The 195236-nt window shown below is 71.9% G+C and carries 186 protein-coding genes, 5 pseudogenes and 1 riboswitch; of the genes and pseudogenes, 122 read left to right on the top strand and 69 right to left on the bottom strand.

Going from position 1 to position 195236, the window contains the following annotated elements:
* Positions 1–133: 133 nt before the first annotated feature.
* The 4 genes from B4E97_RS09875 to B4E97_RS09890 all read left to right on the top strand — a co-directional run bounded on the left by B4E97_RS09875 (position 134) and on the right by B4E97_RS09890 (position 4323).
* Positions 134–1084, top strand: coding sequence for a TIM barrel protein (locus B4E97_RS09875; RefSeq protein ID WP_239266143.1), 951 nt, complete (start codon positions 134–136; stop codon positions 1082–1084).
* A 70-nt stretch (positions 1085–1154) separates the two neighbouring features.
* Positions 1155–2159, top strand: coding sequence for a Gfo/Idh/MocA family protein (locus B4E97_RS09880; RefSeq protein ID WP_286959708.1), 1005 nt, complete (start codon positions 1155–1157; stop codon positions 2157–2159).
* A gap of 44 nt (positions 2160–2203) precedes the next feature.
* The gene (locus tag B4E97_RS09885; RefSeq protein ID WP_286959709.1) at positions 2204–3070 is read left to right on the top strand and encodes a sugar phosphate isomerase/epimerase family protein; all 867 of its coding nucleotides are present in this window, start codon (positions 2204–2206) and stop codon (positions 3068–3070) included.
* Positions 3067–4323, top strand: a complete 1257-nt coding sequence (locus tag B4E97_RS09890; protein ID WP_349681175.1) for a Gfo/Idh/MocA family oxidoreductase — start codon at positions 3067–3069, stop codon at positions 4321–4323. The genes B4E97_RS09885 and B4E97_RS09890 overlap by 4 nt, the downstream gene beginning before the upstream one ends.
* A gap of 112 nt (positions 4324–4435) precedes the next feature.
* Here the strand turns inward: B4E97_RS09890 and B4E97_RS09895 are convergent, their stop codons facing one another.
* Both B4E97_RS09895 and B4E97_RS09900 read right to left on the bottom strand, forming a co-directional pair.
* On the bottom strand, positions 4436–4657 hold the full coding sequence (locus B4E97_RS09895; RefSeq protein ID WP_019286848.1) for a hypothetical protein: 222 nt from the start codon (positions 4655–4657) through the stop codon (positions 4436–4438).
* Between the two features lie 144 nt (positions 4658–4801).
* Positions 4802–5023 (bottom strand): hypothetical protein, encoded by a 222-nt coding sequence (locus B4E97_RS09900; RefSeq protein ID WP_019286847.1) that lies wholly within the window; start codon positions 5021–5023, stop codon positions 4802–4804.
* A 286-nt stretch (positions 5024–5309) separates the two neighbouring features.
* Here B4E97_RS09900 and B4E97_RS09905 point away from each other — a divergent pair, with 286 nt between their 5' ends.
* The 4 genes from B4E97_RS09905 (at position 5310) to B4E97_RS09920 (ending at position 8589) form a co-directional block, all read left to right on the top strand.
* Positions 5310–5498, top strand: coding sequence for a hypothetical protein (locus B4E97_RS09905; RefSeq protein ID WP_019286846.1), 189 nt, complete (start codon positions 5310–5312; stop codon positions 5496–5498).
* A 141-nt stretch (positions 5499–5639) separates the two neighbouring features.
* Positions 5640–6626, top strand: coding sequence for a substrate-binding domain-containing protein (locus B4E97_RS09910; RefSeq protein ID WP_286959710.1), 987 nt, complete (start codon positions 5640–5642; stop codon positions 6624–6626).
* 2 nt (positions 6627–6628) lie between these two features.
* A complete protein-coding gene (locus B4E97_RS09915) occupies positions 6629–7702 on the top strand; it encodes an ABC transporter permease (RefSeq protein ID WP_286959711.1) in 1074 nt (357 codons plus the stop codon).
* On the top strand, positions 7699–8589 hold the full coding sequence (locus B4E97_RS09920; RefSeq protein WP_019286843.1) for an ATP-binding cassette domain-containing protein: 891 nt from the start codon (positions 7699–7701) through the stop codon (positions 8587–8589). Before B4E97_RS09915 ends, B4E97_RS09920 begins: the two co-directional genes overlap by 4 nt.
* 122 nt (positions 8590–8711) lie before the next feature.
* Here B4E97_RS09920 and B4E97_RS09925 read toward each other — a convergent pair whose 3' ends face one another.
* Positions 8712–9530: a TIM barrel protein gene (locus B4E97_RS09925; protein WP_286959712.1), complete on the bottom strand. Its 819-nt coding sequence runs from the start codon at positions 9528–9530 to the stop codon at positions 8712–8714.
* A 145-nt stretch (positions 9531–9675) separates the two neighbouring features.
* Between B4E97_RS09925 and B4E97_RS09930 the strand changes: the two are divergent.
* A pseudogene (locus tag B4E97_RS09930) lies at positions 9676–11108 on the top strand (sugar porter family MFS transporter).
* A gap of 664 nt (positions 11109–11772) precedes the next feature.
* Here B4E97_RS09930 and B4E97_RS09935 read toward each other — a convergent pair.
* Together B4E97_RS09935 and B4E97_RS09940 are read right to left on the bottom strand one after the other, a co-directional pair.
* Positions 11773–12558 (bottom strand): SDR family oxidoreductase, encoded by a 786-nt coding sequence (locus tag B4E97_RS09935; protein ID WP_286959713.1) that lies wholly within the window; start codon positions 12556–12558, stop codon positions 11773–11775.
* Entirely contained in the window at positions 12558–13793 is a 1236-nt protein-coding gene (locus B4E97_RS09940; RefSeq protein WP_286959714.1) for a phytanoyl-CoA dioxygenase family protein, read from the bottom strand. Before B4E97_RS09940 ends, B4E97_RS09935 begins: the two co-directional genes overlap by 1 nt.
* Positions 13794–13907: 114 nt before the next feature.
* Here B4E97_RS09940 and B4E97_RS09945 point away from each other — a divergent pair, with 114 nt between their 5' ends.
* On the top strand, positions 13908–14969 hold the full coding sequence (locus B4E97_RS09945) for a LacI family DNA-binding transcriptional regulator (RefSeq protein WP_286959715.1): 1062 nt from the start codon (positions 13908–13910) through the stop codon (positions 14967–14969).
* Positions 14970–14978: 9 nt separating this feature from the next.
* Here the strand turns inward: B4E97_RS09945 and iolG are convergent, their stop codons facing one another.
* Positions 14979–15992, bottom strand: coding sequence for an inositol 2-dehydrogenase (iolG, locus tag B4E97_RS09950; protein ID WP_286959717.1), 1014 nt, complete (start codon positions 15990–15992; stop codon positions 14979–14981).
* 85 nt (positions 15993–16077) lie between these two features.
* On the opposite strand from iolG, the gene B4E97_RS09955 reads away from it, so the two are divergent.
* Genes B4E97_RS09955 through B4E97_RS09965 form a run of 3 tightly spaced genes read left to right on the top strand, consistent with a single transcriptional unit; the run spans position 16078 to position 18755 of the window.
* Positions 16078–17103: a Gfo/Idh/MocA family protein gene (locus B4E97_RS09955; protein WP_286959718.1), complete on the top strand. Its 1026-nt coding sequence runs from the start codon at positions 16078–16080 to the stop codon at positions 17101–17103.
* A 54-nt stretch (positions 17104–17157) separates the two neighbouring features.
* On the top strand, positions 17158–18546 hold the full coding sequence (locus B4E97_RS09960; protein ID WP_286959719.1) for a mycothione reductase: 1389 nt from the start codon (positions 17158–17160) through the stop codon (positions 18544–18546).
* Complete coding sequence (locus tag B4E97_RS09965; RefSeq protein WP_019286833.1) at positions 18543–18755, top strand: hypothetical protein; 213 nt, start codon at positions 18543–18545, stop codon at positions 18753–18755. The genes B4E97_RS09960 and B4E97_RS09965 overlap by 4 nt, the downstream gene beginning before the upstream one ends.
* A gap of 51 nt (positions 18756–18806) precedes the next feature.
* Here B4E97_RS09965 and B4E97_RS09970 read toward each other — a convergent pair.
* Positions 18807–20155, bottom strand: a pseudogene (locus B4E97_RS09970) (MATE family efflux transporter).
* Positions 20156–20815: 660 nt separating this feature from the next.
* Here B4E97_RS09970 and dnaB point away from each other — a divergent pair.
* The 7 genes from dnaB (at position 20816) to B4E97_RS10005 (ending at position 31636) form a co-directional block, all read left to right on the top strand.
* Positions 20816–23458, top strand: coding sequence for a replicative DNA helicase (gene dnaB / locus B4E97_RS09975; RefSeq protein ID WP_286959721.1), 2643 nt, complete (start codon positions 20816–20818; stop codon positions 23456–23458).
* Positions 23459–24535: 1077 nt separating this feature from the next.
* Positions 24536–25609, top strand: a complete 1074-nt coding sequence (locus B4E97_RS09980; protein WP_286959722.1) for a hypothetical protein — start codon at positions 24536–24538, stop codon at positions 25607–25609.
* Positions 25610–25954: 345 nt separating this feature from the next.
* A complete protein-coding gene (locus B4E97_RS09985; RefSeq protein WP_286959723.1) occupies positions 25955–27007 on the top strand; it encodes an NAD-binding protein in 1053 nt (350 codons plus the stop codon).
* Between the two features lie 838 nt (positions 27008–27845).
* Positions 27846–28970: a HEPN domain-containing protein gene (locus tag B4E97_RS09990; RefSeq protein WP_286959724.1), complete on the top strand. Its 1125-nt coding sequence runs from the start codon at positions 27846–27848 to the stop codon at positions 28968–28970.
* A gap of 305 nt (positions 28971–29275) precedes the next feature.
* Positions 29276–29509: a hypothetical protein gene (locus tag B4E97_RS09995; RefSeq protein ID WP_286959725.1), complete on the top strand. Its 234-nt coding sequence runs from the start codon at positions 29276–29278 to the stop codon at positions 29507–29509.
* Positions 29510–29615: 106 nt separating this feature from the next.
* Positions 29616–30695, top strand: a complete 1080-nt coding sequence (locus tag B4E97_RS10000; RefSeq protein ID WP_286959726.1) for an alpha/beta fold hydrolase — start codon at positions 29616–29618, stop codon at positions 30693–30695.
* A 515-nt stretch (positions 30696–31210) separates the two neighbouring features.
* Positions 31211–31636 carry a PPOX class F420-dependent oxidoreductase gene (locus B4E97_RS10005; protein WP_286959727.1) on the top strand — a complete coding sequence of 142 codons (426 nt, stop codon included), beginning with the start codon at positions 31211–31213 and terminating at the stop codon, positions 31634–31636.
* Between the two features lie 400 nt (positions 31637–32036).
* On the opposite strand, the gene B4E97_RS10010 is transcribed toward B4E97_RS10005, so the two are convergent.
* A complete protein-coding gene (locus tag B4E97_RS10010; RefSeq protein ID WP_286959728.1) occupies positions 32037–33944 on the bottom strand; it encodes an adenylyl cyclase in 1908 nt (635 codons plus the stop codon).
* Positions 33945–34095: 151 nt separating this feature from the next.
* Between B4E97_RS10010 and B4E97_RS10015 the strand changes: the two genes are divergently transcribed.
* Together B4E97_RS10015 and B4E97_RS10020 are read left to right on the top strand one after the other, a co-directional pair.
* Positions 34096–34884 carry a MerR family transcriptional regulator gene (locus B4E97_RS10015; RefSeq protein WP_239266388.1) on the top strand — a complete coding sequence of 263 codons (789 nt, stop codon included), beginning with the start codon at positions 34096–34098 and terminating at the stop codon, positions 34882–34884.
* Between the two features lie 31 nt (positions 34885–34915).
* Positions 34916–35269 (top strand): VOC family protein, encoded by a 354-nt coding sequence (locus B4E97_RS10020; protein WP_029211082.1) that lies wholly within the window; start codon positions 34916–34918, stop codon positions 35267–35269.
* A gap of 141 nt (positions 35270–35410) precedes the next feature.
* Here B4E97_RS10020 and B4E97_RS10025 read toward each other — a convergent pair whose 3' ends face one another.
* Both B4E97_RS10025 and B4E97_RS10030 read right to left on the bottom strand, forming a co-directional pair.
* Positions 35411–35755 (bottom strand): hypothetical protein, encoded by a 345-nt coding sequence (locus B4E97_RS10025; protein ID WP_029211083.1) that lies wholly within the window; start codon positions 35753–35755, stop codon positions 35411–35413.
* Between the two features lie 97 nt (positions 35756–35852).
* Complete coding sequence (locus B4E97_RS10030; RefSeq protein ID WP_286959730.1) at positions 35853–37442, bottom strand: molybdopterin-dependent oxidoreductase; 1590 nt, start codon at positions 37440–37442, stop codon at positions 35853–35855.
* 91 nt (positions 37443–37533) lie between these two features.
* Here B4E97_RS10030 and B4E97_RS10035 point away from each other — a divergent pair, with 91 nt between their 5' ends.
* From B4E97_RS10035 to B4E97_RS10050, 4 genes are all read left to right on the top strand, one after another.
* Positions 37534–38622, top strand: a complete 1089-nt coding sequence (locus tag B4E97_RS10035) for an alpha/beta fold hydrolase (RefSeq protein WP_286959731.1) — start codon at positions 37534–37536, stop codon at positions 38620–38622.
* Positions 38623–38777: 155 nt separating this feature from the next.
* The gene (locus B4E97_RS10040; RefSeq protein WP_019286808.1) at positions 38778–39140 is read left to right on the top strand and encodes a DsrE family protein; all 363 of its coding nucleotides are present in this window, start codon (positions 38778–38780) and stop codon (positions 39138–39140) included.
* 391 nt (positions 39141–39531) lie between these two features.
* Positions 39532–40341: a helix-turn-helix domain-containing protein gene (locus B4E97_RS10045; protein WP_029211088.1), complete on the top strand. Its 810-nt coding sequence runs from the start codon at positions 39532–39534 to the stop codon at positions 40339–40341.
* Between the two features lie 19 nt (positions 40342–40360).
* On the top strand, positions 40361–40777 hold the full coding sequence (locus B4E97_RS10050) for a VOC family protein (protein ID WP_286959733.1): 417 nt from the start codon (positions 40361–40363) through the stop codon (positions 40775–40777).
* Between the two features lie 41 nt (positions 40778–40818).
* Here B4E97_RS10050 and B4E97_RS10055 read toward each other — a convergent pair whose 3' ends face one another.
* A complete protein-coding gene (locus B4E97_RS10055; protein WP_286959735.1) occupies positions 40819–41856 on the bottom strand; it encodes a zinc-binding dehydrogenase in 1038 nt (345 codons plus the stop codon).
* A gap of 208 nt (positions 41857–42064) precedes the next feature.
* Here B4E97_RS10055 and B4E97_RS10060 point away from each other — a divergent pair, with 208 nt between their 5' ends.
* The 4 genes from B4E97_RS10060 to B4E97_RS10075 all read left to right on the top strand — a co-directional run bounded on the left by B4E97_RS10060 (position 42065) and on the right by B4E97_RS10075 (position 44541).
* Positions 42065–42595 (top strand): DUF1697 domain-containing protein, encoded by a 531-nt coding sequence (locus B4E97_RS10060; RefSeq protein ID WP_239266733.1) that lies wholly within the window; start codon positions 42065–42067, stop codon positions 42593–42595.
* Positions 42596–42696: 101 nt separating this feature from the next.
* On the top strand, positions 42697–43665 hold the full coding sequence (locus B4E97_RS10065; RefSeq protein ID WP_286959736.1) for a hypothetical protein: 969 nt from the start codon (positions 42697–42699) through the stop codon (positions 43663–43665).
* A 60-nt stretch (positions 43666–43725) separates the two neighbouring features.
* Positions 43726–44007 carry a mycoredoxin gene (locus B4E97_RS10070; RefSeq protein WP_286958565.1) on the top strand — a complete coding sequence of 94 codons (282 nt, stop codon included), beginning with the start codon at positions 43726–43728 and terminating at the stop codon, positions 44005–44007.
* A 36-nt stretch (positions 44008–44043) separates the two neighbouring features.
* A complete protein-coding gene (locus B4E97_RS10075; protein WP_286959737.1) occupies positions 44044–44541 on the top strand; it encodes a metallophosphoesterase family protein in 498 nt (165 codons plus the stop codon).
* Between the two features lie 82 nt (positions 44542–44623).
* Here B4E97_RS10075 and B4E97_RS10080 read toward each other — a convergent pair whose 3' ends face one another.
* The 8 genes from B4E97_RS10080 to B4E97_RS10115 form a co-directional block, all read right to left on the bottom strand.
* Complete coding sequence (locus B4E97_RS10080) at positions 44624–45478, bottom strand: NAD-dependent epimerase/dehydratase family protein (RefSeq protein ID WP_286959738.1); 855 nt, start codon at positions 45476–45478, stop codon at positions 44624–44626.
* Positions 45471–45863 (bottom strand): DUF2237 family protein, encoded by a 393-nt coding sequence (locus B4E97_RS10085; protein ID WP_286959740.1) that lies wholly within the window; start codon positions 45861–45863, stop codon positions 45471–45473. The genes B4E97_RS10080 and B4E97_RS10085 overlap by 8 nt, the downstream gene beginning before the upstream one ends.
* A 188-nt stretch (positions 45864–46051) precedes the next feature.
* Positions 46052–46858: an NAD-dependent epimerase/dehydratase family protein gene (locus tag B4E97_RS10090; protein WP_286959741.1), complete on the bottom strand. Its 807-nt coding sequence runs from the start codon at positions 46856–46858 to the stop codon at positions 46052–46054.
* Positions 46855–47007 carry a hypothetical protein gene (locus B4E97_RS10095; protein WP_286959742.1) on the bottom strand — a complete coding sequence of 51 codons (153 nt, stop codon included), beginning with the start codon at positions 47005–47007 and terminating at the stop codon, positions 46855–46857. The genes B4E97_RS10090 and B4E97_RS10095 overlap by 4 nt, the downstream gene beginning before the upstream one ends.
* Positions 47008–47066: 59 nt before the next feature.
* Complete coding sequence (locus B4E97_RS10100; RefSeq protein WP_286959743.1) at positions 47067–47927, bottom strand: FkbM family methyltransferase; 861 nt, start codon at positions 47925–47927, stop codon at positions 47067–47069.
* Between the two features lie 63 nt (positions 47928–47990).
* Positions 47991–49271 (bottom strand): RNA polymerase sigma factor, encoded by a 1281-nt coding sequence (locus B4E97_RS10105; RefSeq protein ID WP_286959744.1) that lies wholly within the window; start codon positions 49269–49271, stop codon positions 47991–47993.
* Between the two features lie 6 nt (positions 49272–49277).
* Positions 49278–49625, bottom strand: coding sequence for a YciI family protein (locus B4E97_RS10110; protein ID WP_286959746.1), 348 nt, complete (start codon positions 49623–49625; stop codon positions 49278–49280).
* On the bottom strand, positions 49622–49984 hold the full coding sequence (locus tag B4E97_RS10115; protein WP_037214953.1) for a YciI family protein: 363 nt from the start codon (positions 49982–49984) through the stop codon (positions 49622–49624). Before B4E97_RS10115 ends, B4E97_RS10110 begins: the two co-directional genes overlap by 4 nt.
* Before the next feature lie 170 nt (positions 49985–50154).
* Here B4E97_RS10115 and B4E97_RS10120 point away from each other — a divergent pair, with 170 nt between their 5' ends.
* Entirely contained in the window at positions 50155–51072 is a 918-nt protein-coding gene (locus B4E97_RS10120) for an SDR family oxidoreductase (RefSeq protein ID WP_019286790.1), read from the top strand.
* A 154-nt stretch (positions 51073–51226) separates the two neighbouring features.
* Here the strand turns inward: B4E97_RS10120 and B4E97_RS10125 are convergent, their stop codons facing one another.
* On the bottom strand, positions 51227–51610 hold the full coding sequence (locus tag B4E97_RS10125; protein ID WP_286959747.1) for a hypothetical protein: 384 nt from the start codon (positions 51608–51610) through the stop codon (positions 51227–51229).
* 169 nt (positions 51611–51779) lie between these two features.
* Between B4E97_RS10125 and B4E97_RS10130 the strand changes: the two genes are divergently transcribed.
* Both B4E97_RS10130 and B4E97_RS10135 read left to right on the top strand, forming a co-directional pair.
* Positions 51780–52427 (top strand): GNAT family N-acetyltransferase, encoded by a 648-nt coding sequence (locus B4E97_RS10130; RefSeq protein WP_019286788.1) that lies wholly within the window; start codon positions 51780–51782, stop codon positions 52425–52427.
* On the top strand, positions 52424–53008 hold the full coding sequence (locus B4E97_RS10135) for a DUF664 domain-containing protein (RefSeq protein WP_286959749.1): 585 nt from the start codon (positions 52424–52426) through the stop codon (positions 53006–53008). The genes B4E97_RS10130 and B4E97_RS10135 overlap by 4 nt, the downstream gene beginning before the upstream one ends.
* A gap of 149 nt (positions 53009–53157) precedes the next feature.
* Here B4E97_RS10135 and B4E97_RS10140 read toward each other — a convergent pair whose 3' ends face one another.
* From B4E97_RS10140 to B4E97_RS10155, 4 genes and pseudogenes are all read right to left on the bottom strand, one after another.
* Positions 53158–53763, bottom strand: coding sequence for a response regulator transcription factor (locus B4E97_RS10140; RefSeq protein WP_286958534.1), 606 nt, complete (start codon positions 53761–53763; stop codon positions 53158–53160).
* A complete protein-coding gene (locus tag B4E97_RS10145) occupies positions 53760–54845 on the bottom strand; it encodes a sensor histidine kinase (protein WP_286959750.1) in 1086 nt (361 codons plus the stop codon). Before B4E97_RS10145 ends, B4E97_RS10140 begins: the two co-directional genes overlap by 4 nt.
* Positions 54846–54867: 22 nt before the next feature.
* Positions 54868–55119 (bottom strand): annotated as a pseudogene (locus tag B4E97_RS10150) (DUF6069 family protein); the annotation flags it as partial.
* 15 nt (positions 55120–55134) lie between these two features.
* A complete protein-coding gene (locus tag B4E97_RS10155; protein WP_156911228.1) occupies positions 55135–55308 on the bottom strand; it encodes a hypothetical protein in 174 nt (57 codons plus the stop codon).
* Between the two features lie 333 nt (positions 55309–55641).
* Here B4E97_RS10155 and B4E97_RS10160 point away from each other — a divergent pair, with 333 nt between their 5' ends.
* From B4E97_RS10160 to B4E97_RS10180, 5 genes are all read left to right on the top strand, one after another.
* A complete protein-coding gene (locus tag B4E97_RS10160; protein ID WP_286959751.1) occupies positions 55642–56523 on the top strand; it encodes a peptidylprolyl isomerase in 882 nt (293 codons plus the stop codon).
* Positions 56524–56643: 120 nt separating this feature from the next.
* Complete coding sequence (locus B4E97_RS10165) at positions 56644–58179, top strand: ABC transporter substrate-binding protein (protein WP_286959752.1); 1536 nt, start codon at positions 56644–56646, stop codon at positions 58177–58179.
* Positions 58179–59237 carry an ABC transporter permease gene (locus B4E97_RS10170; RefSeq protein ID WP_286959753.1) on the top strand — a complete coding sequence of 353 codons (1059 nt, stop codon included), beginning with the start codon at positions 58179–58181 and terminating at the stop codon, positions 59235–59237. Before B4E97_RS10165 ends, B4E97_RS10170 begins: the two co-directional genes overlap by 1 nt.
* Positions 59234–60124 carry an ABC transporter permease gene (locus B4E97_RS10175; RefSeq protein WP_286959754.1) on the top strand — a complete coding sequence of 297 codons (891 nt, stop codon included), beginning with the start codon at positions 59234–59236 and terminating at the stop codon, positions 60122–60124. The genes B4E97_RS10170 and B4E97_RS10175 overlap by 4 nt, the downstream gene beginning before the upstream one ends.
* Positions 60124–61968 carry an ABC transporter ATP-binding protein gene (locus B4E97_RS10180; RefSeq protein ID WP_286959756.1) on the top strand — a complete coding sequence of 615 codons (1845 nt, stop codon included), beginning with the start codon at positions 60124–60126 and terminating at the stop codon, positions 61966–61968. Before B4E97_RS10175 ends, B4E97_RS10180 begins: the two co-directional genes overlap by 1 nt.
* A 17-nt stretch (positions 61969–61985) precedes the next feature.
* On the opposite strand, the gene B4E97_RS10185 is transcribed toward B4E97_RS10180, so the two are convergent.
* Both B4E97_RS10185 and B4E97_RS10190 read right to left on the bottom strand, forming a co-directional pair.
* Positions 61986–63833, bottom strand: coding sequence for a choline/carnitine O-acyltransferase (locus B4E97_RS10185; RefSeq protein ID WP_286958495.1), 1848 nt, complete (start codon positions 63831–63833; stop codon positions 61986–61988).
* 224 nt (positions 63834–64057) lie between these two features.
* Positions 64058–64459, bottom strand: a complete 402-nt coding sequence (locus B4E97_RS10190) for a membrane protein (RefSeq protein ID WP_029211111.1) — start codon at positions 64457–64459, stop codon at positions 64058–64060.
* A 195-nt stretch (positions 64460–64654) separates the two neighbouring features.
* Between B4E97_RS10190 and B4E97_RS10195 the strand changes: the two genes are divergently transcribed.
* The 4 genes and pseudogenes from B4E97_RS10195 to B4E97_RS10210 all read left to right on the top strand — a co-directional run bounded on the left by B4E97_RS10195 (position 64655) and on the right by B4E97_RS10210 (position 69473).
* A complete protein-coding gene (locus B4E97_RS10195; RefSeq protein WP_286959757.1) occupies positions 64655–65950 on the top strand; it encodes a GntP family permease in 1296 nt (431 codons plus the stop codon).
* 215 nt (positions 65951–66165) lie between these two features.
* Positions 66166–66926, top strand: a pseudogene (locus tag B4E97_RS10200) (3-hydroxybutyrate dehydrogenase).
* 170 nt (positions 66927–67096) lie between these two features.
* A complete protein-coding gene (locus tag B4E97_RS10205) occupies positions 67097–68500 on the top strand; it encodes a polysaccharide deacetylase (RefSeq protein WP_286959758.1) in 1404 nt (467 codons plus the stop codon).
* 13 nt (positions 68501–68513) lie between these two features.
* Entirely contained in the window at positions 68514–69473 is a 960-nt protein-coding gene (locus B4E97_RS10210; protein ID WP_286959760.1) for an exodeoxyribonuclease III, read from the top strand.
* A 57-nt stretch (positions 69474–69530) separates the two neighbouring features.
* On the opposite strand, the gene B4E97_RS10215 is transcribed toward B4E97_RS10210, so the two are convergent.
* Positions 69531–70736, bottom strand: coding sequence for a type II toxin-antitoxin system HipA family toxin (locus B4E97_RS10215; protein ID WP_286959761.1), 1206 nt, complete (start codon positions 70734–70736; stop codon positions 69531–69533).
* Positions 70733–70933 carry a type II toxin-antitoxin system Y4mF family antitoxin gene (locus tag B4E97_RS10220; RefSeq protein ID WP_286959762.1) on the bottom strand — a complete coding sequence of 67 codons (201 nt, stop codon included), beginning with the start codon at positions 70931–70933 and terminating at the stop codon, positions 70733–70735. The genes B4E97_RS10215 and B4E97_RS10220 overlap by 4 nt, the downstream gene beginning before the upstream one ends.
* A gap of 385 nt (positions 70934–71318) precedes the next feature.
* Here B4E97_RS10220 and B4E97_RS10225 point away from each other — a divergent pair, with 385 nt between their 5' ends.
* From B4E97_RS10225 to B4E97_RS10280, 12 genes are all read left to right on the top strand, one after another.
* Positions 71319–71786, top strand: coding sequence for a DoxX family protein (locus tag B4E97_RS10225; RefSeq protein ID WP_286959763.1), 468 nt, complete (start codon positions 71319–71321; stop codon positions 71784–71786).
* Positions 71783–72799 (top strand): non-homologous end-joining DNA ligase, encoded by a 1017-nt coding sequence (gene ligD, locus B4E97_RS10230; protein WP_286959764.1) that lies wholly within the window; start codon positions 71783–71785, stop codon positions 72797–72799. The genes B4E97_RS10225 and ligD overlap by 4 nt, the downstream gene beginning before the upstream one ends.
* A 64-nt stretch (positions 72800–72863) precedes the next feature.
* The gene (locus tag B4E97_RS10235) at positions 72864–73763 is read left to right on the top strand and encodes a sensor histidine kinase (RefSeq protein ID WP_286959766.1); all 900 of its coding nucleotides are present in this window, start codon (positions 72864–72866) and stop codon (positions 73761–73763) included.
* Positions 73760–74464 (top strand): response regulator, encoded by a 705-nt coding sequence (locus B4E97_RS10240; RefSeq protein ID WP_286959767.1) that lies wholly within the window; start codon positions 73760–73762, stop codon positions 74462–74464. Before B4E97_RS10235 ends, B4E97_RS10240 begins: the two co-directional genes overlap by 4 nt.
* 164 nt (positions 74465–74628) lie before the next feature.
* The gene (gene nrfH, locus B4E97_RS10245; RefSeq protein WP_286959768.1) at positions 74629–75117 is read left to right on the top strand and encodes a cytochrome c nitrite reductase small subunit; all 489 of its coding nucleotides are present in this window, start codon (positions 74629–74631) and stop codon (positions 75115–75117) included.
* A 4-nt stretch (positions 75118–75121) separates the two neighbouring features.
* Positions 75122–76669, top strand: coding sequence for an ammonia-forming cytochrome c nitrite reductase subunit c552 (locus tag B4E97_RS10250; RefSeq protein ID WP_286959770.1), 1548 nt, complete (start codon positions 75122–75124; stop codon positions 76667–76669).
* Between the two features lie 287 nt (positions 76670–76956).
* Positions 76957–77925, top strand: a complete 969-nt coding sequence (locus B4E97_RS10255; protein WP_286959771.1) for a tetratricopeptide repeat protein — start codon at positions 76957–76959, stop codon at positions 77923–77925.
* A gap of 1 nt (position 77926) precedes the next feature.
* On the top strand, positions 77927–78646 hold the full coding sequence (locus B4E97_RS10260; RefSeq protein ID WP_286959772.1) for a cytochrome c biogenesis CcdA family protein: 720 nt from the start codon (positions 77927–77929) through the stop codon (positions 78644–78646).
* A 14-nt stretch (positions 78647–78660) separates the two neighbouring features.
* A complete protein-coding gene (resB, locus tag B4E97_RS10265; RefSeq protein ID WP_029211125.1) occupies positions 78661–80166 on the top strand; it encodes a cytochrome c biogenesis protein ResB in 1506 nt (501 codons plus the stop codon).
* 2 nt (positions 80167–80168) lie between these two features.
* Positions 80169–81095: a c-type cytochrome biogenesis protein CcsB gene (gene ccsB, locus B4E97_RS10270; protein ID WP_286959773.1), complete on the top strand. Its 927-nt coding sequence runs from the start codon at positions 80169–80171 to the stop codon at positions 81093–81095.
* A 5-nt stretch (positions 81096–81100) separates the two neighbouring features.
* The gene (locus B4E97_RS10275) at positions 81101–81790 is read left to right on the top strand and encodes a TlpA family protein disulfide reductase (RefSeq protein WP_286958156.1); all 690 of its coding nucleotides are present in this window, start codon (positions 81101–81103) and stop codon (positions 81788–81790) included.
* A gap of 182 nt (positions 81791–81972) precedes the next feature.
* Positions 81973–83001: a hypothetical protein gene (locus tag B4E97_RS10280; protein ID WP_286959774.1), complete on the top strand. Its 1029-nt coding sequence runs from the start codon at positions 81973–81975 to the stop codon at positions 82999–83001.
* A gap of 159 nt (positions 83002–83160) precedes the next feature.
* Here B4E97_RS10280 and B4E97_RS10285 read toward each other — a convergent pair whose 3' ends face one another.
* The 5 genes from B4E97_RS10285 to B4E97_RS10305 form a co-directional block, all read right to left on the bottom strand.
* Positions 83161–84174, bottom strand: coding sequence for a hemolysin family protein (locus B4E97_RS10285; RefSeq protein ID WP_029211129.1), 1014 nt, complete (start codon positions 84172–84174; stop codon positions 83161–83163).
* Positions 84171–85652: a hemolysin family protein gene (locus B4E97_RS10290; protein WP_286959775.1), complete on the bottom strand. Its 1482-nt coding sequence runs from the start codon at positions 85650–85652 to the stop codon at positions 84171–84173. The genes B4E97_RS10285 and B4E97_RS10290 overlap by 4 nt, the downstream gene beginning before the upstream one ends.
* 438 nt (positions 85653–86090) lie before the next feature.
* The gene (locus B4E97_RS10295) at positions 86091–88079 is read right to left on the bottom strand and encodes a solute carrier family 23 protein (RefSeq protein WP_286959776.1); all 1989 of its coding nucleotides are present in this window, start codon (positions 88077–88079) and stop codon (positions 86091–86093) included.
* Positions 88080–88215: 136 nt separating this feature from the next.
* Positions 88216–89322 carry a glycosyltransferase family 1 protein gene (locus B4E97_RS10300; protein WP_286958163.1) on the bottom strand — a complete coding sequence of 369 codons (1107 nt, stop codon included), beginning with the start codon at positions 89320–89322 and terminating at the stop codon, positions 88216–88218.
* A 201-nt stretch (positions 89323–89523) separates the two neighbouring features.
* Positions 89524–90369, bottom strand: a complete 846-nt coding sequence (locus B4E97_RS10305; protein ID WP_029211133.1) for an aldo/keto reductase — start codon at positions 90367–90369, stop codon at positions 89524–89526.
* Positions 90370–90745: 376 nt separating this feature from the next.
* Here B4E97_RS10305 and B4E97_RS10310 point away from each other — a divergent pair, with 376 nt between their 5' ends.
* The 3 genes from B4E97_RS10310 to B4E97_RS10320 all read left to right on the top strand — a co-directional run bounded on the left by B4E97_RS10310 (position 90746) and on the right by B4E97_RS10320 (position 93446).
* On the top strand, positions 90746–91156 hold the full coding sequence (locus tag B4E97_RS10310) for a VOC family protein (protein WP_029211134.1): 411 nt from the start codon (positions 90746–90748) through the stop codon (positions 91154–91156).
* Positions 91157–91254: 98 nt separating this feature from the next.
* Complete coding sequence (locus B4E97_RS10315) at positions 91255–91641, top strand: DUF6394 family protein (protein ID WP_286959777.1); 387 nt, start codon at positions 91255–91257, stop codon at positions 91639–91641.
* Positions 91642–91706: 65 nt separating this feature from the next.
* Positions 91707–93446 (top strand): NAD-binding protein, encoded by a 1740-nt coding sequence (locus B4E97_RS10320; RefSeq protein ID WP_029211136.1) that lies wholly within the window; start codon positions 91707–91709, stop codon positions 93444–93446.
* Positions 93447–93688: 242 nt separating this feature from the next.
* Here B4E97_RS10320 and B4E97_RS10325 read toward each other — a convergent pair whose 3' ends face one another.
* Complete coding sequence (locus tag B4E97_RS10325) at positions 93689–94369, bottom strand: response regulator (protein ID WP_286959778.1); 681 nt, start codon at positions 94367–94369, stop codon at positions 93689–93691.
* Complete coding sequence (locus B4E97_RS10330; RefSeq protein WP_286959779.1) at positions 94366–95655, bottom strand: sensor histidine kinase; 1290 nt, start codon at positions 95653–95655, stop codon at positions 94366–94368. Before B4E97_RS10330 ends, B4E97_RS10325 begins: the two co-directional genes overlap by 4 nt.
* 119 nt (positions 95656–95774) lie before the next feature.
* On the opposite strand from B4E97_RS10330, the gene B4E97_RS10335 reads away from it, so the two are divergent.
* Both B4E97_RS10335 and B4E97_RS10340 read left to right on the top strand, forming a co-directional pair.
* On the top strand, positions 95775–96488 hold the full coding sequence (locus tag B4E97_RS10335; protein ID WP_286959781.1) for a GAP family protein: 714 nt from the start codon (positions 95775–95777) through the stop codon (positions 96486–96488).
* A gap of 127 nt (positions 96489–96615) precedes the next feature.
* On the top strand, positions 96616–98745 hold the full coding sequence (locus B4E97_RS10340; RefSeq protein WP_286959782.1) for a glycosyltransferase family 39 protein: 2130 nt from the start codon (positions 96616–96618) through the stop codon (positions 98743–98745).
* Between the two features lie 333 nt (positions 98746–99078).
* Here B4E97_RS10340 and B4E97_RS10345 read toward each other — a convergent pair.
* The 3 genes and pseudogenes from B4E97_RS10345 to B4E97_RS10355 form a co-directional block, all read right to left on the bottom strand.
* A pseudogene (locus tag B4E97_RS10345) lies at positions 99079–99414 on the bottom strand (ATPase); the annotation flags it as partial.
* A 30-nt stretch (positions 99415–99444) separates the two neighbouring features.
* The gene (locus tag B4E97_RS10350) at positions 99445–99576 is read right to left on the bottom strand and encodes a hypothetical protein (RefSeq protein WP_286959783.1); all 132 of its coding nucleotides are present in this window, start codon (positions 99574–99576) and stop codon (positions 99445–99447) included.
* Between the two features lie 2 nt (positions 99577–99578).
* Positions 99579–100346 (bottom strand): VOC family protein, encoded by a 768-nt coding sequence (locus tag B4E97_RS10355; RefSeq protein ID WP_239264449.1) that lies wholly within the window; start codon positions 100344–100346, stop codon positions 99579–99581.
* 72 nt (positions 100347–100418) lie between these two features.
* Between B4E97_RS10355 and B4E97_RS10360 the strand changes: the two genes are divergently transcribed.
* From B4E97_RS10360 to B4E97_RS10380, 5 genes are all read left to right on the top strand, one after another.
* Entirely contained in the window at positions 100419–101045 is a 627-nt protein-coding gene (locus B4E97_RS10360) for a TetR/AcrR family transcriptional regulator (protein WP_239264451.1), read from the top strand.
* 68 nt (positions 101046–101113) lie between these two features.
* Positions 101114–101866 (top strand): cobalamin B12-binding domain-containing protein, encoded by a 753-nt coding sequence (locus B4E97_RS10365; RefSeq protein WP_286959784.1) that lies wholly within the window; start codon positions 101114–101116, stop codon positions 101864–101866.
* A gap of 136 nt (positions 101867–102002) precedes the next feature.
* Positions 102003–105527, top strand: coding sequence for a DEAD/DEAH box helicase (locus tag B4E97_RS10370; protein WP_286959785.1), 3525 nt, complete (start codon positions 102003–102005; stop codon positions 105525–105527).
* Positions 105528–105653: 126 nt separating this feature from the next.
* On the top strand, positions 105654–106487 hold the full coding sequence (locus tag B4E97_RS10375; RefSeq protein WP_286959786.1) for a DUF4328 domain-containing protein: 834 nt from the start codon (positions 105654–105656) through the stop codon (positions 106485–106487).
* A complete protein-coding gene (locus tag B4E97_RS10380; RefSeq protein WP_286959787.1) occupies positions 106484–107176 on the top strand; it encodes a DUF4328 domain-containing protein in 693 nt (230 codons plus the stop codon). Before B4E97_RS10375 ends, B4E97_RS10380 begins: the two co-directional genes overlap by 4 nt.
* A 198-nt stretch (positions 107177–107374) precedes the next feature.
* On the opposite strand, the gene B4E97_RS10385 is transcribed toward B4E97_RS10380, so the two are convergent.
* The 5 genes from B4E97_RS10385 to B4E97_RS10405 form a co-directional block, all read right to left on the bottom strand.
* Complete coding sequence (locus B4E97_RS10385) at positions 107375–108664, bottom strand: citrate synthase (RefSeq protein ID WP_029211148.1); 1290 nt, start codon at positions 108662–108664, stop codon at positions 107375–107377.
* A gap of 196 nt (positions 108665–108860) precedes the next feature.
* Complete coding sequence (locus B4E97_RS10390) at positions 108861–109493, bottom strand: helix-turn-helix domain-containing protein (RefSeq protein WP_286959788.1); 633 nt, start codon at positions 109491–109493, stop codon at positions 108861–108863.
* A complete protein-coding gene (locus B4E97_RS10395; protein ID WP_286959789.1) occupies positions 109490–109930 on the bottom strand; it encodes a VOC family protein in 441 nt (146 codons plus the stop codon). Before B4E97_RS10395 ends, B4E97_RS10390 begins: the two co-directional genes overlap by 4 nt.
* Positions 109931–109987: 57 nt before the next feature.
* Positions 109988–111580, bottom strand: coding sequence for an SDR family NAD(P)-dependent oxidoreductase (locus B4E97_RS10400; RefSeq protein WP_414632792.1), 1593 nt, complete (start codon positions 111578–111580; stop codon positions 109988–109990).
* 74 nt (positions 111581–111654) lie between these two features.
* Entirely contained in the window at positions 111655–112503 is an 849-nt protein-coding gene (locus B4E97_RS10405) for an alpha/beta fold hydrolase (RefSeq protein WP_286959791.1), read from the bottom strand.
* A 49-nt stretch (positions 112504–112552) separates the two neighbouring features.
* On the opposite strand from B4E97_RS10405, the gene B4E97_RS10410 reads away from it, so the two are divergent.
* Together B4E97_RS10410 and B4E97_RS10415 are read left to right on the top strand one after the other, a co-directional pair.
* Positions 112553–113023, top strand: coding sequence for a DUF6328 family protein (locus B4E97_RS10410; RefSeq protein ID WP_019286732.1), 471 nt, complete (start codon positions 112553–112555; stop codon positions 113021–113023).
* 103 nt (positions 113024–113126) lie between these two features.
* Positions 113127–113672, top strand: coding sequence for a YceI family protein (locus B4E97_RS10415; RefSeq protein ID WP_029211151.1), 546 nt, complete (start codon positions 113127–113129; stop codon positions 113670–113672).
* Positions 113673–113758: 86 nt separating this feature from the next.
* On the opposite strand, the gene B4E97_RS10420 is transcribed toward B4E97_RS10415, so the two are convergent.
* Both B4E97_RS10420 and B4E97_RS10425 read right to left on the bottom strand, forming a co-directional pair.
* Positions 113759–114247: a glutathione peroxidase gene (locus tag B4E97_RS10420; protein WP_286959797.1), complete on the bottom strand. Its 489-nt coding sequence runs from the start codon at positions 114245–114247 to the stop codon at positions 113759–113761.
* Positions 114248–114346: 99 nt separating this feature from the next.
* Positions 114347–115195, bottom strand: a complete 849-nt coding sequence (locus B4E97_RS10425; protein WP_286959798.1) for an aldo/keto reductase — start codon at positions 115193–115195, stop codon at positions 114347–114349.
* Between the two features lie 59 nt (positions 115196–115254).
* Here B4E97_RS10425 and B4E97_RS10430 point away from each other — a divergent pair, with 59 nt between their 5' ends.
* The 6 genes from B4E97_RS10430 to pflA all read left to right on the top strand — a co-directional run bounded on the left by B4E97_RS10430 (position 115255) and on the right by pflA (position 123588).
* Positions 115255–116064 carry a PIG-L deacetylase family protein gene (locus tag B4E97_RS10430; RefSeq protein WP_239264475.1) on the top strand — a complete coding sequence of 270 codons (810 nt, stop codon included), beginning with the start codon at positions 115255–115257 and terminating at the stop codon, positions 116062–116064.
* Positions 116065–116107: 43 nt separating this feature from the next.
* Complete coding sequence (locus tag B4E97_RS10435; protein WP_286959800.1) at positions 116108–117976, top strand: ABC transporter transmembrane domain-containing protein; 1869 nt, start codon at positions 116108–116110, stop codon at positions 117974–117976.
* A complete protein-coding gene (locus tag B4E97_RS10440; RefSeq protein WP_286959801.1) occupies positions 117973–119997 on the top strand; it encodes an ABC transporter ATP-binding protein in 2025 nt (674 codons plus the stop codon). The genes B4E97_RS10435 and B4E97_RS10440 overlap by 4 nt, the downstream gene beginning before the upstream one ends.
* Positions 119998–120247: 250 nt before the next feature.
* Positions 120248–122362, top strand: a complete 2115-nt coding sequence (locus B4E97_RS10445) for a pyruvate formate lyase family protein (protein ID WP_029211157.1) — start codon at positions 120248–120250, stop codon at positions 122360–122362.
* Positions 122363–122471: 109 nt separating this feature from the next.
* Positions 122472–122723, top strand: a complete 252-nt coding sequence (gene grcA2, locus B4E97_RS10450) for an autonomous glycyl radical cofactor GrcA2 (protein WP_019286722.1) — start codon at positions 122472–122474, stop codon at positions 122721–122723.
* On the top strand, positions 122686–123588 hold the full coding sequence (gene pflA / locus B4E97_RS10455; protein WP_414632793.1) for a pyruvate formate-lyase-activating protein: 903 nt from the start codon (positions 122686–122688) through the stop codon (positions 123586–123588). Before grcA2 ends, pflA begins: the two co-directional genes overlap by 38 nt.
* A 4-nt stretch (positions 123589–123592) precedes the next feature.
* Here the strand turns inward: pflA and B4E97_RS10460 are convergent, their stop codons facing one another.
* Positions 123593–125512, bottom strand: coding sequence for an amino acid transporter (locus B4E97_RS10460; protein ID WP_414632795.1), 1920 nt, complete (start codon positions 125510–125512; stop codon positions 123593–123595).
* A gap of 176 nt (positions 125513–125688) precedes the next feature.
* On the opposite strand from B4E97_RS10460, the gene B4E97_RS10465 reads away from it, so the two are divergent.
* A complete protein-coding gene (locus B4E97_RS10465) occupies positions 125689–126060 on the top strand; it encodes a hypothetical protein (protein WP_019286719.1) in 372 nt (123 codons plus the stop codon).
* 31 nt (positions 126061–126091) lie between these two features.
* On the opposite strand, the gene B4E97_RS10470 is transcribed toward B4E97_RS10465, so the two are convergent.
* On the bottom strand, positions 126092–126631 hold the full coding sequence (locus B4E97_RS10470; protein WP_051274050.1) for an SRPBCC domain-containing protein: 540 nt from the start codon (positions 126629–126631) through the stop codon (positions 126092–126094).
* A 187-nt stretch (positions 126632–126818) separates the two neighbouring features.
* Between B4E97_RS10470 and B4E97_RS10475 the strand changes: the two genes are divergently transcribed.
* From B4E97_RS10475 to B4E97_RS10515, 9 genes are all read left to right on the top strand, one after another.
* Positions 126819–127034 carry a hypothetical protein gene (locus B4E97_RS10475; protein WP_019286717.1) on the top strand — a complete coding sequence of 72 codons (216 nt, stop codon included), beginning with the start codon at positions 126819–126821 and terminating at the stop codon, positions 127032–127034.
* 91 nt (positions 127035–127125) lie between these two features.
* A complete protein-coding gene (locus tag B4E97_RS10480; RefSeq protein ID WP_239264484.1) occupies positions 127126–128397 on the top strand; it encodes an FUSC family protein in 1272 nt (423 codons plus the stop codon).
* 17 nt (positions 128398–128414) lie between these two features.
* Positions 128415–129146 (top strand): class I SAM-dependent methyltransferase, encoded by a 732-nt coding sequence (locus tag B4E97_RS10485; RefSeq protein ID WP_239264486.1) that lies wholly within the window; start codon positions 128415–128417, stop codon positions 129144–129146.
* Positions 129147–129201: 55 nt separating this feature from the next.
* A complete protein-coding gene (locus tag B4E97_RS10490; RefSeq protein ID WP_286959803.1) occupies positions 129202–129810 on the top strand; it encodes a hypothetical protein in 609 nt (202 codons plus the stop codon).
* A gap of 102 nt (positions 129811–129912) precedes the next feature.
* Positions 129913–130350, top strand: a complete 438-nt coding sequence (locus B4E97_RS10495) for a DUF6918 family protein (protein WP_019286713.1) — start codon at positions 129913–129915, stop codon at positions 130348–130350.
* 61 nt (positions 130351–130411) lie between these two features.
* The gene (locus B4E97_RS10500; RefSeq protein WP_286959804.1) at positions 130412–131137 is read left to right on the top strand and encodes a GAF and ANTAR domain-containing protein; all 726 of its coding nucleotides are present in this window, start codon (positions 130412–130414) and stop codon (positions 131135–131137) included.
* 77 nt (positions 131138–131214) lie between these two features.
* A riboswitch (SAM riboswitch) is annotated at positions 131215–131335 on the top strand.
* 81 nt (positions 131336–131416) lie between these two features.
* On the top strand, positions 131417–132589 hold the full coding sequence (gene metB / locus B4E97_RS10505) for a cystathionine gamma-synthase (protein ID WP_286959805.1): 1173 nt from the start codon (positions 131417–131419) through the stop codon (positions 132587–132589).
* Positions 132590–132933: 344 nt separating this feature from the next.
* Entirely contained in the window at positions 132934–133599 is a 666-nt protein-coding gene (locus tag B4E97_RS10510; protein ID WP_286959806.1) for a DUF305 domain-containing protein, read from the top strand.
* A 159-nt stretch (positions 133600–133758) separates the two neighbouring features.
* Entirely contained in the window at positions 133759–134025 is a 267-nt protein-coding gene (locus B4E97_RS10515; protein ID WP_286959807.1) for a DUF2277 domain-containing protein, read from the top strand.
* An 81-nt stretch (positions 134026–134106) separates the two neighbouring features.
* Here the strand turns inward: B4E97_RS10515 and bioB are convergent, their stop codons facing one another.
* The gene (gene bioB / locus B4E97_RS10520; RefSeq protein WP_286959808.1) at positions 134107–135387 is read right to left on the bottom strand and encodes a biotin synthase BioB; all 1281 of its coding nucleotides are present in this window, start codon (positions 135385–135387) and stop codon (positions 134107–134109) included.
* Positions 135388–135547: 160 nt separating this feature from the next.
* Here bioB and B4E97_RS10525 point away from each other — a divergent pair, with 160 nt between their 5' ends.
* Both B4E97_RS10525 and B4E97_RS10530 read left to right on the top strand, forming a co-directional pair.
* Positions 135548–136114, top strand: a complete 567-nt coding sequence (locus B4E97_RS10525) for a TetR/AcrR family transcriptional regulator C-terminal domain-containing protein (RefSeq protein ID WP_019286707.1) — start codon at positions 135548–135550, stop codon at positions 136112–136114.
* Positions 136115–136146: 32 nt separating this feature from the next.
* Positions 136147–136647 carry a hypothetical protein gene (locus B4E97_RS10530; protein WP_029212295.1) on the top strand — a complete coding sequence of 167 codons (501 nt, stop codon included), beginning with the start codon at positions 136147–136149 and terminating at the stop codon, positions 136645–136647.
* Between the two features lie 557 nt (positions 136648–137204).
* Here the strand turns inward: B4E97_RS10530 and B4E97_RS10535 are convergent.
* Both B4E97_RS10535 and B4E97_RS10540 read right to left on the bottom strand, forming a co-directional pair.
* Entirely contained in the window at positions 137205–137519 is a 315-nt protein-coding gene (locus tag B4E97_RS10535; RefSeq protein ID WP_029212297.1) for a DUF86 domain-containing protein, read from the bottom strand.
* A complete protein-coding gene (locus B4E97_RS10540; RefSeq protein ID WP_205621886.1) occupies positions 137516–137980 on the bottom strand; it encodes a nucleotidyltransferase domain-containing protein in 465 nt (154 codons plus the stop codon). The genes B4E97_RS10535 and B4E97_RS10540 overlap by 4 nt, the downstream gene beginning before the upstream one ends.
* 155 nt (positions 137981–138135) lie before the next feature.
* Between B4E97_RS10540 and B4E97_RS10545 the strand changes: the two genes are divergently transcribed.
* Both B4E97_RS10545 and B4E97_RS10550 read left to right on the top strand, forming a co-directional pair.
* Entirely contained in the window at positions 138136–138999 is an 864-nt protein-coding gene (locus B4E97_RS10545) for an aminodeoxychorismate lyase (RefSeq protein WP_286959809.1), read from the top strand.
* Between the two features lie 14 nt (positions 139000–139013).
* The gene (locus B4E97_RS10550) at positions 139014–139322 is read left to right on the top strand and encodes a hypothetical protein (RefSeq protein WP_239264500.1); all 309 of its coding nucleotides are present in this window, start codon (positions 139014–139016) and stop codon (positions 139320–139322) included.
* Between the two features lie 65 nt (positions 139323–139387).
* Here B4E97_RS10550 and B4E97_RS10555 read toward each other — a convergent pair whose 3' ends face one another.
* Positions 139388–140707, bottom strand: coding sequence for an MFS transporter (locus B4E97_RS10555; protein ID WP_239261814.1), 1320 nt, complete (start codon positions 140705–140707; stop codon positions 139388–139390).
* A 28-nt stretch (positions 140708–140735) separates the two neighbouring features.
* On the opposite strand from B4E97_RS10555, the gene B4E97_RS10560 reads away from it, so the two are divergent.
* From B4E97_RS10560 to B4E97_RS10575, 4 genes are all read left to right on the top strand, one after another.
* Positions 140736–141308, top strand: a complete 573-nt coding sequence (locus B4E97_RS10560; protein ID WP_286959810.1) for a sugar O-acetyltransferase — start codon at positions 140736–140738, stop codon at positions 141306–141308.
* Between the two features lie 228 nt (positions 141309–141536).
* A complete protein-coding gene (locus tag B4E97_RS10565; RefSeq protein WP_286959811.1) occupies positions 141537–142817 on the top strand; it encodes an AI-2E family transporter in 1281 nt (426 codons plus the stop codon).
* A 133-nt stretch (positions 142818–142950) separates the two neighbouring features.
* Positions 142951–143187 (top strand): type II toxin-antitoxin system Phd/YefM family antitoxin, encoded by a 237-nt coding sequence (locus tag B4E97_RS10570; RefSeq protein WP_286959812.1) that lies wholly within the window; start codon positions 142951–142953, stop codon positions 143185–143187.
* Positions 143184–143603 carry a type II toxin-antitoxin system VapC family toxin gene (locus tag B4E97_RS10575; RefSeq protein WP_286959813.1) on the top strand — a complete coding sequence of 140 codons (420 nt, stop codon included), beginning with the start codon at positions 143184–143186 and terminating at the stop codon, positions 143601–143603. The genes B4E97_RS10570 and B4E97_RS10575 overlap by 4 nt, the downstream gene beginning before the upstream one ends.
* A gap of 116 nt (positions 143604–143719) precedes the next feature.
* Here the strand turns inward: B4E97_RS10575 and B4E97_RS10580 are convergent, their stop codons facing one another.
* The gene (locus B4E97_RS10580; RefSeq protein WP_286959814.1) at positions 143720–144310 is read right to left on the bottom strand and encodes a TetR/AcrR family transcriptional regulator; all 591 of its coding nucleotides are present in this window, start codon (positions 144308–144310) and stop codon (positions 143720–143722) included.
* Positions 144311–144443: 133 nt separating this feature from the next.
* On the opposite strand from B4E97_RS10580, the gene B4E97_RS10585 reads away from it, so the two are divergent.
* The 8 genes from B4E97_RS10585 to B4E97_RS10620 all read left to right on the top strand — a co-directional run bounded on the left by B4E97_RS10585 (position 144444) and on the right by B4E97_RS10620 (position 151992).
* Positions 144444–145589 carry an acyl-CoA dehydrogenase family protein gene (locus B4E97_RS10585; RefSeq protein WP_029212305.1) on the top strand — a complete coding sequence of 382 codons (1146 nt, stop codon included), beginning with the start codon at positions 144444–144446 and terminating at the stop codon, positions 145587–145589.
* A gap of 182 nt (positions 145590–145771) precedes the next feature.
* The gene (locus B4E97_RS10590) at positions 145772–146536 is read left to right on the top strand and encodes an SDR family oxidoreductase (protein WP_029212306.1); all 765 of its coding nucleotides are present in this window, start codon (positions 145772–145774) and stop codon (positions 146534–146536) included.
* Between the two features lie 5 nt (positions 146537–146541).
* The gene (locus tag B4E97_RS10595) at positions 146542–147339 is read left to right on the top strand and encodes an SDR family oxidoreductase (protein ID WP_286959816.1); all 798 of its coding nucleotides are present in this window, start codon (positions 146542–146544) and stop codon (positions 147337–147339) included.
* On the top strand, positions 147336–148319 hold the full coding sequence (locus B4E97_RS10600) for an NADPH:quinone oxidoreductase family protein (RefSeq protein ID WP_286959817.1): 984 nt from the start codon (positions 147336–147338) through the stop codon (positions 148317–148319). Before B4E97_RS10595 ends, B4E97_RS10600 begins: the two co-directional genes overlap by 4 nt.
* 85 nt (positions 148320–148404) lie before the next feature.
* Positions 148405–149181, top strand: a complete 777-nt coding sequence (fabG, locus tag B4E97_RS10605) for a 3-oxoacyl-ACP reductase FabG (RefSeq protein WP_286959819.1) — start codon at positions 148405–148407, stop codon at positions 149179–149181.
* Between the two features lie 50 nt (positions 149182–149231).
* Positions 149232–149687, top strand: a complete 456-nt coding sequence (locus B4E97_RS10610; RefSeq protein WP_286959820.1) for a MaoC family dehydratase — start codon at positions 149232–149234, stop codon at positions 149685–149687.
* Positions 149687–150757 (top strand): phosphotransferase family protein, encoded by a 1071-nt coding sequence (locus B4E97_RS10615; RefSeq protein WP_286959821.1) that lies wholly within the window; start codon positions 149687–149689, stop codon positions 150755–150757. The genes B4E97_RS10610 and B4E97_RS10615 overlap by 1 nt, the downstream gene beginning before the upstream one ends.
* Positions 150757–151992, top strand: coding sequence for an acyl-CoA dehydrogenase family protein (locus tag B4E97_RS10620; protein ID WP_286959822.1), 1236 nt, complete (start codon positions 150757–150759; stop codon positions 151990–151992). The genes B4E97_RS10615 and B4E97_RS10620 overlap by 1 nt, the downstream gene beginning before the upstream one ends.
* Here B4E97_RS10620 and B4E97_RS10625 read toward each other — a convergent pair.
* Positions 151965–153623 (bottom strand): tetratricopeptide repeat-containing diguanylate cyclase, encoded by a 1659-nt coding sequence (locus B4E97_RS10625; RefSeq protein ID WP_286959823.1) that lies wholly within the window; start codon positions 153621–153623, stop codon positions 151965–151967. The two genes, B4E97_RS10620 and B4E97_RS10625, sit on opposite strands and share 28 nt — an antisense overlap.
* A gap of 101 nt (positions 153624–153724) precedes the next feature.
* Here B4E97_RS10625 and B4E97_RS10630 point away from each other — a divergent pair, with 101 nt between their 5' ends.
* The 3 genes from B4E97_RS10630 to B4E97_RS10640 all read left to right on the top strand — a co-directional run bounded on the left by B4E97_RS10630 (position 153725) and on the right by B4E97_RS10640 (position 157308).
* Positions 153725–154543, top strand: coding sequence for an alpha/beta fold hydrolase (locus tag B4E97_RS10630; protein ID WP_286959825.1), 819 nt, complete (start codon positions 153725–153727; stop codon positions 154541–154543).
* Positions 154540–156072, top strand: a complete 1533-nt coding sequence (locus B4E97_RS10635; protein ID WP_019286684.1) for a Mur ligase family protein — start codon at positions 154540–154542, stop codon at positions 156070–156072. The genes B4E97_RS10630 and B4E97_RS10635 overlap by 4 nt, the downstream gene beginning before the upstream one ends.
* A 108-nt stretch (positions 156073–156180) precedes the next feature.
* Entirely contained in the window at positions 156181–157308 is a 1128-nt protein-coding gene (locus B4E97_RS10640; protein ID WP_286959826.1) for a D-alanine--D-alanine ligase family protein, read from the top strand.
* A 66-nt stretch (positions 157309–157374) separates the two neighbouring features.
* On the opposite strand, the gene B4E97_RS10645 is transcribed toward B4E97_RS10640, so the two are convergent.
* Entirely contained in the window at positions 157375–158043 is a 669-nt protein-coding gene (locus B4E97_RS10645) for a hypothetical protein (RefSeq protein ID WP_239261853.1), read from the bottom strand.
* A 173-nt stretch (positions 158044–158216) separates the two neighbouring features.
* Between B4E97_RS10645 and B4E97_RS10650 the strand changes: the two genes are divergently transcribed.
* Together B4E97_RS10650 and B4E97_RS10655 are read left to right on the top strand one after the other, a co-directional pair.
* A complete protein-coding gene (locus tag B4E97_RS10650; protein ID WP_286959827.1) occupies positions 158217–159656 on the top strand; it encodes an APC family permease in 1440 nt (479 codons plus the stop codon).
* Positions 159653–160393: a M15 family metallopeptidase gene (locus B4E97_RS10655; protein WP_239261855.1), complete on the top strand. Its 741-nt coding sequence runs from the start codon at positions 159653–159655 to the stop codon at positions 160391–160393. The genes B4E97_RS10650 and B4E97_RS10655 overlap by 4 nt, the downstream gene beginning before the upstream one ends.
* A gap of 193 nt (positions 160394–160586) precedes the next feature.
* Here the strand turns inward: B4E97_RS10655 and B4E97_RS10660 are convergent, their stop codons facing one another.
* Positions 160587–162020: a sodium:proton antiporter gene (locus tag B4E97_RS10660; protein WP_286959829.1), complete on the bottom strand. Its 1434-nt coding sequence runs from the start codon at positions 162018–162020 to the stop codon at positions 160587–160589.
* Positions 162021–162180: 160 nt separating this feature from the next.
* Here B4E97_RS10660 and B4E97_RS10665 point away from each other — a divergent pair, with 160 nt between their 5' ends.
* The gene (locus tag B4E97_RS10665; protein ID WP_286959830.1) at positions 162181–162909 is read left to right on the top strand and encodes a sirohydrochlorin chelatase; all 729 of its coding nucleotides are present in this window, start codon (positions 162181–162183) and stop codon (positions 162907–162909) included.
* Between the two features lie 190 nt (positions 162910–163099).
* Here the strand turns inward: B4E97_RS10665 and B4E97_RS10670 are convergent, their stop codons facing one another.
* The 3 genes from B4E97_RS10670 to B4E97_RS10680 all read right to left on the bottom strand — a co-directional run bounded on the left by B4E97_RS10670 (position 163100) and on the right by B4E97_RS10680 (position 165657).
* On the bottom strand, positions 163100–163666 hold the full coding sequence (locus B4E97_RS10670) for a type II toxin-antitoxin system RelE family toxin (protein WP_239261861.1): 567 nt from the start codon (positions 163664–163666) through the stop codon (positions 163100–163102).
* Entirely contained in the window at positions 163663–163971 is a 309-nt protein-coding gene (locus tag B4E97_RS10675; protein WP_029212323.1) for a type II toxin-antitoxin system Phd/YefM family antitoxin, read from the bottom strand. The genes B4E97_RS10670 and B4E97_RS10675 overlap by 4 nt, the downstream gene beginning before the upstream one ends.
* Positions 163972–164151: 180 nt before the next feature.
* Complete coding sequence (locus B4E97_RS10680; protein ID WP_286959832.1) at positions 164152–165657, bottom strand: long-chain-fatty-acid--CoA ligase; 1506 nt, start codon at positions 165655–165657, stop codon at positions 164152–164154.
* Positions 165658–165842: 185 nt separating this feature from the next.
* Between B4E97_RS10680 and B4E97_RS10685 the strand changes: the two genes are divergently transcribed.
* The 7 genes from B4E97_RS10685 to B4E97_RS10715 all read left to right on the top strand — a co-directional run bounded on the left by B4E97_RS10685 (position 165843) and on the right by B4E97_RS10715 (position 171837).
* A complete protein-coding gene (locus tag B4E97_RS10685) occupies positions 165843–167102 on the top strand; it encodes a saccharopine dehydrogenase family protein (protein ID WP_286959833.1) in 1260 nt (419 codons plus the stop codon).
* Between the two features lie 68 nt (positions 167103–167170).
* A complete protein-coding gene (locus tag B4E97_RS10690) occupies positions 167171–167575 on the top strand; it encodes a TOBE domain-containing protein (RefSeq protein ID WP_019286673.1) in 405 nt (134 codons plus the stop codon).
* A gap of 8 nt (positions 167576–167583) precedes the next feature.
* Positions 167584–168468, top strand: a complete 885-nt coding sequence (gene modA / locus B4E97_RS10695; protein WP_286959834.1) for a molybdate ABC transporter substrate-binding protein — start codon at positions 167584–167586, stop codon at positions 168466–168468.
* Positions 168465–169274, top strand: a complete 810-nt coding sequence (locus B4E97_RS10700; protein WP_414632794.1) for an ABC transporter permease — start codon at positions 168465–168467, stop codon at positions 169272–169274. The genes modA and B4E97_RS10700 overlap by 4 nt, the downstream gene beginning before the upstream one ends.
* Positions 169271–170338, top strand: coding sequence for a sulfate/molybdate ABC transporter ATP-binding protein (locus tag B4E97_RS10705; RefSeq protein ID WP_286959835.1), 1068 nt, complete (start codon positions 169271–169273; stop codon positions 170336–170338). The genes B4E97_RS10700 and B4E97_RS10705 overlap by 4 nt, the downstream gene beginning before the upstream one ends.
* 94 nt (positions 170339–170432) lie before the next feature.
* Positions 170433–170639: a PspC domain-containing protein gene (locus B4E97_RS10710; RefSeq protein ID WP_239261874.1), complete on the top strand. Its 207-nt coding sequence runs from the start codon at positions 170433–170435 to the stop codon at positions 170637–170639.
* A 175-nt stretch (positions 170640–170814) separates the two neighbouring features.
* Positions 170815–171837, top strand: coding sequence for a nitronate monooxygenase (locus B4E97_RS10715; RefSeq protein WP_286959836.1), 1023 nt, complete (start codon positions 170815–170817; stop codon positions 171835–171837).
* Positions 171838–172248: 411 nt separating this feature from the next.
* Here the strand turns inward: B4E97_RS10715 and B4E97_RS10720 are convergent, their stop codons facing one another.
* Entirely contained in the window at positions 172249–172830 is a 582-nt protein-coding gene (locus B4E97_RS10720) for a TIGR00730 family Rossman fold protein (RefSeq protein ID WP_019286666.1), read from the bottom strand.
* A gap of 118 nt (positions 172831–172948) precedes the next feature.
* On the opposite strand from B4E97_RS10720, the gene B4E97_RS10725 reads away from it, so the two are divergent.
* Together B4E97_RS10725 and B4E97_RS10730 are read left to right on the top strand one after the other, a co-directional pair.
* Entirely contained in the window at positions 172949–174409 is a 1461-nt protein-coding gene (locus B4E97_RS10725) for a cation:dicarboxylate symporter family transporter (protein ID WP_286959837.1), read from the top strand.
* Positions 174410–174512: 103 nt separating this feature from the next.
* Complete coding sequence (locus B4E97_RS10730) at positions 174513–175571, top strand: Glu/Leu/Phe/Val dehydrogenase dimerization domain-containing protein (protein ID WP_051274152.1); 1059 nt, start codon at positions 174513–174515, stop codon at positions 175569–175571.
* 87 nt (positions 175572–175658) lie between these two features.
* On the opposite strand, the gene B4E97_RS10735 is transcribed toward B4E97_RS10730, so the two are convergent.
* Positions 175659–176072 carry a cupin domain-containing protein gene (locus B4E97_RS10735; RefSeq protein ID WP_286959839.1) on the bottom strand — a complete coding sequence of 138 codons (414 nt, stop codon included), beginning with the start codon at positions 176070–176072 and terminating at the stop codon, positions 175659–175661.
* 78 nt (positions 176073–176150) lie between these two features.
* Here B4E97_RS10735 and B4E97_RS10740 point away from each other — a divergent pair, with 78 nt between their 5' ends.
* The gene (locus tag B4E97_RS10740) at positions 176151–176756 is read left to right on the top strand and encodes a class I SAM-dependent methyltransferase (protein WP_019286661.1); all 606 of its coding nucleotides are present in this window, start codon (positions 176151–176153) and stop codon (positions 176754–176756) included.
* Here the strand turns inward: B4E97_RS10740 and B4E97_RS10745 are convergent.
* Positions 176717–177928, bottom strand: coding sequence for a DUF3592 domain-containing protein (locus B4E97_RS10745; RefSeq protein WP_286959840.1), 1212 nt, complete (start codon positions 177926–177928; stop codon positions 176717–176719). The genes B4E97_RS10740 and B4E97_RS10745 overlap by 40 nt on opposite strands.
* A 237-nt stretch (positions 177929–178165) precedes the next feature.
* Between B4E97_RS10745 and B4E97_RS10750 the strand changes: the two genes are divergently transcribed.
* On the top strand, positions 178166–179185 hold the full coding sequence (locus B4E97_RS10750; RefSeq protein WP_286959841.1) for an ANTAR domain-containing protein: 1020 nt from the start codon (positions 178166–178168) through the stop codon (positions 179183–179185).
* A 68-nt stretch (positions 179186–179253) separates the two neighbouring features.
* A complete protein-coding gene (locus tag B4E97_RS10755; RefSeq protein WP_286959842.1) occupies positions 179254–180051 on the top strand; it encodes a D-hexose-6-phosphate mutarotase in 798 nt (265 codons plus the stop codon).
* Between the two features lie 21 nt (positions 180052–180072).
* Here B4E97_RS10755 and B4E97_RS10760 read toward each other — a convergent pair whose 3' ends face one another.
* Positions 180073–181482, bottom strand: a complete 1410-nt coding sequence (locus tag B4E97_RS10760) for a PLP-dependent aminotransferase family protein (RefSeq protein ID WP_286959843.1) — start codon at positions 181480–181482, stop codon at positions 180073–180075.
* Positions 181483–181544: 62 nt separating this feature from the next.
* On the opposite strand from B4E97_RS10760, the gene B4E97_RS10765 reads away from it, so the two are divergent.
* Complete coding sequence (locus B4E97_RS10765) at positions 181545–182240, top strand: YczE/YyaS/YitT family protein (RefSeq protein ID WP_239261891.1); 696 nt, start codon at positions 181545–181547, stop codon at positions 182238–182240.
* 65 nt (positions 182241–182305) lie between these two features.
* On the opposite strand, the gene B4E97_RS10770 is transcribed toward B4E97_RS10765, so the two are convergent.
* The 4 genes from B4E97_RS10770 to B4E97_RS10785 all read right to left on the bottom strand — a co-directional run bounded on the left by B4E97_RS10770 (position 182306) and on the right by B4E97_RS10785 (position 185594).
* Positions 182306–183178, bottom strand: a complete 873-nt coding sequence (locus B4E97_RS10770; RefSeq protein WP_286959844.1) for an amino acid ABC transporter permease — start codon at positions 183176–183178, stop codon at positions 182306–182308.
* Positions 183175–183855: an amino acid ABC transporter permease gene (locus B4E97_RS10775; protein WP_019286656.1), complete on the bottom strand. Its 681-nt coding sequence runs from the start codon at positions 183853–183855 to the stop codon at positions 183175–183177. The genes B4E97_RS10770 and B4E97_RS10775 overlap by 4 nt, the downstream gene beginning before the upstream one ends.
* A 131-nt stretch (positions 183856–183986) precedes the next feature.
* Positions 183987–184841 (bottom strand): glutamate ABC transporter substrate-binding protein, encoded by an 855-nt coding sequence (locus B4E97_RS10780; RefSeq protein WP_239261895.1) that lies wholly within the window; start codon positions 184839–184841, stop codon positions 183987–183989.
* A 33-nt stretch (positions 184842–184874) separates the two neighbouring features.
* The gene (locus B4E97_RS10785; protein ID WP_414632796.1) at positions 184875–185594 is read right to left on the bottom strand and encodes an amino acid ABC transporter ATP-binding protein; all 720 of its coding nucleotides are present in this window, start codon (positions 185592–185594) and stop codon (positions 184875–184877) included.
* 204 nt (positions 185595–185798) lie between these two features.
* Here B4E97_RS10785 and B4E97_RS10790 point away from each other — a divergent pair, with 204 nt between their 5' ends.
* From B4E97_RS10790 to B4E97_RS10800, 3 genes are all read left to right on the top strand, one after another.
* The gene (locus B4E97_RS10790; RefSeq protein WP_019286653.1) at positions 185799–186317 is read left to right on the top strand and encodes a SigE family RNA polymerase sigma factor; all 519 of its coding nucleotides are present in this window, start codon (positions 185799–185801) and stop codon (positions 186315–186317) included.
* Positions 186307–187257 carry a hypothetical protein gene (locus B4E97_RS10795; RefSeq protein WP_286959845.1) on the top strand — a complete coding sequence of 317 codons (951 nt, stop codon included), beginning with the start codon at positions 186307–186309 and terminating at the stop codon, positions 187255–187257. Before B4E97_RS10790 ends, B4E97_RS10795 begins: the two co-directional genes overlap by 11 nt.
* Before the next feature lie 127 nt (positions 187258–187384).
* Positions 187385–188191: an alpha/beta fold hydrolase gene (locus B4E97_RS10800; RefSeq protein ID WP_286959846.1), complete on the top strand. Its 807-nt coding sequence runs from the start codon at positions 187385–187387 to the stop codon at positions 188189–188191.
* On the opposite strand, the gene B4E97_RS10805 is transcribed toward B4E97_RS10800, so the two are convergent.
* The 3 genes from B4E97_RS10805 to B4E97_RS10815 all read right to left on the bottom strand — a co-directional run bounded on the left by B4E97_RS10805 (position 188182) and on the right by B4E97_RS10815 (position 193261).
* A complete protein-coding gene (locus tag B4E97_RS10805; RefSeq protein WP_286959848.1) occupies positions 188182–189417 on the bottom strand; it encodes a GNAT family N-acetyltransferase in 1236 nt (411 codons plus the stop codon). The genes B4E97_RS10800 and B4E97_RS10805 overlap by 10 nt on opposite strands.
* Positions 189414–189596, bottom strand: coding sequence for a hypothetical protein (locus tag B4E97_RS10810; RefSeq protein WP_029212151.1), 183 nt, complete (start codon positions 189594–189596; stop codon positions 189414–189416). Before B4E97_RS10810 ends, B4E97_RS10805 begins: the two co-directional genes overlap by 4 nt.
* An 86-nt stretch (positions 189597–189682) precedes the next feature.
* Positions 189683–193261 (bottom strand): proline dehydrogenase family protein, encoded by a 3579-nt coding sequence (locus tag B4E97_RS10815; RefSeq protein ID WP_286959850.1) that lies wholly within the window; start codon positions 193259–193261, stop codon positions 189683–189685.
* Positions 193262–193377: 116 nt separating this feature from the next.
* Here B4E97_RS10815 and B4E97_RS10820 point away from each other — a divergent pair, with 116 nt between their 5' ends.
* Together B4E97_RS10820 and B4E97_RS10825 are read left to right on the top strand one after the other, a co-directional pair.
* A complete protein-coding gene (locus tag B4E97_RS10820) occupies positions 193378–194220 on the top strand; it encodes a PhzF family phenazine biosynthesis protein (protein WP_286959852.1) in 843 nt (280 codons plus the stop codon).
* Between the two features lie 77 nt (positions 194221–194297).
* Positions 194298–195200, top strand: a complete 903-nt coding sequence (locus B4E97_RS10825; RefSeq protein WP_286959853.1) for an oxidoreductase — start codon at positions 194298–194300, stop codon at positions 195198–195200.
* Positions 195201–195236 lie beyond the last annotated feature (36 nt).

Below are 195236 nucleotides of genomic sequence, written 5' to 3' on the forward strand. Positions count from 1 at the left end.
GTGACTACCTGAGGTAGGGGTTTGATCTATTGACAGGACATAGGCGCCTGGCTAGCGTGAGGCGCACGGGTGCGAGACGGCGCCCGCGTCAACGACGACACGACACCGGGCCGCATCCCGGGGAGGACAGCTCATGGCCGAGAACCCGTCCCGCACCGACAAGTCGCGCAACACCAGCGACCCTCGCTACTCCAGGCTCACGATCGGCGTCTGCCCCGACCAGTGGGGCGTGTGGTTCCCGGAGGACCCCAAGCAGATCCCGTGGGAGAAGGCCCTCGACGAGATGGCGGAGGCCGGCTTCTCGGTGATGGAGACGGGGCCGTTCGGCTACTTCCCGACCGACCCGAAGCGTCTCGCCGACGAGATGGCCAAGCGCGGCTTCCGCGTCGTCGCCGGCACGGGCTGGGGGATCCTGCACAAGGCCGAGGCCTGGGCCGACACCGAGCGGACCTTCCGCGCGATCGGGGAGACGCACGCCGCCGTCGGCGCGGAGTATGTCGTCCACCTGCCCCCCATGTTTCGCGACGAGAAGACCGGCGACTTCACCGACGAGCGCACCCTCACGGGCGAGGCGTGGGACCTCTACGTCACCAACGCCGACCGCCTCGGCCGGATGATGAAGGAGGACTACGGCCTGCAGATGGTGCTGCACCCGCACGGCGACTCCCACATCGAGACGCCGCAGGACATCGACCGCATCTTCCAGGCCACCGACCCGAGCTATGTCGGGTTCTGCCTCGACACCGGCCACATCGTCTACGGCCAGGGCGACTGCGTCGACCTCATCAACCGCTACCCCGAGCGCATCTCCTACGTCCACATCAAGGCGATGGACCCCGAGATCGTCAAGCAGGCGCACGACGATGACTGGCCGTTCGTGGCCGCCGTCAACAAGGGCGTCTCGGTGGCCCCGCCGGAGGGCGAGCCGCACATGCCGACCCTGATCGACGCCCTCGCCGGCCTCGACAAGGACCTCTACGTCATCTGCGAGCAGGACATGTACGGCTGCGACCCGTCCTACCCCCTGCCCAACGCCATCGCGACGCGCGAGTACCTCGCGTCCTGCGGCCTCGGCCTCAGGTAGCGCGCACCAGAGCTGCAAACCAGACCCGCGAGCCAGACAGCGAATCACCAGCAGAGAGAGACGACTTCACATGACTGTGCGCATCGGCATGATCGGCCCCGGCGGCATGGGGCAGGCCCACATCGACCGCATCCGCAGCGTGATCGCGGGCGGCGAGGTCGTGGCGATCTCCGACATCGCGGAGGACAACGTCAAGACCGTGGCCAGCACGTATGGCGTCAAGGGGTACACCGACAGCGCCGAGCTCATCGCGGACCCCGACGTCGACGCGGTGATGATCTGCTCGTTCGGCCCGGCCCACGAGGCCGACGTCATCGCCTGCATCGAGGCGGGCAAGCGGGTCTTCTGCGAGAAGCCGATGACGCCCGACGCCCAGGGCGCCCTCAACATCATGGACGCCGAGCAGCGGGCCGGGCGCAAGCTCGTCACCGTCGGGTTCATGCGCCGCTTCGACGAGTCCTACCGCCAGATGAAGGCGATCCTCGACTCCGGCGAGGTGGGGGAGACGCTCATCGTCCACAACCGGCACCGCAACCCCACGGTGCCGGAGCGCTACACGTGGGACATGGCGATCAACGACACCGGCATCCACGAGATCGACACGATGCGGTGGCTCACCGGCGAGGAGATCGTCCGGGTGCGCGTGGACACGCCCAAGAGGACGACGAAGCGGTTCGAGCACCTGCAGGACCCGCTGATCCTCATCATGCACACCGAGTCGGGGATCTGGATCGACGACGAGATCTTCGTCAACAACCAGCACTCCTACGACATCCAGTGCGAGGCCGTCGCCGAGACGGGCACCATCCGCCTCTCGGACCAGCACCTGATCGAGCGCACCGGGACGGTCGGCCGCTCCAACGCGCTGACGATGGACCACAACGAGCGCTTCGGCGGCGCGTTCGTCCGCGAGGTGCAGGAGTGGATCACCGCGGTCGCCCGGGACGAGCACACGGGGTCCAGCGCGTGGGACGGCTACGCGGCGGCGTGCGTGTGCGACGCCGGCGTGCGGGCCCTCACCGAGGATGGTGAGGTCGCCGTCGAGATGATCGACAAGCCCGCCCTCTACGCCTGACCGCCACGCGATCGTCATACGGTCACGACCCCTGGGAGACAACGATGGTCAAGATCCTGCTGGACCCGTCCATGTATCACCCGCACCTCACGGTCGCGGAGGAGTGCCGCAAGGCCGCCGACCTCGGCTACGAGTTCCTCGAGCTGTCGCCGCGGGCGGACTTCCACGAGTGGCACCACTATCCCAAGGTCGACGACGCGGAGATCGCCAAGGTCAAGCGGGCCATGGCCGAGACGGGCGTCCAGATCTGGACGTTCAACCCGGTCTACAACTGGTCGGCGCCGGACGAGCAGGACCGCCAGCACGCGGTGCGCTGCTTCCGGCGGCTCCTCGAGATCGCCGACGACCTCGAGGTGCCGATGATCGCGACCGAGCTGTCCGGCGACCCGAACGACCCGCTGCGCAGCGAGGCCCAGTTCTACAAGAGCATCGAGGAGCTCGTCCCCGACTTCGAGCGGCACGGGATCGAGTGCGCGATCGAGGCGCACCCCTACGACTTCGTCGAGACCAACGAGCGCGCCGTGCAGATCGTCCGCGGGGTCAACAAGCCGTGGTTCAACTACGAGTTCTGCTGCCCCCACATGTTCCACCTGTCCCAGGGGGCGGGGGACGCGCGGGCGATGATGGCGTATGCCGGGGAGCGGCTGCGGCACGTGCACGTCGCCGACGTCTACAACCACCTCGCGAACGTCGGCAACCGCTACATCGTCAACCCGCCCGGCGTGGACGCCCGCATCCACCAGCACAACGAGATCGGCAACGGCGAGGTGCCGTGGGACGAGGTCTTCGGCTACCTGCGCGAGTCCCGTTATGACGGACCGGTGTCGGTCTGCGTCTTCGGCTGGGAGGAGCAGATGGACGAGGTGCACGTGCGGATGCGCGAGCGGATCGAGAAGGAGCTGGACGCGTGACCGAGGCACCCATCGAGGCCCGCCCGGACACGCCGGCGGTCGACAACTCCGGCTCCGCGCCGTCGCCGATCCGCGAGCTGGGCATCGGCGTCATCAGCTTCGGGTGGATGGGGCGGCTGCACACGCGGGCCTACGCCTCGCTGCCCGAGCGCTACCCGGAGCTGCGGGTGCGCCCGCGGCTCGTGGCCGTGGCCGACCCCGTGGAGGGGGCGCGGTCGGCCGCGGTCGAGCAGTTCGGCTTCGCCGGGTCGTATGCCGACTACCGCGACCTGCTGGCCGATCCCGCCGTCGAGGCGGTGTCGATCTGCGCGCCCAACTTCCTGCACCGCGAGATCGCCCTCGCGGCCGTGGCGGCGGGCAAGCCCTTCTGGATCGAGAAGCCCATGGGCGTCTCGGCCGAGGAGTCCCGTGAGATCGCCTGCGCCGCAGCCGAGGCCGGGCTCGTGACCGGCGTGGGGTTCAACTACCGCCAGGCGCCGGGGGTGCAGTTCGCGCGGCAGCTGATCCGCGACGGGCGGCTCGGGCGGGTCACCAACGTGCGCGTCTGGCTGATCGCGGACTACGCGAGCGACCCGGACGGGCCGCTGACCTGGCGCTACGACCGCGGCCGGGCCGGCGCGGGCGTGGTCGGTGACCTCATGTCGCACGGCATCGACCTCGCGCAGTTCCTCGTGGGGCGCGTCGCCGAGGTCGCCGCCATGACCGACACCTTCATCACCGACCGCCCCATCCCGCTGGAGCAGGGCATCGGCCACGCCAGGGTCCGCGTCTCGGACGAGCGCGGCCCCGTCGGCAACGAGGACTACGTCGGGATGCTCGCCCGCTTCGACTCCGGGGTGGTCGGCACCCTCGAGGCGTCGCGCGTGGCCCGGGGCCCGCGCGCCGAGTACGTCGTGGAGGTCTACGGCACAGGCGGATCCGTGCGCTGGAACTTCGAGGACATGTCCAAGGTGCAGGTCCTGCTCGGCGACGGCGGGGACGTGCACGGCTACACCACCGTCATGGCCGGGCCGCAGCACGGCGCCTACGCCCGCTTCCAGCCCGGCCCCGGCCAGAACCTCTCCTTCGACGACCTCAAGGTCGTGGAGGGGCGGGACTTCGTCGAGTCGGTGCTGTCCGGCGAGCAGGTCGCCCCGTCCGCGGCGGACGCGTGGTCCGCGGCCGAGGTCGACGAGGCGGTCGTGCGAGCTGCGGCGAGCCGCGCGTGGGAGTCGGTGCCGCCGGTGAGCGGGCGGACGACATGCGACGCCTGAGTCCGTCGGCGGAGGCTCCGTGTGTGCGACTCCCCGGCCGACCACGGTCCGCGCCAGGACGACGTGAGCCCCCTCTCCCGGGTCGGGAGAGGGGGCTCACGGGAGCGGCCGGTCAGGCGTGGCTGAGCTCGCGGGCGTTCCAGGTCAGGAAGAGCGCGACGGTGCCGGCGAGCGGCAGCAGGGCGCTGAGCAGGATCGGGGCGGACGCGAGCACGCCCCCGACGACCGTCAGGACGACGGCGAGGGTGGCCAGCAGGGCGGCCTGCACGGCCAGGGCGTTGTGGGTGGTCTGCGTCTGCGCGGTGCGGACGTCGGCGACGTGGGTGTTGGTCATGAGTCCTTCTCTCTGCCGGAGGACGAGGAGGCCCGAGGGCCTCGGTCCTGCACGGCCGTCGTGTCGTGCCAGCGGGTGCCGGCACATCAGGTCTGGGGCGCCGTTCGCCTGGTCAGCGGGCGTATGGCGGGGGCGGGGTCGCCGTCAGATGCGAAAGACGCCCTGGTAGCTCGCGACGCCCGCGAGCACCACGGTGCCCACGACGGGCACGATGGCGGCGACGATCAGCTGGGGGGAGGCGAGCAGCGTCCCGGCGACCACGAGGGCGATGGTGATCAGGGCCAGCGTGACGGCCAGGCTCAGGGTGGACGGGGTCGCGGCCCTGGCCTCGTCGTCGATCTGCGCGGGGGCGGTCAGGTCGGTCATGTGGCGGGGCAACTCATCCTGCTCTCCGGCGCGCACGAGCGGATCCCGATGGGCTCGCCCTGCACGGCCATCGTGGGTGCCAGCTCATGTGCTGACAAATATAAGTCTACGCAAGACCCCCCACGCTTGGCAAACGTATGACGAATCCCGTCGTCCGTGCTGGATGACGCGTCTCGATATCGTCAAGACCTGTAAATGTCCGGACAAAGTCTTGACGTGGCCCGGGTCACTCGGTGAAGGTGGTGCCAGCCCGGGTGAGCCCTCGCCCACGTCTCGAAGGAGAGACATGCGCATCGCAGTCATCGGCGTCAGCCGCATCGGTCGCATCCATGCCGCGAACCTGCGCGACCTCCCCGAGGTCGAGGAGGTCGTCCTCGCCGACGCCGTCCCCGGGGTCGAGCGCCCCGTGGCCTGCGACCTCTCCCGGCGCCGAGGGGTGCCCGTCCGTCTCGAGGAGATCCCCGACGCGAGGTGACGACTCGCCAACAGTTCGGTCCGACCTGCCACCCCGACGACCCTTCGGCAGGACAAACGCATAGTTTGTCACCAACCGCATCACCACCCGCACCACCCGCCCGGAGCGCGACGACGCTGCTCCGTCACGAGAGGCACCACGATGAACCGCACCGTCAAGACCACCCTGACCCTGGCGCTCGCCACCTCGACGGCCCTCAGCATGGCGGCCTGCAGCTCCTCCGGCGGCAAGCAGACCACCGAGTCCGCGGCCGGTGGCGCGGCCAAGGCCAAGACCATGACCGTCGCGATGGTCACCCACGCCGCCGCCGGCGACACCTTCTGGGACCTCGTGCGCAAGGGTGCCGAGGACGCCGCGGCCAACGACGGCGTGACCCTGACCTACACCTCCGACCCGGACGGCGCCAACCAGGCCAACCTCGTCAAGCAGGCCGTGGACAAGAAGGTCGACGGCATCGCCGTCACCCTCGCCAAGCCCGAGGCCATGGCCGGCAACGTCAAGGCCGCCACCGACGCCAAGATCCCGGTCGTCGCCCTCAACGCCGGCAGCGACGCGTGGAAGGCCATGGGCGTCACCAGCTTCTTCGGCCAGGACGAGAAGGTCGCGGGCCAGGCGGCGGGCGAGCGGCTCACCAAGGAGGGGGCCAAGAAGGTGCTCTGCGTGATCCAGGAGCAGGGCCACGTCGGCCTCGAGTCCCGCTGCGACGGCGTCAAGGCCGGCTTCCCCCAGACCGAGAAGCTCTACGTCAACGGCACCGACATGGGCGACGTCCAGTCCAAGGTCACCGCCAAGCTCCAGCAGGACAAGGGCGTCTCGCACGTCATGATGCTCGGCGCACCGTTCGCCATGACGGCGATCAAGTCGATCGAGGAGTCCGGCAGCCAGTCCAAGCTCGTGGCCTTCGACATGAACAAGGACATCGTCGCCCAGATCAAGGCCAACAAGGTCGTCTGGGCCGTGGACCAGCAGCCCTACCTGCAGGGCTACCTCGCCGTCGACTCCCTGTGGCTCCACAAGACCAACGGCAACGAGATCGGCGGCGGCCAGGCCGTCCTGACGGGCCCGTCCTTCGTGGACAGCAGCAACGTCGCCGCCGTCGAGAAGTTCGCCGCCAACGGGAAGCGCTGACCATGTCGACCTCCACCACCACCCCGTCCACGGCACCCGAGCCGGCGACCCAGGCCCCGGCCGGCGACGACCGCGTCGGGCGCCGGTCCCCGGTCAACCTGCTGCTCCGCCGCCCCGAGATCGGCTCCCTCATCGGCGCCCTCGCCGTGTTCGCGCTGTTCGTGGCCATCGCACCGGCCTTCCGCAACATCAGCAACGTCGGCACCATCCTCTACGGCTCCGCCACGATCGGGATCATGGCCGTGGGCGTCGCCGTCCTCATGATCGGCGGCGAGTTCGACCTGTCCACGGGCGTCGCCGCCACGACGTCCGGGCTCACCGCGGCGCTGGCCTCGTGGAACTTCGGCCTCAACGTGTGGGTCGGCGTGATCCTCGCGCTCGTCGTCTCCCTGGCGATCGGCGCCTTCAACGGCTGGCTGCTGATGCGGACGGGCCTGCCGAGCTTCCTGGTCACCCTCGGCACCTTCTTCGTGCTGCAGGGGGCCAACCTCGGCATCACCCGACTGGTCACCGGCAACGTCGCCTCGACGTCGATCACCGACATGCAGGGGTGGGACTCCGCCAAGGCCGTGTTCGCCACGACCTTCACCATCGGCACGGTCAGCATCAAGATGCTCGTGCTGTTCTGGATCCTGCTGACCGCGATCGCGGCATACGTGCTGCTCCGCACCCGCGTCGGCAACTGGATCTTCGCCGTCGGCGGCGACGCCGCCGCGGCCCGAGCCGTCGGTGTCCCCGTCACCGCGGTCAAGATCGGGATGTTCATGTTCGTCGGGTTCTGCGCCTGGATGCTCGGCATGCACCTGCTGTTCGAGTACTCCGTGGTGCAGTCCGGCGAGGGCGTCGGCAAGGAGTTCATCTTCATCATCGCCGCGGTCGTCGGCGGCTGCCTGCTCACCGGCGGCTACGGCTCCGTGGTCGGGGCCGCGATCGGCGCGCTGGTGTTCGGCATGACCCAGCTGGGCATCAACTACGCCAACTGGAACCCGGACTGGTTCCGGACCTTCCTCGGGGTGCTGCTGCTCGTCGCCACCCTGGTCAACATGTACGTCAAGAGAAGGGCGGACGCGGCATGAGCGCGACCAAGACCGCACCGACGCACGAAGGCGGCCCCACCACGGCCATCCTGGAGATGCGCGACTGCGGCAAGAGCTATGGCAACATCCAGGCGCTGCGCGGCGTCTCGATGTCCGTCCGTCAGGGCGAGGTCACCTGCGTCCTCGGCGACAACGGTGCCGGCAAGTCCACGCTGATCAAGATCATGGCGGGGCTGCACGACTACAACGCCGGCGAGATGTTCGTCAACGGCGAGGAGCGCCACTTCTCCTCGCCGCGCGAGTCGCTGGGCAGCGGCATCGCCACGGTCTACCAGGACTTGGCGCTCGCGCCGCTGATGTCCGTGTGGCGCAACTTCTTCCTCGGCAACGAGCTCAAGAAGGGCCTCTTCGGGATGGACATCCCCACCATGAAGCGGGTCTGCGGCGAGGAGCTCACCAAGATGGGGATCGTCATCCCCGACCTGGACCGCCCCATCGGCAGCCTCTCGGGAGGCCAGAAGCAGTGCATCGCGATCGCCCGCGCCATCTACTTCGGCGCCAAGGTGATCATCCTCGACGAGCCCACCGCGGCGCTCGGCGTCAAGCAGTCCGGCGTGGTGCTGAAATACATCATGAAGGCGCGTGACGCCGGCCTCGGCGTCGTCTTCATCACCCACAACCCGCACCACGCCTACCTCGTCGGCAACCACTTCGTGATCCTCAAGCTGGGCCGCGTGGTCCTCGACGCCCACCGCGACGAGGTCACCCTGGACGAGCTGACGGAGGAGATGGCGGGCGGCAAGGAGCTCGCCGACCTCTCGCACGAGCTGCGCGCGGCGGACCCCGGCAAGGTCGTCGACCCGAGCACCGTGAAGCACGGTGGGATCGACGCGCCCACGGTCGACATCCCCAAGGTCCGCGACTAGGGCCGCGCGGGAGGTTCGCTCTCGTCGAGAGGCGACAGATGGGGGTCATCCGAGCTGGTTGACCCCCATCTGTCGCCTCTCGACGCGTGCTCGCGGCTCGCCCTGGCGGCGGGGCGGCTGGGTCAGAGGGTGAAGGCCTCGCGGAAGCGCTCGAGCGCCACCTCGCTGTCGCCGGACGCCCACCCCTCGAGGGCGACCACACCGGCATACCCCATCTCGGCCAGGGCCCGCGCCACACCCGGATAGCTGATCTCACCCGTCCCCGGCTCGCACCGCCCGGGCACGTCGGCCACCTGGATCTCGCCGATCAGATCGCCTGCGCGGCGGCACAGCTCGATCAGGTTCCCCTCGCCGATCTGCGCGTGATAGAGGTCGAGGTTCATGCGCAGGGCCGGCGATCCGACCGACTCCAGCAAGGTGATCACGTCCGCCGCCCGGGCGAACGGCACGCCGGGGTGGTCGACGTCGAGGTTGAGGTTCTCCAGCTGGAAGGTCACGCCCTCGCTCTCGCCCAGGGCGGCCACGCGACGCAGCGTCCGCTCGGCGGCGAGCCAGTCGCGAGGCGTCACGACCGTCTGCGGGCGGTTCGGCATACCACCCTCTCCGAGACCCGTGCCGTGCAGGTTGAGGTGCGGGTCGCCGAGGCGATGGGCCACGGCCACCGACTCCCGGGCGGTGCGCAGCAGCTCGTCCGCGCCCGCGGGGTCGATGAGCTCGCCGCGCGTGTAGCCCGTCATCGAGGTGAACCGGGCACCCGTCGCCGCGAGCGCGTCGATGTCCTTTGTCGTCCAGTCCCACAGCTCGACCGCGAAGCCCAGCTCGTGCAGCCGGTGCACGCGCTCCAGGTGGGGCAGGTCGAGCAGCTGCATCTCGGAGCACACCGCGAGGTCGAACCCCGGGTGCTGCGAGGCGCCCGCGAGCGGTGCTGAGGTGGTGGTCATGGTGACTCCTTCGTCCTGCAACGGTGTGAGGTCAAATGTAAGGACAATCTATTGACATTGTCCACGCCTGCGCCTTCACTTGTGATAGCGATACGAGCAAGGACGCTACGAATCCGCGTGCTGCGGAAGGCAGAAGGAGACGAGGATGTCCCACGGCAGTCCCACCAGCAGTCCCAGCGGGGTGACGCTACCGCCCCTCCGACCGGGCCCGCACCAGCGGCGCCTGGACCTGATCGCCGTCGTCGCGACGTTCGGCGGTCTGCTGTTCGGCTACGACACGGGCGTGATCAACGGCGCCCTCGAGCCCATGAAGACGGACCTCGGCCTGACCACCGTCACCGAGGGTCTGGTGACGGCGACGCTGCTCATCGGCGCCGCGGTCGGAGCGCTCGTCTCGGGCGTGCTCAACGACAACCTGGGCCGCAAGAAGACCCTGACCCTGATCGCCGTCGTGTTCTTCGTCGGCACCCTGGGCTGCGTCTTCACGCCGGGGCTCTCGATCATGCTCGTCTCTCGCTTCGTCCTCGGCCTCGCGGTCGGCGCGGCCTCGGCCACGGTCCCCGTCTATCTCTCAGAGCGCTCGCCCCCACCGAGCGCCGCGGCACCCTCAGCGGACGCAACGAGCTGGCGATCGTGCTCGGCCAGATGCTGGCCTTCATCATCAACGCGATCATCGCGAACGTCTGGGGCCAGCACGAGGGCGTGTGGCGCTACATGCTCGCGGTGTGCGCCATCCCGGCCGTGTTCCTGTTCTTCGGGATGCTCCGTATGCCGGAATCGCCGCGGTGGCTCATCTCCAAGGGACGCTACGACGAGGCGCTCGAGGTGCTCATGCAGGTCCGCAACGAGGACCGCGCACGCGCCGAGCTCGGCGAGGTGGAGCAGCTGGCCGAGGAGGAGGCCGAGTCCCACAACGGCGGCTGGTCCGACATGGCCGTCCCGTGGATCCGCCACCTCGTGATCATCGGCTGCGGCCTCGCCGCCGCCCAGCAGGTCACCGGCATCAACTCGATCATGTACTACGGCACCCAGCTGCTGAGGGAGGCCGGCTTCTCCGACGGGGCGGCGATCATCGCCAACGTCGCCAACGGCGTCCTGGCCGTCGTCGGCACGGCCCTGTGCCTCTTCGTCGTCATCGACAAGGTGGATCGCCGCAAGCTCATCATCTTCGGCTTCTGCGCCACGACGACGGTCCACGGCCTCATCACCATCGCCGCCACCGTCATGCCGGCCGGCACCGCACGCGCCTGGGTGATCCTGGCGCTCTCCGTGACCTTCGTGTTCTTCATGCAGTGCTGCCTCAACGCGCCGGTCTGGGTCGCGCTGTCCGAGATGTTCCCGCTGCGCATCCGCGGCTTCGGCATGGGGATCTCGATCCTGTGCATGTGGCTGGTCAACGCCGCGCTGACCTTCTCGTTCCCCGTGATCGTGGGCGCGGCCGGTCTGCAGGGGATGTTCGGCCTGTTCTTCGTGATCGGCCTGGCGGCGATCTTCTTCCTGTGGAAGATGCTGCCCAACACCAGCGGTCGTTCCCTCGAGGAGCTCGAGGAGAGCTTCGCCCGGGGCGAGTTCGTCTGAGCCGTATGACGAGAGGCGGGGTGTCGGTGATCCGGCGCCCCGCCTCTCGCGTGCCCACCGCGAGCGCGCCGGCCTCCCGCGTGGCTGGTGTCATCGATCTGCGTGCAGGAGGTGACCCGTCGGGTCGCGGCGAGCTCTCAAACGGCGGGCTAACCGGACGGGTGCGCCCCGAGGGGTCAGTTGCTGTCGAGTGTGGGCGGGTTAGCGGGCTGGGTGCGCCCCGACGGGTCACTTGTTGTCGGGTGTGTCGGCCCGTGCCCGGTGCCCGGTCTCTCGCGTGGCTGCCGCGAGCGCCGGGTGCAGGAAGTGACCCATCGGGTCGCGCGGAGCTCTCAAACGGCGGGCTAACCGGACGGGTCCGCCCCGAGGGGTCAGTTGTTGTCGAGTGTGGCGGGGCGAAGTGGCGGTCTGCGCCCCGAGGGGTCAGTTGTTGTCGGGTGCGGCGGCCCGGCCCCCGAGCCGGGTCTCTCGCGTGCTCGCCGTGAGGCGAGTCGGGTGCAGGAAGTGACCCGTCGGGTCGCGGGGGGCTCCCGAACGTCGGGTCAACGGCCGGGTGCGCCCCGAGGGGTCAGTTGTTGTCGGGTGTGGGCGGGTTAGCGGGCTTGGTGCGCCCCGACGGGTCACTTGTTGTCGGGTGCGGCGGGGACGGGGTGGCTGGGGGAGGTCAGTCGTGGGCGCCGGGCACGGTCTGGTCCCAGTCGATGACGGAGCCGGTCACGACGCCGCTGCGGTCGGACAGCAGGTAGACGACCATGTCGGCGATCTCGTCGACCTGCCCCAGCTTGCCCATGGGGAGGGCGGCGGAGGCCTCCTCGAGCCAGCCGTCCTGGGCGCCGTGGAAGCGTCGCTGCACCTCGTCCTCGCCCGGCGTCTCGGTCCAGCCGATGTTGAGGCCGTTGATGCGGATGCGGTCGAAGCGGTGGGCGTACGCCGCGTTGCGGGTCAGTCCCGCCAGCCCGGCCTTGGAGGCGACGTAGGGCGCGAGGTAGGGCTGGCCGCCGTGGGAGGACATGGTCAGCACGTTGACGATCGTGCCGGGGGCGCCCCGGCGGCGCATGTCCTCGACGGCCGCCTGCATCGTGAAGAACGGCGCCACGAGGTTGACCGACAGGTGCTGCTGCAGCAGCTCGGGGGTGGTGTCGAGCAGCGACCCGCGCGAGGTGAGGCCGGCGGCGTTGACCAGCCCGTCGACCCGGCCGAAGCGCTCGACCGTCGCGGTGACCGAGGCGCGTGCCTGGTCCACGTCGGCCAGGTCGGTCTGCACGAACTCGACGCGGTGCGAGCCGTGCTCGCGTGCCAGCTCGTCGGCCGCCGCCGACCCGACGTCCGCGCGGCGCCCGGTGACGACGACGCAGGCGCCCTCGCGCAGGGCGGCCCGCGCCACGGCGGCGCCCACGCCCTGGGTGCCGCCACTGACGAGGACCACCCGGTCCTGGAGGAGCTCGCGCATCAGGCCGCGCCCCCGGTCGTGGGGCCCGCGGCCGTGGCGGCTTCGGTCGCCGCGCTCGCGAGCGGACCGGTCGACGCCGCGTCGGACGCCGAATCGAGCTCGGTCACCGGGAGCCGAGCGGCCAGCGCCGAGCGCACCCGGTCGGCCTGGCTGGGTGGCGCCATCCCGTCGACGGGCTGCTCGACGTCCAGGTCGGCGGGGAAGGCGTAGCCCTCCGCCGATGCGGCGATCGCGTCGTGGAGGCGGGCGGTCGGCATACCGGCGTCCTGGCGGGAGAGCAGGACCGGATAGACGGCCTCGACCACGCGGCGCCGGTCGACGCGCTCCATGGCCCGGCCGAACGCCGAGGAGATCTGCAGGAGGTTGGCCATGCGGCGGATGTCGGTCGAGTGGTTGGTGCCGGCGGCGTGGAACAGCGCGGGGTTGAAGAACACGGCGTCGCCCTTGGCGAGCGGCAGCTGCACGTGGTGCTCGCGGAAGTAGTCCTGGAACTCCGGCAGCCAGTAGGCGACGTAGCCGGGCTCGTAGCGGTGCGAGTGGGGGAGGTAGAGGGTGGGGCCGCTCTCGACGGGCATGTCGACGTGCGCCACGGCGCCCTGCAGGGTCAGCATCGGCGACATCAGGTGGACGTGCCGCGGGTAGCGCTCGCTGACCTCCGGCCCGAGGAACCCCAGGTGGTAGTCGCGGTGCACGGTCTGGCCCGCCCCGCCCGGGTTGACCACGTTGACCTGCGAGGTGACCTGGTAGCCAGGACCCAGCCAGGCCGTCGCCGCCAGGGCCACGAGGTCGTTGGCGTAGTAGTCGACGAACGCCTCGGGGTCCGTGACCGCGAGCTTCTCGAGGGCGTTCCAGACGCGGTCGTTGGCGCCGGGCTTGGCGAAGTGGTCGCCCGCCACGCGGCCGGAGGCGCGCTGCTCCTCGATGATCGTGCGGAAGCCGTCGCTGACCCGGTCGACCACGTCGTGCTCGAAGGCGCCCTGCAGCACCACGATCCCGGGCCCCTCGGACAGGCCGCGGGCCAGCTCGGTCTGCACCTCGCGGGCGGCCTCGGGCCCGTGGCCGAGTGCCTCGCGCAGCCGGTCGGTGCGATAGAGCAGCACCTCCTGCTCGACGGCCTGGGCGTGCGGGTATGCCGTGACGTCGGTGCGGGCCTCGAGCACTGCGCGCAGGTCCTCGAGGCGGCAGTCCTGCGCCGTGTAGGTCGGGCTAGAAGCCGGGCGGGTCGTGGTCGGCATGGCGTCTCCTCGTCGTCGTGGTCCGTCCCTTCCATGGTGGCTCGCGGACCGGCCGTCGGCTGGGGTCAAAGACCTCAGATAGACCTCAGTCCCGGTCGGGCCTACCGTCGGGGGATGAGGCCGCCGCACCCCCTCAAGGACATCGCCGCCCAGGCCGGCCTGTCCGAGGCCACCGTCGATCGCGCGCTGCACGGGCGCAGCAACGTGAGCGCCGCGGCCGTGCGGGCCGTCGAGCAGGCCGTGCTCGAGCTCGACCGGCAGCAGTCGCAGCTGCGGCTCGGCGCGCGCACCGTGCTGGTGGACGTCGTGATGCAGGCGCCGGCGCGGTTCACCAGCGCCGTGCGGACGGCGCTCGAGGCCGAGCTGGCGTGGGTGCGGCCCGCGGCCGTGCGGGCGAGGTTCCACCTGCGCGAGCGGGCCGACGTCCAGGAGCTCGTGGAGACGATCGACCGGGTCGGGTCGGGTGGCCGCACCTCGCAGGGGCTGCTCCTCAAGGCGCCGGACGACCCGGCCATCGCGGCGGCGGTGGACCGGGCGGCCGGGCGCGGCATACCGGTGGTCACCCTGGTCACCGACGTCCCGAGCAGCAGGCGGGTGGCGTATGTCGGACTGGACAACCAGCAGGCGGGGGCGACGGCAGCCTTCCTGGTGTCGCGCTGGCTGACCCCGCGAGGCGTGGGTGGCGGCCAGGGGCGGCGGGTGCTGGTGACGATGAGCCGCTCGACCTTCCTGGGGGAGCACGAGCGGGTGCGGGCGTTCGAGGACGAGCTGGCGGTGCTGCGGCCGGAGGAGCCCGTGCTCGTCGTGTCGGACGCGGACGGGCTCGATGCCGCGACCGGCGATCTGGTCGGGGCGGCGCTCGACGAGGAGCCGGGCGTGTGCGCGGTCTACTCCGTCGGTGGTGGCAACCGCGCCACCCTCGCCGAGCTGCGGCGACGTGGGCGACGGGTGGAGGCCTACGTCGCGCACGACCTCGACGAGGACAACGTCGCGCTGCTCCGCTCGGGGGCCATCGACGCGGTGATCCACCACGATCTGCAGAGCGACTGCCGTCGGGCCGTCCGTCAGGTGCTGAGGCACCACGGGCTGGTGTCGGGTGCCCCGCTGACCGTGCCGGCGTCGTTGGAGATCATCACGCGCTACAACCTGCCCACGCGCTGGATCGACCCGGCCTGACCGGACGGGTCAGGCGTCGAGGTCGACCTCGACGACGCGCCCCTCGGCGGCGGACCGGGCGGCCGCGTCGGCCAGCACCAGGGCGGCCCAGCCGTCGTGGAAGCCCACCGGCACCGGCGCGTCCTCGCGGATGGCGGCGACGAACGCCGCGAGCTCGCGCTGGTAGGCCGCGGCATACCGCTCGAGGAAGAAGTTCTGGTAGGGCTCGCGCACCTCGACCGCGTCGGCGCTCCACCGGCGCACGACCGTGTCGGTGACGTTGCCGGCCTCGAGCAACCCCTCCGAGCCGAAGGCCTCGAGCCGCTGGTCGTAGCCGTAGGCCGCGTGCCGCGAGTTGGTGATCGTCACCTGCTGGCCCTCGCGCCCGGTCAGGACCACCACCACGGAGTCGTAGTCGCCGAGACCCGCGATGTCCTCGCTGAACTGTGCCGTCCCCGAGGCGAACACGCTCACGACGTCCGGCACGAAGTGCCGCGCCATGTCGAAGTCGTGGATCGTCATGTCGCGGAAGATCCCGCCTGACACGGCGAGGTACTCCGTCGGCGCGGGCGCGGGGTCGCGGCTGATGATGGACAGCTGCTCCAGGCGGCCGATCTCGCCGGCGGCGACCCGCGCGTGCAGCGCCGAGAAGTGCGGGTCGAAGCGACGGTTGAAGCCCAGCATGATCGGCGTGGTCGCGGCCGATGCCTTGGCCCGCAGGGCCTCGACCCGGGCGATGTCCAGGTCGATGGGCTTCTCGCAGAGGGCGGGCTTGCCGGCGTCGATCGCGGCGTCGATGAGGTCGACGTGCGTGGCTGTGGGGGAGGCGATGATGACGGCGTCGACGTCGTCGGACGCCAGCACCTCCTCGGGGGTGGCGGCGACGCGGGCCCCGTGCAGATCGCCCAGCGACTCGGCGGCGGCGGGCACGGCGTCGACGACGGTCGTGAGCTCGGCCCCGGGGGCCGCGGTGACGCTGAGGGCGTGGACCCGGCCGATGCGGCCGCAGCCGATCAGACCGATGCGGACGGGCTGCAGGGACATGCTCGATCTCCTTCGTTCGGCAATTGTTAGTACTATCTGACATGTCCTGGCCACTGTCCAGCCACAGTCCCGAGGAGCGACACCGATGTCCTTCCCCCACAGCCTGCCCGAGCCCCGCCTGCCCGATCCCACCGGGGGCCCCGCCCTGCGCTGGGGCATCCTCGGCACGGGGTGGATCGCCGAGCGGTTCGCCGCGTCCGTCCTCCGGCATACGAACCACCAGGTGGTGGCGGTCGGCTCCCGGTCCGAGGAGGGCGCTCGGCGCTTCACCGGGCGGCTCGGGGGCGAGCCGCTGGGGTCGTATGCCGAGCTGGTCGCCCACCCGCGCGTGGACGTCGTCTATGTCGCGAGCCCCCACCCGCAGCACGTCGAGCACGCCCTGCTCGCCATCGCGGCGGGCAAGCACGTGCTCGTCGAGAAGCCCATCGCGATCGACGCCGCGGGGGCCCGGCGCATCGCCGAGGCCGCCCGCGACGCCGGCGTCCTCGCGATGGAGGCGATGTGGTCGCTGTGCCTGCCGAAGTTCCGCGTGATTCGCCGGCTGCTCGACGACGGCGTCCTGGGCGACCTGACGCTCGTGTCCGCCGACATCGGCGAGTACTTCCCCGACCGCCACCGCATCCACGACCCGGCGCTCGCGGGCGGCGCGATGATGGACCTCGGCACCTATCCGCTGACGCTGGCGACGTGGGTGCTCGGGGCGCCCACCGAGGTCGCCGCGCAGGGCGTTCGCGGCCCGACCGGCACGATGGCGCAGACGACGATGACGCTGCGGCACGGCGACGCGCAGTCGGCGCTGCACGCTAGCGCCCTGGTCGAGACCCCCACCGTCGCCGCGATCAGCGGCACCGACGCGTGGGTGTCGCTGGACGGGCCGTGGTACCAGCCGGGGTCGTTCACCCTGCACGGACGCGACGGGGGACAGCTGCGCCACCTCGAGGCGGCGACCGCTCATGACGGGCTGTACTGGGAGGCGCTGGAGGTCGCGCACTGCCTCGGCGAGGGGCGGGTGGAGAGCGGCATACGGCCCCTCGACGCGACCATCGCGACCCTCGAGGCGATGGACCAGGTGAGGTTCGTGACGGGCGACCGCCTGGTCGGGGAGTCCTGAGGACCGGTCCTGGAGGCAGCCTGGGGGTCAGGCTGCACGTCTAGGCTCGGGAGCATGGCTGACCGTCACTTCGACCTGATCATCATCGGCACGGGCTCGGGCAACTCGCTCATCACCCCCGAGCTGGCCGACCAGGACATCGCGATCCTCGAGCGGGGCACCTTCGGCGGCACCTGCCTCAACGTCGGCTGCATCCCCACCAAGATGTACGCCTACCCGGCCGACGTCATCACCTCCGCGCAGCACCTCGACCGCCTGGGCGCGTCCTTCCCGTGCGACCCGCAGGTGCGGTGGCGCGAGATCCGCGACCGGATCTTTGCCGGGCGGATCGACCAGATCGCCGCGGGCGGCGAGCAGTACCGCCGCCAGGACCCGCACATCACGGTGTTCGACGGGAGCGCGCGGTTCGTCGGGCCCAAGGAGATCGACACCGGCACCGGCGCCACCATCACGGCCGACCAGATCGTCGTCGCCGCCGGCTCGCGCGTGTCGATGCTCGACGTCGACGGCCTGCGCGAGGCGGCCCCCTCGCTCGGCGTGCACACGAGCGACAGCGTGATGCGGATGGAGGAGCTGCCGAGGCGCCTGACGGTCGTGGGCGGCGGCTTCGTCGCGGCCGAGTTCGCCCACATCTTCGACTCCTTCGGCGTGGAGGTGACCTGGCTGCAGCGCAGCGGCACCCTGCTCCGCAAGGAGGACGACCTCATCTCCGGGCGGTTCACCGAGCTCGCGGGAGAACGCTACGACCTGCGGCTCGGCACCCAGATCAGCGCCGCCGAGCGCCGCGACGGGGCCTGGCACCTGACGACGACCGGGCCCCCGGGGTCGGGCGAGGTGGTGGCCGACGCCGTGCTGGTCGCCACCGGGCGCGTGCCCAACGCCGACCAGCTCGGTCTCGCGGAGGTCGGCTACCGGATGGACGGGCCCCGCCTGTGGGTCGACGAGCAGCAGCGCACCAGCGTCGAGGGGGTCTGGGCGCTCGGCGACATCAGCAGCCACTGGCAGCTCAAGCACGTCGCCAACCACGAGGCGCGGGTCGTCGCGCACAACCTCGCCCACCCCGACGACCTGCGGTCCAGCGACCACCGCTACGTCCCTGCCGCCGTGTTCACCCACCCGCAGATCGCGTCGGTCGGCCTGACGGAGCGCGAGCTGCAGGCGGCCGGGCGCGACTACGTCGTCAAGGTCCAGGACTACGGCGGCACGGCATACGGCTGGGCCATGGAGGACCAGGTGGGCGTCGTCAAGCTGCTCGCCGACCCCGAGACCCGGCTGCTGCTGGGCGCCCACCTCATGGGCTACCAGGCCAGCAACCTGATCCAGCCGCTGATCCAGGCGATGTCGCTGGGGACGACCGTGCCCGAGATGGCGCGCGGGCAGTACTGGATCCACCCCGCGATCATGGAGGTCGTCGAGAACGCCCTGCTGGGTCTCGAGCTGTGATCCTCGGCTTCGTCGCCTCGGTGGTCGGCATGCTCCTGCATGCCGTCGCCTCCGTCTCGCAGGGCTATGTCGCATCCCGGGCCGCCGGGGCGGGCGTGGTCCGGCACCCCGCCTATGTGCTCGGGCTCGGCTGCGACGGTCTCGCGTGGGTGGCCTCGCTGGTGGCCCTGCGGTCGTTGCCGCGCTTCGTCGTGCAGTGCTGGCGCTGAGCCCGACCCAGGAGGCCGTGGGCGCCTGATCCGGGTGGGGTCGGGCTGGGGTCAGCGGGTGGCGCCGGTGACGAGCCAGGCGTCGGAGCGGGCGCGCAGGCCGAGCGCGATGCCGCGCAGGGTCATGAAGATGCTGAACCCGAACCAGAGCCACGCCACGGCCGCGGGGTCGTCGAGCGGGCCGGCGACGTGCCGGACGACCAGCACGACGGGGACATAGGCCACGAGGAGCGCGAGCTGCGCCCACGCCAGCCAGCGGGTGTCGCCGGCGCCGATCAGCACCCCGTCGAGGACGAAGACCCACCCCGAGATCGGCTGCGACAGCGCCACCACGACCAGGCCGGCGGCGAGGGCGGCCTGGGTCTCGGGGTCGCTCGTGAACAGGTGCGGCAGCACGGTGTGCAGCGCGAGGACCAGGGCGCCGAGGACCGCGCCGCCGATGAGGCCCCAGCGGATCATGAGGGTGGTGGCGGCGCGGGTGCCTGCGGTGTCCCCGGCGCCGAGGGCCTTGCCGGTCAGGGCCTGCGCGGCGATCGCCAGCGCGTCCAGGGCAAAGGTGAGGAAGCTCCACACCGTCGCGCTCACCTGGTAGGCGCCGAGCGGCACGTCACCCAGACCCGCCGCGACCCACGTGGTCAGCAGCAGGACCGTGCGCAGCGCCAGCGTGCGGACGAGCAGCGGTATGCCGCCCCGCGCGGCCACCAGCACCCGCCCCGGATGCGGGCGCAGGGAGGCGGCGAGCCGCCGGGCTGCCCGCACCACGACGAGGAGCAGGGCGATCGCCATACCCCACTGGCTGATCACCGTGCCGATGGCCGAGCCGACGATCCCGAGGTGCAGGCCGTAGACGAGCAGGACGTTGAGGGCGACGTTGCACGTGAAACCGGCGACGGCCACGACGAGGGGGGTGGTGGTGTCCTGGACGCCGCGGAGGATGCCGGTGGCGGCGAGGACGACCAGCATCGCGGGGATCCCGGCGGCGCTCGCGCGCAGGTAGTGCTCGGCGTGGACGAGGGCGTCCGGGCTCGCGCCGAAGGCGGCCACGAGGGGGCGGGCGAAGGTCGCGACGAGCACGCTGGTGACGAGGCCGAGGCGGCGGCGAGCCAGACGCCGTCGAGGCCGTTGGCGACGGCACCGCGCTCGTCACCGGCACCGACGTGACGCGCCACGATGCTCGTCGTGCCGTAGGCGAGGAAGACGAAGACGTTGGCGGCCGTCAGGAGGGCGGCGCTCGCGACGCCGAGGCCGGCGAGCTGCGGGGTGCCGAGGTGGCCGACGATGGCGCTGTCGGCGAGGAGGAAGAGCGGCTCGGCGACCAGGGCGAGGAAGGCCGGGACGGCGAGGCGGAGGATCTCGCGCGCGGGGGACGTCGGCTTCTGGGTCTCCCGGTCGCTCGCCACCCGGCGAGGATAGTCGCCGCGACGCCGGGCTCCCAGCGCGTGTCACCGCGCGATGCCAAGCGCTGGTGAACGACCGGTGACCTGCGGGTTTCGGGCGTGTCGTTGTCCACAGATGTGACTCCTGTGGCGAGCTGGTGTGGAAACCCGCAGGTCAGGACCCCGAACGATGCCTGTGAGTGACATGGCGGTGACAGGGAGCGAGATCTGGTGCTCAAGGGCGGGGGTCGGCGTGTCGCGGATGAGACGGTTTGTCCACACCGCGTCCAGCGCGCCCCAGATGGCGTAACTCGGCCGAGAAATCTTCCGTGCACAGGTGGCGCTCGGCATACGTGCTGGTCACAGGGCCGGTGAAGCGTTAGGTCACGGGAAAGTCACACGCCCTCCACAGGCTTGTCCCCAGGCTTGCCCACACGTCACGGCGTGTTGTCCCCAGGTTGTCCACAACCCCCGTTTGCCCGGGCCTCCTCCCGGCCCATACCGTGGCGCAGCAGCCCGTCCGGGTGACGTGATTCGCCCAGGCCCACCAAAGTTATCCACAGGTTTGTCCACACGCGCGCGAGACCCCTCCGGAGGTCGGTGGCGGGGCGGGTATGTCAGTGGTCGGTAGTGGACTGAGACCGTGCAGGGACGGGCCGAGCAGGGCTAGACGAGGGAGCAGACGTGTCGATCGCGGAGCTGGACGACCGTCGGGACTACGGCGCCGAGCGGGGTGGACCCGGCGGCGGTGGGAGTGGCGGCGACGACCGCGTGCCGCCCCAGGACGTGCACGCGGAGCAGTCCGTCCTCGGCTCGATGATGCTGTCCAAGGACGCGATCGCCGACTGCGTCGAGACGCTGCGCGGGCTCGACTTCTATCGCCCCGCGCACGAGACGATCTACGAGGCGATCATCGACCTCTACGGTCGCGGCGAGCCGGCCGACGCCATCACCGTCGCCGACGAGCTCACCAAGCGCGGCGAGATCCAGCGCATCGGCGGCCAGGCCTACCTGCACCAGCTGATCGACGCCGTGCCGACGGCGGCCAACGCGGGCTACTACGCCGAGATCGTGCAGGAGCGCGCCGTCCTGCGGCGCCTCGTCGACGCGGGCACGCGCATCGTGCAGATGGGCTATGGCCAGGGCGGCGACGTCGAGGACATCGTCAACGCCGCGCAGGCCGAGGTCTACCAGGTCGCCGACAAGCGCGGCGGCGAGGACTACATCGCTGTCGGCGAGGTGCTCGAGGCCACGATCGACGAGATCGAGCACGCCTCGGGCAAGAACGGCGAGATGGTCGGCGTGCCCACCGGCTTCACCGAGCTCGACCAGCTCACCAACGGCCTGCACCCCGGCCAGATGATCGTGATCGCCGCTCGACCGGCCGTCGGCAAGGCGCTTGCGCTCGACACCCCCCTCGTGACGCCGACCGGCTGGACCACGATGGGTGAGGTCCAGGTCGGTGACGAGGTCATTGGGGCCGACGGTCGTCCGACCCGCGTGGTCGCTGCGACCGAGGTCATGAGCGACCGACCCTGCTACGAGGTGTCCTTCTCGGACGGCTCGACCATCGTGGCCGACGCCCAGCACCAGTGGCTGACGGATACGCGCGCCAGCCGCAAGTCTCTTCAGGCCGCTCGTGACGGCAGGAACGGTCAGCGCAATCAGCGGACGTTCGCCGCGATCCGGACCACGGAGGAGATTGCTGCGACGGTGCGCACGGGCACAGCCGACGCACGCCTCAACCACAGCGTGCCGCTGGCGGCTGCGCTCGCCCTCGCGGAGCGGGAGCTCCTGGTCCAGCCGTACACGCTGGGGGCCTGGCTGGGAGACGGGACGTCTGCTGCTGCGCAGATCACGACGGCGGACCCCGAGATCGTGATGAGGCTCGAGGCCGATGGACTGGTCGTGACCAAGACGTCGTCCCCGATGCGCTATCTCATGCAGCTCGCCACCGAGGTGGTCGCTGAGCAGAGGAGCTGCGCCGTGTGTGGGACGCCGTTCACCAACCCCGTTGCCTACGTCAGGACGTGTGGCAAGTCGTGCGGGGGGCGCCTCAAGGCGTTTCAGAAGCCGATCGCCACGCCAGTCTGCCCCGACTGCGGCGGCCCCACCACGACGGGCCGCCAGTGCATGGCATGCCGGAAGCATCATGGAACCCTCCAGGCCCGCCTCCGGACGATCGGCGTCCTCGGCGACAAGCACATCCCCGTTGAGTACCAGCGGGCCAGCGAGTCCCAGCGGCGCGCCCTGCTGGCTGGCCTCCTTGACACCGACGGGACCGTGTCTGCAGGCGGGTGCGTGCAATTCACCACCACCAGCCTGCGCCTCGCCGAGGACGTACATGAACTCATCTCCGGCTTGGGCTACCGAAGTGGCATGTGCCGCAAGAAGGTGCGCGGCCGCTCGGCGGCGAGCTCGACGGCCTTCACGATCACCTTCTCCTCGGACGAGGACGTGTTCGTGCTGGAGCGCAAGAGGCTGCTGCACAAGGAGCTTCGTCGCCGCCAGTTCCAGCGGAGAAACTCCCGCTTCATCACGAAGGTGAAGCCCATCGCCTCGGTGCCCGTGCGCTGCATCCAGGTGAGCAACGACGACCACCTGTATCTCGCCGGCAGGTCAATGATCCCGACCCACAACTCCACGCTCGCGCTGGACATCGCGCGGTCGGCGGCGATCCACAACCAGCAGGCCACGGTCCTGTTCAGCCTCGAGATGAGCAAGACCGAGATCACCATGCGTCTGCTCTCGGCCGAGGCCTCGATCCAGCTGCAGAAGCTGCGCAAGGGCGAGCTGCAGGACGACGACTGGACCAAGATCGCCCGCACGACCGGGCGGCTCAGCGAGGCGCCGTTCTTCATCGACGACTCGCCCAACATGTCGCTCATGGAGATCCGCGCCAAGTGCCGCCGCCTCAAGCAGCGCAACAACCTCAAGCTCGTGGTCATCGACTACCTGCAGCTGATGAGCTCCGGCAAGCGCGTCGAGTCCCGCCAGCAGGAGGTCTCGGAGTTCTCCCGCGCCCTCAAGCTCCTGGCCAAGGAGATCGAGGTGCCGGTCATCGCCCTGTCGCAGCTGAACCGTGGGCCCGAGCAGCGCACCGACAAGAAGCCGATGGTCTCCGACCTGCGCGAATCGGGCTCGATCGAGCAGGATGCCGACATGGTCGTGCTGCTGCACCGAGAGTCGATGTACGAGAAGGAATCGCCTCGCGAGGGCGAGGCCGACGTGATCGTGGCCAAGCACCGAAACGGTCCCACTGGCACGATCGTGGTCGCCTTCCAGGGCCACTACTCCCGCTTCACCAACATGGCCACCAACTTTTAGACGGATGGTTGTCGAGAAGCGCTCTAAATTTGAGTCGAGATGCACTCAATCTTGTAAGAACTGCTGCCGATTCTAAGAATTAGCCGACGTTATGCGTCTTCGGTGGGTCGCGCCCTCGACGTTATGGAGGTTGGCGGTGGCCACCGAGGATCGGGACGACGTGGCGACCCGGCTGGCGGCTATGTGGGAGCCTGCGACGCTCAGGGCCACTCCGGCCGTCGAGGCGTCCTTGACATGGCTGAAGGATCGGGCGCGATCACATCCCAAAGGTGGAATTGGGTCGACAGGATCTACCAGCACCGGCACGATCTGACCCACCAGCTTTGCACGTACCTCGTCGACTCGAGTTCGAACCGGAGCTTGATCTGTTCGACCAGGCGCTTACGAATCTCGGCTTAGTCACGCGATTCTGGATCCAGGTGGAGATCGACTCCGGGACTTGGTCTTGCCTGTGTTTCCTGGGTCGGGTCGCCTTGCGCCGGCCGGGGCTGGGCGCCTCGCCCAGCCGGACAAGTGCCGCCCCCGCTTGTCGGCGCTTCTTCGACATGGGCGCCCTTGGGGACCGCCTTGCCGAGTGGGGAAGCGGGAGCCCCCTTGAGCTCCGCGCGTACTGCCTTGACCAGCAGTTGGTCCTCACGGCAGGTCTTGCAGTAGACGGCCCGCGGCCTGCCTGCCGGCTTGGAGCAGTTCTAACGGTTCTACAGTTTCCCGGTCCTCGATCTGGGCCGATGTCCCGTACGTCCTTGTCCGGGGCCGTGGGGCGTTCCGACGCTTGACGCCGGTGAGTCGCTTGTTCCGCACCGTCGACCCACCGCTGTGCAGCGTCACTCGGCTCCGCGGGCGCAAGACGGCCACGTCAGGCCATCGACTCACGGCGGAACTCGTCGTAGGTGCCGGGAGGTAGCGGACGAGCGACACTTGGGGCACCGTCCGGCTGTTCGCGTCCCTGTCTCTGGCCCGGCTCCACCCGGACGTGACGTCCTGGGCTGCGGCCGCCGAGGCGCTGAACATGCCCGGCCCGATGGGAGTGCGCTGCGCCCGCGCCTGCTCGGCCACCATGCTCGTCACCGAGGAGGAGTGGAAGATCCGGATACGGCGGTCCGGGAAGAGACCGAACGGCGCGACTACCGGGCGCCTGAAGCCAAGATCCACCACCGGTTCGGCACGACCCGCTGGTTCGAGGAATGGGCCCGTCGAAACCGTCCAGGCGCCCGCTTCGGCGACCAGGACCTCGGGCTCACCTGGCAATGGGTCCACGTCGCCCACGCCCACCTCGACCTCTCACCCGCCTGTCGAGGGACGACGCCGACCACCAAGGGCCGCGCCCGCTACCGCCACTTCGAGAAGTCCCCTGACATGGGCCAATGGTCGAGTTGGGCCATGCTCTCCATGCGCGAACGTGACCCACCTCCGATCACGCACGGTGTTGAAGCGCTTTCCGGGACGGCTGTCGCACCATCGCCCTATAGTTGGGCCGTGGAGCCAACACCCCCCGGCACGACCATCTCGGACGAATCGGCCCTGCCGTTCGCTGAAGGCCCGCTGGTGTCGGCCCAGGACCGGAGTGGGCCGGACGTGAAGAGCCTTGGCTCTTACGAGGTCATCTTGGCGGAGTCCTATTTGGAGTTCCCGGAGCCCAATCAGATCAAGATGGTCAACCGTAGACGTTCCGTGCTACGCGTGCTGCAGCCGTTGAGGTTTCTCGAGCGATCGTATGCATGGAGCGGGCATGGGATCCACCAACCGCCAACGATCTCGGCGACTGTGGAAGGATCTGACCTCCGACCTCGCATGCACGGTCGAACCTTCCGCGATGGGAACGGCCGCGGATATCTAGTTGACCTCGGAGCAATCGTTGAACCATATTCTGAAATAGACCTCTTGACCGAGTCCGTCTACATCGACGAGGCGGGGGTATTTGAGCGATTCTTCTCCTTTACGGCCTCTGCTTCCATCCAGGCCTTGACCGTGACGGTTGCCTTCATGCGGCCGCCTGCCAACTGCGCCTACAGCTTCCTTCCGTTGAATGACTCGGTTTGGACTGCAGCAGCGCCGGTCCTACCTGATACGCGCAATGAATGGACACAATACAGTGTCGGGGGAGGGGAAAAGCCTGCGCGGGCGGGAGTTCACAAACTCACCTGGGCGTAGTAGGTCCCAGATGATCACAGAAGACAGGAGAGAAGATGGCATGCGGAGACTGAGCGATAAATAGTCATGTGTGGCCCTCGGCGCTTGACCGAGGGCCACACGCATGGAAGGGAAACTCCTGTGAGAGTCGAAACAAACCCCGATCACGTAAAGGCTCGCGCGTTCTTTCGTAGAGTGATTTCCCTCGCCAGCGCTGAGTCCGAGGCGAGAATAGCGGCTGTCGTCCATCTTGTGGATAGCGCTATCCCGTTCATCCCAGCCCTAGATGAGCGTTACCCCGTGCAAGCGATACTAGGGAAGCCCAGTTCTATCCAGCGATCAGCGCGCGACTATCTTCGAGCGGCCGTGCCGGATCGCGAGTTCGTTCTCGACAAGGAGGCGTTTCGAAAGGAGCCCGAGCAAATCATCCGCGAAGCCTTTCCTCCAGTCTTAGAAGCGGCAGAGCCAGTTTCTGTCGTTCTGCTTGACATTGGAGGATACTTCGTATCAGCAGAAGATGGCCCAGCGCGTGGACTGCTTCGAATAGCGAGTGAACTCGAGGGTCGGGGCTATCAATTGCGAGGAGTAGTCGAGGACACCGAGAACGGCCACAAGAGATATGAGAGTGCCGCCGCGCACCTGCCGAGTGGCTGCGGCTTCTCCATCTACTCCGTTGCAAGGAGCCCGCTGAAGCGCCCAGAGAATCACCTCGTCGGGGTCGCGGTGACTTTCTCAATCGAGGCTCTCCTGCGAAAATCCAACATCGTTTTGCAGTCACGGCGGGCCGGAGTAATCGGGTTCGGACCAATCGGGCGGAGTGTGGCGCATTCGCTAAGAAATCGTGGAATCCCGGTCTCAGTGTGCGAGATTGACCCAATCCAACTTGCCTCCGCGGCAGCTCAAGGATTCCGCGTCTTCGACTACCGCCACCATTTTGAAGATTTTGCTCGTGACTTGAATCTCGTGGTCAGCGCCACAGGGGCGGGCGCCGATCGCGACGCAGGAAAGCGACCGTTGGACGGCGACCACGTGCGGCTTCTCCAGCGGGGGGCTTTCGTTGCATCAGTCACCTCTTGCGATGACGAGATAGATGTTCGTTCCATTGCGGATGCGGGTTACAGGTCGCAGAAAAGCTACAATCCTGATGTCCATAGATGGATAGATTTCGCTGCCCCCGATCACGATCGTCACTTCTTCTACCTCATGTTGGAAGGCAATGCAGTCAACTTCAAGCACGAGGGCGTCATTGGTCCAGCTATTCAACTGCTCCAAGGCGAGATTGCGGCTTGCGTCAGCAAGCTACTGGATGGCGTACCACGGGACGCTGATAGAGTCCATGTGCTGTCCGACGTCGAGCGGCGTGAGGTAGCGGATATCTGGCTCGACCAGTATTTGGCCGACTCAACGCTGGTTGAGTGAGTCCTCCCACGGGGAGGGCTAGATACGGTGGGCTTTCATGCGGGGCGCGCAGCCGAAGATTGCGTATGCACGTTGCACACCACTTGGCTGGTGGCCATGGACCAGTTGGCGGGCTCCACGGTTGCGTGAGCAACGTGCGCGCCGCCGGCGCCGAGGCGGTAAGGGATGCCGACGGGCCTCTCTGCCGAGCCAGGATGGTGGTGTGACGCATTGGGTGGAGTTCGGGGCCGCCGCACCGTCCCCGCCTGCACGCCCCTGACATGCCAGGAGTCTCGTGGGTTTCTGTTGGCAGAGCCGAGGCGAGCGGGATGAGCCCGGGCGAAACGGACACTCAAGCTGATCGAGTTTGATCGCAATGCTTCATTGTGAGGATTTGACGAGATCCTTGCGATATCTGCAATTTTCTCTCTATCAATCGACAGCAGGACAATTTGAGGCGGTTGTGGAGAACCACGACGCGCACAACACCATGGCGGACTAATTCTTCAATGACGGGACCGGGGCGCATGGGGTCGTCGTGGCGCTGGCTGACGTGTTCTACGAGACCGCCCATGACCAGCAGGCAAGAAGGTGACTGGCGCTCAGGCATGTGCTGCGCCGCAGACAAGGCGCTGAATCGCTTGCAGGGCCACGGTGAGTCGTTGTTTCCAGTTAGAGATCTAATGGATCGGGGCAAGTGATGGCTGAAGACCGGTCGACGCGCATTGGGTTCCTCGCGGACGGCGATCCCGATACGGAGATGATGAGTGCGCTCTACGAATACGACACCACAGGGGTTCGCCTGCACGTGCCGTTCCTGAGTAACGAGGACCCTCGCTCCCGTTGGTAGTCTCATGGCGTGGTGCACGGAGATGATCCAGATCGCACGAAGTACCCATACCAACCACCATCGGAGCTTGACTACGCCGACGACCGCGGGACCGTCGCCTTGCTTGGCTGCGTGAGTGGCCGAGCGAATACCGCAGTGTGCCGAGGCGTCGGGCGCGGCACGGTGCGTGCCCGTTATGCCGTGGAAGGAGCGCGGAGCGCGGCTCACTACAAAGTGCTCAATGGCTTTCGATCCGAGATTGACGGACTCGGCCACTGGCTCGGCCTCTCCGCTCACGAAACGATCGTCAAAGTTCCAAGGGACGGTGCAGGGCTCGAGATCACCACCACGTTGAAGAGTGTCGACGCACTTCCTCTCGCTAGGCGCATGAACCTCAGGGGAGTCGTGAGCGGCACCGGGCCAGGTGCGTGGTCGCCGGATGTTGCGTATACCAGCCGCGTCTTCATCGAGACGTTCACAAAGTCGCCCGCCGCGTGGAGGTCGCATGTCGACCTTCATTCCTGCATCCGAAACTTGGTGAGGGTCGCGGCGTGGAAGCCCATCAATTTCCAGGCCCATCTCGCTGCGAACGTGTTGGAGGACGTCGAACGCGATGGGGAGGCCCGCCATCAGTGGCGAGAGGTTCGGACCGCAACGACTGGGATCGCCGAGGGTGTTTGGATTCCTAAGGATGATCGCTTTCTGTTTCGATTCTCAGACATCGGAGCCCGTGGTGTTTCTTGCTGGCTCCAGTTGGCTACGAGGTACAGCCGAGGCATCGTCCCGTTCGTGCGTCTCTTGGACTTGGAAGGTGCGACTGTCGACGCATTGATCTCACAACTGGGTATCGCTCTTGAGGCTGTGGGCTACGAGGCGTTGACCGAATCGGGGAAGTCGACGTATTCAGCCAACAAGACCAACGTCAGCATGCGCATTGACCACTTGCTCTCAGAGGTGGCGGGGGACCTCTCGTTCTCACCCGTTGCCTTCGGCCAAGACTTCGCTGACTCGTACAACTCCGTCAAGCATGCGAATCGACCGACCGTGGCGCCTGACGTGAAGGTCGAACACTTGCAGCAAGGAGTTGAACTGCTCCGAGTATGGATCGCACGGCGAATCGGGGTTAGATCGGCGACTTTGGCGGAGTCTCGTTGACCAGCGACCGGATACCGGAGGTGGTGGCGCGTCTACGCCCGGCGCGAGGATGCCGAAAATGTGCGGGCTGCCAACGCTTCCTGGTGAGTAGCGGACTCTAGTTTGAGCAGCATGGCTGTGAGCAACCCGGACGCTGAGCGTCCTGCCTTTCATGCAGTCGCAGAGCTTGTGTTAAGAGATTGGGGGGCGGTTCGGGTACTCGGCATGCGCGGATTCGCCTGCGGGAGCATCCTCCCGTCGTCACCTGGCCCGGCGGGGCGTTCGCGTCCGGGCGGCTGCCGGCGGGCCATTCGCTGGCCGACGAGGTGGCGGACGCCGCCGAGGCCGCCGGGGCGGTGCGACCCGTGGCGGGCGGCGCGCCCTACGGCTCGGACCTGCGCCTCTACGCCGCGGCCGGGGTGCCGACGCTCCAGTACGGCCCTGGCGACGTCCGGCTCGCGCACTCGCGGCGGGAGTCGGTCGACCTCGGCGAGCTCGTCATGGTCAGGCGTCCGCTCTGCGTCCTCGCCGTCCGCCGGCTCACCACCCCCGCCCCCTGACCGCCTGGACCGCGCTGAGACCGTCCGGATGCCGGGCGGGGTTCCGCCGGGGGCGCGCACCGCCTAGCATCAGCCGGTCAGCAGCGTCGCGACGAGAGGACCCGCCATGCCCCTGGATAACCCGTTCTACACGCCCGAGATCCAGGGGCCGTACGAGCTGCGGTCGATCGGCCGCTTCGAGCTCGAGGAGGGCGCCCTCATCCCCGATCTCCAGCTGGCCGTCGCGACCTTCGGCGAGCTCAACGAGGCGAGGGACAACGCGATCCTCGTGCCGACGTGGTTCTCCGGGACGCACGCGACGTGGTGGCAGGTGTACATCGGCGAGGGTCGCGCGCTCGACCCGACGAAGTGGTTCATCGCCGTCGTCAACCAGATCGGCAACGGCCTCTCGACCTCGCCCCACACGACCGATGACCCGTCCATCGCCATGTCGCGCTTCCCGCAGGTCCGCATCGGCGACGACGTCCGTGCACAGGAGCAGCTGATGCGCGAGCACTACGGTGTCGAGCGGTTCGCGCTCGTCGTCGGCGGCTCGATGGGCGCCCAGCAGACGTGGGAGTGGGCCGTCCGCTACCCCGACAAGGTGCTCCGGGCCGCGCCGATCGCCGGGACGGCGCAGAACACGCCGCACGACACGCTCTTCGCGAAGACGCTCATGGACGCCATCACCTCCGACCCCGGCTGGGCCGGCGGCGAGTACGCCTCGCACGAGGATGTGCGCGACGGCCTGACCCGGCACGCGGACATCTGGGCGACGATGGGGCTGACGACGGACTTCTGGAAGACGGAGTTCTGGAGGGGCGTCCAGCCGATCGCCGAGGGCCTGGAGTTCTCGACCTACGAGGAGTTCCAGCAGAACTTCGTGCGGGCCCTCTTCACGATGATGGACCCGAACGCGCTGCTGACGATGGCCTGGAAGTGGCAGCGCGGCGACGTAGCCCGCAACGCCGGCGGCGACCTCGCGGCCGCCCTCGCGCGCGTCACTGCCAAGGTCTTCGTCATGCCGATCGAGCAGGACATGTTCTTCCCGCCGCGCGACTGCGAGCCCGAGGCCGCGATGACGCCGGGCGCCGAGGTGCGGATGCTGCACAGCATCGCCGGCCACTACGGGCTCTTCGGCTTCGAGCAGTCCTACCTCGACGAGCTGGACGCGCACCTGCGCGAGCTCCTCGACACCCCCGTCTGACCCCGCCTCATCGCGACCGTGGGTGAGATCGCCGAGGACCACCGGCGATCTCACCCACGGTCGAGGGAGGGGCAGGGGTCGTCCCTCCCGCCGAGGACCCGGGGGGAGGGGCGTATGGGGGATGAGACCCGGGGATGACCTCGCGGACGGCGCGACACTGGCTGGCCCCCGGGCAGGACCTGCCTCGACTGCGGCGATCGCCCGTCGCACCGTGTCGGGGTCCTCACCGAGGGCCTCGGCGAGCCAGAGCAGCCCGGGGGCGCACTGGAACCGGTTGCAGGCCAGGCGCGGGTCCGTCGAACCCTGCTTGCGCCCGTAGGCGCCGACGCTCGCACCCAGACCGGCGTCGAGCCAGGGCCCCGAGCCGTGCACGAGGTGGTAGGCGGCATGTGGGACGGCGAAGACCAGCACGGAGCCGAGCCCCAGCGCGGCCAGGTCGCGGCTGCGGCGCCATACCGCCGCTGACAGGATCGGGACCGGGGGCGGGAGGCGGCAGACCGCCATACGCTGCAGGCATGAGCGATGTGTCCCTCCACCGCATCCTGGAGCTCCCGGACCGCACCGGGGTCCTGACCACGATCAAGCGCGACGGCCGGCCGCAGATGTCGGTCGTGAGGCATCACTACGACCCGGCCACGCGCACGCTGTCCGTCTCGGTCACCGACGACCGCGCCAAGACCCGCAACCTGCGGCGGGACCCGCGAGCCAGCTACCTCGTCGCCGGCGACAGCCAGTGGGAGTATGTCGTCGCCGAGGGCACCGCCCGGGTGGGCGAGGTGGCGAGCGATCCACACGACGCCGCGGCGGACGAGCTGGTCGAGCTCTACCGCCAGCTGAGCGGCGAGCACCCGGACTGGGAGGAGTACCGCGCGGCGATGATCGAGCAGCGACGCCTCGTGCTGCGCATCGTGGTGGACCGCGTCTATGGCATGGCGCCGTGACGCGCGGGCGCCTCGCGGGACGTGGTGTCGGGGCCCGCGCTCAGGCGTCGCTCACTCCGTGCACTGCGGTGCTGCAGTGGTCGTGGGCATGGGTGCCGCGGGCCGCTTCGTCGTGATCGCACTGATGTGAGGACGCAGGGCCTGCGCGATCGCCAGCTCGTCAGGATCCCCGTCGTGGCTCTGCTCGTGAGCCAGAGCCACCCGAAGGATAGCCCCGGTCAGCAGGGCATCACCCGGGTCGAGCCCGCTGAGGCGGATTCGCGTCTTGAACGGGGCATCGATGGCCACGACCGCCTGACCCAGCGCCCCGGGGGTTGACCCTCCCACCGGGGGAGAGGCCAGGCTGTCGCCATGACCCTCGTCCCCATCGGCACCCGCGCACGGGCGCCGCACGGAGGGGTCAGCGCGACGTGCCGGGGTGGCTGACGACCGTCGAGGGCCCGGGGTTCGTGGCGTCGACCGGGGCGCCGACGCCGTTGACGACGGAGTCGATGCCGCCGTCGCCGTCGAGCCACCTCGTGAGCAGGTGGTTGAGGCGCACGCCCGGCCTGGTCGGTGAGACGAAGGCCGTGCTCAGGTGGATGCCCTGGTGCTGGTTGAAGAAGCTGTAGCTGCCCATGCCCCAGCCCTCGAAGGACCGCACGTCGGACGTGACCTGGAACGCGGGGTAACCCTTGAAGGTGGGGGTCATCATCCAGGCCGACTGGGACGGCACGTCATACGGCTTCTCGTTCTGGAAGAAGTAGACCCGACCGCGCTCGCCGTTCCAGACCACCTCCGTGCGCAGGAAGTGCTCGACGAACAGGCCGTATGCCGTGACGTCGTCCCCGTTGACGACGACGCCGTGGTCAGCGGGGTTGGTGGTCCAGCCGACACCCTCGCCGTGGTCGGCGCGCCAGGCCCAGATGTTGTCGAGGATGACGTTGGAGGCGTCGACGGTCATCGCCGTCGTCGTGGACCCGGCCGCCGCGCCACCCACGCGCAGGAACACGTCCGACACGAGGGTCGGTGTGTCCCCGGACCCGCCGGACCGGCGCGTGGAGCCCGCGTTGCCGTGCGCGTCACCGACCTGGAGGACCGTCTTCGAGCGCTTCGCGCCCGCGTCGAGCATGACTCCGCTGATCGTCACCCCCGGCACGGAGGCGGTCGCGAGCACCGGCTGCCCGGTCCGCTGCGACAGGGCGGGCAGGCCCAGGCCCAGCACGACCGTGCCCGGGCGACTCACCCTGATGGTCTGCTGCAGGGAGTAGGTGCCCGGGGTGAGCAGCAGGTGCTTCCCCTCGCGCAGTGCCTTGTTGATGGCGGGCACCGTCGAGGACGGGGCGGCGATGACGAACTGGTCCAGCGGGATCACTCGTCCCGAGGTCGCGGACGGGCCGGCGCTGTCCGTGCGGACGCCCGGCACGAGGACGCCGCGGGTGCCGTCCGGCTGGGTCACCAGCCGCGGGGTCTCTCGCACGACGGGGGTGCGGTCGATCGTCGTGTAGGGGCCGGGGGCGGTGCTCGGGAAGGTGGACGCGGGCGCGCCGGGCGACCCGACGAACATCTGGTTCCACACGCCGTTGCTCCACCCCGGCAGCGCGGTGTTGCGGACGAAGAACTGCTGCTGAGAGCCGTTGACGACGGGCGGGCCGGTCAGGGTCGAGTTCGCGATGAAGCCGCCGCTGGCGTACTGCGGGCCGGCGGTGCAGTAGTCCATGAGCGTGGTGCGGCCGTTGATGACGACGTCGCGCATCGGCGCGGCCTGCGAGACCGCCCAGAACTGGGTGTCCTTGCGGCAGCCCTCGCCGCCGGCGACGTTGATCGTGAGGTTGGACAGGGAGCGCCAGAAGTTGTTGAGCGCGATGCAGCCGTTGGCGTCGCACTGGTTGTAGACGTTGATCGAGCCGTGGACGACGACGTCCGCCGGCGTCCGCCCCAGCCCGGCGACCTGCGTCCCGTAGCCGACCTGGACGACGAGCGGGTTCGCGGCGGAGCCGTAGGTGCCGGGCTCGAAGACGATGGCGTACCGCTCGGGCCCGAAGTGGTTGGGGACCTGTCGCTGCGCCACCGTGTCGAACACGCTCCGGATCTGCTCGACGCTCATCGTCGGCTTCATCACCAGCACGTTCGGACCCAGCTGGGGGTCGGCGTAGGGGGCGAGGTCGACGGCCGCAGCTGCGGCCGCCGAAGGCATGCGGGACGGCAGGACCGAGGCGCCGGTCGACGCCCCGGCGGGGGTCAAGGCCCCGGCCGAGAGCGTGAGGACCAGGGCGGCCGTGCCGATGACTCGTCGTGCGCCGCTGTGGGCGAGGGGGTTTCGCATCATGACTCCTTCGTGATGAGGCTGGGGGTGGAGCAGGCGTGCGCCAGGTGATTCATGATGCGCTCACCCATGGGGCAGGTGCCGCAGCTGGCGCCGAACCGACGCGAGCGGAGGGGGTTGACCCTCCCACGACGGGAGACGTCACGATGTGGCCATGACCCTCGTCCCCATCGGCACCTTCGCGCGGATGACCCACCTGAGCATCAAGCGGCTGCGGCACTACCACGACAACGACGTGCTGGTCGCGGCCCGGGTCGACCCGCGCACGGGCTACCGCTACTACGACGTCCGGCAGGCCGAGGACGCGCGGCTCGTCGCCACCCTCCGCAGCCTGGACATGGCCCTGCCGCGCATCGCCCAGCTCGTCCGCGCCGCCGAGGCCGACCGCACGACGCTGCTGGCCGGCCACCTCGACGACCTGCAGAGCACGCTCGCCGCCACCGGCGAGGCGGTCGCCCAGGTTCGTGCGATGCTCGAGCCGGGCGTCGAGATCGACGTCGAGCTCCGTCACCTCCCGCCGCTCCTGGCGCTCACCCGGGCCGCTCGCGTGGAGCGCAGCGACATCGACGCCTGGTGCGCGGACGCCTTCGGCGCGCTCTATGCCCAGCTCGGCGCGCGCCTGCCCGCCGGACCCGGCGCCGCGACCTACGCCGACGCGTTCTTCGCCGACGACGTGGGCGAGGTCGTGGCGTTCGTGCCCGTGAGCGAGGGCGACGATGCCGTCACCATCGCGGGAGGCGCCTACGCGGTCGCCATACATGAGGGGCCGTTCACCCAGGTGAGCCGGACCTATGCCGCCCTGGGCCGCCACGTCTCCGCCGCCGGCATCGGGCTGGCCGGCCCCATCCGCGAGACCTACCTGGTCGGCCCGCCGACCGTTCGCGACCCCAGCCGCTATCGCACCGAGATCGCCTGGCCGATCTCTCACCCACCCGCATCCTGACCGTCGATCCGCCACTCACCCAGGAGAACTCATGTCCCTCACCCTCGGCGCCGTCACGTTCGACTGCCTCGACGTCACCCGCACCGCCACCTTCTGGTCCCAGGTCCTCGAGCGACCCGTCGACGCGGGCGCCAGCGAGTTCTTCGCCGCGATCGGGATGTATGGCGACGGGCCGGGCTGGTTGTTCCTGCGGGCAGAGCCCCGGGCTGCGGGCAAGGCCCCCGTGCACGTCGACCTGGTGGACCCGGACTACCCGGCCGAGGTGGAGCGCGTCGTCGCGCTGGGCGCCGAGCGCGTCGCCGACTTCGACGAGTACGGCGTCCGGTGGACGACGCTGCTCGACCCCGAGGGCAACTGCTTCGACATCGGCCGCCGCCACGCCTGACCTGCCACCGCTCTGCGGATCCGTGCCCGCCGCGGTCGCCCGCCCCGGGACGACGGAGGGGGACGACAGAGCGGGGCGACGGAGGGGCACGACAGAGCGGGACGGCGCCGAGGGCACCGTCCCGCTCTGTCAGGCGAAGTGTCAGCGGCGAGTGGCGTCGCCGTCGTCCAGGACACCGGTGTCACGGTCCCCGCGGGGCCCGGCGTCGCTGTCGCTCAGCCGGTCAGCGTCGCCGTCCCGGAACTCGTCCCGGTTGCGCTCGTCGCCTCGCAGGTCGTCACCGTGGTCGAGGTCGTCGGTGTCGCGGCCGTACTCCATCGGATCGATGACGCGCACGTCGGCGTCGGAGTCGGCGTCGACGAGGTCCGCCCGGGACAGCTCGCCGACCTCGGGGCCGAGGAGGAGCCGGGCCGAGCCGGCCCAGGCGACGCGAGACCGGATCGTGTCCGACTCCCGAATGGCCAGACCTGAGCCGACCTGCAGCACGACCCCGACGCACTCGATGTTCGTCGAGCTCAGGAGCCCCGACCCGCCGCTGCCGGCTGAGCTTGGACGGGCCCGCCGAGGCTGACCGACCGGCAGGTCAGGAGACGGTGACCGAGATCGTGTGGTGGCCGCTCGCGCCGTTCGGCGCGGGTGGGGCCGGCTCGGCGGTCTCGGGCTGCCCGGTCGCGTCGACGGCTCGGATGGCGATCGTGTGCCGCCCCGACGTGGCCGGCCACTCGTAGACCCACTGGCGCCAGGCGTCGGACGTGGCGTCCGCGCCGAGCCGGGCGTCGACCCAGGGGCCGCCGTCGACCTGCACCTGCACGCCCGTGATCCCGCGGTGCTGCGCCCACGCGACGCCCGCCACGGCGACGGTGCCGGCGGCCACGGTCGCCCCGTCGCGGGGGACGTCGATGCGGGACTGGGTCTTGACCGGACCGAGCGCCGACCAGCCGCGCGGCGTCCAGTAGCCCTGGTCCGCCGCGAAGGTCGTCACCTTGAGCTCGGTCACCCACTTCGTGGCGCTGACGTAGCCGTAGAGCCCGGGCACGACCAGGCGCACGGGGAAGCCGTGCTCGGGCAGCAGGGGCTGGCCGTTCTGCGCGACGACGAGCAGGGCGTCCCGGTCGTCGGTCAGGGCCTCCAGCGGGGTGCCGGCGGTGAAACCGTCGACGCTGGTGGACAGCACCATGTCAGCGCCGTCGCGAACCCCGGCCTCGCGCAACAGCTCTCGCACGGGCCACCCCGTCCAGACGGCGTTGCCGTTGAGGGTGCCACCCACCTCGTTGGAGACGCACATCAGCGTGACCATCGACTCCTGCATGGGCTTGGCCAGCAGGGTCGGCCAGTCGAGGGTGATCTCGCGGTCGACCAGGCCGGTCACGCGCAGGGACCAGGTGGCGGGGTCGACCTGCGGGACGACCAGCGCCGTGTCGATGCGGTAGAAGTCGGCGTTGGGCACGACGAACGGCGTGACGCCGGCGATGCCCAGGTCGGCGCCCGCCGGCACGACCACCGGCGCGGCGACCCTCGGCACGACGAACGCCGCCCGGGCCGCCGCCCCGGCTCGCGCGCTGCCCGCCACGAGGCGACCGACGGCCACCGCCGCGGCCCCTCCGACGACGGCGGCGATGCCCGAGCCCAGCAGGACCCGACGCGACACCGGCCGCGGCTCGGTCATGGAGACGGCCGCCACGGTTGCCGAGGCGGGAGCCGCCCAGCGCGAGAGCGCCCACATCCCCGCCAGGCCACCGAGCAGCAACGGGACCAGGTCGGTGACGGCGGCCTGGGGGCGGGACAGCACCGCGGCCATGGCGACGCCGACCAGCAGCGCGAGGGCGGCCAGGGCGCCCCGCGCCGTGCGGAGCGCCAAGAGCCCGATGCCGCAGGCGAGCACCACGAGGGTGACGGCGATCCCGGCATACAGCACGGCCTTGTCGTGGGTGCCGAAGGTCGCGACGGCAAAGTCCTTGAGCCACGGGGGAGTCCGGTCGACGAAGGCACCCCCGACCGCGTCGATCGGGGAGGGCGTGCCGCTGGACCAGGTGGCCCGCTGCGCGAAGCCGGCCAGCAGCTCGGCGACGCCGACGGTCACCGCTCCCGCTGCCAGGCCGACGATCGCTCCCCGAGCGGCCGGGGAGACCCGGTCGCCTGGCCTGTCCGATGTCGCGCCGCCGTCGAGGTTCACGCCACTGACGCTATGCCTGGACCCTGGGAGGTGTGGTCCTGCGCCTGCGACGAGCCTGGGCGCCGCGCGAGGCGGGGGCTAGCCTTGGTCCATGAGGAACGGCGTTCCTCGCGACAGCCCTCAGCGAGTGCGGTTCTGCCGATCGTCCGACGGGACGACGATCGCCTACGCCGTCCACGGGGCCGGGCCCCCGCTGGTTCTCGACAGCTGCTGGCTGAGCCACCTCGAGTTCGACTGGCAGTCGCCGGTATGGCGTCACTACCTCGTCGAGCTGGGGCGCACGCGCACGGTGGTGCGGTTCGACGAGCGCGGGCACGGGTTGTCCGACCGCGAGGTCACCGACTTCGGGCTCGAGCGGCGCATCGAGGACCTCGTCGCGGTGGTGGAGGACGCGGGGCTGGAGCGGTTCGCGCTGATGGCGATGGCGCAGGGCGGCCCGGTGGCGCTGCACTACGCGGCGCGGCATCCCGAGCGAGTGACGCACCTGGTGTGCGCCAGCACCTACGCCGGCGCCCTGCGCCACGTCACCGACGACGACCGCGAGCTGGAGGCGGCCTTCGAGGCGATGATCCGCGCGGGCTGGGACCGCCGGGACCCCGTCTTTCGCCGGGTCTTCACGTCGATGATGATCCCGGACGCGACCGAGGAGCAGATGCGCTGGCTCGACGACCTGCACCGCCGCGCGGTGAGCGCGCGCACGGCCTACGAGTCCCGCCGGCAGCGGGGTCAGGCCGATGCGACCGACCTGCTGGCGACCCTCGACGTCCCGACCCTGGTGGTGCACTCGCGGCACGAGCGGATGAACGACGTCGAGCACTCGCGGATCCTCGCCCGCGGGATCCCGGGCGCCCGACTGGTGCTGCTCGACAGCCGCAACCACATCCTGCTCGAGGACGAGCCGGCCTGGCCGGTGTTCCTCCGCGAGGTGTCGGCCTTTCTCGCGGAGGGCGCGGACGGTGGTGTCGCGCCGGCGGTCTCGGCGCGCGAGCTGCTCACCCCGCGCGAGGGCGAGGTGCTGGCGCTCGCGGCGCAGGGGCTCGACAACGCCGGCATCGGCGCCATCCTGTCGCTCAGCGTCCGCACCGTCGAGCGGCACCTCCAGAACGCCTATGCCCGCCTCGGCGTCGGCGGCCCCACGGCACGCGCGGCCGCCGCGGCGCAATGGGTCCGCGAGGGCTGAGCGAGCACGAGCGGGCGGGGGCGGGCGGGGGCGACTACGCGCGGGCTGGGCGCGCGGCCTCGCGTTGGGTGGCGGCACCGATGCGATCCCGTGGCGTGCCGGCCTAGCGTCGGCTTGTCGGGCCCAGCAGCGGCCCCCAGCACGAGGAGCGCACCATGAGCAAGGCAGCCATCAGCCTGACCACCGGCCTGGAGGACCCGGAGCGCGTCACCGTCGCGTTCCTCGTCGCCGTCGGCGCCGCGGAGTCGGGCCGAGAGACCACGATGTTCCTCACCAAGGAGGCCGTGCGCCTCGCCGTCGACGGGGTCGCCCGGGGGGTCGCCTGCGACGGGTGCCCGCCCCTGCCGACCCTGCTCTCGCGGTATGCCGCCGCGGGCGGCACCATGATCGTCTGCGGGATCTGCGTGGACGCCAAGGGGCTCGACCCGTCGACCTTCCTCGACAACGCCCGCAAGGGTGGGTCCGTCCAGCTGTGGGAGTGGATCGGCGACGAGGGGGCCACGACCTTCAGCTACTGAGACTCGGGGCGACAGGCGCCGTCGCGCGGGACATCACCCGCGATCCGCCCGATGACCGGGGGGTGAGCGGCCCCTCCGCGGGACTCGCTGATCACGCTCGCCGACGCGCGCTTCTCCGTGAGCGAGATCTCCCACCTCGACTCCGGTCGGCCCTCATCGCCGCCCTCGCGGCCCGCCACCCGGCCGTCGAGCAGCTGACCGCGGACCTGGAGGCTGGCCTCGCCCGGCTCCACGACCCCGCCATGGAGAGACCGGCCGCCTGGACCCTCGCCAACATGGCCTTCGCCCGCGGCCGCGTCGTGCGGGCGGTTCGTCATACCGGGTCCGCCCTCGCACCCGCATGCCGCAGCCACCCTCGACGGGCCGTCCTGCACGTGCCAGCCTGGACGCCATGCAGCACGACCGGCGGGTGCACCCCGCTCTGGCGGGCCTGGTCCACCGGATGTCGGGCTATGACCTGCGCCTCGACCCGCGCGCGGTGCACCACGGCGTGCCCGGCCCGAGCGCGACCGTCATCATCAGCTTCGACGAGCCGCTCGACGTGACCTGGTGCGACCAGCCCGACGCGCGTTCGCGGCAGTGGCTGCTCGCCTCCGGGCTCCACACCCGCCCGGCGCTGATCCGCACCCACGGCGTGCAGCACGGCATCCAGCTGGACCTCACGCCGGCCGGCTGCCGTGCGCTGCTGGGGGTGCCAGCCGCCGCGATCGCCCGCGGTCTCGTCGCCCACGCCGACCTGCCCACGGGCATCCCCCACGACCTGCACGAGCGGCTGGCGGGGCTGAATCGGTGGGGCTGGGACGCGCGGTTCGCCCTGCTCGAGGAGCATCTGCTGCAGGTTGCCTCCCGCGAACGGTCCGTCGTGCCAGACGATCTCGCGCACGCGTGGCGGCTGCTCGACCGCCGGGGCGGGCGGGTGACGGTATCCGGCCTCGCGTCCGAGGTGGGCTGGTCGCGGCGCCACCTGGTCACCCGCTTCACCGGCGAGTTCGGGCTGCCGCCGCAGGAGGTCCGGCAGCTCCACAGGTTCGGTGCGGCGATGCGCCTCGCGCGCGCCGGGCAGCCGTGGGTCGAGGTCGCCGCCCGCGCGGGGTATGCCGACCAGGCCCACCTCAGCCGCGAGTTCCGTGCACTCGCCGGGCAGACGCCCACGCAGTGGCGGTCCGAGGTGTTCCCCATCGTTCAAGACGATCCGGCGTGAGCCGCAGGAGGCTGGAGCCATGACCACACCAACCCTGTTCCACAGCGTCCACTTCGACGACGCCGACGCGGGCCTGACCTTCCTGCGGGCGCTGGGCTTCGACGAGCGCGCGGTCCACCGCGACCCCGACGACCCGAGCACGGTCGTGCACGCCGAGCTCGCCTGGGGCGCCGCCGGCGCCGCCGGTGGCGTCATGTGCGGCTCCGCGGGGCGGGCCGTCCCGTCCGGCAGCGGCTACCAGCGGCGCGTCGGCGTCGCCACCTGCTATCTCGTCGTCCCCACCGACGAGCAGGTCGACGAGGTCCACGAGCGCGCGCTCGCGGCGGGCGGCACCTCGATCATGGCGCCGTCGGACCAGGACTACGGCGGCCGGTCGGCCTCGGTCGCCGACCCCGAGGGCAACCAGTACTCCATCGGGTCCTACGCGGGGGCGTGAGGGCGGGCCGGGGCCGTGCAGCCGTGCCAGGCCCGGGCGCGTCAGCGGCGGGGATCGATGATCGTGATGCCGGCGGGCGCGGCCGTGTCCATCGCGGGCAGCAGCCGCGCCGCGTCCGCCAGGCCGACGGCCCGCTCGACCAGGTCCTGCGGTCGCAGCGCACCGCCCTCGATCAGCGCCAGCATCCCGGGGTAGTCCGCGGCCGCCATGCCGTGGCTGCCGAGCAGGTCGAGCTCCCAGGCGATCACGCGGTCCATGGGGAGGCGCGGATGGCCGTCCACGGGCGGCAGCAGACCGACCTGCACGTGTCGCCCGCGTCGGCGCAGGCTGAGCACGGCGCTCGCGGCGGTCTGCTCGCTGCCCACCGCGTCGACGCTGACGTGCGCCCCGCCGGTCAGGGCCTGCACCTCGGCGGGGACGTCCACCCCGGTCTCGCTGAGGACCGTGCTGGTCGCGCCCATCGCGGCGGCGCGCTCGAGCGCCCCGACCGACCGGTCCACCGCGACGACCCGCGCCCCGAGCGCGCTCGCGACCATGACCGCGCTGAGCCCGACGCCCCCGGCCCCCACGACGCACACCCACTCGCCGGGCTGCACGTCGGCACGAGCGGTGAGGGCGCGGTAGGCCGTCGCGAACCGGCAGCCCAGGCTGGCCGCCGCCTCGGTCGTGACGCCGTCGGGGATGGCGACGAGATTGGTGTCGGCGGCGTGCAGCACCACCCGCTCGGCAAAGGATCCCCAGTGCGTGAAACCGGGCTGCTCCTGCGCGGGGCACACCTGCGCCTGACCGGTGAGGCACCAGTCGCAGCGTCCGCACCCGCACACGAAGGGCACCGTCACGCGATCGCCGACCCGCCAGCGCGAGACGCCCGTGCCGACGACGCTGACCACGCCGGCCAGCTCGTGCCCTGGCACGTGGGGCAGCGCGACGTCGTCGTGCCCGGCCCAGGCGTGCCAGTCGCTGCGGCACAGTCCCGTGGCGTGCACGTCGACGACCACCCCGCCCGCGGGCGGCGCGGGGTCGGCCACCTCCCGCACCTGCAGCGGCCCGGCCAGCTCGTCCATCACGACAGCACGCACGCTCGCTCCTCTCGACTGCCCGCGAGTCTAGGTGCCCGCCCGTCGAGCCCGCCCTCCCGCCTCCCTCCCGCCCTCCTTCGTCGAGAGGCGACAAATGGGGGTGATGAGCCGGCCACAACCCCCATTTGTCGCCTCTCAACGGGTGGGTGGGAGCCTCTCGACGGGGTGGGCGGGGGCGTCTCGGCGGGTGGTGGGGGAGGATGGCGTCATGAGCACCTGGATCGGCTTCCTGCGGGCGATCAACCTCGCCGGCAAGCGGACGTTCTCGCCCCAGCAGATCGTCGCGTGCCTGGAGGCGGCGGGGTTCACCGACGTCGCCACCCACATCAACACCGGCAACGTGCGCCTCACCACGACGATGCGCTCGCGCGACAAGGTCGTCGCCGCGATGGAGCGGGCATTCCTGGACGACAGGGGATTCGAGGTGCCGGTGGCGCTGCTGACGCCGGCGGAGGTCCGCGCGGTGGCCGACGAGCTGGACGAGGTCGGCGAGGGGCACGAGGGCAGGCACTACGTGTCCTTCCTGCCGCAGGAGCCGTCCGCGGAGGTGGTCACTGCGCTGCACGCCCTCGAGGCTCCCGGCGAGCGGGTCGTGCCCCGTGGGCGGGCCGTGCACCTGCTGCTCGGCCCCGACTACCACCGGTCGCGACTCACCAACACGGCCGTCGAGCGCGTCGCAGGGATGGCCACCAACCGCAACCGCACCGTGGTCGAGGCCATCGCGGCCAAGTGGTGCTGAGATGGGTCGCCCGGATGGATGTGCAACCTCCTGGCCCGTGAGCCGCGTCTCCCCAGCAGAGCCAGGGCGCACCGCCCGGTCCATGAAACAGGGGGAACGTCATGGGAACTCGCATCGCAGCACTCGCCTCGTCCGCCGTCGCCGTGCTGGCGCTGACCGCCTGCGGCTCCGGGGGGAGCGACGCGGCGGGCAGCTCGGCGGCCCGGTCGAGCGCCGCGTCGGCGTCCAGCGGGAGCACGGCCGGTATGCCGTCCGCGCCCACCGCCACCAACGGGACGGGCAGCGCGGGTGCCGGCACGACCGGCACCACAGCCCCGACCCCGAGGGCCCCGGCCGCGACATACGGCAGCTCGACCGGCACCACGACCCGCGCGGCGCGCCCGTCCACGGGCACGCAGGGGGGAGGCCAGGTGACCGGCGCGACCGGCGGGCTCAAGGTCTATCTCGAGGCGCACCTCGCCGACGTCAACGCGGGCGACGGCTGCGACGTGAACATCCGCGTCGACAAGCGTGTCGGCGGCTACGCGCGCGGCAGCTACTTCGCGCCGGAGTGCGATGCCGGCAAGGGCATCTGGGCCTACAGCGAGGCGGCCGACTGGCACGTCGTGCACCGCGGGCAGGAGCCGCCACAGTGCACCGAGCTGGCCCGCCTGGCGCCTCAGATGCCGACCAGCATCGCCGGGCAGTGCCTCCTCGACGGCAAGGCCGTCACCTGGCGACCCGGCCTGGTCGCCGAGCCCGACCCACAGGTCACGGGCGCGACGGGCGAGCTGCGGACCTACCTCGTCGGGCGGCTGCGGACGATGAACGCCGGCGACGGCTGCGACCTCGGGGCCCGCGTCGACGAGCGGGTCGGCGGCTACGCGCGCGGCAGCTACTTCGCGCCGGAGTGCGAGGGCGCGGCCGCCCTGTGGGCCCAGGGCGCCAACGGCTGGTCCGAGGTGTGGAGCGGCCAGGACACGCCGACCTGCGCGACCCTGCGGTCCAGGGCGCCGGGCATGCCCACCTCGATCGTCGACACGTGCGTGGGTGACGCAGGCAAGGCAGAGCCCTGGCGTCCGACGCGCTGATCGGCTCGAGCCGGGGCGGGGCTGCGGAATCGCGCGGCCCGCCCCGGTGTTGGGGAGGGCATGAACGTGAGCGAGATCCTCCCCCCCGGCGTCGCCCTGCCGCAGGCCAGCACCATCACGATGTTCTCCACCACCTGGTGCGGCTACTGCCGCCGCCTCAAGGGCGACCTCGACCGCGCCGGGATCGGCTACACCGAGGTCAACATCGAGGACTCGTCCGCCAGCGCCGAGCTGGTCGAGACCATCAACCACGGCAACCAGACGGTGCCGACCGTGGTCTTTCCCGACGGCAGCTCGGCCACCAATCCCTCGCTGGCCGAGGTCCGTTCGCGGCTCGGCTGAGTCTCCCGTGCCGTCGCCATCGCCGTGGTCAGCCGTATGACGCGGCTGCTGGTGGTCGCGGACACGCACGCTCCCCGGCGCTGGAAGTCCGTGCCGCCCAGGCTCGTTCCCCTGCTGGAGGGGGCGGACCTCGTCCTGCACGCGGGTGACGTGTGCGTGCCGGCGGTGCTCGACGAGCTGTCGGCGTTCGCGCCCGTCCGGGTCGTCCTCGGCAACAACGACGGCCCGGAGGTCGCCGCGTGGGGAGGCGGCGTCCCGGAGACGATGTCGCTCGAGGTCGACGGCGTCCGCCTCGCGATGATCCACGACGCCGGTCCCCGGCAGGGGCGAGGGCGGCGGATGCGGCGGCGGTTCCCGGAGGCCGACGTGGTCGTCTACGGCCACTCCCACATCCCCATGGACCTCGTGGAGGACGGGACGCATCTGTTCAACCCCGGGTCGCCGACCGACAAGAGGCGGCAGCCGCAGCACACGGCCGGGATCCTCGAGATCGCCGCAGGCGAGCTCGTCCGCCACGAGATCGTGGCCCTCTGAGGCTGAGGCGTCCTTGCGCCTGGCGCGCGTCATCGGGTGAGTCCGCTGCTCGTCGACGAGCAGCAGACTCACCCGATCCGGGTCAGACGGTGAGGCCGAGCCCGGTCAGCAGGGCGCGGTAGCCCTCGCGATAGGTCGGGTGCTGCAGCGTGAAGCCGGTCGCCCGTAGACGCGCGTTGGACAGGCAGCGACCCTCGGCCACGGATCGACCAGGGGTGCTGACCGACCACGAGATCCCCAGCAGCGCAGCGACATACGCGCTCAGCTCGCCGCTGGTGCAGGGCTCGTCGTCGGTGACGACGTAGAGCGGGTCCGGCGCCTCGGGGCGGGTCAGGAGGTGGACGACGGCGGCCGCCGCGTCGTGCCGGTGCAGCCGATTGGTCCACCGGTGCGGGTGCGGGTCCTCGCCGCGGCGCACCTGCGCGACGATGCGGGGCTCGCGGTCGCCGTACAGGCCGCTGAGCCGGGCCACCGTGCCGTGCGGCACCGCCTCCCGGAACGCCGACTCGGCCTCCAGCAGCACGCGCGAGGTCGGGCGTGACGGCTCCGGCGGGGTCGTCTCGTCCACGAGACCGGCGGCGTCGCCATACACCCCGGTCGAGGACACGAGGACGGCCCGGCGAGGTGACCGGCCCGCCCGGGTGGCCGCCTCGAGAGCGCGCGACATCCCTTCGACATAGGTGCGCCGGTAGCCCGCCTCGTCCCGCTCGTCCGCGGTCAGGCAGACGACGAGCAGGTCGGCGGACAGGTCCGGCAGGGGAGCCCGGGGATCGGTGATGTCGGCGGAGAGGCCGGTCAGCGGAGGCGGCACCAGGTCGGCGTGGCGACGCACCGCGCGCACATCGACGCCGGCCGACGCGAGGCGCAGCCCGATCCGGGACCCGAGGTCGCCGCACCCGACGAGCGTGGCGGTCGCCCGCGCGCCCCCGTCACCCATCGAGCGAGCTGGTGTCGTCCGGCACGTCGACGGCGTAGCCGCGCAGCACCTCCAGCGGCACGATCCCCAGCACCGCCTGGTTGGTCGCGGCGAGCCGCACCGGCGCCGCCGCGCCCGCCTCGTGCGCCATCAGCCAGTTGCGCGCCGTCACGCACCAGGTGTCGCCCGGCCGCAGCCCCGAGAAGCCGTGCTGCGGGCGTGGCGTCGACAGGTCGTTGCCGATCGACCGCTGGTGCGCCAGGAACTCGACGGTGACGACCGCGCAGATCGAGTGGTGCCCCAGGTCCTCCGGACCGATCGTGCAGGTCGCGTCGCGATAGAACCCGGTCACGGGGTCCTGCCCGCACTCGTCGAGCGGACCGCCGAGGACGTTGAGCTGGGTCATGGGGCCAGTATGCCGGGGCCCGACGGTCGGTGGGGCCTGGGCCCGACGCCGGGTCACCGTCAGGAGGGGTGCCCGGGCGCGGGGTCCTCTGCCACCAGACCCAACGTCCACCATCCTTGGACCAAACCCTCACGATCCTCGGGGGTGCCCAGGAGGTATGGCGCGCCCCGGGGGCACGGCGGGGCGCGTCAGGAGTTGAGCGGCCAGTCGTCGCGCACCGGGGCGCCGCCCTCGACCACGTCCTCCGGCTCGTCGGTGCGCTCGGTCCACGAGTCCTGCGGCCGGTAGCCGAGCTCGAGCATCGTGTTGGTGAGGTCCCAGCGGCGGTTGGGGTTGTCGGAGATCGCATAGTAGAGCCCGAAGGTCACCTCGGCCTCGATCGCGCAGCGAAAGACCCGCTCGGTGTCGTCCTCGCTGAGCCACATGGCGTGCAGCAGGTCCTCGTCGGCGTCGAACGGGTCGTCGGACATCCACCCGATGCGGAGCGCGATGACGTCCAGTCCGTGCTCGTCGTGGTAGTAGCGGCCCAGCGTCTCGCCGAACACCTTGGACACGCCGTACAGCGAGTCGGCGCGCGGCAGCTGGTGGGGATAGACGGGCCACTGCTCGAGCCGGTCGTACATCCCCATCGCGTGGTTGGACGACGCGTAGACCACGCGGCGCACCCCGGCCTCGCGAGCCGCCTCGAGCACGTTGCGGTAGCCCACGATGTTGGCGGCGAGCACGTCGTCCCAGTCGGACTCGGGGGAGGCGGAGCCCGCGAGGTGCAGGACGGTGTCGACGCCCTCCATGAGCGGCAGCACCTCGGCGTAGTCCTCGAGGTCGGCCCGCTGGAGCACTCGCTCCTGCTCGTCGTTCTTGGGGGTGCGGCCGTGCTGCACGATCTCGTAGTCGTCGCGCAGGCGGTCAGCCAGCAGCAGCCCGATGCCTCCGGTCGCGCCGGTGATGAGGATCCGTCGCCTGGTCTGGGTGGTGCCGGTGTCGGTGTCGGTCATGGCTCCATCATCGCCCGCAGGTCGGCGCGCATGGCGGGAAAGGCAGCCACGCAGAAGCCTGCTCGTTCGTAGAGCTGCCGCCCGTCAGCGGTCGCCATCAGCTCCGCGCGGGCCACCCCGGTCTCGCGGGCTGCGTCGACGTCGGTCATGGGCCGACTCTCGCCACGGGCGCTGGACAGGAGGTGAACACGTGCTGCACAACCCCTGGTCACGGCGCTCGGTAGCGCGACTCGGTCGACGGGTCCAGCGCGCGCCGTCGCACCAGCTCCCGTATGGCGTGCAGCGCCACCCCACGCTGGTCGTAGACCTGGTGCGCGACCAGCGCGAGGTGACGCAGCTGCTCGTCGTCGAGCAGGTCGAGCCGCGTGAGGTCGCGGACGTAGAGGGCGTCGGCCTCGACGAGCTGCCGAGCCTGGCGCTCGTCGGCGTCGGCCCACTGGACGGGAGCGATCGGCCAGGTCTTGGTCGAGACGAATCCCTGCGGCACGAACCCCTGCTCGCGCAGCTCGAGGTCGATCTCGGCGAAGGTCGGTTGGGCCCGGTAGAGCCGGTGGAAGCCCACCTCGACCTGGATGGTCGTGGCCCGCGCCAGCGTCTCGCGGCCGCCGCGAAAGATCATGAGCTCGGCGCCCTGCACGTCGATCTTGAGGTGGTCGAGCAGCTCGATCTCGCGGACGTCGTCGAGGCGGGTCGTGGGGAGCGGCAGACGGTCGACCACCGTTGCCAGCCGGGGGAAGTCGACGAGCAGCTCGAGCTGCGCGGGGTCGGGCTCGTAGAGGCTGGAGAACCCGGACGAGGCGCACAGGTGCAGGGTGTGGGTGGCGCCGTCCCCGATGGCATAGGGGAGGTAGCGCTCGAGATCGCCTGCGGCCGACCGCAGTCGCTCGATCGCCTCGGGCTGCGGCTCGAATCCCGTGACCCGGCAGGCTCCCTCGCGCAGCATGGCGAGATAGGGCGGCTCGTCCTCGAGCGGGTTGGCCCCGATGTCGACGACCTCCGTGAGCCGCGTCGGCCCGAGCAGGTCTGCCAGACGGTCGGACTCGCGTCGTGGGGAGATCGTCCCGGACATGCTGCTCCTCGTGTCGCGCCGGCGGTCCGTCGACCCTAGAGGGGGCGGTCGTCGCGGTGGGGGTTAGCCCGGTGGCTGGTCGAGGGCAGCGCGCCGGTCGTGCAGGTGGCTGAGCTCGGCCTCGTTGCGGCACAAGGAGATCGCCGCGTCGTATGCCGTCCTGGCCGCCGCCACTCGCCCGGCCCGGGTCAGGAGCTCGGCGCGCACGGCGTCGAACCGGTGGCTCGCGCCGACCCCGCCGACCCCGCTGATCGCCGCGATAGCGGCCAGGCCGGCCCCTGGCCCGCGGGCCTGCGCCACCGCCACGGCGCGGGCGAGCTCGACGCTCGGGCCGGGCGCCACCGCCACGAGCAGGTCGTAGTGCGCGACGATCCGGTCCCAGCGGGTGCCGTCGGGCCGCGGCGCCAGCGCGTGCTCCGCCGCGATGCGCGCCTGCAGGAGGTAGGCGGCGGCCTGGACCGGCAGCCCGCCACGCAGGGGTGCGGACTCGAGCAGGGCCACCGCCTCGGCGATCTCGTCGCGGTGCCAGCGGCTCCGGTCCTGGTCCGCGAGCAGCACTAGCCGCCCGGCGTCGTCCGTGCGGGCGTCCCGGCGCGAGTGCTGCAGCAGCACCAGGGCGAGCAAGGCCGTGAGGGTGGGGTCCCCGGGCGTCAGCGCCCGCACCGCACGGACCAGGCGGACCGCCTCGCCGGCCAGCTCGGCGCGCACCGGGTCAGGCCCGCTGCCCGGGGCATACCCGGCGGTGAACGCGAGGTAGACCGTCTGCGCGACCGTCGACAGCCGGCCCGGCAGCTCGGCGGCACCCGGCACGGCGAAGGGGATGCCGGCCGCCACGACCTTCTTCTTGGCCCGCGTCAGCCGGGCCGCCATCGTGGCCTCGGGCACCAGGAACAGCCGGGCGATGTCGGGCGTGCTGACCCCCACCACCAGACGCAGGGCGAGGGCGCTCGCGGCCTCCGGCGCCAGCGCGGGGTGGGTGCACATGAGGACGAGCCTCAGGAGGTCGTCCTCCACCAGACCCCCGGGGTCGGCCATGGCGCCTCCGCTCCCTGCGGTGCGCTGGATGTCGCTGACCAGCAACGGCATACGGCGGTGCTGCATGGCCTCGGCGCGCAGCCGGTCGAGCACCCGCCGCGCGGCCGCGGTGTGGAGCCAGGCCACCGGGCTGTCCGGGACTCCGTCCACGGGCCACCGTCGCGCGGCGGCCTCGACGGCGTCGGCCAGGGCGTCCTCGACCAGGTCGAGCCGGCGGAAGCGCGCGAGGAGCAGGGACGTCAGGCGTCCCCACTCCTCGCGCACGACGGACCCGAGCAGCGCGAGCGACGCGTCAGGTTCGCCGGTCACGGCGCCTCAGCCGAGCTCGATCGTCGGACGGATCTCGACGGTGTAGGTCGCCGGCAGCAGCCGCGCCACCGCCACCGCTGCGTCCAGGTCTGGCAGCTCGACGTCGTAGTAGCCGGCGATCATCTCGGCCGTCTCCGCGTACGGACCGTCCGTCACCACGACCTCGCCGCCCTCGTGGCGCACCGTCGTTGCGGTGTCTGCCCCCGCGAGGGGCGCCGAGCCGAGGCGGCGGCCGCGCGCGTCGACGGCGGCCTCGAAGGCGGCGTGCGCGTCGACATACTCCTGCTGCTCCTCCGCCGTCGCCGACTCCCAGGTGCGCGGGTCGTAGGCGAGAAGCACGAGATAGCGCGTCACGACGGGCGATCCGCGGGATCGACGTTGGGGCGGACCTCGACGCCGTCGCCCGTCTCGGCGATGATCTGGCAGCACTCGAGCAGGCCGTCCAGGTCGTCCGTCTCGATCTGGTAGTAGCCCCCGACCTGCTCGGCCGTCTCGGCGTAGGGCCCCTCGGTCACGGGCCCGCCGCCCGCAGGGATCGACCTCGACTGCGACGAACGGGTCAGCTCCGCACCACCCACGACGCGGTGGCCGCCCGCGGCGAGGGCCTCGCCGAACCTCTCGTACTGCGCGTAGCCGTCCTTGCGCTCCGCCAGGCTCATCGAGGTCCACCAACGGTCGGCGTCTCCCACGATCAGCACGGTGTAGTCAGCCATGGTCATCTCCCATCCGGGTTGCGGGCCGCGGGTGCGACCTCACCACTGTGACGCGCGGGCCCCCACGAGATCGACAGCTGAGGGGAGGGAAATGACGGCGAGGCGCTCGTGTGAGACCCCCTCCCTGCCGGGTAGGTGCACGAACAAGCCCACCATCGAAGGAGAGTCACATGTCCGACGACACCAACACCACCACCGTGGACCAGCTGACGCTGCAGGACCCCGTGAAGCGGTACCCCTCGATCACGCCGCCCGCCGAGGCGCTGCCCGGCACCGGTCTGGACGCCGAGATGACGCCCAAGGCGGACCTGGGCGAGAAGTCCTACCGCGGCACCGGTCGGCTCGAGGGTCGCAAGGCGCTCATCACCGGTGGCGACTCCGGCATCGGCGCGGCCACCGCGATCGCCTACGCCCGCGAGGGCGCCGACGTCGTCATCACCTACCTCCCCGAGGAGGAGAAGGACGCCAAGAAGGTCGCCGCGATCATCGAGGCCGAGGGCCGCACCGTCGGCACCGTCCCGGGTGACCTGCGCGACAAGGCCTTTGCCAAGACCCTGGTCGACGAGGCCGTCAAGACCCTCGGTGGTCTGGACATCCTGGTCAACAACGGCGGCAAGCAGGTCGCCACGGAGTCCTTCGACGACATCGACGACGAGCAGCTCGAGGCGACCTACGACATCAACATCCTCGCGATGTTCCGCCTCGTGCGCGCCGCCCTGCCGCACCTCGAGCCGGGCGCGACGATCATCAACACCACGTCGATCCAGGCCTACTCCCCGTCGGCGACGCTGATCGACTACGCGTCGACCAAGGCCGCGATCAACAACTTCACCAAGGGCCTGGCGGAGCAGCTGGCGCCCAAGGGGATTCGCGTCAACGCGGTGGCCCCGGGCCCGATCTGGACCCCGCTGCAGCCGTCCGGCGGCCAGCTCCCCGACGACCTGCCGGAGTTCGGCAAGTCGACCGCCCTCGGCCGCGCCGGCCAGCCGACCGAGCTCGCCCCCGCCTACGTCTTCCTCGCCTCGCCCGAGTCGAGCTACGTGATCGGCGAGACGCTCAACGTCAACGGCGGTATGCCGACCCCCTGATCCCGCACCACCCCCAAGATCGTGAGGGTTTGGTCCAACATCCTTGGACCAACCCTCACGATCTTTGTGCTCTGGGGCTCTGGGGCTCTGGGGCGCGGGCGCTGGCGCTCTGGGGCGCTGAGGCGCTGGGACGTCGACTCCCCGACCCCGGGCGTCAGCTGTAGGTGGGGCGGTCGTCGTCCGCCGGGTCCTCGGTGCCCTGGACGTCGGTGTCGTGCGTCGCCGGGGTCCAGCTCGGGTCGCCGTGCAGCACGGTGCCGTCGTCGAGGGAGATGGTGAGGTTGCTGGCCTTCGCGATGTTCTCCGAGAGGCGGTCGACGACGTGCTTGGGCTGCTCGATGCCGAGCTTGGTCAGGCGCTCGCCGAGCATCTCCGACACCGCGTGGTGGTCCCGCCCGGACTGGGACAGCTCGACCAGGTCGTTGACCAGGATGCGGCGCTGCCGGTCGTCGAGCTGCTCGAGCATGGGGGTGCTGAGCGTGACGATCGCGTCGCGGCTCTCGACGTGCTCGTGACCTGGCTGAAAGCTCTCGGACATGGGGGCCTCCCGGTGGACTGGGCGCCGAGCCGGATGCTCGTCCGCCATGACGTTCCTCGAGCCTAGTTCGCCGGCCGCGCCTGGCGGCCCTTGCGGCCCCCCGCCCCGATCATCGTGAGGATGAGCGTCAGGACGCGGATCGTCCGCAACGGGCCCTAGCGTCGGGGCCATGAGCTATCGCGTGGTCCCTCTCGGACCGGACACCTGGGAGCCGTTCGCCGAGCTCGTCGAGCGCAACAACGGGGTGTATGGCGGCTGCTGGTGCATCGGCTTCCACCCCGAGTGCGGGCAGCGCATCGACCACCGCGCCGCCAAGCGCGAGCGCGTCATGACGGACGGCGCGCACGCCGCGCTCGTGATCGACGAGGACGGGCTCGCGCAGGGCTGGGCGCAGTACGGCGACCCCGACGAGCTCGCCGGCATCAAGCACAAGCGGGCCTACGACCAGGACCCGCCGCCCGAGCCGGACTGGCGCATCACCTGCATCTACGTCGACCGCCGCCACCGCGGGCAGGGGATCGCCCGGCTCGCCCTCAGCGGCGCGCTCGAGCTCATCGCCGCCGCAGGAGGTGGCCTCGTGGAGGCGATCAGCGAGACCACCGTGGGGCGGCAGGCCCAGGGACGGTTCCTGTTCAGCGCCACGGCCGAGCTCTACGAGGACCACGACTTCCAGCGCGTGCGCCAGGTCGGCAAGCACGCCTGGATCCTCAGCCGCACCGTCGCCCCTGCCCACGCGACCCCTGCCACCCCCGTCCACGGCATACCCGCACCATCCGCGCAGGCCGCGCGAGTCCACCCACCGAAGGAGACGCCATGACCACCACCGACCTCCCGCCCTGGGAGCCCCCGATCGCCGGCGACGAGGCCGAGCACCTCGTCGGCATGCTGGACCGCCTGCGCGCGACGTTCCGCTGGAAGGCGGACGGCCTCGACCTGGCCCAGCTCCGGTCCGGCATACCGTCCTCGACCCTCACGATGGGCGGGCTGCTCAAGCACCTCGCCCTCGTGGAGGACGATGTCCTGTGCTGGGCCATCGCCGGCGAGCGGCCCGTCACCAGGACGCGGGTGCCCCAGGGCGAGGACGTGGACGTGGACGTGTGGCAGTTCACCGTGGGGGAGGGGAAGACGGCCGAGGAGATCTACGCCCTGTATGACGAGGCCGTCGCCCGCTCGCGCACGCGGCTCGCCGAGATCGTGGCGCAGGGGCGTCTCGACGAGCCCGCGCACCTGCAGCCCGACGGGCTGCGGCCCAGCATCCGGCGATTCGTGTGCGACCTGGTCGAGGAGTACGGCCGCCACACCGGCCACGCCGATCTGCTGCGCGAGGCGATCGACGGCCGCGTCGGCGAGGACCCGCCCGGCGACTGGGCGTGGCCCGCTCTGAGGCCCGCCCTCTGACCGCCGGTGCGCGTGGGCCCGCGCGGATCGGTGCAGGTCGTACGTCAGATCTGACACCGGACCTGCACCGATCTGCCAGGGCTCACCCATCTGCCAGGGCCCACCGAACTGCCAGGGCCCACCCATCTCCACGTGTCCGCCCGAGCCGGTCAGAGCCAGCCGTTGCGGCGGGCCACGCGCGCGGCTTCGGTCCTGGTGCGCGTCGCCGTCTTGCCGATCGCGCTGGACAGGTAGTTGCGCACCGTGCTCCGCGACAGGTGCAGCCGGCCGGCGATGTCGGAGGTCGAGCCACCGTGCTCCGCCTCCACCAGCACGGCCCGTTCGCGCTCGGTGAGGGGGCTGGCGCCGCTGCGCAGCGCGTGCCGGGCGAGCTCCGGGTCGATGACCGTGGCTCCGGCGACGACCTGGCGGATGGCGTCGACCAGCGCCTCGACCGGCCCGTCCTTGGCGACGAAGCCCCGCGCCCCCACCGCCATCGCGCGCTGCACGTAGCCGGGGCGGGCGAAGGTCGTGACGATCACGATCGCGCACCCCGGCAGCACCGTCACCAGCTCGGCTGCGACGTCGAGCCCGCTGCGCCCGGGGAGCTCGATGTCGATCAGCGCGACGTCCGGGCGTGACCGGGACGCCACCGCGAGGAGCGACTCGGCGTCACCCACCTCGGCGACCACCTCCATGTCGTCCTCGAGGTTCAGGAGCAGGGCCAGCGCGCTGCGCATCATCGCCTGGTCCTCGGCCAGCAGGAGACGGATCATGCCTCCCCCTGCTCGTCGGGGACCCAGGCGGTGAGGGTGAACCCCTCGGGGGTGCCGCGGGTCGTCATACCTCCGCCGGCGGACTCCAGGCGCACGCGCAGGCCCTCCAGCCCGCCCTGCCCAAGGGGACGGCCACGCGACCCGACGCCGTCGTCGCAGACGGTCAGCCGGTGGGCGCCCCCGGCGTGCGCGAGGGTCAACCAGCAGTGGTCGGCGCAGGCGTGGCGCAGGACATTGGTGACCCCCTCGCGCAGCGTCCAGGCCAGCAGCTCGTCGGCCACGCCGACCGGTGGGGACTCGATGCGGATGCTGGTCACCACGTCGGCCGCGGACAGGGCGTCGCGGGCAGCGCCGAGCTGCTCCTCCAGGGTGGGCGCCTGGGCGTCGTGGATGGTGTCGCGGACCTGGCTCATCGCCGTCCGCCCGATGCGCTCGATGCCCTCGGCGTGGCTCGCGGCCGCTGCCGGGTCGGTCGGGGCGAGCCGACGGACCGCCGCGGCCTTGACGACCATGAGCGACAGGGTGTGGCCGAGGACGTCGTGCAGGTCTCGCGCGACGCGCTCCCGCTCGGCGCCGACCGCGCTGACGGCCAGCTGCTCGCGGGTGCGCCGCAGCGCCTCGGCCGTGGCCACGAGCCGGCTCAGCGCGGCGGCGGTGGTGCCGGCCAGGGCGACGACGAACGCCTGCGGCACCGTCGCGTCGTCGACCCCCGAGACCTGGGACATGGTCACCCCGGCGGCGACCGCGCAGGCCGGTATGGCGACAAGCCCGTGACGACCCCGCAGCGCTACTCCGGCGGTCATGGCCACCAGCAGCCACGCGGGCTCCCACCCCGGCCAGGCCAGCGTCGATCCGAGGACGACGACGGCCAGCGCGAGGAGGGCGAGCGTCGAGCGCCACGTGGGGGTCGGCCAGCTGAGCAGCACCGCCGTGACGCAGGTGACCGCCGCGACGAGGCCCAGCGCGAGGCTGAGGTAGGCCGCCGACCCCGCCGGTCGCGACACGACGAGCTGCGCCAGGAGCACGGGGACCCACACCAGGACGGCGGCGTGCCGCTGGGTGACGGTGCTGCGCACCCGCATGAGACTCACCGTACGCCGGTGCTCAGCACGTCCGGGAGCGCCAGCCGGCCGCGATGACGACCGCCGCCACCACCGAGTGCAGCGAGACCAGCGTCATGGTCGCATCGCGGCTGACCCCGGCGGTCGTGCCCAGCAGCGAGACCAGCGCCACGACCGTGGCGGTCACCAGCCAGATCCGCAGGGCCCGGCGCGTGCGGGTGAGGCGCTCGAGCAGCCGCAGCGTGAGGAACCCGGCAGCCGCGCTGACGGCGGCGGCCACCACGACGTCGAGCGGGCCGACCTGCCGGGTCTACCCGCCGGTCAGGACGGTCAGGTCCACACCGACCAGGGGGACGGCGCAGGCCCAGGTCACGAGCGCGCAGACGACCGCGGCCCCCGTCCCCGCGAGGTCGGCCGTCCACGGCGCGCGGCTCGTGCGGCGGGACGGGAGGGGATGGGTGGCGAGCGAAGCGGTGCGTGTCATGGGGTGCTCCTGCGGGTCGTGGGTGGTGGCCGTCGGAGGCCATGTCATCGACGCTAGGAGCCGGGGTCGGGCGGGGGCAGGGACGGCGGGGGCACGCCTGGCAGGACAGATGTCCTGCCGAGCACGGCGGACCTGCTGCGCGAGGCGCCCGCGTGGGCCCGCCAGGACCGGTGCAGGTCGTACGTCAGATCTGACACCGGACCTGCACCGATCTGCCAGGGCCCACCGATCTGCCAGGGCCCACCCATCTCCTGCCGAGCGGGCGGTCGGCGTCTAGATTGACGAGCCACGGCTCGACCAGCCGTGACCCCCACCCCCCGAAGGGATCCGACGATGACGTCCATCCGTTCTGCCTGGTTCATCCATCCTGACAGCGCCACCCGGTCTGCCCGGTCCACGCGATCCACCGGACCTGCGCGAGCGACGCGTGCCGCAGCGGCCGTCGTGGCGCTGGCCGCGACCACCGCCCTCGCCGCGGCACCGAGCGCCACGGCCGTGCCGGCCCCCGGCTCGTCGGCGACCGCCTCGGCAGCCGCCAGGCCCGCACCGCCCGGAGGCCCCACGACCGGCGCGTGCGGCTTCACCCCGCTCGAGGACCGCACCTACTCCACGTGGGTGGGGCTGCCGCCCGACCCCAAGAAGGCCCAGACCCACGGCAAGGCCGCCGTCGTCCTGCAGACCAACCGGGGCGACATACCCCTGGTCCTCGACAAGGCCGGAGCCCCCTGCACCGTGCAGAGCTTCCTGTTCCTCACCCGCCAGAAGTTCTACGACGGCACGACCTGCCACCGGCTCACGGCCTACCGCACGCCCCCGGCGGCGCTGTCGGTCCTGCAGTGCGGTGACCCGCTCGGGACGGGCTGGGGCGACCCCGGCTACTCGTTCAAGGACGAGCTGACCACGGCCCAGGCTTTGACCAACTGGCCGGGCTTCCCCGACGGCAGCCGCAAGCTCTATCCCCGCGGCACCCTCGCCATGGCCAACGGCGGCCCGGACACCAACGGCAGCCAGTTCTTCCTCGTCTACGAGGACTCGCGGCTGCGACCGGACTACACCGTCTTCGGCCACGTCACCAAGGAGGGCATGCAGGTCCTCGACCGGATCGCCGCCGGCGGCATCGACCCCGGCACCGAGGGCACGCCCCAGGACGGTGCCCCGGCGCTCACCACGGTCATCGAGCGCGAGAAGCGCACCGGGGTCGGCGCCACCCGCTGAGGGAGAGCACGTCGGGCATCTCCCGCGGCCCCGCGCCCGATCCGCCAAGCGTTGCGCCCGCCGAACGCCCGCGCGTCCCCCTCGGTACTGTGGCAGGACCTCAGAGGAGAGGGAACGGCTATGGCAGGCAAGGCGATCAGTCGCAGGGAGGTGCTTCGGCTCGGCGCGGGACTGACCGCGGGAGCCGCCCTCGCCGCGTGCTCGCCCGCCCCCGACTCGGTCACCTCCGAGCTGATCCACGGCGCCACCGGCGGTGGGCTCAAGGACACCGTCGACCCGCACTTCCCGGTGACGATGCCGGACATCGCGCGGGTGCGCAGCCTGTTCGAGCCGCTGCTGCGGTTCACCCCGGACTACCGCATCGAGCCGTGCCTGGCCGAGAGCGTGGAGCACAACACCGACGCCACCCGCTGGACCTTCCACCTGCGCGAGGGGGTGACCTTCCACGACGGGCGGCCCCTCACCGCCACGGACGTCAAGGCCTCGCTCGAGCGGATGGGCGACCCCAAGAACCCCACCGCCCTGCTCAGCGACGTCGCCCCGCTCATCGACTTCGCGGCGAGCCGGGCGGTCGACCCGCGCACCTACCAGCTCGTCCTCAAGCAGCCCTACGGGATCATGGACCAGCTGCTCGCGGCCTACACGATGGGCATCGTCCCCCAGGACTTCGACCTGGCCCGTCCGATCGGCACGGGCCCCTTCCGCTACGAGTCCTTCGTGCCGGGGCAGCGCTCGAGATTCCTTCGCCACGACGGCTACTGGGACCGCAAGGCCAGCGTCGACTCGCTCGTGATCATCGACTTCACCGACGACGCCGCCAAGGTCTCGGCGCTGCTCGCCGGCCAGGTCCACACCATCGACAACCTCCCGGCCTACCTCGCGGGGGCGATCGAGCGGCAGGGCGCCCACACCCTCGTCTCCGAGACGGGCGGCTGGGTGCCGTTCACGATGCGGGTCGACGCCAAGCCGTTCTCCGACAACCGGGTCCGTCAGGCGATGCGCCTCATCGTGGACCGCCAGCAGATGATCGACCAGGCGCTGAGCGGCTTCGGGCGGCCCGGCAACGACCTCTACGGCCCGTTCGACCCGGACTACCTCGGCGGCGCGCTGCCGCAGCGGCACCAGGACATCGCCCAGGCCAGGCACCTGCTCAAGGCCGCCGGCCAGGAGGACCTGCAGGTCGAGCTGGTCACCTCCACCGCCGTCGGCACCGGCGGCGTCGAGTCCGCCAACCTCTTCGTCCAGCAGGCCGCCAAGGCGGGCGTCCAGGTGCGCGTCACCAAGGCCGACGCCGGCGCCTTCTATGGCGAGCGCTACCTGTCCTGGGTGTTCGCCCAGGACTTCTGGTCGACCCGCCTCTACCTCCCGCAGGCGATCGCGTGCGCGCTCAAGACCTCGGCCTACAACGAGACCCACTTCAACCACCCGCAGTTCACCGAGCTGATCACCTCGGCCCGCCGCACCACCGACCCCGCGCGGCGCCGCACGCTCGTGCAGGACGCGCAGCGGATCGAGCACGAGGAGGGCGGCCTGATCATCTGGGCGTTCGCCAACCAGGTCGACGGCTACAGCCACCAGGTCACCGGCCTGCAGCCGGCTCGCGAGCAACCCGTCTCGGCATTCCGGTTCAACACGATCACGCTGAAGGGGAGCTGATGGGAGCCACCCCGCACACCCCGCGCACCGAGCACACCGCCCCGTCCGCGTCGAGCGAGAGCGCCGCCGCCTCGAGCCGCCGCTCGCCGGTCCGGGCCTGGACCCGCTGGCTCGTCCGCCGGGTCCTGCTCGCCCTCGCCAGCCTCTGGGTCGTCTCGGTCATCGTCTTCCTCGCGACCACCGCCCTCGGCGACCCGGTCCGCGCGATCCTTGGCAAGGACTATGCCGTCAGCCCCGAGCGCGTCGCCCAGATCCGCGAGACGCTGCACCTGGACCAGTCGCTGCCCGAGCGCTACCTCACCTGGCTCGGCGGGCTGCTCCGCGGCGACCTCGGCACCAGCATCGCCAGCCAGCAACCGGTCGGCCAGCTCCTCGCCGACAAGGTCGCCAACAGCGCCTTCCTCGTCCTCGTGGTCGCCCTCGTGATGGTGCCGCTCTCGCTCGGTCTCGCGGTCCTGGCCGCGCGGCACCGCGGCCGCGCCGTCGACAACGTCCTGCAGGTCATCACCCTCGCGCTCGCGGGCGTGCCGGAGTTCGTGACGGGCATCCTGCTCGTGGCGCTGCTGTCCACCAGCGTCTTCCACGTCCTGCCCGCCGTCACGGTCCTGCCCGCCGGGGCGATGGTCTGGGAGCGTCCCGCGTCGCTGGTCCTGCCCGTGGCCACCCTCGTCGTCGCCGTCGTCCCCTACCTGATCCGCATCCTGCGCTCCAACCTCGTCGAGACCCTCGACTCGGACTACGTCGAGCTCGCCCGGCTCAAGGGCATCCCCGAGGACCGCGTGCTGCGCCGCCACGCCCTGCCCAACACCCTGGTCCCCACCGTCCAGGTCACCGCGCTGCAGCTGGCCTGGCTGGTCGGCGGCGTCGTCCTGGTCGAGTACCTCTTCAACTTCCCCGGCATCGGCGCGACCCTCGTCGACTCGGTCCGCAACTCCGACTACCCGATGGTGCAGGCGCTCGCGATGCTCATCGCCGCGGCCTACGTCCTGCTCAACCTCGTGGCGGACGCCCTGTCGATCCTGCTGACGCCGCGCGCCCGGACGGGGATGGTCGCATGAGCAGCAGCAGCAGCAGCAGCAGCAGCAGCAGCACCAGCACCGGCGGCCAGACCGGCACCGGCACGCGCTCCCGGTCGCGTCTCGCCGGGCTGGCGCGCGACCCCCGCGTCGTCATCGGGACGATCCTGACCCTGGTCGTCGTGCTGCTCGGCGTGTGCGGCCCGTGGATCGCCCCGCACGGCGAGTTCGACATCGTGGGAAGGCCGTTCACGCGCCAGGGCTCCTTCCTCGGCACCGACTACCTCGGGCAGGACGTCCTGTCCCGGGTGCTGCACGGCGGGCGCGCCATCCTGGTCACCTCGGTCCTCGCGACCGTCCTGGGCGTGCTGGTGGGAGTCGTGTATGGCGTCCTCGCCGCCTACGCGGGTGGCTGGGCCGACGAGCTGCTGATGCGGGCCAACGACGTCCTCCTGGCGTTCCCGCAGATCCTCGTGGCGCTGCTCGTGCTGTCCGCCGTCAAGCAGCCGGCCTGGTGGGTGATCGTGCTGTTCGTCGGCCTCGCGCACTTCCCCCGGGTGGCGCGCGTGGCGCGCGGCGTCGCCCTGACCTATGTCCACCAGGACTTCGTCGGGGCCGCGGAGGCCATCGGCGAGAAGCGCTGGCGGATCGTGGCGACCGAGCTCGGCCCCAACCTCACCGTGCCGCTGCTCGCCGAGGCGGGGCTGCGCCTGACCTACTCCATCGGCCTCATCGCCGGCATCGGGTTCCTCGGGTTCGCCTCCGACCCCGGCGCCGCCGACTGGGGGCAGATGACCAACGAGAACCGACTCGGCCTGCTCGTGCAGCCCTGGGGCGTGCTCGCGCCGGTGCTGATCATCGCGGTCTTCACCATCGGCACCAACCTCATCGCGGACGCGCTGGGCGCCCGGGCCGCCAAGGGGGAGTGATGGACAGCACCGGACCCGCGAGAGACGCGGCGAGCACCACCCCCGACACCCCCGAGGGCCCCGTCTGCGTGGTCGAGGGCCTGCGCGTCGGGCTCACCGGACGCGGGCTCGACGTGGTCGAGGACGTCGACCTCGTCGTGTCCGCCGGCGAGGTGCTCGGCCTGGTCGGCGAGTCCGGCTCGGGCAAGACCACCACGGGCACGGCGCTGCTGGGCTATGCCCGCACCGGCGCCGAGATCACCGGCGGCCGCATCGACGTCGCCGGGCACGACCTGCGCTCGATGAGCTGGCAGCAGGTGCGGGCCGTGCGCGGGCTCGACGTCGGCTACGTCCCCCAGGACCCGAGCTCGGCGCTCAACCCCGCCATCCGGATCGGGCAGCAGCTGCGCGAGCTGCTGGACCTGCACTCGATCGGGACCCCGCAGGAGCGCGACGAGCGCGTCCGCGAGATCCTGCCCGAGGTGGGGCTGCCCGCCGACGACGCCTTCCTGCGCCGCTACCCCCACCAGCTGTCCGGCGGGCAGGTGCAACGGGTGGCCCTGGCCATGGTCTTCCTGCCGCGCCCGGCGGTGCTCGTCCTCGACGAGCCCACCACGGGCCTCGACGTCACGACCCAGGGCAAGGTCCTCGACACCCTCGGGGAGCTGTGCCGCCGGTTCGACGTCGCCGCGCTCTACGTCACCCACGACCTGTCGGTGGTCGCCACCATCGCCGACCGCGTCGCGGTGATGTATGCCGGACAGGTCGTCGAGGTCGGCGCCACGCGTGCGGTGTTCGCCGAGCCGGCCCACCCCTACACGCGGGCGTTGCTGCGCGCCATACCGCACCTGCACAAGCCCTATGCCCTCAGCGGCATCCCCGGCCTCGCTCCCGCACCGGGGCGACGGCCCGACGAGTGCCGCTTCAACGACCGGTGCGAGCACGCGGTCGAGGCGTGCCGGGCCACCCAGCCCGCCCTCGTCGAGGTCTCGCGGACGGGCGGCGAGAGCCACGTCGCGCGCTGCATCCGCGTCGACGAGCTGCCACCGTGGGACCCCGAGGACCGCGCGGTCAGCGACACCGTCCCCGACCGGGAGCGCGAGATCGTGCTCGAGGTCGCGGGGCTGGACGTGAGCTATGGCCGCACCCAGGTCGTCCACGACGTCAGCTTCGACCTGGCCCGCCGCGAGATCGTCGCGCTGGTCGGGGAGTCCGGCTCCGGCAAGACCACCACGTCGCGGTGCGTCGCCGGCCTGCACCAGGACTGGACCGGCCGGATCGAGCTCGAGGGCGAGCAGCTCGTGGCGTCGGCGCGGCGGCGCTCCCCGGAGCAGCGCAAGCGGGTGCAGTACATCTTCCAGAACCCCTACCAGTCGCTGAACCCCCGCCGCACGGTCGAGCAGATCCTCACCCGCCCGCTCGCGCTCTTCGGGATCGCTCGTGGCCGGGCGGCCCGCGAGCGCTCGGCGGAGCTGCTCGACCAGGTCCAGCTCGATCCCTCCCTGCTGAGGCTGCGCGCGGGGCGGCTGTCCGGCGGCGAGCGACAGCGGGTCGCGATCGCGCGAGCCCTCGCCGCCGAGCCGGACGTGCTGGTGTGCGATGAGATCACCTCCGCCCTCGACGTCTCGATCCAGGGCTCGATCACGGCGCTGCTCGACCGGATCAAGGCCGAGCGCGGCATCTCCATGCTGTTCGTGACGCACGACCTCGCCCTCGTGCGCTCGATCGCCGACCGCATCGTCGTGCTCAGCGACGGCCGGGTCGTCGAGCAGGGGCTCACGGCGCAGGTGCTCGACCACCCGCAGGAGGACTACACGCGCGAGCTGCTGGCCCACACCCCGCAGCTGGCCAACGCGTTCGACTGAGCCGACCGCCCCGGCCGTCAGCCGGCGGCGTCCTCGAGGAGGCTCCACAGGGCCGCGACCCCATCGGCCAGGGCCTGCTCCAGCTCGCCGACGTGCTCCGCGACACCGTCGGTCCAGCTCAGCGTGAACTCCACGACTCCTTGGTCGGGCAGCGGCACGTAGTAGATGCCGATGCCGCCCTCGCTCGTCGCCGCGAAGGCCGCCCGCACGATGCGCGAGGGGTCGCCCAGCGACGTCGTCGACAGGAAGTCGGTGGTGAGCCGGCCGTATGCCGGGTCGTCGTGCAGCGGCACGGCATACCCGTGGCGATCCGCCATCAGCCGCAGGCCGAAGAGGTGCCGGTCGATCCCCTGACCGCTCTTGCACCGCTTGACCTGCGTGCGGTGCGAGTCCAGGTGGGCCAGCAGGAGATCCGGGGTGGCGGTGCCGTCGACGAGGGCGCTCGCCAGCTCGACGGCCGCCCTGGTGTTGGGGCGCAGGCACTCGGTGCGGCCGCCCTGGTACTCCCGCATGTCCACGGACTCGTAGGTCGAGCGGACCCGGCCGTAGGTCCGCAGTTGGGCGTAGAGCATGACGGCCTGCAGGCAGGCGTCCATCGAGACCTTGACCGGCAGGGTGGGCAGCGGGCCGGCCGGCACGCGCAGGATGCGCACACGCTGCCGGTCCGCCTCGCGGGCGTAGTCGCCGACGCCCTGCTCCAGGGCCGCGCGCTGGTCGGCCGAGAGGGCCCAGGCGAGGGGCTCCGTCGACGCGGGCTCGTCGTGCGGGCCGCCCTGGTCGAGGGTCACGTCCTGGGCCCGGCCGAGGATCGCCACGAGGGTGGACCCGTCGAGGGTGCTGTGCTCGAGGTGCAGGCCCGTGAAGTCGTCGGCCAGGTCGACCTGCAGCGTGACCGGCTTGAACGGCCAGGCCAGACCGGGTGCGAACGCCACCTGCCGCAGGTGGTCCGCCGTGTCCGCTCCGTCCTCCGGCGCTGCGGCTTCGGTGGCTTCAGTGACCTTGGAGGCCTTGGAGGCCTTGGTGACCGCGGTGACCTCGGTGGACCCGGTGACCTCGGAGGCCTCGGCGGAGGAGTCGGTGAGGGCGATGAGGAACAACGCCTCCCGCAGCCGCGAGTAGGTGTGGGCGTTGTCGCCGTCCTGCTGCAGCTCGGCCAGCATCGCGGCGGCGTCGTCACCCGCGAGGTAGCCCGCAGCGGTGAACCCTGGCCCCTCGGCCTCCGGCAGCGCCACGACCTCGTCGAGCCCGGCGCGGATCGCCGTGACCGACAACGGTTCTCCGGAGGTGTCGCTCACGCCCACCGCCACCGCGCGCCCGCGCCACAGGGCCACGACCTCGCGGTCGGCGGCGTCCTGGCGGCCGGGCAGGAAGACGTCCAGGCCCTGCCTCGGGTCGCGGAGGCCGCCCTCGACGTGGTCCCACTGCTGCTGGCACAACGGCTCGCCGCGCGGGCTGACGTCGGCGCCCGCGTCCCCGCGCAGGTGCGCGAGGTAGGCCGCGGCCATCCGGTGCACCAGCTCGGCCGCGCGGTCCAGACCGCTCCCGGTCGTCGGCATGGCCAGCTCGAAGCCCACGTTGCTCGACAGCGGCAGCGCCACCCGCGTCACGTGGTAGGCCTCGAGCCAGGCCTCCCACAGCCAGCTCCGCCCGAGCGCGTCCTCCTCGGCCGCGAAGGCCTCGAGGGCGGACTGGCAGGCCGGCCCGTCGCCGGACGCGAAGGCCTCGACCGCACCACGCGTGACCTCGAGCTCCTCCGGCGACAGCAGCACGGCCACCGTCTCGAGATAGCGGTCGAGCGTCTGGCGCAGCGGGGGCACCGGCAGTGTCTTCGAGGTCGTGGGGGTGGGCGTGCTCGCAGCGGTCATGGACCCTCCTTGCGCGTCAGCCTAGCCACCGTCAGACGCGGGGCGGCGGCGTCATACGGCCCTGGAGCGATGCTGCCGGACGACAGAGTGGTCACAGACCCGACACCAGGGCGCCCCAGACGTCGGATCTGCGACCACTCTGTCGCAGCGGACGAACGACGGCCCCCTCCACACCGGGTGGAGGGGGCCGTCAGGTCGACGGGCGCGAGGCGCGAGGGACCAGGTCAGTTGGCGATCGAGTCGACGACCAGGGAGCCGGCGATGCCGAGCATGAAGACGTCCTTGGCCACGCCCGTGCCCTCCTGGGTGGGGCGGATGCCGTCGATCGTCATGCCGGGGGTCTGGCGGTACATGTTGAGCAGGCCGGCGCTGAACGCACCGAGGCCCGCACCGGCGAGCCAGCCCGGGACGACGGGGAGCAGCAGGGCCGCGCCGAGCGCGATCTCGCCGTAGGCCAGCGCCTGACCGAACTGCTTGGCCGGCACGTCCTTGAGCTGCGGGACGCCCACGGCGCCCATGTCGCGCAGGCCCTGGGCGGCCTCCTCGGGCAGGTTGCGCTTGCCGAGGCCGGAGTTGATCAGGAAGAGGCCGGTGGCGATGCGGGCGGGGGCTGCGGCGATGCTCATGCGTTGTCTCCTGGGGTCTGCGGGGTCAGATGGGTCACGGGTCGAACCGTACTCGTTGAAGCGTCAACGAAAAGTCACGCCCCGTTGTTCCCGCTGCGGGCGTGGACCCGGTCACAGTGTGTCACCGTCGACCAACTAGGGCGCGGCACAAGCCCTTCGGCGGCAGTGACGCCGCCCCTATGCAACGGAGCACGCGTGAGCCTCATCATCGTCCTGGCCGCCCTGGCCTTCCTCATGTACATGGCCTACCGCGGCCACAGCGTGATCCTCTTCGCCCCCATCGCGGCCATGGCGGCGGTGCTGGTGACCGACCCGCAGCTCGTGGCGCCCGTCTTCACCGGCCTCTTCATGGACAAGATGGTCGGCTTCATCAAGAACTACTTCCCCGTCTTCCTGCTCGGAGCGATCTTCGGCAAGCTCATGGAGACCTCGGGATTCGCCCAGGCCATCGTCACGTCGGTCATGCGGATCGTCGGGCCCAAGCGGGCCATGCTCTCGATCGTCCTGGTCGGGGCGATCCTGACCTATGGCGGCGTCTCGCTGTTCGTCGTCGTCTTCGCCGTCTATCCCTTCGCCGCAGAGATGTTCCGCCAGAGCGACATCCCCAAGCGGCTCATCCCCGCCACCATCGCGCTCGGCGCGTTCACCTTCACCATGGACGCCCTGCCGGGCACGCCGCAGATCCAGAACATCATCCCCACCACCTTCTTCAAGACCGACGCGTATGCCGCCCCGGTGCTCGGCCTCGTCGGGGCCGCGTTCGTGCTGGCGATCGGCATGGCGTACCTCGAGTGGCAGCGCCGGCGCGCCGCAGCACGCGGCGAGGGCTACGGCAAGCAGCACAGCAACGAGCCCACGGCATACGAGGGCGGCACGCTGCCGCACGCTCTGCTGGCCATCGTCCCGCTGGTCCTGGTCGGCGTCGTCAACAAGGTCCTCACCACGGTCATCCCCGGGTTCTACGGCGAGTCCGTGTCGTTCAACCCGGCGGTGGTCGGGGCGGCCAAGCCCGTCAGCGTCCCCGTCGCCGCCAGCACCGCCATCTGGGCCGTCGAGGGGGCACTGCTCGTCGGGATCCTCAGCGTCTTCGTCCTCGCGTGGCGGCCCGTGGTCACGTCCTTCGCCGAGAGCGCCAAGCCCGACATCAGCGGGTCCCTGCTGGCCACCATGAACACCGCCTCCGAGTACGGCTTCGGTGCCGTCATCGCCTCCCTCGCCGGCTTCCTCACGGTGGCCGAGGGCCTCAAGGCGATCCCGAACCCCCTGGTCAACGAGGCGATCTCGGTGACCGCGCTCGCCGGCATCACCGGGGCCGCGTCGGGCGGGATGAGCATCGCGCTCGGCGCCATGGCCGACCAGTTCATCGCCAACGCGCAGGCCTCCGGGATCCCCATGGAGGTGCTGCACCGCGTGGCCTCGATGGCGAGCGGCGGCATGGACACGCTTCCCACAACGGCGCCGTCATCACGCTGCTCGCCGTCACCGGCCTGACCCACCGCGAGTCCTACAAGGACATCTTCGTCATGACCATCATCAAGACCGTCGCCGTCTTCGTCGTCATCGGCGTCTTCTACGCCACCGGCCTGGTCTGACCGCGCCGCACCCGGCCGTATGCCGCTCCTCCCGCCCGATCCGGCCTCCCACCACCCGACCCGACCTCGCCCGACCCGATCTCGCACCGCCCGATCCGACCCAGGGAGAACCTGATGAGCCCGACCATCGACCACACCGGCCGCGGCGCCCTCGTCACCGGAGCCGCCCCAGCGGCATCGGCGCCGCCTGTTGCGAGAGCCTCGCTGCGAGCGGGGCGCACGTCCTCGCCGTGGACCGCGACGCCGACGGGCTGGCGGCGCTCGCCGCGCGGGTCCAGGGGGTCGAGGCCGTGCCCTGCGACCTGTCCGACCTCGACGGCCTCGCCGCCCTGCCCCACGACGTCGACATCCTGGTCCACAACGCCGGCATCCAGCACGTCTCGCCGATCGAGGAGTTCCCGCTCGAGCGGTTCGAGCTGATCATGCGGCTCATGCTGCACGCGCCGTTCTACCTCGTCCGCCAGTCCCTGCCCCACATGTACTCCCGCGGCTGGGGCCGGGTCGTCAACGTGTCGAGCGTCCACGGGCTGCGGGCGAGCGCCTTCAAGTCGGCGTACGTCACGGCCAAGCACGGCATGGAGGGCCTCAGCAAGACGGTGGCCCTGGAGGGCGCCGCGCACGGCGTGACGAGCGTGACGGTCAACCCGGCCTACGTGCGGACCCCGTTGGTGGAGAAGCAGATCGCCGACCAGGCCCGGACCCACGGCATCCCGGAGGACCAGGTCGTCGAGCAGATCATGCTGACACCGGTCGCCGTCAAGCGCCTGGTCGAGCCGGCGGAGGTCGCGGACCTCGTCACCTTCTTGACGGGTCCGTCCGCTGCCTCGATGAGCGGGTCGTCATACGCCCTGGACGGGGGCTGGACCGCCCACTGACCCCGGCCGAGGCTCCGCGGGCGGGGAGACGATCGCCTCCGCCAGGAGAACGCCCCTGACCCCTCACAACCTTGGAGGGGTCAGGGGCGTCCTAGATACGTAACGGTGACGCTACGAAGCGGTACCGTCGCGAATAGTGCAGTTGCCAATGATTCGCAAGGGAGAAGTGGATGTCTCGGGGGGACCAGGGAACGACGGTGCAGCGAGGGCGCGGCCGTCAGGTCGGGGGATCCGTGCTCGGGGTCGTCGTGCTCGGCGTCAGCGCCGTCCTGCTCGCGGCCTGCACGACCGGGAGCAACGACGGCGGCGGCCAGGCCGCGCGCTCCGGCGGGGCGAACGGCGCGACGTCGGGCGGGTCTGCAGGTTCCTCGGGTGCGGGCTCGACCCCGACGCCGACCCCCACCCAGGACGCGCTCGCCAAGGCCAAGGTCCAGGCTGCGCAGTACGACTACGACGGCGCCCTCAAGACGCTGTCCGCCGACGGGTCCGACGAGGCCAAGGCGCAGGTCGCCCAGGTGCAGGCCGCCAAGGCCAAGGCCGTGAGGTGGGCCGACAACACCAAGATCCCGCACCTCTTCTACCACTCGCTGTCCGTGGACCCCGCCAAGACCTTCACCGGTGGCTCGGAGGGTGTCGGGTTCAGCCAGTACATGGCGACGGTCGACGAGTTCAAGGCCCAGATCAAGCAGATGCACGAGCGGGGCTTCGTGCTGGTGCACCCGCAGCGCATCGCCAAGAAGGGCCCCGACGGGGTCATGCGCTTCCAGCCGATCATGCTGCCGCCCGGCAAGAAGCCCGTCGTGCTGTCCCTCGACGACCTCAGCTACTACGAGTACATGATGGGCAAGGGCTTCGCGAACGTCCTGATCAAGAAGGACGACGGCCGCGTCGTCAACACCTACACCGACCGGTCCGGCAAGACCGTCGAGGGCAGCTACGACTGCGTGCCGATCCTGGACGACTTCGTGCGCGAGCACCCGGACTTCGCCTACCACGGCGACAAGGGGTCCATCGCGATGACCGGCTACAACGGCGTCCTCGGCTACCGCACCTCCGAGCGCAAGTACGGCGCGAACCCCACCACCAAGGACGCCCAGGCCAAGGCCAAGGTCGTCGCCGACGCCATCAAGGCCAACGGCTGGAAGTTCGCCTCGCACTCCTGGGGCCACATCAACATGACCCGCAGCGGGCTCGGGCAGATCAAGGCCGACGCGGGCCGCTGGGACCGTGAGGTCCGCCCGATCCTCGGCGACACCGACCTGATGATCTATCCCTTCGGCGCCGACGTCTCCGACGCCAAGCCCTACAGCGACGCCAACCCCAAGGTCGCCTTCCTGCGCGGCACCGAGAAGTTCGACTACTTCTTCGGCGTCGACGGGACCTCGCCGAGCTGGGTGCAGCTCGGCCCGACGACCCTGCGGCAGGCGCGAGTCAACGTCGACGGGCTGTCGATGCAGCGTGCCCTCGACGGCAAGCGCTCCGCGATCACCCAGTTCTTCGACACCAGGTCCACGATCGACAAGAAGCGGCCCCTGCCCGTGCCGTCCATCGGCGGACCCACCGCCGGCGGCTGACTAGGATCGGCGGGTGCTGCGCATCGCCTCCTTCAACGTCAACGGGATCCGGGCCACGCAGCGTCGTGGCTTCGACGACTGGCTCGCCGCGCGCGGCTGCGACGTCGTGGCGCTGCAGGAGGTCCGGTGCCCCGTCCCGCTCCTGCCGGACGGCGTCTTCCGTGACTACCACCTGACGTATGACGCCGGCCAGACGGCCGGGCGCAACGGCGTGGCCGTGCTGACGCGCGAGGCGCCGGCCGCCGTGCGGAGCTGGGGTGCGGGCGTGCTCGTCCGCGCACCCGGCGACAGCCACGTCGAGCTGCGCGAGCACGCCGAGACCGGCTCTCTCGCCCGGGAGCTCAAGGCGTTCGCCGCCGAGGGGCGTTACGTGGAGGTCGATCTCGCGGACCAGCCGCTCACGGTGGCGTCCCTCTACCTCCCCAAGGGCGGGCTGCCCGCGCACCTGCAGCAACCGGGCCGGATGCGCGAGAAGCCCGACGGGGGAGCGAAGTACGAGCGCAAGATGCGCTTCCTGCGGGGCTTCGCGCGACACCTGACGGCGACCCGCCGGGCAGCCGCGGCGCAAGGCCGGGAGCTCCTCGTGATGGGGGACTTCAACGTCGCCCACACCCGGCTGGACGTCAAGAACTGGCGCACCAGCCAGCGCTCTGAGGGATTCCTGCCGGAGGAGCGCGAGTGGTTCGGGTCGATCCTGTCGCCGCGCTCGCTGGTCGACGTGGTGCGCCGGCTGCACCCGGACGTGGACGGCCCCTACTCGTGGTGGAGCTGGATGGGAGGGGCCTTCGACCGGGACACCGGCTGGCGCATCGACTACCATCTCGCCTCCCCGCGCCTCGCCAGGGCGGCGATCGCGGGCGGGACGGACCGCGAGGCCTCGGCGGCCGAGCGCCTCAGCGACCACGCCCCGGTCGTCGTCGACTACGACCTACCCCAGGTAGTCACATTGACCGGCCTTCGCACCCCAGGCTGATGTGACCAAGGCCGGTCGATCTGCGTGCGACCGGGCAGCGCCTGTGCGAAGCGGTGCTCAACCCCCCAGGTCGGCCCGTCGCCTGCGCAGGACCCTGCGCACGTCCCGCAGGGTGCGTGGATCCATGGGGACCGTGTCGCCGATCCGCTCGTCCACGTCGGCCGTGGCACGCAGGACCTCCGAGAGGGCGCGATCGGCGGCGGCAGCGGTCAGGCCGGCGCCGTCAGCCAGCGCCAGGTATCGCTTGCGCGACAGCGAGTCGTCCCGTCCCGCGACGGTGAGTGCCATGCGGTGGTCGCCATACGGCAGCGTCGACGGTATGTCGTAGATCGGGGTCGGTCGCCAACCCCCCTCCGGGGTCCGCAGGACCGAGAGGTTCTTGGCGTGCAGGTCGCCGTTACCGGTCAGCCACGCGAGGGCGACCTGCTGCAGGACGGCGCGGACCGCAGGCAGCCGGGCCTGGCACACCGTCCCCACCCGCGCGAGAACCGTCTCGGTCGACACGGAGTACTTGTCGGCGGGGTACCTCCCCAGCAGCTGTGCCGCATCCTCGACCGCGATGCGACCGACGCCGGTGTCGAGCGGCGTCCGGTCGAACCGCTCCACGAGCAGCCCCGACGCCCCGCTCCGATCCCGGACGACCTCGGCGTGGACGGCGCCCTGACGGAGCCGGCGGGCCACGGAGAGGAAGTACGACTCGTTCTCCACGACCGAGGGGTACTCGGGCGGGTTGAGCTTGAGCAGGTGGAGGCGGCCGCCGCGGATCATGGGGACGGTCAGCATCCTCCCGGACACCTTGTCCTGGACGCCGGCCAGCGCGGCTGGGTCGATGCCGCCGGCGGACAGCACCTCGGCGAAATCGATCTCGCCCCAGGAAGACTCCACCGTAGGGACGTCCGCTGCGGCGGGCTCGGCCCCGGGCAGCAAGACCTGGACGTCTCCCACCGGATCGGCACCGACAGCGATGAGCAGCGACAGGTCGTCGTCGGCAGAGGTCTTGACGGCACGCCGCAGGCTGGTGAGGCGCCGCCCCTCGGGCAGCAACCCCGCGAAGAACGGCGGTACGGCCCCGCCGGCGGTCAGCACGGGTGACTCGGTGACGGGCAGGGTGGTGGCGATGCCCGGTCCCGGGTCGTCGAGGTAGGCCGGGGTGTAGCGCAGCTCCACGCCGTGATCGGTGCGGGTGAGGTGAGCCGCGAGGCGGCCCGCCTTGTGCACCTCGGCCGTCGCGACGCGGCGTGGGTCCGCCCGGAGCGTGCTCACGCGGCGCCCCTTGGCCGGGTGTGGAGCTCGAGGCCCAGGACGTCGAGAACCGCGGCCAGCTTGTCGAGCCGGAGCGTGGGCTTGTCGTGCTCCGCCTCCCGGACGAACCTCTCGGAGACGCCGGCCATCTCGGCCACGTCGATCTGCAGCAGGCCGAGCGAGCGACGCCGCTCGCGGATCTCGTGACCCAAGGACATGTTCGCCTCCTTGCTCTTCCTGCCGCGTCAGTCGTCGCACCGGCACGATCGCGCCGGTCCGGGTCCCAGGTTAGCGCGCCAGGCGTTCCATCGGAGGCTCGTAGGCACGATCGTGCCGGTCTCGGCCGGGTGATGACGAGTGGGGGTGGCCTTGTCGTCATACCGGCGCGATCGTGCCGGTATGGCGACCGCCAGAGGCCAGGTGCAGCCCACCAGCAGGGCCCGGGCCAGGAGCGGTCCGCCGAATCAGGACCCGTCACCTGAGGGTGCCACTCACCCCGAACCCCCTCAACCTCGGGGAGACGGGGTCCGGCGTGCCAGCATGAGCCACGACGCACCACGCACCGCGCGACCTGCCCGTGATCCCCACCGCGAGGAGCCACCCATGTCCGTCCTTCGCAGCAGCACCCCGCCCACCCGCTCGCAGGAGGTGACCCGGCTGACGCTGGGCGCCTTCATGGCGTTCGCCGGCGTCTCCCACCTCACCTTTGCGCGGCAGGACTTCCAGGCCCAGGTCCCGGGGTGGTTCCCGCTGGACGAGGACCTGGTCGTCCTGGCGTCGGGGGTCGTCGAGATCGGGCTCGGGGCAGCCCTGCTCGCCCTCCCGCGGCAGCGCCGGCTCACGGGCATCGCCCTGGCGGCGTTCTACGTCGCCGTGTTCCCCGGCAACATCGGCCAGTATGTCGAGGGCGTCGACGCGTTCGGCCTCGACACCGACGGCAGGCGCCTGGCCCGCTTGTTCGGGCAGCCCGCCCTGGTCGCCGCCGCGCTCTGGGCCGCGGGACTGCCCGAGCGCCGGGACCGGCGAGGCTCGCGACACGTCGGCGACGCCCCGCGCGAGGACCGACCGTGACGCCCTCGCGGGGTTCGGCCGAGGAGGTCGAGGTCGCCGGCCGGGTCGTCCGCGTCAGCAACCCCGACCGCGTCTACTTCCCCGAGATCGGCGCGACCAAGCGGGATCTCGTCGACTACTACCTCGCGGTGGGCGAGGGGATCGTGCGGGCCCTGCGCGACCGCCCCTGCATGATGCACCGCTACCCCGACGGCCTGGCGGGCGACAAGGTCCACCAGAAGCAGCTCCCCAAGGGGGCGCCCGACTGGGTGGAGACGGCCCCGGTCTACTTCCCGCGGTTCAAGCGGACGGTGCGCGAGCTGTGCGTCACCGACCTCGCCCACGTCGTGTGGGCCGTCCAGATGAGCACCGTCGAGCTGCACCCGTGGAACAGCCGCCGCGCCGACGTGGAGCGGCCCGACGAGTGGCGCATCGACCTCGACCCGATGCCCGAGGCCGGGCTGGACCAGGTCCGTCAGGTGGCCGCGGTGGTGCACGAGCTGCTCGACGAGCTGGGCATCGTCGGCTACCCCAAGACCTCGGGCGGCCACGGTCTGCACGTCTACGTCCGGATCGCCCCGGACCACGAGCACGCCGACGTCCGGAGGGCGGCGCTGGCCTTCGCCCGCGAGGTGGAGCGCCGCGCGCCAGAGCTGGTCACCACCACCTGGTGGCGCAAGGACCGCGACCCCGCAGCGGTCTTCGTGGACTACAACCAGAACGCCCGGGACCACACGATCGCCGCGGCCTACTCCGTGCGCGGCACCCCCACGGCCACCGTCTCGTGCCCGATCACCTGGGACGAGGTCGCGGACGTGGAGCCGTCCGACCTGACCATCGCCACCGTGCCCGAGCGGTTCGCCCGGCTCGGGGACCTGCACGCCCACATCGACGACGTCGCCCACGACATCGCACCGCTGCTGGCGTGGGCGGAGCGGGACGAGCGGGAGGGCAGCGCCGGCCCTGACGGCCCAGACGGCCCAGAGACCCCGGAGAGCGACCCCACCATGCCGACCGATACACCCAGGATCTAGGATTTCCCCTGTCATTCCCGTGGAAGATACGGGGAGGCTAGACCGAACGGCCCAGGGAGGTGTTGTGCCAGAGCTGGGCCGACACGGCGACAACGACCTGTGGCTGCGGCAGCTGCGCCTCGTGGGTGTGGGCCTGCCGGCGCTGTTCATCGTCATCGTCCAGCTGCTGCGGCCGATCTTCTTCGACCGCTACTGGCCGCGGGACGGCGACACCATCGTCAGCGTCCTCACGGCGCTGGCCGCGATCGCGTTCGGCCTCATGATGTTCCGGCTCATCGACCAGCTCGTGGAGGACGACCGCTATCGGTCGACCGTCACCGAGCGCGACCGGATCGCGCGCGAGCTGCACGACTCCCTGGCCCAGGTGCTGGGCGCCACGCAGCTGCGGCTCCAGGCTGCGGCATACCACCCGGCGGTCCAGGACCACGACGACCTCAAGACCGAGCTGGCCGACGTCGCCCACGACTGCCAGGACGCCTATCGCGACGTGCGGGAGGCGATCCTGGGGCTGCGCGAGCACAACCGCACCGACCACACCTTCCTCGAGGGCCTGGCCAGCTATGCCGAGAAGTTCTCGCGGCAGTCCGGCATCGACACCACGGTCGTCGCCGAGATCCCCGGCGAGCCCTCCCTCACCCCGCACCGCGAGGTCCAGGTCATCCGGATCATCCAGGAGGCCCTGACCAACGCGCGCAAGCACTCCGGGGCCCGGCGAGCCCGGATCACCGTCGACGAGACACTGGACTGGACGAGCTTCGTCGTCGAGGACGACGGCCAGGGCTTCGTGGTCGACGTGGCCCCGGGCGAGCGCGAGGGCTTCGGCCTGCACTCCATGCGGGAGCGGACCGAGCTCGTCGGTGGCCGCCTGCTCGTCGAGTCCGGCCCCGGGCTCGGCACCAAGATCACCATCACGGTGCCCCGCGGTCAGCGCGGCACCCGTCACCCCTCCGGGATGTCCGTATGACGAACGCCGCCGACCCCACGACCGCGCGCCCCACCCGGGTGCTGCTCGTCGACGACACCGCGTTGTTCCGCCGCGCGATCGCGACGCTGGTCGACGCCCAGCCGGACCTGGAGGTCGTCGGCCAGGCCGACAACGGCCTCGAGGGGGTCGAGCAGGCGCGACGGCTGCAGCCAGACCTGGTCGTCATGGACATGGAGATGCCGGTCATGACGGGCATCGAGGCCGCCAAGGTGATCCTCGAGCAGCTCCCCGGCATCAAGGTGATCATGCTGACGGTCTGCGACGACGACGAGCGGCTGCTCGGGGCCATCCGCATGGGCGTGCACGGCTACCTGCTCAAGGACCTGCACCCCGAGGAGCTGTTCGCCATGCTCCGGTCGGCGGCCCGCGACGAGACCCCGGTGTCTCCCCAGCTGGTGGGCCGCCTCCTGGCCGAGCTGCGCGGGGGCGGCGCTCGGCATACCTCGCCTGCCACGGCGCAGGCCGCGGAGCCTCAGCTGTCCCAGCGCGAGATGGACACCCTCAAGCTCGTCGCGCGGGGCATGTCCAACCGCGAGATCGGTCGCGCGCGGTCCATCACCGAGGGCACCGTCAAGAACCACGTGCACAACGCGCTGCACAAGCTCGGGCTCGACACCCGCATCCAGGCCGCGGCCTACATGGTGCGCTCGGGCTATGCCGAGCCGCCGCGCACCGACTGATCCCCGGCCACCCCTGACCCCTGGGTACAGCCTGGGGGATCCTGCATATACCTCTTTTCTATCCATCGACGGATGGTCCGGGCCCCACCACCGGCAGCAGGATGAGTGCGATGGACGTGCCGACAGCGGCAGGTCCGCACGCGCACGCAAAGGATGGTGACGAGGTGGCCGCTCCCCAGGGGTCGCGCCTCGGGTGGCTCATGTCACCCAGAGGACTCTTCTCCGTCTTCCTGTCCCTGGGCATCGGCACCCTGGTCGGCGTCGTGCTCTTCACGATGGTCTACGCCAATGGCGCTTCGTACCTCTCGAGCGACCCGAAGGCCTGCGTCAACTGCCACGTGATGAACACGGAGTACAACGCCTGGGTCAAGTCCAGCCACGGCAAGGTAGCGACCTGCAACGACTGCCACACCCCCCACGACCTGGTGGGGAAGTACCTGACGAAGGCCGAGCACGGGTGGAACCACTCCCTCGCCTTCACGACGGGCAACTTCCCGCAGAACATCCAGATCAAGGAGCGGAGCCTGGCGACCGTCGAGGAGAACTGCTTGCGCTGCCACCAACAGCTGGTGGAGGGCATCCAGCACAGCCGGCCCACCAACCAGAAGGTCTCGTGCGTGCAGTGTCACGCCGACGTCGGGCACATGAGGTGAGGACATGAACGCGACAGCAACTGACAATCCCAAGGGCGCGAGGAAGCGTCGTGGCGGAGGCCGCAAGGGGCTCCTGGCCGCGATCGTCCTGGCCACCGCGTTGGTGACGGTGGGCGTCGTCGCCCTCCTCGTCAACATCTTCCAGCACAAGCAGGAGGCCCAGGACACCAACTTCGCAGTGGTGCAGCTCGACGAGACCGTCGTCGACCCGGCCGTGTGGGGCAAGAACTTCCCGCTGCAGTACGACATGTACAAGCGGACCACCGACCAGCAGCGCACGAAGTTCGGTGGCTCCGAGGCGGTGCCTCACGTCCCCGAGGGCGCGGACGCCCGCAGCACCGTGGCGGGGCAGAAGCTCGAGAAGGACCCGCGGCTCGTGCAGATGTGGGCCGGCTACGCCTTCGCGACCGACTACCGCGAGAAGCGCGGCCACGCCTACATGCTCGTCGACCAGCGTGACACCAAGCGGGTCAACGAGTTCAAGCAGCCGGGCACCTGCCTCAACTGCCACGCCTCCATGGCCAAGGTCTACAAGGACCTCGGCAACGGTGACGCCAAGGCCGGCTTCGACAAGATCAACCACATGACCTACCAGGAGGCCACCAAGCTGGTGGACCACCCGGTGGCCTGCATCGACTGCCACGACCCCAAGACGATGCAGCTGCGGATCACGCGTCCTGCCTTCCAGGAGGGCATCAAGGCGCTCAAGGCCAGCCAGGGCGTCCCGAACTTCGACGTCAACACCCAGGCCACCACCCAGGAGATGCGGTCCTTCGTCTGCGCCCAGTGCCACGTGGAGTACTACTTCAAGGGCAAGGACAAGACGCTGACCTTCCCGTGGGCCAAGGGCGTCAACCTGGACAACGAGTTCGCGTACTACCAGGAGGTGGGCTTCACCGACTGGGAGCACAAGACGACGGGCACCCCGATGCTCAAGGCCCAGCACCCCGAGTTCGAGATGTGGAACCAGGGCGTGCACGCCAAGGCCGGCGTGACCTGCGCTGACTGTCACATGCCGTACACCGCGGTCGGTGCGCAGAAGGTCTCCGACCACTGGGTCCGCAGCCCGATGCTCAACGTCAACAAGTCCTGCCAGGTGTGCCACCACGCCTCCGAGGACGAGCTGAAGTCCCGCGTCGAGACGATCCAGACCCGCGTGGCCACCAGCCGCAGCCAGGCCTTCGACGGCCTGACCGCCCTGATCAAGGACCTCGAGGACGCCAAGAAGGCCGGTGCTCCCGAGGACCGGATCGTGGCCGCGCAGACCTGGCACCGCAAGGCGTCGTTCTACATCGACTACGTGATCTCGGAGAACTCGACGGGCTTCCACGCCCCCGAGGAGTCCATCCGCTACATGCAGACGGCGACCGACGCGGTCCGCAAGGGCCAGCTCGCCCTGCTGGGCAAGGAGAAGGCGGACCCGACCGCCGCCAAGGCCTTCCAGATGTGGAAGGAGAAGAAGGCCGCCGACGCCAAGGCCGCTGCCGCCGGCCCCAAGGCTCCGGCCACGCCGGCAGCGACGGCGACGCCGACGCCCACCCCGTCTCGCTGACGGGATCGGAGGGGCACCGCACCCGACTCGGTGCCCCTCCCACACGGACCAGACCGCCTCGTGGGGACGAGGCGGTCTGCCCGTGCGTGGGGGTCCTGGCCCGCCCTCCCGCGACGGTCGGGGCACAGGTCCGGTCTATCCCCGCCACTGTCGTCTATATCCTCTAAATACCCTGGTTCTATCCAAGACGTGCCCTACGACGGATGGTCCGACCGGGTGGTCCAGGCGGAGGCTTGGGTCATCGGACTCCCCGCGGCCCACCGGCCGCCCGAGCACAGGACACTCGTATGACGCAGCGCCAGGCGCCCCAGACACCACCCGCAGGCGGCGGCACCCCCGCCCCGACGCACGAGAGCGGCGACCTGCGCCAGGCCCTGCTCGCGTCGCTCGGCCTCCCCGCCGACGCCACGCCCGAGGCGGTCGAGGCCGCCCACGAGCGCGTCGCGACATACCTCTCCTCGGCACCGACCGAGCTGTCCGGCTGGGCCACCCAGCAGGCGACGGCCGCCGACGCGGCCCACGCCGTGCTCACCGGCAAGGCCGGCGACGTCCTGAGCCGCCGCGCGACGCCCGTGACGGCGGCTCGGCGGACGGGCGACCGGCCGCAGATCCCCAAGCTGGTCACCGTGCTCGGGTCCATCGCACTGATCGCCGCCATCGTGGTCGGCGTCTACGTCTGGGGCCCGTCCCGCAACCCCACGCAGGCCAACCCGCCCGTGGCGATGGCGGACCAGGCGGCCGCGGGCGCCACCGCCAAGCCGTCGCCGACCGCCACGACCCTGGACACCGCCAAGGCCAAGGCGCTCGAGGACAAGATCAAGGCCAACCCCAAGGACGAGCAGGCCATGGCCGAGCTCGGTGACCTCTACTTCGGGGCCAACCACTTCCAGAAGGCCGCGGCCCTGCGGCAGAAGATGCTGGCGCTCAAGCCCAACGACACCAACCTGATGCTGTCGACCGGGGTCGCGCTCTTCAACGCCCGCGACCTCAAGGGCGCCGAGGCCCAGTGGAACAACGCGATCAAGGTCGACCCCAAGAAGGCCGAGGCGTACTACGACCTGGGCTTCCTCAAGCTCAGCCAGACCCCGCCCGACTCCGCCGGCGCCAAGGCGCTGTGGGACAAGGTCATCGAGCTCGACCCCAACGGTCCGCTGGCCCAGAAGGTCCAGAACCACATGGGCGCGATCATGACGCCCGCCCCCACCGGCGCCGCCCACGGCTCCGGGGCCACGCCCGCACCGACGACCAGCAAGTGACATGGACGGGATCACCATCCCGCTCGCGCTGCTGGCGGGAATCGTCGCCTTCGCCTCACCCTGCTTCCTGCCGGTCGTGCCGGTCTTCGTGAGCTATGTCGCGGGGACCTCGCCGGTCGGCGGGGGACGGGCCCGGCGCAACGCCGCCGCCCAGGCCCTGGCCTTCGTGCTCGGCTTCGGGGTCGTCTTCATCGCCCTGTGGTGCTCCATCGGACTGATCGGGTATGCCGTCGGCGACCACCGCGACGCCCTGCGCATCATCGGCGGGGCCGCCCTGATCGTCATGGGCCTGCACGTCGCCCGGCTGATCGAGATCCCCGTCCTCTACCGCGAGGTCCACGCCCCCGTCGGCGGCCGGCCGCAGCTCCCGGGGCAGCAGGCCCCGACATACCGGCGATCCCTGCTGATGGGCCTCGCCTTCGGCGCCGGCTGGACCCCGTGCATCGGACCGGTCCTCGGCGGCGTCCTCGGGCTCGCCACGGCGAGCGACTCGGTGGGGCGCGGCGCGCTCCTGCTGGTCGCCTTCGCCCTCGGTCTCGGCATCCCCTTCGTGCTCGTCGCGATGGGCGCCACCGAGATCACCGCCCGTCTCGGCTGGCTGCGCAAGCACGAGATGGCGATGTCCCTCCTGTCCGGCGCGATGCTCGTCCTCATCGGGTTCGCCATGGTCACCAACATCTTCGGCAAGCTGTCCGGCCTCATCCCGGCCGTCGGCGTGTGAGACAGGCAGAGCTCATGAGCAACGACACCCACCTCCTGACCGAGGACACGATCGAGTCCGCCGACACGATCCGCATGCCCCGGCCGCTCTACAAGGTCTATCGGGTCTTCATCTCCAAGCGCACCGGCATCGGCCTCATCCTCGCGATGGGCTTCCTCACCCTCATGGGGACGCTGATCCAGCAGTCCACGGAGAACAACCGGGCCGACGCCACCGCCTACGCCGACTGGCTGGACTCGGTGCGGCCTCGCTACCAGGGCTGGACCGGCGTGCTGGACCTGCTCGGCATGTTCAACGTCTTCGGCTCGGTGTGGTTCAAGGCCGTCAACGTGCTGCTGTGCATCTCGATCCTGTGCTGCATCATGCACCGCATCCCGCTGCTGTGGAAGCGGGCCACCCGCCCCCAGCTGCACGTCACCGAGGGATTCTTCGCCCACGCGAGCATCCACCACGACGTGACCGCCCCGGTGCCCGCCGAGCAGAGCCTCGAGCACCTCCGCACGACCATGCGGCGCAAGGGCTATCGCGTGATCGACGACCCCCGCGGGCCCGGCCTCAACCTCTACACCGACAAGTTCCGGTGGCCGCCGTTCGGCACGATCTTCGCCCACGTCGCGTTCGTCATCATCCTGCTCGGCGTCCTGGTCACGTCCAACACCGGCTTCTCCGAGGACAACGTCCCGGTCTCGATCGGTGACCGCGTCGACATCGGCCACGGCACCGGCCTGACCATCACCGCCACCTCCTTCTCCGACACCTACTACGAGGACGGCCGGCCCAAGGACTACGTCAGCCACCTCGTCCTCTACAAGGACGGTGTGCAGGTCAAGGAGCAGGACACCCGGGTCAACGAGCCGCTGCGCTACGAGGGGGTCAAGTTCTTCCAGGCCAGCTTCGGCTTCGCGGCCCGCATCCAGGTCAAGGACTCCACCGGCAAGGTGCTCCACGAGGGTGGCGTGCCGCTGCAGTACACGACCGAGGACCAGAAGAACTCCTTCGGCAAGCTGCCGCTGCCGAACCAGGGCGTCGACGCCTTCGTCATCACGGCGGCCTCCGGGCAGACCGACGCGCAGATCCAGCCGGGCGACGTCGCCATCAAGGTGCAGCCCACCGACCAGGACAGCACCATCGGCCAGAAGGTCATCACCCAGGGCCAGACCGCGCAGATCGGCGACCTGACCTACACCTTCCTGCGCGAGCAGCAGTACACCGGGCTCATGGTCTCCGACGACCCCGGCGCCCTGTGGGTCTGGGTCGGCTCCACGATGATCGTCGCCGGCATGACCATCACGATGTTCTTCCGGCACCGCCGGATCTGGGTCCGCGTCCAGCCGTCCGGCGACGGCTCGCGCATCCGCCTCGCCTCGTCCGAGCGCCACGACACGGCCTACGAGGGCTGGGTCTCCCGCCTCGTCGACGACCTGTCCGCCGACCTCGGCGCCACGCCCACCCCGGGCCACCACACCACCGCCGGTCGTGACCACGACCGCGCCGACCTTGCCAGCACGGTAGGAGCCTGACGATGTTCGCCCTCTCCCAGTACGCCCTGATCGCGGGCACGATCCTCGTGTGGCTCGGTGTCGCCGCCACGATCGTCAACCTGACCCGCAAGCCCGCCGAGCGCGAGGCCATCGCCCCCGCGCGCGCCACCGTCGGCGGCGCCGCGCTCGCGGGCGGCGGCACCGCCGTCCTGACCGGCCACGCGCCGACCGCCCTCGGCCGCACCGGGGTGCGCGGACCGGCGTGGTACGCCACCAAGGTCACCCAGATCGCGCTCCTGTGCCTCACGGTCGCGCTCGCCGCCAGCGCGGCGGCCACCGGCCACGGGCCCTTCTCCAACCAGCACGAGTTCGCGGTGTCCTTCGCCTGGGGCGTCCTCGCGGCCTACGTCTTCTTCGAGTGGCGGTATGACGTCAAGGCGCTCGCCGTCTTCGTGCTCCCGATCGCCGCGGCCATGCTGACCTACGCGACCACCGTCGACGCCAAGCCCGGCCCCCTGGTCCCCGCCCTGCAGAACTCCCTGCTGCTGACCGCGCACGTCTTCACCGCCGTCCTCGGCTACGGCGCCGCCGCGGTGGCGTGCGGCGCGGGCATCGGCTACCTCGTCGCCCCGCACCTCACCTGGAAGGGCATGCCCAAGCGGTCCTTCCTGGACGAGCTCGGCTACCGCGCGGTGATGATCGCCTACCCGCTCCTCACCGTCATGATCATCCTCGGCGCGATCTGGGCCGACATCGCGTGGGGCCGCTACTGGAGCTGGGACCCCAAGGAGACCGCCGCCCTGGTCACCTGGCTGATCTACGGCGCCTACCTCCACGCCCGCGTGGCCCGCGGCTGGCGCGGAGACCGGTCCGCCTACCTGCTGATCCTCGGCTTCGTGGCCATCCTGTTCACCTTCTTCGGCAACTACTTCTTCGGTGGCCTGCACTCCTACGGGGGGTCGATGTGAGCGACGTGACCGACCGCACCCACGCCGCGGGTGCCGACCAGGGAGCGGCGGGTGCCGACCAGCCGACGGCGGGCGCCACCCAGGCCGGGCCGAAGGAGGACTGGCGCGGCGGCATACGAGCCAGCGGGAGCAAGCAGCTCATCGTCCTGCTCGTGACGGCGCTGCTCGTCGCCGGAGGGGCCTGGCTGCTCGGCGGCAAGGCCGGCTCCGCCAAGAGCGCCCCCCTGAACGGCGCCCAGGCCGTCCAGGTCACGGGCGACACCTCCGGGCCGGCCCCCGAGGTCGGCAAGCCCGCGCAGGACTTCACGGCGCGGACCGTCAAGGGGGAGCCGATCTCCCTGTCCGAGCTCAAGGGCCGGCCGGTGTGGCTGACCTTCGGGGCGTCCTGGTGCACGGCCTGCCGCGCCGAGGCCCCCGACATGCAGGCGGCCTACACGGCGGCCAAGGCCTCCGGGGTGGAGATCGTCTCCGTCAACATGCAGGAGCTGCCCGCCGACGTGGTGTCCTACGCCGGCAAGCTGGGCCTGACCTTTCCCCAGGTCGCCGACCCCGACACCGCCCTCGCCTCGAAGTACCGCGTGATGGGCCTGCCCTCGCACTTCTTCATCGACAAGGAGGGCGTGCTGCGCTCCCAGCACATCGGCGTGCTCACCCGCAGCGCGATGGACCAGCAGATCGGCACGCTCGCCCGCTGATCACCGCCTCCCTGCCGCCCCTGCCGCCCCTGCCCCCTGCCCACGTCGGTCTCGCCGATCGTGAGGCAGGGGCGGCTCAGGGGGATCCCCCCTGGCGGAACGTCCGTCCCACCGGCAGCGTTGTCATCGAGACACGCACGCATCGGTTGGGAGTGATGAGGGTGGTCCTCACCGGACTTCTCGTGAGCACGGGCCTGGTGGCCGTCACCGTCGGGGTCGGACGGTATGCCGCTGACCGCTGGCGACACCGCAAGGACGCGATCACGGGTCACCGCCTGGCGCCCGGCGTCGCCCTGACCGCCGCCGGCGGTGGGTTGGTCCTGTCGCCGGACGTGCTCGTCCTGACCGATCAGCTGCAGGTGGCGGACCCCGCCGCAGCGCTGGCGCTCGGGGTCTACAACGTCCTCGCCATGGGTGGCCTCGGCACCGTGGCCGCCGGCATGTGGCTGTCGAGCCGGAGGGTGACCCGCCAGGTGCGGGCAGGCGTCGACGCGGTGGCGGACGGCATACCCCTGGTCGCGCGGCGCCGGGCCATGCGCCGCGGCACCCCGGCGGACTTCCCGCGGGAGTGGGCCAGCCTGATCGCGCTGGACACGGAGCTGACGCAGCGGCTGCTGCGCTACGAGCGCGACCTGGAGGCCGCGGTCAACTTCCCGGTGATGAGCGACCACACCGACCCGCTGACCCGCGGCGCGATCGACGCCATGCTGCGCTGCCGCGAGCTGCGGGCCGCCACCCCACCGGCCGGCACCCGCGACGTGCGCGACACCGACTACGCGCGGGCGGTCGCCGACTTCCAGGTGGCCCTCGAGGCCGCCGAGGCCAACGCCGAGCGGCTCGTCGCGAGCACCTTCACCGAGGACGAGCGCCGCACGCTCGAGGAGGTCACGGCGACGCTGGAGTTCATGCGCGCCAACAGCACGACGCCGGGAGAGCGCGCGGCGGCATACGACGAGGTGAGCGCACGGCTCACGCAGGTGATGCAGGCCCGCGGCACGTCGGCTGGTGGTGCTGCGACCGGCGGCGTTGCGACCGGTGGCGTTGCGATTGGCAGCGCTGAGACCGGTGGCGTTGCGACCGGCGGCGTCGCGGCTGAGGGAGCGACAGGAGGGGCAGCCGCGGGGGCGACGGCGGTGGCGCAGGGCCAGGGGCAGGCCGCGGTGGCGCGTCCGCATCCCTTCCTGGACGTGACGGACCGCGCCCGCCGCTGACCCCCGTGCGCAGACCCGCCGGGGGCGAAGGCATCGACCGGCGTTCGTTCCCCAGGCTGATGCCTCGGCCCCCGGCGGGTGCGACTCGGCCCCCGTCCCAGCTGGGACGGGGGCCGAGTCGTGCGTGGAGCTACTGCCCCTCGCGGTCAGGTGCGGCGGTCAGGCTCGCGCGCTGGTCTCGCGGGGGAAGAACCGCGGCAGGATGTCGCTCATCGTCACGACGCCGGCGAACTCGCCGCCGCGATGCACCACGGCCAGCTGGGTCTGCGTCTCGCGCATGAACGTGAACGCCTCGTGCAGCGGGGTCTCGGCCGCGACGGCCAGGGTCTCGCGGGCCAGCTCGCGCGCGGGACGGTCCGCCGGCTCCCCGAAGGTGTCGCGCACGTGCACGGTGCCCGCGACCCGGCCCTCGTCGAGCAGCAGGATCCGCATGTGGCCGTGCTCGACCGTCGCGGCCTGGACGTCCGCCACCGTGGCGTCGATGTCGACGGCCGTGGGGCGCCGGCGGTGCCGGATCAGCTCGTCCATGGTGATGTCGCGCATGTCGAGGGCGTTGGTGATCGAGGCGCTGTAGGACGCCTCGAGGGTGCCCGCGTCCGCGGAGTGCTCGACGAGCTCGCGCAGCCCGTGCTCGTCCTGCACCTCGTCGACCTCGTCCACGGGCTCGACGCCGGTGCGGCGCACGAGGGCGTTGGCGGCGTGGTTGAGGGCCTTGAGGGCGGGACGGGTCAGCCACAGGAAGCCCCGCATGGGGACGGCCAGCAGGATCGCGGACCTCTCCGGGTGGGCGATGGCCCAGGACTTGGGGGCCATCTCACCGACCACGAGGTGGATGAAGGTCACGATGATCAGGGCGACCACGAAGGCCACGACGTCCGCGGCACCGGTGGGCAGGCCCACGGCCTCCAGCGGCCCCATCAGGGCGTGGTGGACGGCCGGCTTGGTGATGGCACCGAGGGCCAGCGTGCAGACGGTGATGCCGAGCTGCGACCCGGCGAGCAGCAGGGTGAGCTCGGAGGAGCTGCGCAGGGCGGCCCGTGCCGACGCGGAGGTGGCCGCGGCGTCCTCGAGCCGGTGGCGCTTGGCGTTGATCAGCGAGAACTCGACGGCGACGAAGAACGCGCTGAGCGCGATGATCGCGACGGTCGCGAGGGTGGTGACGAGCCAGCTCATCGGGTGCCCTCCTCGGTCACGTTGGTGGCGCCACCCTGGGCGTCCTGATGGGAGTGGTGGCGAGACTCACGGTCGGGTGGGGACTCAGGGCCGTCGCCGTCCCCGTCGCTGCGGTCGGGGGAGTCGGCGTCGACGGCGTCGGTCTCGGTCAGCGTGAGGCGAACCCGGGACGGGACGTAGCGCTCGACCTCCAGCACCTCGACCGTGAGGACCTTGCGCCGGTCGTCGTCGAGGTGCAGGTGCTCCTGGCGGAGCGGCACCTCGATCAGCGTGCCGTCCTCCGGCAGGCCGCCGACGTGGTCGATGACCAGGCCGCCGATGGTCTCGAAGTCACCCTCGGGCAGGTCGACGCCGAGCGAACGCTCCACCTCGTCGATGTGGACGTCGCCCTCCATGACCCAGATGCCGTCGTCCGGGACCGGCACGTATGACGGCTCCTCCGGGTCGTGCTCGTCGGTGATCTCGCCGACGATCTCCTCGGCGAGGTCCTCCATCGTCAGGATCCCGGTGAAGCCGCCGTACTCGTCGACGACGCAGGCGAGCTGCTCGCGGCGGTCGTCGAGCTCGCGCAGCGCGTCGGGCAGGCTCATGAGCTCGGGCACGACGAGGGGCTCGCGCATGATCTCGGAGCACGGCGCGTCGTCGTCACCCCGGTGGGACAGCACGTCGACGAGGTGCACCACGCCGACCACGTCGTCCTCGTCCCCGATGACCGGGTAGCGGGTGTGACCCGTGTGCATCAGCTCGCGCACCTCGGCGACCGTGGTCTCGGTGCGCAGCGAGTCGACCTGGGCGCGCGGGATCATCGCGTGCGCGACGTCCTCGCCGGGGAAGTCGAGGATGCGGTCGACCATGATCGACAGCTCGTCCGGCAGGTCGCCGCTCTCGCGCGAGAGCTCGACGACGTGCTGCAGGTCGCGGGCCGTGGCGGCGTGCTGCACGTCGTGGACCGGCTCGATGTGCAGGGCCCGCAGGAGCAGCTCCGCGGACTTGTCGAAGACCCAGATGACGGGGCCGAGGACGGTGAGGTAGAGCGAGGTCGACCGCGTCAGCCAGGTGGAGACCTGGTCGGGGCGGGCGATGGCGTAGTTCTTGGGGAAGAGCTCGCCGAAGAGCATCTGCACCACGGTCGAGAAGACGAGCGCGAAGACCGCGCCGATGGTGACCGACACGGCCACCGGGACGCCGGTGTCGCCGAGCATGGTGCCGATCGCGGAGCCGATCAGCGGCTCGGCGACGTAACCGACGAGCAGCCCGGTGACGGTGATGCCCAGCTGCGCGCCGGACAGCATGAACGACGTGCGGCGGGTGATCTCGAGGGTCTTGCCGGCGACCTCGTCACCCTCGCGGTGCCGCGCCCCGAGCCGGGACCGGTCCACCGCCATGAAGGCGAACTCCTGCGCCACGAAGTAGCCCGTGGCCGCCGTGATCAGCAGCACGACCACCAGGCCGATCACGAGCGAGAGGACCGGGCTCATCGCGCCTGCCCCTCAGGGGTGAGACCGCGCGTGGCGGTGCCGGGACTGCAGGGCTCGTCAGGCTGGCGAGTGCGCATGGGCCTTTCCGGGGACTGGGGGGAGGGTGCGGGGGCGGTCGGAGAACGTCCGGTCGGCCCTCGAGGTTCCCGGTGCGCCCGGGGGAGGGCCGTCGGTATGTCGTACCCCGCCGCCATCGACGGTAGTCGCGATGGCGGCGGGCGGCGTCATACGGCCGAGGGGTGTCAAGGGCGACCCGAGGTGAGCCGGGAGCTCAGCTTGGGTCGTCCGGACGGCTGGATCGGGCGTGTAGGCGGCCCGAGGTGAGCCGGGAGCTCAGTTCGGGTCGCCTGGAGGGCTGGGGCGGGGGTGTGGGCGACCCGTGGTGAGCTGGGAGCTCAGTTCGGGTCGTCCGGAGGGCTGGCCGGCGGGTGTGGCGGGTCAGGTGAGCTGCTCGAACTTGCGGCTCCACGCGCTGCGGATCGGGCTGGCGTCGGCGACGAGGGCGTCGAAGCGGGCGTCCGCGATCGCCGAGACCTGGCCGAGGGAGGCCCGGTGCTCGCGCGCGGGCGAGCTCTCGACGCGGCGCCACCCCTGCTCGACGAGCTGGTCGAGGTCGGCGAGGTTGGTGACGCACATGACGAGCGGCCGTCCGTGGGTGTCCTGGTAGGCCGTCGACAGGCGGTGGATCTCGTCACGCTGCACGTCGTCGATCCGGTCGAGGGCCAGCGAGCTGGTGTCGAGGAGGGCGACCTCGGTGTCGGAGGCGATGGGCCCGCGGGGCGCGCCGGCGTCCTCGGCGTCGACGGCCGCGAGGACGAGCTCGCCCACGTCGCGATAGCTGCGGACGAGGGCGTCCTGCTCCTCGCGCGTGCCGGACAGCACGGCCTCCTGCAGAGCCGCGCGCAGTGCGGTGGTGGACCCGAACGGCCGTGCCTCCCAGGCGCGCTCGACCGGCCACGCCGCGCCGGTGTAGAGCGACCCGAAGGTCGCCACGAACTCGTCGCGGCCCATGGCGTCCACGTCGTCGATGGTGACGGTGCGGTCGCCGGACCGGGCGACCTCGGCGCCACGCTGCCGGCCGACGTGGAAGAAGAGCAGGTTGAGCAGGATCGCGGTGATGGATCCGAGGGTGACGCCTGAGGCGAAGAGGATCTGCGCCCACGAGGGCAGGACGTCCGCGACGTGCGGCTGCAGGGTGACGAGCATCGCGAGACCCAGGGCGGTCGAGACGATGACGGCGTTGCGGTTGTCGTGCAGGTCGGCCTTGGCGAGCGTCTGGATGCCGACCACCGCGACGTTGGCGAACATCGCGATCGACGCGCCGCCGAGCACGGGGGCGGGGATGGCGGCCACGACGGCGGCCGCCTTGGGGAGCAGGCCCAGCACGATCATGATGACGCCGGCCATGACGACGACCCAGCGGCTCTTGACGCGGGTGAGGCGCACGAGGCCGACGTTCTGGGCGAAGCAGGTGTAGGGGAAGGAGTTGAGGACGCCGCCGAGCGTGGTCGACAGACCGTCGGCGCGCAGCGCGGCGGCCACGTGGGTCGGGCGGATCCGCTTGCCGACGACCTCGCCGGTGGCGAAGACGTCGCCGGTCGTCTCGACGGCGGTGATGGCCATGACGACGATCATCGAGATGCACGCCGTCAGGGAGAACGCCGGCCACCCGAAGAAGAACGGCGTCGTCACGCCCACCGGAGCCGCGGACGCGACGCCGGCGAAGATCGGCTCGCCGAGCGCCCAGGCCACGGCGGTGCCCGCCACGAGACCGATGAGCACCGACACCGTCGCGAGGAAGCCGGAGAACACCCGCTGGATGACGATGATCAGCGCGAGCGTGCCGAAGGCGTAGAGCAGCGACTCGGTGAGGGCGGCGTGGTCGAGGGGGGCCGCGGGGTTGGCGGGGTCCTGCGCGTTGCGCACGACGTCGCCCGCCGCGACGCCCAGCAGGGTCGTGCCCATGATCGTCAGCACGGAGCCGGTCACGACGGGCGGGAAGAAGCGGAGCAGGCGGGAGAAGTACGGCGCCGCGAAGAAGGTCACGAGACCGGCGACGATGATCGCGCCGTAGACCTCGGCCAGCCCCTGCGTGCCGCCACCGGACGCGAGACCGATCGCGATGATCGGAGAGACGGCGGTGAAGGTCACGCCCTGCACGAGAGGCAGCCGCACCCCGACCTTGCCGAAGCCGGCCGCCTGGATGATCGAGGCGATGCCGCACGTGAACAGGTCGGCGTTGATGAGGTGGACCGTGTCCTGCGGGCTCAGCTTCAGCGCCTGCGCGATCACCAGCGGCACGATCACCGCCCCGGCGTAGAACGCGAGGACGTGCTGCAGCCCGAGGACCGCCAGCTTCGGCGCCGGGGGCACCTGGTCGACGGGGTGGACGGTGCGCGGGGTGGGCGCGAGGGAGGCCTGGGACATGGGTGACCTTCGCTGGGGAGGGGGACGTCAGGGCGTCGTCACTGACGACCGTGATCCTACCGAGCGCCAGACCGTTCCCCGTATGACGGGTTTGTCCCGTCATACGGCATGGGCGCGGTCCCCTGCCGCCCGACCCTCAGGTGAGGCGCTCGCGATGGTGCACGATCGGCTCGTGCGTCGCCGCACCCGCCCCGAACCACTCGGTCACCCGCGTGGTGAAGGCGTGCTCGAAGTCGTCGTCGTTGTGGCGGGCCGCGATCCACGCCGTGAAGCTGCCGCCAACGCAGGCGTCCAGCTCGCGACGGCAGGCCTCCGGGTCACGGAGGGCCTCGAGCAGCAGCTGCTCGGCGACGGCGGGCGAGTCGTAGAGATAGGGGTAGCGCTCGGGCACGAGCGCCCGCGCCCACCCGGTGTCGGGGAGGATACCGATCACGCCCTCGAGCATGGCCTCGACATACTCCAGCCCGTAGGACTCCTGGGCCGCGGTGGCCAGGAAGGCCGTCGTCCTCGACAGTGCGTCCCAGTAGCCGTCGCGGGTCGTGAGGGGCCCGACCCACATCCACTTGTCCCGCGTCATGTCCATCGCCGCCGTCGACGTGAGGTGCTGCTCCTGGAGCCGGGCCTCGGCGCGGAGCGGCACCTGTCGGGCCACCCGCCGCACCACGTCCATGAAGAGGCCCGGCCGCTTGCGGCGCTCGAGCGTGATCGCGGGATAGAGGACGACCGGGACGTCCGTGGGCCTGCGCGTGGACGCGCGCTCGACGTTGACGCCGAGGTTGGTCCAGTCGATCCGGGCCTGGGAGGCGAGGTGGGGTGCGGTCCAGTGCTGGACGACCTCACGCACCTCGCCGGCGGTGCGCTCGCTGTTGCAGTAGGTCGGGAACATCGCGAAGGACAGCCCCAGCGCCGCGAAGTTGACCGGGTGGTGGAAGGAGCTGGGGTTGGTCCAGACGAGGTTCAGGATGCGCGGCTCGTCGAGGTGCCGGTGCAGCACCTGGAAGCACGCCACGGAGTCCAGCGGCTCCATGTTGACGAGCAGGGTGCTGGTCGGGTCCAGGTCCTCGAGGGTGACGACCTGCAGGCCGGGCCCGGTGCGTGGCTCCGGGCCGACGACGACCGCCTCGGGATAGAGCCGCAGGAGCCGTGACACCAGGCGGGTGCCCGCCGAGTCTGTGACCAGCTGCCCGGACGTGTCGATGTGTGGTCCCTCGCCGATGGGGCCGAGCTTGACGGCAACCTTCATGGCCGCACCTCCTCGTGCGCAGGGCCGCGCGGCAGCCTGCCGCGGGCGGCCTTCCGACCATGGTGCACCTGGCTCGTCAGGTGGTTGCGGGCGGGGTGGGCCTGAGCGGGTTGGCGTGCGAAGTCGGGCGGATGTGCTTACCTGAGGTAGGTCTGTCGGCCTGGCGTGCGAAGTCGGGCGGATGTGCCTACCTGAGGTAGGTCAGAGGAGCTCGAGGGGGACGGGCTCGGACGGGGCGGGGAAGGCCGAGTCCAGGTCGTCGAGGTCGCGCTCGGAGAGGCGGAGCTCGAGCGCTCCCGCGTTGTCGAGGGTGTGCGCGACCGACGAGGACTTGGGGATCGCGATGACCCCGGGGTCCCGGATCGTCCACGCGAGGGCCACCTGGGCGGGCGTCGCCCCGTGACGCTCGGCGACGTCCTCCAGCGCGTGCAGCCCTGCGCCGGGCTCGAGCAGACGGGCCTGCTCGATGGGGGAGTAGGCCATCACCGGCACGTGATGGCGGTGCAGCATCGGGAAGAGGTCGAGCTCCGGCCCCCGGCGGGACAGGTTGTAGAGGACCTGGTCCGTCGCGCAGGCCGGCCCGCCGTCGAGCCGCAGCAGCTCGGCCATGTCCTCGGTGTCGAGGTTGGAGACGCCCCAGGCGCGGATCTTGCCGTCGCGGACGAGCTCCTCCATCGCGGCGACGGTGTCGGCGAGCGGGTGGTGGCCGCGCCAGTGCAGCAGGTAGACGTCGAGGTGGTCGGTGCCGAGCCGGCGCAAGGACGCCTCGCAGGCCTGGACCGTGCCGCGGCGGGAGGCGTTGGAGGGCAGCACCTTGGAGACGAGGACCGCGTCGTCGCGTCGTCCTCGCAGGGCCTCGCCGACGAGCTCCTCGGAGCGGCCCGAGCCGTACATCTCGGCCGTGTCGATGACGCTCAGCCCCGCGTCCAGGCCGGCCCGGAGGGCGGCGATCTCCTCGTCGTGCGCGGCGGCGGAGTCGCCGACGTTCCAGGTGCCGAGGCCGATCGCAGGGACCCGGTGGCCGGCGAAGGCGGTGGTGCGCGTCATACGGCCACCCTAGGACGCCGCCGGTCAGGCGGCCGCCCGGTCGGCGAGGTCGAGCAGGAACGGCACCGACGTCATGGCCAGCAGGATCACGGCGACGACGAAGGCGATGGCAACGGTGAACAGGTCGTGGGTGGTCATGGCTCCACGCTCTCGCCCGCGGGCGCTCGCGCACATCGGCCCATGGTCGGGACCCGCCGGCCGGGTGGTGCGACCTCGGTCGTATGCCGGGTGCGACCACCGTCAGGCGGCGTGCGGGCACCCGTCGGGGTGGCCGGCGTCCGCAGCCCCTGGGGTGTGTCCTAGGTCACGGCTACGCTGCGAACTGGCAGCCCGCCACCGCGTCGTCCGACGTTCCTGAAACCACCGGGAGTCCACCATGTCGTCCGTCCTGAACCCCTACATCTCCTTCGTCGACCAGGCCCGTGAGGCCCTCGATTTCTACGCGTCCGTCTTCGGCGGCGAACCCCGCATCATGACCTTCGGCCAGATGGGCACCGAGGGGGCCGATGCGGACAAGGTCATGCACGGCCAGCTCGACACCGCGGCCGGCTACACGCTCATGGTGTCCGACGCCCCCGAGGGCATGCCGCACGACGACGGCGCCCGCATCTCCTGCAGCCTGTCCGGTGACGACGCCGACGAGCTGCGCGGCTACTTCGCCGGCCTCGCCGAGGGCGGTCAGGTGACCCTGCCGCTCGAGAAGCAGATGTGGGGCGACGAGTTCGGCATGGTCACCGACAGGTTCGGCGTCGCCTGGATGTGCAACATCGCCGGCGCCGCCGCCTGATCCACGGCCTGTCGGGGAGGTCGGCGCGACAGATCGTTATGCGCCGGTCGGCGTCGACCGTCCCCGATGTCCGCGCCCGCGCAGGTAGCCTCGGCAGGGTGAATCTCGAGAAGGTCATCTTCGGGTTCTTCGTGCTGCTCGCGGCGACGGTGAACTTCGGCTTCGTCGTCGGCGACCTCGGCGACCCGGACATGCACAACATCTGGGAGCTGTATGCCGCGATCGTGGTCAACGTCGTCGCCCTGGTGCTGAAGTTCGGCGACCGCACGCAGATCGGCGCCACCCACCTCGCCACGAGCCTGGTCGCGGTGCTGCAGCTGATCGCCGCCGCGTCGCTCTACATCTACTTCACGGCGTCGCACTCCGAGTCCATCACCGGTCCCGAGATCGCGAGCGTCGTTTCCCTCGCCTGCGGGGCGGCCCTCGCCAACATGGTGTCGCTGGTGCTGCTCGTCGCCGAGACGGTGTCCTTCCGCCGCCGGTGACCCCGGCTGCGGCATACCGCTCCCGTCATGGCTGACCAGGGCGCGTCCGACGAGGAGGTGCGGGCATGACCAACCCGCTTCTCCTCTTCTTCGCGCGCCCCTCGACCCGACAGCACGGCGTGCGGCGACCGCGCGAGCGCGTCCGCGTCCCCACCGAGGTGCCCTCGACCGACGCGATCTTTCTCGTGCTCCGACGGATGCGCACCCCGCTCGTCGTCCTCGTGGCGATCTTCTCCATCTCGGTGTTCGGGCTGGCGCTGATCCCCGGCAAGGACGGGCAGCGGATCTCGCCCTTCGACGCGTTCTACTTCATCAGCTACACCGCGACGACCATCGGGTTCGGCGAGATCGTGCCGTTCACGGCGATCCAGCGGCTGTGGGTGACCTTCTCGATCTACAGCACCGTGGTGGGCTGGGCCTACGCGATCGGCACGCTGCTCGCGCTCTTCCAGGACGCGGCCTTCCGTGAGGCGGTGGCCACGCAGCGCTTCCGCCGGCGCGTGATGACCATCAAGGAACCGTTCTTCATCGTCGCGGGCTACGGCCAGTCGGGGCGCGCGGTGTGCGCCGAGCTCGACGAGGCCGGGCGGCGGATGGTCGTCATCGACAGCGACAAGGACCGCGTCGACAAGCTCTCGTCCGACCAGCTGCACGCCGACGTCCCCGGCATCGACGCCGACGCCTCCCTGCCCGGGGTCCTCGGTCTGGCTGGGCTGGGGCTGCCCAACTGCGAGGGCGTGATCGCCCTCACCGACGACGACGACGTCAACCTCGCCGTCGTGATGTGCGTCGACCTCCTGCGTCCCGAGCTGCCCGTCCTCGCGCGCTGCCACAGCCGGGTCACCGAGGAACGCATGCACGACTTCAGCGCGGCCGCCGTGATCAACCCCAGCGACCGGTTCGGGGGTTACCTGCTGCTCGCGATGCAGCGCCCCACGACCTTCCACCTCGTCTCGTGGCTGATGAGCTCGGCGGGCATGCCGCTGCAGGCCCGGCGCGAGGACAAGCACGACGGTCGCTGGATCGTCGCGGCCGAGGGCCACTTCCGCGACGAGATCTGCAACGACCTCAGCCGGGCCGGGCAGGAGGTCGAGTGGGTCGACCCGCACGAGGGCTACCCCGAGCTGCGGGGAGCCACGGGCTTCATCGCCGGGTCCGACAGCGACACCCTCAACCTCGCCATGGCCGAGCACGCGCGCCTCGTGGACCCCGAGATCTTCGTGGTCGTGCGCCAGCACTCCACCGAGCGCCGTGCCCTGGTGCGCGCCCTCGACATCGACTCCGTCTACACCCCCAGCGACCTCGTCGCCTCGGAGGTGCTGGCGCGGGTCGTGACGCCGACCTTCTGGACCTTCGTCGAGCACGCGCTGGGGCAGGACGAGGACTGGGCGGCCGCCGCGCTCACCCGCCTCACCGACCGGTGCGGCCGCAAGGCCCCCGAGCGGGACCTCGTGACCATCGACCTCCGCAACGCGCCCGCCCTCACGCGTTGGGTGCGCAACCACGACTTCAGGCTCCGCGACCTGCTGCGCGACCCCGAGGACCGGGAGCGGATGCTCGCGGTCGTCCCTCTCGTGCTCATGCGCGACGGCACCCCGCACCACATGCCCGACGAGGACATGCTGCTGCGCCCCGGCGACCAGGTGCTCGTGGCCGGGCGCCTCGGGGCCCTCGCCTCCATGACGCCGGTGCTGCTGCAGGAGACCGCGGTCGAGCACGCCGCCACCGGGCGCGACGTGCCGATCACGTGGGTCGGGCGGGCCGTGACGCGCGCGGTCGAGCGTCGCCGCCAGCGCCGCGCCTGACCTCCGCTCGCCGTCCCGTCTCGCCATGACGCCATGACGCGCCCGCCCACGGCGCCCCACCCCCGCAGTTGGGGAAGCTTGGTGTCGCCATGGCAGCACCAAAGCTCCCCGCTGCCGGGGCCGGATCAGGGAGAGGGCGGACGTGATTGCTCGCGGACGCGTGGAGGGGCAAGGCGTGCCCTCTCACGCGTGGAGGCGAGGACGTGTTGTGCCCTCTCACGCGTGGAGGCGGGGACGTGCGGTCAGCCGCCGGCCTCGCGGGCGAGGATCGCGGCCTGCACGCGCGAGGTGCAGCCGAGCTTGGCGAGGACGCGGGAGACGTGCGTCTTGGCGGTGGCCTCGCTGATGATCAGGGCCGCGGCGATCTGGGCGTTGGACAGGCCCTGCGCGATCACCTCGAGCACCTCGCGCTCGCGGTCGGTGAGGTCGTGGAGGCGGGCGACCCGGTCGGCCGCGGCGGCAGCAGCGGGGCCATCGAGGCTGGTCGGGGGCGTGCGCGGTGCCTGCGCCGCGGCGAAGCCCGCGATGACCTGCCGCGTCACCTCCGGCGCCAGCACCGCCTCGCCGGCGGCGACCCGACGGATGGCGTCGGCCAGCGGACCCGCGTCGACCGTCTTGAGCAGGTAGCCGTCGGCGCCCGCCCGCAGCGCCCCCGCGACGTACTCGTCCACCTCGAAGCTGGTCAGCACCAGCACCCGCGACCACCCGGCGGCGACGATCTGCTCCGTGGCGGCCAACCCGTCGACGCCGGGCATCCGGACGTCCATGAGCGTGACGTCGGGCCGCAGGGCGCGGGCCTGCGCGACGGCCACGGCGCCGTCGCCGGCCTCGCCGATCACCTCGAGGTCGGGCTGCGCGGACAGGAGCAGCCGCAGCCCGGAGCGCACGGTCGCGTGGTCGTCGGCGAGCAGGACGGTGATCATGTGGCTTCTCCTGCAGAGGGCAGCGGTATGACGGCGCGGACCTGCCACACCTCGGGGTCGCCGCACTGCTCCGTGCCACCGCCGGAGACGCTGTCCGCACCTCCGCCCGGACCGTCGCCTCGACCGGCAGCGGGCGAGGGAGATGGGCCGGCGTCCAGCCAGCCGCCGAGGGCGGTGACGCGTTCCCGCATCGTGTGCAGGCCCAACCCCGAGGACCCCGACCCCGCAGAGCCCGCCGAGCTCGACGAGGGCGCCGGCGCTCCGCCGACCGACACCACCTCGAGCTCCAGGTCGCCGTGGGCGCGGATCCCCACGACGGCGGACCGCGAGGGGGAGTGGCGACCGACGTTGTGCAGAGACTCCTGCAGCACCCGGTGGGCGGCCTGCCCGACCGCGGCGGGCAGCGGCGGCAGCGGGTCGGGGGACACCTCGAGGCGGACCGCCAGGCCGCGGGCGCGAGCCTGCTCGACCACGCCGGCGAGGTCCTGCGGGCCCTGCAGCAGCGGGGACGAGGTCGCCGCAGGGTCGGGCCGCAGCACCGTCAGCATCGTCTGCAGCTCGCCCATCGCCTGGCGCGAGGTCGCCCGCACGACCCGCAGGGCCTCGTCGCGTGCTGCCTCGCTCTGCAGCCCCGCCTCGGCGTGGATCGCGATGGCGGACAGGCTGCCGGACAGGGCGTCGTGCAGGTCACGGGCCATCTGCTCGCGCTCGGAGCGGCGGGCGTCGGCCTCGCGCAGCTCGGCGAGACGGGCTTCGTCGGCGGCGCGGCGGCGCTCGGCCTCGACGAGGTCCAGCTGCTTGCGGCTGGAGGCCCCCCACCAGTAGGACGTGCCGAACACGGCGAACACCGTCAGCGCCGTCAGCACGGCCAGGCGCAGGTCACGGGTCGCGGCCAGGGTGACTCCGCCGGACAGCAGGACGGCCCCGGCCACCACCCACTCCAGGTAGTCCACGACGGGACGCCGCCCGTGCAGCCCGGCCGCATAGACCAGCTCGATGGTCACCAGCAGCGACCCCACGCTCCCGCCGAACGCCGCCTCGGCCACGAACACCACCAGCCCCAGCGCCAGGCAGGTCATCGGCCGTCGTCGCCGCCAGGCCATCAGCGCGCACAGCGCCAGCAGCGGCACCGCGTGCCACCACCGGTTGTCGGGCCCGGGCAGGCTGTCGCCCCAGATGTCGACGAGGTCGATCTGCAGGAGCAGCAGCCCCACCACCGCCATCAGCAGCGGCCCGCGCACGTCGAGGTCGACGTCGCGCCGCGGCAGGTCGGCGGTCTGGTTCACCGTGCCATTGCAGCACGCACGCCGCCCTTCCGGCATACGCCGAAGGATGTAGCCCCCACCCGCGAGGATCGGCCGACCGGCCGACGCGCCACGCACCCGCGCGGGCGGAGGGTCGGGGCATGACACTCGCACTCCTCGGACCGCTGGTCCTGCTCGCCCTGATCGACGCCACGAGCTTCGGCACGCTGCTGATCCCCGTGTGGTTCCTGCTCACGCCAGGCCGGATCCGCGCCGCGCGGGTGCTCGTGTTCCTCGGGACGATCGCCGCGTTCTACTGGGTCCTCGGGCTGCTGCTGAGCGCCGGGGCCGTGACCTTCCTCGACGACCTGTCAGGCTGGCTCGACACCGAGACTGGACAGCTCGCGCGCAAGGTGGTCGGGATCGGCCTGATCGCGATCGGCATCCTGCTCCCAGGCAACCGCAAGGCGCGGAGCGAGCGCGCGAACGACGGCGCCGCGACCCGCGTGAGCCGGTGGCGCGCCCGGGCCATGGGTGTCGACGCGGCCGGCGGCGGCGCGGGTGCGCTGGTCGGGCTCGCGCTCGCGGCGGCCACCGTGGAGGCGGCGTCGATGCTGCCCTACCTCGCCGCGATCGGGATGCTCAGCACGTCCCCCCTGCCGATGACGGGGCGCGCCGTGGTGCTCGTGGGCTACTGCCTCCTGATGATCGCGCCGGCGCTCGTGCTGCTCGCCCTGCGCCTCGGGGTCGGGGAGCGCATCGAGCCGACGCTGCGGCGGCTCGCGGCGTGGATGGAGCGGCAGAGCGGCGAGACCGTCGCCTGGATCCTCGCGATCATGGGCGTCCTGATCCTGCGCGGCGCCGTCTGGGGGTGACCCCGCGGGTCATGGGCGCCTCACAGGAAGCTCAACGGATCGCGATAGTCCCGCGCCGCAGAGTCGGTGGTGACCGAGGGCAGGTCGTATGACGGACCGCCCACCGCCCCCACGCCAAGGACCGCACATGACCACGACCACACCACTCCTGCGCCGCCGCCTCTGGCCGCGCACGGCGTCGGTGGCCGCACCCGGCGCCGAGACGGCGACCGGGGCGACCGCCGGGGCGCCGGACGGCATACGGCCGGGCTCGTCCTCCGACCCGACCACCCCCTCGGGCGCGACCACCGTCGCCGGCTCCACACCCTCAGACGCGGCGGCTCCCCGGTGGGCCCGGCCGGCCCTGTGGGCCTTGCTGGCGCTGACCGCGGCCCTCTATCTGTGGAACCTCTCGAGCAACGGCTACGCCAACGACTTCTACGCCGCCGCGGTGAAGTCCGGGACGCAGGACCTCACGGCGTGGGTGTTCGGCTCGCTCGACTCCGCGAACTCCATCACCGTCGACAAGCCCCCGGTCGCGCTGTGGCTGATGGTGCTGAGCTGCCGGATCTTCGGCTTCTCGAGCGTCGCGATGCTGCTGCCGCAGGCGCTCGCCGGCGTCGGGACCGTGGCGCTGACCGCCGCATCCGTGCGCCGCGTGTCCGGCCACGTCGCCGGCCTGGTCGCGGGGCTGCTGGTCGCAATCACCCCCGTCGCCGCGCTGATGTTCCGGTTCAACAACCCCGACGCGCTGCTCGTGCTGCTGATGACGGCCGCCGCCTACTTCGTGGTCCGCGCGATCGAGACCACCCGTGGCAAGGCGGCGCTGTGGTGGATGGTGGCGTGCGGCGCGGCGATCGGCTTCGCCTTCCTCACCAAGATGCTGCAGGGCCTGCTGGTCGTGCCGGCGTTCGCCCTGGCCTACCTCGTGGCCGCGCGGTTCTCGCTGCGCACGCGTCTCGCTCACCTGGTGGCCGCGGGCCTCGCCATGGTGGTGGGTGCCGGCTGGTTCGTCGCGCTCGTGTCGCTGTGGTCGGCGTCCTCGCGTCCCTACATCGGTGGCTCGACCAACGACACGCTGTGGGAGCTCGCGCTCGGCTACAACGGTCTCGGCCGGATCCTCGGCGGCGAGGGCAACGGTGGTGGCGGCGGTGGCGGCGGGCTGTTCGGCGGCGCCACGGGCATCACCCGGATGTTCGGGTCGGCCTTCGGTGCCGAGATCTCCTGGCTGCTGCCCACCGCGCTCGTCCTGCTCGTCGCCGGGCTCGTGGCCGCCGGCCGCGCCGCCCGCACCTCGGCCGCCCGCGCCTCCCTGATCCTCTGGGGCGGCTGGCTGCTCGTGTCGGCGCTGATCCTGTCCTTCATGGAGGGCACGGTGCACCCCTACTACTCCGTCGCTCTCGCCCCGGCCCTCGCCGCCGTCATCGCCATCGGCGGGCGCCTCGCCTGGGACCGTCGCTCGTCGCTCGTGTGGCGCGTCGCCCTCGGTGGCGCCGTGGCTCTGGCGGGCGTGTGGAGCGTCTACCTCCTGCACGTCCACGCGGACTCGTGGCTGCCGGCGCTGCGCTGGATCGCCCTGGCGGTCACCACCCTCGGCGCGATGGGCTTCGTGGCGCTGGGCGGCGAGCAGCGGTTCCGCAAGGCGGCGGCCGTGGCCCTGCTGGTCGGCTCGCTCGGCGGCCTCGCCGGCACCACCGCCTGGACGGTCGCGACGATCGGCCAGAGCCACACCGGCTCCACGCCGACGAGCGGGCCTGCCGTGGCCGGTGGCGCGGGTCGGACAGGCGGCGCTCCCGGAGGTCAGGCGCCCACGGGGCAGGCGCCCACGGGTCAGACGGGTCCGGCGCCGGGGGGGCAGACCGGCCCGAGCAGCTCGGCCAGCTCGAGCAGCTCAGCCGGCTCCAGCGGCTCGTCGACGGGCACCACCACGTCCGCCGATGACGTCACGACGCTCCTGCAGAACGCCGGCACCACCTGGTCCGCCGCCGTCGTCGGCGACCAGACCGCGGCGGGCTACATCCTCAGCACCGACACCGCCGTCATGGCGATCGGCGGCTGGAGCGGCACCGACGCCAGCCCGACCCTCGCGGAGTTCCAGCAGTACGTCTCGGACGGCCGGATCCACTACTTCGTCTCCGGCGGGCGAGCCGGCGGTGGCCCCGGCGGCAGCGACAGCACCTCGACCGCCTCGCAGATCACCGCGTGGGTGCAGTCCCACTACACGGCGACGACGGTGGGCGGCACCACGGTCTACGACCTCACCTCGCCGACCAGCTGACCGAGGCCGTATGCCGGCGCCGCCTGCCCCCACCACGCGTGAGGGCAGGCGGCGTCGGCATACGAGCCCCGTCGCTGGGGAGACAAGGTGTTGCCCAGGCAGCACCAAAGCTCCCCGACGACGGGGCTGACAGGTGGCTCCGCGCCACCACAGGAACGGGGCCACTTCTGGTTGCTATCACCACCAGGAGTGGCCCCGATGTCAGGGAGCCCCCGGCCTCGGCTCACGCGCCTCCCCGCCCCCTCACAGTTCCACCCCACCCCCAAAGATCGTGAGGGTTTCGTCCAAGAAAGGTGGACGAAACCCTCACGATCTTGGGCGGGAGGGGGCGGGTCAGGCGAGGGCGGCGTAGCGCTCGGACAGGTCGCGCAGGTAGTCCTCGAATGGCGCCGCCTCGCGTCCCTCGATCGCGCAGACCAGGTGGTCGAGGTAGAACTCCCACCCGGGTCCGATGTCGCCCATGGACATCTCGGCGGGGATCTGCGTGTGCCGCAACGTGATCGACGAGCCACCGTCTCGCGGCGCGCACTCCAGGGCGAGGGGCCACGCGAACGGCGGCGGCGCGTCCGAGGCGAGGCCGAGGCGGTGCGGGCGGGAGCACTCGGTGATGCGCATCCCCATCGTCGGGGAGCCCTCCTCGCTCGCCATCGTCACCTGGATCGTGGCGCCGACGCGGCCCTCGCCCGACCACGGGCCGTATCACCGAGCGGTGCGGTCGGAGTCGGTGATCCAGGACCACAGCTCCTCGACGGGGATAGCGACGTCGCGGGTCAGGGTGAGGGTCAGGCCGTCGTCGTGCGAGACGGTGCCGTGCAGCTCGCGCACGTCCATGATCAGGCCTCGGCGGGCAGGTCGCCGGCGCCCTGGAAGAGGCCGAACGGCGCGCCTCCGGGCGTGGTCAGGTGCACGAACCGCCCGAAGGGGATGTCCATCGGGCCCATCGTCACGGAGGCGCCGAGCGACTGCGCCCGCTCCGTCATGGCGTCGAGGTCCTCGACGAGCAGGTAGGACACCCAGTGCGGGTCGTCGGTCTCGGTGCAGGCGCCGATGGTGAAGTGGCCGTCGTCGCCGAGCCTGGCGAGCAGCACGCCGTCGCCCATGGGCTCGGTGGTGAAGCCGAACAGGTCGCGGTAGAACGCGGCGGACCGCTCGACGTCGCCGGTGAGGCAGTCCTGCCAGCAGGGGAAGCCGGGCTCGTCGACCGCGGCGTAGCCGACCACTCCCGTCGCCTGCCAGAACGCCACGGTGACGCCGCCCGGGTCGGTGACCACCGCCATGTGGCCGTGCTCGGGGATCTCGGTGGGACCGGCGACGCGCCGGGCGCCGAGCGACTCCGCCGTGGCGAGGGTCGCCCGGAGGTCGTCGGTGGCGAGGAAGAGCGTGGCCACGTCGTGCGCCGACCCGGGCATGGCGGGGCCGATGCCGAAGACATAGCGGTCGTCGCGGTGGACGACGGTGTAGCCGCCGAACTCCGGCGAGCCGTCGGGGATGTCGTAGCCGAGCAGGTCCCGGAAGAAGGCGGCGGTCGCGGGGACGTCCTCGACCCACAGGTCGAGCCAGGTGGGGGTGCCGGGGCTCTGGGGGGTGGTGCGTGCAGTCATGGCGCGTCTGTCCTCTCGTGATGTGAACGTCGTCCACATGTAAGATGTGAGCAGCGTATACATGGAGGTGCGATGCCCACAACCCCTCGCCGGGCCAGCTATCACCACGGGGACCTCAAGGCGACCCTGCTCCGCGAGGCGATCGACGTAGCCCGCACGGAAGGCCCTCACGCCGTCACGCTGCGCGACATCACGCGGCGGGCCGGGGTGTCCGTCAACGCCGCCTACCGGCACTTCGCCGACCGCGACGCGCTCATGATCACCGTCGCCGGGCACGGGCAGGGGCAGTCGGCGCGGGCCATGGAGCGCCGCATCGCCGCCCTGCACGAGCCCACCGGCTGGGACCTGCTGCGCGCGGTGGGGCTCGGCTACATCGACTTCGCGCGGGCGGAGCCGGGCCTGTTCCAGGCGGCCTACCTCGAGCCCGTGGACCTGGCCCGCACCGAGGATCCGGGTGCCTCCGGAGAGGGCGGTCGGACGCCATACCAGCTGTTGTCCGACGCCCTGGACCGCATGGTCGCGGACGGGACCCTCCCCGCCGAGCGTCGCCCGCACGCCGAGGTGCCGGCCTGGTCCGCGGTGCACGGGTTCGCGATGCTGGTCGTGCAGGGGCCGCTGCGGGAGCTGCCGCCGGAGGCGGTGGACGCCCTGTCGCACCGGGTGGTCGAGGCGATCATCGTGGGGGTCAGGCAGGTATGACGGACCGCCCGTCATCCGTCCGGGCGCATCCCGCACCGCCGTCACGACCGGCGACGTAGGGTGACCCGGTGCCCGACCGCCTCCCTCCCCCCATCGCGCTCGGCGACGTGGCGCGCCGCGGCCCGCAACGGGGCCAGGCCGTCCTCACCGACGCGTCCGCCCACGTCGACGCCGTGCTGACGGCCGTCGCCGCCCTCGACCCCGTCGCCCTGGGGAGCGCGCTGGACGACGCCTTCGCCGCGGGCTCGGTCGAGCACGTCATCCAGCTCGTCCTCATGCCGCTGCTCCGCGAGATCGGTGACCAGTGGGAGAGCGGACGGCTGGGCGTGGCGCACGAGCACCTGGCCAGCGGCGTCCTCGCGCGACGGCTGTCGGCGCTGGCGCAGGAGGTGCCGCCCGGCTCGCGGCACACGGCGGTGCTCGCCTGCCCGCCGGGGGAGCGGCACGACCTGGTGCTCAGCTGCTTCGCGCTGCTCCTGCAGCGCGAGGGCTGGCGGGTGCTCCTGCTCGGCGCGGACACCCCCACCGCGGCCATCGCGGTTACCTGTCGTCAGTCCTCGGCCGACCTGCTGGTCCTGGCGGGCTCCCGCCCCTCGGTCTTCACCTCGCGGTCGGCGAGCATGCGCCGGCTGTGCGCGCAGTACCGAACGGCCCTCGGGGGTGGTGGTGCCCGTCCCGAGGTCGCGCGCGAGCTGGGCGCGGCGCTGCTGCCGCCGGACCCCGTGCAGGCCGTCGACGTGGCGGCGCGTCTCGTGCGCGAGCCCGGTCCGGGGCCTGCCTCGATGGACGTCGCCGGCGACTCCTTCGCGGGCGCCTCCTGAGGTCTGCGCAGGCTCGAGGGGGGTGCTCCCGGCGAGCGCTGACCGCCTCCGCCGAGCGTCTCCGCCCTGGGCATGGTCGGGGTCTGTCGGTCCTGGTGGCTAGGGTGGGGCAGTCGGGGTGGTCGAGGAGGTCTCAGTGGTGCAGCTGGTGCAGGCGACCCGCCTGACCGATCTGGACGCGGTGACGCTGGCTCGCCTGTGCGGGTCGGGATCGGTCCAGCGCGGGCAGGCCTATGCCCGTCGAGACCGGGTGCTCGACATCGTCCCGTCCGGTGATCGTCGGCGCCTCCACGGCACCGTCGAGGGGTCCCGGGCCAAGCCCTACGCTGCCTGGGCCGAGCTGCGCGACCATCCCGGGCGACCCGGGCACTCGAGCTGGACCTCGTCGTGCACCTGCCCCGTCGGCGCCGACTGCAAGCACGTGGTCGCCCTCATCCTGCAGGCGCAGGTCCGCGACGCCGAGGAGCGCGCCGAGTCGGGCGCGCTCGACGACTCCGGTGGTCACTGGTGGCGAGGTATGCCGCCCGCCCACCGCGCGCACTGGCGCGACGCCCTCGGCGCGGTGGCGGCCGAGGACGTCCCCGATCGCGTAGCCCTGCAGCTGGCGGTGACCCAGCCGCCACGGGGTCGTGGCGACTGGGGCTCGAGCATCACGATGACGCCGCTGGTCGAGGGCGCCCGCGGGTGGATCCGCACCGGCATCAGCTGGACCGGGCTCGACCCCGGCGCCCTCTACGGCACCGTCAAGGCCGACATCGACCCGCTGCAGGAGCAGGCGCTGCAGGAGATCACCCGCGCGGTGCGGGCGCGACGCACGGGGTCGGCCTATGCCGCCGTCGAGCGCGTCACCCTCGGCGAGGTGGGCCCCGCCGCGGTGCGGCTGCTGCGCGACGTCGAGCAGTCCGGGGTCGCCCTCGTCGACGAGCAGGGCCGCCCGGTGCTGGTGCCCGAGGAGTCCGGCCGCTTCGAGCTGCACCTGGAGCGCGAGGAGACCGAGCGTGGGTCCGAGGTCGTCATGCGCGCCCACCTCGCCCTCCCGCCCAGCCTCGACGGCGTCGAGACCGAGCCGATCGGCCTCCCGGCCGTCGGTGTGCACGCCACCACGGACGACGGCCTCGTGATCGTGGGGCTGGACCCGCCGCTCACGCGCGTCGAGGAGTCCCTGCTCCGCGAGAGCTCCCTGCGGGTGCCGATGGAGGACTGGCCGAGCTTCGTCATCGAGCAGCTGCCGGCGCTGCGGCGCCGCGTGCACGTGGTGCTCGACCCCGACCTCGAGACCGAGGCGTCGGCCGAGCCCCGCCTGCTCGTGCAGGTGACACCGCATCCCGGGCACCGCACCGAGGTCCGGCTGGGCTGGCGCTACGACGTGGCGGGGCAGCACGTCGACATCCACCCGGTCGCGCGCGAGGTGCCCGCGCCCCCCGCCGGCGGGGCGTCCCGGCGGGCCCGCCACTCCCAGCGCTGGTCGCCGCGCGACCCTGCGGCCCGAGCGGCCGAGCGGCTGCGCGACCACGAGGCCGAGGCGCTCGTCGTGGGGCGGCTCGACGACGTGCTGCGACCCCTCCTGGCGGGTGCCCTGCCGACCGGCACCGACTGGACCCACGCCCACGGCGCCACCCTGCAACCTGCTCAGACCATCGCCCTGGCCGACGTCCTGCCCACCCTGCGCGACGACCCGGACGTCGTCGTCGAGCAGGCCTCGGAGCTGCCGGACTACGTCGAGGCCACGTCGGCGCCGGTCGTGTCGCTCGGCCTCGACGACGCGGACGACGGCGACGGTGCTACCGGCGGTGGTGCGACCGGCGGTGGTGCGACCGGCGGTGGTGCGGCGGGCGGTGGCGGCCCGGACTCCCCAGAGGCCGACGCCCTCACCCGCTCGGCGACCTCCGCGGGCGGTCACGGCAGCAGGAGCACCGACTGGTTCGACCTCGACGTGTCGGTGACCGTCGACGAGCAGGACGTGCCGCTGCGCGAGCTCATCGTGGCGCTGACCACCGGCCAGGAGGTGCTGGTGCTGCCCTCGGGCACCTGGCTGCGGCTCGACGACGAGCGCCTGATCGCGCTCGCGGCGATCCTGCGCGAGGCGGCCGACCTGCAGGACGAGCCCGACGGACCGCTCCGGGTCAACGCCCTGCACGCGGGGCTCTGGGACGAGCTGGTCGAGCTCGGGGTCGTCGAGCGCCAGAGCAGCCGCTGGCAGCAGACCGTCGACGCCCTGCTGGGGCTCGCCTCCGGCGACCGCCCCGTGCCCGAGGGCCTGCAGGCCACCCTGCGGCCCTACCAGCTCGATGGCTTCCAGTGGCTCTCGCTGCTGTGGGAGGCCCGGCTCGGCGGGATCCTCGCCGACGACATGGGCCTCGGCAAGACCCTGCAGACCCTCGCGATGGTGCTGCGCGCCAAGGAGCGCGGCGACCTCGCGGACCCGCTGCTCATCGTGGCGCCCACCAGCGTCGTCGGCACCTGGGCCTCCGAGGCCGCCCGGTTCACCCCCGACCTGCGGGTGACCACCGTGATGAGCACGTTGCGCAAGAGCGGCGCCACGCTCGAGACGGTGATCGAGGGCGCGGACGTCGTCGTCACGTCATACGCGCTGGTCCGGCTCGACGAGGACGCCTATCTGTCGCGGCGGTGGGGCGGGCTCGTCCTCGACGAGGCGCAGTTCGTCAAGAACCACCAGGCCAAGACCTACCAGGTGGTGCGCCGCCTCGACGCGGGGATGAAGCTCGCCATCACCGGCACCCCGCTCGAGAACTCCCTCATGGACCTGTGGTCGTTGCTGTCCGTGGCCGCGCCGGGGCTCTATCCCAGGCCCGTCGAGTTCCGCGACACCTACGTCAAGCCGATCGAGGCCGGAGAGGGCGCCGAGCTCCTCACGACGCTGCGTCGCCGCATCCGCCCGCTGATGATGCGCCGGACCAAGGAGCAGGTCGCGCGCGAGCTGCCGCCCAAGCAGGAGCAGGTCGTGACGGTGCCGCTCCACCCGCGGCACCGCACCATCTACGACCGGCACCTGCAGCGCGAGCGGCAACGCCTGCTGGGGCTGCTCGACGAGGACTTCAGCAAGCACCGCATCGCGATCCTGCGGGCGCTGACCGCCATGCGCCAGCTCGCGCTGCACCCCGCCCTCGTCGACGGGGCCCACGCCGGCGCCGGCGAGAGCGCCAAGATCGACCTGCTCGTCGAGCACCTCGGCGAGCTCGCCGCCGAGGGCCACCGGGCGCTGGTGTTCAGCCAGTTCACCGGCTACCTGCGGCTGGTGCGCGAGCGGCTGGACCGTGAGGGCATCGACTACAGCTACCTGGACGGACGCACCCGCAACCGCGCCGAGCGCATCGAGGACTTCCGCACGGGCACCCAGCCGGCGTTCCTGATCTCGCTCAAGGCCGGTGGCTTCGGGCTCACCCTCACCGAGGCGGACTACGTCTACGTCCTCGACCCCTGGTGGAACCCCGCCGCCGAGACCCAGGCCATCGACCGCACCCACCGCATCGGGCAGGACAAGCACGTCAACGTCTATCGCCTGGTCTCCGAGGACACGATCGAGGACAAGGTCGTGGCGCTGCAGCAGCGCAAGCGCGAGCTGTTCGCCCAGGTCGTCGACGACGGCGACGCCATGTCCGGCGCGGTCACGGCTGACGACATCCGCGGGCTCCTCGACTAGAGTGACCCAGGCCTCCCGGGGGCGGGGGCCTGGATCAGCGGTCGTCATACGCCCGAATGGGTGATGAAATAGGGGGACAAACCCGATCCCTCCTCACCCTGGGTGTCCACGGCGGACACTGTGCTCATGTCGACACCGACGTCGCCCGGCCACGAGCCCGGCGCCAGGCAGCAGAGCTCCGCCCACCAGCCGCAGGGCTGGTTCGCCGCACCACCCTCGGGACCGCCCCTCGACCGGAGCTTCCGGACGCTCGGCACGGCGCTGACCGTGCTGATCGGGCTCGTGGGACTCCTCGAGCTCGCCCAGCTCGCCGGGGGCATCCGGATGCTGCGGCTCCTCGGCGAGGTCGGTTCCGGCCGCGAAGGGCTCGACTTCGAACTGGACGCCGCGGACCGCCTCACCCTCCAGCTCCTCGTCCCCTATCTGCTGCTCCTGCTCGCCGCCGGCATCTGCTGGCTGGTCTGGCAGCACCGGCTCGCCTCGAGCGCGAGGGTCGACCGTCGCGCGGTGCGGCGGTCGCCGGGTTGGCACGTCGGGTCGTGGTTCATCCCCGTCGTGAACCTGTGGTTCCCCTTCCAGAACGTCAGCGACCTCGACCGCGGGCTCGGGCACTTCTCCGACCGGGATCGGCGCCCGCCCCTGGTGGCGTGGTGGGTGCTCTGGCTGCTCGGCCTCGCCGTCACCCGCGTCTCGTCGGCGACGAGCTCCATGGCCGACACGCGTCTGGAGGCCGGTCAGGTGGAGGACGCGGTGTCGCTGATGTCGACGTCCGTGACGATGGACCTGGTGGGCACGATCCTCGGTGCCGTGTCGGCGATCCTCGCGATCCTGGTGGTCCGCAACCTCACCGAGCGCGCGACCCGGCCGGCCGACACGCCCTGGACCAGCCCCCACACGCACGTGCGGGCCGACCCGGGGACCCCGGGGACTACGGGGACCACGGGAGGTGCCGTCGGGTGAGCGTGCGGCCCGGCCTCGGACGCGGCTTCAGGCGCCTCGGGACCGCCGTCTGCGTCCTCGTCGGCGTGGTCGGTCTGCTGGACGCGCTGCTGCTCCAGGTGGGGATGAGCACGGTCGAGGCCTTCTACGACACCGCCACGGACGACGCGACCCACCAGCGTCAGCTCGTCTCCCTGGACCAGTGGTCGGTCGGCACCATGGTCGTCTACGCCCTCGTGTTCCTGGCGGCCGGTGTCTGCTGGATCGACTGGCAGGGGCAGCTCGCGTCGAGCCCGCGGCTGGAGCGCGCCGGCGGCCGGCTCCGACCGGGGTGGCACGCCTGGGCGTGGTTCGTCCCCGTGCTCAACCTGGTCCTGCCCGCCCTGGCGATGCGCCAGCTCGATCGGGGCCTCGGGGTGCCCGGCCGTCGTCGGCTGCGCTCCCCGCTGTGGGTGTGGTGGATCTCCTTCGTGCTCAGCGTGGTTCTCGGTCGGTATGCCGCCTGGCGCGCCTACGCCGTCGAGGATCTGGTGGGCGCGGGGGACCTGGACCGGGCGATCGATCTCTACGAGCGGTGTCTCGTCCTCGGCGTGATCGGCAACGCTCTCGGCGTCGTGGCCGCGGTCCTCGCGATCGGGATCGTCCACGACCTGACGACACGAGCCCTGGAGCCGGTCCGCGACGACCTCGCCCCCGCCGCCGCGCGCTGACGTCGCGACCGGGTGGGCGCGGGCGTCATACGGCCTGGTGGGTGCGGCCCAGGTGTGCGCGAGGTGCGGCCGGAACGCGATTTTGTCTCGTGGTGGGGTCCTTGGTGTGCGCGAGGTGCGTCGGGACCGCGACTTTGCCCCACGACGCGACGGCCCCCACCTCGATCAGGTGGGGGCCGCCGTGGCTCGGGTGAGGGGTCAGCTGCGCTGGTCGCGCGGGATCCAGTGCTGGTCGGTGGGGCCGGTGTAGATCTGGCGCGGACGGTAGATCCGACCCTTGGGGTCGTCGTGGATCTCCTTCCAGTTGGCGATCCAGCCGGGCATGCGACCGATCGCGAACATCACCGTGAACATGTTGGTCGGCAGGCCCATCGCGCGCAGGATGATGCCGCTGTAGAAGTCGACGTTGGGGTAGAGCTTGCGCTCCACGAAGTAGTCGTCGGACAGGGCCGCGTCGGCCAGCTCGCCCGCGATGTCGAGCAGCGGGTCCTCGATCTGCAGCTCCTTGAGCATGTCGTCGGCCGCGGCGCGCAGGATCTTGGAGCGGGGGTCGAAGTTGCGGTAGACGCGGTGCCCGAAGCCCATGAGCTTCACGCCGTCTTCCTTGTTCTTGACCTTCTTGACGTACTCCGAGACCGGGATCTCCTGGTCCTTGATCTGCTGCAGCATGTCGATCACCGCGACGTTGGCGCCACCGTGCAGCGGACCCCACAGAGCGCAGACGCCCGCCGAGCAGGAGGCGAACATGTTGGCCTCGGAGGACGCGACCATGCGGACCGTGGAGGTGGAGCAGTTCTGCTCGTGGTCGGCGTGCAGCAGCAGGAACAGGTTGAGCGCCCGCGACACCGCCGGGGTCGGCTCGTAGTCCTTGTAGGGCTTGGAGAACATCATGTGCAGGAAGTTCTCGCCGTAGCGCAGGTCGTAGCGGGGGTAGACGATCGGCTCGCCCACGCTGGACTTGTAGGCCGCGGCCGCGATGGTGCGGACCTTGGACATGAGGACGGCGGCGGCCCGCTCGATGCCCGCGTCGTCGTCGGCCTCCCACACCTCGGGGTCGTGCGCCGAGAGGGTGTTGATCATGGCCGACAGGATCGCCATGGGGTGCGCGTTGGTGGGGTAGCCGTCGAAGTGCTTCTTCATGTTCTCGTCGAGCATGGAGTGCTCGGTCAGCATCCCCGCGAACCGGTCGCGGTCGGCCTGCGTCGGCAGCTTGCCGAAGATCACGAGCCAGGCGGCCTCGATGAAGCTGGACTTCTCGGCGAGCTCCTCGATCGGGATGCCGCGGTAGCGCAGGATCCCCTGCTCGCCGTCGATGTAGGTGATGGCGGACTTGCACGAGCCGGTGTTGCCGTAGCCGTCGTCCAGGGTGATGAACCCGGTCTCGGAGCGGAGCTTGCTGATGTCGATGCCGAGCTCGTGCTCGGTGCCCTCCACGACAGGCAGGTCGTATGACGTGCCGTCGAGCTCTAGGCGGGCGGTGTGGCTCATGCGTGACCCCTTCTTCGCGGTGAGTGCGATGTCCACCCGTCACTCTACGAGCCAGCGCAGGCGGGTGCAGGTGCGGAGCGGGGCGCTGCGGAGGGCGGCACGCACGGCGCGACGACCGGCTGTGACGCGCACCACGCGCGAGCTGCCGCACGAGCTGCCGGGCGAGCGCGGGTCGCGCCCGGCTCGGCACGGCCGGCTATCGGGACAGGTAGACCGTCCGGACGAAGGTCACGGGCTCGGAACCCTGGTTCTCGTAGGCGTAGCGGCGGTCGCTCGCCAGCCGCGCCGATCCACCCGCCGGGACGCGCCACCGGTCCGCGCCAACGCTCAGCGTGAGCTCGCCCTCGAGGACGTGGAACAGCTCGGCGGACCCGGCCGGGTCGGGCTGGCCCTGGTAGGAGTCGCCGGTGGCCAGCCGCCAGCGCCACAGGTCGACGGTGCGGTCGCCGGTCACCGACTGCAGCAGCTCACCGGTGCTCCCCGCCGGCGTCGACCACACGAGCCGCCGCTCGGCCGGACCGCCGACCGTGACGGGGGTGTCGGTGCCGTCCTGGTCGAGCAGCGCCCGGAAGTCGGTGCCGACCTGCCGAGCGAGCCGGGTCATGGTGACGAGGCTCGGGTTGGCCTGGCCCCGCTCGATCTGGGTGAGCAGGCGACGGCTGATCCCGGCGCGGTCGGCCAGGTGCTGCACCGTCCAGCCGCGGTCGGTGCGCAGGCGGCGCAGGCGCGTGCCGACGTCCGTCAGGAACTGGTCGTCCAGGGTGCCGGCGCCGGTCTCGTCGACCCCGGCCGCGGTCTTGTCGACGCCGGGCGTGGTGGTCTCGCTCACACCGCGAAGAGCTGGTCGAGGTCGCGGAACGCCTTGAACTCCAGGGCGTTTCCCGACGGGTCGAGAAAGAACATCGTCCACTGCTCACCCGGCTCGCCCTCGAAGCGCACGTAGGGGTCGATGACGAAGTCGGCGCCGACCGCGGTGAGTCGGTCGGCCAGCTCCTGGAAGCGATCGACCGAGAGCACGAGCCCGAAGTGCGGGACCGGCACGTCGTGCCCGTCCACGGGGTTGGTGCCGGCGACGGCGTTGGTGTGGTCGTCGACCTGGTGGGTGACCACCTGGTGGCCCTCGACGTTCCAGTCGGTCCATCGCACGTCCGACCGGCCCCGGGGGAACCCGAGGACCTCGCCGTAGAACGAGCGCGCCGCCTCGATGTCGTGCACCGGGATCGCGAGGTGGAAGGGGGGACGGGTGGTGCTCTCGGAGGTCGTCATATGGGAACTATGCTGCACATCGGTGGGCAGTCAAGTGCCCGTCGGTGCGAGTGCTGCTCACCAGGGGTGCGGCTCGTAGTCCTTCAGGAAGACGCCGTGCAGGTCCTCGCCGGCCTCGCCGCGCACGATCGGGTCGTAGACGCGGGCGGCGCCGTCCACCAGGTCGAGCGGGGCGTGCCAGCCCTCGGCGGCGATGCGGAGCTTGTCGTCGTGGGGGCGCTCGTCGGTGATCCAGCCGGTGTCGACGGCCGTCATCAGGATCCGGTCGGTCTCGAACATCTCCCCGGCCGAGGTGCGCGTGAGCATGGTGAGCGCAGCCTTGGCCATGTTGGTGTGCGGGTGCCCCGGCCCCTTGTAGCGGCGCGAGAACTGCCCCTCCATCGCCGACACGTTGACGACGTAGGCCCGCCGGGCGCCGGCCTCCACCGCCGCCCGCATCGCCGGGCGCAGCCGGCTGACCAGGATGAACGGCGCCGTCGCGTTGCACAGCTGCACCTCGAGCAGCTCCAGCGGGTCGACCTCGCCGACCGTGTGCGTCCAGGAGTTGGTGCGCTGCAGGTCGGGCAGGAGCCCACCCGCGTCCACGGCCGTGCCGGCGCGGTGCGCGTCGAGCGAGGCGTGGCCCGCGGTGAGGGCCAGCCCGGTCATCTCGGCGGCCGTGCGTGCGGCGAGCACGTCGGGGGTGGCCTCTGGGGAGGCGCCGGCCCCGTCGGGCAGGTGCTGGGCGGCATACGTGCGCAAGGTCCCGGCCAGGGCCGCGGGGTGAGCCTCGCTGACCCGCTCGAAGGTCACCATCCTCGGCCGCAGCGCGGCGCCGGCCAGCGGGAGCGACTCCTCGTCGACGAGGTGCGAGTAGGCGCCGGGGGAGCGGCGGACGGTCTGCGCGGCGTTGTTGATCAGGATGTCCAGCGGGCCGGCGCTCGCGACCTCGTCCGCGAGGCCGACGACCTGGGTGGGGTCGCGCAGGTCGATGCCGATGATCGTGAGCCGGTCGAGCCACTCGTCGGCGTCCGCCAGCGCGGCGAACCTGCGCGCCGCGTCCCGCGGGAAGCGCGTCGTGATCGTGAGGTCGGCGCCGTCGCGGAGGAGGCGGAGGGCGATGTACATGCCGATCTTGGCGCGTCCACCGGTGAGGAGCGCCCGGCGACCACGCAGGTCGGTGCGCTGGTCACGACGCTCGCGGGAGGCGGCGGCGCAGCGCGGGCACAGCCAGTGGTAGAAGGCATCGACGGTCGTGTAGGTGTCGTGGCAGATGTAGCAGCCGCGCGGTGTGTGCAGCTCGCCCGCGACCGCGCCGGGGGTGGGGGAGACCAGAGGGATGCCGCGCGTCTCGTCGTCGATGCGCAGCGGGCTGCCGGTGGCGGTGGCGGCGAGGACCTGCCGGTCGTGCTCGAGCAGCGGCCCGCGGACCTCGCGACGCGCGTCGGCGCGGCGGGCCTTGCGGATCCGGTTGCGCATGGTGCTGGTCGCGCGCTTGACGGTCTCGATGTCGGGGTGGCCGGCGGGGAGCCCGGGCAGCTGCGCGAGGACGCGGAGGGTGGTCGCCAGGTCGTCCGGGTCGATGCCGTATGACGCCCCACCGCCCACCTCGCCGACCGCCTCGCCCGCCGCCCCCTCGTTTGACGCCGCCCCGTCTCCTCCGTCGCTCACCTGCCCAAACCTACCGGCGGCGAAGGCATCGACCGGCCGTCGTTCGCCAGGCTGATGCCTTTACCGGCGGCGGGTCAGACGTGCGAGGCCAGCCACGGGTCGACGACGGCGTGGAAGGCATCGCCCCGGGAGCGACGCACGCAGTGGTCGGCCCCGTCGATCACCGCCACCTCGATGCGGGGGTTGCCGACCTCCTCGATCGCGGCCCGCACGGTCTGGTCGATGATCACCGACTCGGTGCCGGTCACGACGAGCGTGGGCACCTGCAGGGCCGCGGCGATCTGCTCCCACGGCTCGTCGAGGACGGCCCGACCCACGGCGAGGAAGTCGCCGTCGCCGTCGGCCTTGGCCTGGGCCCACGGGCGCAGCTCGGACTGCGGCCAGCTCGGGTTGCGGGTCCGGCCCTCCGCCACCAGCGCGTCCAGGTCCGAGCGGGCACGACGTGCCTCGGCGACGCGGTCCTGGGCGGCCTTGCGGGACCGCGGGGTCCCCACCTCCGGCCCGCCGGCGAACCACACCGGGTCCTCCAGGACGGCGGCCAGCACCGCGTCCGGCATCCGCGCGGCCAGCGCTGCGGCCAGGCCTCCACCCATCGAGTGACCGGCGACCAGCACCGGCGTCGCGTCCTCGTCGACGAGGCGGGCGACGAGGGCCCGGAGGGCGTCATACGCGCTCTGCATCGGGTCGGGAGAGGCGAGCTCCTCGGGGGTGAATCGTCGAGATCGCCCGTGCCCCAGGGCATCCGGGGCGATGACCTGGTATGCCGACCCCCACCGTCTCGCGGCGTCCTCCCACGCGGGGCCGCTGTCGGTGAGGCCGTGCAGGAGGATCAGGCGTGGTGATCCGGACGGGGCGTCGCCGTCCCAGGTGTGGACCGCCAGGCCCGATGCGTCCGTCGAGGTGATCCAGGGTGTGCCGGTCATGCCTCCACGGTATGTCTCTGGTGGCAGGTGACGACGAGCTGGAGGCCCGATGGATCCGATCGACCAGGAACGCGACGAGACGCACGCGGAGCGGATGGACCGCAACTGGAACGAGCTGCTCCAGGAGCTGCGCGTCACGCAGACGGGGATCCAGGTGCTGGCCGGCTTCTTGATCACCCTGCCGTTCCAGCAACGGTTCTCGACGCTGGGGGAGGCGCAGGAGAACCTCTATCTCGTCGTCCTGGCCGCCGCGCTCGTGTCGATCGTGCTGCTCATGACGCCGGTGATCATCCACCGCGTGCTCTTTCGCCGGGGCGTGAAGCAGCAGGTCGTCGAGGTGTCCGACCAGCTGGCGCGGGCGGGGTTCGTGACGCTGGCGATCACGCTGGTGCTGGCGGCGGCGCTGATCGTGTGGGTGGTGACGGGGTCGACCGGCGGGTGGATCGCTGGTGCCGGTCTGGGCGCCGTGGTGGTGGGGCTCTGGCTGGTCCTGCCGCTGGTGCTGCGGCGCCGCGTCTGAGCCCCCCCTCCCGGCGCGGACCTCCTTGACTTCGGGAATGATCGGCGTATGGTGGTAGTTGAAAGTTCAACAAATAGCCACCAGGACCTATTGAGGAGAACTCATGACCACGCTCCAGCAGCTCGACGGCACCTACGTCATCGACCCCGCCCACAGCCAGCTCGGCTTCGTCGCCCGCCACGCGATGGTGACCAAGGTGCGCGGCACCTTCTCCGAGTTCGAGGGCACCGCCACCACCGGCCCCGACCTGCAGGGCGCCCAGATCGAGCTGACCGCGCAGGTCGCCAGCGTCGACACCCGCAACGCCGACCGCGACGGTCACCTCAAGACCGGCGACTTCTTCGAGGTCGAGACGTTCCCCACCCTGACCTTCCGCTCCACCGCCGTCGAGGCCGCGGACGCCGACACCCTGCGCGTCACCGGCGACCTGACCATCAAGGACGTCACCAAGCCGGTCACCATCGACTTCGAGTTCAACGGCGCGGCCACCGACCCCTACGGCAACCAGCGCATCGGCTTCGAGGGCTCCACGACCATCGTCCGCAGCGAGTTCGGCATCACCTTCAACGCCGCGCTCGAGACTGGCGGCGTGCTCGTCTCCGACAAGATCCAGCTCGAGCTCGAGGTCTCCGCGATCAAGCAGGCCTGACCTCGCGAGCCGGCCGTATGACGAGAGGCGCCCACCCCGCACGGGGTCGGCGCCTCTCGCGCGTCTGCGCCCATCCGGCCCCTGGCTCACTCGCCGGGGAGCACCTGGGCGATGTCGGCGCGCAGGTCATCGGGCGACGTCGTCGGGGCGTAGCGCTTGACGACGCGGCCCTGCGGGTCGACCAGGAACTTGGTGAAGTTCCACTTGATGGCGCCGCCGAGGACGCCGCCCTTCTCGCTGCGCAGCCAGGCCCAGAGCGGGTGGGCCCCGGACCCGTTGACCTCGACCTTGTCGAACATCGGGAACGCGACGCCGTAGTTCCGCGTGCAGAACTCACCGATCTCCTCGGCGGTCCCGGGCTCCTGGTGCGCGAACTGGTCGCAGGGGAACCCGAGGATCGCCAGGCCCTGGTCCGCGTACTCCTCGTGGAGCTTCTGCAGGCCCTCGAGCTGGGGGGTGAGCCCGCACTTGCTGGCGGTGTTGACGACGAGGACCGCTTGGCCCGCGTAGTCCGCGAGCGGTCGTTCCTCGCCGGTCAGGGTCGTCGCGGTGAAGTCGTGGAGGGTGGGCGGCATGACGTGCTCCTTGGTCGTGGTTCGTCGATCATCGGGTGGGATCCGCCACCGTCATGGGTGGTCGATCCCACCCGTCGTTTGCGCGAGGGGCGCCCCTGGTCACATCTCCTCGTGGGTGTCCGGGTCCGCGCCGAACAGCCGCCCGTCGGGCCGGCCCAGCGCCGTGATCGCCCCCATCTCGTCCTCGCTCAGCTCGAAGCCGAACACGTCGAGGTTGCTGCGCTGCCGCTCCGGGGACGCCGACTTGGGCAGCGGGATCGAACCGAGCTGCACGTGCCAGCGCAGGACCACCTGGGCGGGCTCCACGCCGTGCGCCTCGGCCGCCGACAGGACCGCCTCCGAGCCGACCGGGCCGTCCTGCTTGGCGCGACCCAGGGGGCTCCACGACTCGGTGCGGATCCCCAGGCGCTCGTTGACGGCACGCATCTCGACCTGCGGGAACGCCGGGTGGAGCTCGATCTGGTTGACGGCCGGCGTGATCCCGGTGCGCTCGATGACCCGCTCGAGGTGGGCCTCGGTGAAGTTGCTGACCCCGATCGAGCGCACCAGCCCACGCTCCTGCACGTCGACCAGCGCCTGCCACGCCTCGACGTACCTGTCGACGGAGGGGTTGGGCCAGTGGATCAGCACGAGGTCGAGGTAGTCGGTGCCGAGCCGGCGCAGCGAGTCCTCGACCGACTGCACGGCCAGCTGGTGCTCGTGGAAGCGACCGGGGATCTTGGTGGTGAGCAGGACCTCGGACCGCGGGATCTCGGAGCGGACGAGCGCCTCGCCGACCTCGTGCTCGTTCTCGTAGCTGACGGCGCTGTCGATCAGCCGGTAGCCGGTCTGCAGCGCGCTGGTGATCGCCTCGACCCCCTCGACGCCCCGCAGCGGATAGGTGCCGAAGCCGATCTGCGGCAGCACCGTGCCGTCGTTGAGGGTGTGGGTCGGGATGTCGGTCGTCATACCTGCTCCTCCGTCGCTCGCGTGCACCTGGTCGTCGGCGGTCCTGCCACACTGACCGTATGGCGACCGTCGTTTTCCTGCATGCCCACCCCGACGACGAGGCATCCCAGACCTCCGGATCCATGGCCCGGGCCTCGGCCCAGGGGCACCGGGTGGTCGTCGTCTACGGCACCAACGGCGACCACGGCGAGGTGCCCCAGGACCTGGCCGAGGGGGACACCGTCGTCGCCTACCGCCGGCGTGAGGCGGAGGCGTCCGCGCAGGTCACGGGCACCGCGCGGGTGGCGTGGCTCGGCTACGCGGACTCCGGCATGAGCGGGTGGGAGCAGAACTCCGCGGCTGACGCGTTCGCCTCCGCGGACCTGGACGAGGCGGCGGGCCGCCTGGCCTCGATCCTCGACGAGGAGGACGCCGACGTGCTCGTCGCCTACGACTGGCACGGGGGCTACGGCCACCCGGACCACGTGCGGGTGCACCAGGTCGCGCACCGCGCGGCCGAGCTGGCGCAGCGACGCCCCCGGCTGCTCGAGTCCACGATGAACCGCGACCACATGCGGCGGCAGTTCCAGGCGGCGAAGGACGCGGGCCTGCCGATGGACTGGGACCCGGACGCGCCGATGGACGACGGCAACCCCTTCGGGACGCCCGAGGCCGAGATCCACTGGCGCGTCGACGTGTCCGACCTGATCGAGACCAAGCGGGCGTCGCTGGCCTGCCACCGCAGCCAGGCGACCGACATCGAGATGTTCCTCGCGATGCCGATCGAGATCTACACCGCCGGCTTCGGGCAGGAGTGGTTCATCGAGCCGGGGCGCGAGCCTGGCCTGGTCGACGGCTGGTGGCTCGACGAGGCCCCGCGCGAGGGCTAAATCGGGTGGGGGTCTGTCACACCCCGCACCTACAGTGACGAGGGTGCTGGCCTTCCCTCCCGACATACGCTCGTATGCCGATCCCGCCGCCGTCGTCCCGGACACCCGGACGCCGGCGAGGCTGCTGTGGTCGGTCATCCGGATGCAGGGTCGGTTGTTCGCGGTGGGCCTGCTGCTCGCGACGATCTGGATGGTGCCGCAGACGCTGGGGCCGTGGATGCTGGGACGGGCCATCGACGACGGCATCGTCGCCCGGGACACGGGCGCCACGACCACCTGGCTGGTCGGGCTGCTCGTGATCACCGTGGTGGGCGCGGTCAGCGGCATCGCCTACCACTCGGTGATCGTCGCGGAGTGGCTGGTCGCCCTCTACGGCACGACGCGCCTGGTCACCAACAAGGCGCTGCAGCTGGGCCACGTCCTGCCGCGACGCACCCCGACCGGCGAGGTGCTGTCGGTCTCGTCCAGCGACGGCGACCAGTTCGGCGCCCTCGTCGAGGTCACGACGCGCGCGCTGTCCCAGCTGCTCGCCTACCTCGCCGTCGCCGCGATCGTGCTGTCCATGTCCGTGCGGCTCGGCCTGCTGGTCCTGCTCGTCGCCCCGATCCTCGTGCTGGTGGCGCTGCCCCTGCTGCGGCCGATGGAGCACTGGCAGGGCATCGAGCGCTCCCGCAACTCCGACCTGACCTCCCGCGCCACCGACATCGTCGCGGGCCTGCGCATCCTGCGCGGCATCGGCGGCGAGGCGACCTTCGGCGACGGCTACGCCCGCCAGTCCCAGCTCGTGCGCGGCGCCGGCGTGCGGGCCGGCGCGTGGCAGGCCGCGGTCGACGCGGCCGGCGTGCTGCTGTCGGGTGCCTTCCTGGTGGCGCTGATGTGGCTGGGCGTGCGACAGGTCGCCGTCGGCGAGCTCACGGTGGGGGAGCTCGTGACCTTCCTCGGCTACGGCCTGTTCCTCATGCAGCCCATGCGCACGTTCTTCGAGTTCGCCCAGAAGTGGACGCGCTCGGTCGTCTCCGCCCGCAAGGCCAAGGCGGTCCTCGAGCAGGAGCCGCCGTGGCAGCCCGCCGCGCAGGCTGGTTCCGTGCTGCCCGTCGGGCCCGCGCCGTTGGTGGACCACGGGAGCGGACTGGTCGTGCGTCCCGGTGTCCTGACGATGGTCGTGTCCGCGGTCCCCGACGACAGCGCCGCCGTGGCCGACCGGCTCGGCCGCTACCTCCCGGGTGACCCCTCCGCGGTCGTGAGCGCCGACCTGCCCGAGGACCTCAAGGGCCGCGCCGCCCGTGACGAGCGCCGCCGTCGCGAGCAGGCCCGTCAGGCGCTGGTGCTCGCCGACCGGGAGCGCGCCGCCGAGGCGTGGGGCGTCACCTACGGCGGGGTCGACCTCGGCGACGTCGCGCTCGCGACCGTCCGTGAGCGGATCCTCGTCAGCGACACCGCCTCCCAGGTCTTCGCCGGCACGCTGCAGGAGGCCGTCGACCCGCTCGGCCGGCTGTCCCGCGAGCAGGCCGAGGAGGCGCTGCACAGCGCCGCCGCCGAGGACGTCTACGACGCCCTGCCCGGCGGCTGGCAGGGCATCCTCGACGAGCGGGGGCGCGGCCTGTCCGGCGGGCAGCGGCAGCGTCTCGTCCTGGCCCGCGCGCTCGCCGCGGACCCCGAGGTGCTGGTCCTCGTCGAGCCGACCTCTGCCGTCGACGCCCACACCGAGGCCCGCATCGCCGGGCGCCTCGCCCGGCACCGCGCCGGGCGCACCACCGTGGTGATGACGGCCTCCCCGCTCCTGCTCCACCACGCCGACGAGATCGCCCTGCTCGTCGACGGGCGGGTCGTCGCGCAGGGGCGTCACGACGAGCTGCTGGCGGGCGACACGGCATACCGCTCCGTCGTCGTGCGAGGGGAGGACGACCGATGACCGACCTGCTGGCCCCCGAGATCGCGCGTAGCTCGGCCGACACCTGGCGGGATGCACGACCGGCGACCGGGCTTGCTGCCGGTGCCGGTGCCACGGGCGATGCCGGCGCCGTCCCCGACCGCCTCGATGGACCGGACCGGGGCCTCGACCCTCGCCTGCTGCCCCCGGGCCAGGCGGGTCCGGTGGAGCGTGTGCGGGCCCTGCGCGAGCGTCACCGCCTGCGCGAGCAGCGGGCGCGGTCGTTCGTCGCCGAGGCCATGGGGCCACGCCGCGGCCTGCCGGTCGCGTCCGAGTCCGCGGTGCGCACCTTCCTCGGGTCCCTGCTGTGGCAGCGCCGCACCCTCGTCGTGGTCGTCGTCCTGGCCAACGCACTGGCCGCCGTCGCCGGGCTCATGGTGCCGCGGCTGCTCGGCGGGCTCGTCGACGACACCGTCGGCCGGGTCCAGCGCGGGGCCACCACCGAGGCGCTGGACGCCGCCACCACCATCGCGATCCTCGTCGGGTCCGTGGTGGTGCTGCAGGCCCTGTTCACCTACGTCGCCAAGCTGTCCTCGGCCGTCATGGGCCAGGGCATCCTGGCCCAGGCCCGCGAGCACGTCATCCGCGCGATCCTGCGCCTGCCGCTGTCCCGCGTCGAGCAGGCCAGCACCGGCGACCTGGTCACCCGCGTGACCCGCGACGTCGGCACCATGAGCGAGAGCGTCCGCTGGGCCCTGCCCGAGGCGATCATCTCGGGCGTCACCGTGCTGCTCACCCTCGTCGCCATGGGGGCCAACTCGTTTTGGCTGGCCCTGCCGACCTACGTGCTGTCCGCGCTCGCCATGATCCAGATCCGCCGCTACCTGCGGCGGGCACCCTCGGGCTACCTCACCGAGTCGGGCACCTACTCCCAGATCAACACGACCCTCACCGAGACCGTCGAGGGCGCGCGCACCGTCGAGGCGCTGCGCCTGGCCGAGAGCCGGCGAGCCCGGGGTGTCCGCGACATCGAGGAGTCCGCGCAGGCCGAGCGCTACACCCTGACCCTGCGCAACCTGCTGTTCATCGTCATGGACGTCGCGTTCAGCCTCCCGCGGGCGCTGACGCTGGCGCTCGGGGCGGTCGGCTACGCCCAGGGGTGGGCGACGCTCGGTCAGATCACGGCGGCCATGCTCTACATCGAGGCCGTGTGGGGGCCCTTCGACCTGCTCGTGCACACGGTCGACCGGGTCCAGGTGGGCATGGCGTCCACCACCCGCCTGCTCGGCATCGCCACCGTCCAGCCCGACCGCGAGGCCGGCCCGGACCTGCCGCACGGGCGCACCCTCGAGGGCCGCGACCTGCGCTACGCCTACCGCGAGGGCCACGACGTCCTGCACGGCATCGACGTGACGCTGCTGACCGGCGAGCGTCTCGCCATCGTGGGGCCCAGCGGATCCGGCAAGTCGACGCTCGGGCGCATGCTGTCCGGCATCCACGCCCCGCGCACGGGGTCGGTCACCGTCGGCGGCGTCGAGCTGACCCGCCTGCCCCTGGACGTGCTGCGCACCGAGGTCGCCCTGGTGACCCAGGAGCACCACGTCTTCATGGGATCGGTCCGCGACAACGTCGTCCTCGCCCGCGAGGGATCCACCGACGAGCAGGTCGTCGAGGCGCTGCGGGCGGTCGACGCGTGGGAGTGGGTCGAGGCGCTCCCGCAGGGACTCGACGCGCAGCTCGGCTCGGGCGGCGCCCCGCTCACCCCGGGCCAGGCCCAGCAGATCGCGCTGGCCCGGCTCATCCTCGCCGACCCGCACACGCTGGTCCTCGACGAGGCGACCTCCCTGATCGACCCGCGCACGGCCCGCCACCTCGAGGGCTCGATGAACGCCCTGCTCACCGGCCGCACCGTCGTCGCGATCGCGCACCGCCTGCACACCGCTCACGACGCCGACCGGATCGCGGTCGTCATCGACGGGCGGGTCGCCGAGCTCGGCTCCCACGACGAGCTCATGGCCCAGGACGGCGAGTACGCCGCGCTCTGGCGCGCCTGGACCTCCTGACGGTCGCCGTTACGGTGGCACCCCCTCGACCGGGCTCCCTCGACCGGGCTATCTCGACCGGGCCCGCGACGCTCACCGCCGGGTCACTCAGGCGACCGGACGGTCCGTCTCGGATGGTGGATGCCCGTCGAGAGGGGTGGGGGTCCCGCGTGTGGCCCGGTGTCCGGTCCGTAGATTGGTCGTACCACATAGCAGGCATCGATGCCCGCGCCCCGTCCGGGCGCGGGCATCGCCGTCGAGGAAGGCCCCCATGACCGTCACGTCCGCCCCGACCCGCACCGTCCCGGTGGCCGACGCCGCCGCAGCGCCGGAGTGGGAGGGGTTCGCCCCCGGCCCGTGGCAGCAGCAGATCGACGTCCGTGACTTCGTCCAGCGCAACTACACCCCCTACGAGGGTGACGCGTCCTTCCTGGCCGGCCCCACGGCCAAGACGCTCGCGACCTGGGACACCCTGGAGCGCGACTACCTCTCGGTGGAGCGGGCCCGTCGCGTCTACGACGTCGAGACGCACGTCCCGGCCGACGTCGACGCCTTCCCGGCGGGCTACATCTGCGAGCAGGACGACGTCGTGGTCGGCCTGCAGACCGACGTGCCGCTCAAGCGCGCGATGATGCCGGCCGGCGGCTGGCGGATGGTCGAGACCGCGATCACCGAGGCCGGCAAGGAGCCCGACCCGCGGGTCAAGGAGATCTTCACGAAGCACCGCAAGACGCACAACGAGGCGGTCTTCGACATCTACACCCCCCGCATCCGCGCCGCGCGCTCGGCGCACATCATCACGGGGCTGCCGGACTCCTACGGCCGCGGTCGCATCATCGGTGACTACCGCCGGGTCGCGCTCTACGGCGTGGACGCGCTGATCGCGGCCAAGGAGCGGGACCGCGACGCGGTCGCGGACCAGCCGTTCAGCGAGCACTGGGCGCGCTACCGCGAGGAGCACGCCGAGCAGATCAAGGCCCTCACGAAGCTCCGGCGGATGGGTGAGAGCTATGGCTTCGACCTGTCGCGTCCGGCCCGCACCGCGCAGGAGGCGGTGCAGTGGACCTACTTCGGCTACCTCGCCTCGGTGAAGTCCCAGGACGGTGCGGCCATGAGCATCGGCCGGCTCTCGGGCTTCATCGACGTCTACGTCGAGCGTGACCTGGCCGCCGGCACCCTCACCGAGGAGGGCGCCCAGGAGATCATCGATGCGCTCGTCATCAAGCTGCGGATCGTGCGCTTCCTGCGGACCATCGACTACGACCAGATCTTCTCCGGCGACCCCTACTGGGCCACCTGGTCGGACGCCGGCCTCGGCGAGGACGGGCGCACGCTGGTCACCAAGACGTCCTTCCGGCTGCTGCAGACGCTGCGCAACCTCGGCCCGGCGCCGGAGCCCAACATCACGATCTTCTGGGACCCCTCGCTGCCCGAGGGCTACAAGGACTTCTGCGCGGCGATCTCGATCGAGACCTCGTCGCTGCAGTACGAGGCCGACGAGCAGATCCGCGGTCACTGGGGCGACGACGCCGCGATCGCGTGCTGCGTGTCCCCGATGCGGATCGGCAAGCAGATGCAGTTCTTCGGGGCGCGGGTCAACGCCGCCAAGGCCCTGCTCTATGCCATCAACGGGGGCCGCGACGAGATGTCCGGCAAGCAGGTCGTCGAGGGCCACGAGCCGGTCCGGGGCGACGGGCCGCTCGACTTCGACGACGTGTGGCAGCGCTACGAGGAGATGCTCGACTGGGTCGTCGGGACGTATGTCGAGGCCCTCAACATCATCCACTACTGCCACGACCGCTACGCCTACGAGGCGATGGAGATGGCGCTGCACGACTCCGAGATCGTGCGGACGATGGGCTGCGGCATCGCCGGGCTGTCCATCGTCGCCGACTCCCTGGCCGCCATCCGCTACGCCACCGTCACCCCGGTGCGTGACGAGACCGGCCTGGTCGTGGACTACGTCACCGAGGGCGACTTCCCCGTCTACGGCAACGACGACGACCGGGCCGACGAGATCGCGGCGGCCGTGGTCCACACGGTGATGGCCAAGATCAAGGAGATCCCGCTCTATCGCGACGCGATCCCCACCCAGTCGGTGCTGACGATCACGTCCAACGTCGTCTACGGCCGCAACACCGGCGCGTTCCCGTCGGGTCACGAGGCCGGCACGCCGTTCGCCCCGGGCGCCAACCCCGAGAACGGCATGGACAGCCACGGCATGCTCGCCTCGATGCTGTCCGTCGGCAAGCTCGACTACGAGGACGCCCTCGACGGCATCTCCCTCACCAACACGATCACGCCGGCCGGCCTCGGGCGCACCAAGGACGAGCAGGTCGGCAACCTGGTCGGGATCCTCGACGCCGGCTTCGTGCCCGGCTGCTGACCCTGCCGGAGCACCTGCACGGACCACTCGCACAGACCACCCGCCCAGAGCACCGTCACAGACCACGACCACCGCACCCACCGCACCCATCAGCAGGACGGAGACCCCCATGTCGACCAGGACCTATGCCGAGCGCGTCGCCGAGATGACCGCCGCGCGCGCCGAGCGTGGCACCACGCCCGGCCTCTTCCACGCCAACATCAACGTGCTCGACCGCGGCACGCTCGAGGACGCCATGGAGCACCCCGAGAAGTACCCGAACCTCACCGTCCGTGTCTCCGGCTACGCCGTGAACTTCGTCAAGCTCACCAAGGACCAGCAGCGTGACGTCCTCTCCCGCACCTTCCACCACGACGCCTGAGGTGCCCGGCGCGGGCCCGGGCGGTCTGGCATACCTCCCGGTCGTCCCCCGGCTGAGGGCGACCGGCCGCGGCACCGCGGGCATCGCGTCGGCGGGGGAGATGTCGCACCACGAGCACCTCGAGGCGGTGCGCGCCGGTGAGCTCGGCTCGCTGCACTCCTGGGAGCTGGTGACGGGGGTCGACGGGCCCGGCACCCGCCTGACCGTCTTCCTCGCGGGCTGCCCCCTGCGCTGCCAGTTCTGCCACAACCCCGACACCTTCTACTCCGCCAAGGGCGAGCCGGTGCTGCTGGCCGACCTCGTCGCACGGCTGCGGCGCTACCGCGGCGTCTTCCGCGCCACCCACGGCGGCCTCACCATCTCCGGGGGCGAGCCGCTCCTGCAGCCGGCGTTCACGGGTCGGCTGCTCCGCGCGGCCAAGGAGCTGGGGATCCACACGTGCGTGGACACCTCGGGCTATCTCGGGGCCAACGCCACCGACGCGATGCTCGACGACCTCGACCTGGTGCTCCTCGACATCAAGTCCGGGCTGCCGGACACCTATCGCGAGGTCACCGGCCGCGAGCTCGAGCCGACGCTGCGCTTCTCGCGCCGCCTGGCCGAGCACGGCGTCGAGACCTGGGTCCGCTTCGTCTGCGTGCCCGGCCTGACCGACGCGCCGGACAACGTCGCCGCCGTCGCCGACCACGTGGCCGGGCTGTCGACGGTCACTCGCGTCGAGGTCCTGCCGTTCCACCAGATGGGGCGGGACAAGTGGGAGACCCTCGGCGTGGACTACCCCCTCGCGGACACGCCCCCGGCGCCGCCGGAGCTGGTGGAGCGGGTGCGCGAGCAGTTCCGGGCGCGCGGGCTGCAGACCTACTGACCCGTCAGCCCCCGACGTGCACGCGGGGCCGCTTGGCCGGGTCCGGCTCGGCGATGCGCAGGATCTCGTGCGTCAGCGGCGGGATGTCGCCCTCGCCGCCGGACAGGAAGCGCAGGACGTTGTCCATCGGGTCTCGCTCGCTCCACTCGAAGTATGCGTGCGGCGGCTCGGGCATGAGGTCGCGGACGTAGAGCAGGAAGGCCGCGAGCACGTTGGAGACCGAGGTGCCGGAGCAGCGCAGGATCTGGTGGGTGCCGGCGCGTCCGGCCGTGACCTGCACGGGCGAGGTGAAGTCGCTGGCGTCGTTGATGCGCACCTCGAGGAAGACGATCTGGTCCTTCGGCGAGATGTGGTTGCGCTCGCGGACGATGCGCTCCTTCTCGTCGTACTCGTCGAGGTCGCCGGCCTGCATCTTGTTGGCGATGAAGCGGATCGGCTGGCGGCCGAGCGCGGCCCGGGCGAGGACGACGTCGGCCGCGTCGTCGATCTCGACGCCGGCCACGCGCAGCTCACGGCTGCGGGTCACCCGCGACCACAGGCTGATGATCATGATCAGCGCGACGAAGACCAGGGCGATGACCAGACCGCCCGCGTGCGAGGCCATCGTCACGACGAAGGTGTAGACGAAGATCGCGCTGACCACGCCGAAGAATATCGAGGTCCGCCGGTGCCTGCGGCGCAGCTCGGTGAGGAACACCGCCACGGCCGCGGAGGTCATCAGCGCCAGCACCCCGGTGGCGTAGGCCGCGGCCTGGGCGTCGACCTTGGCCTCGAACAGCACGGTGACGATCGCGGCGATGAGGACGAAGACGCAGACCAGTGGGCGGGTCGAGCGCGCCCAGTCCGGGGCCATGCCGTAGCGCGGCAGGTAGCGGGGGACGATGTTGAGCAGCCCCGCGAGCGCCGAGGCCCCGGCGAACCACAGGATGCCGACCGTGGTCACGTCGTACACCGTCCCGAAGGTGTCCCCGAGCCGCTCGTGCGCCAGGTAGGCCAGAGCCCGCCCGTTGGCCTCCCCGCCGAGCCTGAACGCGGCCGGCGGGATCAGCAGGGTGGTGACGAAGGACGACCCGAGCAGCGCGACGCTCATGATGCAGGCGGCCGTGGTCAGGAGCTTCTTGGCGTTGCGGATGCGGCCGCGCGGCTTGGCGCGGGTGTCGCCCGGGTCGCCCTGGATGAGGGGCATGACCACCACGCCGGTCTCGAAGCCGGACAGGCCGAGCGCCAGGGCGGGAAAGACCAGGAGTGCCGCCGCGATGATCCCGAACGGCGCCGAGTGGCTCGCCGTCATCGCGGCACCCCAGTCGCTGATCAGCGACGGGTTGGCGACGATGGCCATGAGGCCGTCGACCACGACGACGGCGCTGAGCGACAGGTAGACGATCACGAGCACGACGGCGACGCCGATGGCCTCGGAGAAGCCCTTGAGGAACACCGCCCCGAGCCCCAGCAGCAGCGTCAGCGTGAGCAGGACCTCGTGGCCGTCCAGGGTGGCGTGCAGCAGGGGGTTCTCGACGAGGTGGGCGCTCGCGTCGGCCGCGGACAGGGTGATCGTGATGATGAACCCGGTCATGACGAAGCCGAGCAGCGTCAGCACCAGCAGCTTGCTCGGCCAGTAGGTGAGGAGCTTCTGCAGCATCGACAGGGAGCCGTCGCCGTGCGGGCTCTCGACGGCGACCCGGCGGTACATCGGGAGGGCGCCGAAGAGGGTGATGACCACCAGCACGAGCGTGGCGATCGGCGCCAGGGCGCCGGCGGCCAGCGCCGCGATGCCCGGCTGGTAGCCGAGCGTGGAGAAGTAGTCGACACCGGTCAGGCACATGACCTTCCACCAGGGGTGGACGTCGTCCTGCCGGAGAGCCTCCTCCTCGCGCTCGTAGAAGCCGCCCGGGTCGGCCTCCTCGGCGTCGAGGAACCAGCGCATGAACGGGCTGCGCGCCCTCGTGATGGTCACGAGCGACCAGGGTAGGGGCTGGACCGGGAAGGTCACGCATCGTCACCTGGGTGCCACCCGAGAGGCGGAGTGCTTCACTAGGGTCACGACGAGCGCTTCCCCCGCTGCGCGCTCCCCTCGTCGCAACCCCCGCAGGAGACGACCCCATGACCGACTACGCCCAGGCGATGGCCGACTGCCTCGGCATCGAGGGTGCGCTGGGGGCGGCCCTGGTGGACCAGAGCAGCGGTATGACGCTCGCGACCGGCGGCGACCCGCCCGCGGTGGACCTGCACGTCGCGGCGGCCGGCAACAGCTCGGTGGTGCAGGCCAAGCTGCGTACGATGGAGGCGCTGGGCCTGGACGACGAGATCGAGGACATCCTGATCACCCTCGGCCGGCAGTACCACATCATCCGGCCCGTCTCGAGCCGCGAGGGGCAGGGACTGTTCCTCTACCTCGTCCTGGACCGGGCGCGCGCCAACCTGGCGCTGGCGCGCTTCCGGCTCACCAAGATCGAGCAGGACTTCCGGATCTGACCGAGGTCGGTGCTGGTCGGGGCGCCGCGGGTCAGTGCTGCTGCTGGGCGAACAGCACGTCGTAGCCGTCGCGCAGCTGCTCCCAGCCGTAGCGGCGGGCCGCCTCGGCACCCACGGGGCGGGTCACGTCGTGGCCGGCGGCCCGGGCCTCGAGGCCGGACAGGCACAGGTGCCACCCCGCGGCGAGGGAGCTGGCCTGGGTGGGGTCCTCGAGCACCTGGCGCAGGGTGAGCCGCGAGCCCTTGTCGTGCGGGGCGATGCTCCACCGCAGCTCGTCGCTGCCCCAGCGGTGCACCAGCTCACGCGTCGGCTCGGCGATCAGCACCTCGGCGTCGACGGGCTCGTCGTCGGCGTTCTCGCGGGAGGTGGCCGCACCGACGGTGTCGAGGGGGCGGTCGCCGACGACGGGGGACCAGGTGGCGGCGAGCCCGGGGTCGGTGATGAGGGCCCAGGTCTCCTCGGGGGTGCTGGGGAGCTCGTGCACCATGGTCAGCACGGCTTCGCCCTGCGTGGTCGCGAACGTCGCGTCGACGGTGCGGGACTCGACATAGCTGGTCAGCAGATCGTTCACCGGGGGCTCCTCGTGGCTCGTGCGGGTCTGGACCCATTGTGCCGTCCGGCGAGTCGAGTGGTGCACCGTGCCCGCGCGTGCGCGCCGTGGACCATCCGTGTGGGATGGACCACGAAGGTCCTGGGCACCACCCGGGGCCGGGCACACTGGTGCCAGCACCTCTACCGATCGGTAAGGAAGGCACGTCATGGGCAAGTACGACATCAGCACGACGACCATCGGGGACCTGCTCAAGGACCCCCAGGCCGTCGAGATCTTCGACAAGCACGCCCCCGGGCTGACGTCGCACCCGATGATCGGGATGGCCAAGGGCATGAAGGCCGAGAAGGCCATGAAGATGGCCTCCGGCAAGATCCCGCAGTCGCGGCTCGACGCGATCGTCAGCGAGATCTCCGCGCTCTAGCCGAGCCCGCTGCGGACGCCGACACCGACGCCGACGCCGTGGGCGGCTCCTCGTCCGTCATACGGCCGGGTTGTCGTGACAACCTGGCCGTATGACGTCGCCCGGTGTGCGCGCGCGGAGCCCGCGCCACGTGGCCGCCACGGCCTGGTCGCGGGTCTGGCCCGGCGGCCCCACCCGCTGGCGCGACGTGCCGCGCCGGCTGCGCCCGACCGTCATGCAGGTCGGTCGCCTCACGGTCGCCGGGGTGCTGGCCTACCTGCTCACGGTCGCCCTCACCGACGGCGCCATCGACCTGACCGGCGCCCTGACCGCCATCCTCGTCTGCCAGGCCTCGACGCTGTCGTCGGTGCGCATGGGGGCGGTCCGGGTGGGGGCGGTGCTGACGGGCGTGCTCGTCGCCGTCACCGTGTCGAGCATGGTGGGGCTGACCTGGTGGTCCCTCGCCATCGCGATCGGCTCGTCGCTGACCCTCGCCAAGGTCTTCCGCCTCGGCGACCAGGCCCTGGAGACACCGATCTCCGCGATGCTCATCCTCTCGGCGGGCGGGCAGGAGCTCGCCGTCGAGACGCGGGTGATCACGACCTTCATCGGCGCCTTCGTCGGGGTCGGCATCAACCTGTTCTTTCCCCCGACGATCCCCACGCGCGCTGCCACCTCGTCGGTGCGCTGGGTGGCGCTGGAGCTGGCCGAGGCGGTGGACCGCGTGGCGGACAGCCTCGCGACGACCCCGCTCGTGCGCCAGGACTGCGAGCAGTGGCTGGACGAGGTCCGTGGCCTGAGCACCCGGGTGGCCCGGGCGACCACGCTCGTCCAGCAGGTCAAGGACGCCCGCCGCCTCAACCCACGGGCCCTCGCGTCGGTGAGCGCCGAGCCACCGCTGCGCACCGGCCTGGACCGGCTCGAGCAGTGCCAGCTCGCGGTCCGGAGCCTGCTCCTGCTCATGGTCGAGAGCGCGCCGCCCGACGGCGAGGACGACGGCTACAGCGAGGAGGTGCGCGTCGCGTTCAGCGTCGTCCTGTCCGACGTGGCCGACTGCCTGCGGGCCTTCGGCGACCTGGTGGCCTCGGAGGCGGGCGCCGAGATCGGCGACGTCGAGGAGCAGCTCGAGCAGACCCTCGAGACGCTGGGCGAGACCCGCGCGGTGCTCACCGAGCTCATGCTGGTGGACCCGCACTCCGAGACGGGGCAGTGGATGCTGCGGGGGTCCACGCTCGCGGCCGTCCAGCAGGTCCTCAACCTCCTCGCGGTCGACGTGCGCCGCCGGGAGCGCCAGCACTGGGAGTCGACGGCCCGGGTGGCGGTCCCGATCGCGCCCCTGCTGCGCGACGCCCTGCCAGACTGGCGCAACCAGCGTCACCCGTGATCATCAGAGGAGGTCCCATGCCCACGCCTTTCGAACGCCCGGAGTCCCCGCTGCCCGGCTGGTGCGCCGACCTGCTCGACCGCCCGGACGCGCTGCACCGGGTGACCGGTCGGGTGTGGTCGACCACCCCCGGGCTCAGCGCTCGTTCGGCACCCCGCGATCGCGGTGCCGAGGGGTATGACGCCCTCGCGGCCTCGCGCGGGTACCTCCGCACCGCCTGGGGCCTGGACCCGGTGGACCAGCGCTCCTTCGCCCGCTCCGCCCTCGCGTCGCGTCGCGGACCGTTGGTGGACGTCGCCTGCGGGGGACTGGCCCTCACCGCCGACCTGTACGCCCGGTCCCGGCGGCCGCTCCTGCTCGTCGACCGCTCGTTGGCGGTGCTGCTGCGGGCCGAGGAACGGCTGGCCCGACGCGGCGAGGTGGTGCTGGTGCAGTCCGACCTTGACGCCCTGCCGCTGCGCGATCGCGCGGCCGACACCGTTGCGTGCCTCGGCGTCGTGCACCTCGTCCCCGACGCGGAGGCGCTGGTCACGCGGCTGGCGGGCTGGGTCCGGCCGGGCGGCACCCTCTACCTGTCCAGCCTCACGCGGGGGCGCCCGGGCAGCGATCTGCTGCTCGACGCCATGCACCGCGCCGGCGAGCTCGCGCCGCCCCGGACGCCGGCCGAGGTGGTGCGGTCCGTGCCGCTGACCGACCCGCGCGTCGTGCAGCGCGGCGCGATGACCTACGTCGACGGAGTGGTCGCCTGACGGGACCGGGCGTCTCGGGAGGCGAAACGGCGACGTGGTCGCTAGCGTCGGATCCATGTCCCCTCCCTCCGACGACGAGCGCCGCCGTCGGGAGCGCCGTGCGCGGGAGCGGTCGCGGCGCGGGCACCCGGTGGGTCGCGAGCTGCCCGGCGCCGCGGTGCCCCCGGTCGTGGCTCGCCTGGGCGAGGTCGTCCGCGCCGGCACCCACCTGGACGTGCTGCTCGAGGTCTCCGCGCTGCTCGACGAGGTCGAGCGCGACGGACCCGAGCTCGACTCGCGCTGGCTGGTGTCCGCCCTGGTCGAGCACGAGAACGTCGTCACCACCACCGCGCTCGCGATCCTGGCCCGCCTGCTCGGCGACGAGATCCTGCAGGCGCGGGTGCGACGAGAGCTGCGGCTGCGCGAGGACCCGGTGCCGGGCTGGCTCACCGACCTGGACCGGTTCGTCCACCTGAGCGGCCGGACCGACCGCACCATGATGATGGAGCTCAGCGAGCCGCTGGCCCTGCGCCCCATCGCCCACCTGCACGCGCGCCTCGACCCCACCGACGGGCGGGTGCTCGACGGCCGGGTGGTGCCGTCCGGGCCCCTGTCGTCCTGGCCCGACTGCGGCCCGCTGCTGCGGTGGGCCGTGCGGGTCGCGCCGACCGTCGCCCCGACCTAGGGTGGGCGTCGGCCGGGCGCTCGCGGCGACCTGTCGTGCGGGCGGCCCCCGGCATACGGCCTCTCCCGCCGTCGCCCACCCTCCCGACCGGAAGGCTCCACGATGCCCACCTCCCTGACCGAGACCCTGCTCGCACCCTCCCGTCGTGACACCGTCGTCGACACCCTCGTGGGCGTCATCGACGCCGAGGTGGCGGGCAAGCGCGGCGTCGGCGGCGCGATCATCAAGACGGCCTACGGCGCGGTCAAGAAGGTCAACGACGGCGTCGTCCGGCGTGCGGTCAACGGCATGCTGCCGGACGCCGCCGCGTCGCTGCAGCCGCTGTGGGACGCCCGCGGCGACCAGACCTTCGGCGCCTACCTGACCTCCCACGGGGACCAGGCCGCCGACGCCCTGCTGTCGGTCAGCGACACCCGCGCCGCCAACCCGCGGCACGCCGCGATCGCCACGATCTACAACGGCGTCCGCCCCAAGGCCAAGCAGCACGTCGTCGAGGCGCTGCCGCGGCTGGGGACGGCGATCGAGACCCTCGCGTCATGACAGCCGGTGACGCGTCGTTAGACTCCTGGTCAACGTCGCGTCATCACCGCTTGGAGGCTCCATGCCCGGCAGCAGCGTGGAGCCCACCGAGGTCTTCGCCCGGCTCAACACCCTGATCCACGGCCGCCCCGAGGCGCAGGCCGTCTACCAGACCGTCGTCGCCGCGGCCGTCGAGCTCGTCGACGGCTGCGACCACGCCTCGATGATGCTGGTCGACCGGGCCGGGCGGTTCTACAGCGCCGCCGCGACCGACGACGTCGCCCTCGCCGTGGACGACCTGGAGCTGGCCGTCGACGACGGGCCGTGCGTCGACGCGATCGTGGAGGAGTCCTTCCAGCACGACCCCAACCTCGTGGACGGCTCGCAGTGGCCCGAGCTGGCCCGCCGCGTGGTCGCCGAGACCACCGTGCGCGGCCTCATCGGCTATCGCATCCTGCTCGACGGTGAGAAGGTCGGGGCGCTCAACCTGTTCTCCGACACCGCCGACGCGTTCACGACGACCTCGGTGGACCAGGCGGCCGTCCTGGCGTCGTTCGCCTCCGTCGCCGTCATGACGGTGCGGGCGCAGAACGACAGCGCCAACCTCGAGCGGGCCCTCGGCACCTCGCGCGAGATCGGCAAGGCGGTCGGTCTGCTCATGGCCGCCCACAAGGTCGACGACGACGAGGCCTTCGAGCTGCTGCGCAAGACCAGCCAGGACCTCAACATCAAGCTGGCCACGCTGGCCGAGGAGGTCGTGCAGGGGCAGCGCGTGCAGTACGTCGCCAACAAGCACCCCCAGCCGTAGCAGGCCGCCGGTCGGCGAACGCCCGAGTGCTGGACACCGCCTGTCCACCTCGTGGCGGGCGGTCTAGGGTGCAGGCACATCCATCACGACCGGCTGAGGGACAGGCCCGACGACGCCGGGGCAACCGCCCGAGGGGGACACCCCGAGGGTCAGGTGCCAAGTCCTGCGGGGGCCTCGCGGCCCACCGGCAGATGGGTCGATACGCCGGCGCGTCCGGCATACCGCTCCCTCATGGTCGACCGCAGGACTGGGCCCGCTCAGACTGCGAAAGGCGACACCATGACCGAGCTCTCCCGCCTCACCCGCGCGATCCGCACCGGACTCGAGACCGACCCGGCCCACGGCGCGGTCGTCCCCCCGATCTACCTCTCGAGCAACTACACGTTCGAGGAGCTCGGGACCCCTCGCCGCTACGACTACACGCGCAGCGGCAACCCCACGCGTGACCTGCTCGGCGACGCGCTCGCCACGCTCGAGGGCGGTGCCGGGGGCGTCGTCACCACCACCGGCATGGGCGCGATCACCGTCGTCGTGTCCGCGCTGCTGTCGCCCGGCCAGACCGTCGTCATCCCGCACGACTGCTACGGCGGGACCTGGCGGCTGTTCGACTCGCTGTCGCGCAAGGGTGCGTTCGAGGTCGTGACCGTGGACTACACCGACCCGGCGCAGGTCGAGGCGGCTCTGCGCGCCGACAAGGCCCCGACGGTCGTGTGGATCGAGACCCCGTCCAACCCGCTGCTGCGCATCACCGACGTCCGCGCCGTGGCGTCGGCCGCGCACGAGGTCGGCGCGACGGTGGTCGCGGACAACACCTTCCTGTCCCCGCTGCTGTGCCGCCCGATCGAGCTGGGCTGCGACGTCGTGCTGCACTCCACCACCAAGTACGTCAACGGCCACTCCGACGTCGTCGGCGGCGCCGTCGTCGGGGCGACCGAGGAGCTGCACGAGCAGCTGGCCTGGTGGGCCAACGTCCTCGGCCTGACCGGCAGCCCCTTCGACAGCTATCTGACCCTGCGCGGCCTGCGCACGCTGCACACCCGCATGAAGGCCCACGAGGAGAACGCCCGCGCCGTCGCCGAGCTGATCGCCGAGCACCCCGCCGTGTCGCGCGCGCTCTATCCCGGCCTGGCGTCGCACCCCGGCCACGAGCTCGCGACCTCGCAGCAGGACGGGTATGGCGCGATCGTGTCGCTGGAGCTCGCCGGCGGAGAGGCGCAGGTGCGGGCCTTCCTCGACGGGCTGCAGTGCTTCTCGCTGGCCGAGTCGCTCGGCGGCGTCGAGTCGCTGGTCGTGCACCCCTCGACGATGACGCACGCGTCGATGACGCCGGAGGCGCGCGAGGTGGCCGGCATCGGCGACCAGCTGCTGCGCCTGTCGATCGGCATCGAGGCGACCGAGGACCTGGTGGCGGACGTGCGCGCCGGCCTGGACCGCGCCCTCGCCACCTCCTGACCTACCGCCGGTAGAGGCATCGACCGGCCTTCGTTCGCCAGGCTGATGACTCGGCCGCCGGTAGAGGCATCGACCGGCCTTCGTTCGCCAGGCTGATGGACCTACCTGAGGTAGGCATATCCGCCTGGGTTGGTCCGGCGGCCTGAGCGAGTCCATCAGCGCCTGACGGAGCCCGTATGCCGTGGCCCGGCGACCCGCGTGGTCGCCGGGCCGCGCCGTGCGCCGGCGCGGCGTGCGAGCGGGCGGGCGACATGCGGCCAGGGCGCCCGGCACAGGCGGGGACCGACGACCTAGGCTGGGAGACAAGCAGATCTGCCCCAGCACCTTGAACGTCAGGAGCCCCCATGCGTCGCCCCACCGCATCCGTCGCCGTCGTCGCTGCCCTCGGCTGCCTGCTCGCCGCCTGCGGGTCGAGCGAGGGCGGCGCGACGAGCACGACCGCCACCACCAGCACGGCAGCCGGCGACGCCCACGCCGGTCACGGCTCAAGCTCGTCGGCCTCGGGCAGCTCGAGCGCCCCCGCATCGACGGGCGCCACCTCCGGGGCGACGCCGATGCAGGGCCGGGCGGGCGACGTGATGTTTGCGCAGATGATGATCCCGCACCACGCCCAGGCGCTCGACCTGTCGGAGATGGCTCTCGCCGGTCACGGTGCGTCGGCCACGGTGCAGGACCTCGCCCGACGGATCCAGGCGGCCCAGCAGCCCGAGATCGACCAGATGACAGCCATGCTCAAGGGCTGGGGAGCCCCGGTCTCGGCGGGCGACCACGCGATGCCCATGGAGGGCATGGTCAGCGAGGGCGACCTCAAGGCGCTGTCGGGGATGCAGGGCCCGGCCTTCGACGCAGCCTGGGTCAAGGCCATGATCGGCCACCACGAGGGCGCGGTGATCATGGCCGAGGACGTCCTCTCGACCACGCAGGACCCCGCGGTCAAGAAGCTCGCGCAGGCCATCATCACGGGCCAGCGCAAGGAGATCGCCGAGATGCAGGCGATGCCGACCCCCTGATCCCGGTGACGGGGCTCGGCGACGCTCGTGCGTGTCGAATGCCAGCGATCACCCGTGTGGCCCCGTTGGTGGTCACGGTGCGTCGAGGCCGTCTCGACTGAACGGCTGCACCTGCGCCAACCTCTCCTGCCTGGTCGAGCGGCTGCCTATGGTTGCCGCATGTGCCGCAACATCCGCGTCCTGCACAACGTCGACCCGTCGACGACGCAGGAGGAGATCGAGGCCGCCGCCCTGCAGTACGTCCGCAAGGTGGCCGGCTCCCCCAAGCCGTCCAAGGCCAACGAGGACGCCTATGCCCGCGCGGTCGAGCAGATCACGGCCGCCACCTCGACGCTGCTCGACGAGCTCGTCACCACGGCCCCGCCGCGCAGCCGCGAGGAGATGGCCGAGCGCGCCCGCGCCCGCAACGTCGCCCGCTTCGGCTGACCTACCTCAGGTCGTCACATCCGCCCGACTTCGCACGCCAGGTCGATGTGACTACCTCAGGAAGATCCGGCCGGAGGCCGGTCAGACGTTGGCGGGCAGCTGCGTGCCCGCACCACGACGGCGGGGGCTGACGACAGGGGCGTCGAAGGCCGCCGCCGCCGAGAAGCCTGACGGGGCGGCGGGCGCGCCGCCCTCCCCGGACGACTGCCGGCCTTGCGCCTGCTGGCTCGCGGCCGGCTCGTCCGCCGCGTGTCCGCCACAGCCGGATCCCGCGGATCCGCAACCCCCGCAACCGGATCCGCCGGCGTGACCGCCACACCCGCTGGGGGCGGCCGGCTCGGCATACGAGCTCACGTCGATCGCGTCGAGCCGCTCGGCCCAGTCGTCCGGCGCCCCCTCGGGCACGAACCCGTTGTCCCGCAGCATCTCCAGGTCCGAGCGGCCGGGCGCGCCCTCGCTGGTGAGGTAGTCGCCGAGGAAGATCGAGTTCGCCACGTGCAGCCCCATCGGCTGCATGGTCCGCAGGTGCACCTCGCGCCCGGCCGCCATCCGGATCTCCGTCGCCGGGTTGACGAAGCGGATCATCGCCAGGAGCTTGAGGCAGCGCTGGGGGCTGATCATCCCGTGGCCGGCCATCGGCGTGCCCTCGAACGGCAGCAGGAAGTTGACCGGGATCGAGTCCGCGCCCACGTCGCGGAGGGCGAAGGCCAGGTCGACGAGGTCCTCGTCGGTCTCGTCCATGCCCGCGATGAAGCCGGAGCAGGCAGACAGCTCGGCGAGGTGCGCCTGCCGGACCGTGTCGACGCGGTCGCCGTAGGTGTGGGTGGAGCAGATCTGGTCGTACTTGCTCTCCGCGGTGTTGAGGTTGTGGTTGTAGGCGTCGACGCCGGCGGCCTTGAGCCGGTCGCCCTGGTTGCCCTTGAGGAAGCCGAGGCAGGCGCACACCTCGACGGCCGGGTCGGCGTCCTTGATGGCCTCGACGATGCCGGTGACCTTGTCGATGTCGCGGTCGGAGGGGCCGCGGCCGCTCGCGACGAGGCACACCCGCGCGGCGCCGCCGGCGATGCCTGCGGTGGCGGCCTCGACGGCCTTGTCCTTGCTCAGCCAGGAGTACTTGAGCACGTCCGCCTCGGAGCCGCGGGCCTGGCTGCAGTAGGAGCAGTCCTCCGGGCAGAGGCCGGACTTGAGGTTGACCAGGTAGTTCATCTTGACCCGGTTGCCGAAGAACGCGCGCCGCACCTGGCCTGCCGTGGCCACCAGGTCGAGGACGGCCGAGTCGGGCAGGGCGAGCACCGCCAGCGCCTCCTCGCGGGTGCACGGGTTGCCGGCGCAGCCGCGCGTCGCCATCGCCTGCAGGTCCATGGGGTTCTCCTCGTCGAGCGGTCAGCGGCGTCATGAACGCCGTTCAATGAACGCTGTTCATGTTAACTAGGGGGTGGTGGTCGCTCAACGTGAGGGGCCCTCGTGTGGCCGGGCTCTCGTCCCGGCCCCACCCCCGCGCTCGGTCAGGAGGAGAGCCCGTATGGCGCTCACGCGGCAGGCCGTCCTCGACGAGGCGATCCGCACGCTCGACGCGTACGGCTTCGCCGACCTGTCCATGCGCAAGCTCGCCGGTGCGCTCGAGGTGCAGCCGTCGGCGCTCTACTGGCACTTCGCCAACAAGCAGTCGCTGCTCGCCGCCATCGCCGAGTCGATGCTGGGCCAGGTGGCGGCGCCGGACCCCCGGCTCGACTGGGACGGGCAGGTGCGGTCGTGGGCCCACGGCCTGCGCGCGGCCCTCTCCTCCCACCGCGACGGGGCCGAGCTGGTCGCGTCGGTCCTTTCGATGCGTGCCGAGGGCGTGGACCCCACGCGCGGGCTGGTGGCGATCCTGCACCGGGCGGGGCTGCGCGCGCCTGATGCCCGGGCCGCCGCGGCCGGCGTGCTGCACTTCGTCATGGGGCACGCGGTCGACGAGCAGGGCCACGCCCAGATGCAGGCCTTCGGCGTCGCCTCGGCCGGCCCCGGCGTGGCGCCGGACGACCCGGACCAGCGGTTCGCCTACGGCCTGGAGCTGCTCGTCGACGGGATCCGCTCGCGCCTGACCTGACCCACTCCGTCATACGTGCCAGCATCGGAGCCATGGATCGAGACCGTGAGGCCGCCCTCCGCCGCCGCTATCTGAGCCTCGGGGTGGGGGAGCTCGTCGCCGCCGGGGTGTTCCTGGTGGCCGCGCTCCAGATGGCGCTGCCACGGCTGACCCCCACGGAGGCCCGGGCCCTCTGGGGAGGGCTGGCCCCGCTGCTGATCGTCCTCGTCGAGGCCGGCGCCTACTGGCTGGCGGCGCGGACCTGGACGCCGCACTCGACGATGCCACGCGCGATGGCAGGCGCCTATCAGGCCCTGCGCGTGCTGAACCCGACCCTGCTCGCCGCCGGCCTCGTCGTCATCGCCCTCCACTGGCCGTCGAGGCCGGGGGCCGCCGTGCTCGTCGTCGGGGTGTGGGCGTTCGCCGTCGTGGAGCACGTCAACTACTTCGTGGTGCGGCTCTCCTACCCGGCCACCGAGTGGTTCGGCGCCGTCACGCGGTGGCGCACTCCTCGGCTCGTGCAGGACGTCCGCGAGGCCCGGGCTCGGGATTGACGCGTCAGCGGTGGTGCCGACGCAGGCGTGCCAGCGCGGCGAGGACGGTGGCGGCAGCACGTGCACAGTCGTTCGGGGGGCGAGCCCGGCGAGATGTGGCGGGACGTCATACGGCCGGTGCGAGCAGGTCGGAGGGTGCGCTCACCTCGCTGGGCGGCGGGCCTCGACCAGGTGGCGCGTCGAGTGGGCCACCGCCCGATCCGCAGTGCCTCATCGACCGGTCCAGCTCACGCAGCTCGTCCAGGTACCGATCGGCGGCGGAGTCCGGCACCCACCAGACGCACGTGCGCAGGATCCACACGACGGCGCCCACGTCGTAGAACTGCATCCGACACCGTGCCGTACGCAGCTGCTCGACGACGAGCCCGGCGTCCTCAGCCTCAGCAGCCTCGCGATGGGGGTCTCGACCCTGGCGCGCATCAGGCAGGAGCCGGAGGAAGCGCTCGGTCGTGTGGGCCGGGCGAGATGCGGCGAGGCGTCATGCGGCCCGGGCAGCCGCAGATGCCTGGACCGCACTTGATCACTCGTCGTCGTCTCCCGCCTGCCCGGTGACGCCGTCAGGCGAGGGAGTCTCGGATCACGCTCGTGATCCAGGGGATGTCGGTCTGAGCGGTGCGGCGGATGGTCTCGGGATCCACCAGGAGATATCCGTGGGCGATTCGATTGCGCATCCCCCACATCAGCGGCCAGCTTCCACCGAACAGCTGGTCGCGAACGGAGGGGTCTAGTCGGTTGAGGGTCTCGATGCCGGCCGACATCCGCATGGAGGCCGCATCAACCGCCATCTGGTCGTCGGCAGTGGCGTTGGCGTAGTCGACGGCGAGCGTGAAGTGGAAGAGGGCTTCCCTGAGCAGCTCGTCCGTCGACCTCACAGCGTGACCGCTTCGGCGAGGACCCGTTCGCGGATGTTGGGTCGGAGCGCGGACTCAGGCACGAGGTCGACGGGCATCCCGAGCAGCTCGGCGAGTCGGCCCTCGACGCGGCCCAGCTCCATGAGGCTCAACGTCCGACCTGCGGAGAAAACGAGGTCGACGTCGGAGGCCGGTCCGTCCTTGCCGGTGGCCACCGACCCGAACACGCGCACGCGGTTCCCCCCGGCCCCACCCACGATCTCGCGGACCCGGTCGGCGTTGGCTCGCAGGACCCGAGCCCTCGGGGACGTGCCGTGGAAGCGCAGCAGCCGTGAGACCTCCGGCTGGCTTCGACCGATCTGCCGGGCGATCTCCGTCTGGGTCATGCCTGCGGAGGCGGCCCGCCTCACGGCGCTCACGAGGTCGGCCCGCGCCTGGGCGGTGACCTCGTCGGTGTGACGCGCAACGTCGTGCAAGCTCATCCCCATGCGGGCATTATAGCAAGTGCTATTGGGCCGACGTCGCGGACCCCCGCCTCTCGCTGGAGGGGCCAGCGTCGACAGATCCGCCTGAGCTCGGCACATCGACCTGGGGTGCGAAGTCGGGCGGATGTGCCTGCCCGAGGTAGGTTCTGGGGATGGCGGAGCGCGTGCAGCAGGTCGTGGCGGTCATGGGTCGCGGGGTCGTCGACCGCGGCACGGGGCTCGCCAGCGGCGACGACCTCGGACTGACCAGGGGCGACGGCTGCTTCGACGCCACGCTCGTGCGCTGGGACGGCGAGGGCTGGCTGGTCCACGACCTCGACGAGCACCTCGAGCGGCTGCGGCGGTCGGCCGACGCGCTCGGCATCCCCCTCGCCGACGACGACGCGTGGATCGAGCTGGTCGGCGACGCCCTGCAGGTCTGGCAGGGCGCGGACGAGGCGGCCCTCAAGATGGTCCTGACCCGCGGCGACGAGCACGGCGACGGCACCCCGCTCGCCTTCCTGACCCTCACCGCCGTCGACGAGCGCATGCAGGCCCAGCGCGCCGGCATCAGCGTCGTGACCCTCCCGCGCGGCTACGCGAGCGACGGCTTCGAGGGCGCGCCGTGGCTCCTCGGCGGGGTCAAGCTCCTGTCGTATGCCGTCCACGTCTCCGCCAAGCGCGAGGCCTCCGCACGCGGGGCCGACGACCCGGTGTTCACGTCGAGCGACGGCTACGTCCTCGAGGCGCCGACCTCGGCCGTCGTCTGGCTGCGCGGCGGCGTGATCGCGACGACGCCGACCGGCGCGACCGGGATCCTCGACTCGATCAGCGCCCGCAAGATCCTCGGCGGCGCCGAGCAGCACGGCTGGCGCGCGGAGCGTCGCCTCGTGACCCCGGCGGAGCTCGCGGAGGCCGACGCGGTGTGGCTCGTCTCGTCGGTGCGCGGCGTGGCGCCGGTGACCGCGCTGGACGGTCGGGCTCTGCGCACGGACGACGAGGCGACGCGGACCGTCCGCGCCCTCAACGGTTTCTGAGGCAGGCGGCGGGCGTGCCGTCATACCGGATCGTCCTGGACGTCCTGGACGTGCTCCCGGGTCACGCGCCTCCCGAGGTGCTGCAGACCGCGGTCGCGACGGTGCGCGAGACCCACGTGGTCGAGGCGGACCAGCTCGACGTCGTCGGCGGGATGCCGCAGATCACGGTGAGGTTCACGATCGACGCGAGCAGCCGCGACGAGGAGGACCACGAGGCGCGCGTCGTGCGCGCCCGGATGGTGCACGCCGTCGCGCAGGTGGCCCGGTGCCGCAACGGCCGGGCGCTGCGCCGCGTCGGGGGACGCTGGGCCCTGATCCGCTGACCCACCGGCGCGCCCGGCCCAGCGCCGAGCCCGCCCCGCCGAGCCCGCCCCTCGAGGTCCGGCCTCTAGCCCCGGCCCCCGCGCCGCCGCTCCAGCCACGGCCCGAACTCCCGCGACAGCGCCTCGCTCCAGGTGGGGATCTCCACGCCCTCCTCCTCGCGCCACCGCCGCCGGGCCAGGGCGCGCGAGCGATAGAGACCCACCAGCCCGATCGCAAAGACCGGCAGCTGCACCGCCATCGCCAGGCGGAAGCCCTCGAGCGTGTAGCGCCCGCCCGACGACGTCGCGTCCAGCACCAGGCCGATCCCGAGGATCGCCAGCAGCGCGCCGGTGAAGGCGCCCATGATCACGACGCCCGTCGCGGCCCCGAGGCGGTGCGAGGGGTTGAAGGTCCGCGCGAAGTCGAACCCGATCGACGACCCCGGACCGCCCGTCGCCAGGCCGACGACGAGCACGACGAGCAGCCACATCGGGGCGTGACCGGGCCACAGCAGCACGGCCACCCACGGCACGACGTTGCAGGCGGTGACCATCAGCGCGAGGTTGGAGCGGCGCAGCGGATGGCGCTGGGTCAGCAGCCCGAGGACGGGGCCGATGCCGAGGCCCAGCACGACGAAGAGCGTGAGCAGCGCGGAGGCGGTCTGCGGCGAGAGACCCTCGCCCTGCACGAGATAGGGGACGCCCCACATCATCGCGAAGACCATCGGCGCGAACCCCGTCACCCAGTGCGTCCACAGACCGAGCCGCGTGCCGGGATGCCGCAGCACGGCGCTGACCTGGCGCAGGATCGGCGGTCGCTCCACGGGCGCGGCGGTGGCGGCGCCGGGTGGGGCGTCGCGCAGCAGGGTCGCCGCCAGCAGGCAGGACGCGGCGGCGATCGCGGCGGCCGTGCCGAACGCCACGGTCCACCCGGGCCCGTGCAGCAGAGCCGACAGGGGGATGGCCGCGAGCACCTGCCCGGCCTGGCCGAGCAGGCCCGTGAGCTGGGTGAACAACGGCACCTGACCCGGGGGGAACCACGCCGGGACGAGCCGTATGACGCTGCCGAAGGTCATCGCGTCGCCGGCGCCGACGAGGACGCGGGCCGCCATACCGGTCGGGACGTCGTCGGCCGTGGCCATCAGGATCTGGCCCACCGCCATGAGGGCCGCGCCGATCGTGACCATCCGCCGCGTCCCGAACCGGTCCAGCGCGATCCCCACCGGCACCTGCAGCCCGGCATAGACCAGCAGCTGCAGCACGACGAACGACGCCACGATGCCCGCGGGCGCGTGAAAGCGGTTGGCCGCGTCGATCCCCGCGACGCCCAAGGAGGTTCGCTGCAGCACGGCCGCGGTGTAGGCAATGACCCCGACGACCCAGACGATCCACCCTCGCGTGCTCACGGGTCCAGTCTCGCCTACGGTCGAAGGCATGACGGACATCCCCGACACCACCGACAGCCGCTCGATGCGCGAGCGCCGCGACGCCGGCGACCCCTATCGCGTGGACGAGGAGCTCGGCGCCGCCATGGAGCGGGCCCAGGCCACCATGCGGCGCGCCAACGCGTGCGAGGACGCCGACGAGCGCCGCCGCCTGCTCGAGGAGCTCCTCGGGTCGTATGCCGAGACCGCCCACCTGCGCGCCCCCGTCTACGTCGACTACGGGGACAACCTGCACGTCGGCGAGGGGACGTTCGCCAACTACGGCCTGATGGCGCTCGACGTGGCAGAGATCCGGATCGGCGCCCAGGTGCAGATGGGACCCAACGTCCAGCTCCTGACGCCGACCCACCCCGTCGAGCCGGGTCCCCGCCGCGAGGGCTGGGAGGGCGCGCGCCCCATCACGATCGAGGACAACGTCTGGATCGGGGGCGGCGCGATCGTCCTCGCCGGGGTCACGGTGGGTCGCGACTCGATCGTCGGCGCGGGCGCGGTGGTCACCAAGGACGTGCCCCGCGGCGTCGTCGTCGTGGGCAACCCGGCCCGCGTCGTCCGCGAGCTCTGACCCGACGGGTCACGTGGAACGTTCAAAGATCGCGGTTGCGCACCCAAGATGCCCCGACGGGTCACTTCGGGGCGAGAGGAATGGCGGAGCACGCGCCGGGTGACGGTGTGGCATCCGTTCGGCGGCGCGCCACCGTCATGCGGCCTCGATGGTGCACGCTAGGCGACGAACTGCAGGCGTCTGGTCATGGATCCCTGCACGCACCCGACGAGAGGCCACGGCACGACGATGGACGCACCACCGACGGACGACCCCGGGACGCCCGGGACGACGGCCGACCCCGCCACCACCGACGCGGGTGACCGCGCCGGAGCCAGCAAGGTCACCAAGCGCCAGGCCCGGGACGACGCGCACGAGGCAAGCCTGCGGCGCGGCGCCCAGATCGCCGACCAGCGCGCGCAGGAGTGGACCCGCCCCGGCGGCATACCCCGGATGCTGGTGATCCTCCTCGGCCTTGCCGCCGCCTGGATCGGCATCCAGGGGATGACGGCCAACAAGGACCTCATCGCGCCGGTCTTCTTCGCGATCAACCTGATGATCGCGGCCTACCCGCTCAAGGGGTGGCTGACGCGCAAGGGCGTGCCCGAGTGGATCGGCTCGATCCTGGCGGGGCTGGTCGTGTTCGCGGTCATCATCGCGTTCTTCTCCGCGCTGGGCTGGTCGATCGCCTCGCTCGTGGCCGAGATCCCGCAGTACAACAGCAAGTTCGAGCAGCTCTACACCCAGTCGCTGGACCAGCTGAGCAGGTTCGGCCTCAGCGAGTCCACGCTGCTCGACCAGCTCAAGGGCATCAACCCGCAGAGCATCATGGGCTATGTCACGACCGTGCTGACCGGTCTGCAGAGCTTCACCGGCCTGCTGGCCGTCATCCTCACCGTCCTGTTCTTCCTGATGATGGACGCGACGGGCTGGGGCAAGCGCATGGACCTCGGGCGCCGGCACCACCCCCGCATCGTCGAGGCGCTCGACGCGTTCGGCGGCGGCGTGCGTCGCTACTGGATCGTGTCGACGGTCTTCGGCCTGATCGTGGCGGCGCTCGACTGGGCCGCGCTGCTCGTGCTCGGCGTCCCGCTGGCCGCGGTGTGGGCCGTGCTGAGCTTCCTCACCAACTACATCCCCAACATCGGCTTCGTCATCGGCCTGATCCCGCCGGCGCTGATGGCGCTGCTGGCCAAGGGCCCCATGACGGCGCTGTGGGTGGTCGTGGCCTATTGCGGGCTCAACTTCGTCGTGCAGTCGATCATCCAGCCGAAGTTCGCCGGCGACGCCGTCGGCGTGACCCCCACGCTGTCTTTCCTGTCGCTGCTGTTCTGGGCGTCCGTGCTCGGGCCGATGGGCGCGATCCTGGCCCTCCCGATGACGCTGCTGATCAAGGCCGTGCTGATCGACTCGGACCCGCAGGCGCGCTGGGCCAATGCCTTCATCGCGGCGAACCCGGCGACCGCCGAGTCGGGGATGGTCAAGGACACGGTCGATCCGGAGAACGAGGACGACGACGCCGTCGCCTGACCCGCCCCCGGCAGAGGCATCAGCCGGGCCTCGTTCAGCAGGCTGATGATCCGCAGGCCGGTCGATCTGTCCGAGCCGATGGACCACGCGCCACTTTGTAGATACGTAGTACCCTCCTCGTGGAGGTGGTTTCATGACTATCGTGAACGCGCGGACGTTCAACCATTCGCCGTCCAAGGTCAAGGCGATGGCCAAGGAGGGTCCGGTCTTCGTGACCGACCGGGGCAACCCGACCCTTGTCGTCCTCAGCATCGACGAGTACGAGCGGTTGTCCGGGGCCGGTAGCGTCCTCGACTCGCTGCGCATGGACGTCGAGGTGGACTTCGAGCCGGTGATCAGCCGGACCCTGGGCGAGGTCCCAGCGCTGTGAGCTTCCTGCTCGACACGAACGTCGTCAGCGAGCTCCGCAAGCCTTCTGCTGACGCCGGCGTCGTGAGCTGGGCCGCCCAGCTGGCCAGGCGCGACGCATACCTGAGCGTGGTCACCATCCGCGAGATCGAGGCCGGCATCATCCTGGTCGAACGACGCGACGAGCGTCAGGGGGCAGTCCTGCGGTCATGGCTCGAGGAGCGGGTCCTCGTGCAGTATGCCGACCGCCTGCTTCCCGCGGACCTGGCGGTCGCCCGGCGTGCGGCGGCTCTGCACGTCCCAGATCCTCGGCCCGAGCGGGATGCGTTGATCGCGGCCACCGCGCTCGTGCACGGGCTGGTGGTCGTCACCCGCAACGTGAGCGACTTCGCCCCCACCGGCGTGGAGGTCCTCGACCCGTGGGGTGCGGCCACCTGAACCAGCGAGTCAGCGCCTGCGCCACGTGCGCCCACTCACGGGCCAGGGGGATGCGCTCCGAGGGTCGACCCGGTGGAGGGCCGGGGCCAGGCGTGGTCAGGCCAGGCGTGGTCAGGCTAGGCGTGGCCGGGGCGGACGAGGCGCAGGGCCAGCGTGGTGAAGTGGTCGGCCACGGCCTGCGCCGTCCACGACCCGTCGTCACTCCACCAGCGGGCCACGTCAACGCCCAGCGAGATGAGGGCGGTCACCGTCATCCGGGGCTGGTCGGTCTCGAACTCCCCGGACGCCACCCCCGCCTCCACCACGGACCGGAAGACGTCGGTGATCTGGCGGCGCAGGTCCCCGACCTCGGCCAGGTGCTCCGGCGTCAGCGCGTCCAGCTCGTAGTTCACGATCCGCGAGACCGTGTGCCGCTCGGCGTGCGTCAGGACCCAGGCGTGCACGAGCGCCCGCAGCTGCTCGGTGGGGGTCTCGCCTGTCGCCACGGCCTCTTGCGCCAGCCGCAGTACCTCGGCGTGCCCCTCCAGCGAGAGGGCGTGCAGCAGCGACTCCTTGCTGGCGTGGTGGACGTAGACGGCGGCCGGGCTCATGCCGGCGGCCGCGGCGATGTCGCGGGTCGTGGTCGCGTGGAAGCCCTTGTCGGCGAAGGACTGCAGCGCGGCGGCCTTGATGCGGTGACGCGCGTCGCGGGTCGGGCCGGGCGGCATACGGATCACCCCTCTCACCTCTTGACCCGGGCCTGGGTCATGGGTGATTCTCTAGCGAGACCATGAACTAAGCAAGCGCTTAGTCACACTTGCCGGCAACGCGACGACCGCACGGTCACCAGGAGGAGACGCGATGAAGCGCACCATCTACGACGAGGACCACGAGGCCTTCCGACAGTCCGTCAAGGAGTTCGTGGACCGGACCCTCGCGCCCCGGGCGGAGGAGATGATCCGGGACCACGTCATCGCCCGAGACATCTGGGAGGAGGCCGGGGCCCAGGGCTTCTTCGGCCTCAGCATCCCGGAGGAGTATGGCGGCGCCGGCATCGACGACTACCGCTTCAACGCCGTCTTCGCCGAGGAGATCGGCAGGTTCACCAACGCCGCTGGCTCGTGCTTCGGCATCCACGCCGACATCACCGCCCCCTATCTCGTGCACCTCGGCACCGAGGAGCAGAAGCAGCGGTGGCTGCCCGACGTCGCCGCCGGCAAGAAGATCATGGCCATCGGGATGACCGAGCCCTCCGGCGGCTCCGACCTGGCAGCGCTGAAGTCCACCGCCGTCCGCGACGGCGACGACTGGGTCATCAACGGCTCCAAGACCTTCATCACCAACGGCCACCAGTGCGACCTCGCCGTCGTCGCCGTCCGCACCGACCCCACCAAGGGTGCCAAGGGCATCTCGTTGTTCGTCCTCGAGGCCGGCATGGAGGGCTTCACCAAGGGCAACAAGCTCGACAAGGTCGGCCAGGAGGAGTCCGACACCTCCGAGCTGTTCTTCGAGAACGTCCGCGTCAGCAACGACCACCTCCTCGGGCCCGAGGGGATGGGCTTCATCGAGATGATGAAGCACCTGCCGCAGGAGCGCCTCGGTGCCGCCGTCGGCAACCTCGCCAACGCCCGCCAGATCCTCGCTGAGACGATCCAGTACACCAAGGACCGCAAGGCCTTCGGCCAGCCCATCGGCACCTTCCAGCACAACAAGTTCAAGATCGCCGAGATGGTCACCAAGTGCGAGGTCACCCAGGCCTTCATCGACCAGTGCGTGATCGCGCACTCCGAGGGCACCCTCACCGCCGTGGACGCGGCCAAGGCCAAGTGGTGGGCGAGCGAGGTGCAGTGCGCCGTCCTCGACGAGTGCGTCCAGCTCCACGGAGGCTACGGCTACATGAACGAGTATCGCGTCGCCCGCGCCTGGCGCGACGCCCGCGTCCACAAGATCTGGGCGGGGAGCAACGAGATCATGAAGGAGCTCATCGGGCGGGACCTGGGCCTCTGAGCCTGGCTCTGCACCAGCCTGTATGACGTCCTGGCGTCGCCGGGGTGCGGGCGGGCGGCCTTCCACTCGCCGGTCGTCCCTCGCGGCTCCCGCCAGACCCGCCTGTCCGCCCACCCGCACCCCGGCTCCACCCTCAGCACCCACCCTCTCTACTACGCAGCAGACGACGAAGGAGTCAGGTAGTGAACAGGTTCGACGGCAAGGTCGGGATCGTCACGGGGGCGTCCCGGGGGATCGGGCTGGCCATCGCGCGGCGGCTCGTCGCCGAGGGCGCCAAGGTCGTGATCACGGCCCGCAAGCCCGAGGCGCTCGCCGCCGCGGTGGAGACCATGGGCGGTGAGGAGCACTGCATCGCGGTCGCGGGCAACGCCGGTGACCCCGCCCACCAGGACGAGGCGATCCGGACGGCCGTCGAGCGGTTCGGGGGCCTGGACCTGCTGGTCAACAACACGGGGATCAACCCGGCCTACGGGCCGCTGATGGAGATCGACCTCGACGTCGCGCGCAAGATCCTCGACACCAACGTCGTGGCGGCGCTCTCCTGGGTGCAGAAGGCCTATGCCGTGCGGATGCGCGAGCACGGCGGCTCCGTCGTCAACGTCGGCTCGGTCGCGGGCCTGCGGGCGGCGCCGGGGATCGCGTTCTACGGCGCGAGCAAGGCAGCGCTGCTGCACCTGACCGAGGAGCTCGCCGTCGAGCTCGGGCCCGCCATCAGGGTCAACGCGGTCGCGCCCGCCGTGGTCAAGACCAGGTTCGCCGTCGCGCTCTACGAGGGGCGCGAGGAGAAGGCGTCGCGCGGCTACGCCCTCAAGCGGCTCGGCGAGCCCGAGGACGTCGCGGGGGCCGTGGCCTACCTGCTGTCCGACGACGCCGCGTGGACGACCGGGCACACGATGGTCCTCGACGGCGGCGCCACGCTCATCGACGGCTCGGCGATCGGCGGCTGACCGCGATGGAGGCGTTGCGCGACAAGGGAGTCGTGGTGACCGGAGCGGCCGGGGGCATCGGCCGCGCCATCGCCGAGGCCTGCCTCGCAGCCGGGGCACGCGTGGTCGTCAACGACCTCGACGCCGAGCGGCTGCTGGCGACCGCGACGGAGCTCGGCGCGTATGCCGTGCCCGCCGACGTCTCGACCAACGACGGCATCGCGGCGCTGATCGAGCTCTCGACCGCCCACCTCGGCCGCATCGACGTCTGGGTCGGCAACGCCGGCATCCAGGGCGGCCGCGGTCTGGAGACGCCCGACGAGACCTGGCAGCTCGCCCACGACATCAACGTCATGGCGCACGTGCGGGCGGCGCGCCTGCTTATGCCGACGTGGCTCGAGAGCGGGGGCGGCCGGTTCGTCGTGACCGCCTCTGCCGCAGGGCTGCTCACGATGATCGGTGCGGCGCCCTACTCCGTCACCAAGCACGCTGCGGTGGCCTTCGCCGAGTGGTTGGCTGCGACATACGGCCATCGCGGGATCGACGTGCACTGCCTGTGCCCGCAGGGCGTCGACACCGCCATCTATCGCAGCGCGGGCCACGTGCAGGGGCTGCTCGCCGCGGACGGTCTGCTCACGCCGGCCGAGGTCGCGGCCACGCTGCTCGAGGCGATCGAGCAGGGCCGCCACCAGGTCCTGCCCCACCCCCGCGTCCGGGAGTATGCCGTCGCCCGGGCCACCGACACCGACGCGTGGGTGCGCGGGATGCAGCGCCTGCAGCGCCGGTATGACGCCCCGCCCCGATCCACCGAGGAGAACGCATGAAGGCCTGGACCGTCGCCACCCTCGGCGAGCCCCGTGACGTGCTCGAGCTGAGCGAGCGTCCCTCACCCGAGCCCGGCCCCGGGCAGGTGCACGTGCGCGTGCGGGCGACCGCCGCGAACTTCCCCGACGTGCTCATGATCAAGGGCCTCTACCAGGTCAAGCCGCCGCTCCCGTTCGTGCCCGGCGTCGAGGTCTGCGGCGACGTCATCGCGGTCGGCGCGGGCGTGCAGCACGTCCGGCCGGGGCAGCGCGTCGCCGGCATGGCCGCCGTCCCGCACGGCGGGTTCGCCGAGGAGGCCTTGCTCGACGCGACCGCGACCATGCCCGTGCCCGACGGCATCTCGGACGAGGCGGCCGCGGCGCTGACCATCGCCTACCAGACCGGGTGGTTCGGCCTGCACCGTCGCGCCCACCTGCAGGAGGGGGAGTGGCTGCTCGTCCACGCCGCCGCGGGCGGGGTCGGCAGCGCCGCCGTGCAGCTCGGCAAGGCCGCGGGCGCCCGGGTCATCGGCGTCGTCGGTGGGCCGGACAAGGTCGAGGTCGCCCGCCGGCTCGGCTGCGACGCCGTCATCGACCGCCGCGACGAGGACGTCGCCGCGCGCGTCAAGGAGATCACCGAGGGGCACGGCGCGGACGTCGTCTACGACCCCGTGGGCGGCGCGGCCTACCAGCAGTCGACCAAGTGCATCGCGTTCGAGGGCCGCATCGTCGTGGTCGGGTTCGCCTCCGGCGACATCCCCGCGCCGGCGCTCAACCACGCGCTGGTCAAGAACTACTCGATCCTCGGGCTGCACTGGGGCCTCTACGCCACCAAGGACCCCCGCTCGCTGCTCGCCTGCCACCAGGAGCTGGCCCGCCTGCTCGCCGCCGGGGCCATCGCCCCGCTGGTCAGCGAGCGCGTCCCGCTGGAGGACCTGCCCGACGCCCTGTCCCGCCTCGGCGCGGGCGACACCACTGGACGGGTCGTCCTGACCCCCTGAGACTGGCGGTGAGCACGGTGGCCCCCGGCCCCGCGAGCGCCGCACCCGCACGGCCCGACATACGACCACTCGACGAGGAGTCCCCATGACCGCTCAGCCCGACCAGACCAGCACCCAGCGCACCGCCATCGTGACCGGTGCCGCCCGCGGCATCGGTGCCGCGGTCGCCCGCCGGCTCGCCTCCGACGGCATGGCCGTCGCCGTCCTCGACCTCGACGAGGCCGCCTGCCAGGGCGTGGTCGACGAGATCACCGGCGCCGGTGGCCACGCGCTCGCCGTGGGCGTCGACGTGTCCGACGAGGCCGCCGTCACCGCCGCCGTGGAGCGCGTCGCCGCCGAGCTCGGCGCCCCGACCGTGCTGGTCAACAACGCGGGCATCATCCGCGACAACATGCTCTTCAAGATGAGCGTCGACGACTGGGACTCCGTCATGGGCGTGCACCTGCGCGGCTCGTTCCTGATGACGCGCGCGGCGCAGCGCTACATGACGGAGGCGAGGTACGGCCGCATCGTCAACCTGTCCTCCACCTCAGCGCTCGGCAACCGCGGCCAGGCCAACTACGCCGCCGCCAAGGCCGGCATGCAGGGCTTCACCAAGACGCTGGCGCTCGAGCTCGGCAAGTTCGGCGTGACCGCCAACGCCATCGCCCCCGGCTTCATCGCCACCGACATGACCAAGGCCCTGGCCGAGCGCATGGGCATCACCTTCGAGCAGTTCCTCGAGGGCGCCGCCAAGGAGATCCCCGTGGCCCGCGTCGGCCAGCCCGAGGACATCGCTGCCACCGCGTCGTGGCTGTGTGCCGAGGAGTCGGGGTTCGTGAGCGGCCAGGTGATCTACGTGGCCGGCGGGCCACGCGACTGATCGACCCCGCGAGGACACGAGCGAGGAACGAGCAACGGGAGAGGACTGACATGAGGACGTTCAACGGGATCGACGAGGTCGTCGCCGCGACGGGCGAGCACCTCGGCTACAGCGACTGGCACGAGGTGACCCAGCAGCAGGTCGACCTGTTCGCGGAGGCGACGGGCGACCACCAGTGGATCCACGTGGACCCGGAGCGGGCGGCCCGCGAGACGCCGTTCGGCGGGACGATCGCGCACGGCTACCTGACCCTGTCGCTGATCCCCGGGCTGCTGCCCGAGGTCTACGAGGTGCGCGGCGTCACGATGGGGATGAACTACGGCGCCAACAAGATCCGCTTCCTCACGCCGGTGCGCGTGGGGTCGCGGGTGCGCGTCGGCATCCAGCTGCAGGAGACGAGCCCGAGCAAGGCGGGCCTGCAGATGGTCCTCGCGATGACGGTCGAGATCGAGGGCGCCGACAAGCCCGCGTGCGTGGCCGAGGTCGTCTACCTCCTGGTGCCCTGATGGACGACGCAGCGGCGGCCGCCCGGGCCGAGGTGCCCGGCCTGGACCTGGGCGCCCTGCGCGCCTACCTCGACCGCGAGACCCCGGGCCTGCTCGAGGGTGAGCTGTCGGCCCGGGTGCTGGCGGGTGGCAAGTCCAACCTGACGTATGCCGTGACCGACGCCTCGGGGGCCACCGTCGTCGTGCGGCGGCCCCCGCTCGGGCACGTCCTCGCGACGGCCCACGACATGGCGCGCGAGCACCGGGTTATCACGGCCCTGCACGACACCGCGGTGCCCGTGCCGGTGACCCACGCGTGCTGCGAGGACGAGGCAGTGATCGGCGCCCCCTTCTACGTCATGGAGCACGTCGCCGGGACGCCATACCGGCAGGCCTCCGAGCTGGTCGCGCTGGGTCCGGAGCGGACCCGCGCGATCAGCGAGCGCATGGTCGACACGCTCGTGGACCTGCACGCCGTCGACCCGCGGGCCGTGGGGCTCGAGGACTTCGGGCGCCCGGAGGGATTCCTCGCCCGGCAGGTCAAGCGGTGGGGCACCCAGCTGGAGGGGTCGCGCTCCCGCGACCTGGCCGGGGCCGACGAGCTGTATGCCGCGCTGACGCGTGGCGTGCCCGCCGACCAGCCGCCGGCGATCGTGCACGGCGACTTCCGCCTCGACAACCTGCTTGTCGGCCTCGTCGGCGGCGAGGTCGGCCGCGACGAGGTGCGGGCCGTCCTCGACTGGGAGATGGCCACCCTCGGCGACCCGCTCACCGACGTGGGGCTGCTCGTCGTCTACCAGCAGCTGGCGCGGCTCGGCGCGGGCGGCGACCTGATCACCGACGTCTCCGAGGCGCCGGGCTACCTGCCGCTGCGTGAGCTGCTCGCCCGCTACGCCGAGCGCAGCGGCCGCGACGTGAGCGACCTCGGGTTCTACGTCGGGCTGGCCTACTACAAGCTCGCCGTGATCCTCGAGGGCATCTACTACCGCCACACCCAGGGACAGACCGTGGGCGCGGGCTTCGCCGAGATCGGCGGCTACGTCGAGCCGCTCGTCGCGGGCGGGCTGCGCGCCCTCAAGGAGGAGAGCTGATGGACTTCACGATCGACGCCACGACGCAGGACTGGATCGACCGGACGCGGGCCTTCCTCGACGAGGAGATCCACCCCGCCGAGGCCGACTTCGCCCGCGAGTGCGGCGAGCTGGGCTGGCACTGGACCGCCTCCCCGACGCTCCAGCGGCTGCAGGCGGAGGCGCGGTCGCGCGGCCTGTGGAACCTTTTCCTCCCCGGTGAGCACGGCGCGGGCCTGACCAACCTGCAGTACGCCCACCTCGCCGAGCTCAGCGGTCACGCGATCGAGCTGGCGCCGCCGGCCATGAACTGCGCGGCCCCCGACACCGGCAACATGGAGGTGCTGGCGCAGTTCGGCTCGCCGGAGCAGCAGGAGCGGTGGTTGAGGCCGCTGCTCGCGGGCGAGATCCGGTCGGGCTTCGCGATGACCGAGCCCGCCGTCGCCTCCTCGGACGCCACCAACATCGAGATGACGATGCGCCGCGAGGGCGACGAGATCGTCATCGACGGCCGCAAGTGGTGGACGACCGGGGCGATGAATCCCGACTGCCAGATCTTCATCGTCATGGGCAAGACCGACCCGGGCGCCGAGCGGCACCGCCAGCAGTCGATGGTGCTGGTGCCGCGCGACGCCCCCGGCCTGACGGTGCAGCGCGGGCTCACCGTCTTCGGCTACGACGACCACGACCACGGCGGGCACGGCGAGCTGGTCTTCGACGGCGTGCGCGTGCCGGCGAGCAACATCATCGGGAGCGAGGGCACGGGCTTCGCCATCGCCCAGGCCCGCCTCGGCCCGGGCCGCATTCACCACTGCATGCGCTCCATCGGCCTCGCGGAGCGGGCGGTGGAGCTCATGTGCGAGCGGGCGTCGGAGCGCGTGGCCTTCGGTCGGCCGTTGGCCGAGCAGGGCGTGATCCGCGACTGGATCGCCGAGTCCCGGGTGCGGATCGAGCAGCTGCGCCTGCTCACCCTCAAGACCGCCTGGCTCATGGACACCGTCGGCAACAAGGGCGCCCACACCGAGATCCAGGCCATCAAGATCGCCACCCCCCGCACCGTGGAGTGGATCCTCGACAAGGCGATGCAGGTGCACGGCGGTGGCGGCGTCAGCTCCGACACCCCGCTCGCCCGGATGTTCGCGGGGATCCGGACCCTGCGCTGGGCCGACGGGCCGGACGAGGTGCACAAGAACGCCCTGGCCAAGGCCGAGCTGCGCCGTCACGCGGGTCAGCGGCGGGGTGACACCGCCGGCTGAGGGCAGCCGTCTGCCGTCCAGACGCGGTCCCCGCCGGCGCGCTTGGCGGCATACATCGTCTGGTCGGCGTGGAGCAAGGCCGGCTCCAGGGACGGCGACGTGATGAGCGCGACGCCGACGCTCACCGTCACGGGGGCGAGCGGCTCACCCCGGTGGTCGCGCCACTGCGTGCAGGCCGACACCGCACGGAAGGCGTCCAGGTCGCGCACCAGGCCGGTCGCGTCCGCGCGGGGGTCGGCCTGCTCCGAGCGCGGTAGCCGTATGACGACGAACTCCTCGCCGCCGTACCTCGCCACGAGGTCGTCCGCCGGCAGGTGCGACCGCAGGAGCTGCCCGAAGGCGCGCAGCACCGAGTCGCCCGCGGGGTGGCCGTGGGTGTCGTTGACCTTCTTGAACCCGTCGACGTCGATCATCGCGACCTGCCCCGGCCGCTGCGGCCCGGCGTCCGCGAGCGCGCCATCGGCCACCTCGAGCAGGTGCTGCCGGTTGTGCAGCCCGGTCAGGGTGTCGCGGATGCTGAGCTCGCGGATGCGCTCGTGGGCCGCGCGGAGCTCGGCAAGCGCCTGCTCGAGGCGGTCGGCGCGCGCCGCCTGCCGCTGCCGGTCGCGGCGCAGCTGCGCGGTGCGGTGCCAGACGTCGAGGGCGCGGGCCTTCGCGGAGGCATTCTCCCCGAGCTGGCGGGCGTGCAGGTCCGCGGAGAGCCGGGCCTCGGTGAGCGCGCCACGCAGGTCCCCGACGGCCTCGAGGCACCGGGACAGCGTGCGGCGGACCATCTGCTCGTCGCAGGCCGGCAGCTGCTCGACGAGGCAGGCCCGCGTCAGCTGGACGCCCCGCTCGGGGTTGCCCTGGCGCAGCGCCAGCTCGGCCAGGGTGCAGGCAGTCGCGCAGCGGGCCTCGAGGGTGGCGATGGTGCTGGGGTCGGGGATGTCGCGCAGCATGCGGGCGGCCCCCTCGGTGTCCCCCCGCGCGAGCAGGCTGTCGGCCTGGAAGCACCGCGCCCTGACGTAGCCGTCGCGCCAGCTGCCGCGCAGCAGCCGCAACGCCCGGTCGAGGTAGGCCTGACGGGCGGCCTCGGGCATGCCGAGACGTTCCCCGGCCTCGACGATGTTGAGCAAGATGGTGCCGGTGAGGCCGTCGTCGCCGGCGGTCTCGGCCAGCTCCAGGGCCTCGAGCAGCATGGGGAGCGCCTCGCGGTCGGTGCGGAAGCCCAGGAGGGCGCGGGTCTGCAGGGAGGAGGAGCGCCCGATCTGGCAGCCGACGCGGTCGTAGCCGTCGGACGCCGCGGCGAGGTAGGAGACCGCCGCGTCGTCCTGCTGCAGCACCACCAGGATGTTGCCGATGATCTCCAGGGCGCGGGCATGCCACCGGGTGCCGTCGGGGATGTCGCGCTCGGCCTCCATGGACAGGCGCAGGGCGTCGTCCCAGGCGAGGCGCGCCTGTGACAGCCGACCGCGGAGCAGGGTGGCGGCCGGGGAGCGTGGGAGCGCCCCCACCGCCCGCGCGAACTCCGTGGGGTGGTCCTGGCGCAGGTCCCAGGCCCGCTCCAGAGCCGGGTCGCCGTCCTCGCTCCCCGCCACACGGCCGGCGACGCCGCACGCGTCGGTCCTGGCCCTCGTGGCGTCTCCGCTCATGCGGCCCATGGTACGCAGGGATACCCCGTGGTAACGGGGCGTAACCAAAGCGCTGGCCGTGCCTCCCCGGAGGCCGGGGGCCAGGCCCATAGACTGTCGCGGTGCTGACAACCCTCCTCGACGGCCAGGTGATGGCCGAGAAGCACGGCTCCGGCAGCCCCCGCGTCCTCGCGATGCACGGCTGGGCCCGCACGCGCCACGACTGGGCCCCGGTGCTCGGTGGTTACGACGCCGTCGCGGTCGACCTCGCCGGGTTCGGCGCGACGCCTCCCCCCGAGGGCGAGTGGTCGACCGAGCAGTATGCCGAGAGCCTGCTGCCTCTCCTGGACCCCGCCTCGCCGCTCGTGCTGATGGGGCACTCGTTCGGCGGACGCGTGGCAGTGCACCTCGCCCGGCTGCGGCCCGACGCCGTCCGCGGTCTGGTGCTCACCGGCGTCCCGCTGCTGCGCCCCGACGCGTCCGGCGCCCCGGCGCGCAAGGGCGGCCCCCTCGACCTGCGCATCGCCAAGGCCCTGCACCAGCGCGGGATCGTCCCGGAGTCCGTCGTCGACAAGTACCGCCGCAAGTACGGCTCCGCGGACTACAACGCCGCGCAGGGCGTGATGCGGACCGTCCTGGTCAAGGCGGTCAACGAGGACTACACGCGCGAGCTCGAGGCGGTGCGCGCGGCCGGCATACCGGTCGAGATGGTGTGGGGCGAGGGCGACACGGCCGCCACCGTCCCCATGGCTCGCCGGGCCGCCGAGATCGCCGGGCCGACGGCCCGGCTCGAGGTGGTCCCCGGGTCCTCCCACCTGATCGACACGGCCCTGACCGCACAGCTGCGCGCCGCGTTGGACCGGGTGCTCGCCGACGCTCCCGCCGAGCTCCCCACGGACACGACCGCAGACGCCCCGACCAGCAAGGAGACCGACGCGTGATCCTCGACGTCATCACCTGGGCCGCCGTCGCGGCCGCCCTCGCCGCCGAGGACTCGCGCTGGCTGCGGGTCGCGCAGCGCGAGCACTACGAGCCGGGCCGGGGCCTGGCCATGGCCGGGCTGTGGAGCAGGGTCAAGCCCGAGAACCAGCTGCTCCTCGCGGCCGCCGCGCTCTGCATCGCCGCCGGCCTGTGGGCCGAGCCGGTCACCCTGCTCGGGCTCGCCGCGATCGCCGCCTGGCCGCTCGGCCTGCCGGTGCGCGGCCGCTCCGCCAGGTTCGGCTGGACCGACCGGATGAAGCGCCTCACCGGCGTGACCGTCGGTCTGCAGGTGGTCCTCGCCGCCGCGGCCGGTCTGCTCGGTGGGCCGTATGCGGCCGCCGTGGTCGCCCTGCTCGCGGTGCCGACGATCGATCTGGCGATGGCGATCATGCGCCCGGTGGAGAAGAAGCTGGCCCAGCGGTGGGTCGTCGAGGCCCAGGACAAGCTGCGCCGCCTGCGCCCGACCGTCGTCGCGATCACCGGGTCCTACGGCAAGACGTCGACCAAGCTCTACGTCAACCAGCTGCTGTCCCGCTCGCACGCCGCCGTCGCCTCGCCCGCGTCGTTCAACAACCTCATGGGCCTGTCCCGCACCGTCAACGACCGGCTCGTGCCCGGCACCGAGGTCTTCGTCGCCGAGATGGGCACCTACGGCCCCGGCGAGATCCGCGAGCTCTGCCGCGTCTTTCCCCCGACGATCGCCGCCATCACCACGATCGGCGAGGCCCACCTCGAGCGGATGAAGAACCGCGAGACCATCGTCCGCGCCAAGTCCGAGATCACCGAGGACGCCGCGACATCCGTGCTCAACGTCGACGTGCCCGAGCTCGCCGCCCTGGCCGACCGGCTCGACGGCGTCAAGCGCGTCGTGCGCTGCTCGACCGTGCCGGGGACCCGCGCCGACGTGGTCGTCGCGCCCGTCGAGGACGGTCGCTGGGAGGTGACCGTCGACGGGACGCCCGTCACGACGGTCGACGCGCCCGGTGCCGGTCACCCGATCAACCTCGCGGTCGCCGTCGGCATCGCCCGCGCGCTCGACGTCGACCCCGCCACGCTGGCGCCGCTCATGGTCGACCTGCCGGGCGCCGCCCACCGCGCCGAGCTGCAGCGCGACGGGCGCGGCGTCGCCGTCATCGACGACACCTACAACTCCAACCCGGACGGCGCGGCCTCCGCGCTGCGGTCGGCCCGGGCGGCCGTGGGCGAGGGCGGCCGGATCTACACCATCACCCCCGGCATGGTGGAGCTCGGCGACCAGCAGGCCGAGCGCAACCGGACGTTCGGCGCCGACGCGACGGCCGCGCCCCACCAGGTGCTGGCCATCACGCAGCTCACCAACAAGAAGGCCCTGCTCGCCGGCGCCGAGGGTCAGCCGGGTGAGGTCCGCACCTACGCCTCGCGCGAGGAGGCGGCCGCCGCGATCATGCCCGAGACGCGCGCGGGCGACGTGGTGCTCTTCGAGAACGACCTCCCCGACAACTACCCCTGACGGCGGTGAGGGCGGCGCGCCGCGAGACGCTCACCCCCGCCGCGCGGCGGGCGAGCGGCATACGATCGCCTGTAGCCACCCTGCCGTCTGCAGAAAGGTCTCACGACCATGTCCCAGACCGTGACCGTCGTCTTCGGCGGGCCGTCTGCCGAGCACGACATCTCCATCCTCACCGGGCTGCAGTGCGAGCGCGTCCTGCAGCGCGCCGGCGCCCAGGTCCAGTGCCTCTACTGGGACCGCGGTGGCCGCTGGCACGCGGTGCCGGCGCAGACCGAGGCGCGGGACTACCTCGACGGCGCCCCGGCCAAGGCGCAGAGGGTCGAGCTCAAGATCGGCGCCGGCGCCGACGACGGCTTCCAGATGAAGGCCGGCTTCCGTGGCACCAAGACCCTCGACCTCGGCTCGGTGCTGCTCGCCCTGCACGGCGGCGCCGGTGAGTCGGGCGGGACGCAGGCGCTCTTCGAGCTGCTGGGCGTCCCGGCGACCGGCTCGTCCCCGGCCGCCGCGGCGCTCGGCATGGACAAGCTGGCCTTCGGCGCGCTGATGGCCGACGCCGGGGTCCCGGCGCTGCGCCGCGAGATCGTCTCCCCGGACTTCCGCCCGAGCTTCGAGGGGCCCTACATCGTCAAGCCGCGCTTCGGTGGCTCGTCGATCGGCATCGAGGTCGTCGAGGACTACGACACGGCCCTCGCCCTGCTCAAGTCCAGCCTGCACATGCGCGCCGGCGCGGTCGTCGAGCCCTACCGCGACGACCTGTGGGACCTCAACATCTCCTTCACCACCGCCCCGCAGTTCAAGACCTCGCTGATCGAGAAGCCCCTGCGCAAGGAGGGCGGCGCGATCTACGACTACGCCGGCAAGTACATGGGCGGCGGGGCCGACGGCATGACCTCCGCGCCGCGTGAGCTACCCGCGCAGATCGACCCGGCGCTCGAGGCGCAGGCCCGCGAGCTCGCCCGCCAGGTCCAGCAGCTCACCGGCCTGACCGGCATCAACCGCCTCGACTTCCTCACCGACGGCACCGACATCTACGTCAACGAGGTCAACTCGATCCCCGGCGCGATGGCGCTCTACTTGTGGCCCGACGAGGACCCAGGCAGGCTTCTGCTCGCCATGGTCGAGGAGGCCAAGACCGCCAACCGGCGTGTGCCGACCGCCTCCTTCGAGGAGGGCGCGGCCCTGCGCGCGGCCGGCGGCATCTCCGGCAAGCTGACCGGGCTCGGCCCCCAGCGCTGAGCCGTAGGCCGAAGCCCCCCACCGCTGCTCGTCGCGGTGAGGGGCTTCGGCATACGGCCGCCCGGATCAGCCGGCGGCCTTCTCGACCTTGTCGGCCTGCTTGCCGAGGACGGTGTCGACGAGCTTGTTGGCCTTGTCGACGTCCGTGCCCTGGGTCTGCACGACCACGAGGTTGTTGCCGCGGTTGACGGCGCCCATCGAGACCGCCATCTTCTGCCCCATCGCCTCGGCCGACATCTGAAGGCCCTTGGCGTCCTTGGTCTCGAGCTTCGGCGAGCTCATCTTGAGGTCGATCGACACGGCCCCGGTCCCCATCTTGATCGTCTTGCAGGAGTCCGCCACCTTGGTCAGCTGCGCCGGCACGTCCTTGGCCTTGCCAAGCGTCTCCACGACCACCTCGACCTGGGTCTTGTCCGTGCCGCTGCCCTTGGCGAAGCTGCGCTTGGCGTAGGACGACGGGTTGTCGGCCGACATCGTGCTCATGGCGTTCATCGCGTCCTTGCAGGCCTGCGGGACGTCCTTGGCATTCTTGAAGATCTGTTCGGCCGACTTGTCGTCCTGCTTGGGCTTGGTCTCGTCCACGGAGCCGGCCTCCCAGCCGCCGTCGGGTAGGTCCCCCGCCTCCAGCATGGACGACTTGGCCTTGTCCTGGGACAGGTCCTTGGGTGCGCCCCCGCACGCGCTGAGACCCAGCGCGGTGGCGGCGATGGTGGTGATGACGAGCGTGCGACGCACGAGACTTCCCCCTCGATCGATCTGCTGTGACCCGTCGAGCCTAGGGGGAACCACCGGCGCCCGTGTCCAGGACCCGGCAGATGGGGGTGGCCACGGCAGCCACGATGGAGTATGACGGAGGTGGCGGCTTCTCGCCATACGGCTCCTGTCCCCGACGAAGGTGAGGCACCCTCATGGCCGAGCTCAAGAAGACCCTCGGGTTCCTCCCGCTGATCGCGCTGGGGGTGGCGGGGGTCATCGGGTCGAGCTGGATCTACACCAACTCGGCGTTCTTCGAGCAGTACGGCGCGGGCGGCATGATCTTCGGCCTCGCCATCGGGACGCTGCTGGCGGCGTGCGTGGCGCTGGCCTACGCGGAGCTGACCACGCTGTTCCCGCGCGCGGGTGGGGAGGTCGTCTACTCGTTCACGATCCTCGGGCGGCCCGCGAGCTTCCTGACGGGGTGGATGCTGATCGGTGCCTACGTGTCGAGCCTCGCCTTCTACGTCACGGCCTTCGGGCTGCTGCTCGGCAAGTTCATGCCGGTGATGGAGGAGCACCCGCTCTACTCCATCAACGGGGAGGCGGTCACGGCGCCCGTGCTGATCGCCGGGGTGGCGCTGACGCTGCTGCTCTTCGCTCTCAACTGGTGGGGCGTGGAGGTCGGCGCGCAGGTGCAGGTCATGCTGTTCGCGGCGATGGTGGTGATCGGGCTGGCCCTGGTGGTGGTCGGGTTCGCCGCCGGCTCACCCGACAACTTCTGGCCGCCGTATGCCGCCGACCACAACGCCCTCACCGACACGCTGCGCTTCGTGGTGCCGGGGATGACCTACATGGCGGGCTTCGGACTGGTCGCGGTGCTCGCCGAGGACGCCGACCTGCCGCCGCGACGGATCGCGCGCGCCGTCATCTGGACGGTCCTGCTGGCGGGCACCTTCTACTGCCTCGTCCTGCTGTCGAGCGCGTGGGTCATGCCGTGGGAGGAGGTCGCGGGCATGAAGCTCGGCACGATCGACGCGTTCAAGGCCGCGGGCTTCCCGGTGCTCGGGTGGGGGGCGTTCGCCATCGCGATCCTCGGTCTGCTGACCAGCTTCCTCGGGCTGTTCATCGCGACGTCCCGCGTCGTCGTGGCCATGGCGCGCGCCGGGCTGCTGCCCGCCGGGCTGGCGCGGCTGGACGCGCGCCGGGGCACCCCGCGCAACGCGCTGGTCTTCACCGTCGTGGTGACCTTGGCGCTCGGCTGGCTCGGCAAGGCGGCAGTGGTGTGGTTCCTCGACACCGGCGGCATCTATCTCGGCGCCGTGTGGATCATGGTCGTGCTGGCGAAGTACGCGCTGCCCCGGCGTTATCCGCACCTCGCGGCGCGCCGGCGCCTGCAGACCTCGTGGATCCCCGCGGTCGGCGCCCTCGGTGCTGCCGTGGTGATCGTCATGGCCCTGTGGCCGGGCACCAACGTGTCCCTGGTCTGGCCCGCGGAGTACCTCATCCTCGGGGTCTGGCTCGGCCTCGGCGCGATCCTGTATGCCGTGAGCCGCTCCCTGCCTCGCGAGGAGGCGCTGGACGCGCTGCTCGGCGAGTACGCCGACACCCTGGTCGAGGGGGCGCCGGAGGCGTCGAGGGGGACGCGCCCATGACCTCCCCCCGGTCGGCCCCCACGCCAGTCCCATGGCTCACCGACCCGGATCCTGCTCTGCTGCATGTGCTCTCGTCGCTCGCGCCGTCCTTGCCGCCGCTGGTGCCCGCCGCGTCCGAGGAGGCGGTGGACGCGGTCGGGGCCGGCGAGTGCGGGGAGCCGCTGGTGGTCCTGCCGCCCGAGCTGGGCCGCCGCCACTGCTATCGCGAGCTCGACCTGCCGACCGCGCCGCTCGCGATGCGGCTGCGTCGCGGCGTGGTCGAGCGGCTCCTGCAGGCCCAGGACGCCCTGCCGGACGGGTTCTCGCTGGTCGTGCTCGACGGGTGGCGGACGTCGCGGTTCCAGGGCGACCTGCTCGCCTACTACCGCGAGCAGACCGGCGAGCCGCTCGACGGCTACGTCTCCGACCCGGCGTCCTCCACGCGCATGGCGCCGCACACCACGGGTGGGGCGGTCGACCTGACGCTCGCTCACGAGGGGGTGGCGCTGGCGCTGGGCACCGACTTCGACAGCTTCGACGACGCGGCCCACCTGCTGGCGCTGGAGTCGGTGGGCGACGACGACGAGGCCCATCGGCGCGTGGCGCGCGACCTGCGGCGTCTGCTCGGGCAGGTGCTGACCGGCGCCGGGCTTGCGCCCTACCCGCTCGAGTGGTGGCACTGGTCCTACGGCGAGCAGCGCTGGGCAGCCCAGCACCGCCTGGACCGCACCATCTACGCGCCGGTGGAGGCCCCCTAAGGGCGTCGACCGATCCGTGCGCTGACGTGCACGGTCCAAGGTGCGTCGGGGCAGCACCTTTGCCACACATGGCGGTGCCCGGTGCGTCCAAGGTGCGTCGGGACAGCAGCTTGGTCACGCATGGGGGCGCTGGGTGCGACCAAGGTGCGGCGGGGCAGCACCTTTGTCACGTAGGGCGCGGTCGATCGCGCCGTCAGCGACGACCAGGACGCTCAGCCCCGGCTGACGCCGTGCTGTCGTCCGCCGCGGGGGTGAGGGGCAGGCGCAGGGACAGCAGGCCGCGCGTCGCGATCGCCGCGGCGAGGGCCCAGCCGAGCAGGTGGCACCACAGCGGGTCGGCGATGAAGACCAGCACCATCGCGGCCAGCACGGGGACCAGCCATCGCAGGGCGCGGACGACATACCCGCCAAAGCTGGGCATGGTGACCCCGGCGTTCTCGGCGACGGACTTGACCATGAAGTTGGGGCCGTTGCCGATGTAGGTGATCGCGCCGCACAGCACGGACCCGAGCGAGATGGCGGTGAGGTAGAGCTCGGGCACGTTGGCGACGCGCGTCTCGCCGGGCAGCTGCGAGGCCATCTCGAAGAAGGTCGCGTAGGTCGGGGCGTTGTCGAGCACCGCGGACAGTCCGCCGCTGAAGAGGAAGAACGTGACCTCGCCGAGCGGCAGCGACGGCGCGACCTGCCGCAGGAAGCGCAGCGCCGGGATCATCGTGAGGAAGATGCCGATGAACAGCGCCGCGACCTCGACGATCGGCGCCCAGGTGAACCCGTTGTCCTCGAAGCGGGTCCGCTTGTCTCCCAGCCGGTATGACGCGCCCGCCGCCCCGAGCATCACCAGCTCGCGCCAGGGGACCAGCTGCAGGACGCCGACGTGCCCGGACTCGATGGCGTGGACGTCGACCGACGGCAGGAAGGCCACCGCGGCGACGATCACGGCCAGCCAGACGATGTTGGCCCGGCCGTGCAGGCCGAGGGGGGTCTGCTGGGCCTCGTCCGCCTCGAGGTCGGCCGCCTGCTCGTCGCGGTAGGCCCGCCGCTCGACGCCGTAGTAGGTGACGAGCAGCAGCGCGTTGACGAAGAGCCACTCGGGGGCGAGCGAGAAGGTCCAGGTGAAGGGGACGCCGCGCAGCATCCCGAGGAACAGCGGCGGGTCGCCGAGCGGGGTGAGCAGGCCGCCGCAGTTGGCGACGACGAAGATCGCGAAGACCATCGTGTGGACCTTGTGGCGACGCTCGGAGTTGGTGTTGAGCAGCGGGCGGATCAGGAGCATCGCGGCGCCGGTGGTGCCGATGAAGCTCGCCAGGACCCCGCCGACGGCCAGGAACGCGGTGTTGTTGCGGGGCGTCGCGCGGATGTCACCGGCGAGGAAGAGCCCGCCCGCGACGACGAACAACGACAGCAGCAGGGTGATGAACTGGGCGTACTCCAGCAGGGCGTGCCACACGAGCGCGTGCTCACCGGCGAGCACCACCCACAGCGCCGTCGGCAGCCCGAGCCCGAGCGCGACCGCCGCCTGCACCTTGGGTCGCTCCCAGTGGTGCGCCGTCACGGGGTGCAGCGGCAGCACCGCGATGGACAGCAGCATCGTCACGAAGGGGATGAGTCCCCACCACGCCACCTGCATGTGAACGCACCTCCTGGGTCCGCGAACCGCCAGTCTAGGGAGGGGATCCCGGCGCGCGCGCAGCGACTCCATCCACTGGTCCGCATGACGATCCACGCCGAAAAGTGCCTGAAACATCAACAACACCGAGCCGTGATCTTCGGCGCGTAGCGTCACAGGTGTGACCGGCCTCACCATGCCTTCGACCTACCGTCCCACCGTGATCGGCGTCGCCCGCATCGCCCCGATGGAGCGCTCCCCGCTCCTCGTGCTGCTCTCCCGCGCGGGTGAGCAACTGCGCGGCGTGGACCTCCGTCTCGCCACGCCCCAGCGCCTGGCCTGCCACCTCGACTCGACGTCCACCGCCCCCACCGTGGTCGTGCCCCTCTCGCTCACGCCGCAGCGTCAGCTCCTGGAGGAGATCCAGACCGAGCTGGCCCGGGCCGGCAGCGGCGCGGTCGTGGCGAGCGCCCTCGGGACGGACGGGACGATCGCCACGGCGCTCGGGCGCCGCCTGCTCGACCAGGGCCTCGACTCGCCGGAGGACGTGTGCCTGGTGGTCGCGCCGTTCGGCTGGGAGTCGGAGGTGGAGGTCTCGCTCGCCTGGGCCGGTATGACGATCCAGGCGCAGACCCCGGCCCGCGTCATCCCCTGCCGCGCGGACCGTCTGGAGGAGCAGGTCCGCCACCACCGGTCCCGCACGCGGGGTCACGTCGCGGTGGTGCCGTGGGAGCTGGTCACCGGGTCGTTCACCGTGCGGCTGCGCCAGACCGTGCAGCACCTGCCCGTGCCCGTCCTCGACCCGGTCGGGCCGACGCGCGAGGTGGCGGCCCGGCTGGCGGCGGCGTACCGGCATACGCTCGGCCGCAACCGCAACCACACCTGGACGTCGATGGCCGCGTCCGCCTGAGCGGGCACTGGTCGAGTCGTGTCTCCGCCGACCTCGCGCACCGCGCGCCTCGGGCGTCGGGCGTCGGGCGTCGAGGGGACGCAGATGCGTGCGACACGCCGCGCGATGGGACATCTGCGTCCCCTCGGCCTCACCCCGCCCGACATGAGCGCCCGACATGAGCGCCCGACGGGCCCCCGCGGACGCACCGTCAGGAGGTGGGCGGGCGCGACCAGTGCTGCGTCAGCAGGCGCTGGGCCTCGAGGGGAGACAGGCCCGCGATCTCCTGGTCCGTCAGGTGCAGCTCGGCGCGCAACGCTGTCTGGAGCCATGGGGGCAGGTCCGGCGCGGGAGCGGGCTCCGGTGTGACGGGGGTGGATTCGTAGAGGCGCCCCATCGACGCCACCACCGCTGCCAGGGGGCGCAGCTCGGGGGCGTCTCCCATGCGCTCGAGGCGTTCGCGCAGCTCGGCGTAGACCTCGCTGTCCGCGCGAGCCCCCACGGCCCACACCTCGGAGACCTCCAGGACCGTGGTCCCGTCGGCGTCGCGGGTGACTCGCCAGATGATGCGCCAGTCCCGGTCGCCGACCACGAGCTTGCGGAACCCGACGAGGGGACCGAGCAGCGGCTCGCCGGCGTCGGGGGAGCGCTCGAGCAGGAGCATCTTGGTGAAGGCCGCCCGGACGATGCGGGGATCCTTCTTGTGCAGCCGGCGCAGGTCGTCCACCGCATCGTCGGTCAGACGGACGACGCACCGGCGGCCCGGGCCGTCGGTCATGCCTGGCGCGCGGTGATGTCGAGCGCGAGCTCAGCCTCGAGCTCGGCTCGGGTCAGGCCGAACTGCTCGATCGCCTCGTCGAGATCGGTGCGGGCGCCGGAGTCCGTCGCGAGCCGCGCCATGACCAGAGCCGCCTCCCGCAGCGTCTCGCGATCCCGGCGCAGGGCCTCGATCTCGTGCTCGGGCACCACCTCGGCCACCACTCGGCCGTGACGCGACAGCGTCACTCCCTCGCCGGCCTCGGCGCGGCGGACGAGCGTGGAGATGCCGGCCGAGGCGGCTTCGGTGATCGTGAGGACGGCCATGTCTCGACTGTACAGAATTCTGGGCCTGCGTGACCACGCCTGGACGTGGAGGGGACGCAGATGCGTGCGACACGCCGCGCGACGCGACATCTGCGTCCCCTCGGCCTCACCCCGCCCGACATGAGCGCCCGACATGAGCGCCCGACAGGAGCGCCCGACGGGCCCGCGGCGGACGCGCCGTCAGGAGGTGGGGAGCTCCCGCTTGAGGATCTTGCCCGTGGCGCCCTTGGGCAGGGCGTCGACGAAGCTGATGTGGCGGGGGTACTTGTAGGCCGCGAGGCGGGCCTTGCAGAACTCGCGCAGCTCCTCGGCCGTGGCGTCGTCGGCGGCCAGCCCCGACTCGGGCTTGAGGGCGACGAAGGCCGCGACCTCCTCGCCGTAGTGCTCGTGCGGCTGCCCCACGACGGCGGCCTCGAGGATGCCGGGGTGCTCGTAGAGCACCTCCTCGACCTCGCGCGGGTACACGTTGTAGCCGCCACGGATGATCATGTCCTTGGCCCGGTCGACGATGGAGTAGTAGCCGTCGCTGTCCCGCCGCCCAAGGTCCCCGGAGCGGAACCAGCCGTCCTGGATGGCCTCGGCCGTGGCGTCGGGCCGGCCCCAGTAGCCGCGCATGATGTTGGCGCCCTTGATGACGATCTCGCCGATCTCGCCCTCGGGCACTGGCTCGCCCTCGGGGGTGCGCAGGTCCATCTCGACGCCCTCGATCGGAGTGCCGATCGATCCCGGCTTGCGCACCCGCTCCGGGTGGTTGAAGGACGCGACGGGTGACGTCTCGGACAGTCCATAGCCCTCGAGGATCATCGCGTCGAAGGTCTCCTCGAACGCCCGCAGCACCTCGACGGGCAGGGACGCGCCCCCGGAGATGCAGGTGCGCAGCGAGGACAGGTCGGGGATCTCGCCACCGGCGGCCGTGACGGCGCGCGCGGCCTGCAGCATGGCGGCATACATCGTCGGCACCCCCTCAAAGATCGTGGCCCGGTCGCGCTGGATGACCTCGAGCGCCTTGTCGGGCGCGAACCGCGGGATCAGGCTGAGGGTCGCGCCGGCCAAGATCGCGGTGTTCATGGCGCAGGTCATGCCAAAGACGTGGAACAGCGGCAGGCACCCCACGACCGTGTCCTCGGGGGTGAGGCGCAGGAGGGTGCGGCCGCAGACCTCGGCGTTGCTGCGCAGGTTGCGGTGCCGCAGCTCGGCACCCTTGGGGCGTCCGGTGGTGCCGGAGGTGTAGAGGATGACCGCGGTGTCCTCGTCGTCCCGGTCGACCGCCTCGGTGACGGGCTCGGCCGCCGCGAGCAGGCCGGGCAGGTCGGTGACGGGCACGAAGGTCGCTCCCGCCTCCTCGGCTCCCTCAGCGGCGTCGGGCGTCGCGGCGATGATGAGGCGGGCACCGGAGTCCTGCAGGTAGTAGGCCACCTCGCGGGGCTTGAAGAGCGGGTTCATCGGCACGACGACCCCGCCAGCGCGCAGGATGCCGTAGTAGGCGACCACGAACGCCGTGATGTTGGGCAGGCTCAGCACGACAGGGTCGCCGGGACCGACGCCCTGGCTGCGCAACCACCCCGCCGCGAGCGCCACGCGCTGGTCGAGCTCGGCATAGGTGAGCTGCTCCTCGTCCTGCCGGACGGCGATCCGGTCCCCGTGCCGGGACGCGGTGTCGGTGAGGATCTGGGCGAGGTTGGCCATCGGATGCTCCTGGCGTCGTTGCACGGGCGTGGTCACCCCCGTGATCGAGGGTTACCAGAGCGTAGGCGGCGGGGCTTGCCGCGTCCATAGACGGTCCAAGGTCCGGGCGGGATGGTTGTCCCGGTCCGGCGGGCGTGGTGGGATCGGTCGACATCCTGCCGTCGTCGTCGTGCGAGAGGTTTGCCATGACCAGCCCGAGCCACCCCACCACCCCCACCGCGGATCGCGAGCTGGACATCGTCGTCTACGGAGCGACGGGGTTTGTCGGGGGCCTGATCGCGGGCCACCTCGCCCGTCACGCGCCGGACGGCGTGCGGATCGCCCTCGCAGGACGCTCGGTCGGGCGTCTCGAGTCGGTGCGGGCGGGGCTGCCGGCCCGGGCCGCGGACTGGCCGCTCGTGGTGGCCGACTCGGACGACGCGGTGTCCCTGGCCACCATGGCGGTGCGGACCCGTGTGGTGCTGTCCACCGTCGGGCCCTACGCCCGGCACGGCCTGCCGCTGGTCGGTGTGTGCGCCGAGCTGGGCACGGATTACGTCGACCTCACGGGCGAGACCCTCTTCGTCCGCGACTCGATCGACCGCTTCGAGGAGGCGGCGCGTGAGTCGGGGGCGCGGATCGTGCACTCGTGCGGCTTCGACTCCGTGCCGTCCGACCTCGGGGTGCTGCTCACCGCGGACCGGGCCCACGAGGACGGCGAGGGCACGCTGCTCGAGACGACGCTGCACGTTCGGCGCATGCGGGGCGGCTTCAGCGGCGGGACCCTGGACTCCATGCGGGTGCAGGTCGACACCGTGCGGGGCGACCGGTCCAAGGTCCGCGTGGCGATCGACCCCTATGCCCTGAGCCCCGACCGCGACGCCGAGCCGGAGCCGGTCGGCCGCATCGGCCAGGTGTGGCTCGAGCGCAGCGCCGACACCGGGTCCTGGGCAGCCCCGTTCTTCATGGGCGCCTACAACGGTCAGGTCGTACGTCGCAGCAACGCGCTCGCGGGGTGGAGCTACGGCCGGGGGATGCGCTACCGCGAGGTCGTCGACACCGGACGCAAGGGCGCTGCGCCGCTCAAGGCGGTCGCGATGGCCGCCGTCATGCCGGCGTTGGTCACGGGCTTCTCCACCCCCGGGCTGCGGCAGGTCGTGGACCGGGTGCTGCCCTCGCCGGGCGAGGGGCCGAGCGAGAAGTCCCGCGCCGCGGGCGAGTTCGTCATGGAGGTCCACGCGACCACGACGACGGGCGCGCGCTTTTTGACGACCGTGTCAGCACCGTTCGACCCGGGCTACGACGGCACCGCCGTGATGATCGGCGAGGCCGCGCTGGCGCTGGTCCTCGACCGGCCGCGCCTGCCCGAGATCGCGGGTGTCCTCACCCCGGCCACCGGGCTGGGCGAGGTCTATGCCGCCCGCCTGGCCGACCAGGGCTTCACCATCGAGACCCGCAGGGCCTGACGGGCGCCGCATCTGCGGCGGCTATGCTCAGTCTTGTCCGCAGATGCGGTCAGGATGGGAGGCTCGTCGTGGAACGCATCCGGATCAAGGACGCCGCCGCGCTGCTCGGGGTCAGCGACGACACCGTGCGGCGGTGGGTCGACCAAGGCCAGCTCGGCGCCGGCAAGGACGCGTCGGGGCGCCTCGTCGTGGACGGGCCGGACCTCGCCCGCCTCGCCCGCGAGCAGGCGGCCGAGCTCCCCGACGTGCTCGGGGTCGGCTCCTCGGCCCGCAACCGCCTCGTCGGGCTGGTGACGGAGGTCGTCGCGGACGGCGTCATGGCCGAGGTGTCCCTGCAGTGCGGCCCGTTCACGATGGTCTCCCTGATGAGCCGCCGCTCGGCGGAGACGCTCGGGCTCGAGCCCGGGCGCGTGGCCGTGGCCGTCGTCAAGGCGACCACGGTGATCGTCGAGACCCCGGCGGGGCAGTCGTGACCGGCCGTATGCCGACCGCGCGTCGCACACCCCTGACCCGCACCGCGCTGGTCGCCGCCTCCGTGCTCGCCGCACCGGTCCTCGCCGTGTCCGCGTGCGGGGCCGCCACCGGCCCGAGCGGGAGCGCCGCGTCGGGGACCGGCGCCTCGGGCAGCAGCGCCGGTTCCTCGGGCTCGGGTTCCTCGGGCTCTGGCCCCTCCGGCTCGGCGACGGCTGGGGCGACGCGGACGCTCACGGTTTTCGCCGCCGCCAGCCTCCGGCAGACCTTCACCCGGCTCGGCGCGGAGTACGAGAAGTCGCACCCCGGCTCGACGGTGTCCTTCAGCTTCGCCGGGTCCAGCGACCTCGTGGCCCAGCTCGAGCAGGGGGCGCCGGCCGACGTGCTGGCGACCGCCGACGAGCGCACCATGACCAAGGCGCTCGGCGCACGCCTGCTCGGCGCCGAGCCACGCCCCTTCGCCACCAACACGCTCACGATCGTGACCCCGCCCGACAACCCCCGGCAGGTCACCCGCCTCGCCGACCTCGCGCGGGACGGGGTGTCCGTCGTCGTGTGCGCGCCCCCGGTGCCCTGCGGTGCCGCGACCGAGCGCGTCGAGAAGTCCTCGGGCGTCACGCTCAAGCCCGTCAGCGAGGAGCAGTCGGTGACCGACGTCCTCGGCAAGGTCCGGGCGGGCCAGGCGGACGCCGGCATCGTCTACGCCACCGACGCGCGGTCGGCGGGCTCCGCGGTGCGCCTCATACCGCTCCCCGAGGCCTCCGCCGCCGTCAACACCTATCCCATCGCCGTCACGTCGACGGCGCGCGGCGCCGACGCCCAGGCCTTCGTCGACCTCGTCACCGGTCCGCAGGGCCGGGCGGTGCTGACCGAAGCCGGGTTCCAGAAGCCGTGAGCCGCAGGGGTCCTCGCGTCGAGGCCGGCCGCCTGCCCTGGTGGGCCTGGCTGCCGGCGCTCGCGGGAGCGACGTTCGTGCTGCTGCCGCTCGTGGCGATGCTGGCCCAGGTCGACCGGTCGCGCTTCGTCGAGCTGGTGACCAGCGAGTCCTCGCTCGCGGCGCTGGGGCTGAGTCTGCGCACCGCGCTCGCCAGCACCGCGCTGTGCCTCGTCCTCGGGGTGCCGCTCGCGCTCGTCCTGGCCCGCACCCGACTGCCCGGTCTCGGCGTCCTGCGGGCCCTCGTCCTGCTGCCGCTGGTGCTGCCGCCGGTGGTGAGCGGGTTGGCGCTGCTGCTGACCTTCGGGCGGCGCGGGCTGCTCGGTCAGCACCTCGAGCTGATCGGCATCCGAGTGGGATTCACGTCCACGGCGGTGGTCCTCGCGCAGGCGTTCGTGGCGCTCCCGTTCCTCGTCGTGTCCCTCGAGGGGGCGCTGCGGTCGGCGGGGCAGCGCTACGAGACCGTGGCGGCGACGCTGGGGGCCTCACCGACCACCGTGCTGCGCCGCGTGACCCTCCCGCTCGTGCTGCCGGGGCTGCTGTCGGGGACGGTGCTGTGCTTCGCCCGCTCCCTGGGCGAGTTCGGCGCGACGCTCACCTTTGCCGGGTCGCTGCAGGGCGTCACCCGCACGCTCCCGCTCGAGGTCTATCTCCAGCGCGAGACGGATCCCGCTGCGGCCGTGGCGCTCTCGCTCGTCCTGGTCGTCGTCGCCGGGGTCGTCGTCGGACTGGTGCACCGCCCCAGTGCGCGGGAGCGTGTCGCGTGACGGCCCTCCAGGTGCGCGTGGAGGTCCCTGAGCGCGGGGTCGTCGTCGACGAGACCTTCGACGGGGCAGGGGTGTCCGCCCTCGTCGGCCCCAACGGTGCGGGCAAGTCCACGGTTCTCGAGGTCGTCGCCGGCCTGCTGCGGCCCCACCGCTGCCACGTGGTCCTCGGCGACCGCGTCCTCGTCGACACCGACGCCGGCACCTGGCTGCCGCCGCACCGGCGCCGCGTCGCGCTGCTCGGCCAGGACCCCCTCGCCTTTCCCCACCTGGACGTGCGCGGCAACGTGGCCTTCGGGCTGCGCGCCCAGGGGGTCCCGCGCCGCGAGGCGGGGGCGCGCGCAGACGCGTGGCTCGAGCGCCTCGACATCGCCCACCTCGCCCGGCGCCGCGGCTCCGAGCTGTCGGGCGGCCAGGCGCAGCGCGTCGCCCTCGCCCGCGCGCTCGCCGTCCAGCCCGACCTGCTCCTGCTCGACGAACCCCTGTCCGCCCTCGACGTCGAGGTCGCCGCCGACGTGCGGCACGTCCTGCGAGACCTGCTGCACGGCAGCGCGACCCGCGTCCTGCTCGTCACCCACGACCTGCTCGACGTCGTGTCGCTCGCGCACGACGTCACTGTCGTCGAGGCGGGCCGGGTCACGGAGCGAGGCCCCGCCGTCGAGCTGCTCGACGCACCCCGCAGCCCCTTCGCCGCGCGGTTCGTCGGCCGCAACCTCCTGCGGGGCGTGGTCATCGCCCCCGGACAGGTGCGGCTGCCCGACGGCCTCGTCGTCCACGGACGTGGCGACCTGCCGGTCGGCGCCGAGGCGGTGGCCCTGTGCGATCCGGCCGACGTCGCCGTGCACGTCGGACCCGTGACCGGCAGCCCGCGGACCGTCATACCGGCCCTCGTCACCGAGCTGGCCACCCACGCAGGCACCGTCCGCCTCTGGGCCCGGACCCCCTCCGGGGTGCGCGTCGGCGCAGACGTCACCGCCCTCGCCTGCGCCGAGCTCGGGCTGCGCCCCGGCAGCCCCGTCACCCTGGCCGTCAAGGCCCAGGCTGTGCGGATCCTGCCCGCACCCTGAGGGTCGGACGGGGTCGGATCAGGGGTGACCCTCATGGCGGGGCGGCCCGACGTCGGCCAGGCTGGAGCAACATCCACAACCGAGGAGGACACCCGTGAACTCGATCTACGCCGCCATGCGCAAGAACGGCCTCACCCGCCCGCGCTCCGGACGCATCGCCATGGGCGTCTGCGCCGGCATCGGCCGCAAGCTGGGCGTCGAGGCCAACATCGTGCGCCTCGTCTTCATCGCGTCGCTGATCATCCCCGGGTCGCAGGTGCTGGTCTACCTCGCCCTGATGATCCTCATGCCCGAGGACTGATCCTCGCCCCAGGCCACCGCCGAGTGGTCACGTCCGTGCGACTGAGGGGGACGTACGGACGTGACCACTCGGCGGTCCTGCGTCTCCGACTGGTCACTTCCCGCCGACTGGTCACTTCCCGATGGCGGGAAGTGACCAGTCGGCGAGGTGAGATCAGGTCTGCCAGGCTGGGCGCATGAGCCTGATCGAGACGCTGGACCTCCCGCTCGTCGCCGCACCCATGGCGGGTGGCCCCTCGAACCCCGCTCTCGTGGGGGCCTGCTGCAACGCCGGCGGCACGGGATTCCTCGCCGCCGGTTACAAGACCCCGGCGCAGGTCGCGGACCAGATCGCCGAGACCCACGACCTGGTGGGTGACCTGCCGTTCGGGGTCAATGTGTTCGTGCCCTCCGGGTCCGTGCGGGCGAACGAGGCGGAAGCCGTCGAGGCGTATCGCTCTGCGCTGCAGGCGGACGCCGAGCGGCTGGGTGCCGTCCTCCCCGAGCCGGACTGGTCCGACACCGACGCGTATGACGACAAGATCGCCCTGCTCACCCTCGTCGAACCGGTGGCGATGGTCTCGTTCACGTTCGGCCTCCCGTCGCCCGAGGTCGTCGGGGCGCTGCAGGAGGTCGGCAGCGAGGTGTGGGTCACCGTCACGAGCGAGGACGAGGCCGCGCACGCCGCGGCGCTGGGCGTGGACGTGCTGGTCGTGCAAGGGTTCGACGCGGGCGGGCACCGCTCGACGCACCGGGTCGAGGACGAGCCCAACCGTCTCGACGCGCTCGGCCTGCTGCCGCTGGTGACCGGCCTCGGCGTGGCGTGCGTCGCCGCGGGCGGCGTGGCCACCGGAGGTGACGTGAGGCGGCTGCTCGGCGCCGGGGCCGTGGGCGTGCAGGTCGGCACGGCGCTGCTGCTGACGCCCGAGGCCGGCACGTCGGCGGCGCACCGGGCGGGGCTGCGGCTGCCGGGGGCGTCGGCCGTGGTGACGCGGGCCTTCTCCGGGCGTCCCGCGCGGGGGCTGCGCAACGCCTTCGTCGAGGCCCATGACGGGGACGCGCCATCGGTGTTCCCGCAGGTCGACCAGCTCACCAAGCCGCTGCGCGCCGCCGCTGTCGCCGCCGGGGACCCGCAGGGCGTGTCGCTGTGGGCCGGCGCGGGCTGGCAGGCCTGCTCCGAGGCACCCGCGGCCGACGTGATCGCGTCCCTCGCCCCCTGACGGCTCCGCCCAGCAGCCCCGCCCCCTGAGCCAGGATCGTGAGTGCTTTCTCCAACATTCTTGGCCCAAGCACTCACGATGTCGGAGGTGGAGGGGCGCTTCCGGCGGCGCGTTGTGAGCTGGGGGCTCAGTTCGGGTCATCTGGAGGGGCTTTCGGGGCGTGTGCGCGGCGCGTCGTGAGCTGGGAGCTCAGTTCGGGTCGTCCGGAAGGCGTTTCGAGGGCTGTGGGCGGCGCGTCGTGAGCTGGGAGCTCAGTTCGGGTCGTCTGGCGGACGAATGGCGGGCGTGTCGCCATACGACCGGCTCGCTCCGACGGGCTCCCAGGCCAAGCGCCCCCTGAGCCAGGATCGTGAGTGCTTCGTCCAACATTCTTGGACCAAGCACACGATGTCGGAGGTTGAGGGGCTGGGGTCAGCGGTCGACCCACTTGTCGGCCGCGTCGCCGGCGGCGGGCGCGTGCGTGTCCAGGGCGGCGAGCAGCTCGTCCACCGTGGGGCGCGCGATCAGCAGCTCGCGATGGGACGGGCGCAGGAACTCCTCGTCGCGCGCGTGGTCGAGGAAGGTCAGCAGCGGCTGCCAGTAGCCGTCCACGTCGAGAGCGCCGACGGGCTTGCGGTGCAGCCCGAGCTGGGCCCACGTCAAGATCTCGGCGAGCTCCTCGAGCGTGCCCATCCCGCCGGGCAGGGCCACGAAACCGTCCGCCAGGTCGGCCATCAGCGCCTTGCGCTCGTGCATCGAGCCCACGACGTGCAGCTCGGTCAGCCCGTCGTGGCCGACCTCGTAGTCCATGAGGTGCTGCGGGATGACGCCCACCACCTCACCACCTGCCGCGAGGGTGGCCTCGGCCAGCATCCCCATGGTGCCCACGCGGGCCCCGCCATAGACGACGCGGGTCCCGCGCGCGGCGAGGGTGGCCCCGAGCTGGGCCACCGCGGCGGCATACGACGGGGACCGGCCGGGCGAGGAGCCGCAGAAGACGCACAGGGAACGCATGCCCGCAACTGTGCCACTCGATCTCGATCAGGTGACGTTCAGACATCTGATGTCGTATGCCGCCCCGCCTCCTTGCATACTGTTGCGCGCTGCCCAACGACGTGACAGGAACGCTGACATGGCCTACACCACGAGCCCGACCATCCCCGAGCCCAAGGAACGACCCCGGGACCGGTCTCACTGGCTCTACATCGCGGTGATCATCGCGGTGCTCGCCGGCATCACCTTCGGCATCGTCGCGCCCGACGCGGCCAAGGGCTGGAAGTGGGTCGGCGATGCGTTCGTCGACCTCATCAAGATGATGATCAGCCCCGTCATCTTCTGCACGATCGTCCTCGGCATCGGGTCCGTGCGAGCCGCAGCCACCGTCGGCAAGGCCGGCTCGATGGCGCTCGCCTACTTCCTCACCATGTCGACCTTCGCCCTGGCGATCGGCCTCGTCGTCGGCAACCTCATCCAGCCCGGTCACGGCATCAAGGTGATCCCCGGCTCCGGAGCCAAGCTCGCCGCGGACGCCGAGCACGCCGGTGGAACCGTCGAGTTCATCCGCGGGATCATCCCCGAGACCCTCTTCAGCTCGCTGATCTCGGGCTCCGTGCTGCAGACGCTCTTCGTGGCGCTGCTCGTCGGCTTCGCGATCCAGAAGCTGGGCAAGCAGGGCGAGCCTGCCCTCGCCGCCATCGCCCTCCTGCAGAAGGTCGTCTTCCGCATCCTGACCATGGTCCTGTGGCTCGCCCCGATCGGCGCGTTCGGCGCCATCGCCGCCGTCGTCGGCACCTCCGGCCCCAAGGCGGTCGGCGAGATGCTCAAGCTGATGTTCGGCTTCTACGTCACCTGCCTGCTCTTCGTTGTCGTCATCCTGGGCACCGTCCTGTGGCTGGTCGCCCGGGTCAACATCTTCAAGCTGCTGAAGTACCTCGGCCGCGAGTTCCTGCTCATCGTCGCCACCTCGTCGTCGGAGTCGGCGCTGCCGCACCTCATGGCCAAGATGACGCACGCCGGCGTCGACCGCTCCACCGTCGGCGTGGTCGTCCCCACCGGCTACTCGTTCAACCTCGACGGCACGGCGATCTACCTCACCATGGCGTCGATCTTCATCGCCGACGCGATGGGCAAGCCCATGAGCATGGGCGAGCAGATCGGTCTCCTGGTGTTCATGATCATCGCGTCCAAGGGCGCCGCCGGTGTCACGGGCGCCGGCCTCGCCACCCTCGCCGGCGGCCTGCAGGCCCACCGCCCCGAGCTGCTCGACGGCGTCGGCGTGATCGTCGGCATCGACCGCTTCATGTCGGAGGCGCGCGCTGTCACCAACTTCGCCGGCAACGCCGTCGCGACCATGGTCATCGGTCGGTGGACCGGCACGCTCGACAAGGCGCAGGCCGACGCCGTCCTCGGGGGCCACGACCCCTTCGACTACGCCACGCTGGACGAGGACCCGCACGCCACCGAGGTGCGACCGGGCCGGGTGCCCCGCCCCGTCAACCCCGCCGACCGCCTGCAGCCGACGCCGCAGGTCAACCTGGACGAGTATGCCGCGCACGCGCGTCACGCCGACGGGTCGACCCGCACCGACGACTGACGGCACCCGCCGGCACCCTGCAACGCCGAGTGGTCAGTTCCCGACGTCGGGAACTGACCACTCGGCGTTGGAGACGGGCGTCGCTGGTGGCAGAGTCGGGGCCATGAGCGACAGCGACGCCGCGGGCCGACGTGACCTCGTGGACCCGGTGGACCCCTGGACCAGCGAGCAGGTCATCACCTATGCCGACGAGACCACGGGGCTACGGGCGGTCATCGCGATCGACGACACGACCCTCGGTCCGGGCTTCGGCGGCGTGCGGTGGCGGCCCTATCCCTCGACCGCGGCGGCCATCCGCGAGGCGCAGCGGCTCGCCCGGGCCATGACCTTCAAGCACGCCCTGGCCGAGCTGCCGTACGGCGGAGCCAAGTCCGTGATCATGGCGGACGGGGTCACGCGCGACGAGCCGGCGCGGCGGGCCTTGTTCGAGGCGTTCGGGGACGCCGTGGCCCGCACGCACGGTCTCTACATCCCCGGGGTCGACATGGGCACCACGCTCGCGGACATGGACGTCATCCGCTCCCGCGGCGCCCGCGTCTACTGCGCGGACGCCGACCCCTCGCCGTGGACCGCGCGCGGTGCCTACGTCGCCATGCGGGCCGGGGTGCAGCGGGCGTATGACGTCCCGACGCTGGCCGGCCTCACCGTGGCCGTCCAGGGTGCGGGCAACGTCGGGGGCGAGCTCGCCCGGCTGGCGGCACGCGACGGCGCCCGGGTGCTCGTGGCCGACGTGGACGCCGAGCGCGCGGCGTCGGTCGCCGCCGAGTGCGGTGGCGAGGTCGTGGACGTCGCGGAGGTCGTGACCTGCGAGTGCGACGTGCTCGCCCCGTCCGCCGTCGCGCGGGTGGTGACGATGGACGTCGTGCCGCGGCTGCGGTGCCGGGTCATCGCCGGCGCCGCCAACGACATCCTCGACGAGCCGTCCTGCGAGCAGGCGCTGTCGGAGCGGGGGATCACCTTCGTCCCCGACTTCGTCGCCAACGCCGGGGGAGTGATCCACGAGCACGCCCGCGCCCAAGGGTGGGACGACGCGCGGCTCACCGCCGCGGTGGACGCGATCGGGCCGCGCGTCACCGACCTGCTCGAGCAGGCCGGTGACGGTAGCGCGGTCGAGGCCGCCCTGTCGCGCGGGCGCGCCCGCCTGGCGGCGGCCCGGCGCTGACGCCGCTGATCCCGGTCGCCCACGTACGCCCGACCGGCGACCGGCGACCGGCGCCCGGCATACGACCCCGGCTCGATCAGGCCGCCCTCAGTGCTGCTCGTTGGGGTCCTCGTCGGCGTCCTGCTTGGTCGCGTGACGCGTGCCGTGCACGTGGTCCGGCGGGCCGTAGAGCGAGTAGACCTTGAGCACCGTGTCGCCGATGTTGACGACGTTGTGCCAGGAGCCGGCGGGGACCATCACGATGTCGTCGTCCGACACGACCTCCTGGAACTGCAGGTCGTTGCTGGCCTTGCCCATCATCACGCGGCCCCGGCCGGCCTCGACCCGCAGGAACTGGTCGGTGTCGTCGTGCATCTCGAGGCCGATCTCGCCCCCCGGCGGGATCGCCATGACCGTCAGCTGCAGGTGCTCACCGGTCCACAGGGTGTCGCGAAACATGGTGTTGTCGAGCGTCGCTCGCTCGATGTCGGTCACGAACGGTGCAGGGCCCTGGTCGGCCATGTCCACTCCTCTGGCTCGGGTGCTGTGGTCCCTCCACCCTAGACTCAGGCTCTGACACACCCCACCCGAGGAGGCCCCGTGGCCCGCGTGCCCAGCGACTGGGAGCAGATCGTCGCCGCCGACCCCACCCACTCCGAGCGCTACGTCGAGCGGTTCCGTCGGATGGCGCGCGAGGGGCACGACCTGGCCGGCGAGGCGCGGATGGTCGACGCCATGCTCGGGCGCGGCTCGCGGATCCTCGACGCCGGGTGCGGACCCGGCCGGGTCGGGGCCTTCCTGCACGAGCTCGGGCACACGGTCGTCGGGGTCGACGTCGACCCGGTGCTGATCGAGGCCGCCGAGGCCGACCACCCCGGCCCGACCTGGCTGGTGGGTGACCTCGCCGAGCTGGACCTGCCGGCGCGGGGGATCGACGAAGGGTTCGACGTCGTGGTGTGCGGCGGCAACGTCATGACCTTCCTGGCCGCGAGCACGCGGGTGGAGGTGCTGCGCCGGATGGGGTCGCACCTGGCCGACGGCGGGCGCCTGGTCGTGGGGTTCGGCAGCGGGCGCGGCTACGACTTCGGGGCGTTCCGGATGGACGCGCGCGTGGCGGGGCTCACCGAGTCGCTGATGCTGTCGTCGTGGGATCTGCGGCCGTTCCGTCAGGGCAGCGGGTTCCTCGTGGCGGTGCTCGAGCGCTGACGCAGGCGCGTCTCCTCGGCCACGGTGCGGGGGAGCGTGGCCTCCACGACCCCGGCGGACGTGCCGACGAGCAGTCGCCGACCGAGCAGCGGATGACCCGGCGGCCCGGGCAGCACGGCCACCTCGTCGGAACCCTCGTCGGACCCCTCGACCTCGACGTCGTCATCGGGCGGCGGCAGACCAGCGCCGCTCGATCGCGCCACGACCGACACCTCGCCGGTCCAGTCCTGCAGCTCCAGCACGGTGTCGCGACCTCGGCCTCCGCCGAGATCGAGCCCGCGGCCGCTGCCGGGACCGTGAGCATGACCATGACCGTATGGCGCGTCGCCCACCAGGCGCCACGGCTGCCACGGCCCGCTCCGCAGCGCCGATCGCCACGCGAGCATGCGTGCCCCGGCCACCCCGGCCCAGCCGAGACCCACCACCAGCGGGAGACGCAGGAGGTTCTGCCACCACTGCGTGACGGCGGACGGGGCGGGGTCGTCGACCGCGCCCACCGTCTCGGGGTCGTCCGGGTCGACGACCACCGTCAGCTGCGTGCCCACCGGCACCACCTGCGGATCCACGCCGTGCACGACCGAGGCATAGGTCCGGCCGCCCTCCACGTGGGTCACCCGGACCCACGGGGAGTGACCGAGCCCGGTGTAGGTCCACCCCGAGGCCGTCACCTGCGCCGGCGTGCGGACCCCGCGGTCGTGCAGCTCTGCGCTCGCCATACGCGACATCAGTCCCGTGCCCAGCAGGAGCAGGAGTGCTGCCGCCGCGAGGGCGAGCGGCGGGACCAGCCGGCTGCGGCAGGCGCGCTGCCAGGCAGGCGCGGTCCCGGGGTCGTCCCAGGCCGCCTCGTCGGTATCCACTCCCGCGCCGCCGCCGGCGCCTTCGTCCACGCCACCAGGCAGGTCGGCCGTCGCCAGCACGACCCAACGCTCGGGGTGGTGGGCGCGGATGCGCGCGGTGACGCGGTCGCGCGCCCGGCCCATCAGGGACCAGCCCGTCAGCAGGGCCGCTGCGACGAGACCGACCACGACGACGGTGGGGTTGACGGCCGGGGGCTGGCCGGGTCCTCGGTGCCGGGCCCACCCGACGAACGCGTGCGCCGCGACGCCCAGCACCAGGATCACGGCGCAGGTCAGGGCACCGACCCGGATCCGGTCGGTCGCAGCGGTCCGCATGGGTCCACCTCCACGTGGGCACGCGCCTCCGACGGAGGCGGCTCGCACGGCCACTCTGGCACGCTGGGCAGCCCGTCCGGGGGAGCAGCGCCGTGGGCGCCGGTCGGCAGTTCGGACCAGACCGATCCAAGGATTAAAATACCTCCGCTGCCCCCGTGCGCGGGGCCAGCGCGTCGTTCAGCCCCAGCGACAGACCGTGCGCCGTCTCGGTGCCCACCCCCATGGTTCTGGAGCGACGTGAGCGACCTGCGTGACGACCGACCCACGATCCGCCCGGCGTCGTGGCGGGTCGAGGTGCACAGCCCCAATGACCTGGCCTGGTCGATCTCTCCCGAGCTCTACGCCCTCCACGGTCTCGAGCCCGGTCGAGGACCGGACGGGCTGGACCTGTTCCTGGCTCACATCGACCCGGCCGACGCCGACCTCGCGGAGCGGGCCGCCGCGGCTCTCCAGCGGGGCGAGGCCTTCGCCCACCGCCGGCGCCTCGTCCGGCCCGACGGCCAGGCACGTGACGTGCTCGCCGTGGGCCTCGGGGAGTATGACGAGGCCGGCACCCTGGTCGGGGCGTCCGGCTACCTGCTCGACGTGGGACCCATGGTGCAGCGGGCGGTCGCGGAGGAGATGACCGGTCAGCTGGACGAGGTCGTCGAGGCCCGCGCGATCATCGAGCAGGCCAAGGGGGTCCTCGTCGTGGCCTACGGGATCACCGCGGACCACGCCTTCGCCCTGCTCGGGTGGTACTCCCAGCGCACCAACACCCGGGTGCGGGCCATCGCCGCCCGCCTGGTCGAGGGCGCCACCTCCCGCGTCGGCGACCCGGCCGACCTGGACCGGATCCTGTCGGTGCTGCTCGACCCGCGCTGCGCGGCCCTGCGGGATGCCCCTGAGGGGGGTGGCGCCCAGAACTGGGCCGCCGCGCGCATGCCGCCGGTCGTGACCGTGCGCCGTCACCGCGGCGTCCCGGTCATCGCGGTCACGGGTGACGTCGACGCCGCGCGGGCCGCCGAGGTGGTCCCGCAGCTGCGCGACGAGCTGGCCGCCCTGCCCCGGCCGACCCAGCCCCACGTCCTCGACCTGTCGGGGGTGGGCTATCTCGGGCCGGCCGCGGTGATGGCGGTGGCCGGTGTCGCGGCCAAGCACCTGTCCACCCCGGCCGACCTGCGCATCGTCGCCGGGGGCGCCCGCGCCCAGCTCGTCGCGGCGGGCCTGCCGCGGAGCCGGGTCGTGCGCCGCAGCGGCGCCTCCGAGTCGGTCTGACCCCCGAGCCTGCCCCGAAGGGGTCACCCCGGGTGACGTCCGCCGCGGGCACGGCATACGGTCTGGTCATGGGCACTCTCCCCGCACCGCGCGACATCTCCGGCCCCGAGGCGACCGCCGCGATCCACGAGCAGGGCGCGCACCTCGTCACCTGGACCCCCACCGGCGGGCAGCCGGTGCTGTGGGTCAGCCGCGACACCCTCCTCGAGGAGGGGACGGCGATCCGGGGCGGGGTGCCGATCTGCTTCCCGTGGTTCGGCCCCGGCCGCTCCGGCGACCGCAAGCCCTCCCACGGACCCGCGCGCACCACGCGCTGGGAGCCGGTCGTGATCGAGGAGGGGCGGGCCGAGCTGACCCTCACCCTGGGTGCGCTCCGCGCGACGTATGCCGTCCGCGCCGGCCGCCGCCTCGAGCTCGCGCTGCGCGTCACCAACGTCGGGTCGCAGGAGGAGACCTACGAGGAGGCGCTGCACACCTACCTCGCCGTCGGCGACGTGCGGCAGGTGTCGCTCGAGGGGCTCGACCGCGCGTCCTACGTCGACAAGACCGACCAGGGCGCGACGCGGCGCCAGGAGGGTCCGGTGACCCTGCGGGGCGAGACCGACCGCGTCTATCGGTCGGCCTGCCCCGTCACCGTCGTCGACCCGGTGCTCGGGCGGCGGCTGCGCATCACGACGTCCGGCTCGGCCAGCACCGTGGTGTGGAACCCCTGGGCGGACAAGGCCGCCGGCCTCGCCGACATGGGCGACGACGAGTGGACCGGGATGGTCTGCGTCGAGGGCGGCAACGTGCTCGCCGACGAGATCACCCTGGCGCCGGGGGACTCGCACACGCTGCGCTACGAGATCGAGGTGCTCCCGCTCTAGCGGGCCGGGTGCAGGGCAGCCTCAGGTGATCTCGGCCCACGCCGCGGCGATCGCGGCCACGGCTCGCTCCAGCGTCTCCACCGGCTGCGTGAACGGCGTCCGCAGGTAGCCCTCCAGGCCGCTGCGGTCAGGGCTGAACGCCGCGCCCGGCGCCAGCCGCACTCCGCGCCGCGCAGCGGCCGTGACCAGGGCGGACGATCGTGGCTGCGGGAGGCGCCACCACAGGCTGAGCCCACCGCGGGGGACCTGGGCCTCCCAGCCCGGCAGGGTCGCGGTGACGAGGGCGTGCAGGCTGTCGCGCTGGTGGACCAGGGCGGCGCGCCGCTCGGTGTCCGGCTGGGGGTGGCGCAGCAGGTCGGCCAGGGCGATCTGCTCGAGGACCGGGGCGCCGAGGTCGAGGGAGAGCCGCGCCTGCTGCACGGCCGCCAGGAGCGGCCCCTCGGCGCGGACCCACCCGAGCCGCAGGCCGCCCCAGTGCGACTTGCTGCACGAGCCGACGCTGATGGCCGGGCCGTGCGCCGCCACGGGGCGGGGCAGCACGGGGGCGTCCAGGGCCATGTCGATCGGCGTCTCGTCGACGACCAGCGGCACGCCGGCGCGCGCGAGGCCGCGGACCAGGAGCGCGCGACCGTCGTCGTCCAGCAGGTGACCCGTCGGGTTGTGGAAGTCCGGGATCAGCAGGGCCGCCCTGGCCCGCGAGGCCGCCGCCGCCGTCACGATCCCCTCGACGTCGAACCCGTCCTCGGTCATGGGCACCGCCACCGGTCGCGAGCCCTGCCGCTGCAGCGCGGCGATCGAGTTGGGATAGCTCGGGGACTCCAGGACCACCCGGTCGCCCGGCGAGGCCAGGGCGCGGAGCACGGCGGCGACCCCGGCCAGCGCGCCGCTGGTGATGATCACCTGGTCAGGCGTGGTCGGCACCCCGCGCGCGGCATAGTGCTCGGCCACCGCCTCCCGGAGCACGGGGAGCCCGGCCGGGTGGTAGCCGCTGCCCGCGAAGTAGCGCGGGAGCTGGGCGATGGCCCGCTCGAACGCCGCCACGAGCCCTGGCACCGTCGGCGGCACGGTAACGGTGAGGTCGGCGACGGTCGGAGGCGCGTCCCCGCTCAGCGTGCGCCCTGGCAGCCCGAAGGGCTCCTCGCCGGCGGGAGCGGGCGGCCCCGGCAGGCGCGTGCGGGTGCCGGACCCCTGCCGCGCCTCGGCGTAGCCCCGCTCCACGAGGTCGGCGTAGGCCCGTGCCACGGTCGTCCGGCTGACGCCGAGCTCGGCCGTGAGGGCTCGCTCGCCGGGCAGGGTCGTGTCGGGGAGGACACGTCCGTCAGCGACGAGCAGCCGGATGCCGTCCGCGAGCCAGCGATAGGCCGGGACGCCCGGGCCGGCCGGCCCCAGCTGTTGCGCCAGGCGGTGCGGAGTGAGGCGGCGGGGCGTCATACGGTCCACTATGACTCAAGTGGCTATGTCGGACCAGTCCACTTGTGGGGGATGATGGTCGTATGACGCGCCCCACCCGCTCCCTCCAGCCGATGACCCCGATGCAGCAGCTGCGCGCCGGCCGCCTGCCGCGACGGCTGGTGCAGCTCATGGTGGGGCTCACCCTCTATGGCATCTCGATGAGCATGATCATCCAGGCGGCGCTGGGGCTCGACCCGTGGGACGTGTTCCACGTCGGGGTCGCCCTGCACCTGCCCATGTCGATCGGCGTCACCGTGATCGTCGTCGGCGTGGCCGTGCTGCTGGCGTGGATCCCGCTGCGGCAGTGGCCCGGTCTCGGCACCGTCGCCAACGCCATCTGGATCGGCGTCGCCACCGACTGGACCCTGAGCTGGCTCGACGCGCCCTCCTCGCTGTGGGTGCGGGCGGTCTTCCTCGTCGCGGGGATCGTGCTCAACGGCCTGGCGGGCGCGCTCTACATCGGCGCGCAGCTCGGGCCCGGCCCCCGCGACGGCCTGATGACCGGCCTTGCCCACCGCACCGGCCTGTCGTTGCGGCTCGTGCGGACCTCGCTGGAGGTCGCCGTGCTCGCGATCGGCTGGCTGCTCGGCGGCGGCGTGGGCCTCGGCACCGTGCTGTATGCCGTGGGGATCGGCCCGATCGTGCAGCACCTCCTGCCCTGGTGCATCGTCCCGGTCACGGACCCCACCCCCTCGCCGAGTGGTCACCTGCCGACGGCTTCGCGCGTCGGGAAGTGACCACTCGGCGGAAGGTGACCAGTCGGCGGGAGGTGACCAGTCGGCGGGAGGTGACCGGAGCGGGGCTAGGGGGCGGCGGGCAGGCCCTCGTCCGCGCTGGGCGTCGCCGGGAGGGCTGCGGTGTGGCCGCGCCGACGGGTGCGCCGCTCGATCAGCCCGGCCAGCGTGGTGAGGGTGTAGTTCATCGCGATGTAGAGGACGGCGACGAAGATCAGGGCGGGCACGACGTTGCCCTGCCAGGACCCGATCTGGTCGGCCTTGCGGAGCAGCTCCTCGTAGAGGATGACGTAGCCCAGCGCCGTGTCCTTGAGGACGACGACGAGCTGGCTGACCAGCGACGGAAGCATCGCGGTGAGGGCCTGGGGCAGCTGCACCGAGCGCATCACCTGGCCGGGGCGCAGGCCGATCGAGAGCCCGGCCTCGGCCTGACCCTTGGGCAGGTTGTTGACGCCGGAGCGGATGAGCTCGGCGATGACGGCGCCGTTGTAGAAGGTGAGCCCGGTGACGACGCCCGCGAGGGACTCGTAGCCCGGGAACATCCCGCGGTTGACGAAGAGGGCGTAGCTGCCCAGCATCATGACGAGCACGGGGATCGCGCGGAAGACCTCGACGACCGCGCTGCACAGCCACCGCACCGGCCGCACGGACGACAGGCGCCCGACGCCGAGCAGCAGGCCGATCACGCCGGCGGCGGCGATGGAGATCGCCGCGGCACGCAGGGTGCCGAGGATGCCGGGCAGGAGGTACTCCGACCACACGTCGGTCCACAGCAGGGGACGCCACTTGGCGGCGTCGAGCTGCCCCTTGGCGGCGAACTGCATCAGGATCCAGACCCCGATGCCGATCGCGATCAGCAGCAGGACTCCGGCCACGATGCGCTGGTTGCGGCGGGTCCGCGGCCCGGGGGCGTCGAACAGGACGGACGCGTCGGAGCTCATCGCTTGACCTCCATGCGGGTGGCGAGCCGGGTGAAGAACAGGCCGGTCGGCAGGGTGAGGATCACGAAGCCCAGGGCGACGATCAGGAAGAAGGTCATGATCGCGTCGGGCCGGTCCTCGATGACCTGCGCCTGCAGGTAGGAGATCTCCGCGACGCCGATCACCGACACGACCGTGGTGTTCTTGGTCAGGGCGATCAGGGTGTTGCCCAGCGGCACGATCGCCGCGCGGAAGGCCTGGGGCAGCACGATCTGGGTCAGCGTCTGGCGGAAGCCGAGGCCGAGGGAGCGCGCCGCCTCGGCCTGCCCGACGGGCACGGTGTTGACGCCCGACCGCAGCGCCTCGCAGACGAAGGCCGCGGTGTAGATCGACAGCGCCGCGACGGCGAACCGGAAGTTGTTGTCGCTGATGAAGGTCGGCGACTGCGCGCTGGCGAGGCGCAGGTTGAGCTGCGCGACCAGGCCGAGGGAGCAGAAGACGACGATCAGCGTCAGCGGGGTGTTGCGGACGATGTTGACGTAGAGCGCGCCGAGGAAGCGCAGCATCGGGACGGGGGACAGGCGGAAGATCGCGAGGATCGTCCCGATGACGAGGGCGCCGATGCCGGACAGGACCGTGAGCTTGATGGTCATCCAGAACGCGCCGAGGATGTCGAACTCGCTGAAGAGCTCTTGCATCCGCACTCCTTGGGGGTGAGGGGACCGGCGGGGTGGCGGTGAGCACGTATGCCGGGGCGCTCCCGGCATACGTGCTCACCGTGCGGCGCGCCTCCCCGCCGCGAGGAGGGGAGGGCGCGGACCGGCCGAGGTCAGGCGCAGGCGGCGGGCTTCGGGGGGTTCTTGCTGGTGTCGACCTTGAACCCGCCGGTGCCGAGGTTCTTGTCGACGGCCTTCTGCCACTCGCCGGACGAGATGTACTTGTTGATCGCGTCGGTGACCTTCTGGCAGGTGGCGGTGTCGCCCTTCTTGACGCCGACGCCGTAGTTCTCGGTGCTGAAGGTCTTGCCGACGACCTTGAGCTTGCCTTGGTACTGCGACTGGCCGGCGTAGCCCGCGAGGATCGTGTTGTCGGTGCTCAGGGCGTCGATGGAGCCGCTGGACAGGGCCTCGACGCACTTGGAGTAGGTGTCGTACTCCTGGAGCTGCACGTTGGGGTACTGGTCCTTGATCTTGGTGGCCGAGGTGGAGCCCTTGACCGAGCAGAGCTTCTTGCCGGACAGGGCGTCGGGGCCGGTGATCGAGGTGTCGTCGGCGCGGACCAGCAGGTCCTGGCCGGCGACGAAGTACGGCCCGGCGAAGGAGACCTTCTCCTTGCGCTTGTCGGTGATCGAGTAGGTGCCGACGATGTAGGCGACCTTGCCCGCCTGCAGCGTGGCCTCGCGCTGGGCGCTGACGGCCTCGACGAACTCGGGGGTCTTGCCCATCTCCTTGGCGATGTACTTGGCCAGGTCGACGTCGAAGCCGGAGTAGCTCGAGCCCTCCTTGAGGCCCAGGCCGGGCTGGTCGAACTTGATGCCGACCTTGATGGTCTCCCCGCCGGCCGCGCCGGAGGCGGCGCCGGACGAACCGGAGCCCGAGCTGCTGCTGGAGCTGCCGCAGGCGGCGATGGAGGTGGCGGCGAGCGCGATGGCTGCGGCGGCGGTGGTGGTGCGACGGATCGTCATGAGATCTCCTCGGGTGGTGGCCGGTGGGCCGGCTCAGTGGGTGAGGATCTTGCCGAGGAAGTCCTTGGCGCGATCCGACTGCGGGTTGGTGAAGAACTGCTCGGGGGTGGCCTGCTCGACGATCTGCCCGTCCGACATGAAGACGACGCGGTCCGCGGCCTTGCGGGCGAAGCCCATCTCGTGGGTGACGACGATCATCGTCATGCCGGTGCGGGCGAGCTGGGTCATGACGTCGAGGACCTCGTTGATCATCTCCGGGTCGAGGGCCGACGTCGGCTCGTCGAACAGCATGACCTTGGGGTCCATGGCGAGGGACCGGGCGATCGCGACGCGCTGCTGCTGGCCGCCGGAGAGCTGGGCGGGGTACTTGTCGGCCTGGTGGCCGACGCCGACGCGGTCGAGGAGCTGGCGGGCACGAGCCTCGGCGTCCTTCTTGCCGAGCCCGCGGACCTTCATCGGGCCCAGGGTGACGTTGTCGAGGATCGTCTTGTGGGCGAAGAGGTTGAACGACTGGAAGACCATGCCCACGTCGGACCGCAGCTGGGCCAGCGCCTTGCCCTCCTCGGGGAGGGGTCGGCCGTCGATGGAGATGGAGCCGGACTCGATGGTCTCGAGCCGGTTGATGGTGCGGCACAGGGTCGACTTGCCCGAGCCGGAGGGGCCGATCAGGACGACGACCTCCCCCTCGTGGACCGTCAGGTCGATGTCGCGGAGGACGTGGAGGTCTCCGAAGTGCTTGTTGACCTGCTCCATCACCACGAGGGGACGGCGGTCGCCCGAGGGCGGGGTGGCGGCGGTGCTCATGGAGGGGAGAGTAGCCCCAGCGTCCGACAGGGTCTCCCCCCGAGCACCTTAGGTACGCGAACGGTTGGCAGATCGTGACCATGACGTGCAACCTGAGAGACGGCGCCCGCGTCATTCGGGTGTCAGCACCTCTTGGGGAGGGAAGGGAACCGCATGGACGAGCGCGACGAGGAGTTCACTGCTTTCGTGGCAACACGCTCCGGACCGTTGCTCCGCTACGCGTACCTGCTGACGGGTGATCACGCCTCGGCGGAGGACCTGCTCCAGAGCACTCTGGTCAAGGTCTACCTGTCGTGGCACAAGATCGCGGACCACCGGTCCGTCGATGCCTACACCCGCACGGCCATGACGCGCACCAACATCTCGGTGTGGCGCAAGGTGGGGCGGCGTGAGTACGCAACGGAGACGACACCCGACGAGGCCGTCGAGGATCGGCACGACATCGACGAGCGGGACGGGATGTGGGCGCTGCTGCAGACGCTCGGGTCCCGTCAGCGCACGGCGCTCGTGCTCCGGTTCTACGAGGACCTCCCGGAGGCGGAGATAGCAGACATCATGGGGTGCTCCTTGGGCACGGTGAAGAGCCAGATCTCACGCGGCCTGGCCAACCTTCGCAAGGTCGTGCCTGCACGTGACGAGATGTGGGAGAGGGGGTTGGGTCATGCGGGATGACGAGCTCGGACGCCTGGTGAGGCGTTCGCTGGAGGGGCACGCCGACGACGTGCGGCCCTCGCCCGACCTCGGCGAGTGGGTCGTCGAGCGCGGCAAGGTCGTGCGCCGTCGCCGCCGGGTGACCGCCATGGCCGGGGCCGGCACGACGCTGGCGCTGGTGGTGGGGGCGGCGGTCCTCGTGCCGCGGCTCGCGGACGGCCAGGATCCCGAGGACAAGGTCGTCCCTGCGACACCCCCGACGTCGCAGGTCACGACCGCGCCCGCGATCCCCTCGCCCACGCCCACCAGCACGGGCACCAGCGCGCCCGAGCCCACCTCGGAGCCGCCGTCGGTCCCCCGGTCGACGGCGACGTCCCCGACGGACGTCCCGTCGGCCACGGCCACGGCGACGCGCACCGCCCCGACGAGCACGCCCACCGCGAGCGGGACCCTCGCGCCCGATCCGGGGTCGACCTTCGAGACGCCCTTCGGGCCGGTGGCGTTCCCCACCGGCACCAGCGTCAAGATCGCGGGCACGCGTGCCGGGGACCGCTACCTCGCGCTCGTGGGCTCCAACGACGACCAGACGGACTCGGCGCCGCCCAACCAGGCTCGCCTCCTGAGCGTGGCGAGCGACGGCACCGCGATCGTCCTCGCCTCGGCCGGCAACGGGTCCGCCCACAGCTTCGCCACCAGCCCCAACGGCCGGTTCGTCGTCGTCGCGATCCACGACGACGGCGGCGAGCGCCTCGAGGCCTATCGCGTCGGACAGCTCGGTGCGCGGGCGTCATACATCGTCCCGGAGGAGTGGCAGGGCGAGATCGTCGGCTGGGCCACCGAGGGCGTCACCATCAAGGGGACGCAGTCGGCGCACGAGCTCACGTGGCAGATGGACTCCGGACGGGTCACCGTGCGGCCGGCTCCCGACGCCCCGCCGACCACGCTGGTCACCGGGCGCTAGGTTGGCGGGGACGACCGTCGTGGGTCGTCCCCGCCGGTCGTCCGCCGGTCGTCGGTCGTCCGCCGGTCGTCGGTCGGCCGTCGGTCGTCCGGCATCAGTCGTGGGTCGCCAGGGAGGATCGGGCCGTATGCCGAAGCAGGTGGTGGAGCTCGCCGACGGGTGGCGTCTCGCGGTGTGGCGGTCAGGCGCCGGCGGGACCCCGGTGCTGCTGCTGCCAGGCATGAGCCAGGACCACCGGCTCTACGACGTGCTCGTGGCCCAGCTCGCGGCGCGCGGCGTGCTGGACGGCCAGGTGGAGACGATCGCGATCGACCAGCGGGGCACCGGCGACAGCGACGACATGGATCGCCGGGACCCGCCGACCACAGGATCCTTCGCCGACGACGCGGCCTGGGTGCTCGAGCGGCTCGAGGTCGAGCGGGCGCACGTGGTCGGCCACTCCATGGGCGGCCGCATCGCGCAGTGGCTCGCGATCCGACACCCGGAGCGCGTCGCGAGCCTGACCCTGCTGTGCACCTCGCCCGGTGACCGGCACGGCGTCCCGCGCGCCGACGACGTCGACGCCACGATCGCGCGCTGCGACCCGATGGAGATGGCGCTGCTGAGCTACACGCCCGCGTGGCTGGGCTCGCACCACGAGCTGGCCGAGACGGCCGACGCCGCGACCACGACGCGGTCCGCGCAGCGCGGCCTGCACTACCGCGCCTCGCACGGGCACGACGCGTGGGACTCGCTGCCCCGCATCGTCGCGCCCACGGTCGTGGTCCACGGCGACGCCGATCGCGTCAACCCGCTGCGCAACGGCGAGCTGCTGGCCGAGCGCATCCCGGGCGCCGAGCTCGTCGTGCTGCGCGGCGCCCGCCACGGCCTGCCGGTCGAGCACGCGGCCGAGATCGCCGACGTCGTCCTGCGCCAGGTCGCCACTCAGAAGTAGTCGCGCACGCGCACCTGACGCCCGCCGGTGAGGGTGTCCCACACCGCGTCGTCATCGGCGGGACCCGTCAGCAGGCCCGCCTGGCGCTGCGCGCTGCTCGGCTGGGCGCCGGCATACGCGAGGCTCAGTGCGCGCGGGTGCAGGAGCCGTATGCCGGGGGCCGGGTCGTCGGCGAGCCGCTCGCAGGTGGCCCTCCCCGCCGTCACGCGCAGGCGGTAGGTGCCGGCCACCGGGTCGCCGCCGTGGCCGGGGGAGACGGCGAACGTCAGGTCGGCGTCGAGGTGGCCGGGGTAGCCGCGGGCCTCGAACGCCGCGGGGACGTCGAGCACCGCGAGGGCGTAGGGGCGCTGGTCGACCGGGCGCCAGGCGTTGCCGGGCAGGTGCAGGCGCAGGGGATCGGCGCCGCTGGTCCACAGCGTGGTGGTGGGGGCGACGGCGTGGCTGGTGCCGAGCTGGTGGAGCAGGGCGCGCGCGGCCGACGGGGTGGTCACGACGAGGTCGTCCACCGCCGTGACGCCCTGGTGGTAGCCGTCGGTGCGCCGCCAGGTGGCGTAGCCCGTGACCGCGCCGTCCTCCTCGACGAGGGTGACGTGCGCGCCGTCCAGCGCCTGCAGGAAGGCCGTCACGTCGGGCGGGAACTGCGGCCCGGACCGGGTGAGCGGTCCGTCGTGCTCGCGTGCCCAGCGGGTGTAGGCGGCCTGCATGGCGTCCAGGTCGTCGGCCGTGCCCCGGCGCAGCCGCACCTCGCGCGTGCCGTCCTGCGCATCGGCGGGCTCGTCGACCGGGACGTCGAGGAGCAGCCGCGTCGGCAGCTCGACCTGGTCGAAGGACGTCACCGTCTCGTAGCCGAACCGCCGGTAGATGCCCTGCGCCGTGGCGTAGAGCGTGGCGAGGACGTCCCCGCGCTCGCGGGCGCGGTCGTGCAGGGCGGGCATCAGCAGGCCGAGGCTCCCCGAGCCGCGCTCCTCGAGGCGCACGGCGACGCTGGCGATGCCCGCGGTGGGCACCTCGCGCCCGCCCCACCAGGACGACAGCGACAGGGCGCCGACCCGACCGACGAGGGTGTCGTCGACGAAGGCGCCCAGCATGACCCGACCACGCCGGGTGGGGTCGGGCAGCGGGTCCGGGGCGGGCTCGGCGTGGCCGAAGGACTCGACGCCGAGGTCCCAGGAGGCGCGGGCGTCGTCGACGGTGAGCGCGCGGACGACGGGGCGACCGCCCGTCACCGGCGCTCGCCCCGTCGACGCTCGCCCTGTCGACGCCGCCAGACGTCCCACGCCAGGCCCACCAGCACCCAGAACACGCCGAACAGCAACGCGGCCGAGGCGGTCGCCAGGAACGGCTCGCCGTGGAACAGCCCGAGCCGGATCATTACCAGCCGAAAGATCAGGAAGGTGACGGTCATGACCAGGCCCTCGCCGAGGCGCGACCCCCACGATCTTGCCCTTGCCCCCGCCGCAGGCTCGGGCGCCGGGGCGGGGGTGCGTCCCGTCATCGGGCGAGGTCCGGCGCCACGTGGCCGAAGCGGTGCAGGGTGCGGCTGATCGCCTGCTCGCGCAGGAAGGTCAGCAGCTCGCGACGGCCGTTGGCCAGCACGGGGTCGGCGAGGACGGTCGCGGACGAGCCCGAGAGGGCGTGGACCAGGTCCCTGACCTCGGACTCCTGACCGATCGCGCGCACCCGCGTCGACGTCTCGGCGTCACGCAGCCGCTGGGCGAAGGTCGCGAGGTCCTCGATCGTCAGCAGGCCGCGCAGGTCGTCGGCGGCCTGGCGGGCCTCGCCGTCACCTGTGCGCAGGGCCTCGAGCGGGCCGGCGGCCTGCGGGTCGGCGCTGATGCGCACGGCCGACCCGGCGAGCTCGGCCGCCGCCAGCAGGCGCACCAGCTCGACCGGACGGGCACCGGGCTCGAGCCGGACGGTCACCTCGGGGTGAGGGCGGTAGCGGAACACGTTGGCCTCGACCGCGAGACCGGTCTCGTCGATCTCCACGCCGAGCTCGTCGCGCCAGGCCTTGGCGTCGGAGCGCAGGGCCGCGTCGAGCCAGCCGCGGGCGTCCTGCAGGTCCCCGTCGTCGCCCGCGCCACCGGCGCCCACGACCAGCGGCGAGAGGCGGTCGACCAGCCGGCGCACGCGGGGTGACGGCTCGGCGCCGCGCTGCGGCAGCCCGTCCTCGCTCCACGACCCGAGCAGGGCGACGTAGTTGGGGCCGCCGGCCTTGGCACCGGGGCCGACCACCGAGTCCTTCCACCCGCCGAAGCTCTGCCGCTGCACGATCGCCCCGGTGATGTGGCGGTTGACGTAGGCATTGCCCACGTCGACGTGCTCCGTCCACCAGGCGATCTCGTCCGGGTCGAGGCTGTGCAGGCCACCGGTGAGGCCGAAGGCCGTGGCGTTCTGCAGCTCGACGGCCTCCTCGAGCGTGCGGCCGGTCATGAGGCCGAGGACCGGGCCGAACACCTCGGTGAGGTGGAAGAACGACCCGGGACGGACGCCCTCCTTGAGGCCGGGCGACCAGAGGCGGCCCGAGTCGTCGAGCTGCTCGGGCTCGACCAGCCAGGACTCGCCGGGCTCCAGGGTCGTGAGGGCGCGGCGGAGCTTGTCCTCCGGCACCTCGATGATCGGGCCCATCGTGGTGCCGAGGTCGTGCGGCCAGCCGACGCGCAGCGAGCGCACGGCGTCGACGAGCTGGCGCCGGAAGCGCTCGGAGCGCGCGACCGAGCCCACGAGGATGCCGAGGGAGGCGGCCGAGCACTTCTGGCCGGCGTGGCCGAAGGCGCTGCGGACCAGGTCGGCGGCGGCCAGGTCGAGGTCCGCGGCCGGGGTCACGACCAGGGCGTTCTTGCCGGAGGTCTCGCCGTAGACGCGGGGCCCGGCGGGGTGCTCGGTCCGCCAGCCGGCGAACATGCGGGCGGTATCGGAGGCGCCGGTCAGCACGACGGTGTCGACGTCGCGGTGCGAGACCAGGGCGCGTCCGGCCTCGCGCTCGTCGGTGCGGACGACCTGCAGCACCTCGCGGGGGACACCGGCCTCCCACAGCGCCTCGGCGGCGACCTCGACGCAGCCTGGCGTGGGGTGCGCGGGCTTGATGACGACGGCCGACCCCGCGGCGAGCGCGGCGAGCACGCCGCCGATCGGGATGGCGACGGGGAAGTTCCACGGCGGGGTGACCAGCACGACGCGGTCGGGCGTGAAGCGCGACCCGTCGGTGTGCGCGCTCGCGCCGGCCTCGAGCTCGAGCCCGCGCTCGGCGTAGTAGCGCGCGAAGTCGATCGCCTCGGAGATCTCGGGGTCGGCCTCGGCGACGGTCTTGCCGCCCTCGGCGGCCATGATCGTGACCAGTTCGCTGCGCCGGGCCTCCAGCTCACGGGCGGCGTCGCGCAGCACCTGCGCCCGGTCGTATGCCGACCGCCCGGCCCAGCCCGGGGCCGCCGACACGGCGCGGGCGACCACCTCGTCGACGTCGTCCGGGGTCGACAGGACGGGGGAGGAGAGGCGGTGGGGGTCGGCCGCGAGCGCCTCCCGGGCCCAGACACGGGTGGCGGGCAGGGACGGGTCGGAGTCGGGGGTGTTGGCGAAGCGGTCGCCGATGCGGGCGCGCTCGGACGAGCGGCGCGGTCCGACGGGCGTCGTCGGCATGGCGGCGACCGACTCGCGGAAGCGGCGCTCCTGGTCGGCCATCGCGTCGTGCGGACGGGCCGCGGCGCCGGGGCGGCCGTCCGGCGAGGCGCCGGACCCCGGGTCCGCGGAGAACATGGCGTGCAGGAAGTTCTGCTTCTGGGCGTTCTCCTCCAGGCGGCGGATGAGATAACTCACCGCGACGTCGAAGTCCTTGGGGGCGACGACGGGGGTGTAGAGCAGGACCGACCCCACGTCAGCCTTGACGGCGCGGGCCTGGCTGGGCGCCATACCCTGCAGCATCTCGATGTCCAGGGCGTCCAGGCAGCCGCGCTGCTGGGCCAGGAGATAGGCCACGGCCGTGTCGAAGAGGTTGTGCGAGGCGACGCCGATGCGCATGACCTCGGTGGCGTCGGGCCGCAGCGCGCGCTCCACGAAGGCGAGGTAGTTGGCGTCGACGTCCTCCTTGGTCGGGTAGGGGGCCTGCACCCAGTCGTGCAGCTCGGCCTCGACCTGCTCCATCGCTAGGTTGGCGCCCTTGACGACGCGGACCTTGATGCCGGCGTGCCCGGCGGCTCGGCGACGGCGGGCCAGCTCGAGCATGCGCTCCAGGGCGGGCAGTGCGTCGGGGAGGTAGGCCTGCAGCACGATCCCGGCCTCGAGGTTGTGGAACTCCTCCTCGGCCAGCAGCCGCTCGAAGACCGCCATCGTGAGGTCGAGGTCCTTGTACTCCTCCATGTCGAGGTTGACGAAGGCGTGCGGGCTCTTGGCCACGGCGGTGCGGTAGAGCGGGCGCAGGCGCTCGAGGACCCGCTCGACCGTGCCCTCCTCGTCCCACGTCGAGATCTGGCTGACCAGGGACGACACCTTGATCGAGACGTAGTCCACATCGGGGCGGGCCAGGATCTGGCGGGTGCGCTCGGCCCGGCTCGCGGCCTCGTGCTCGCCGAGGACGGCCTCGCCCAGCAGGTTGACGTTGAGCCGGAAGCCCTCGGCCCGGGCCTTGGCCAGGTGGCGGCCCAGGGCCGGGTCGTCGGCGTCCACGACGAGGTGGCCGACGATCTGGCGCAGCCGCGCGCGGGCGATCGGCACGACGACCGGAGGGGCGAGCCTGGCGACCTTGGCGCCGAGCCCCAGCAGCGAGCGGTCGACGCGGCCGAGGAACGCGCCGGCGTCACCGGCGGTCAGCGTCGAGAGCACCTTGGCCGCGACGTAGGGGTCCTCCGGGCGGGCCACCTCGTCGACGAAGGTCACCGCCAGGTCCAGGCCCGTCTCGTCGCGGAGCAGGGCGCCCAGCTGGTCGGACGTGGCCCGCTCGGATCGCGTCGCACCCTCTGCCGTGGCGCGTTCCCACCGGCGGGCGACCTCGACGGCCTCCTCCGCGACGGCGGCGACGGCCGTCGGTCCGGTGAGGTCGCTGGGCTGGGGCGCGAGGGGTCGGCTCTGATCCGTCATACGGTCGATTCTGGACCACGGGACCGACAGGGGGTGAACGGGGGTGCGACCCGTCTCACAACGGCTCCTCCCGTCCTCCCGAGGACGGGCGCGGGCTCGGCCTATACCCTGAGCCCATGCCTTCCGACTACCGAATCCTCAACGTGTTCACGACGCCGGACGACCTGTTCTCCGGCAACGCGGTCGCCGTGTTCACCGACGCCAAGGGTCTCGACGAGGAGACCATGCGGCGCACCGCTCGGCAGCTGGGGACCGAGTGCTCGTTCATCACCGGCCGTGACGACGAGGGTCACGCCACGGTCCGCTTCTTCCAGCCCGAGGGCGCCTCGGGCTTCGCCGGCAGCGCGTCGATGGCGACCGCGCACGTCGTGCGCGAGCTCGACGGCGGCGAGGGCGACATCCGCCTCGCCGGCAAGAAGCAGCTGATCCACGTGATCGACTCCGGCAACCGGTGGACCATGCTCGGCCGCAGCTCGGTCATCGAGGAGATCCACACCGAGAAGCGCTTCCTCGCCGGTCTCGTCGGTCGCAAGATCCCCGCGATCGTCGACCCCACCGTCAAGGTCACGTTCACGCGCTCCACCATCGTGCTCCAGCTCGCGACGGAGCAGGACGTGCGCGAGGCCAAGATCGACGCCCGCCTCCTGCACCAGTACGCCATGCTGCTCCACGTCGAGCCGCAGATCTACGTGTGGGCCTGGCGCGAGGACGGCGACGTCGCCTCCCGCATGTTCTACGGCCCGCAGGGCGGTGTCCTCGAGGTCGCCGCGACCGCGTCCGGCGCCGGCCGGCTCGGCGAGGTCCTCGTCTCCCGGGGCGAGCGCGACAAGCACTACCGCGTCTACCAGGGCGAGGACATCGAGCGCCCCTCGATGATCCACCTCGACATCGACGCCGACGGCCAGGTCTCGCTCGGCGGCATCGTCAAGGAGGTCGCGCGCGGTCAGATGGCCATCTGAGCCGCGGTCCGCGGGTGACTCCAGCCGTTCACGGGCGCCGCGGCCGAATCGGCATACCGATCCCGCAGACTGGTGCCATGAGCACCTGGACCACCAAGGACATCCCCGACCAGACGGGCCGCGTCTTCGTCGTCACCGGAGCCAACTCGGGGCTGGGCCTCGAGACCACGCGAGCGCTCGTCGACAAGGGCGCGTACGTCGTCATGGCCTGCCGCGACACCGACAAGGGCGAGGCGGCCCGGTCCGCCCTCGACCTCGCCGGACCCGGCGGGGCCGAGGTGCGCCGCCTGGACCTCGCGTCGCTGGACTCCGTGCGGGAGTTCGCCGAGGGCGTCTCGGACTGGCGCATCGAGACCCTGATCAACAACGCCGGCCTGATGGCCGTGCCGTTCTCGCGCACCGCCGACGGCTTCGAGACGCAATTCGGCACCAACGTGCTGGGTCACTTCGCGCTGACCGCCCAGCTCCTGCCGCGCCTGACGGACCGCGTCGTGTGGCTCTCCTCGCTGATGCACCGGATGGGCCGGATCGACCTGGCCGACCCGAACTTCGAGCGGCGCCGCTACAACGCGTGGGTCGCCTACGGGCAGAGCAAGCTCGCCGACCTGATGCTGGCCTACGAGCTGGAGCGTCGGCTGACGGGCGCTCGCTCGCCGCTGCGGTCGGTGGCCGCGCACCCCGGCTACTCCTCGACCAACCTGCAGGGGCGCACCGGCTCGGCCTGGTCCGACCGGGCGATGCTGCAGCTCAACAAGGTCAGCACGGTCGCGCAGCCGGCCGCGATGGGCGCGCTGCCGTCCCTCTACGCGGCGACGGTCGACGACCTGCCGGGCGGCTCGTTCGTGGGTCCGGACGGGTTCATGGAGGCTCACGGGCACCCGCGCACCGTCGGCTCGACCGCGGCGTCGCACGACCGCCGCAAGGCCGCGCAGCTGTGGCAGCTGTGCGAGGAGCTGACGGGCGTCCCCTTCCGCGTCTGACCCGCCGGGGGCAGAGGCATCGACCGGCCTTCGTTC

The organism is Arsenicicoccus sp. UBA7492, from assembly GCF_002479615.1.
In the GTDB taxonomy this organism is placed as follows: domain Bacteria; phylum Actinomycetota; class Actinomycetes; order Actinomycetales; family Dermatophilaceae; genus Arsenicicoccus; species Arsenicicoccus bolidensis.

Bases quoted from the DNA above. Each gene is read 5' to 3' on its own strand.
- B4E97_RS10100 (WP_286959743.1), bottom strand. From the start codon at position 47,927: ATGTCCGGGACGATCTCCCCACGACGCGAGTCCGACCGTCTGGCAGAC.
- B4E97_RS10185 (WP_286958495.1), bottom strand. From the start codon at position 63,833: ATGACCGCTGCGAGCACGCCCACCCCCACGACCTCGAAGACACTGCCG.
- B4E97_RS10065 (WP_286959736.1), top strand. From the start codon at position 42,697: ATGGGAACTCGCATCGCAGCACTCGCCTCGTCCGCCGTCGCCGTGCTG.
- B4E97_RS10660 (WP_286959829.1), bottom strand. From the start codon at position 162,020: ATGCAGGTGGCGTGGTGGGGACTCATCCCCTTCGTGACGATGCTGCTG.
- B4E97_RS10620 (WP_286959822.1), top strand. From the start codon at position 150,757: ATGGACTTCACGATCGACGCCACGACGCAGGACTGGATCGACCGGACG.
- B4E97_RS10080 (WP_286959738.1), bottom strand. From the start codon at position 45,478: ATGGGTGACGGGGGCGCGCGGGCGACCGCCACGCTCGTCGGGTGCGGC.
- B4E97_RS10075 (WP_286959737.1), top strand. From the start codon at position 44,044: ATGACGCGGCTGCTGGTGGTCGCGGACACGCACGCTCCCCGGCGCTGG.
- B4E97_RS10115 (WP_037214953.1), bottom strand. From the start codon at position 49,984: ATGGCTGACTACACCGTGCTGATCGTGGGAGACGCCGACCGTTGGTGG.
- B4E97_RS10415 (WP_029211151.1), top strand. From the start codon at position 113,127: ATGACCACGCTCCAGCAGCTCGACGGCACCTACGTCATCGACCCCGCC.
- B4E97_RS10790 (WP_019286653.1), top strand. From the start codon at position 185,799: ATGGACGAGCGCGACGAGGAGTTCACTGCTTTCGTGGCAACACGCTCC.
- B4E97_RS10680 (WP_286959832.1), bottom strand. From the start codon at position 165,657: ATGGCCAACCTCGCCCAGATCCTCACCGACACCGCGTCCCGGCACGGG.
- B4E97_RS10655 (WP_239261855.1), top strand. From the start codon at position 159,653: ATGACCTCCCCCCGGTCGGCCCCCACGCCAGTCCCATGGCTCACCGAC.
- B4E97_RS09945 (WP_286959715.1), top strand. From the start codon at position 13,908: ATGAGGCCGCCGCACCCCCTCAAGGACATCGCCGCCCAGGCCGGCCTG.
- B4E97_RS09895 (WP_019286848.1), bottom strand. From the start codon at position 4,657: ATGACCAACACCCACGTCGCCGACGTCCGCACCGCGCAGACGCAGACC.
- B4E97_RS10305 (WP_029211133.1), bottom strand. From the start codon at position 90,369: ATGACGCGCACCACCGCCTTCGCCGGCCACCGGGTCCCTGCGATCGGC.
- B4E97_RS10355 (WP_239264449.1), bottom strand. From the start codon at position 100,346: ATGACTGCACGCACCACCCCCCAGAGCCCCGGCACCCCCACCTGGCTC.
- B4E97_RS10670 (WP_239261861.1), bottom strand. From the start codon at position 163,666: ATGACCGACGGCCCGGGCCGCCGGTGCGTCGTCCGTCTGACCGACGAT.
- B4E97_RS10310 (WP_029211134.1), top strand. From the start codon at position 90,746: ATGTCGTCCGTCCTGAACCCCTACATCTCCTTCGTCGACCAGGCCCGT.
- B4E97_RS10090 (WP_286959741.1), bottom strand. From the start codon at position 46,858: ATGACCGACACCGACACCGGCACCACCCAGACCAGGCGACGGATCCTC.
- B4E97_RS10120 (WP_019286790.1), top strand. From the start codon at position 50,155: ATGTCCGACGACACCAACACCACCACCGTGGACCAGCTGACGCTGCAG.
- B4E97_RS09960 (WP_286959719.1), top strand. From the start codon at position 17,158: ATGGCTGACCGTCACTTCGACCTGATCATCATCGGCACGGGCTCGGGC.
- resB (WP_029211125.1), top strand. From the start codon at position 78,661: ATGAGCAACGACACCCACCTCCTGACCGAGGACACGATCGAGTCCGCC.
- B4E97_RS10410 (WP_019286732.1), top strand. From the start codon at position 112,553: ATGGATCCGATCGACCAGGAACGCGACGAGACGCACGCGGAGCGGATG.
- B4E97_RS10135 (WP_286959749.1), top strand. From the start codon at position 52,424: ATGACCACCACCGACCTCCCGCCCTGGGAGCCCCCGATCGCCGGCGAC.
- B4E97_RS10005 (WP_286959727.1), top strand. From the start codon at position 31,211: ATGAGCGATGTGTCCCTCCACCGCATCCTGGAGCTCCCGGACCGCACC.
- B4E97_RS10760 (WP_286959843.1), bottom strand. From the start codon at position 181,482: ATGACGCCCCGCCGCCTCACTCCGCACCGCCTGGCGCAACAGCTGGGG.
- B4E97_RS09885 (WP_286959709.1), top strand. From the start codon at position 2,204: ATGGTCAAGATCCTGCTGGACCCGTCCATGTATCACCCGCACCTCACG.
- B4E97_RS10640 (WP_286959826.1), top strand. From the start codon at position 156,181: ATGTCCCAGACCGTGACCGTCGTCTTCGGCGGGCCGTCTGCCGAGCAC.
- B4E97_RS10035 (WP_286959731.1), top strand. From the start codon at position 37,534: ATGAGGAACGGCGTTCCTCGCGACAGCCCTCAGCGAGTGCGGTTCTGC.
- B4E97_RS10340 (WP_286959782.1), top strand. From the start codon at position 96,616: ATGACCACGACCACACCACTCCTGCGCCGCCGCCTCTGGCCGCGCACG.
- B4E97_RS10020 (WP_029211082.1), top strand. From the start codon at position 34,916: ATGTCCCTCACCCTCGGCGCCGTCACGTTCGACTGCCTCGACGTCACC.
- grcA2 (WP_019286722.1), top strand. From the start codon at position 122,472: ATGTCGACCAGGACCTATGCCGAGCGCGTCGCCGAGATGACCGCCGCG.
- B4E97_RS09940 (WP_286959714.1), bottom strand. From the start codon at position 13,793: ATGCCGACCACGACCCGCCCGGCTTCTAGCCCGACCTACACGGCGCAG.
- B4E97_RS10180 (WP_286959756.1), top strand. From the start codon at position 60,124: ATGGACAGCACCGGACCCGCGAGAGACGCGGCGAGCACCACCCCCGAC.
- B4E97_RS10300 (WP_286958163.1), bottom strand. From the start codon at position 89,322: ATGAAGGTTGCCGTCAAGCTCGGCCCCATCGGCGAGGGACCACACATC.
- B4E97_RS10810 (WP_029212151.1), bottom strand. From the start codon at position 189,596: ATGACCGTCACCTTCCTGATCTTTCGGCTGGTAATGATCCGGCTCGGG.
- B4E97_RS10155 (WP_156911228.1), bottom strand. From the start codon at position 55,308: ATGACACGCACCGCTTCGCTCGCCACCCATCCCCTCCCGTCCCGCCGC.
- B4E97_RS10800 (WP_286959846.1), top strand. From the start codon at position 187,385: ATGCCGAAGCAGGTGGTGGAGCTCGCCGACGGGTGGCGTCTCGCGGTG.
- B4E97_RS10515 (WP_286959807.1), top strand. From the start codon at position 133,759: ATGTGCCGCAACATCCGCGTCCTGCACAACGTCGACCCGTCGACGACG.
- B4E97_RS10170 (WP_286959753.1), top strand. From the start codon at position 58,179: ATGGGAGCCACCCCGCACACCCCGCGCACCGAGCACACCGCCCCGTCC.
- B4E97_RS10530 (WP_029212295.1), top strand. From the start codon at position 136,147: ATGGATCGAGACCGTGAGGCCGCCCTCCGCCGCCGCTATCTGAGCCTC.
- B4E97_RS10510 (WP_286959806.1), top strand. From the start codon at position 132,934: ATGCGTCGCCCCACCGCATCCGTCGCCGTCGTCGCTGCCCTCGGCTGC.
- B4E97_RS09875 (WP_239266143.1), top strand. From the start codon at position 134: ATGGCCGAGAACCCGTCCCGCACCGACAAGTCGCGCAACACCAGCGAC.
- B4E97_RS10615 (WP_286959821.1), top strand. From the start codon at position 149,687: ATGGACGACGCAGCGGCGGCCGCCCGGGCCGAGGTGCCCGGCCTGGAC.
- B4E97_RS10015 (WP_239266388.1), top strand. From the start codon at position 34,096: ATGACCCTCGTCCCCATCGGCACCTTCGCGCGGATGACCCACCTGAGC.
- B4E97_RS10475 (WP_019286717.1), top strand. From the start codon at position 126,819: ATGGGCAAGTACGACATCAGCACGACGACCATCGGGGACCTGCTCAAG.
- B4E97_RS10420 (WP_286959797.1), bottom strand. From the start codon at position 114,247: ATGCCGCCCACCCTCCACGACTTCACCGCGACGACCCTGACCGGCGAG.
- B4E97_RS09910 (WP_286959710.1), top strand. From the start codon at position 5,640: ATGAACCGCACCGTCAAGACCACCCTGACCCTGGCGCTCGCCACCTCG.
- B4E97_RS10650 (WP_286959827.1), top strand. From the start codon at position 158,217: ATGGCCGAGCTCAAGAAGACCCTCGGGTTCCTCCCGCTGATCGCGCTG.
- B4E97_RS10780 (WP_239261895.1), bottom strand. From the start codon at position 184,841: ATGACGATCCGTCGCACCACCACCGCCGCCGCAGCCATCGCGCTCGCC.
- B4E97_RS10010 (WP_286959728.1), bottom strand. From the start codon at position 33,944: ATGATGCGAAACCCCCTCGCCCACAGCGGCGCACGACGAGTCATCGGC.
- B4E97_RS09925 (WP_286959712.1), bottom strand. From the start codon at position 9,530: ATGACCACCACCTCAGCACCGCTCGCGGGCGCCTCGCAGCACCCGGGG.
- B4E97_RS10085 (WP_286959740.1), bottom strand. From the start codon at position 45,863: ATGACCCAGCTCAACGTCCTCGGCGGTCCGCTCGACGAGTGCGGGCAG.
- B4E97_RS10285 (WP_029211129.1), bottom strand. From the start codon at position 84,174: ATGAGCTGGCTCGTCACCACCCTCGCGACCGTCGCGATCATCGCGCTC.
- B4E97_RS10770 (WP_286959844.1), bottom strand. From the start codon at position 183,178: ATGAGCTCCGACGCGTCCGTCCTGTTCGACGCCCCCGGGCCGCGGACC.
- B4E97_RS10735 (WP_286959839.1), bottom strand. From the start codon at position 176,072: ATGGCCGACCAGGGCCCTGCACCGTTCGTGACCGACATCGAGCGAGCG.
- B4E97_RS10000 (WP_286959726.1), top strand. From the start codon at position 29,616: ATGCCCCTGGATAACCCGTTCTACACGCCCGAGATCCAGGGGCCGTAC.
- B4E97_RS10595 (WP_286959816.1), top strand. From the start codon at position 146,542: ATGGAGGCGTTGCGCGACAAGGGAGTCGTGGTGACCGGAGCGGCCGGG.
- B4E97_RS10785 (WP_414632796.1), bottom strand. From the start codon at position 185,594: ATGGAGCAGGTCAACAAGCACTTCGGAGACCTCCACGTCCTCCGCGAC.
- B4E97_RS10610 (WP_286959820.1), top strand. From the start codon at position 149,232: ATGAGGACGTTCAACGGGATCGACGAGGTCGTCGCCGCGACGGGCGAG.
- B4E97_RS10545 (WP_286959809.1), top strand. From the start codon at position 138,136: ATGGCGGAGCGCGTGCAGCAGGTCGTGGCGGTCATGGGTCGCGGGGTC.
- modA (WP_286959834.1), top strand. From the start codon at position 167,584: ATGCCGACCGCGCGTCGCACACCCCTGACCCGCACCGCGCTGGTCGCC.
- B4E97_RS10375 (WP_286959786.1), top strand. From the start codon at position 105,654: ATGTCGACACCGACGTCGCCCGGCCACGAGCCCGGCGCCAGGCAGCAG.
- B4E97_RS10165 (WP_286959752.1), top strand. From the start codon at position 56,644: ATGGCAGGCAAGGCGATCAGTCGCAGGGAGGTGCTTCGGCTCGGCGCG.
- B4E97_RS09955 (WP_286959718.1), top strand. From the start codon at position 16,078: ATGTCCTTCCCCCACAGCCTGCCCGAGCCCCGCCTGCCCGATCCCACC.
- B4E97_RS10480 (WP_239264484.1), top strand. From the start codon at position 127,126: ATGACGTCGCCCGGTGTGCGCGCGCGGAGCCCGCGCCACGTGGCCGCC.
- B4E97_RS10775 (WP_019286656.1), bottom strand. From the start codon at position 183,855: ATGCAAGAGCTCTTCAGCGAGTTCGACATCCTCGGCGCGTTCTGGATG.
- B4E97_RS10815 (WP_286959850.1), bottom strand. From the start codon at position 193,261: ATGACGGATCAGAGCCGACCCCTCGCGCCCCAGCCCAGCGACCTCACC.
- iolG (WP_286959717.1), bottom strand. From the start codon at position 15,992: ATGTCCCTGCAGCCCGTCCGCATCGGTCTGATCGGCTGCGGCCGCATC.
- B4E97_RS10745 (WP_286959840.1), bottom strand. From the start codon at position 177,928: ATGCGGACCGCTGCGACCGACCGGATCCGGGTCGGTGCCCTGACCTGC.
- B4E97_RS10360 (WP_239264451.1), top strand. From the start codon at position 100,419: ATGCCCACAACCCCTCGCCGGGCCAGCTATCACCACGGGGACCTCAAG.
- B4E97_RS10225 (WP_286959763.1), top strand. From the start codon at position 71,319: ATGTCCGTCCTTCGCAGCAGCACCCCGCCCACCCGCTCGCAGGAGGTG.
- B4E97_RS10130 (WP_019286788.1), top strand. From the start codon at position 51,780: ATGAGCTATCGCGTGGTCCCTCTCGGACCGGACACCTGGGAGCCGTTC.
- B4E97_RS10585 (WP_029212305.1), top strand. From the start codon at position 144,444: ATGAAGCGCACCATCTACGACGAGGACCACGAGGCCTTCCGACAGTCC.
- B4E97_RS10600 (WP_286959817.1), top strand. From the start codon at position 147,336: ATGAAGGCCTGGACCGTCGCCACCCTCGGCGAGCCCCGTGACGTGCTC.
- B4E97_RS10485 (WP_239264486.1), top strand. From the start codon at position 128,415: ATGCCCACGCCTTTCGAACGCCCGGAGTCCCCGCTGCCCGGCTGGTGC.
- bioB (WP_286959808.1), bottom strand. From the start codon at position 135,387: ATGGACCTGCAGGCGATGGCGACGCGCGGCTGCGCCGGCAACCCGTGC.
- B4E97_RS10255 (WP_286959771.1), top strand. From the start codon at position 76,957: ATGACGCAGCGCCAGGCGCCCCAGACACCACCCGCAGGCGGCGGCACC.
- B4E97_RS10580 (WP_286959814.1), bottom strand. From the start codon at position 144,310: ATGCCGCCCGGCCCGACCCGCGACGCGCGTCACCGCATCAAGGCCGCC.
- B4E97_RS10715 (WP_286959836.1), top strand. From the start codon at position 170,815: ATGAGCCTGATCGAGACGCTGGACCTCCCGCTCGTCGCCGCACCCATG.
- metB (WP_286959805.1), top strand. From the start codon at position 131,417: ATGACCGAGCTCTCCCGCCTCACCCGCGCGATCCGCACCGGACTCGAG.
- B4E97_RS10145 (WP_286959750.1), bottom strand. From the start codon at position 54,845: ATGCGGGTGCGCAGCACCGTCACCCAGCGGCACGCCGCCGTCCTGGTG.
- B4E97_RS10440 (WP_286959801.1), top strand. From the start codon at position 117,973: ATGACCGACCTGCTGGCCCCCGAGATCGCGCGTAGCTCGGCCGACACC.
- B4E97_RS10205 (WP_286959758.1), top strand. From the start codon at position 67,097: ATGTCTCGGGGGGACCAGGGAACGACGGTGCAGCGAGGGCGCGGCCGT.
- B4E97_RS10320 (WP_029211136.1), top strand. From the start codon at position 91,707: ATGACCAACCCGCTTCTCCTCTTCTTCGCGCGCCCCTCGACCCGACAG.
- B4E97_RS09900 (WP_019286847.1), bottom strand. From the start codon at position 5,023: ATGACCGACCTGACCGCCCCCGCGCAGATCGACGACGAGGCCAGGGCC.
- fabG (WP_286959819.1), top strand. From the start codon at position 148,405: ATGACCGCTCAGCCCGACCAGACCAGCACCCAGCGCACCGCCATCGTG.
- B4E97_RS10720 (WP_019286666.1), bottom strand. From the start codon at position 172,830: ATGCGTTCCCTGTGCGTCTTCTGCGGCTCCTCGCCCGGCCGGTCCCCG.
- B4E97_RS10385 (WP_029211148.1), bottom strand. From the start codon at position 108,664: ATGAGCCACACCGCCCGCCTAGAGCTCGACGGCACGTCATACGACCTG.
- B4E97_RS10335 (WP_286959781.1), top strand. From the start codon at position 95,775: ATGACACTCGCACTCCTCGGACCGCTGGTCCTGCTCGCCCTGATCGAC.
- B4E97_RS10175 (WP_286959754.1), top strand. From the start codon at position 59,234: ATGAGCAGCAGCAGCAGCAGCAGCAGCAGCAGCAGCACCAGCACCGGC.
- B4E97_RS10820 (WP_286959852.1), top strand. From the start codon at position 193,378: ATGCCTTCCGACTACCGAATCCTCAACGTGTTCACGACGCCGGACGAC.
- B4E97_RS10240 (WP_286959767.1), top strand. From the start codon at position 73,760: ATGACGAACGCCGCCGACCCCACGACCGCGCGCCCCACCCGGGTGCTG.
- B4E97_RS10755 (WP_286959842.1), top strand. From the start codon at position 179,254: ATGGGCACTCTCCCCGCACCGCGCGACATCTCCGGCCCCGAGGCGACC.
- B4E97_RS10495 (WP_019286713.1), top strand. From the start codon at position 129,913: ATGCCCACCTCCCTGACCGAGACCCTGCTCGCACCCTCCCGTCGTGAC.
- B4E97_RS10725 (WP_286959837.1), top strand. From the start codon at position 172,949: ATGGCCTACACCACGAGCCCGACCATCCCCGAGCCCAAGGAACGACCC.
- B4E97_RS10140 (WP_286958534.1), bottom strand. From the start codon at position 53,763: ATGATCCGTCTCCTGCTGGCCGAGGACCAGGCGATGATGCGCAGCGCG.
- B4E97_RS10405 (WP_286959791.1), bottom strand. From the start codon at position 112,503: ATGACCGGCACACCCTGGATCACCTCGACGGACGCATCGGGCCTGGCG.
- B4E97_RS10445 (WP_029211157.1), top strand. From the start codon at position 120,248: ATGACCGTCACGTCCGCCCCGACCCGCACCGTCCCGGTGGCCGACGCC.
- B4E97_RS10525 (WP_019286707.1), top strand. From the start codon at position 135,548: ATGGCGCTCACGCGGCAGGCCGTCCTCGACGAGGCGATCCGCACGCTC.
- B4E97_RS10570 (WP_286959812.1), top strand. From the start codon at position 142,951: ATGACTATCGTGAACGCGCGGACGTTCAACCATTCGCCGTCCAAGGTC.
- B4E97_RS10625 (WP_286959823.1), bottom strand. From the start codon at position 153,623: ATGAGCGGAGACGCCACGAGGGCCAGGACCGACGCGTGCGGCGTCGCC.
- B4E97_RS10490 (WP_286959803.1), top strand. From the start codon at position 129,202: ATGTCCCCTCCCTCCGACGACGAGCGCCGCCGTCGGGAGCGCCGTGCG.
- B4E97_RS10765 (WP_239261891.1), top strand. From the start codon at position 181,545: ATGACGCGCCCCACCCGCTCCCTCCAGCCGATGACCCCGATGCAGCAG.
- B4E97_RS10160 (WP_286959751.1), top strand. From the start codon at position 55,642: ATGACGTCCATCCGTTCTGCCTGGTTCATCCATCCTGACAGCGCCACC.
- B4E97_RS10350 (WP_286959783.1), bottom strand. From the start codon at position 99,576: ATGGACGTGCGCGAGCTGCACGGCACCGTCTCGCACGACGACGGCCTG.
- B4E97_RS09915 (WP_286959711.1), top strand. From the start codon at position 6,629: ATGTCGACCTCCACCACCACCCCGTCCACGGCACCCGAGCCGGCGACC.
- B4E97_RS10220 (WP_286959762.1), bottom strand. From the start codon at position 70,933: ATGTCCTTGGGTCACGAGATCCGCGAGCGGCGTCGCTCGCTCGGCCTG.
- B4E97_RS09920 (WP_019286843.1), top strand. From the start codon at position 7,699: ATGAGCGCGACCAAGACCGCACCGACGCACGAAGGCGGCCCCACCACG.
- B4E97_RS10685 (WP_286959833.1), top strand. From the start codon at position 165,843: ATGACCAGCCCGAGCCACCCCACCACCCCCACCGCGGATCGCGAGCTG.
- B4E97_RS10430 (WP_239264475.1), top strand. From the start codon at position 115,255: ATGGCGACCGTCGTTTTCCTGCATGCCCACCCCGACGACGAGGCATCC.
- B4E97_RS10460 (WP_414632795.1), bottom strand. From the start codon at position 125,512: ATGCGCTGGTTCCTCGACGCCGAGGAGGCCGACCCGGGCGGCTTCTAC.
- B4E97_RS10290 (WP_286959775.1), bottom strand. From the start codon at position 85,652: ATGAGCCCGGTCCTCTCGCTCGTGATCGGCCTGGTGGTCGTGCTGCTG.
- B4E97_RS10565 (WP_286959811.1), top strand. From the start codon at position 141,537: ATGGACGCACCACCGACGGACGACCCCGGGACGCCCGGGACGACGGCC.
- B4E97_RS10040 (WP_019286808.1), top strand. From the start codon at position 38,778: ATGAGCAAGGCAGCCATCAGCCTGACCACCGGCCTGGAGGACCCGGAG.
- B4E97_RS10095 (WP_286959742.1), bottom strand. From the start codon at position 47,007: ATGACCGACGTCGACGCAGCCCGCGAGACCGGGGTGGCCCGCGCGGAG.
- B4E97_RS10295 (WP_286959776.1), bottom strand. From the start codon at position 88,079: ATGTCCCAGGCCTCCCTCGCGCCCACCCCGCGCACCGTCCACCCCGTC.
- B4E97_RS10060 (WP_239266733.1), top strand. From the start codon at position 42,065: ATGAGCACCTGGATCGGCTTCCTGCGGGCGATCAACCTCGCCGGCAAG.
- B4E97_RS10730 (WP_051274152.1), top strand. From the start codon at position 174,513: ATGAGCGACAGCGACGCCGCGGGCCGACGTGACCTCGTGGACCCGGTG.
- B4E97_RS10045 (WP_029211088.1), top strand. From the start codon at position 39,532: ATGCAGCACGACCGGCGGGTGCACCCCGCTCTGGCGGGCCTGGTCCAC.
- B4E97_RS10325 (WP_286959778.1), bottom strand. From the start codon at position 94,369: ATGATCACCGTCCTGCTCGCCGACGACCACGCGACCGTGCGCTCCGGG.
- ccsB (WP_286959773.1), top strand. From the start codon at position 80,169: ATGTTCGCCCTCTCCCAGTACGCCCTGATCGCGGGCACGATCCTCGTG.
- B4E97_RS10125 (WP_286959747.1), bottom strand. From the start codon at position 51,610: ATGTCCGAGAGCTTTCAGCCAGGTCACGAGCACGTCGAGAGCCGCGAC.
- B4E97_RS10465 (WP_019286719.1), top strand. From the start codon at position 125,689: ATGACCGACTACGCCCAGGCGATGGCCGACTGCCTCGGCATCGAGGGT.
- B4E97_RS10260 (WP_286959772.1), top strand. From the start codon at position 77,927: ATGGACGGGATCACCATCCCGCTCGCGCTGCTGGCGGGAATCGTCGCC.
- B4E97_RS10070 (WP_286958565.1), top strand. From the start codon at position 43,726: ATGAACGTGAGCGAGATCCTCCCCCCCGGCGTCGCCCTGCCGCAGGCC.
- B4E97_RS10190 (WP_029211111.1), bottom strand. From the start codon at position 64,459: ATGAGCATCGCCGCAGCCCCCGCCCGCATCGCCACCGGCCTCTTCCTG.
- B4E97_RS10500 (WP_286959804.1), top strand. From the start codon at position 130,412: ATGCCCGGCAGCAGCGTGGAGCCCACCGAGGTCTTCGCCCGGCTCAAC.
- B4E97_RS10395 (WP_286959789.1), bottom strand. From the start codon at position 109,930: ATGACGACCTCCGAGAGCACCACCCGTCCCCCCTTCCACCTCGCGATC.
- B4E97_RS10050 (WP_286959733.1), top strand. From the start codon at position 40,361: ATGACCACACCAACCCTGTTCCACAGCGTCCACTTCGACGACGCCGAC.
- B4E97_RS09935 (WP_286959713.1), bottom strand. From the start codon at position 12,558: ATGCGCGAGCTCCTCCAGGACCGGGTGGTCCTCGTCAGTGGCGGCACC.
- B4E97_RS10560 (WP_286959810.1), top strand. From the start codon at position 140,736: ATGACGGACATCCCCGACACCACCGACAGCCGCTCGATGCGCGAGCGC.
- B4E97_RS09905 (WP_019286846.1), top strand. From the start codon at position 5,310: ATGCGCATCGCAGTCATCGGCGTCAGCCGCATCGGTCGCATCCATGCC.
- B4E97_RS10540 (WP_205621886.1), bottom strand. From the start codon at position 137,980: ATGAGCTTGCACGACGTTGCGCGTCACACCGACGAGGTCACCGCCCAG.
- B4E97_RS09880 (WP_286959708.1), top strand. From the start codon at position 1,155: ATGACTGTGCGCATCGGCATGATCGGCCCCGGCGGCATGGGGCAGGCC.
- B4E97_RS10825 (WP_286959853.1), top strand. From the start codon at position 194,298: ATGAGCACCTGGACCACCAAGGACATCCCCGACCAGACGGGCCGCGTC.
- B4E97_RS10675 (WP_029212323.1), bottom strand. From the start codon at position 163,971: ATGGCCGTCCTCACGATCACCGAAGCCGCCTCGGCCGGCATCTCCACG.
- B4E97_RS10250 (WP_286959770.1), top strand. From the start codon at position 75,122: ATGAACGCGACAGCAACTGACAATCCCAAGGGCGCGAGGAAGCGTCGT.
- B4E97_RS10795 (WP_286959845.1), top strand. From the start codon at position 186,307: ATGCGGGATGACGAGCTCGGACGCCTGGTGAGGCGTTCGCTGGAGGGG.
- B4E97_RS10425 (WP_286959798.1), bottom strand. From the start codon at position 115,195: ATGACGACCGACATCCCGACCCACACCCTCAACGACGGCACGGTGCTG.